We start from the raw sequence: 229146 nt of genomic DNA, 5'->3' as shown, positions 1-229146 counted from the left end.
GCAGCGCCGCACGAAGAACAATCCGGTGCTGATCGGTGAGCCCGGAGTCGGCAAGACAGCGATCGTCGAGGGCTTGGCGCAGCGTATCGTCAATGACGAAGTTCCCGAAACGCTGAAGGGCAAGCGGGTGCTGTCGCTCGACATGGCGGCGCTGCTCGCGGGGGCGAAATACCGCGGCGAATTCGAGGAACGGCTGAAAGCCGTGCTGAAGGAGATCGCGCAGGAAGAAGGGCGGATCATCGTCTTCATCGACGAGCTGCACACGATGGTCGGCGCCGGCAAGGCCGAAGGCGCGATCGACGCCGGCAACATGCTGAAGCCGGCGCTGGCGCGCGGCGAACTGCACTGCATCGGCGCGACGACGCTCGACGAATATCGCAAGTACATCGAAAAGGATGCTGCGCTCGAACGGCGCTTCCAGAAAGTGCTCGTGGACGAGCCGAGCGTCGAGTCGACGATCGCGATCCTGCGCGGGCTGCAGGAAAAATACGAGCTGCACCACGGCGTCGACATCACCGACCCGGCGATCGTCGCCGCCGCCGAGCTGTCGCATCGCTACATCACCGACCGGTTCCTGCCCGACAAGGCGATCGACCTGATCGACGAGGCCGCGGCGCGAATCAAGATGGAGATCGACTCGAAGCCGGAAGTCATGGACAAGCTCGAGCGTCGCCTGATCCAGCTCAAGATCGAGCAGGAAGCGGTGAAGCGGGAAACCGACGAGGCGTCGCAGAAGCGTCTCGTGCTGATCCGCGACGAGATCGACAAGCTCGAGCGCGAATACGCGAACCTCGACGAGATCTGGCGCTCGGAAAAGGCGAGCGTGCAGGGCAGCCAGCACATCAAGGAAGAGATCGAGGCGCTGCGCACGCAGATGGCCGAGATGCAGCGGAAAGGCCAGTACGACAAGCTCGCCGAGCTGCAATACGGCAAATTGCCGCAGCTCGAGGCGCAGCTGAAGGCGGCGGAATCGGCCGGCAGCGGCGAGCGCAAGTTCAAGCTGTTGCGCACCGAGGTCGGTACCGAGGAGATCGCCGAAGTCGTGTCGCGTGCGACCGGAATTCCGGTCAGCAAAATGATGCAGGGCGAGCGCGAGAAGCTGCTGAAGATGGAAGAGCGGCTGCACCAGCGCGTCGTCGGGCAGGACGAAGCGGTGAGGCTCGTTGCAGATGCGATCCGTCGCTCGCGCGCCGGCCTTTCGGACGAGAACCGCCCGTACGGCTCGTTCCTGTTCCTGGGGCCCACCGGCGTCGGCAAGACCGAGCTCTGCAAGACGCTCGCCGAGTTCCTGTTCGATTCGGAAGAGCACCTGATCCGCATCGACATGAGCGAATTCATGGAGAAGCACTCGGTCGCCCGCCTGATCGGCGCCCCGCCGGGCTATGTCGGCTACGAGGAGGGCGGCTACCTGACCGAGCAGGTGCGCAGGAAACCCTACTCGGTGATCCTGTTCGACGAGGTCGAGAAGGCGCACCCGGACGTCTTCAACGTGCTGCTGCAGGTGCTCGACGACGGGCGCATGACGGACGGGCAGGGGCGCACCGTCGACTTCAAGAACACCGTCATCGTCATGACGTCGAACCTCGGCAGCCAGATGATCCAGCAGATGGCAGGCGACGATTATCAAGTCATCAAGCTCGCCGTGATGGCCGAAGTCAAGACCTACTTCCGTCCCGAGTTCGTCAACCGCATCGACGAGGTGGTCGTGTTCCACGCGCTCGACGAGAAGCACATCGCGAGCATCGCGCGCATCCAGCTCCAGTACCTCGACAAGCGGCTGGCGCGGCTGGACATGGCGATGGAGGTGTCGGACGCGGCGCTCGCGGAGCTCGCGTCGGCCGGCTTCGATCCGGTGTTCGGGGCGCGCCCGCTCAAGCGCGCGATCCAGGAGCGCATCGAAAATCCGCTCGCGAAGGCGATTCTGGAAGGGCAGTTCGGTGCAAAGGACAAGGTGCTCGTCGATGTCGAAGGCGGGCGCATCGTCTTCGCGAAGGCCGGCTGACAGGACGCCTCACTGTCGTATCGGCGGGCCGCGGAATTTCCTCGTCGCCCGCCGGCGCCGTTCCGGGAAGCACGGAGTTCCGGCTCTTCGCCACCGCTGGCCACGACGCCGGCCGCCACGGTGGCCTGCCGCCCGCGGCGATGCGATAATGCCGCCTTTGCGTTTTCGGCCCAGGCCGAACGCCCTTCCCCTGGTTTCCACGGAAAAACATGATGTTTGATGCCGTCCGCAACAACAAGCGCATCGCCCAGGTCATCCTGGCGCTGCTGATCGTCCCGTTCGCATTCTTCGGCCTCGATTCATACTTCACCGATGGGCCCGGCGGGAACGAGGTCGCGACGGTGGGCGGGTCGAAAATCTCGATGAATGAGTTCGGCCAGGCGTTGCGGGATCAACAGGACCGGCTGCGTCAGTCGATGGGCGGGCAGGTCGATCGGGCGATGCTCGAATCGGAAGCAATGCGCCGCTCGGTGGTGGAGAACCTCGTCAACCAGCGTCTGCTGGCGATGCACGCTGCGGACAACGGCCTGGTCGTGACGCAGCAGCAGCTGCAGCAGGTCATCGCGACGGTGCCGGCGTTCCAGGAGGACGGGCGTTTCTCGCTCGCACGTTACGAAGCCGCGGTGCGGGCGCAGGGCATGACGCCGGCGATGTTCGAGGCGCGCCTCGGACAGGATCTGCGCGTCCAGCAGGTCGCGCTGGCAGTCGGTCAATCCGCTTTCACGGCGCAGGCGTCCGTGCAGCGTTTCCTCGAGGCACAGCTCGAAGAACGCAAGGTCAGCGAACTGAAATTCTCGCCCGACGCCTTTCTTGCGCAGGTCGAGCTCCCCGACGATGCGGCGAAGAAATATTACGATGCGAACTCCGAGCGTTTCGAGCGCCCGGCGCGGCTGCGCGCGGACTATCTCGTGTTCGACGAAAACGCGCTGCTGAAGCAGGTTTCGGTGTCCGACGACGAAATCCGCAAGTTCTACGAGGCGAATGCCGCGCGCTTCGGCCAGCCGGAAGAGCGCAACGCGCGCCATATCCTGATTGAGGCGGGAGCCGACGCGCCGGCCGAAGATGTTGCGAAGGCAAGTGAAAAGGCCGCAGCGCTGCTCGACCAGGTGCGCGCGAACCCGGAGCGCTTCGCGGAACTGGCGAAGGCCGAGTCGCAGGATCCGGGGTCGGCGGCGCGCGGCGGCGAACTGGGTTTCTTCGGCCGCGGGGCGATGGTCAAGCCGTTCGAGGACGCGGTGTTCAGCCTCGAAAAAGGCCAGATCAGCGATGTGGTCCGGTCGGATTTCGGTTTTCACATCATCCAGGTCGTCGACATCAAGCCCGCGAAAGCGCGGCCGCTCGAAGAAGTCCGCGACGAGATTGCCGAGGAGCTGAAGCGACAGGCGGCAAGCCGCCGCTTCGCCGAAGAGGCCGAGCAGTTCGCCAACCTCGTCTACGAGCAGGCGGACAGCCTGCAGCCCGCCGCTGAGGCGCTGGGCCTCGAGATTCGCCAGACGGACTGGATTTCCCCCGAGGAAGGATCGATCGGCGGCTTCAAGAACGACAAGCTCGTCAACGCGCTGTTTTCGGACGAAGCGGTGAAGAACGGCCGCAACGTCGAGGCGGTCGAGGTGTCCCGCGGCACGCTCGTGTCAGCGCGGGTGCGCGAATTCGAAGCCGCGCAGCGTCTGCCGTTCGAAGAGGTCAAGGCGTCGATCGAAAAGCAGCTGCGCGCCGAGGAGGCGAGCAAGCTCGCCGTCGCCCGCGGTGAAGCAGCATTGGCGGCGCTCGCGAAAGGTGAGCAGGCGAGCGGGACGTGGAGCGAGGCGCGCGTCGTGCGCCGGGGAAGTCCGGAACTCGCTCCGGCGGCGATCGATGCGGTGTTCGGTGCCGCGGAGAGCAAGCTGCCGGCATACGCCGGGGTCGCGATGCCGGAAGGCGGGTATTCGGTATTCCGCGTCGAGAGCGTGACGCGACCGGAACTCGCAAAGGACGATCCGCGCCTGCAGGCGGTGTCGCAGCAGTACCAGCGGCTGATCGCGGAGCGCGATTTCAACGCTTTCCTCGCGTCGCTGCGCGAGCGGTACGAGGTCGAAATCAACGAAGCGGCGCTGCGGGCACAGCAGCCGTAACGGCAGGAGAGCCGTTTCGGCGGCGAAAAAAACCCGGCGCGATCTTGGCCGGGTTTTTTGCTGCGCGAAGCTGCAATTGCTGCGCGAAGCTGCAATCAGTTTTGTTCGGAGTTGCCCAGCGCGGTCGTGTTGAAGCCGCCGTCCACGTACATGATCTCGCCGGTCATGCCGCTGGCGAGGTCCGAGCACAGGAACGCGGCCGCATTGCCGACTTCCTCGATCGTCACGTTGCGGCGCAGCGGGGCGTTGTGCTCGTTGAACGACAGCAGCTTGCTGAAGTTGCCGATGCCCGAGGCAGCGAGCGTCTTGATCGGGCCTGCGGAGATCGCGTTGACCCGCGTCCCTTCCGGGCCGAGGCAGACCGCGAGGTAGCGCACCGAGGCTTCGAGGCTCGCTTTCGCCAGCCCCATGATGTTGTAGTTGGGCATGGTGCGCACTGCGCCGAGATAGGACATCGTCAGCAGCGCGCCCTTGCGCCCTTTCATCATCGGGCGCGCCGCTTTTGCGAGCAGCGGGAAGCTGCCTGCGCTGACTTCCTGCGAAATGCGGAACGCCTCGCGCGAGAACCCGTCGAGGAAATCGCCTTCGAGCGCGTCGCTCGGAGCGAACGCGATCGAATGCACCAGACCGTCCAGGCCGTCCCATTTCTGCCCGAGCTGTTCGAACAGGCCGGCGATTTCGGCATCGTTCTGCACGTCGCAAGAAAAAATCAGGTCGGAACCGAATTCGGCGGCCATTTTCGCCACACGTTCCTGAAAGCGCTCGTTCTGGTACGTGAAAGCGAGCTCGGCGCCTTCACGGTGCATCGCTTTCGCAATGCCGTAGGAAATCGAGCGATTGCTGAGCAGTCCGGTGATCAGAATCCGTTTTCCGGCGAGAAAGCCCATTTTTGGTAATGCTCCGTCTTGTTGAGCGCCCGATTATAGCTGGGTCCGTCGCCGCACGTGTGCTTCGCCCGCCTACGAGGGCGGCTGGCGGGGCGACGAACCCCGCCGCGGGCGACATGCGCGGCGCCGCTGCTGCAGCAGGTAGAATCGGCCTCATGTTTTCGCGCGCCTGCCTACTGTTGCTGTCATGCGTCCTGCTCGCCGCGTGCGGGCAGGCGTGGAACGACCCCTATCCGGTCGCCGAACGTGACCAGAACGTCATGTACACGGCGTTCACCGATCGCCCGAAACACCTCGACCCCGTGCAGTCGTACAGCGAGGACGAGGCCGCGTTCCTGTACCAGATCTATGAACCGCCGCTGCAATACCATTACCTCAAGCGGCCCTACACGCTGATTCCCGGAAGCGCCGCGCAGCTGCCCGTCGTGCGCCGCTACGATGCGCGCGGCCGCGAGCTTCCCGTCGATGCGCCGGCCGCGCGCGTCGACCGCAGCGAGTACGAGATCCGCATCGCGCCCGGCATTCTCTATCAGCCTCACCCGGCTTTCGCGAAAGCGGACGACGGCACGCCGCGCTACCTCGAGCTTGGGCCGGACGATCTGGAAGGCGGGCGCGGCCTCGGAGATTTCCCCGACACCGGCACGCGCGAGCTCGAAGCGGGCGATTTCGTCCACCAGATCAAGCGCCTCGCGCACCCGCGGCTGCATTCGCCGATCTTCGAGCTGATGGCCGAGTACATCCCCGGCCTGAAGGTGCTGCAAAAGCGCCTCGCCGACGAGGCACAGCGCAACCCGGGTTGGATCGATCTCACCGAGCACGCGCTGCCGGGCGTCGAAGTCGTCGATCGCCACACCTACCGCATCACGCTGAAAGGCGCCTACCCGCAGTTCCTGTACTGGTTGTCGATGCCCTTCTTCGCCCCCGTGCCGCCCGAGGCCGACCGCTTTTTCGGTCAGCCGGGCATGGCCGAGCGCAACCTGACGCTCGACTGGTGGCCGATCGGCACCGGTCCGTTCATGCTCGCGGAGAACAACCCGAACGCGCGCATGGTGCTGGTCAGGAATCCGAACTACCGCGGCGATCCTTACCCGTGCGAAGGCGATCAGGCCGACCGCGATGCGGGACTGTTGGCCGATTGCGGCAAGCCGATGCCGTTCCTCGACAAGGTCGTGTTCTCGCGCGAACGCGAAGGAATCCCGTACTGGAACAAGTTCCTGCAGGGCTATTACGACGCCTCCGGCGTGTCGTCGGAAAACTTCGACCAGGCCGTCAATATGAGCAGCCAGGGGGAAGTCGTGCTGTCGGACGACATGGTCGAGCGCGGCATCGAGCTGCTGACCTCGGTGTCGCCGTCGGTGTTCTACCTCGGCTTCAACATGCTCGATCCGGTCGTCGGCGGCGGCGACACGGCGGCGGGGCGCGAGCGTGCGCGTAAACTCCGCCAGGCGATCTCGATCGCGCTCGACATGGAGGAGTTCGTGTCGATCTTCCTCAACGGCCGCGGCGTGCCGGCGATGCACCCGATCCCGCCGGGCATTTTCGGCGCGCGCGACGGCGAGGCGGGCATCAACCCGGTCGTCTATGAATGGCGCGACGGCAAGGCCGTGCGCCGCAGCAAGGACGTCGCACGGCGGCTGCTCGCCGAAGCCGGCTATCCGGACGGGCGGGACGCGCGCACCGGCGAACCGCTGATCATCAACCTCGACACGACGCCGGGCGGGCTCGGCGACAAGGCGCGTTCGGACTGGCTCGCGAAGCAGTTTCGCGAACTCGGCGTGCAGTTCGTCGTCCGCCCGACCGACTACAACCGCTTCCAGGACAAGATCCGCGAAGGCAACGCGCAGCTGTTCTTCTTCGGCTGGAACGCCGACTATCCCGACCCGGAGAACATGCTGTTCCTGCTGCACGGCCCGCAGGCCAAGGTCAGGGAGTCGGGGCAGAACGCGGCGAACTACCAGAACGACGAGTACGACCGCCTGTTCGAGCAGATGAAGGGGATGCCCGACGGGCCGGAGCGCCAGAACATCATCGACCGCATGGTCGCGATCCTGCAGCATGACGCGCCGTGGATTTTCGGCTTTCACCCGAAAGCCTATTCGCTGCAGCACGGCTGGGTCGAGAATCGCAAGCCGGGCAGCATGGTCCGCAACACGCTGAAGTATCAGCGCGTCGACCTCGAACGCCGGCAGGCGCTGCGCGCGCAGTGGAACCAGCCGGTGGTGTGGCCGCTCGGGCTCGTCGCGCTGCTGTTCGTCGTCATCGTCGCGCCCGCATTCCTGCATTACCGCCGGCGCGAACGCGCGACCGGTGTTGGAGGCGCCGCCTGATGTTCGCGTATATCGTCCGCCGCCTGCTGTACGCGCTGCCGATCCTGATCGGCGTGAACCTGATCACTTTCGCGCTGTTCTTCGTCGTCAATTCGCCGGACGACATGGCGCGCATGCATCTGGGCGTCAAGCGCGTGACGCCCGAGGCGATCGAACGCTGGAAAGCCGAGCGCGGCTACGACCGGCCGCTGTTCGTCAACACGCATGCGGACGGCACGGAGAAGCTGACCGACACGATCTTCTTCGACAATTCGCTGCGCATGTTCGCGTTCGATTTCGGCCGCGCCGACGACGGCCGCGACATCGCGCAGGAGATCCGCGACCGCATGCGCCCGTCGCTCGCGATCGCGCTGCCGACTTTCGTCCTCGGGCTGTTCGTCTCGGTGTCGTTCGCGCTGATGCTGGTGTTCTTCCGCGCGAGCTACCTCGACTTCTGGGGCGTCGTGCTGTGCGTCGCGATGATGTCGATATCGAGCCTGTTCTACATCATCGGCGGGCAGTGGCTGGTGTCCAAAGTGTGGGCGCTGGTGCCGATCTCGGGCTACGCGCCGGGGCTCGACGCGGCGCGCTTCCTCGTGCTGCCGGTGCTGATCAGCGTCGTCGCCGGGATCGGCGCGAACGCGCGCTGGTATCGCACGATCTTCCTCGAGGAAATCTCGAAGGACTACGTGCGCACCGCCCGCGCCAAAGGCCTGTCGGAACTGGCCGTGCTGTTCCGCCACGTGCTGAAGAACGCGATGATCCCGATTCTCACCGGCGTCGTCGTCGTCATTCCGCTGCTGTTCATGGGGAGCCTGATCGTCGAGTCGTTCTTCGGCATTCCCGGCCTTGGCAGCTACACGATCGACGCGATCAACGCGCAGGACTTCGCCGTCGTGCGCGCGATGGTGTTCATCGGCTCGGTGCTGTACATCGTCGGCCTGCTGCTGACCGACATTTCCTACACGCTCGTCGATCCGCGCGTAAGGCTGGAGTAGGCGCATGGATTTTCGTTTCGTGCTGTTGTGGACCGATGCGCTGTTTTTCGTGCTGCTTGCGCTTGGACTCGTGACGATCGTGTATGTGCGGCGCAGCCAACCGTTGCGCGCGGCATGGCGCAAGGTCGGCAGCCGCGCGACGGGGATGGCCACGGCGACGATCCTGCTCGCGTTCCTCGCGATCGGGTTCGCCGACAGCCTGCACTACCGCCCGTCGCTGCCACCTGCCGCAGTCAGCGGCGGGGAAGCGCGTGAGGATTCCCGGGACGCTGCCTATTCGTCCGAAGTCCTGAGCGCGCTCGATGCGCTGCTCGCGCCGCTGCGCACCCGCCTCGAAAAAACCTACTCGGCGCCTTTCGCCGGCGAACTGTACGCACGCGAAACCGTCGAGCTGCCCGATGGCGGGCAGACGCGGATTCATCCGCGTTTGACCTACGGCGCGGCGCATCTGGACGATCCCGAAAGCGAGCGCGCGCAGGATGTCGCCACACGTCTCGGCAACGGCGCCGCTGCCGCGCTCGGCCTGTGGCTGGTCGCCGCGATCGCGGTGACGGCCTCGCTCGCACGCCGTTGCGGTCGCGGCTGGACGGAAGCCGCCGCCGCGCTCGTCCGTGGCGAAACCGTGCTCGCGTGGCGGGCCGCGCTCGTCACGCTCGGCGCGATCCTGCTCGTGGCCGGCGCGGCGGTCGCACTCGGCTCGCACTACCACGTGTTCGGCACCGACAAGGTCGGCCAGGACGTGCTCTATCTGTCGCTGAAGAGCGTGCGCACGGCCCTGATCATCGGCACGCTGACGACGCTCGTGATGCTGCCGTTCGCGGTCGCGCTCGGCATCATGGCGGGCTATCTTGGCGGCTGGGTCGATGACGTCATCCAGTACCTCTACACGGTGCTCAACGCGATCCCCGGCGTGCTGCTGATCGCCGCGGCAGTGCTGATGATGCAGGTCGTCATCGACACCAACCCGCAGTGGTTCGCGACCGCTGCCGAGCGCGCCGACGCGCGGCTGCTGGCGCTGTGCCTGATCCTCGGCATCACCAGCTGGACCGGCCTGTGCCGGCTGCTGCGCGGCGAGACGCTGAAGCTGCGCGAGCTCGACTACGTGCATGCCGCGCGCGCGTTCGGCGTCGGCACGGCGGCGATCCTGCGCCGCCACATCATGCCGAACGTCATGCACATCGTGATGATCGCCCTGGTGATGGATTTCTCCGGGCTGGTGCTCGCCGAGGCGGTGCTGTCCTACGTCGGCATCGGCGTCGATCCGGGAACGATCAGCTTCGGCACGATGATCAACATGGCGCGCGCCGAGCTCGCGCGCGAGCCGATGGTGTGGTGGTCGCTGCTCGCGGCGTTCGCGTTCATGTTCGTGCTCGTGCTGTCGGCGAACCTGTTCGCCGACGTCGTGCGCGACGCGTTCGATCCGCGCCGCGGAGCGTAAAACCGTTTACGCCAGCGCGACGCCGCCGACCATCCATATCCCCGCCGCGCCGAACGCCGCGCCCAGGATCCGGCCGACCGTCGCGCCGTGCGGGAGCACCTTCTCGGCCAGCATGCACACGGCGAGCGCCGCCATCCACGCCAGATTCATCACGCCGCCGACGAACATCAGCAGCATCAGCGCCCAGCAGCAGCCCATGCAGAAAGCGCCGTGGCGCAGGCCCATGACGAGCGCGCCGCGCGTGCCCTCACGCCACTCCGCAAGCAGGAAGCCGAGCGGCGTGCGGCATTTTTCGAGGCACATCGTCTTTAGCGGGCTCCACTGGAAGAGCCCTGCCAGGATCAGCAGCACGCCGCCCGCGAGCGCGTCAAGGCGCCCCGTCGGCCCCGACAGGACGGCCGCTTCGTGCAGCGCCATCTGGCCGGTGGCCGCCGCGAGGCTGAAGACGCTCCACACTGCGAGATAGCCGGCGACGAAAAACGCAGTCGGCGCCAGCGCGCCGTCGCCGGCGTCCTGCCGCTGATGATGGACGCGCGCAAAAGTCAGCACCATCGGTGTCGCGGCGGGCAGCATCATCGCGCCGAGCATCACGATCCACATCAGCGCGGCCAGCGCGAGCCCGTGCCAGTCCCAGCCGGGCGGAGCCGGCAACGCCATCGCCGCCATCGCCGGATGGACAGCGGCGTTCATCCCGGCAGCCATGTGGACGAGGTAGGCCCAGGCGAGCACGGTGATCAACGCGAGTCCCAGCCCGACCACCAGCCTGTCACGCTGCAGCGCCGTCGCATGCGGTTTCATCGCCGCTCCGCGTCGCGTCACGGGCCCGCGTAGCTGAACGGCGAGTAGTAGGCGACTCGCTCGCTCAACTCGAAATCGAGGCCGTGGCCGCGATGGCGCAAGGCCTTCGACCGGGCTACCACCAGCGACTGGCCGGGCGCGACCGCCAGCGGATGGTTGTGGATCGTCACCGCGGCGCCGCCCTGGCCCTCGATCGCCTCGACGAGCGCTTCGGCATGGCCACCGACGGTGATGCGCCGCTCGCGCCCCGGCGCATCGAAGTGGATCGGCGCCTGCTCGACCCCCAACACTTCGCCGATGAAACCCGCGATCAGCGCCGGGTGTCCGCCGGCCTGGCCACCGAAGATCTGCGCCATCGCGTCGCGCTGGGCGCCGTCGGCGGCCGCGTCCAGGTACAGCACCACTTGCCAGTTGCCCTGCGCCATGTCGCCGGGCGAATTGAGCGCCACCGCGACGTTGAGCCCGTCGAGCACGATGTCACCGAAGTGCCCGCTCTCGATGTGCCAGCCCACGAGCGCCGCGCACGAGCCTTCGGTCGGCGTGCCGAGGTACAGGCAGGGACACGCGCCCTTGCAGGTGCACGCTTCGAGGTACTCACCGCTGAGTCTCCATTCTGCGGCCATCATCAAGCCCTCCTATTGCTCGCGCGGCCCTTCAGCCGCGTGATTTATTTATAGCCGGCGCGTCGGCGTCGCGGGTGAGGCGGTGATGAGGATTTCATGAGAATTGGCCCGTGTCGGAAGCGGGCTCGCTGCGGGCCTATACTTCACTGCGTCGTCAAAGGTTCCGACAATGCCGCAACGCATCGCCGATCTCCTGGTGCAGCGGGCCGCCCGCAGCTTTCTCGGTCGCGAGCGCGAGCTGGCGTTTCTGCGTGGCGTGCTGAGCGCCGAAGGTCCGCGTGTGGTGCACGTGTTCGGCATCGCCGGGATAGGCAAGAGCAGTCTCCTCGAAATGTTCTCGATCGAGGCGCAGGCGCAGGGCGCAATCGTTCTGCGCCTTGACTGCCGGGCGGTCGAGCCGACCGAGACGGCGTTCCTGCACGCGCTGTGCGAGCGCAGCGGAAATCCCGCCTTGCCGCTCGCGCGCATCGCCGACCGGCTGGCGGCGCTCGGGGCGCCGGTGGTGCTTGCCCTCGATACGTGCGAAGTGTTCCGGCTGCTCGATACGTGGTTGCGCCAGAATTTCATTCCTGCGCTGCCCGACAACGTGCGGGTGCTGTTGTTCGGGCGCGAGCGTCCGCTCGCGGCGTGGCAGGCCGAGCCGGGCTGGCAGCACTTGTTCCGGACCCTGCCGCTCGGTCCGCTCCCCGACGAGGCGGCGAGCGCGCTGCTGGGTCGTTTCGGCGTCCCGCCCGAGGCGGCCCGGCGGATCGCCCGCGGCGCGCATGGACATCCGCTGGCGCTGCACCTGGCCGCTTGCGCGTACCGCGAGCGCCCGGACCTCGCGCTTGAGACGACGGGGGTGGAGCATGCGCTCGACGCACTGACGCGGATGTTTCTCGCCGACGTCGGCGATCCGCTGACGCGTCGGGTGCTGGAAGGCGCCGCGGTGCTGCGCCGCGCCACGGTTTCGCTGCTCGACGCGCTGTTCCCGCAGCTCGCTCCCGGGGAGGCCTTCGAGTGCGTGCGTCGTCTGCCGTTTGTCGAATGCGGCAACGAAGGGCTGGTGGTCCACGACGTGGTGCGCGAGGCGGTGGCCCGTTCGTTGCGCGCCCGCGACCCTGCGGCTTATCTCGGATACCAGCATGCCGCGTGGCACCAGCTGCGTGTCGAGAGCGCCTCGGCGGGGCGCGCCGAGCTGTGGCGCTACACCGCCGACATGCTCTATCTGATCGAGAATCCGGTGGTCCGCGAAGCGTTCTTTCCCGTCGGGACGCAGCGCCTGGCCGTCGAGCCGGCGCGCGGAGCCGATGGCGCGGCGATCGCGCGCATCATCGAAAGCCACGAGGGGCCCGAGGCGGCGCGCCACCTGCTGAGCTGGTGGCAGCGCGCGCCGCAGGCCTTCTCGGTGGTGCGCGATCCTCACGGCCAGGCGATCGGCCTGTGCTGCAAGCTCACCCCCGAGCGGGTGGCGCCGGCCGACCTGCTCGACGACCCGCTCACCGCCGCCTGGGGTCGTCACATCGAGCGATCGCCGATGCCGCCGGGCCAGACGGCGCTGCTGTGTCGGCGCTGGCTCAGTCTCGCGCAAGGCGAGGCGCCCTCCGATGTGCAGGCCGCCGCCTGGCTCGACCTGAAGCGCACCTACATGGAGCTGCGCCCGATGCTGCGCCGGGTGTATCTGACGGTGCGCGATCTGCTGCCCTATGCTGCGGCGGCCGAGCGCCTTGGCTTCACGGTGCTGCCCGATGCCGCTGTGTTGCTCGACGGCCAGCGCTATCACAGCGCGGTCCTCGACTTCGGTCCGTCTTCGGTCGATGGCTGGCTGGCGGGGCTGGCGGCCGACGAGATCGGCATCCGGCACACGCCGTCGCTGCTCGACGTCGAGGCGCGCGAACTCGTGGTCGGTGCGCGACGCGTCGCGCTCACGCCGCTCGAATTCGGGGTGATGGCGTATCTGGCCGGGCACGAGGGGAAGGCCGTCTCGCGCAGCGAGCTGTTGCGCGAGGTATGGGGCACGCGCTACGAAGGCGGGAGCAACGTCGTCGATACCATCGTCCACGCGCTCAGGCACAAACTGGGTGCGCGCGCGGACGGCATCGAGACCGTCAGCGGCGTAGGGTATCGGCTGCGCCGGGAGCAGTAGCCGGGAATACCGATTGCAGCGCTGCGTGCGCACCCGCTCGGATCACCGGGGCCGTGGCATGCCCCGACGCAGGAGAGCACTATGCCCAGAGTCGTCTGGAAAGGCGCGATCGCCTTCGGCCTCGTCCACGTTCCCATCTCGCTGTACCCCGCGAGTACTGCGAACCGGCTCGATCTCGATCTGCTCGACCGCCGCGATTTCGCGCCGGTCGGCTACCAGCGCATCAACAAGCGCACCGGTGAGCCAGTGTCGCCATCGGACATCGTAAAGGGCTACCAGTACGAGGACGGTCAGTATGTCGTCGTCACCGACGAGGACTTCCGCGAGGCGAACGTCGAAGCGACGCAGACGGTCGAGATCATCGGCTTCGTGTCGCAGGACGACATCCCGCCTTACTACTTCGACACGCCGTACTACCTCGAACCCGGGCGCCGTGGCGAGAAAGGCTATGCGCTGCTGCGCGAAACCTTGCGACGCACTGCCCGCGTCGGGCTCGCGCTGGTCGTGATCCGCAGCCGCCAGTATCTGGCCGCGGTAATCCCGGTCGGCGCGGTGCTGCTGATGAACACGCTGCGCTTCGCCGACGAGATCCGCTCGATGGACGAACTGAAGCTGCCCGGCGAGGACCTGAAGAAGCTCGGCGTGTCCGCGCGGGAGCTCGAGATGGCCGAGCGCCTCGTCGACGGCATGGTCGAGGACTGGGCGCCCGAACAGTACCGCGACACTTATCGTGACGACCTGATGGCGCGTATCGAAGCGAAGATCGAGTCCGGGCGCACGCACGTCCTCGCCGAAGCGCCGGCGAAGGAGCCGGCCGAGGCCGGGGCCGAGGTCGTCGACCTGATGGCGTTGCTCAAGCGCAGCCTCGAAGGACGACCCGCCAAGCGCGGGGGCAACAAGGCCCGCAACGAAAAGGACGAGGAGGGGGCGGTCGCGGACGCGGATTCTGCGCCACCGTCGCGCACCGCACCACGCAAGTCGGAGGCGAGCGGGGCGTCGGCAGCGAAACCGGCCACTCGCGGACGGAGCACTGGCGCCCGGACGACTGCGTCCCGCGCTCCCGGGCGCGAGCCGGGCAAGGACGGCGCAGGTCGGCCGGCGGCTGCGGCAACTCAAGCGCGGCGTCGGCGCGCATGAAGCGAAGCGAGTCCGGCAAGGTCCGTGCGGGCGATCGGCTCGCGCGCTACCGCGCGATGCGCGACTTCGGCGCGACCCCGGAGCCGGGCGGCGAGACGCGTCCGCTCAGGGCAGGGGAGCGGCCGACCTTCACGGTCCAGCGCCACGCCGCGCGCCGCCTGCATTACGACTTCCGTCTCGAACTCGACGGGGTGTTGCGCAGCTGGGCGGTGCCGAAAGGGCCGAGCCTCGACCCGTCCGAACGCCGGCTCGCGGTCGAGACCGAGGACCATCCGCTCGACTACGGTGACTTCGAAGGCGTGATTCCAGCCAGACAGTACGGCGCGGGCGAAGTCGTGCTGTGGGATCGCGGGCACTGGTCGACCGACTCGCCCGACCCGGCTGCGGACCTCGCGCGCGGAAAGCTGAAGTTCCATCTCGACGGCGCGAAGCTGCACGGGGGCTGGACGCTCGTGAGGATGCGCGCGAGGGCGGGTGAAGCGGACAGCGAAAACCCTCACAACTGGCTGCTGATCAAGGAGGACGACGACGCGGCGCGTGTCGGCGACGAGGCGGAAATCACCGTGACCCGGCCCGGCAGCGTCAAGCGCGTGGGCGAACGCGTCGACCGGCGCGAAGCGGGGACGACGAAGTCCCCATCCGCCCCCAGTCGACGAACGCGCAAGGCCGCGGGGGCAGGGGTAGGCAGCGCGACTGAAGCAAAAACGGCGAAACCGGCAAAACGCGGTCGCGCCGCGTTGCCCGCTTTCGTTGCACCGCAGCTCGCCAGTCTCGTGGCCGAGCCGCCGCCCGGCGAAGGCTGGGTCTACGAGATCAAGTACGACGGCTATCGCCTGATGGCGCGTCTCGAGGCGGGTACTGTGACGCTCCATACGCGCACCGGCCAGGACTGGACGCACCGCATGCCGCAGCTCGTCACGGCGCTGGCGGCGCTGAAGCTCGACGGCAGCTGGCTCGACGGCGAGATCGTCGTCAATGGCGACAATGGCTTGCCCGATTTCCAGGCGCTGCAGAACGCGTTCGAACAGGGCGCATCGGCCCGGATCGTCTATTACCTGTTCGACGCACCGTGGTTGTCCGGGGACGCGCTCGCGCCCCTGCCGCTGGTCGAGCGCAAGCGCCAGCTTGCCGCTGCGCTCGCAGGCGGCGACGGTGGGCCGGTCGTGTACAGCGAGCATTTCGCCGGCGACGTCAGGGCTGCGCTCGAGCAGGCCTGCCACCTCGGCCTAGAAGGGCTGATCGGCAAGCGCGGCGACGCCCGCTACGTGTCGGGCCGCAGCCGCAACTGGATCAAGCTGAAATGCCGGCCGCGGCAGGAGTTCGTCATCGGCGGCTACACCGAGCCGAGCGGCGCCCGGGAGGGGTTCGGCGCGCTGCTCGTCGGGCTGTACGACGACGCCGGCGCGCTGAATTATTGCGGCAAAGTCGGCACGGGCTTCGATCGCGCGACGCTCGAACGGCTCGCCCGCCGGCTTGCCGCGCTCGAGCGCAAGGACGCGCCGTTCGCCCGCAAGCCGCGTGGCGCGGGCCAGCACTGGGTGCGTCCGACACTCGTCGCCGAAGTCGAATACGCCGGCTGGACGCGCGACAACCTGCTGCGTCAGGCGTCATTTGCCGGATTGCGCGAGGACAAGCCGGCCAACACGGTGCAGGATGAGGTCACGCTGAGTCCGGAGGGGGCAGCGGAAATCGAACAACCGCCGTCCCGGGCAAAGGCGCCGCGACGACCGAATAAAAAACCTTCCCCTGAGCACAGCGGCGCGGCGAAGTTGAAAGCGTCTTCGGCGCCGGGTGAAGTGCGCGTTGCGGGCATCGTCATCACCCACCCGGAGCGCATCGTCTGGCCCGATGCGGGCCTGACGAAGGCCGATCTCGCCCATTACTACGAGGACATCGCGCCGTGGCTCTTGCCGCACGTCGTCAGCCGCCCGCTCAGCCTGCTGCGCTGTCCCGACGGCAGCGAGGCGGAGTGTTTTTTCCAGCGGCACATGGGGCAGGAGCGGCCCGGCGGAGTCGAAAGCTTCATCTGGGAAGCGTCTTCGAAAGAGCGCCGCAGCTATCTGTACGTGACGGATCTCGACGGGGTGATCGGCATGGTCCAGCGCGGCGTCGTCGAATTCCATACCTGGGGCTCGACGATGCCGCGCGCGGACCGGCCGGACCGGATCACGATCGATCTCGACCCGGGGCCGGAGCTGGCGTGGCCACGGGTCGTCGAAGCGGCGCAGCTGGTGCGTGGGCTGCTCGGGGAGCTCGGGCTCGCGAGTTTCCTGAAAACGACTGGCGGCAAAGGCCTGCATGTTGTCGTGCCCTTGCGCCGCGGTGCCGAATGGGGCGACGTCAAGCGCTTCGCGAAAGCCGTCGCGACGCACCTTGCGCATATCCTGCCGGAGCGTTTCACCGCGAACATGGCCAAGAACCAGCGGCCGGGAAGGATTTTCGTCGATTACCTGCGCAACGACGCCGGCGCGTCCGCGATCTGCGCGTATGCCGCCCGCGCGCGTCCGGGCGCTCCGGTCTCGACTCCGCTCGCGTGGGACGAGCTCGGGCCCGACCTGAAACCGGCTGCGTTCACGATCCGCACGGTTGCGGAGCGGCTCGCACGGCTGCGCGAAGATCCGTGGCGCGATTACGCGAAGCAACGCTTCGTGCTGAACGCAAAAATGTGGGAGGCGCTCGGCGAGAGTCCACCGCAGCCGCGCAAGAGACCGAACCAAGCGGCGCAACGAGACTCTGACTGAAACCCCCGCGGAACCGCAAGGCTATGAAAAATCTCGTATTCGACAACCGATTCGTCCACGAACTGCCGGGCGATCCGAACCCGTCTCCGGACGTGCGCCAGGTCCACGGCGCCTGCTTCTCGCGCGTGATGCCGACGCCGGTCGGCGCACCGCACCTGATCGCATGGTCGCCCGAAGTCGCGGCGCTGCTCGGGTTCGACGAGGCGGACGTATGCTCGCCCGAATTCGCTGCGGTTTTTGCCGGCAATGCCCTGATGCCCGGAATGGAGCCGTATGCCGCCTGTTATGGCGGCCACCAGTTCGGCAACTGGGCGGGCCAGCTCGGCGACGGCCGCGCGATCACGCTCGGCGAAACGGTCACCACGCAGGGCGACGGCCGCAGCGAGCGCTGGGAGCTGCAGCTCAAGGGCGCCGGCCCGACGCCGTATTCGCGCCACGCCGACGGGCGTGCAGTGCTGCGCTCGTCGATCCGCGAATTTCTCTGCAGCGAAGCGATGCACCACCTGGGCGTGCCGACGACGCGCGCGCTGTGCCTCGTCGGCACCGGCGAAAAAGTCGTGCGCGACATGTTTTATGACGGCCGGCCGAAAGCCGAGCCGGGAGCGGTCGTGTGTCGCGTCGCGCCGTCCTTCATCCGCTTCGGCAATTTCGAGATCTTCACGTCGCGCGGCGACGAGGCGCTCTTGACGCGCCTCGTCGATTTCACGATCGCGCGCGACTTTCCCGAGCTCGACGGCGAGCCGGCGGCGCGTCGTGCCGAGTGGTTCCGCACGGTGTGCGAACGCACCGCGCGAATGATCGTCCAGTGGATGCGGGTCGGTTTCGTGCACGGCGTGATGAACACCGACAACATGTCGATTCTCGGCCTGACGATCGACTACGGTCCGTACGGCTGGATCGACAATTTCGATCCGAACTGGACACCGAACACGACCGATGCCGGCGGCAAGCGCTACCGCTTCGGCAACCAGCCGCATATCGCGCACTGGAACCTGCTCCAGCTCGCGAATGCGCTGTATCCCGTGTTCGGCGCCGCCGAACCGCTGCACGACGGACTGGACCTTTACGCGCGAGTCTTCGACGAAGAAAACCGATGCATGCTGGCCGCGAAGCTCGGCTTCGAGGCGTTCGGCGACGAGGACGCGGCGCTCGTCGAGACGCTGCACGGACTGCTGACGCGGGCCGAAGTCGACATGACGATCTTCTTCCGCCGCCTGGCGTCGCTCGACCTCGACGCGCCTTCGATCGAGCCGTTGCGCGAGGCGTTCTATTCGCCCGAGAACGCCGCCGCCGCCGAAGCTGAAATGAACGGGTGGCTCGCTGCATACGCGAAGCGGGCGAAGCAGGACCGGACGCCTGCCGACCGGCGCCGCGCCCGCATGAACGCCGCCAATCCGCGCTTCGTGCTGCGAAACTACCTTGCGCAGGAAGCCATCGATGCCGCCGAACAGGGGGACTATACGGGAATTTCCGATCTGCTCGATGTCATGCGTCATCCGTACGACGAGCAGCCGGGGCGCGAGCGCTTCGCCGCCCGGCGGCCGGACTGGGCGCGCAACCGCGCCGGCTGTTCGATGCTGTCGTGCAGCTCGTGAGGGTCGGGACCGGGTTCGCGGCCGGTGGCGGAGCGGCCGACGAACGCGCTCGGACGGTGGTGCGCGAAACGCGCGCGACGTTCAGGTCTTCACGCGCATCAGGCGCGCCTTGTCGCGCTCCCAGTCACGTTCCTTCTCGGATTCGCGCTTGTCGTATTGCTTCTTGCCTTTCGCCAGCCCGATCGTCGCCTTGATGCGACCTTTCGCGTAGTGCAGGTCGAGCGGCACGAGCGTGAAGCCGGCGCGCTCGACCTTGCCGATCAGCTTCGCGATCTCCTTCGCGTGCATCAGCAGCTTGCGGGTGCGCACCGGATCCGTCTTGACGTGAGTCGAGGCGCTTTGCAGCGCACTGATGTGCATGCCGAGGATGAACAGCTCCTCGCCGCGCAGGATCACGTACGCTTCCTTGATGTTCGCGCGCCCGGCCCGGATCGCCTTGACTTCCCACCCTTCCAGGACGAGCCCGGCCTCGTACTTCTCTTCGATGAAGTAGTCATGGAAGGCCTTGCGGTTGTCGATGATGCTCATGGGCTTGTCGTGGATCCTTGGCGTGTGCCTCAGGCCGGCGCCGGCCGCGCGGCTTGCGGTAGAATCGCGGATTTTAGCAGTTCGGCGCCGAGGCCGTCCCTATCCCCAATGGCTGACGTCAAGAAGCTGGTCCTGGTCGAGTTCACGCCTGCGCAGATGTTCGAGCTCGTCGACCGCTGCGAGGATTACCCGCAATTCCTGCCGTGGTGTGGCGGCACGGAGGTGCATGCGCGCACTGAAAAAGTCACTGTCGCGACGCTGCATATCAACTATCACGGGCTCAAGGCGCATTTCAGCACGCAGAACGAAAAGCTCGCGCCGGTGAAAATGCTGATCCGGCTCAGGGACGGTCCGTTCAAGCATCTCGATGGCAACTGGCATTTCACGCCGCTCGGCGAGAGCGCGTGCAAGATAGAGTTCAACCTGCACTACGAGTTCTCGAACCGGCTGCTGGAAAAGGCGCTCGGGCCGGTGTTCAACCACATCGCGAACACGTTCGTCGATTCGTTCGTGAAACGGGCGAACCAAGTCTATCCAAAGAGCTGAGCATGGCCGATCTGATCACTGTCGAAGTCACCTACGCCTTGTCGCAGGTGCAGGAATTACTGAAAGTGCGCGTGCCCGAAGGCGCGACCGTGCGCGATGCGATCGAAGCGTCGGGGATTCTTGCCAAGCATCCGGAAATCGACCTCGACGGGCCGAACAAGGTGGGGGTCTATGCCAAGCTGAGCCGGCTCGACACGCCGTTGCGCGACCGCGACCGCGTCGAAATCTACCGGCCGCTGATCGCCGACCCGAAGGCCGTGCGCAAGAAGCGCGCCGAGGAAGGCAAGGTCATGAAAAAAGGCGGCGGGCCGGCAGGCGAGGAGTAACGCCGCGGCCCTCGGGGGTTATCGGCAGGCGGATTCGACGAATTTTTGCGTCCGGGCGAGCTCGTCGGCGCGGCCGTCGTCGCCGAGCACTTCGCGTTCGCCGTCGCGATTGAAGCGCGCGAGGCGCTGGCCGGATTCCAGGGCGACGAGCTGGTTGCGCGCCTGCTCGCAATCGCGCTGTCGTTCGGCCGACTGCTGGCGTTCCTGCTCGGCCTTCGCCGCCGCTTCGGCCGCTTCGGCGCGGCGCTGGCGGAAAGCGAGATCCCGCTCCGCGAGCGTCTTCGGTCCTGCCGCGTCTGCGCTGCCGCCCGCTCCGGTCCCGGTTTCCGCGTCCTTGCCCGGCTGCTCGCTGGCAGCGGGCGGAACGGCCTCGCGGAGCGTCGTCGCGTTCTCGCCGGCCGGCGGCGTGTCGGAATAATGCACGCGGCCCTGGGCATCGCGCCACTGGTAGATCTCCGCTCCAGCAGGCAGCGAGACGAGCAGGCTGATGACAAAGAGGTTGATGCGGCGCATCGGTCGGACTCCGTGGAAGCGCCGCTTACAACGCGCAGGCGCGATCTGTATAATACGGATTTGGCCGAAAGGAAAGAAGCCATGCGAGTGATTCAGAAGGCGCTGACGTTCGACGACGTCCTTCTCGTGCCTGCCCACTCGACCGTTCTGCCGCGCGATGTCAGCCTCAAGGCGCAATTGACGCGGAATATCCGGATCAACATTCCCCTCGTTTCCGCCGCCATGGATACCGTGACCGAATCCCGCCTCGCGATCGCGCTGGCGCAGGAAGGCGGCATCGGCATCCTGCACAAGAATCTCGCGGTCAAGCAGCAGGCCGCGATGGTCGCGAAAGTGAAGCGCTTCGAATCCGGGGTGCTGAAGGACCCGATCACGATCCCCCCGACGATGACCGTGCGCGACGTGATGGCGCTGACTCGCCTGCACAAGTTCTCCGGCCTGCCGGTCGTCGAGAACAGGCGTGTCGTCGGCATCGTGACGAACCGCGACGTGCGTTTCGAGACCAATCTCGACCAGCCGGTGTCGGCGATCATGACGCCGTTCGAGCGTCTCGTCACCGTCAAGGAGGGCGACAGCCTCGAGGAAGCGCGCCGCCTGATGCACAAGCACCGCCTCGAACGCGTGCTGGTGCTCAACGACGCGGCCGAACTGCGCGGGCTCATCACCGTCAAGGACATGATGAAGTCGACCGAGCATCCGCTGGCAGCGAAAGACGACCTCGGCCGGCTGCGGGTCGGCGCGGCGCTGGGCGTCGGCGCGGGCACCGAGGAGCGCGCCGAAGCGCTCGTCGAAGCCGGCGTCGATGTCGTCGTCGTCGACACCGCGCACGGCCACTCGCAGGGCGTGCTCGATCGCGTCCGCTGGGTCAAGAAGAACTTCCCGCATGTCGAAGTGATCGGCGGCAACATCGCGACCGCCGCGGCAGCGAAAGCGCTCGTCGATTGCGGCGCCGACGCGGTCAAGGTCGGTATCGGGCCGGGCTCGATCTGCACGACCCGCATCGTCGCCGGCGTCGGCGTGCCGCAGGTCACCGCGATCGACAACGTTGCCACGGCGCTCGCCGGCACCGGTGTTCCGCTGATCGCGGACGGCGGCATCCGTTATTCGGGCGACATCTCGAAGGCGATCGCCGCCGGCGCCGACGTCGTGATGCTCGGCGGCCTCTTCGCCGGCACCGAAGAGGCGCCCGGCGAGACGGTGCTGTACCAGGGCCGTTCGTACAAGTCGTATCGCGGCATGGGGTCGCTCGGCGCGATGCAGCAGGGCGCAGCCGACCGCTATTTCCAGGAGTCCGATGGCAACGCCGACAAGCTCGTGCCCGAAGGCATCGAAGGTCGCGTGCCGTACAAGGGTGCGGTCACTGCGGTGATCCACCAGCTGATCGGCGGCCTGCGCGCATCGATGGGCTACCTCGGCTGCGACACCATCGTCGCGATGCACGAGCGCGCGCAATTCGTCGAGATCACCTCCGCCGGCGTTCGCGAATCGCATGTGCACGACGTGCAGATCACGAAGGAAGCGCCGAACTACCACGTCGATTGATTCGGCTCAGACGTTCACGGGGCGGCTGCGGCCGCCCTTCTCATTTCCGGTCCCGTCATGGCACACCAAAAAATCCTCATCCTCGATTTCGGTTCCCAGGTCACTCAGCTCATCGCGCGGCGCGTGCGCGAGCAGCAGGTGTATTGCGAGATCCATCCGTTCGATGTCTCCGACGACTTCGTCCGAGAGTTCGCGCCGGCCGGCGTGATCCTCTCGGGCGGCCCGAACTCGGTTTATGAAGCGGTCGGCTGGCACGCGCCGCAATCGGTTTTCGAGCTCGGCGTGCCGGTGCTCGGCATCTGCTACGGCATGCAGACGATGGCCCAGCAGCTCGGCGGCAGCGTCGAAAGCTCGGGCAAGCGCGAGTTCGGCTACGCCGAGATCCGTGCGCGGGGCCATTCCGAACTTTTCCGCGGCATCGAGGATCGCACGAACGACGAAGGCCATGGCCTGCTCGACGTGTGGATGAGCCACGGCGACAAGGTCACGACGCTGCCGCCGGGTTTCAAAGTTATCGCCAGCAACGAAGCGTGCCCCGTCGCCGGCATGGCCGACGAAGTGCGCAAGTTCTACGCGGTGCAGTTCCACCCCGAGGTCACGCACACGATCAAGGGCAAGGAGATGATCGCCCGCTTCGTGCACGAGATCTGCGGCTGCGGGCACGACTGGAACATGCCCGACTATGCCGAAGAAGCGATCGCGAAAGTGCGCGCGCAGGTCGGCCAGGAAGAGGTCATCCTCGGGCTGTCCGGCGGCGTCGACTCTTCCGTCGTCGCGGCGCTGCTGCATCGCGCGATCGGCGAACAGCTGACCTGCGTGTTCGTCGACAACGGCCTGCTGCGGCTCAACGAAGCCGAACAGGTGATGCGCACCTTCGCGCTCAACCTCGGTGTGAAAGTCATCCACGTCGATGCGACCGAGCAGTTCATGGGGCATCTGAAAGGCGTGTCCGATCCGGAGGCGAAGCGCAAGATCATCGGCCGCGAGTTCGTCGAAGTGTTCCAGGCCGAGGCGCAGAAGCTGCCGAATGCAAAGTGGCTCGCGCAGGGCACGATCTACCCGGACGTGATCGAATCGGCCGGCTCGAAGACCGGCAAGGCGCACACGATCAAGAGCCACCACAACGTCGGCGGCCTGCCCGAGACGCTGAACCTGAAGCTGCTCGAGCCGCTGCGCGAGCTCTTCAAGGACGAAGTGCGTGAGCTCGGCATCGCGCTCGGGCTGCCGCACGAGATGGTCTACCGCCACCCGTTCCCGGGGCCGGGCCTGGGCGTGCGCATCCTCGGCGAAGTCAAGCAGGAGTTCGCCGACCTGCTGCGTCGGGCCGACGCGATCTTCATCGACGAGCTGCGCGCCGCCGACTGGTACGACAAGACCAGCCAGGCGTTCGCCGTGTTCCTGCCGGTCAAGAGCGTCGGCGTCATGGGCGACGGCCGTACCTACGAATACGTCGTCGCGCTGCGCGCCGTGCAGACGCAGGACTTCATGACCGCGCACTGGGCGGAGCTGCCGCACAGTCTCCTCGGCAAGGTGTCGAACCGCATCATCAACGAAGTCCGTGGCATCAACCGGGTCGTGTACGACATCTCGGGCAAGCCGCCGGCGACGATCGAGTGGGAGTGATTCAGTACGAGACCAGCGATCTTACGTTCCACGCATGTACATCCATGTATTTACAAAAATGGCTTGCTTGTTCTAGTGTACATACATCGTACATCCGCTGCAGGAGCTCGCCATGCACACCACGCGTGCATTCAAAAACGGCAATTCACAAGCCGTGCGCATTCCATCGGACCTGGCTTTCGAACGCACCGACATCGAGCTGGAAATCGAACGCGTTGGCGACGAGTTACGCATTCGTCCCGCTCGTCGGTCTCTCGCGGGTGTAATGGCCAAGTTCGCGAGGTTCTCCCCGGACTTCATGGCTGAAGGTCGCGGCGATCAGGAGCAAGCCGAAAGGGATTCACTGTGATGGCGCGCTACATGCTCGACACCAACATGTGCATCTACCTGATGAAGAACCATCCGGAGGAGGTCGCTCGACGATTTGCTCAGTGCTATGTGGGTGATGTCGTGATGTCCGCTATCACCTTTGCCGAACTTCAACACGGCGTAGCGGTATCGGCGGATCCCGAATGCGAGCGCGCGAATCTTGACGACCTCATTCAGGATATTCCGGTCATGCCCTTCGATGCCGAAGCGGCAATCGCGTATGGTCCGATCCGACTGGCCTCGCGCGAGAGCAGGAAGGATCATCTGGACAAGTTGATTGCAGCCCATGCGGCGGCGCTCGGCGTTACGGTCGTCACCAACAACACGAAGGACTTCGCAAGGTACCCTGACGTCATGACAGAGAACTGGCTGACTACAATTGAGCCGGAGCATTGACTGCCGCCAGTAGAGGTTCAACGAAGGATGCTCCCTGTTCGCGGCGCGGTCAGGATGAGCGGCTGCGACTTGACGGTAAACGTGACGGTAAACTCGATGGATGGACTGGAAGAGCCGATGTTTTACGCGGGCTGCAGGTCGCAGGAAATAGTCGAGTGGGAGTGACCTGAAAGGATATTTCTTCATAAATCATCGTCATGTACTTGCTTTGAAATGATTTTTACACAATCCTCAACAAGCAAGTTTCGGACATGGTGGCGCGTTCAAGGGGTGACCGAGGGCGTGCATCAGCTACAGCAATGTCGCAGGTCGTCGAGCAGCACGTCGGCGAGCCCTTCCTCGTCGATCGCCAGCCGTTCGGAGAGCATCGTGCCGGCGAGGGTGTCGTCCCACAGCGCGCTGATGGCGGCGTCGTCGAGGGGGCGACCGGGGCGCGGTGCGCCGATGACGGCGGCGCGATAGTCGGCTGTCGAGAAACGCCACGGCCGGGCGTCGTGCTCACGGATCATCTGGTTGCCGATCCGCAGACCTGGCCAGTCGAAGTCGCCGTGGTAGTGCAGTGCTGCTCCGGCGGCCCGCAACTGCGTGAGCAGGACGCGCTGAGCCGCGGCCGGCATGCCGTCGGTGCATACCAGCGGGGCACAGCGCGGCCCCAACTGGTCGGCGGCGATCGCGAGGAGGTTCGGATTCTCGCATTGAGCGCCGCGACCGCAGCCAGCAGCTGCGGAATCGCTGCGCGTGCCTTCGAGCGCAGCACCTCGGCCTGCGGCGGTTCATGATGGGTACTCACGAACCAGCTGCGCAGGCCTGCCCAGCGTTTGTCACCGACCGGCACATAGGAGCCAGTTGATGATCGGCACAATGGAGCCAGCGCGTGATCGGCACATTGAGGCCAGGGCGTGATCGGCACATAGGCGCCAGCGCCGGATCGGCGTAATGGAGCCAGCAAAGTTCTGACGGACGTCTCGACCTTGAGCGGTCCATCGCTACCCTGCCGGGTTTTGGTTTGGCAGGAGGGAGCCGGTGGCCCGCAGGAGCATCGAGATGTACGAGTACCGCCAGGCCCTGATGCGCATGCGCCAGGGCGACTCCGAGCGCGAGATTGCGCGCGCGAAGCTGATGGGACGGGCCAAGGCCGCCCGTTTCCGCGAATTGGCCGCAGCCCGCGGCTGGCTCGATCCGGAGCAGCCGGTGCCAGAGGATGCCGAGATCGCCGCGGCGATCGGCCGTCCGCGGCTGCCGGTGACGGCGCAATCATCGATCGCGGCGTTCCGGCCGCTGGTCGAGCAGTGGCTCGCACAGGGGGTCTCCGGCGTGGTGATCCACGCCACCCTTAAACGTGAGCACGGCTTCACCGGGCACTATTCCAGCGTGCGCCGGCTTGTCGCCACGATCGAGCGCGAGCGCCCGCCCGAGGCGACGGTGCGGTTGTCGTTCGCGCCGGGCGAGGCAGCCCAGGTCGATTTCGGCGCCGGCCCGCAGCTCGTCGATCCCGCCTCCGGCGAACTGCGCCGCACATGGGCCTTCGTGATGACGCTGTGTTTCTCGCGGCACCAGTATGTCGAATTCGTGTGGGACCAGAGCGTGCGCACCTGGCTCGGTTGCCACCGACGTGGCTTCGAGTGGTTCGGCGCGGTGCCTGCGCGCCTCATCATCGACAACGCCAAGTGCGCCATCACCAAGGCGTGCGCGCACGACCCCCAAGTGCAACGTGCTTACGCCGAATGCGCCGAAGGCTACGGCTTTCGCATCGACGCCTGTCCGCCCCAGGAGCCGCAGAAGAAGGGCATCGTCGAGGCGGGCGTCAAATACGTCAAAGGCAACTTCCTGCCCACGCGCAGCTTCCGCGATCTGGCCGATCTGAACGCGCAGGCGCGTGACTGGGTGTTGAAGGAAGCCGGGCTGCGCATTCACGGCACGACACGCATCAAACCGCTGGACAGCTTCGCCGTCGAGCGCAGTGTGCTGCGGCCGTTGCCCGCAGTACCGCCGGATCTGGGCACTTGGCATCAGGTGTCGGTGCATCGCGACTGCCACGTCAGCTTCGAGCGCGTGCTGTACTCCGTGCCATTCACCTTGGTCGGCAAGAGTTTGTGGTTGCGCGCGACCGACAGCGTGGTCACGGTCTATCAGGACTTCAAACCCGTTGCCACGCATGCCCGCGCCCGTCGTCCCGGCGAGCGGCGCACCGTCATCGATCATCTGCCGCCCTCGGCGCAACGTTTCTTCGCGCACGACCGCAGTTGGTGTCTGCAACAGGCCGCGGAGATCGGAACCGCGTGCGCCCAGCTCATCGGGCGGCTCTTGAGCGACCGCATCAGTGAGCGGCTGCGTGCCGCGCAGGGCGTGCTGCAGCTGAAGAGCCGCTACGGCGCTGCGCGCCTGGAGGCGGCCTGCGAGCGTGCACTCGCCCACGACAGCCCGCATTACCGCACCGTCAAGACCATCCTCGCCGGCGGCCACGACTTGCAGCCGCTCACCCCCGTGAGTACCGAACCCTACGCCGGCCGCGCCCGTTTCGCCCGCGCGACCGCGGCGCTCTTCGCCGACGATCCGACGTCGTTTCACTGACCGGGTGCACCGCGCGCCCCCTTTACCCAAGGAGTCCCACCATGAATCCCGCCCCCGAACTGGCACCGCAACTCAAACAACTGCGCCTCTCCGGCATCCTCGATTCGCTCGACGCGCGCAATCGCCAGGCGATCGACGCGAAGCTCGCCTATACGGAATTTCTCGCGCTGCTGATCCAGGACGAGGTCGCGCGGCGCGAGCAGAAGAAGTTCGCCACGCGGCTGCGTCGCGCCGCGTTTCGCGCTACCAAGACGCTCGAAGGCTTCGAGTTCGACCGGCTGCCCTCGACCAACCGCGCGCTGGTGCATGATCTCGCGACCGGGCGCTACATCGATGAACGTGCCCCGGTGCTCATCGTCGGCCCCTGCGGCACCGGCAAGAGCCATCTCGCGCAGGCGCTCGGGCACTGCGCGGTGCGCCAGGGTCACGACGTCGTCTTCGCGTCCTGCTCGCAGTTGCTCGCGAGCCTCAACGCGGCGCGGGCTACCGGAGCCTATGAACGGAAGCTCCAGCAACTGGCGCGCGTGCCGGTCCTCATCATCGATGACTTCGGGCTGAAACCGCTGCGTTCGCCCGCCGACGAAGACCTGCATGACCTGATCGCCGAACGCTACGAGCAGACCGCCACCGTCGTCACCAGCAACCTCGACTTCACCGAGTGGGACCAGGCCTTCCCGGGTAACCGCCTACTTGCTTCCGCCACCGTCGATCGCCTGCGTCACAACGCCTACTGCCTGACGCTCGACGGAGCCTCTTACCGCACCCCGCGGCAGGGTCCGAACAAGGCCAAAACAGCCCTTGTCGGAACCCCAAAAAACAGCCAATCTTGAACCCCCGCAGACGTTCGTCAGAGCCCCTTCCAGCTGGCTCCTATATGCCGATCATCGGTGGCTCTATTGTGCCGGTCAGTGACAGCGTTCGCGCCAGGCCTGCTGGCGCTCTCCGAGCGCGTCGGCCTGCGCTTGTCCGTCGCCCGGCGCGGCGTCGCGCGCTTCGCGCTGCGCGGCCGCCCACAGCAGCGGATCAATGCGCGGATGCAGCGAGGCGATGTGTTGGGCGATCGCGCCGGAGCGTCCGACGAGGTCACCGATGAAGCGTTCGAGGTAATCGATCAGCCGTTGCTTGTAGGCCAGCACTGCGGTGGCATCGGCCTGTTGCAGCTCGATGCTGCGCGCCATGCCGGCCATGAAGGCCTGGGCGTTGTCGGCCAGGTCCTCGAACACGCGCACCAGATCGCGCAAGGTTTCGTGCAGCTTGGCCGCATCGGGCGTGGGTGCATCGGCCAGCGCGAGCAGGGTCTTGAGCCGGCTGGCGATGTCTTCGAGCGCGACCGTCTGCAACTCGGCCCGCCGCCCGAGCGCTTCGGCGAATGCAGCAAGAGCGGTCTCGACGGCTTCGCCGCCATGAAACAGCCGGTAGAGGAACCGGGCGCGGTAGAAGTCGCTGATGCTGGCAACGCGCGCGGTATCGGGCTGCGCCTCGAGGTTGCCCCACTCGGCGAGCTGGGCGAGCGCGGCCTGGACCTCTTCGAGCTTCGGTACGCCATCTGTCCAGCGGGCTTCGGTCAGCACCTCGTCAGGTCGCATGTGGAGCCTGAACTGGCGCTTTGCCGCCGCGAAGCTCGCCATGATGCTGCGGTAGATGCCGGCCTTGTCCGCGCTGACGTGTCGGAACAGGTCGGCCGATGTGTCCGTAAATGGCGTGGGTTGGATTCTGGGGGTTTCTTCGTCCGATGTTGGCAACAATGCGAGCGGTTGTCGAGCATATGCGTTTGGGCTACCGGACCAACACCTGGAAGCAACTTGCGACAGTCCCAAGATGGGACGGGGTTCGCCGCTTGCCCGGACGCGAAGCGCCGGCCCGCGCCGATCCGGGCGGATTCCGCTACGACAGCAGCAGCGGCGCGGCTGCGATCAGCAGCAGCGCGCCCCACGCGAGCACGCCGAGGCTGATGACCTGGACCGCGACGTCGCTCGCATTCACTTCCTCCTCGACGCCGAGCAGCCGTTCGACGCCGTGGTGGACCAGCACCCCCGACGTGAGAAGCGCTGCGAACCCGATCAGCACGACGACCCAGATTTCACCGGCGAGCAGCGCGAGCGATGAAAGCCACAGCGGCACCGGGGCGATCCCCGCGACCGCGTATGCGCCGCCGAGATCGCCACTTGCCCCTTTGGCGATGCAGCCTCTGCGGATCACTCCGGCCATCAGCGGCACGCTGATCTGCTCCGCGATGAAGAACAGCAGCGCGCCCAGCATCCACGCGCCGAACGGTGCGCCCGGAAAGACCTGAGCGCCGACGCCCGACGCCGCCTGCAAAATCATCGCGGGCGGAAGGATCGACAACGGCAGCACGAGCATCAGGAACAGCTTGCTCGGGCTCGGGTGCCTGCGCTGCACATCGTCCCAGCCGCGATGAGTCGAAAAGAGCATCATCGGATACTGCATCAGGTTCATGGTTCTCCACTCCTTACGCCGTTCCGACCGCGCGTAGCTCGCTCAGCGATGCACATTCCAGCCCGTGCAATCGGAATACTACTCGGCGCTTCCGGAATCGCAAGGAACTCGCGCCAGAAGTGGCCAGGCAAGCGTGGAAGCGAATTTTTCCAGTGTTGCGGAACATGCGGCCCGGCGTTTGCTCGGGCGGCGCCAGAGGTCTGCAGATCGTTCTCCGGCCCGGGCCGACTGCGGGCCGGGCGTTTGCCGGACACGATGCGTGTTGCGCCATCGTGATGCCGGCAGGAGAAGAATCGACAACGCATTGGAAAAAGGGATGACTCCATGACGAACTTCGGCAAGGTGCACAAGATCGCCGTGCTTCGTGCCAATGGCATCGGCGACTACATCTTCTGTCTTCCGGCTCTCGAGGCGCTTCGTGCGACTTTTCCCGACGCCGAGATCGTGCTGCTGGGAAAGGCGTGGCACCGCGCCTATCTGACCGGGCGACCGGGGGCGATCGACCGGGTCGTCGAGTTGCCCACGGCCCGGGGAGTCGGTGCCGCGGAAGACGCCCGGGAAGATGTGGCGGCGCTCGATTCGTTCTTCGACGCGATGCGCGCAGAACGCTTCGACCTGGCATTCCAGTTGCACGGTGGGGGCCGCTGGTCCAACCCCTTCGTCAAGCGGCTCGGGGCGCGCCACACTTTCGGCCTGTGCGCCGCCGATGCCGAGCCCGTCGAATTTTCAGTCCCGTATCTCTATTACCAGCCCGAGGTCTTCCGCTATCTCGAGGTCGTCGCGCTGGCCGGTGCGCATGCTGCCGGTTGGGAGCCGCGGATGAGCGTCACCGACGAAGATCTCGCCGCCGCTCGTGCCGTCCTGCCCGCAGGCAAGACTGTTGCCGTGCTTCACCTCGGCGCTTCCGATCCGCGGCGCCGCTGGCCCGCCGCCCGCTTCGCCAGGGTCGGCGACGCGCTGGGAGATGCGGGTGCGCTGATCGTTGTGAACGCCACGGGCGACGAGCGGCCGCAACTGGACGAGTTGGCCGAAAACATGCGCCACCCCTTCATCGACCTGGGCCCCGACTCCACGCTCTCCCTCCTCACCGGGGTTCTCGCCCAGGCTGCGCTCATCGTTGCGAACGACTCCGGCCCCCTGCATCTTGCCCGTGCCATCGGGACTGCGTCGGTCGGCATCTACTGGTGCGGCAATCTCATTAACGCCGGTCCCACCAGCCGCACCCGACACCGCCCCTTGCTCTCCTGGCGCCTGGCATGCCCGGAGTGCGGCGTCAACACGATCGAACAGCGCTGCGAACATACAGCCTCGTTCGTCGCGGACATCCCGCCCGAAGAGGCGATCGGGCAGGCGCTCGATCTGCTGAGCGCCGCTGTGAAGCAGCCGGCCGCGGCCAGCCTGCCTCGCTTCCCGACGCAACAACCACAACAACCGCTCCATCCCGCGATCCCTGTCTTGCCTGTTCCGTCGTTACGAGCCGATTATTAGGTTGGCCGGTTCACCTTCGGCATCCGTTGGGCCGGCCGATTTCAGCGCGCCTTGCGTCCACAAACGGGGAGTCCTGCAGTGGAAGACCCTCAAAACCTGAGTGCCGAACTTCAGCATGCCCTCGCTGCTGCCACCGGCATCAACTTTTCCGGCGCCGAAGTCCGTTCAACAAGCAGTGGCTCGATCAGTCGTGCGTTCGAGGTCTGCGCCGGCGGGCAACGTCATTTTCTCAAGCTGAACGATGCCGCCGCGCTGCCGATGTTCGAGGCGGAAGTCGACGGTCTGGCCGCACTGACTGCGTGCGACGCTTTTCGGGTCCCGCGCGTGCTGGCGTGGGGCGCGACCGCCGACGAAGCTTTCCTGCTCCTCGAATGGCTGCAGCTGCGCCCGCTCGCGAGCGCGGAAGACGGCCAGCGCTTCGGCGAAGCCTTGGCGAAGTTGCACCGCGATACCGGCGAGCGCTTCGGCTGGGCACGCGACAACTTCATCGGCACCAATCCCCAGGTCAATGTCGAACACGACGGATGGGCGCGATTCTTCGTGCGCTGCCGGCTGACCTCGCAGCTGCAGCTGGCGCGCTCCAGAGGCCACTCGGGGGCCCTCGGGCGCGAAGCCGACCAGCTGCTCGAGCGGGTGCCCGCGTTGTTCCTCGATTACCGCCCGCGGCCGAGCCTGCTGCACGGCGACCTGTGGAGCGGCAATGCCGCAATCGATGCCGACGGCAGGCCGGTGATTTTCGATCCCGCCGTTTATCGTGGTGACCGCGAGGCGGATCTCGCGATGAGTGAGCTTTTCGGCGGCTTTCCGACGGCCTTTTACGCGGCGTACCGCACTGCGTGGCCGCTGAACGAAGGCTACGAGCAAAGAAAGACGCTCTACAACCTGTATCACGTCCTGAACCACCTCAACCTCTTCGGCCGCTCCTATCTCCCCCAGGCCGAACGCATGATCCGTGCGCTGGTGTTCGAATTGCGCCGCTGACGTCACCGCTGCGGCTGCCGGTCCACGTTTCGCTTTGGCCCCCGCCGAGAGTCGCCGGCTGCGGCCGCCGCACGGACTCCTGCGGTATCCTCCGCGCGACACGGAGAAAACTGATGAATGAAATCCTCTCACTTGCCGGAATCGTCGGCGTCCTGATCATCGGCACCGTAAGTCCCGGGCCGAGCTTCGTCATGGTCGCGCGGACGGCCGTCTCTTCCGGTCGGGGCAATGGGCTGGCCGCTGCGGTGGGCATGGGTATCGGCGGCGTCCTTTTCACGGTCGCGGCGCTGGTCGGGCTGCAGGCTTTGCTGCTCTCCGTGCCGGCTCTGTACCTTGCCTTCAAACTTGCCGGCGGAATCTATCTGGCTTACCTCGGCGTCATGATCTGGCGCGCGTCGCGACAGACGCTGCCGGTGCAGGCCGTGGCACCGCGGGCGAGCAGTGACAGCGTGACCCGATCGCTCCTTTTCGGCCTCGGTACCCAGCTCAGCAACCCGAAAGCGGCGATCGTGTACGCGAGCATCTTTGCGGCTTTCCTGCCGAACGGGGCCGGGCTCGCCGTGGGTAGCGTGATCGCAGGACTGGTGTTCATCATCGAGACCGCCTGGTACGCCTTGGTTGCGGTGACCCTTTCGGCCGAAAAACCCCGCCGCACGTACCTGCGCTTCAAGTCGTCGATCGATCGGGTGGCGGGTGCAGTAATGGTGGCGCTGGGCCTGAAGCTTGCGTCCTCGGCACCCTCCATCTGAGGCAGGCCAGTCCATTCTGCCCTTGTTTCGTCGATTTTCTTGCGGGTCCGTGGGCTAAGTTCGCCGCCCGGAAGACAGGTGGGGGCAACAAAGGGTTCAAGCCCGTTTACGGCAGCAATTGAATGCCGAATGGCCGGAGCACGACCGCGAACAAGCCAAAGCACAGCACCGTGATGCCGATGCTGGCCAGCATGGTCAGCCAGAACCCGAGGCGCGGCAACAGCAACGGGAACGCGAGGAACATCGGCAACGTGGGCAGCACGTACCAGAACGTGTACCACGCATGGTTGGAAATCTTGGCTTGAGGTTGCTTCTCGACGTAAAGCCAGATGAGCGCAAGGAAGGTGACCAGGGGAAGGGCGGCGATGAATCCGCCGAGCTTGTCACTGCGCTTCGCCGCCTCCGAAACAATGACGACGACGGTTGCGGTGAGCAGGTACTTGGTGATGAGCCAGGCCATGGGGATCTCCCGAACGGGCACAACGACGAAGGTGAGCAAGCGGGCAGCGCAGCCGGCTGCGGGCTGACCCGGCTGGATTGTCAGGTGCTCGCTTCATCGAGCGCTCGTTCCCGCTGAATCCGATTGCCGCTCCCAGGGCTCGATCTGCCCATGACGAACGAAAAATATAGGGTGACATTCCGGTTCATCGCAACTGCGCCAATGTTCGTAGAGCGCGGGACTGCGCCTGGACAGCTTCTGCAGCAGGTGCCGCCATTCGTAAGAGATCTGCCCATCCGTGACGGGCAGCGGCGCGCCCGTTTGCGCACTGTCGATCTTGCCACGGTCGAACGAATAGCCGCGAGCGACGGCCTCGCAATAGACCCCGGCGAGATACGTGTTGATCGCCGCGACGGGCTCCGCATGGCTGCGGAAGCGGTCGAGCTGCGGATGATTGCGGTAGCCCTTCGTCTCGCCCCGCAACACGGCACGAGCGAGAAGCGCTTCCCGCCACAGCGCGACCAGGCCTTGCGGGTCGAGATACTTGGGATGCAATGACCAGAGTCGCATGGAGAGCGCCGAACGTCGAAGGCACCGGCGCTGCGCGGCTTTATCGCGTAGTGTCGGGCGGGTTGAAGGATTATGCCTCAGTTTGCGTAGTAACGAAAATTCTTGACTTCCACAATTACTGTTACAACAATAAAGCCGATGGATACGCACATTCTTTGGGATGAAGCCAAGCGGCAAGCCAACCTCGACAAGCATGGGTTGGACTTCGTCGATGCAGTGATGGTGCTGGAGAGCCCCTATCGCCTCGATGTGGAGAGTGTGCGAAGCAGCGAACAGCGGATACAGTCGTTCGCGTATGTGTTTGACGTGCTGGCAGTGCTGACGGTGGTGCATACGGTTCGCGAAGATGCGCTGCGGATTGTCAGTTTCCGACCGGCGAGTGAAGAGGAAAGGAGCGCTTACCATGGCTGGCTCGAAGAGGACTTCAATGGCAACCACTGAGATGCCCGCCACTCGCAAACCCGGCGAAAGCAAGACCGATTTGGCGAAAGTACGAGCCGGGACGCCGTATGTCTGGGACGGCAAGAACGAGGACGAACGGCCGCTGACACGTGAAGAAATGCAGGCCGGAATCGAGGCGTACCGCAAGCAACGTGGGCGGCCCACTGGAAGTGACAAAGAGTCGACTACGATTCGTTTCGACCGAGACGTGCTCGCCGCCTTCCGTGCCGCCGGGCCCGGCTGGCAGACACGCATGAATGCGGCGCTACGCGATTGGCTCAAGACTCACTCTGCAAAGTAATGATTAAAGCATAAAGTTGGTCTTCAGAGAGCCGCTCTCGGGGTTCGTCCGCCCCTGGCGAACGACAAAGAGAGGGTGACATTCCCGCTCCTCGCAACTGCGCCAATGTTCGTAGAGCACGGGACTGCGCCTGGACAGCTTCTGCCGCAGGTGTCGCCACTCGTACGAGATCTGCCCATCCGTGACTGAAAGCTGCACGCCCATTTGCGCGCTGCCGATCTTGCTACCGTCAAACGAATAGCCGCGAGCAACGGTCTCGCCATGCACCCCGACGAGATACGTGTTGATCGCCGCGACGGGGGCCGCATGGCGGCGGAAGCGGTCGAGCTGCGGATGATTGCGGTAGCCCTTCGTCTCGCCCCGCAGCACGGCACGAGCGAGAAGCGCTTCCCGCCACAGCGCGACCAGGCCTTGCGGGTCGAGATACCTTGGATGCAGTGACCAGAGTCGCATGCAGGCCCCTAACGACGAAGGTCAACGGCAGGCAGACAGCGCAACTAGCCGACTGTCCGCCGGCCCGGATGGTTGGGCGGCTTGGCGAGGCCGCTGGACAGCTGACCGCTATCTATGTACATTAAACTGTACATATTGGAGGCATTACCATGGACGCAATCACTTATACCGCCGCCCGTGCCAACCTGGCCAGAACCATGGACCGTGTTTGCGACGACCACGAAGCGTTGATCATTACCCGCAGCGGCGAACAGTCCGTTGTGATGCTCTCGCTCGAAGACTACAAGGCCCTTGAGGAAACGGCTTATCTCTTGCGCACGCCAGCTAACGCCAAGCGCCTGCTGTCTGCTATTGCCCAACTGGAAGCCGGCAAGGGGGTCGAACGGGACTTGGCCAAGTGAGGCTGATTTTTGCTGACGAGGCATGGGAGGACTATCTCCATTGGCAAAAGCAAGATAAGCGCATCGTCGAGCGGATCAACAAACTGATTCGCGAAACCCAGCGCGAGCCCTTCGCAGGCGTAGGCAAGCCTGAGCCCCTAAAGCATGCGCTGACGGGGTTCTGGTCACGCCGAATAACGGATGAGCATCGCATGGTATATCGCGTCCAAGATGATGCCTTGCAGATCGTTCAGCTCCGCTTCCATTACTGACACGCCGAATGTTGGCATTCAGGGGACGGCAAAAGCGCAGCTTCTGACGGTCCGCTGCAATGATTTGTTGGGCCATTACTTTGCTTCAGAAATATTCGCCTCGATCAACCCAGTCGAATCCAGAAGGCAGCGGATACTGTGCTTCAGTTCCAGATTGAAGCTGTTTTTTGCCGTGAAAGAAGAATTAACAGTTGTTCTTCCATTTGGATGCTCGTTCACCGCCAAGTCCATAGCGCGCGAAAAGCTGAAGGTGCTTGGGTGATTTGTTTTAGTTTTTGCATACGATTCGCACAGTTCAATGGCGCGACCGCGGTCAATATGCTTTGCGGCTGCCATTGTTGCGCCTTTCTCAACTTCCGATTTTGAGTAAAATGCGTTAAAGGCGCCTGCGCCAGTACCGCATGTGACATAAAACACTGGGTCAGAAGGGCTGCCCTTGCTCGATGAAATGTAGGCTGTCCCCGGATCAATCGTTTTGCATCGTGAGTTTTCTCGATGAACTTTATTGACCCCCGCAATAATGGCTTTCTTGTGAGGGGATGTTTTTTTGTCCCAAACAAAGTCAGTTTCGGTAAATTCGACAATACCACCGCTGTCTTTCCGCTGGCTCCGCAGAGAACTGCTTTGTACCCAGCCGATATGAGAGTTTTGCAGCCAATCTGGTTCTTTTACGCGGACTCTTGACCATTCGCCTTGTGTGCATTCCTCGACCACGGTGACTGTGTTGTCAATTGTCAGATAATTCGTAGTCTTAAGGATTTGAGTAGCCTTCTGGTTTATCAGCTTTTCGTTTTTTGCATTTGGTGCAGAGCGAAGAGCTACGTCTGAGCCGTTTACCCGGAGGATCTGTCCCGATTTGGTACTGCCCGATCCGCATGGCTCAGCCGATGCGGCCTGTGCTTCAACATGCAACACAACGGTAGCGAGAGCGCCAAGAAGTGCAGTCGTTACGGATGAAGGCATTGCAAAGGCTCCTTATTGTGCGGCCCAACATGCTAGCTCAGGGGCGCGCCGCTTCCGGCGCGTTTTCCTGGGGGGCGGGTTAGCTCGCTATGCACCGAAAACAGCCTTTGGCGGTAGCTGAGACCAGCCCATAGAAAACATTGGCTTCATGGGCTTCATTTGCTTCATACCCTTCATCGGTCGCATTTGCTTCATGCCCTTCATTGGTTTCATTTGTTTCATTGGCTTCATCGGCCCACCCGTGGCGCCATTGGTGAACAACAAGGTATTGCCGCGGGGGTCATGGATTGCCCCGTTATGGAAGTAGCCAACATGGCTGCCATCAAAGCCGTAAGTTGAATCGCCATCAAGGTAAGCAATGGGCACACCTCCGAATGTGTAGATGGTCTGCCCATCGTCGGAGTAAGCGTAGGGCTTGCCAGACTGGTCGTAGAAATCAAGGGACATGCTTCCTCCTTGGTAAGAGCTAATTATAAGTGGAACGCCTAAATGACGGATCACAACCCGTCGGCGTGAATGTATGCACTTTACATCAAGTCAGCTTCGCTTAACAGTACAATTACTTACAAAGTCTTCGTCAATGCATGCGCAGCGGCGGCTGTTGGACCGCGTTCGCGAGCGCATCGGCGTCAAGCACTACAGCATTCTGACCGAGCAGGCTTACGTCGACTGGATACGGCGATTCATCCTGTTTCACGGCCGGCGGCATCCCCCGCAGAAGATGGGGCTCCGGAGGTAGAGACTTTTCTGACGCATCTGGCGGTGGCAGGGCGGGTGGCGGCGTCGACGCAGAATCAGGCGAAGTCGGCGCTGTTGTTTCTGTATCGGGAGGTGTTGCTGGTCGAATTGCCGTGGCTCGATGGGGTGACGCAGGCGAGGGCGCCGAAGCGTTTGCCGGGGTGTGGACGTGGAGCGGTACGGGCGGGGTCGTTAATCCGCTCAATCGGGCGAGATAAAGGGCAGGCAAATACCGCAAATACCGAGCGGATTCTGCGATCAGGCTTTCACCGCCTCCAGCAATTCCTTCACCCCCTGCACGCGCTGCTTCAGATTCGGCAGGCTTGCCTTGCGGATCAGGCGATCCGGGCCGGACATCTTGGTGTTGCGGTCTTTCTGGATCAGGAAGATGACTTTTGCCGGGTCGATCGGGGCGTCGGAGCCGAACTGGACGCTGATCTGCGCGTCGGACGCGTCGAGCTTCGCGACGCCGAACGGTTTGACGAGCAGGCGCAGGCGGTGGGTTTCGATCAGCGCCTGGGTCTGTGGTGGCAGCTCGCCGAAGCGGTCGATGAGTTCTTCCTGGAGATTGCGCAGGTCGTCGTCGGATTCGCAGTTCGCGAGGCGCTTGTAGAGCGTCAGGCGTTCCTGCACGTCGGGGCAGTAGTCGTTCGGCAACAGCGCCGGCGTGTGCAGGTTGATCTCGGAGACGACGTCGAGCGGCTGCGTGAGATCCGGCTCCTTGCCGGCCTGCAGGTCGCGCACGGCGCGCTTGAGCATTTCGGTGTACAGGCTGAAGCCGACCTGCTGGATTTCGCCGGACTGGTTCTCGCCGAGCACTTCGCCCGCGCCGCGGATCTCGAGGTCGTGCATCGCGAGATAGAAGCCTGAGCCGAGATCTTCCATCATCGTGATCGCTTCGAGGCGCTTCTGCGCGAGCGCGCTCGGCTTCGCGTGCGCGTCGGTCAGCAGATACGCGTAGGCCTGGTGGTGGCTGCGGCCGACGCGCCCGCGCAGCTGGTGCAGCTGGGCGAGGCCGAAGCGGTCGGCGCGGTTGATGATGATCGTGTTGGCGGTCGGGATGTCGATGCCGGTCTCGATGATCGTCGTGCACAGCAGGAGGTTCGCGCGCTGCTGCGTGAACGTGCGCATCACGCGTTCGAGCTCGCGTTCCGGCAGCTGGCCGTGGCCGATGACGATGCGCGCTTCGGGCAGCAGGTCGGCGAGGTCGTCGCGCACGTTGTCGATCGTGTCGACTTCGTTGTGCAGGAAATACACCTGTCCGCCGCGCTTGAATTCGCGCAGCACGGCTTCGCGGATGATTCCCTTGCTGTGGCGGTGGACGAAAGTCTTGATCGCGAGGCGCTTTTGCGGCGCGGTCGCGATCACCGAGAACTCGCGCAGGCCTTCGAGCGCGAGGCCGAGCGTGCGCGGGATCGGCGTCGCGGTCAGCGTCAGGATGTCGATCTCGCTGCGCAATGCTTTCAGCATTTCCTTCTGGCGCACGCCGAAACGGTGTTCCTCGTCGATGATGACGAGGCCGAGGCGCTTGAACTTGACATCCTTCTGCAGCAGGCGGTGCGTGCCGATGATGATGTCGACCTTGCCTTCGGCGAGCTGTTTCAGCGCGTCGGCCTGCTCCTTCGCGCTCTTGAAGCGCGACAGTTCGGCGATACGGATCGCAAAGTCGGCGAAGCGGTCGGAGAAAGTCTGGTAGTGCTGTTCGGCGAGCAGCGTCGTCGGCGTCAGCACGACCACCTGCTTGCCGTCGGCGACCGCAACGAACGCGGCTCGCAGCGCGACTTCGGTCTTGCCGAAGCCGACGTCGCCGCATACGAGCCGGTCCATCGGCTGGCCGGATCTCATGTCGGCGACGACCGCGTCGATCGCCGCCTGCTGGTCGGGCGTCGTCTCGAAACCGAAGCCTTCGGCGAACGCGTCGAGGTCGTGCTGCTTGAAGTCGAAGCGGTGGCCGGGGCGCGCGGCGCGCTGTGCGTACAGCGCGAGGAGTTCGGCGGCGGTGTCGCGCACCTGCAGCGCGGCTTTCTTCTTCGCTTTTTCCCACTGGCCGGAGCCGAGGCGGTGCAGGTCGACCGCTTCCGGATCCGCGCCGGCGTAGCGGGTGATGACGTGCAGCTGCGACACCGGCACGTAGAGCTTGTCGCCGTTGGCGTATTCGAGATGCAGGAACTCGGTCTGACCTTCGCCCAGATCCATGTGGATCAGGCCGAGGTAGCGACCGATGCCGTGCGACACGTGCACGACCGGGTCGCCCGGCTTGAGTTCGGACAGGTCGCGCAGCCACCCTTCCATCGTCGCGGCCTTGCGCGCGTCGCGGCGCACGCGCGTGCGGCCGGTTGTCGCGTAAAGCTCGGACTCGGTGACGATCGCGAGCTTCGCGCCCGGCAGCAGGAAGCCGTTTGCCAGTGGTCCGACGCCGAGCGCGAGCGGTTCGCCGGAGACGAGGAAGCCGGCGAAATCCGCGCTGGCTGCGGGCCGGAGGCCGTATTCGCCGAAGAACTCGGAAATCGTCTCGCGCCGTCCCGGAGCGTCGGCGAGCACGAGGACGCGGCCGCCATCGCGGGCCCAGTCGCCCGCGAGGAGCGCTTTCAGGCGGTGCAGCGGGTCCGTCGCCTTGCGTTCGACGGAAACATCGGGAAGGGGCGTGGCGGGCAGCGCCACTTCGCCGGCGGCGTCGGCGGCTGAGATCTGGATTCGCGGGCGGTCCTTTAGCGCGGCGAAGAAGCTTTCCTGGCCGAGGAACAACGCTTCGGGCGGCAGCACCGGGCGGGTGCGGTCGCCTTTGAGGAAATCGTGGCGCGAGCGCGTGTCGCGCCAGAATTCGTCGATCGCCGTCGGCACGTCGCGGTGCAGCACGACTGCGGCGTCGGCCGGCAGGTAGTCGAACAGCGTCGCCGTCTCGTCGAAGAACAGCGGCAGGTAGTACTCGATGCCGGCCGGGGCGATGCCGTTCGACACATCCTTGTACAGCGACACGCGCGACGGATCGCCTTCGAACGCTTCGCGAAAGCGGCTGCGAAAGCGCGTGCGGCCCGCGTCGTCCATCGGGAATTCGCGCGCCGGGAGCATGCGGATCTCCGGCACCGGGTACACGGTGCGCTGCGTGTCCGGGTCGAACGTCTTGATGCTCTCGACTTCGTCGTCGAAGAGGTCGATGCGAAACGGCAGCGGTGCGCCCATCGGGAACAGATCGATCAGGCCGCCGCGCACCGAGAATTCGCCCGGGCTGACGACCTGCGTCACATGCGTGTAGCCGGCGACCGCCATCTGGTGGCGCAAACCGTCAACGTCGAGCTTCGCGCCCTGCTTGAGGAAGAACGTGTAGGCGGCGAGAAAAGCTGGCGGGGCCATGCGGTACAGCGCGGTCGAAGCGGGCACGAGCACGACGTCGGCTTCGCCGCGGCTCACCGCATAGAGCGTCGACAGGCGTTCCGAGATCAAGTCCTGGTGCGGCGAGAAGCTGTCGTAGGGCAGTGTTTCCCAGTCGGGCAGCAGATGCGTGCGCAGCCCGGGCGCGAACCACGCGATCTCGTCCTGCAGGCGCTGGGCGTCGAGCGGGTTCGCGGTCACGAGCAGCAGGCAGGGGCCGCGCGTCGCGAGCTGGGCGATCGCCAGCGCGTCGGACGAGCCGGCGAGCGCGGGCAGGTCGAGCCGCATGCCGGGCTTCGGAAGGGAAAGCGCCGTGAGCTGGGGCAGCAGGGGGTCGAGCGGTCGGGACATCGGACGGGCGCGGCGAGACCGCGGCAGAGACGGGTAAGGACGGAATTATAGGGGATGGGACGAAGCAGGCTTGTCCGGCTGGCCGGAGCGCACGACCCCGTCGCCAACGGGCGGCAGCAACTTCATGCGCAACCACTCCGCCGCGAGCAGCGCGAAGCGCTCGAGTGCGCCCGGTTCGGCAAAGTCTTCACCGGCCCCGTCGACGAGTTTCCAGTCGCGCGGGGCACGCAAGTGCTCCCAGGCGCGCAGGATCATGCCGAGGTGGAGGTCTTCGCTGCCGATGATCATGCGCACCGGCACGGTCAGCGTGCCGAGCGGCGTCGCGCCGGCCAGGTCCGGCCGGCCGGCGCGGCACACGATGGCCGCGAACCGTCCGGGAGCTTTCCATGCCGCGCGGATCGCCGCGCCGCTGGCGGTGCCGGAGGCGAGCAGCCCGATCGCGAGGCCGGTAAGCGGCGGCTGGTGGCCGATCCAGTCGGCCACGGCGAGGACGCGGTTTGCTAGCTTCGGGACATTGAAGCGCGCATCGGCGTCGCGTGTCTCTTCGTAGCGCGTCAGCAGGTTGATGATCAGCGTCGCGAAGCCGGCCTCCTGCAGCGCAGCGGCGACTTTCGCTTCGCGCGACTGGGTCGGCGTGCTGCCCGACGGGCGAAGAATCACCGCCAGCCCCTGCACGGTCGGCGCATGCGACAGCTCGCCATCGAGCCAGACGCGCTCGGCAGGAATGCTGATGGTGGTGTGGCGCAGCTTCACTTCGGGCCCGGAAGATACGGAAGATACTGTCAGTACGGCTGTCGATACGCCGGAGCGCAGGCGACGAGCATGGCACGGTGCGGGTGTCGCGGCAACATCGCTCAGGCCACGCGATGGATCGGAACCGGAATCCGGCGCGAGCCGAACGGTTGCTCGAAACGGGCGAAGCGCCCCGCCAAAGGCGTCCCGCACGCCAGGCAGGCGCCGCTGTCGTCGAGCGCATAGCCCAGAATCTCGTACCAGTCGCGCTCGATGACTGCCTTGCCGCATCCGGTGCAGCGTGTCGTGCCGCCCTCGACATCATGGACGTTGCCGGTGTAGACGTGCCGCAGGCCCTCACCGAGCGCAATGCGGCGCGCGCGCGTCAGCGTCGCGGGCGGGGTCGGGGGTGTGTCGGTGAGCTTGAAATCCGGGTGGAAGGCGGTGAAATGCAGCGGCACTTCGGTCCCGAGTTCCTTCGCCACCCAGCTCGAGAGCGCGTGCAGCTCGGCGTCCGAATCGTTCTCGCCGGGGATCAGCAGCGTCGTGATCTCGACCCACACGTCGGTTTCATGGACGAGCCATTTCAACGTGTCGAGCACCGGCTGCAGGTGCGCGCCGCACAGCTTGACGTAGAACTCGTCGGTGAAACCCTTGAGATCGACGTTCGCGGCATCCATGTGCGAGAAAAGATCGCCGCGCGCGACTTCGGTGACGTAACCGGCCGTGACCGCGACGGTCTTGAGCCCGAGCGCGTGCGCCGCGTCGGCGACGTCGACGGCGTATTCAACGAAGATCACCGGGTCGTTGTACGTGAAGGCGATGCTGCGGCAACCCCACTCGGCCGCGGTCCGCGCGATCTCGTCGGGGGACGCCTGGTCCATCAGCCGGTCCATGTCGCGCGACTTCGAGATGTCCCAGTTCTGGCAGAACTTGCACGCGAGGTTGCAGCCCGCGGTGCCGAACGAAAACACGCTGGTGCCGGGATAGAAGTGATTGAGCGGCTTCTTCTCGATCGGGTCGATGCAGAAGCCGGAGCTGCGCCCGTAAGTGGTCAACACGATCGCGTCGGACTCGCGCATGCGCACGAAGCACGCGCCGCGCTGGCCTTCATGGAGTTTGCAGTAGCGCGGGCATACGTCGCACTGGATGCGGTCGTCGTCGAGCTGGTGCCAATGGCGTCCTGGATGGTTCATCGGTGTCCTCACCGCCGCGACCGGCCGAGGTGGGCAGCCGCGACATCAAGAGGTGAAAGTCTGCCGCCGAGCCTCGAATCGCGACCGGACCAAGCGGATCACTCGCGCCACTTGCATACGGTGTAAGTCGCGGCCAGCAGGGTGCCGATCGGGTGATCCGGCGCCAGCCCGGCTTTGCGCTTGAGCGCTGCGACGAACTCGCGCGGTTCCGGCAGCTGTTCCCACACCTGCGGCAGGAAAGTCGCACTGCGGCAGCTGCCGGAAAGAATCAGGCCGTCGATGCCGGGGCGCAACTGGCACAGCAGATCGACTTCGTCGGCGAACTCGAGGAACTGCGGTTCCGATAGCAAAGACACTTCGATCCGGATGTCGTTCAATTCACGCGCCGCGACCGGCAGGAAGCGCGTGTCGCGCGTCGCGGCGGCAACGGCGTTGAGGGCGACGTCTTCGCCGAGGGCGCGTTGCGGGCGCAGGCTGCCGATGCAGCCGCGCAATTCGTCGTAGAGCTTGAGGGTGACGAACGTGGCGGCGCGTTGCGCGAGGCGTTCGTCATCGGCAAACGGCTCGTCGCTGAGCCCGAGGTGGCGTTCGAGCGCGAGGCGCGCGTGGGCGAGCAGCGTCAGGCCAAGCTCAGTGTCGGGCAGCGTGGGCATGGGTGCGAGACTCCGAGAATGCAATGCTGGCGTAGCCGACGACGCGGGAACGGTCGCCTGCGGTATCGCCCGAGTTGCGCAGGTCGAGCAGGTGCGGTTCCAAGCCGTGGTGTACCGCGGCGCGCAGCAATCCGTTGACGGGCGTTGCTCCGCAGGCCTGATCGTGGTCGAGGCCGCTGCGAAGCCTCAGGATCCGGCCCACCGTGGCGCGATCGCAGCTCTGTGCGTGGCCGTACGGCTGGTAATGCGACAGGTCGGAGCTGATCACGATCAGGGTTTCCGGGCCGCCCCACAGCGTTTCGAGGACGTCCGCGACCGCTTCGGCGTCGGCGTTCCCGACGAGCAGCGGAACCAGTTCGAAAGCGTCGAGCACCGTCTGCAGGAAAGGCAGCTGGACTTCGAGACTGTGTTCGGCGGCGTGCGGGCGATCGTCGATGACGACGTCGGGCCGTGCCTGGAGCGTTTCCCAGTCGCTGCGACTCACGGGAATGTGGCCGAGCGGCGTCGAGAAGAATTGCGCTGCCGGCAGCGCGAATGCCCGGACCGCGACGCGATGCGCCGGGCCGAGGAGCACGACGCGGCGCACGACGTCGCGCAACCCGGCCACATTCACATACGCGGACGCCGCGACAGGGCCCGAATAGACGTAGCCCGCGTGCGGCACGATCAGGGCTTTCGGTGCCGACACCGTTTCGAGCGGTACTGCAGCCGCCAGCATTTCTCCGATCTGCGCGCGCAGCGCGTGTGGATCCTCCGGATAAAAATAGCCGGCGACCGCGGCCGGCCGAATCGAAGCAGTGGCCATGGAATTCCTCGTTGGAGTGCGAGCAGGAGCCTGGTTCAATTATAGGCCCGTGCCGGATAGCGCGAGCCACGCGGTGCCGGCGGCGAGGCCGAGCCCGATCGCACTCATGCCGCGGGAAATCCGCTTGCCGAGCTCCCGTCCGCCGAGGACGATGGCGAGCACCGTCTTGAAGCCGAGATTGGCGATCATCGCCACGCCGATCGCGATCACTGCCGCGTCGGCAGCGAGTCTCTCGAGGGAAAACAGGCGCATGCTCGACAACGCGATCGCGTCCATGTCGGCGAGACCCGACACGGCGGCAAGCGCATACAAACCATGGGTGCCGACGATGTCGGACAGCCACGCCGAAACGAACAGGATGACCGCGTACAGCACGCCGAACCCGAGCGCCGCGCGCAACTCGGTGGGGTTGCGCGTCTGCGGGAGCACCGTCTCGCGGCCGGCCGGAGTCCGCCAATACCAGATCAGCGTTCCCAGGCCGAGCACCAGCGCCGGCAGGACCACGATCGCGAGCTTGGCGAGAAGCCCGGGTGCGACGACTGCGGCGATCAGCGCGATCCGGATCATCATGACGACATTCGCGAGGATGATCACCAGCGCCGCGACCGGAGTCGAGGCTGGTGTGACGCGTCTGTCGCGGGCATGGATCAGCGTCGTCGCGGTGCTCGACGCGAGGCCGCCGGCGATGCCGACCAGCGCCGCACCAAAGCGCGCGCCGACCAGCCGCAGGATCGCGTAGCCGGCGAAGCTGAGTCCGGATATCAGCACGACCATCCACCACACCTGGCGAGGGCTGACCGCGCCTTGGGGATCGATCGGGCGGTCCGGGAGGATCGGCAGGATCACGAGCGAGAGCACACTGAACTGGATGATCGAAATCCAGTCCTTCGATTCGAGCCGCGTCGCCATCCCGCGCAGCTCGGCCTTGAAATACAGCAGGATCGTCGTCGCCACGGCGAGCATCACCGCGATCGTCGCATGGCCGAGCCACACTGCCGTGCCGAGGCAGTAGCACAGCAGCAGGGCCGCGACCGACGTGGTGCCCGGATCGGTTGCGTCGGGATGGCGAAGATAGGCGGCAATGATCATGACGCCGAGGATCGCGAGGCCGAACACGAATGGCGCGACGCTGTCGAAATGCTCGCCGAGCAGGCCGATCAGCGCGCCGAGCAGACCGACCAGGCCGAACGTGCGCAGGCCGGCGCGGGCCGAAGCGACGCGCTCGCGCTCCAGGCCGATCAGCAGCCCGATCCCGATCGCGATCAGGAAAGCCTGAATCTGGCCCACGTCGAAAGGCTTGGAGAAAGGCATGCCGTGACTCCCGGTTTTTCTTGCAGGTCTTCGTCGTATTGCATGCCGAGCGGTTCATTACTCTATTCGATTCGTGCGGATGGTGAAACGGCGGGCCATGCGGCAGGGGCGGCGGCATGTCGTGCCCGAATCGTTCCGTGTATTCTCGCGGTTTGCGGACCGACCTCGTCGCTTCGCCGTAATTCAATAGACATACTGGAGCAGGGGTGGATTCATTTTTTTGGCCGGCGAGAGACGCCAAATGAGCAGTTTGCTGCGTATCGCGATCAACGGTTATGGCCGCATCGGCCGGTGTTTCCTGCGCGCGCTGTACGAGTCGCCGCTGAAGGACACGCTGCAGATCGTGTCGATCAACGAGCCGGCCGACCTCGCGACGATCGCCTACCTGTCGCGCTTCGATTCGACGCACGGCGTTTTCCCGGGGAAAATCGGGACCGGCGCCGAATGCCTGATCGTCGATGGGCACGAGATCGACGTCACGCATGCGTGTGTGCCCGAGGAGGTCGACTGGAAGGGGATCGGCGTCGACCTGCTGATCGAATGCTCGGGGTGCTACACGCAACGCCATGATTTCGATCGCTTCCTAGAGGCGGGATGCGAACGGCTGCTGATCTCGCAGCCCGGACGCAGTGCGCAGGACGTCGATCTCACGGTCGTCTATGGCATCAACCATGGGGAGCTCGGCAGCCGGCAGCGCATCGTGTCGAACGCCTCGTGCACGACGAACGCGGTCGTACCCGTCCTCGACCAGCTGCACCGCGCGTTCGGCATCGGCCACGTTTTCCTGACGACGCTGCATTCGGTGATGAACGACCAGCCGCTCATCGACGGTTATCACCATTCGGACCTGCGGCGCACGCGCTCGGCGATGCAGTCGATGATCCCGGTCGGAACGGGGCTCGCGCAAGGCGTCGAGCGCTTCCTGCCGCAACTGGCAGGACGCGTGCAGGCCAAGGCGATCCGCGTGCCGATCCTCAACGTCTCGGCGATCGACGTCGTCGTCGAACTCGGCTGCGACGCGACCGCGCGGGAAATCAACGTGCTTCTCGCCGAAGCTGCCGCGGCCCAGCCGGGCCTCATCGCGTATTCGGTCGATCCGCACGCGTCGATCGACTTCAGCCACAACCCGCACTCGGTCATCATCGACGGCAGCCAGACGCGCGTAAACGGCCCGCGTCTCGCGAACCTGCTGCTGTGGTTCGACAACGAATGGGGCTACGCGAACCGGATGCTGGACGTGGCGAATTACTGGAGCAAGCGGTTCAGCTGAGAGCCTGCGAATAAGCCTGCTATGCGGCTTGATGCGTGTGCCGGCGCTTCAGGGCGTTCCCAGCCAGAGGGCATCGAAATCGAAGGACAGCTGGCGGTGATGACGGATGGCGAGCAGATGGACGCGATCGCCGACGTGGACATACAGCACCACGTAATGGGCCATGACGTATTCGCGCAGGCTGGGCCGGTCTGCTGGCTGGTCGTCAGGCCGCTCATCGGCCTTCGCTGTCAGGACGGATAGCTGCCTGGTGAGCTTTTCCACTCGGGCTTCTGCTTCGATCGACAGCGCGGGGCGGGCGAGAAAATCGCGGCCCAGATCCGGATGGCGCTCCAGATGGGGAACGACCACGTTGGCCAGCATGTCGAGCAGGTCGTCAAAACTCGCTCCGCCCGCGTCGGCTTCGGTCAGAAAGCGCTCGATCTCGTCGAGGTTGTGTTCGAAGTTGCGGGTGACGAGCACCGTTGCGCCGGAACTCATGCCTGGGCGCGACGCCTTTTCAGATCCTGCAGCGCCGCGCCCGCCTCGCGGGTGCGCCCGGCGGCGACGTCATCCAGCCCGCGCGCGGCATCGTCGAGCAGCAACAGGTGAATGTGCGCGCGCTCGAGCTGGTGGTAGTGGTCCAGCCGACGCGCATCGACCAGGGCGACGTAGCTTTCGCCGTTCTTGGTGATGATCTTCTCCACCCCCGCCTTGACCTGGTCGGCCAGTTCGGAAAGCTGAGCGCGGGCAGTGGTGAGGGAGACGATGTCCTGAGTGGAAATAGCCATGGCGGCCTCCTGTATCAGTACAGAATAAACGCCCGAATTGTAGCCCGTATTCTGTGGCATTGCCACGCTGCAGGCGTTCCAGTTCGGTCAGCAGGCCGGTCGGCGCTGTTGCATCTCGGTCGGAAACGCCTGCTCGAGACAGCTAAGCGCTGCGGTGCGGGCCGCCGGCACGGCACGAAGTTGCGCAAAATCCAGGAAAACGAAATTTCATGCTCGGCAACAGCGCGTATTCTGGCGTCTCGAACCCGATACGGATGACTGCCATGAACCTGTCCCAGGCCCTGCTCACCGCGCTGCGCGATCATGGCGCACGCGAAATTTTCGGCATTCCCGGCGACTTCGCGCTGCCGTTCTTCAAGGTCATCGAAGAGTCGGGCATCCTGCCGCTGCACACGCTGAGCCACGAGCCGGGCGTCGGGTTCGCCGCGGATGCGACGGCGCGCTATCGCTGCTGCCTCGGCGTCGCCGCGGTGACCTACGGCGCAGGCGCGCTGAACATGGTGAACCCGGTCGCCGGCGCGTACGCGGAAAAATCCCCGGTCGTCGTCATTTCCGGCGCGCCGGGTGCGGGCGAGTCGCGTTCCGGGCTGCTGCTTCATCACCAGGCGAAGACGCTGGATTCGCAGTTCGAGATCTATCGCGAGATCACCTGCGACCAGGCGCGCCTGACCGATGCGCGCAGCGCGCCGCGCGAAATCGCCCGCGTGCTGGCAAGCTGCCTGCGCGAATCGCGCCCCGTCTATATCGAGCTGCCGCGCGACATGGTCGGCGTGCCGTGCGAACCGGTGGTCCCGCTCGTGCCTCCCGCGCCGGACCGTGAAGTGCTGTCGGCATGCGTCGACGAGATTCTCGTGCGCCTGCGCGGCGCCGCGTCGCCGGTGCTGATGGTCGGGGTCGAAGTGCGTCGCTTCGGTCTTGAAGCGAAGGCGGCGGAGCTCGCGCGTCGGCTCGGAGTGCCGGTCGTGACCAGCATCCTCGGCCGCGGGCTGCTCGCCGGCACCGATGCGCCGCTCGTCGGCACTTACCTCGGCGTCGCCGGACAGCAGCAAGTGACCGATCTGGTCGAGCAGTCGGATGCGCTGCTGCTGCTCGGGGTCATCATCTCGGACACGAACTTCGGCGTGTCGTCGAAGCAGATCGACCTGCGCAAGACGATCCAGGCGCTCGATCGTCGAGTCACGCTCGGCTACCACACCTATCCCGAAGTGCCGCTCGCGGCGCTCGTCGACGCGCTGCTCGCGCGCCTCGCCGAGAAGCCCGCTCCGGTCGTACGTTTCGATCCGCCGCACTACCCGCGCGGCCTGCAGGCCGATGACGCGTCGATCACGCCGAACGACATCGCGCTGGCGATCAACGACCTGATGGACAGCCACGGCCGGATGCCGATTGCAGCGGACGTCGGAGACTGCCTGTTCACCGCGATGGACATCGAGCCGACTGCGCTCGTCGCGCCGGGCTATTACGCGACGATGGGATTCGGCGTCCCCGCCGGCCTCGGGCTGCAGACGGCTTCCGGGGCGCGGCCGCTGATCCTCGTCGGCGACGGCGCGTTCCAGATGACCGGCTGGGAACTCGGCAACTGCCGCCGCTACGGCTGGGATCCGATCGTGATCGTGTTCAACAATTCCTCGTGGGAAATGCTGCGCACGTTTCAGCCCGAATCGGCGTTCAACAACCTCGACGACTGGGGCTTCGCGGCGATGGCCGACGGGCTCGGCGGCGACGGAGTGCGGGTCGGCACGCGCGCGGAACTGAAGGCAGCGCTCGACCATGCGCTGGCGACGCGCGGACGTTTCCAGTTGATTGAAGCGATCATCCCGCGCGGCGTGCTTTCGGACACGTTGTCGCGTTTCGTCGCCGGCGTGAAGCGGCTGTCGCAGAAATGACGGCGGCGCCGGGCGAGTGGCGGACTTGGCGGGAGCCGGCGTCGCGCGGGTAGAATCCGCGCCATGCAGACCTTTCAGCCTCGTCATTTCGCAATCGTCCCGGCGGCCGGCAGCGGCAGCCGCATGGCAGCGTCCCGGCCGAAGCAGTATCTTCCGCTGCTCGGCAAGCCGCTGATCTTCCATTCGCTCGCCGTGCTGTGCGCGGCGCCCCAAGTCGACAAGGTGTTCGTCGTGCTTTCGGTCGACGACGCCGAGTGGCCGCGTCACGACTGGTCCTCGCTCGGCCCGAAGCTCGTGCCGCTTTTTTGCGGCGGCGCGACACGGGCCGACAGCGTGCTCGGCGGGCTGCGCGCGATCGCCCACGAGCTCGAGTCGTCGGATTGGGTGCTCGTCCACGACGCTGCGCGCCCGTGCCTGGCGTCGTGGCACATCGAGAAGCTGATCCGGGAGCTCGCGCGCGACGAGGTCGGCGGCCTGCTCGCCGTGCCGGTCGCCGATACTTTGAAGCGCGCCGGCGAGCACGACCAAGTGCTCGCCACCGTGCCGCGCGAAAACCTGTGGCAGGCGCAGACGCCGCAGATGTTCCGCCACGTGATGCTGCGCCGCGCGCTCGAAGCCGCGACACACGTCACCGACGAGGCCAGCGCGATCGAGGCCGCGGGCCTGCATCCGCGACTCGTCGAAGGCGACGCGACGAATCTGAAAGTCACTTATCCGCTCGACCTGCACCTGGCCGAGTGGATCCTCACGAACCGGGAAAACTGACGTGAAAGCTCCATTCCGTATCGGCCAGGGGTTCGACGTGCATGCGCTGGTGCCGGGGCGGGCGTTGATCGTCGGCGGCGTGCATATCCCGTTCGAGCGCGGCCTGCTCGGGCATTCGGACGCCGACGTCCTGCTGCACGCGCTGACCGACGCGCTGCTCGGGGCCGCCGGCCTCGGCGACATCGGGCGGCTTTTTCCCGACACCGACGCGGCGCACGCGGGCGCCGACAGCCGCGGGCTGCTGCGCGAAGCGTTTGCGGCGGTGCGAGCCGCAGGTTTCGGCGTCGTGAACGTCGACGCGACGGTGATCTGCCGGGCGCCGCGGATCCTCCCGCATGCGCCGGCGATGGTCGCGAACATCGCCGCCGACCTCGGCATCGACCCCGCGGCAGTCAATATCAAGGGCAAGACGACTGAAAAGCTCGGTTTCACCGGCCGCGGCGAAGGCATCGCCGCCCAGGTCGTCGCGCTGCTGATGCGACAGGGCGATGAAACCTGATCCCGCGGCGACGGGAAAGCCTTCGCGCGTATTCTTCGCGCTGTGGCCGGATGCCCGCGTCGCGAAGCGCCTCGATGAACTCGGCGCCGAAGCGCACGCGGAATGCGCTGGGCGCCGCACGCGATGCGAGACGCTGCACCTGACGCTCGCGTTCATCGGCGACGTGTCGCCGCAGCGCCTCGCCGAGCTGATCGCGGTCGGGAACGACGTCGAGGCGACCTCGTTCACGCTGCGGCTGGACCTCCTCGGGGGGTGGCGCCACAACCGCATCGTCTGGGCTGGCGCGCAGAGCTGCCCCGCACCGCTTACCGGACTCGTCGAGCGACTCAACGGCGCGCTCGAAGCCGCCGGTTTTGCCGTCGAGCGGCGCCCGTTCGCGCCGCACGTGACGCTGCTGCGCAAGGCGCATGCGCAGGTTTCGACGCGCTGCGTCGACCCGATCGACTGGCCTGTCGACAGCTTCGTGCTCGTCGAGTCGGTGCAGAGCAGCGCCGGCGCGCATTATCGGACGCTCAGGGAATGGCGAGCCCGCTAGGGCGAGGCCGAGCGGTGCGCCGGGAAAAGCGGCTGACGCCGCTCCCGCGACCGCTTCAGGTCCAGTGGGCCGGCCAGGTGCGAGCGAAGTAGGGCAGCGCTTCGACCCGCTTCATCCACGCTGCAAGCCGCGGGCCGATCCGTGCGGCGATTTCCACGTCGGGCTTTTTCTTCTCGATTCGCAGCGCCAGCGCGATCAACGGGTAGAGCGTGAAGTCCGCCGCGGAGAGTTCGCCCGCCAGCGTGTCACCCGCGATCATCGTTTCCCACAGGCCGAGTTCGCGCGCGAAGGCGTCGCGCGAGCGCGCGATCGTTTCGTGCTGCCATTCGGCTTGCGGCGTGTAGAGCACGTTCGCGACGAGTTCTTCGAGCGGGTTCGCCAGATACTGGTCGGCTTCGCGGACCATGCGCCGGATCAGCGCGCGTTGCCGGATGTCTCCCGGAAACAGCAGCGGCGTTTCGTCGTAACGTTCGTCGAGGTATTCGAGGATCGCCGCCGATTCAAACAGCGCGAATCCGTCATCGACGACTGCCGGCACTTTCTGCCGCGGGTTGATCGCGGTGTACTCGGGTTTTTTCAGGTCTCCGGCATCGAACGACAACGCCTTGAGTTCGTAGCGCAGATGCTTGTGTTCGAGCGCCAGCCAGACGCGCCATGCATAAGGCGAACCGGCGCCGTAGTAGAAACAAAGGGCCATTTCCGAACCTCCCACGCGTTGAAAACCTGCACACGTCTTGCGAATCGCGACCGTGCGGCGGCGAGTTCGCCCGGCCACCGCACCGGTGGCCTGCCTGCAGTGCAGGATGCCGTGTTGCGTCCTAAAATGAAATGTCGGAATGAAAGGTCGAGGGGGCGGGTGGACCGGCTGCCCGGATCCCGATCGAGGAGGACCATCATGGCAATCGCGTCAAAACTCCAGGAGTACATGAGCGAACACGGCTTGCGGTACGACGTCCTGACGCATCCGCATTCCCACAACAGCATGGAGACCGCGCAGTTGGCGCGGGTGCCCGGCAATTGCCTGGCCAAATCGGTCGTGCTTGAAGACGATGATGGCTTCCTGATGGCGGTGTTGCCCTCCACTCAGCACGTGCAGCTCGGCTGGCTCAGCAAGGCGATGCAGCGCAACTTGCGCCTCGCGTCCGAGGACGAGCTATCCGCCCTGTTCACCGATTGCGAACCCGGAGCGGTCCCGCCCGTCGGCAGCGCGTACGGCATGCGGATGGTCGTCGACGACACGCTGGCCGAGCAGCCCGAGATCTACTTCGAGGGCGGCGACCACGAGAAGCTCATCCAGATGAGCAGCGAGGATTTCATGACGATGATGGAAGAGGCGAAGCACATCCGGTTCGGCGAACATTACTGGCGGCATTGAGCGCCTGCCGTCGAGCCGAATGAATGCGGGGCGCCGAGCGCCCCGCGGCCTTTCGAGGTCATGCGTGCTGCGACCCCATCGTCTCCGGAACAGAGACGTTCGAAGAATCAGGCTTTCCAGTCAGGAATTCAAAGGAACAGGCACGAGCCGAGCCGCTCACGCAGGACGGGCTCCGGTTCCTTCGTGTAATCCTTTTCGAAACGATCGGTGATCAGCTGCGCTGTCGGTGTGTCCAGCACCGCATTGAGCATGCCCATGAAGGCGGGTGGGGCGAAGACGATTGCGCGGCTGAATTCGTTCTTGGCCCGTCCCAGGTACAGCTCTTGCGCAATCTGTTGCGCGAACACCTTTGCTTCGTGGGTTTTGGGAAGAGTCTGAGGCTGCGCCGAACCTTGCCCGTTGCCTACCGACGCCATGGTGCCGGGACGGTCGGTTACAAGTTCGGAATTTTTCCGTCTGCTTTCCGGATGAAACAGTTCCTTCACCAGGGTGAGTCCCTTGTTCGGACCGAGGTTTGCATAGAGCTTCGCCAGGCTGGCATTAGCAACCAGTATCCAGGTTATAACCATGAATCGTCCTCCGAGAGATAGATCGGGTGGTCTGCCGATTGTGGCTCTTGCAGCTTAGACGGACGCCCCAAACGTGGCAAACTCATTTTGCCGTGAACGTCAACCGATCACTCCGGGCCCGCCAATGACGTCCGCTCCGGAAGGGCACTATTCCACAGGAATTATTCGTACAGCATCGTGGATTTTTCCGGAACCCGCTTGGGCGGAATGTTCCCGGTCACCCGCCGGTCGCCGGACTGGAGGACGATAGACGACGAACAGGGGCTTGCCGACGTTCATGATCCCAAAGTGCGGGGTGGGGCTCCGCAACGGCGCTGCTGTTCGTCGCGGACGCGGCGTTCACCGGTGGCGAGGTCCAGGCCGTAGAAGCGCGACAGCTGCTCGTACACGCGAGGAAGTTCCTGTTCGAGAAGGCAGGGTGTTTCGAAGAACGCTTCGGAAGCGACCGCAAAAAACTCGCCCGGACTCTCGGCGCCGTACGGGTCGAGCAGGGTTTCCTCGCCCGCATCGACCTGTGCGCAAAAATGCCGGTAGGCGGCGGTGAACACTTTCGCCCAAGCCGCTCTGCTCATGCCCCGGGGCAGCCGCGGCAAGCCGTCGACGTCGCCGTTCTGCATGTCCAGTTTGTGCGCGAACTCGTGGATGACGACGTTTACGCCTTCCGGCCCTTCGCCGTCGCGATGCCACGACACCAGCACCGGGCCGCCTTCCCACGCTTCTCCGAGCACTTCGTCGTCGTATTCGTGCACGACGCCGGCGTCGTCCGTTTCATGGCGCGGAATCACGAAGTCGCCGGGGTAGACGACGACACCGACCCAGCCGCGATAGGCGTCGAGTCCGACGCGCAGGATCGGCAGGCAGGCTTGGAGGGCGATCGCGAGCATCACGTCGTCGGTGAGGGCCATGCCATGGGCGCCGTGGAACTGCTTTTCCGCGAGGAACTCGCGCGCGAATTCCCGCAGGCGTTCGCGGTCGGCTGGTTCGAGATAGTCGAGAAACGGCAGCTTCTTCTCGACGCTGGTCCACAGCGCGTTCGGCACCCGTATCGCGGCGAGCCGACGTGCCTTTCGCCATTTGCGCAGGAAATTCAGCATCGCGTTCAGCCGGCGGGTTTGCGCGTCGTCAGGAAGATGCCGGCGAAAACCAGCGCGATGCCGGCAAAGTGGAACGGCTGGGGCCGTTCGCCGAGAAAGATCGCCGCGAGCAGCGCAGTGAACACCGGCATCAGGTGGATGAACAGGGACGCGCGGCTCGGTCCGACCGCCGCCACGCCAGCGTTGAAGAACACGTAGCCGAGAAAGCCGGGGAAGATGCCGATGTAGAGAATGCCCGCGAACGTCGCCGGTGACGGATCGATGAGCCGCCCACTGGCGAGCTCCCAGGCATACAGCGGCGCGAGCCCCGCGACGCCGACGGCGGTGAAGGCGGCGAGCAACAGCATCGGGTCGATGCCGGCCGGCCGCCATTGCAGGCCGACCGTATAGATGCCCCACGTCAGCACCGCGAGCAGCATCCACAGGTCGCCGGTGTTGAGGCTGAAGCCGAGCAGGGTCGCCAGGCTGCCGCGCGCGACGATGATCATCACGCCGACGAGCGACACGACGACGCCGGCCCCTTCGAGAGGTGTCAGCCGCTTGCCGAGCAGCAGGAACGCGAGCGCGATCGTCGCCACCGGTGTGAAGGAATTGAGCAGCGTCGCGCTGGTGGCGGTCGTGTATTGCAGCGCGATGTACGCGAAGGTGTTGTAGCAGCCGACGCCGATCGCGCCGAGCACGACGATCGCGCGCCAGTGTGCCCGGATCCGCGGCCACTGCACGCGCAGATGGGGCAGCGCGAACGGCAGCGTCAGCGCGAAGGCGATGGCCCACCGCCAGAATGCAAGCGTCATCGGCGGTACGGCTTCGCGCAGCCCGCGCCCGATCACCATGTTGCCTGCCCAGAACAGCGAGGTCAGCGTCAACAGCAGGTAGGGGTTGGCGAAGCGCTTTTTCATTGGTCGTGTTTCGGTGGCAGGGCGGTGATGATGGCACAGCGCGGAATCGTCTGCAGCGCGCGGAGATGACCGCCCGGGTATGGGATAATCCGCCCATGGTCTCCGTCACGCATGCCATTTCACAGAACGACGCCGTTCCGCCGGTCGACCTGCTCGCCGACGGCTTGGGCGCCGACGAACGCGCACTGATCGAAAAAGCCCTCGAGCTGGCCCGCGGCGCCTATGAAAATCACGTCCTCGGCACGGGCGAGTCGGTGTGGACCCACGCGATGGGGACCGCGCTGATCGCCGCGTCGCTGCGGCTCGACGCCGAAACGCGCGTGGCTGCATTGCTGTTCGCGGTCGGCGACTACATCGAGGACCCGATCGAGACGGTGACGGCGCGCTTCGGCGACGGGGTCGCGCGCCTCGTCGAGGGGCTGCGCAAGCTCAACGGCCTGCGCCTGCTTACGCGCATGACCGCGACCGCGACGGCGCCGGACATCCGCGCCCAGACCGAAGTGCTGCGTAAGATGCTGCTGGCGATGGTCGAGGACATCCGCGTCGTGTTGCTGCGGCTCGCATCGCGCACGCAGACGCTGCGTTATTTCACCGAACAGAAAGGCGAAATCCGCACTGACGTCGCGCGCGAGAGCCTCGACATCTATGCTCCGCTCGCAAACCGGCTCGGCGTGTGGCAGCTGAAGTGGGAACTCGAAGACCTGTCGTTCCGTTTCCTCGAGCCGGAGACTTACAAACGCATCGCGAAGATGCTCGACGAGCGCCGCGTCGAGCGCGAGAGCTTCATCGAGGAGGCGATCGAACGGCTCAAGCGCGAGATCGCCGCGGTCGGCATCAAGGCCGAAGTCTATGGCCGGCCGAAGCACATCTACAGCATCTACAACAAGATGCGCGCGAAGCGGCTCGACTTCTCGCAGGTGTACGACATCCGCGCGCTGCGGGTGCTGGTCGACAGCGTGCGCGACTGCTACACGGTGCTGGGGATCGTAAACCAGATCTGGCAGCCGATCGGCCAGGAGTTCGACGACTACATCACGAAGCCGAAGGGCAACAACTATCAGTCGCTGCATACGGCGGTGCTTGCCGGCGATGGCCGCGCAGTCGAAGTGCAGATCCGCACGCACGACATGCACAAGCACGCCGAACTCGGCGTCGCGGCCCACTGGCGCTACAAGGAAGGCAAGGGGCATGGCGGCGACTACGACGAGAAGATCGCGCTGCTGCGCAGCCTGCTGTCGTGGCGCGACGAGATCGCCGATTCGGCCGACTGGGTCGAGAAGTTCAAGCGCGCCTCGCTCGACGACGCGATCTACGTGCTGACGCCGCAGGGCAAGGTTGTCGATCTGCCGCGCGGGGCGACGCCGATCGATTTCGCGTACCGCCTGCACACTGACCTCGGCCATCATTGTCGCGGCGCGAAGATCGACGGGCACCTGGTGCCGCTCAATACGCAGCTCCAGAACGGCCAGACAGTCGAGATCACCGCGGCGAAGGAGGGCGGGCCGTCGCGCGACTGGCTCAACCCGGTGCAGGGCTACGTCGCGACGAGCCGGGCGCGCACCAAGATCAAGCAGTACTTCAATCAGATCGAAGAGAACGAACTGCTCGCGCGCGGGCGCGCCGTCATCGCGAAGGAGATGCAGCGCGAAGGGCAGTCACAAGCCAACATCGACGAGATCGCCGGCAAACTCGGCTTCAAGAACGCCGAGTCGATGTTCGTCGCGGCCGGCCGTGGCGAAGTCGGTCCGCGCGCGGTCCATGTCGCGCTGCGCGCCCCCGGGGAAGCTGCGCCGGAGGCGGCCGACTCGGGAATGGTGATCGGCCAGAGCCGCGCGGGTGATTCGAGCGACAAGATCCTGATCGTCGGCGTCGGCAAGCTCCTGACTTCGCTCGGACGCTGTTGCAAGCCGGCGCCGCCGGACGCGATCGAAGGGTTCGTCACGCGCGGGCGCGGCATCTCTATCCATCGCGTCGACTGCCGCGATTTCCAGCGCCTCGCGGGCACTCATCCGGAGCGGGTGATCAAGGCGGACTGGGGCGAGCAGGCGTACAACAACCGCCAGTCGGTGTTCCCCGTCGATATCGCGGTGCAGGCGGCCGACCGCCAGGGCCTGCTGCGCGACATCTCCGAAGTGCTGTCGCGCGAAAAGCTCAACGTCATCGCGGTCAATACGCTAACGAAGAAGGGGACTGCGTACATGCGCTTCACGATGGAAGTCGGCGGCGTCGCGCAGGTGCAGCGCGCCATCACGCTGATCCGCGAAGTGCCCGACGTCATCGACGCGCAGCGCAAGTAGGGGTGGAACCCACACTCGCCCTGCCCGAAGGCCGCGCAGACCGTCTAGGGGCGTCGAGTTGCTGCGCATGACCATCAGCTCGCCTCCCGTTTGGGCGGCAATGCGGAAAGCCCGAGCGACGGCGCGGCTCGTAGGCGCGGAAAGGTCGGTGGCAGCGAGGATGCGGATCGGTGATTTCATGCCTGAGCCAACAGGGCGATCTGATCGTGCGCGGTGACCAAGCCGAGCACGGCCGGTCCGGCTACGATGCCGATCACGATGTAGGCGATCAGCACGGACTGGCGCAACCAGAGCGATATCGCGCCGGCCGCCGGAGCAGGAGGGCGAACGCGAATGGGATCTGATCGTTGTGAAGCATGATGAACCATGAATGACGGTGCGGCTGCCCGGCGCCGTTACCGTCCCCGTGCTGACTGAATGTCGGGGGAGGTCCTTGTCTCGACGTGTGCGGGCGCGAACCTGCCGCGTGCGCGGAGCGACCGCGTCAAGCTAGTTCAGAGCTCGCGCTTGAACCGACCGCTTTGAGGTGGGTTGCATACTCGCGGTCTGCCCCGAGAATGTGCAGGGCGATTACTTGGTAAGCGAGGAACTCGATCAGCTCGGACATGCGCCCAGCGTCCTTCTCGAGGCGGGCCAGGACATTCCCGGCCTTGCGCAGTAACGCGGCGTGATCGGTCCGGTGGCGGTCGAGGTGAGGATAGCCGGCCGCCTCGAGAACCCGCTCTTCGTCGCGGGAATGCCTCGCGACGTCGTTCAACATCTGCCGCGCCGCCAGCGCGAGCTCGGGCGCGGGGCATCCCCCCAGCAGATCCGTCAGCAGCGCGTTGGCCTGTTCGAACAAAGCCCGGTGCTGCGCGTCGATCGTCGGCTCGCCGCAGCAGTAGTGTTCGTGCCAGACGAGCTGGACGAAACGCCCGTCGATCGGTCGGCGCAGCGTCCATAGTTGGTTAGCAGGATGCAGCCGTACGCAGTTGCCACCGCTGTTCCGCGCCAAATGGAGGGCGTCGTCGGCACGCGCCAGCCATTCCTCGTACGGCTCCCCGGCGATATGCTCGGCGACACCAAAGCTCGCGCTGACTCTGTCCACGGCCAGACAGGGGGCGGACTCGATGGCGCGTCGCAGATTTTCAGCCAGGGTCTCAGCGTCAGTTGCAGAAGCTTTAGCAAGTACGAGGAACGCGTCGCCGCCTCTGCGGGCCAGCGCGTCGCCCTCGCACAGGATCGCGCCCGCTCGCCGCGCGATCTCACGCAGGACGTCATCCGCCTGCTGCGAACCGAACTCGCCGGCGAGATCCGGGAAGCGATCGATGTCGAACCGGATCAGCGACACCGCCTGTTCGCGGCGTTGTCCGGCATGGAGGGCATGGCGGGCAGCGTCCTCGAGACGACGGGGGTTCCAGACCCCGGTCAGCGGATCGATTCCCGATTCCGTCGGGACGATACTGGCCAGACCGAGTTGCAGCGCGTCCAGATCCAGCGGCTTGTGCTGCACTGCGATGCCCCGATCGGCCATCTCGCGGATCAAGCTGGGAGCGGTTTCACCGGTCATGACGAGGGCGGGGATCAAGCTGCCGTGGAGTTCCCGTACCGAGTCTATGACGTCAAAACCCGTTTCGCCTGCCGTCAGCCGATAGTCCGACAGTACGACGTCGGGGCGACGCCCGCCGAGCGCCTCGACCAGCTCGCGGCGGCTTTCTGCCGCGATGACTTCATGTCCGACGGACTCGAGCGCGCACTTCACCGCCAGAAGAACGGGGCGATTATCCTCGACGAGCGCGATGCGCAGCGAACGGCGCTGGGGTGCCCGCGCCTGCAACGGTTGCTCGATCGCCTCGCCAAGCGGCAGTTCGAGCGCGAACATGGACCCGTGCCCTGGCCGCGAGTTGACCCGAATCCGCAGACCGAGGAGCGCTGCAGTCTTCGCGACGATGGCAAGGCCCAAGCCGCTGCCGCGGGTACGAGCGCCGTCGCCCAGCTGCTTGAACTCCTCGAAAATCTCGCTCGTCTTGTCGGGTGGAATGCCGATGCCGGTATCCCAGACCTCGATCCAGGCTATCCCTGCGCGCCGGCGGCAGCCGACCAGAATGCGGCCCTGCTCCGTGTAGCGGACGGCGTTCGCGATCAGATTGCCGAGCATGCGCTGGAAAAGGACGGCGTCGGTGCGGGCCGTTAACCTGGTCGACACGTAGCTCAGCCACAGCCCTTTTAGCCGTGCTTGCGGGGCATGCACCGACAGCAAGCTTGCCAGGAGGTCATTGACCCGAAAATTCGAGACCGTAGGCCGCACTACGCCAGCCTCGAGCTTGCTCATGTCGAGGAGGTCGGTCAGCAGCTTGCTCAAACTGCCGACGCATTGGCGCAGGTCACCGACGAGCGGCTGACTGTTCGCCGCCACTTCCTTTTGCAGGACATCGAGGTAGAGCGTCATCGCCGCCAGCGGCTGGCGCAGGTCATGGCTCGCGGCGGCCAGGAAGCGGGACTTGGCCTCGTTCGCCCGCTCGGCATCGGCCTTGGCCAACATCATCTCGTTCTCGGCGGTCTTGCGGTCGGTGATGTCGAGCACCGTCCCGAAAAGGTGGCGCGGTCGGCCTGCGTGATCCCGGCTCATTTCGGCGCGTGCCAGGACGGTCCGAGTCGTCCTGTTTCCGCTCACAATGCGGTATTCGAGCGCATACCCGGTATCGTGCGCGAAGGCGTTGCGAATCGCCGCGGCGATGAGCGGTTCGTCATCGGGATGCAGCGTGGCCCACCAGCCTTGCCCCGCTGCGCCCTCCGGCGTCAAGCCACACATCGTGTACCAGCAGGGGTTGGCGGACACGCAGTTGCCGTCGCGATCAAACTGATAGATGCCGACCGGCGCATGCGTCGCCAGCAGGCGGAAGCGCTCCTCGCTTTCCCGCAACTGCTCGACCCGCTCTTGGACGGTCGCCTCGAGCCGAGCCTTAGCCGCTTCGAGTTCGCGACGTTGGCGGTAGAGCTGACAGAAGACGCTCACCTTGCCGCGCAGGATGTGCGGCGCGAAGGGCTTGATCAGGTAGTCGACCGCGCCAAGCTCATAGCCCTTGAACTGCAGCGTGGTCTCCGACATCCAGGCGGTGACGAAAATAATCGGCAGATGGCGTGTCTTCGGATTGGCGCGCATCAGTTCGGCCGTCTCGAAGCCGTCCATGCCGGGCATCTGCACGTCGAGCAGGATGAGCGCGAAGTCCTGCGTGAGCGTATGGCGCAGCGCCTCGGTGCCCGACAATGCCTTCACGAGATCGACGTCCTGATCCTCGAGGAGCGCCTCAATGGCGGACAGGTTCGACGGTCGATCATCGACGACCAATACGGCGACGCGCTCGCGCATTACGCGTGTTCCCCTTCGCTGGGCCCCGCTCGATCGGGCCGAATTTTGAACTACATCGCTGAGGTCGGCGCGGCGAATCCATGGACCTCATGTATCGCTCGCGCTGGAAGCAGGCCTTTGCTGCCGAGCAATTTCGACGCGAGTCAGCGCCTGCACGAACACGATGCGGCTAGCGTTCGGATCGATCCATGACGAACAGAAGACGTCGAGCGCCGTTGATCGCATTCAAGCAATCCGCGCGATGGTACGCAGTGAGCGCATTTCTCGTCTTGCTTTGGATCAACTTGGCCGCCCCGCAAGTCGGAGAGCGTGTCAGCGTGCGACCAATGAAAATACGAATGGGCTATTGCGGCAGTATTTCCCAAAGGGCGCCGATGTTTCGACCTGCTTGCAAGCCTCGCGAAATGCGGTCGTAAGGCAAGATGACTAATCATGAAGGCGTAGCTCCGGGAGCCCCGGGTCGGAGTCATCGATCCCGGCCGTGACCTCTGGCTGCCGCCGTTTGTCGCCAATTTCGCCAGCCGACCGGTCCAGAATCGGTTACCCGCCGTTCGCCGGCCGTCAACGGCTCGCCGACAGCTCGGTGAGCAGGACCATCTGCGCCGCGCGCCGTACGCCGCGCGGCGTCTTGCGGCGATAGCGCCCGTCTTCGAGCATCTCCCAGGCCTGGCAGTTGTCGCCGAGGTAGGCGCGCAGGCCTTCCTTGATCACGCGCCGTTTCAGGCGCTGGTCGAGCACCGGAAACGCGATCTCGATGCGGCCGAAGAAATTGCGGTCCATCCAGTCGGCGCTCGACAGGTAAACCAGGTCGTCGCCGTCGGCGCGGAAATAGAAGATCCGATGGTGTTCGAGGAAGCGCCCGATGACCGAGCGCACGCGGATGTTCTCCGACAGCCCGGCGACGCCCGGCCGCAGCGCGCACGGTCCGCGCACGATCAGGTCGATATCGACGCCGGCCTGCGAGGCGCCATAGAGCGCCTCGATCGTTTCCGGTTCGAGCAGCGCGTTCATCTTCGCGATGATGTGCGCACGCCGACCGGCACGTGCGAACTCTGCCTCGGCGTTGATCGCGGCGACGACGTTCGACTGCAGCGCGAACGGCGCCTGCCACAGATGCTTCAGCGTGCTCGCCTTGCCAAGGCCGGTGAGCTGCTTGAAGACTTCGGCGACGTCCTGGCCGATCTCCTCGTTGCACGTGAGCAAGCCGAAGTCGGTGTAGAAGCGTGTCGTGCGCGGATGGTAATTGCCGGTGCCCATGTGCACGTAGCGGCGCAGCCCGTCTTCTTCCCGGCGCACCAGCATCAGCAGCTTCGCATGGGTCTTGTAGCCGAACACGCCGTAGACGACGTGCGCGCCGACTTCCTCGAGGCGATTCGCCCAGTTGATGTTCGCCTCTTCGTCGAAGCGCGCCATCAGTTCGAGGACGACGGTCACTTCCTTGCCTTTCTGCGCGGCGCGCACGAGATGTTCCATCAGCACCGAATCGGTCCCGGTGCGATACACCGTCATCTTGATCGCCAGCACCTGCGGGTCGTCGGCCGCTGCCCGCAGCAGGTCGATGACCGGCGTGAAGCTCTGGAACGGGTGGTGCAGCAGCACGTCCTGCTTGCGGATCGCATCGAAGATCTCGCGGCCTTTTTCGAGCGTTTTCGGCAGGCCAGGCAGGAAAGGCGGGTAATTCAGGTCGGGACGGTTCACCCAGTCCGTCACCTGCATCAGGCGCACCAGGTTGACGATGCCCGGCATGCTGTACAGATCCTTCGGGCCGAGCCGGAAGTGCTGCAGCAGGAACGCCGCCATTTTTTCCGAGCAGTTGTCGGCAATCTCGAGCCGCACCGCGTCGCCGAAGTGGCGCTGCTGCAGCTCGCCTTTCAGCGATACGCGCAGGTCCTTGACTTCTTCTTCGTCGACGAAGAGGTCCGAGTTGCGCGTCACGCGGAACTGGTAACAGCCCAACACGCGCATCCCGGAGAACAGCTCGCCGACGTGCGCATGCAGCACCGACGACAGGAAGACGAAGCTGTACTCGTGCGCGCAGATTTCGCGCGGCAGCCGGATCACCCGCGGCAGCGCGCGCGGCGCCTGGACGATCGCTGCGCCCGAATCGCGGCCGAAAGCGTCGAGCCCTTCGAGCTCGACGGCGAAATTCAGGCTCTTGTTGAGCACGCGTGGAAACGGATGTGCCGGATCGAGGCCGATCGGCGTGAGGACCGGGATCACTTCGCGCAGGAAATAATCGCGCACCCATGCCCGCTGCGCGTCGGTCCACAGGGGCCGGCGCGGGAACACGATGCTTTCGGCTTCGAGCGCCGGCAGGATGTCGTCGTTGAGCAGTTCGTACTGCTGGGCGATGATGCTGTGGACTTCGAGGCTGACGCGATCGAGCAACTCGGTCGGCAGCAGGCCGTCATTGCCGGCAGTACGGCTGCCGAGGCGGATCTGTTCCTTGATGCCGGACACCCGGATTTCGAAGAACTCGTCGAGATTGCTCGACACGATGCACAGGAAGCGCAAGCGCTCGAGCAGCGGAACGGTGCGGTCGGCCGCCTGGGCCAGCACCCGGCGCTGGAACTGGAGAAGAGACAGCTCCCGATTGATGAAATGCTCGGTGGGGAAAAGCTGGTTTAGCGGGGGCCTGTGCATGGGTCTCATTATGGCTGCGGGTGTGCCTGCGGGGATTATGTGACAAATGTGCTGCAAATGCATGACGTGCGCCGGCAGCCATGACAAGCGTGAATCCGGGGCGGAACCCGTCCGCATCCGGCGCAGCTTGTGTCGCAAGGCCGGGTGGTAGAATGGCGGCCACTTCGACCTGCGCGATTGCGTGCCTACACGATGATGCAAGAACTGATCGCAGCGATCGACCTCGGTTCCAACAGTTTCCGGCTCCAGGTCGGCCGGATCGTCAATGATCAGATCTATCCGCTCGACGGACTCAAGGAAGCGGTGCGGCTGGCGGCCGGGCTGTCGGCAGACAAGCTGCTCGATGTCGCGGCGCAGCAGCGCGGCCTGATCGCGCTGCAACGCTTCAACGAACGTCTGCGCGGTTTTCCGCCTGATGCGGTCCGGGCGGTGGCGACCAACACGCTGCGAGTGGCGAAGAACTCTCCCGAGTTCCTCGCTCGTGCCGAAGCGGCGCTCGGGGTGCCGATCGAGGTCATCGCGGGGCGCGAAGAAGCACGTCTGATCTATGTCGGCGTCGCGCATACGCTGCCCGATCCGCACCGCCAGCAGCTCGTCGTCGATATCGGCGGCGGGTCGACCGAATTTATCATCGGCAAGAGCTTCGAGCCGCTCCAGCTCGAGTCCCTCTACATGGGCTGCGTGAGCTTCAGCCTGCAGTATTTTCCAGGCGGGCGGATCGACAAGCGCGGCTTGCGGGAAGCCGAGCTGGCCGCCCGGCGCGAGCTCCAGGCGATCGCCCATTCGTACCGCGAGACCGGCTGGGAAGTGGCGGTCGGCTCGAGCGGATCGGCGAAGGCGCTCGTCGAGATCCTCGTGCAGAACGGATTCTCGGAAAGCGGGATCACGCGCGACGGGCTGGAACGCCTGAAAGCGGCGATGCTGCGAGCCGGCAGCATCGATCGCGCCGATCTGGCGGGGCTCAAGGGCGATCGCCTGCCGGTGCTGCTCGGCGGGCTGTCGATCATGTCGGCAGTGTTCAAGGAGTTCGATCTCGAGCACATGGTGTTTTCGGAAGGAGCGTTGCGTCTGGGCGTGCTCTACGATCTGCTCGGCCGCTACCATCACCACGACTTGCGCGATGCGACCGTCAACGCGTTCGTCGCGCGTTATGGAACGGATCGCAAACAGGGCGCGAGCGTTGCCGACACCGCTTCCCACCTGCTGTCGCGCCTGGTTCCCGAAGCTGCCGAAAGCGACCACCCGGACCGCCGCTTCCTGCGCTGGGCGGCGATGCTTCACGAAGTCGGTGTTTCGGTCGCGCACTCGAGCTACCACAAGCACAGCGCCTACATCCTCGCCAATGCCGACATGCCGGGCTTCTCGCGCATGGACCAGGGGCGCTTGGCGCGCATCGTGCTGGCGCATCGCGGAAAGCTGGAACGGGTGGCGGCGATCGATCCAGAAAGCCGCGACTGGCTGCTGATCGTGTGCCTGCGCCTTGCCGTGATCGTCCATCGCGCTCGCGACGGACGGGGCATCCCGCCGATCGACATCGAACGCGATGGGCGCGGCTTCGTCGTCACCGCGCGCGACGGCTGGCTGCAGAAGCTGCCGCTGACTGCGGCCGCGATCGAGGAAGAGCAGCGACAGTGGCTGTCGGTCGGACGCAGTCTCGTGCTGCGCACGCCGCCCGGCCGGGCGCTGGTCGCCTGACGCCGGATCGTGCGCGCGCCCACTGCAAGCTGCGGGCCGTCGGCCGGAAAGGGAGCGAGGCCTGAATGCCGGCTCGAAGGGGACTGGACGCTGCGCGCGCTCGCGCCGCGCGCCGACGAATTCCGCCGCCTGCTTGCCCGGGCCGGGCATGACGCCAGCTGGAAGCTCGACGGCATAACGCGGCTCGACAGTTTCGGTGCGACGCTGTTGTGGCACGCGTGGCGCGAACAGTGGCCGCAGGACCTGAGCGCCGACGACGAACTGCGCGAGGTGATCGGTCGCATCGAGGCGACAGCCGCTGAACCGTTGCCCGAACCCCGGTCTTTCACGCTGGCTGACGCCGTCGTCGTGCTCGGCGCGGCGCTCCTCGGTTTTGCCCATCATCTCGCCGGTTTCGTGCGGCTGGCAGGACAGCTGTGCCTGGATCTCGCCTATCTGCTGCGTCACCCGCGCGACTGGCCGGTGCGCGAGATTTCGGCCAATCTCTACAAGGTCGGGGCCAAAGCCACTCCGGTCGCGGCGCTCGTCGGCTTCCTGATCGGCGTGGTGTTGTCCTACCTTTCGGCGCTGCAACTGCAGGCTTTCGGCGCGGACATTTACATCGTCAACATTCTCGGCCTCGGCATCGTCCGGGAGCTCGGACCGGTCCTCGTTTCGGTGCTGGTGGCCGGGCGATCCGGTTCTGCGATGACTGCCCAGCTCGGCGTGATGCGCGTCACCGAGGAGCTCGATGCACTGTCGGCGATGGGCATTTCGCGCACGACGCGCCTGGTCCTGCCGAAAGTGGTCGCGCTGACGATCGCAATGCCTTTGCTCGTGCTGTGGACCTCGGCCGTCGCGCTGTTCGGCGGCATGGTGTCCGCATGGGTGCAACTCGATCTCGGCTTCGGTTTTTTCCTCGACACGTTGCCGCGCGTCGTGCCGGTCGCGAACCTCTACATCGGGATCGCGAAAGGCGCGGTGTTCGGCTTGTCGATCGCGCTCGTCGCCTGTCATTTCGGCCTGCGCGTGCGGCCGAACACCGAAAGCCTGTCGGCCAACACGACCGCGTCGGTCGTCTCGGCGATCACCGTCGTGATCCTCATCGACGCGGTGTTCGCGATCGCGACGCGTTCGATCGGAGTGCCCGGATGAGCGCCCCCGCCGGGCCGCCCGAAGGGCGGGCGTCCTCCCTTCTGGAGGAGGGCGCGCAGCGACGGGAGGGTAGCCGAGTGAGCGACGCATCCGTCATCGAACTGCGCGACATCGTCACGCGCTTCGGCAGCAACCTCGTGCACGACGGCATCGACCTGTCAGTCGCACGCGGCGAAGTTGTAGCGCTCGTCGGCGGGTCCGGCAGCGGCAAGACGACGCTGCTGCGGCACATGATCGGGCTGACGCAGCCGGCGCGCGGCGAGGTTTCGCTGTTCGGCGAGCGGCTGTTCTCGGGCAGCCTTCGCGAGCAGCGGGCGCGGCGACGGCGCTTCGGTGTGCTGTTCCAGCATGGGGCACTGTTCTCGGCCCTGAACGTCGCCGAGAACATCGGGTTTCCGCTGCGCGAACTGCGGGTCGTGACGGCCAAGGAGATCCGCGATCTGGTGGCGTTGAAGCTGGCGATGGTCGAGCTCGAACCATCGACCGCGCTATTGATGCCCGCCGAGCTGTCGGGCGGCATGGTGAAGCGCGTCGCGCTCGCCCGGGCGCTGGCGCTGGAACCCGAATTGCTGCTGCTCGACGAGCCGACGGCCGGCCTCGATCCGGACCGCAGCGCGGCGTTCGTCGAACTCGTGCGCTCGCTGCAGGCCCAACTCGGGCTGACGGTAGTGCTCGTGACGCACGATATCGACACGCTGGCGGCGCTGTCGTCGAAAGTGGCGATCCTCGCGGAACGGCGGATTCTCAGCTATGCCCCACTGGAGGAAACAATGGAACTCGATCATCCTTTTGTCACGAGCTTTTTCCGCGGCGAACTCGGCAGGCGGGCAATCGCGCGGAGCAGGGAGAAAACCTGATGGAAAACCGCGCTCACGCGCTCGCCGCCGGACTGTTCGCGCTGCTGCTCGGTGCTGCACTGGTCCTCGCGCTGTGGTGGTTCTCGGATGAACGGCAGCCGACGCGGGATTACATTCTCGAATCGCGCGGCAGCGTCACCGGCCTGAACGTCGAAGGGCAGGTGCGCTATCGCGGCATGTCGGCAGGCAAGGTGACCGATATCCGGCTCGATCCGCAAGACCCGTCGAAGATCCTCGTCGACATCAGTATCCGCGAAGACCTGCCGATCACGCGCAGCACGCGCGCGCGCCTGGGCTACCAGGGCGTGACCGGGATCGCGTACGTGCAGCTCGACGACAGCGAGGAGAACCCGGTGCCGTTGACGGGCGATCCGCCCCGGCTGGTGCTCGAGCCGGGCCTGATGGAGCAGCTGACCGACAGCACGCTCGATGCGATGAAGCGGGTGACGATGATCGCCGACCAGCTCGCGCTATTTCTCAGCGACGACAACCTCGGGCGGTTGCGCAATACCTTGCAGCGCCTGGATTCGGCCGCCGCCGGGATCGACCGCACTTTTGCCGATGCGCCCGCGACGCTCGCGGCGATCCGCTCCGCGCTGAACCAGGACAATCTGCAGAAATTCGCGACGACGCTCGCGAACCTCGAGCAGGCAAGCGGCGACGTCGTGCCGGCGGTTGCCGAAATGCGCACGCTGATGGCGCGCCTGCAGTCGACGGCCGAGAACCTCGACGCGGCGACGGCCGCGACCGGCGAAGGGCTGATCGACAACACGCTGCCCCAGCTCAATGCATTGCTGAAAGAGCTGACCGGAACCTCGCGCCGACTCGGAAGCCTGATCGAAGAGGTTCAGGCGTCGCCGCAGATGCTGTTGAGCGGCCGCTCGCGCCGCCCTCCGGGCCCTGGCGAGGACGGGTTCGACGCGGACCGGAAATGATCGGACAGGAAACTGCGCAATGTGGATGTCGATGAAGGCGGGACGATCGGGACTGCTCGCGGTCGCGCTCGCGGCGGCCGTGGGAGGGTGCGGCAACCTCGGCGTGCCGGCCGAGCGCTTCACTTTTTTCGACCTCGGGCTCGTCGAGCCGGTCGAGCCGGCGCTGGAAATTCCACCGGCGCGCGTCGAAGTGCGGGCGCCGTCATGGTTGTCGACCGGTGCGATGCAGTACCGGCTCGATTATCAACAGCCGGCACAGCGGGAAGCGTATTCCGAGACGCGCTGGGTTGCGGAGCCGGGCGAAATGCTGCGCGTGGCGCTCGACCGCGCGCTGACCGGACGCCGGAACGGCGACGGCGAATGCCGCCTGCGCGTCGAGCTCGACGAATTCGTGCAGGTGTTCGATAGTCGACGAAGCAGCCACGCGAAGGTGGTTGCCCGCGCTGCATTGCTCGCCCCGCGCAGCGACGCCGAACTGTCGCATCGCACGCTCGTCGTCAGCGAGCCGGCCCCGACCCCCGATGCGGCCGGCGGCGTGATCGCGTTCCGCCGGGCGGTGCAGCAGCTGGCGCAAGACGTTTCGACCTGGCTGGCGAGTCTTGACCCTGAAGCGGCCCGAGGATTGAATACTTCAGGACGCTGCAAACGCTAGTGGCCAGCCTCCTCCTCAGTGCAATAATCATGACAGCGGAGCAGAAATGACCGAACGCGAATCGTCACCCTACGAAACTGGTCTGGACAAGAATGCCGCCAATTACGTCCCGCTCACGCCGCTGACGTTCATCGAGCGCAGCGCCTACGTATATCCGGATCGAATCGCCGTCATTCACGGTGCACGCCGCTACACGTGGCTGGAAAGCTACACGCGCAGCCGTCGTCTGGCATCGGCGCTGAAGCAGCTCGGCGTCGGGAAGAACGACACTGTCGCGGTCGTTCTCAACAACACGCCGGAAATGTTCGAGTGCCATTTCGGCGTCCCGGCGACGGGTGCGGTGTTGAACACGATCAACACGCGCCTCGAACCCGAAACCGTCGCGTTCATGCTCGACCATGCCGAAGCGAAAGTGCTGATCACGGACCGCGAGTTCGCCCGCGTCGTGGGGAAGGCGATCGAACTCGCGAACCGCCCCGACCTGATCGTCATCGACGTCGACGACCCGGAATACAGCGGGCCGGGGGAGCGCGTCGGCACGCTCGAATACGAGGCCCTGCTCGAGACGGGCAGCCCCGACTTCGCTTTCGAACAGCCCGCTGACGAATGGGACGCGATCTCGCTGAACTACACGTCCGGCACGACCGGCAATCCGAAAGGCGTCGTCTATCATCACCGCGGCGCGTATCTGAACGCGATGAGCAACATCGTCAGCTGGGGCATGCCGCCGCATTCGGTTTACCTGTGGACGCTGCCGATGTTCCACTGCAACGGCTGGTGCTTCGCGTGGACGATGGCGGCCAACGCCGGCACCAACGTCTGTCTGCGCCGCGTCGACCCGCGCTTGATCTTCGAGGCGATCCGCGAGCATCGCGTCACGCACTATTGCGGCGCGCCGATCGTCCATTCGCTGCTCGCGAACGCGCCCGAATCGTGGCGAGAAGGCATCGATCACAAAGTGTATGGCCTCGTCGCCGCCGCGCCGCCGCCCGCTGCGGTCATCGAAGGGATGGCGAAGATCGGCATCGACCTGACTCACGTGTACGGCCTCACCGAAACCTACGGTCCGGCGGCCGTGTGTGCCAAGCACGACGAGTGGAAGGCTCTCCCGCTTGCCGAGCAAGTCGCGCTGAACGGGCGCCAGGGTGTGCGCTACCACGCGCAGGAGGGCATCACGGTGCTCGATCCGCAGACGATGGAGCCGGTGCCCTGGGACAACCAGACGATGGGCGAGATCATGTTCCGCGGCAACCTCGTAATGAAAGGTTACCTGAAGAACCCGGACGCGACCGAGGAGTCGTTCCGCGGCGGGTGGTATCACACCGGCGACCTCGCCGTGATGCAGGCCGACGGCTACGTCAAGATCAAGGACCGCTCGAAGGACGTGATCATTTCCGGTGGCGAGAACATCTCGTCGATCGAAGTCGAGGACGCGCTGTACAAGCACCCGGCGGTGATGGCGGCGGCGGTCGTCGCGCTGCCCGATCCGAAGTGGGGCGAAGTGCCGGCAGCTTTCGTCGAGCTGCGCGACAGGGCGACGGTGACCGAAGCGGAGCTGATCGCGCACTGCCGCGAGCATCTCGCCGGCTTCAAATCGCCGAAGAAAGTGATCTTCGGGCCGTTGCCGAAAACGTCGACCGGCAAGATCCAGAAGTTCGTGCTGCGCGAGCAGGTGAAATCAACTCAGTCCTTCGAATAAATTGACCAACGGGGAGAAACAGAGAATGAGCGCAGTCCCGCAATCCGATGCCGAAAACCTGCTGCTGCGCCGCGATGAAGGCGGCGTGGCGTATCTCGCGCTGAACCGGCCCGGCCAGTTCAATTCCCTGTCGCAGGCGATGCTCGAAGCGCTGATCGCCGAGATCGACGCCATTGCAGCAGACGCCAGCGTGCGCGTCGTCGTCCTGTCCGGGGAAGGCAAGGCGTTTTGCGCCGGCCACGACCTCAAGGAGATGCGCGGCCACCCTGCGCTCGAGTTCCAGCAGGCGCTGTTTCGCCTGTGCGGCCGCTTCATGGTGAAGCTGACCGAGATGCCGCAGCCGGTGATCGCCCGGGTGCACGGCATCGCGACCGCAGCCGGGTGCCAGCTCGTGTCGATGTGCGACCTCGCGGTCGCGGCCGATCTCGCGCGCTTCGCCGTGTCGGGCATCAACGTCGGCCTGTTCTGCGCGACCCCGAGTGTGGGCTTGTCGCGCAACATGGGGCGCAAGGAGGCGTTCGAGATGCTCGTCACCGGCGATTTCATCGATGCGCACGAAGCGCAGCGCCGCGGGCTGGTCAATCGCGTCGTGCCGCTCGAGCAGCTCGATGACGAGGTCGCGAAGCTCACCGCGTCGATCTGTGCGAAGTCGCCGGTCGCGGTGCAGATGGGCAAGCAGATGTTCTACCGCCAGCTCGAGATGGGAATGGAAGCGGCTTACCAGATGGCGGCCGAGACGATGGCGTGCAACATGATGACCGAGGACGCCGCTGAGGGCATCGACGCCTTCGTCGGCAAGCGCAAACCCGAGTGGCGCGGCCGCTGAGCGCGCCGGGACCGCAGGAGCGGTGGCTGTCGACACGCCAATGCTCGTCGATACCCATATCCACCTCGATGCCGACGAATTCCAGCACGACCGCGACGCCGTGCTCGCGTCGGCCCGCTCGGCCGGCATCGCGCGTTTCGTCGTCCCGGGCGTCGAAGTCGCGAACTTCGATCGCGTCGCGGCGCTCGCCGCGGCGCATCCCGACATCCGCCACGCCTACGGGATTCATCCGCTATACGTCGACGCGGCGGGATCTGGCGACTTGGCGATTCTCGAGGATCGCCTGAGCCATGGCGACGCCGTCGCCGTGGGCGAGATCGGACTCGATTTCCTCGCCGATGGCGAGCGCAACAGGGATCGGCAGGAGCAGTTCTACATCGCGCAGTTGAAGCTTGCACGCCGCTTCGATCTGCCGGTGATTCTGCATGTGCGACGCGCGGTCGACGCGATTCTCAAGCAGTTGCGGCGCGTGCGGGTGCGCGGCGGCATCGCGCATGCGTTCAACGGCAGCCGGCAGCAGGCCGACGCGTTCATCGCGATGGGTTTCAAGCTCGGTTTCGGCGGCGCGATGAGTTTCGACGGCTCGCGGCGCATCCGCGCGCTCGCGGCGACGCTGCCGCTGCACGCGCTCGTTCTCGAAACGGACGCGCCGGACATGTCTCCGGCGTGGGCGCAGGGGCGGCGCAACGAGCCGTGTAATTTGTCGCGCTATGCCCGGATTCTCGCCGACCTGAGGGGGATTCCGGTCGACGAGGTGATCGCGGCGACCGGGCGCAACGCGGTGTCGGTGTTCGGCGGAAAGCTTTAGGCCGGCTGCCTTTTTTTCATGTTCGCCGACTGGGCGATGAGATCGGCGATGTCGCGCTTGACGCGCGCCACGTCGCTGTCGAACTTGTCATAGATCATCAGCGAAATTCCGAATACGTACGCATAAAGCAGCATGCAGCGGCTCGACGCTTCTTCCATCGGCACGCCGCACGCGAGAAACAGATCGCGCGCGCAGCGCAGGCGGATGTCGTCGACTTCGGCGACGATCGCGGCAGCTTCCGGATCGCGTCGCGCCCAGTCGCGCACCGCAAGCTCGATCATCGCGCCGCGGCGACTGCGGCTCGTGCTGTAGACGTCGATGACGTGGTAGATCTGCTCCAGCTCGTGCCCCGGGTTCGCCCGGGTCTGCTTGACGATGTCGCGGATCCGGCCGTCGCGCCACGTCTGCAATACCGCCATCAGCAGGTCGCGCCGATCCTGGAAGTGCCAGTAGAAGCTTCCTTTCGTGACTTTCAGTCGCTTGGCCAGCACCTCGACGCGCAGGCCGGCGAGGCCTTCGTCGGCGAGCACGTCGGTGGCGGCAACGACCCACGCATCGCGGTCGAGTTGAACCCGGGGTTTGTTCACGACGTTTTCCATACGGGATAGTATTGACGAATCCTGGACCATACGCTACCGTACGCGTCCATACCGATGCGTATGGAACGATTTTTTTGGGCGGCGGTCAAGGTGTCATTCGATTTCGGGCAGTGACATAATGCCCGAACCCATAAAAACATTGACCAGACTGATTAAGGAGCGCGGCATTGAAGATCCTGGTACCCGTTAAACGCGTGGTCGATTACAACGTCAAGGTGCGTGTCAAGAGCGACGGCACCGGCGTGGATATCGCCAACGTGAAGATGTCGATGAATCCGTTCGACGAGATTGCAATCGAGGAAGCGGTGCGGCTGAAGGAAGCCGGCATTGCGACCGAAGTGGTGGCAGTGAGCTGCGGCGTCGCTGCGTGCCAAGAGACGCTGCGCGCGGCAATGGCGATCGGCGCGGACCGCGGCATCCTCGTCGAGACCGATGTCGAGCTGCAGCCGCTCGCCGTCGCGAAGCTCCTGAAGGCGCTGTGCGACAAGGAAGCCCCGCAGGCCGTGATCTGCGGCAAGCAGGCGATCGACGACGACTCGAACCAGACCGGCCAGATGCTGGCCGCGCTGATGGGCTGGCCGCAAGCCACCTTCGCGTCGAAACTCGTGATTGCCGACGGTGCTGCGACCGTCACGCGCGAGATCGACGGCGGCCTCGAAACCCTCGAGATCAAGCTGCCGGCAGTCGTCACGACCGACTTGCGGCTGAACGAGCCGCGCTACGCGACGCTGCCGAACATCATGAAAGCGAAGAAAAAGCCGCTCGAGACGGTCAAGCCCGCCGACCTCGGCGTCGATGTCGCACCGCGCCTGGCGACGCTGAAAGTCGTCGAACCGGCGAAGCGGAGCGCCGGCGTGCGCGTCGCCGACGTCGCGCAGCTCGTCGACAAGCTCAAGAACGAAGCGAAGGTGATCTGACCATGGCGATTCTGGTTATTGCTGAACATGACAACGCGAGCCTGAAGGCCGCGACCCTGAACGCCGTGGCTGCGGCCAACGAACTCGGCAAGGCGGGCGGAGGCGAAGTGCATGTCCTCGTCGCCGGCGCGAACTGCGCGGCGGCCGGGGCAGAAGCCGCGAAACTCGCCGGCGTGACCAAGGTGCGCGTCGCCGATGCCGCGCACTACGAGGCGCAGACCGCCGAGAACGTCGCGGCGCTCGTCGTCGCCGCTGCCGGCGACTACTCGCATGTCGTCGCGCCCGGCACTTCGTACGGCAAGAACGTGACCCCGCGCATCGCGGCACTCCTCGACGTCGCGCAAATCTCCGACGTCGTCGCGATCGAATCGGCCGACACCTTCCAGCGTCCGATCTACGCCGGCAACGCGCTCGCGACGGTGAAGAGCGCCGATCGCGTGAAAGTGCTGACCGTGCGCACGACCGCGTTCGAAGCTGCCGGCCAGGGCGGCACTGCCGCGGTCGAAGCGCTCGCCGCGGGGCCCGACCTCGGCGTGGCGAAGCTCGTCGGACGCGAGCTCACGAAGAGCGCGCGCCCCGAACTCGGCGCGGCGAAGATCATCGTCTCCGGCGGCCGCGGGCTGGGCAGCGGCGAGAACTACCACAAGCTGCTCGAGCCGCTCGCCGACAAGCTCGGCGCCGCGCTTGGCGCTTCGCGCGCCGCGGTCGATGCCGGGTTCGCGCCGAACGACTACCAGGTCGGCCAGACCGGCAAGATCGTCGCGCCGCAGCTCTACATCGCGGTCGGCGTGTCGGGCGCGATCCAGCACCTCGCGGGCATGAAGGACTCGAAAGTCATCGTCGCGATCAACAAGGATCCGGAAGCGCCGATCTTCCAGGTCGCGGACTACGGGCTCGTCGGCGACCTGTTCGAGGTCGTCCCCGAGCTGACCAACGCGGTGGGCTGACGCCGCGCGAGCGAAACCGGACCCGGACCGGCACGGGGAGCAGCGAGATTGGACCTCCCTGTCTCGCTGTTCCCTGCGTCCTGGCACTGGATTTCGCTCATCCTTTCGCTGTTCGTGGGCCATCACCTCGCAACGACGATCCGATGGACGCACGTTGCAGCGCCGGCGCAGCTGAACCTGCTGCTCGGCTTCGTCGTAAGCCTGATCCTGTTGTGGAGCCTGAAGGCCGGCGTCAAGCCCGGCCTGAACCTCCATTTGCTCGGCGCAATGGTCGCCACCCTCGCGCTGGGTCCCCGGCTGGCGATCGTCGCGCTGGGGCTGGCGCTGGCCGGGATCACGCTGAACGGGGCGCTCGAGTGGCAAGCGTGGCCGCTCAATTTCCTGCTGATGGGCGTCGTTCCGGTGCTCGCCGCGCAACTGTGGCTGCGCACGGTGGAACGGCGCCTGCCGGCGCATTTGTTCGTGTTCATCTTCGTCGTGGCCTTCATCGGCTCCGCGCTCACGGCGATGCTGCAGGGCGCCCTGGCCGCCGCGGCGATGGTGGCGGGCAGTGCTTACTCGTTTGCGTTTCTGGCCAGCGATTATCTTCCTTACCTCCTGTTGCTCGGTTTCGCGGAGGCATGGATGAGCGGGGCGGCGATCACGTTGATGGTGGTGTACCGGCCCGACTGGGTGGTGGCGTTCGATGACCGCCGCTACCTGATCAACAAGTAAAACCGATGCGGCAGCAAGAGCCGCAATTACAACAAAGTACTACTGGAGAGGTTAGAAAAATGAGCCAATACACTGCACCCGTTCGCGACATGCAGTTCGTCATGCACGAACTGGCCGGACTGCAGGAAGTCGCCGAGCTTCCCGGCTGCGAAGAGGTGTCGAGCGACCTGGTCGATGCGATCCTCGACGAAGCGAACAAGTTCGCCAGCGGCGTTCTGGCGCCCCTGAACCGGGTCGGGGACGAGGAGGGTGCGAAGTGGGCGCAGGGCAAGGTGACGACGGCGCCCGGCTGGCGGGAGGCCTATCGCCAGTTCTCCGAGGCCGGGTGGACTGCGGTGGCAGGCGACCCGGAATACGGTGGGCAGGGGTTGCCGAAGCTGCTCTCGACTGCGGTCATGGAAATGTGGAAGGCGGCGAACATGGCGTTTTCGCTGTGCCCGATGCTGACCAACGGTGCGATCGAGGCGATCGCGCTGCGCGGCAGCGACGAGCAGAAGGCCGCTTACCTGCCGAAGATGATCAGCGGCGAATGGACCGGCACGATGAACCTCACCGAGCCGCAGGCGGGTTCCGATCTGGCGGCGGTGCGCACGCGCGCCGAACCCCAGGGCGACGGCACCTACCGCCTGTTCGGGCAGAAGATCTTCATCACCTATGGTGAGCACGACCTGACCGACAACATCGTTCACCTGGTGCTTGCACGCCTTCCCGATGCTCCCGAAGGCGTGAAGGGGATTTCGCTCTTCGTCGTGCCGAAGTTCCTGCTCAATGCCGACGGCACGCCCGGCACGCGCAACGACGTGCAGTGCGTCTCGATCGAGCACAAGCTCGGCATCCACGCGAGCCCGACCTGCGTGCTCGCGTTCGGCGACAACGGCGGGGCCATCGGCACGCTCGTCGGCGAGGCGAACCGCGGCCTCGAATACATGTTCATCATGATGAACGAGGCGCGCTTTGCAGTCGGCATGGAAGGCCTGGCATTGTCCGAGCGCGCCTACCAGCATGCCCTGGCCTACGCGAAGGATCGTGTGCAGGGCACCGAAGCCGGAGTGCGTGGCGGACCGAAGGTGTCGATCATCCGTCACCCCGACGTGCGCCGCATGCTGATGTCGATGAAATCGCAGACCGAAGCAATGCGGGCGCTTGCCTACGTCGTCGGCGCGGCGACCGATCTCGCGCATCGGCATCCCGACGCCGCAGTGCGGGCACAGAAGCAGGCTTTCGTCGACCTGATGATTCCGGTCGTCAAGGGATGGTGCACCGAGAATTCCATCGACATCGCGTCGACGGGCGTGCAGGTGCACGGCGGCATGGGCTTCATCGAAGAGGCCGGAGCGGCGCAGCATCTGCGCGATGCGCGGATCACGACGATCTACGAAGGCACGACGGCCATCCAGGCGAACGACCTGATCGGGCGGAAGATCGCCCGTGAGGATGGCGTCACGGTCAGAGCGCTGATCGCCGAGATGCGGGGCGTCCAGACGCAACTGGCCGAGCAGCAGGGCGAAGGGTTTGCGGCGATCCGCAAATCGCTCGACGCCGGCATCGCGGCGCTCGAAGCGGCGGTGGACTACATCCTCGCGACTTACAACAACGACATCAAGGCGGCGTCGGTCGGCTCGGTGCCGTTCCTGAAGCTGCTCGGCATCGTCGGCGGCGGATGGCAAATGGCGCGCGCGGCGCTGGCGTCGCAGGCCCGCATCACCGCCGGGTCCGACGACGTGTTCTACCCGACGAAGATCGTGACGGCGCGTTTCTACGCCGATCACGTCCTGTCGCTCGCTCCGGCGCTGGCGTACGCGGTGGTGAACGGGGCGGTGGGCGCGCTGGCTCTCGACGAGGCGCAATTCTGAAGGTGACTTGATGGCGGCCGCTGTGCTGCGCCGCCTTGAAACGAAAGGGCCGGTCTGCCTGTGCAGAAACCGGCCCTTCTCGTGTCACACGGGTCGTCGTTACTCGACTTTCGCCTTGGCTCTCAGGTCGGCGACGTGCTTCTCGATTTTCTTCTGCTGCAGGCGCTGTTCGAGCTGCGGCTTGACCTCTTCGAACGGGGGCGCTTTCAGGTCGCGGACGTCATCGAGCTGGATCACGTGATAACCGAAGTCGCTCTTGACCGGCGTCGCGCTGTACTGTCCCTTCTCGAGTTTGACCATCGCTTCCGAGAACGGCTTGACGAACATTCCGGGGTTGCTCCAGCCCAGTTCGCCGCCCTTGTCCTTCGAGCCGGGATCTTTCGACGCGGTGGCGAGCTCCTCGAACTTCTCGCCGGCGCGCAGCTTGCCGATGATCGCTTTTGCTTCCTCTTCGGTTTCGACGAGGATGTGGCGCGGCTTGTATTCCTTCGAACCCATCTGGCCCTTGATGCTTTCGTATTCCTTCCGCAGGTCGGCATCGGTCGCGGGATTGGTCTTGATGAAGTCCTGCATGTAGGCGCGGATCAGCACCCCCTGGCGGGCGAGGTCCATCTGGGCCTGGATTTCCGGCTTCTTGTCGATGCCTTTCTTGGCCGCTTCCTGCGCAAGCACTTCGAGGCGGACGAGCTGTTCGCGAGCGGCCTCGCGCAGTTCGGCGCCATCGGGGGCGCCTTGCGCGCGCTGCTCATTGATCATGACGTCCATGCGGGACGACGGAATCGGGGCGCCGTTTACGGTTGCGACCGGGGTAGCCGCGCCCGCTGCGTGGACCAACAGGGCGGCCGTGAGACCGAGGGCGAGGCGGCTGGGAAAACGTTTCATCAAGGTTCCTTCCGGGTGGGTTGAATTCATGCTTCATCGGCCGTCAGGGCGCGGACGGCGAGCGCGTGCACGCGCGTGCGCATCAGATCGCCGAGCGCGTCATAGACAAGGCGGTGACGGGCGACGGTGTTCTTGCCCTGGAAACATTCGGCGACGATGGTCAGACGATAATGGCCGCCGCCACTTCGCGCTCCCGCGTGGCCGGCGTGCAACGCACTGTCATCGTCGATCTCGATCGATACCGGATCGAGCACTGCGAGGCGTTCGCGGATTTCGTCAATCGTGGTCAAGGCAGCACCTTCTTGAAGGGTTTCACGGTGATCCGCGCGAACACGCCCTGTTTCACATAGGGATCGTCGGCCAGCCAGCGCTCGGCGTCCCCCTGCGTCGCGAACTCGGCGACGACGAGGCTGCCGAAGAAACCCGCGGGGCCGGGATCGGGAGAGTCTATCGCCGGCATCGGGCCTGCGATCAGCAGGCGTCCTTCATCGCGCAATCCTTCGAGCCGAGCGAGATGGGCCGGACGCGCGCTCGTGCGCGCTTCCAGCGAACCCGGCGCATCTTCGCCGAGGAGTACGTAAAGCATCAGGTGGTTTCCTCCTGGATATGTCGGGACAGATAGAAACCCTGGCCAAGTACGAACAGCAGCATCAGGCCCATGCCACCGAAAAGTTTGAAATTGACCCAGGTCTCTTCGGAAAAGTTGTAGGCAACGTACAGGTTGAGAAAACCCATGAGGATGAAAAACCCGGCCCAGGCGAAGTTGAGGCGGCCCCAGACGGGCTCCGGCAACCGCACCTGAGCTTCGAGCATCTTCCGGATCAGGTTGCGGCGGAATATCACCGCCGATACCGTCAGGGTCCCGCCGAACAGCCAGTACAGAGCGGTCGGCTTCCACTTGATGAACGTCGGGTTGTGGAAAAACAGCGTCGCGCCGCCGAACACGACGATGATGCCCAGGCTGATCCACAGCATCGTGTCGACCTTGCGATGCCGCATCCAGACCCAGGCGATCTGGGCCACCGTGGCCAGGATCGCAACCGCGGTCGCCAGCAGGATCGGCGCCTGCGTGACGGCAATGCCGTCGCCGAGCCAGCGCGACGCGAGCTCGTGCGCGAAAGCCTGGTTTGCGCCGGCGATCTTGTAGGCAACGAAGAAGAGGATGACCGGCAGCAGATCGAAGAGAATTTTCATGCGACAGGATTATAGCGACTTGTCCGTTGTGCCCGGCTGAGCTTTGAGGTGGCGGAATCCTCGTCGAATCGACGCTGCTCGGCGAACAGGCCGATAATGCCGCGGCGACAGCCGGTACCGATGTCGTCCACCGCATGCCGAGCCGGATTCACGCCGGGCTGTCATCCTGTTCCGGCCCGCGAATTCTCGTGCCGAGACGGCGCTTTTCGAGCGGAAGACGCACAACCGCGAGCAGCCCGCCTCCCAAGCGGCGCCCCAGGTCGAGTCGCCCGTTGTGCGAGCGGATGATGCGTTCGACGATCGCGAGCCCGAGGCCGGCGCCCTTGGTGTTCGAGCGCGCGTTCTCGAGGCGCGTGAAGGGGTGGCGCATCCTCTCGATTTCGCTCTCCGGAATGCCCGGCCCGCGGTCCGCGACTTCGATCGTCGCCTCTTCCTCGCTTCTGTTCACTTTGATGTCTATGGGATGGTTCTCGCCCGCGTAGCGGATCGCGTTGTCGATGAGGTTGGCGAGCGCCCGCCGCAGGGACAGGCTTCGGGCCGGCAGGACCAGCTTCTCGGGCAGGTCCGCGCGTATATCGATGCCGCGCAGCCGGTAAGGTTCCACGAGGTCTCGCACGAGGCCCGGCAGGTTGAGCGCCTCCATCGGCTCCTGCGGTTCGCCGCGCCCGAAATCGAGGAACTGGCCGATGATCCGGTCCATCTCCTCGACGTCGCTTACCATCGCGGCGACCTCGGTTTCCGGCGCCCCCGACATTTCCACGCCAAGGCGCAAGCGCGCGAGCGGCGTACGCAGATCGTGGGAGACGCCGGCAAGAATCAGCGCGCGATCGGCGTCGGTGCGGGCGAGATCCCCTGCCATCTGGTTGAACGCTTTCGCCACCGCTGCGATTTCCTGCGGGCCGGTCTCGGGCAGATGCGGCGGCGTGCGACCACTGCCGACCACGCGCGCCGAGCGGGCGAGGTTGCGCAGCGGCACGCTGATCCGGGAAACGATCAGATAGGCGCCCAGCAGCGCGACGAGGAGCGCGCCGCCTCCCCACGTCAGCCACTCGATCGCCTCGGTCTGCTGCAGGCGCTCGGACGGCAGCATGACCCAGAAATCTTCCGGGTCTTCCGGGTGGAGCCTGAAGCTGATCCAGAAACCGTCGAGCGTTTTCCAGCGCGACGCAAACCGCGTGTGAGCGCCAAGCTGACGGCGAATCTCTTCGGTCAGCAGACGCATCGCGCGATTGTCCGGCAGCGGAAGGAGTTCGTCGGAAGGTTCGGCCGGGTAAATCCGGATCCCCTCGAGCGCGGCCAGGTCGATGAGCAGCTCGGTGCGGCGTTCGACGTCCGCATTGATCAGGGCGGTGCGCGTCAGGTTCACGACGCTCGTCGCCATCTGGGCCAGATCGCGTGCGCGCACCGGGTCCTCGAAATGACGAAAAATCTGCGACCAGGCCACCAGCGCGAGCGTCAGCAGGAGGGCAATGAGCAGAAAGGTCTGCCACAGCAGTGTGCGCGGCGGAAGATCGTTCACCGCCTCGCTGATGGTCTCACGAATGCCGGTCCACCCGGCCGGGCGCGGCGGGTGGTCAGCTCTCGCTTGCAGCTTTTGTATCATCGGGAACGAATACATAGCCGAAACCCCAGACCGTCTGGATGTAACGGGGTTTCGCCGGATCGTCCTCGACGAGCTTGCGCAGCCGGCTCACCTGCACGTCGATCGCTCGATCGAAAACGCCGTATTCCCGCCCGCGTGCGAGTTCCATCAGCTTGTCGCGCGACAGGGGTTGCCGCGGATGCTGGAGGAGTACCTTCAGCAGCGAGAATTCGCCCGTCGTGAGTGCGATCTCGTCGTCGTCGCGCGTCAGCGAGCGCACGCCCAGATTGACGCGCACACGCCCGAAGCTGACGATTTCATCCTCGCTCGTCGGCGCACCGGGCAGGCTCGGAGGCTGCCGGCGCATGACTGCGTGGATGCGTGCCACCAGCTCGCGCGGATTGAAAGGCTTGGCGAGGTAGTCGTCGGCGCCCATTTCGAGCCCGATGATCCGATCGACATCATCGCCCTTTGCCGTGAGCATGATGATCGGCATGGCGTTTTCGTCGGCTCGCAGGCGCCGGCAGATCGCCAAACCGTCTTCGCCGGGAAGCATCAGGTCGAGGACCATCAGGTCGAAATGCTCGCGATGCAGTGCCCGATCCATCGACGGCGCGTCGACCACCGCCTTGACCGTAAAACCCTGCTCCTGCAGGTATCTCGACAACAAATCGCGCAGCCGCGCGTCGTCGTCGACAAGTAACACTCTATATCGGATTTTAGCGTTCATAAGTCGCATCCTATCCTTTGAACATTTGGCATGCTAGCGCTTCGGCAGCCCATGCCGGGTACCCGAGTAACGCTTCGTAAGGTGGTGTGGAATAGGCAACACCCCGTTACAGCATCGTCCGAAACGCGCACGGGCAGCTCCCACGGCACGGGTAATTCCTAGTATTTTTCGGGTATGCGAAAGTCGCCCCCGTGAAGAGGCTGGAGATCATCATCATGACACATTCGAGATTGACATCAGGTCCTCCGACGTCCTGTCGGGCCGGTGCTTCGGTTCACCTGCACGCGTGGGGGCGCGGACAAGCGCTGCCGGTCCTGGCCTTGGCCCTGCTTGTCGCGTTCGCCGCGTGGAGTCCGGTCTTTGCGCAGGCGGTGCCCGGCGTTCTCGCGGAGGAGCCGCTGGCGACGCTGCAAAGCCCGCAGGACCTGCGGCGCGCCGAACTCAGGCGCGCCTTGATCAGCGGCGCGGACCTCCCGGTCGCGGTGCGCGAACGGCCGTCGCTGTCCCAGGACGAGCGCGAGGCCTTGAACCGCGAATTGCGCGAGGCCATGCGTGGCGTCTATGAGAGCCGCAGGGCCGCTGCCCGCTAGACACCGAGGACCGCTGCCCGCCGGACTTTTTCCGGTGCCGTTCCTTCCGCAGCCGCGCGGCAGCGGCTGCTCGGCACCCCGTTTCGGTTCCACGCACATTTCACTGGTCAGGCGCCGCTGCCGGTAAAATGCCGGCCTATGAAAATCCTCGCCATCGAGACCTCGTGTGAGCACGCGAGCGTCGCCCTGCTGGTCGACGGTGTCGTCGTCGACCGTCGCCTTGAAGGGCATGCCAATCATTCGGAGCACCTGCTGCCGACGCTTCGGAGGCTGCTCGGGGACGCCGGCTTACCGATCGCCACCCTCGATGCGATCGCGTTCGGCGCGGGCCCCGGTGCGTTCACCGGGGTGAGGCTCGCGTGCGGGGTCGCGCAGGGTCTCGGGATGGGCGCCGGGATCGGAGTGGTGCCGATATGCAGCCTCGCGGCGTTGGCGTTGCAGGGCGAAGGGAGCACGGTTTTCGCCGCAACCGATGCCCGCATGGGCGAAGTGTATTCGGCCGCCTATCGCATTGACGGCGAGCGGGCGATCGAAGTGCAGGGTCCCGCCTGCTCACCGCCGCAGCAACTCACTTTGCCTGCGGGCGAACGGTGGTTCGGCGTCGGTTCGGCGCTGCGCGTGCACGAAGCGAGCATTGCGCCGTCCGTCCTCGCGCGCTTGGCGGGCCGCGATTCGACAGCCGTTCCCCGGGCTGCGGATGTTGCCCGTCTGGCGGCGGGCGAGGTCCGCGAAGGGCGGCTGTTGGCGCCCGAATACGCCGTTCCGCTGTATGTGCGCGACAAGGTCGCGCTGACGACGGCGGAACGTCTCGCCCGGGGAGGGCGCGCTTGAACGCCGCAGCACCCGATTTTTCCCCGATGACTGCTGGCGACCTCGACTGGGTCGTCGATAACGAAGGCGCCCTTCATGCTTTCCCGTGGTCCCGGGGGAACTTCGCAGACTCGCTGGCCGCCGGGCACAGCGCCTGGGTGATGCGCGTCGGCGGATCCCCTGTTGCCTATGCCGTCATGTTGATGGTGCTGGACGAAGCGCATCTGCTGAACATCAGCGTGGCGCGCGAGTTCCAGGGCGCGGGGCTCGGCACGGCCCTCCTGCGCCATCTTTTTGCCGAAGCACGGCGATGCGGTGCGTCGCAGTTCTTTCTCGAAGTGCGCCCCTCGAATTCGGCGGCTGTGGCGCTGTACCGCTCGCACGGCCTCCAGCCGATCGGGCGGCGCAAGGGCTACTACGCGCTGCGCGAAGGCGGTCGCGAGGACGCGATCGTGATGCGGCTCGAATTATGAGCCGGCGTTGGGAAGCGATTCTGCGCGAAATGGGCCTCACTCCGCTGTGGCGGCTGCGTGCAACATCGCAGGCGCTGCAGGCGCTGCAGGCCGACGCGCCGGAGGCAGTGCCGGAAGAACCGGCTGCTGCACTCCCGTCCGCGAGCGAAGCCGGCGGCGTCCCGGCACGAGAACGGCGGGCTTCGCCTCGGCCGCAGCCGGTCCCTGCGCCGCAGCCGGCGTCCGTTGCGCTCGCCGCTGCGGTCGACTCCCCCGACGAGCGCGCCGGGCATATCGAAACTCTCGACTGGGACGCACTCGAAGCGGAGATTCGTGCGTGCACGGCATGCCGGCTATGCGAGCGGCGTCGCCAGGCCGTGCCGGGGGTCGGCGATCGGCACGCGTCCTGGATGTTCGTCGGCGAAGGGCCGGGGGCGGAAGAAGACCAGCGCGGCGAACCATTCGTCGGCGTTGCCGGCAAGCTCCTCGATGCGATGCTGGCGGCGATCGGATTGAAGCGGGGCGAAGAGGTATATATCGCGAATGCGGTCAAGTGCCGACCACCGCACAACCGCACGCCGGGAAACGACGAGATCGAGGCGTGCCAACCCTATCTCGCCCGGCAGATCGCACTGGTGCGGCCGCGCCTGCTGGTTGCGCTGGGCCGTCCGGCCGCGCGCGCGCTGCTCGGTGTCGATGTGGCGATCGGCGCCGCACGCGGACAGGTTTTCAGCTGTCGCGGAACGCCGGTGATCGTCACCTACCACCCGGCCTACCTGTTGCGCAATCAGCGCGACAAGGCGAAAGTCTGGGAAGACCTGTGTTTTGCCCGGGAACTGATGGAAAAAACGCCGCCGACGTGACGAAAGCCAGCCGGTGCGGTCTTGCGCTCAGTGCTTGTGTTCGTCGAGCAGCGCGACCGAATCGAACTCGCGCTGGTTCCGTTCGTGGTGGCACTTGACCACCAGCATCATTCCCGCGACGAACAGTCCAAACATCACGATGACGATGTGGATCGACAGGCCCGACATGATCAGCAGCGCGTAAAGGCCGGTCATTACCAGGATCGACAGGTTCTCGTTGAAGTTCTGCACTGCGATCGAGTGCCCGGCGCCCATCAGGATATGGCCGCGGTGCTGCAGCAGCGCATTCATCGGCACGACGAAAAATCCGGCCAGCGCGCCGACGAGCACCATCAGTAGCATCGCGAGCGTCGCGTGGGTGACGGTGACCATCGCCATCACCACCAGTCCCATCGCGATGCCGAGCGGAATCACCTGGACGGACCGGCGCAGGCTGATCATCCTCGCCGCCATCACCGCTCCGAGGGCGACGCCGATCGCGACCACGCCCTGCAGCATCGACGCCTGCGAGAGATTGAATCCCAGATTGTGTTCGGCCCACTTGATCACGATGAATTGAAGCGTCGCCCCGGCTCCCCAGAACAGCGTCGTGACGGCGAGCGAGATCTGGCCAAGCTTGTCGCGCCACAGGAGCTTCAGGCAATGGTTGAAATCATGGATCAGGTAGAGCGGATTGTTCTTGAGCGGCTTGTGGTCGACGCCGGTGTCGGGAATGTAGAAATTGAAGATTCCGCCGATCACGTAGAACAGGCCGATCACCGCGATCGGGGCACTGAAGGTGCCCTCGACCAGCGGCAGCTCCAGGCGCGCAAGCCACGCTGATGCATCGGGGCGGATGAGGAGGCCGCCGAGAACGGTGCCGAGGATGATCGCACCGACGGTGAGGCCTTCGATCCAGCCATTGGCGACGACCAGCAGCCGGTGCGGGAGATATTCGGTAAGGATGCCGTACTTCGCCGGCGAGTAGGCCGCTGCGCCGAGACCGATCACCGCGTACGCGAGCAGCGGATGCGCACCCAGGAACAGCATCATGCACCCGCCGATCTTGATCGTGTTGCTGATCAGCATGACGCGCCACTTCGGCATCGAATCGGCAACCGCGCCGACGAACGCGGCGAGGGCGACATAGGAAACCGTGAAGAACAGTTTCAGCAGCGGCTCGAATTGTTCCGGGGCCGCCATTTCACGGAGAAGCGCGATTGCAACGATCAGCAAGGCATTGTCGGCCAGCGCGGAAAAAAACTGCGCTGCCATGATGATGTAGAAGCCGAGCGGCATCGGAGGGAAGCGCCGTCACGTGAGTAAAGGGCGGTTTATATCACGACAGGGCTGAATTGTTTTGATTCGAAACAAGGCCCCGGCCGTTCCTGGACCGGCCCGTGCCCGGCCAGTGGCCACCGCCGCGGCGGCATGTGGTTTAATACCCGGTATAAACATGATTTATGGAGAAGCGGGGATGGCAGATCGCAGGCTGCAGGTGTTCAGCGCGGTGGCCAAGCACGGTTCCTTTACCCGCGCAGCCGAGCATCTTTTCATGACCCAGCCGGCGGTCACGTTCCAGATCAAGCAACTCGAGGAACACTTCAACACGCGGCTGCTCGAGCGCGGGCACGGCAAGGTCACTCTGACGAGGGCCGGCGAAGTCGTGCTTGCCTATGCCGATCGGATCCTCGACCTGTCGGAGGAACTCGAGTCGCGCGTGTCCGAGCTGACCGACGAACTGGGCGGGGCGCTGAGCATTGGCACCAGCACGACGATTGCCGCGTACTGGCTGCCGAAGCTGCTCGAGCGCTTCAAGAATAAATATCCGCGCGTCATTCCACGGGTGGTGGTGGGCAATTCGCAGCTCACCGAGGACCGGGTCGCGGCGCGCGAACTCGATCTGGGGCTGATCGAGATCGTGTCGGAGCAGCCGGCGATCGAACGCTTTACCGCGGCGCGCGACGAATTGTTCGTGATCTGCCGCCCGGGCCACGCGCTCGCGTCGAAGTCGCGGCTCACCGCGCACGATCTGCTCGACCAAGCGTTCATTACGCGCGATCCCGGCAACGCGATCCGCGAACTGGCCGAGCAGTTCTTCGCCGCGGCCGGGATCGGCATCGACGAAGTCAATGTCTGCGCCGAGCTCGGCAGCCTCGCGACCGTCAAATATCTGGCCGGCGAAGGCGTCGGCTTCGCGATCGCGTCGTTCGCCGCGATCCAGCGCGATATCGGGGAAGGGCGCCTGGTTGCGGTGCCGCTCGAACCGAAGCAGTACACGCCGCTCGAAGTGATCATCCCGAAAGACAAGTTCCGCTCGAGTCTCATCACGACGTTTGCGGAGCACGCCGTCACGGAGCTTTCCGCGATGGCCGCAGCCTTGACCGGACGGGAATGATGGCGAAAGCGAAGACAGTCTTCAGCTGCACCGAATGCGGCGCGCAGGCGCCGCGCTGGCAGGGGCAGTGCCCGCAGTGCAAGGCGTGGAACACGCTCGTCGAAGCGGTGGCCGAAGCGGGCGGGGGCAGTCGTTTTGCCGCGTTGGCCGGCAGCACTGCCCAGCTGCAAACGCTGGCCGATCTCGAGCCCCGCGAAGAGCCGCGTACGCCCACCGGAATCGACGAGTTCGACCGGGTGCTGGGCGGCGGGCTGGTCGCGGGCGGCGTCGTGCTGATCGGCGGCGACCCGGGCATCGGCAAATCGACGCTGCTGCTGCAGGCGCTGTCGGTGCTGGCTGCGCGGCACAAGGCGATCTACGTCAGCGGCGAGGAATCGGGCGAACAGGTGGCGCTGCGGGCGCAGCGCCTGCAGCTCGATCCGGCCGGGCTGCAACTGCTCGCCGAGATCAACCTGGAACGGATCCTGGCGATGCTCCGCGACGAACGCCCGCGCATCGTCGTGATCGACTCGATCCAGACGGTGTATTCCGAAGTGCTGCAGTCGGCGCCCGGCTCGGTCGCGCAGGTACGCGAATGCGCCGCGCAGCTGACCCGCCACGCGAAGCAGAGCGGCACCTGCATGATCATGGTCGGGCACGTGACGAAGGACGGCACGCTCGCCGGTCCGCGCGTGCTCGAGCATATGGTGGACACCGTGCTGTACTTCGAAGGCGACACCCATTCGAGCTTCCGCCTCGTGCGGGCGTTCAAGAACCGCTTCGGCGCGGTCAATGAGCTGGGCGTGTTCGCGATGACCGAGCGCGGGCTGCGCGGCGTCAGCAATCCGTCGGCACTTTTCCTGTCGCAGCATAGCCAGCAGGTCTCGGGCAGCTGCGTGCTGGTCACGCAGGAAGGCACGCGTCCGCTGCTCGTCGAGATCCAGGCGCTCGTCGACGGTGCGCACAGCCCGAACCCGCGCCGGCTGTCGGTCGGGCTCGAACAGAACCGACTCGCGATGCTCCTTGCCGTGCTGCACCGGCACGCGGGCGTCGTGTGCTTCGACCAGGACGTGTTCGTCAATGCCGTCGGCGGGGTGAAAATCGCCGAGCCCGCCGCCGATCTCGCGGTGTTGCTGGCAATCGTGTCGTCGCTGCGCAATCGCGCGCTGCCCCGCGAGCTGGTGGTGTTCGGCGAAGTCGGGCTGGCGGGCGAAATCCGCCCGGCGCCGCGCGGCCAGGAGCGGCTTCGCGAAGCGGCGAAGCTCGGCTTCACCACGGCGATCATTCCGAAGGCGAACGCGCCGCGACAGGCGCTCGGCGACATACGCGTGATTGCGGTCGATCGCATCGAGGAGGCGATCGATCGCGCTCGCGAACTCGAAGCCTGACGGTCGCTGGCACGTCGTCTCGGTCCGCCGGGCGGCGATTTGTTACGGTCCGGCGTCCCGTTTATACCGGTTATTGAATAAGCTGTGAACCGCGGCCGTGGTGCGCTCTCCAGCAGGCGCCTCCTCGTGGCCGGCGTGCCACTTTCCGGAGGGAGCAATGCCCGACCAGGTCGATTACAGATGGATCGCGGATGACCCCGATGCGCTGATGATGCTCGATCCCGCCGGCAAGGTGCTGGCGTGGAACGACGGGGCCGAGCGGATGTTCGGCTACTCGCGCTCGGAGGCGGTCGGGGCGAGGATCCACGAACTCGTGACGGTGCCGGGCAGCGAAGCGGAGCAGGATCATTTCATCGCCGAAACGAGCGAACGCGGGCGCGGCACGTTCGAAGCCTTGCGCCGGCGCAACGACGGCACGCTGATTTACGTCGTCATTTCCGGCAAGATCGGGCAGGGGGCGGGCGAACTGTTTCTGCTGTTTTCGGAAAAGGACATCACGCAGCTGAAAGTGCAGCGTGACAGCAAGTCGCTCGAATCGAAGTTCCGGGAACTGCTCGATTCGATGCCCGACGGCATCGTCATCGTCAATCCCACGGGTCACATCCTGATCGCGAACCGGCAGGCCGAGTGGCTGTTCGGCTACGAGCGCGACGAACTGCGCGCGCGCCCGATCGAGGATCTGCTGCCGCAGCGTTTCCGCAGCGCGCACAAGGGTCACCGTTCGCATTATTTCTCGGCTCCCCGTACCCGGGCGATGGGTGCCGGGCTCGAACTGTATGGCTTGCGCAAGGACGGAACGGAGTTTCCCGTCGAGATCAGCCTGAGTCCGCTGAAGACCGAGGAAACGCCGGTGGTCATGAGCGCGATCCGCGACGTCAGCGAGCGCCGGGGTTTCGAGCAGGCGCTGCAGGAAAAGAATCTCGAACTGCTCGCCGCGAACCGCGCGAAGGACCACTTCCTGGCCAGCATGAGCCACGAGCTGCGCACGCCGCTCAATGCGGTCATCGGCTTCACCGGCACGCTGCTGATGAAGCTGCCGGGTGAGCTCAATCCCGAACAGACCCGCCAGCTGGAGATCGTCCGCAACAATGCGCGGCATCTGCTCGCGCTGATCAACGATCTGCTGAATCTCGCGAAGATCGAGGCCGGCAAGATCGAACTCAATTTCGAGCCGATCGACTGCGGCGCGCTGATCGGCGAAATCGCTGCCTCGCTGCGCCCGCAGGCGCTGTCGAAAGGGCTCGAGCTGATCGTCGCGATACGGTCGGACCCGATCGTTTTCGAAACCGATCGGCGCGCGCTCAGTCAGATCATCATCAACCTCGTCGGCAACGCGATAAAGTTCACGTTGCACGGCAACGTCCGAATCGACCTGGCGCTCGAAAACGCAGGCAAAAAGCACAGGCTCGTGGTGTCGGTCAGCGACACCGGACCGGGAATCGGGGAGCAGGAACTTTCCTCGTTGTTCGAAGCTTTCGTCCAGGGACAGGCGTCGCGGACGAAGGGCGTCGAAGGCACCGGTCTCGGGCTGCATCTGAGCCGCAAGCTCGCCGTGTTGCTGGGGGGCGAGCTGAGTTGTACGAGCACGCTGGGTTCAGGCAGCGTCTTCACCCTGACTTTGCCGGAGCCCTGAAAAGTGGCCGCACGAATACTCATCGCGGAAGACCACCCTGCCAGCCTGGAGCTGCTGCGCTACCTTCTCTCGGCAAACGGCTACGACATCCTTTCGGCCGAGGACGGGGAAGCGGCACTCGAGCTCGCGCGCCGCCATACGCCGGACCTGATCGTCTGCGATCTTCAGATGCCGAAGAAGAACGGCTACGAAGTGGTGGGGCAGCTTAAGCGCGAGCCCGCGCTGGCGGCGATTCCGGTGGTCGCAGTGACCGCTTTTTCGATGATCGGAGACCGCGAGCAGGTGCTTGCCGCGGGGTTTGACGGTTATCTGTCGAAACCGATCGAACCGGAAGAGTTCGTCGCATTGATCGAACAATATCTGCCGCCTTCGCTGCGCCAGCAGCACGGCGGCCGATGATTCGAGGACGGTTCACGAGCATGGCTACTATCGCCGTCGTCGATGACATGCCTGACAACCGCGAGTTGCTGGCGACGATTCTCAAAGCCCTCGATCATCGCGTCATCGAGGCGGCCGACGGCGAGGAGGCGCTTCGGCTGGTGCGCGAGGAAAAGCCCGCGCTGGTGATCTGCGACATCCTGATGCCGCAGGTCGACGGCTACGAATTCGTGCGGCAGCTGCGCGCCGATGCCACGATCAGCGACACGCCGGTGATCTTCTACACCGCGTACTATCTCGAGGACGACGCGCAACGCCTCGCGAAAGCGTGCGGCGTCGTCGATATCCTGATCAAGCCATCCGATCCCGAAGAGATCATCCGGGTCGTGACGAAGGCGCTCGAGCAATCGGGCGGCACGCCGGTGGCGACGCTCGCGGAGCCCGAGTTCGACCGCCGGCACCTGCAGCTGATGACCGGCAAGCTCGCCGAGAAAGTGGCGGAGCTGCAGACGGCCAGCGCCAAGCTCGAAGCGCTGATCGAGCTCAACCTGCAGCTCGCGTCGCAGCGCGATCTGGCCCAGCTGCTCGACCACGTCTGCAAGCGGGCCCGTCAGCTCATCGGCGCGGACTTTGGCAGCCTCGCGGCACGCTGTACCGACAGCGAGGCGCTAGCGTACACGATCCACTGCGGCATTGCGCCGGAAGTCGTCACGACGATGGGAGCAGTGCAGCTCGATGACGGCCTGCTCGGCCGGGTGTATCGCGAGCAACAGGCCGAGCGTTACGAATTTCCGGTCGAGCGCGGTGTTGCAACCGGCTTGCCGGCCGGGTATCCACCTCTGCGTTCCATCGTCGCCGCACCGCTCACGTCGCTGACCAAGGTTTACGGCTGGCTATGCCTCGGCAACAAACAGGGCGAGGGCGGTTTCACCGCGGACGACGAAAAATTGTTGCGCATCCTCGCGGCGCAGGTCGGGCGCATCTACGAGAACGGCAGCCTGTACCGGCAGGTCAGCGGGCACGCCCTCGAGCTCGAAGGGGAGATCGTTGCCCGCGAACGGGCTCAGCGCCATCTGAGCACGCAGTACGAAGTGGCGCGCATCCTCGGGGAAGCGGTGAGCTTTGACGAAGTCTCGCTGAAGGTATTGCAGGCGATCTGCGCGAAGCTCGATTTCGCGGCCGGCGCGTTGTGGAAGGTGGATGATCCCGCAGGGGTGCTGCGCTGTCTCGGAGCGTGGTGCCAGCCAACGGAACTGTGCGGCGACTGGGTGGAAAAGATCTCCGGAATGGTGCTCGAATCCGGCAGCGGCGCGCCCGGCAACGTCTGGTCGTCGCGCCGCACGCTGTGGCGTTCGCGAATCGAAGCGAATCGCGGTTGCTCGTGGTCCCGCGAGGCAGTCGACGCAGGGCTGCGTTCGGGAGGCGCTTTCCCCATCGTCGTGCGCGGGGAAGTCGCCGGCGTTCTCGAGGTTTTCAGCCGCGAATACCAGGATGAAGATTCCCCGTTGACCGATACGCTGGCTTCGCTCGGCGGCCAGATCGGACAATTTCTCGAGCGCAGCGAGCAGCAACAGCGCATTCGCCGCCTCACGCGCGTGTATGCCGTTCTGAGCGGCATCAACTCCGCGATCGTGCGCATTCACAGCCGCGACGCGCTGTTCGACGAGGCTTGCCGCATCGCGGTCGAGGAGGGGGAGTTCGGCATCGCGTGGATCGGCGAACTCGATCCGGCGACGATGCAGGTCACGGCGGTGGCATGGGCCGGAAGCGACGATCCGGTGGCGGCCCGGGAACTGGCCGCGTCCACTGGGGGAGAAACGCGCGATCCGGTCGGCGAAGCGGTGCGCACCCGGGTTCCGGTGTTCATCAACGACATCCCCGCAGCGGGGGCGAGCATGACCGGATTGTCGGAAGCGCAGCGCTACGGATACCGCTCGAAGATCGCACTGCCGCTTTTTTCCGAAGGGAAGGTCGCGGCGGTGCTGGTGCTTTATGCGGCCGAGCCGGGTTTTTTTGCCGGTGACGAGCTGCAGCTTCTCGGCGAACTGGCCGGCGACGTGTCGTTCGCGCTCGAATTCATCGCGAAAAAGGACCGCCTCGCGTTCATCGCGTACTACGATCTTCTCACCGGGCTGCCGAACCGCGCCCATCTGCTCGAACACCTGACCCAGGCGCTGCAAAGCGTCCGGCAGCATCCGGGCGAGCGTCTCGCTGTCGTGGTATGGAACATCCACCGCTTCCGCAACATCAATGAAACCTTCGGCCGCCAGGTCGGCGACGCGGTGCTGCGCGAGGTCGGGCAGCGGCTGAGTGCAGCCTGGCCGAATCCGCCCGACGTGGCCCGGATCGCCGTCGACCACTTCGCCGGCATCGTCAGCGACAACCGGCAGGTCACCGAAATCGCGCACCTGATCGAACACCTTGCCGTCGACGTGTTCAACACGTCGATCGTCGTCGGCGAGAACGAACTGCGCGTGGCCGCTTCGGCGGGGATCGCGGTGGCGACCGGCGAAGACCAGGACGCCGAGGCGGTGCTCAGGAATGCCGAGGCGGCGCTGCGCAAGGCCAAGGGCTCGGGGATGAATTACCTGTTCTACGGGCCGGAAATGAACGCCCGCGTCGCCGAATCGCTGATGCTGGAAAACCGTCTGCGACAGGCCCTCGAGCGCGACGAGTTCGTGCTTTATTACCAGCCGAAAGTGTCCGGCGCCACGGGCCTTGTCACCGGACTCGAAGCCCTCATGCGGTGGAACGACCCCACCGTCGGCCTGGTGCAGCCGGGGCAGTTCATCCCCGTCCTCGAAGAGACCGGCATGATCCTGCAGGTGGGGTTATGGGCGATCCGACGGGCGCTGACCGACGCCCAGGAGTGGCGCGAAACGGGGATCGATCCGCCTCGTATCGCCGTCAACGTCTCCGCGATCCAGCTGCAGCAGAAGAACTTCGTCGAATCGGTGCGCTGCGCGATCGAGGAAGCCAATGGCGATGCCCGGCATGTGGAACTCGAGATCACCGAAAGCATGATGATGACGGAGATGAAGGAAAACATCGCCAAGCTCACCGAGATCCGGCTCATGGGCGGAGACATCGCGATCGACGATTTCGGCACCGGGTATTCGTCGCTGGGCTACCTCGCGAAGCTGCCGGTCGGCGCGCTCAAGATCGACAAGTCCTTCATCGAGACCATGGCGACGACGCCCGAGAGCATGACGATCGTGGCGACGATCATCTCGCTCGCGCATTCGCTGGATCTCAAGGTGATCGCCGAAGGTGTCGAGGAGGAGGAACAGGCGAAGTTCCTGCGCCTGTTCAAGTGCAACGAGCTGCAGGGCTATCTGATCAGTCGCCCGCTCCCCCCGAACAGGTCGTGGACTTCCTGCGCGGTCGCAAAAGGTTCGATCACAAGAGCCATTGAAAGCGTTCCGCCTCGTTTTCCGCTCGTTGCCGTCTCGCCGGCTTCGGGCCGCTCGTCCCGCCGCTTGTCGCGGCGCGGACGCCCGGCGCACGTCGCAGCGGGCGTGTTTCGCGCCGCTGCGCTACTGCCGCGTGATCACCACCTGGCGTCGCAGCGCGCGTTGAAAAGGCTTTTCAGCGCGCTGCAGCTTGCCCCGGTTACCGGTAGAGTTCGCTTCGGCTCTCCGTTAGAATCTTTCGCACGTCAGGGGGATCACATGCTGCAGATCGGTGAGATGGCGCCAGCGTTTTCATTGCCGGATGCGGAGATGGAGGTTTTCGACCTCGCCGCGGAACGCGGCAGGCATCACGTGGTCCTCTACTTTTATCCGCGCGACAACACCCCGGGATGCACGCGCCAGGCGGCCGACTTCAGCGATCACGAAGAAGAGTTCGCCCGTCACGACTGCATCGTGGTCGGTGTGAGTCCCGACGATTGCCTGACCCACGCCGAGTTTCGCGACCAGCACGGGTTGTCGGTGCGTCTGCTCTCGGATGTCGAGAGAGAGGTCTGCCGGCTCTACCACGTGTGGCAGCCGAGGGAAGTCGACGGTGTGAAGAAGATGGGGGTGGTGCGGACGACTTTCGTCATCGACAAGGAAGGCGTCATCCGCCACAAGCTCCAGGACGTTTCCCCCCGCGGCCACGTGGCGGGGGTTTTCGAACTGGTCAGGAAACTAACAGAGAATGCACATGGAAATCGTCAAGAACAGCGTGGTAACGCTTAACTACACCGTCGTCGATCCCGACGGCACCATGATCGACGACGGTCAGCAACCGCTGGTCTACCTCCACGGCGGCTACGACGGCATCTTCCCGGCGCTCGAAGAAGCGTTGCACGGCAAGAAAGTCGGCGACCAGCTCAAGATCAAGCTGCAGCCCGAAGACGCTTTTGGCGACTACGATGAAGAGCTCGTGCTGGTCGAGGAAGTGGGCCAGTTTCCCGAAAACATCGAAGTCGGCATGTCGTTCGAGCGCGTCAGCGACGACGGCGAAGAGGAGATGATCTACCGCATCACCGACATCGCCGAAGGCAAAGTCGTCGTCGACGGCAATCACCCGCTCGCCGGCACGGCCCTCGTGTTCGATGTCACCGTCGCGGAAGTGCGTCCGGCAACTGCCGAAGAGCTCGCTCACGGCCACGTCCACGGGGCTGGCGGACACCACCACTGATCCCGCGGATCGGCTGATCCTGTATGAACGGGGCCGCGCACGCGGCCCTTTTCCTGTCTGCTCCGTTATCCTGTGCCGATGACCGAAACGATCGAGACAACCGGCCGCCCCGCTGGCGGACCGCCGCGCGAGCTGCAGGGTCCGCTGCTGGAGGTGAGCGGGCTGCGCGTGCTGATCGGGCCGCACGAAAACCAGGTGCGGCCGGTCGACGGCGTCGGCTTCTCGATCGCAGGCGGCGAGACGTTTGCGCTGCTCGGTGAATCGGGCTGCGGCAAATCGATGACGGCGCTGGCGCTGCTGCGCCTGCTGCCCGACGGCGGCCGTATCGCGAGCGGCGAAGTGCGCTTTGCCGGGCGCGACCTGCTGCACCTGACCGAAGCGCGCATGCGCGAAGTGCGCGGCGGGCAGATCGCGATGATCTTCCAGGAGCCGTCGACGAGCCTCAACCCCGTGATGACGGTGATGAGCCAGATCGGCGAAGTGCTCGCACGGCATCGCGGCCTCGAGGGCGCGGCAGCGCGTGGCGAAGCGCGTCGCCTGCTCGAATCGGTCGGGATACCGGACGCCGGGCGGCGCCTCGACGACTACCCTTTCCAGTTTTCGGGCGGCATGAAGCAGCGGGTCATGATCGCGATCGCGCTCGCCGGCGAGCCGGAGCTCCTCGTCGCCGACGAGCCGACCACTGCGCTCGACGTCACGATCCAGGCGCAAGTGCTCGATCTCCTCGCCCGCCTGCAGGCCGAGCGCGGCATGGCAATGCTGCTGATCACGCACGATCTCGGCGTGGTCGCGCGGATGGCGCAGCGAATCGGCGTGATGTATGCGGGCGAACTGGTCGAAACGGGAAATCGCCGCGATTTTTTCCGCCGCCCGCTGCACCCGTATTCGCGCAAGCTGTTCGCCGCGCTGCCGACCGACGTGCAGCGCCAGCGTCCGCTCGCGGCGCTCGGCGGCAACGTCCCGGCGCTCGACCGCGACTTCGTCGGTTGCCGTTTTGCCGACCGCTGTCCCGAAGCTTTCGACGTATGCCGCCGCGAAGCGCCCGTCTGGGAGCGGCGGGACGGGCAGGCGGTGCGCTGTCATCTTTATTCGGCTGGCCGGACTGCGGCCGCTGCGGCGACGCCGGCCGCGGCCCCGTTCGCCGCCACTGCGCGCCGCTCGACGCCCGCACCGCTGCTCGATGTGCGCGACCTGAAAGTGCATTTTCCGGTGCGAAAAGGCCTTTTGCGACGCCAGGTCGGAAGCATCAAGGCGGTCGACGGAGTCAGCCTGACACTCGCTCCGGGCCGCACGCTGGCGCTGGTCGGCGAGTCCGGTTGCGGCAAGACGACGGCCGGCAAGGCGATCCTGCAGCTCGTCGCGCCGAGCGCCGGCGAGGTTTTTCTCGATGGCATGCCGATCACCGGGCTGTCGCGCTCGGCGCTGCGGCCCTTGCGCCGCTCGTTCCAGATGGTGTTCCAGGATCCGTTCGCGTCGCTGAACCCGCGCATGCGCGTCGGGCAAATCATCGAAGAAGGCATGCTCGCGCTCGGCGTCGAACCTGACCGACAGGCGCGCGCGCGGCGTATCGACGATTTGCTGCAGCGAGTCGGACTCACGCCGGCGATGAAGCTGCGCTATCCGCACGAGTTTTCCGGCGGCCAGCGCCAGCGCATCGCGATCGCCCGCGCGCTGGCGGTGTCACCGCGGCTGCTCGTCTGCGACGAGCCGACGAGCGCGCTCGATGTGTCGGTGCAGGCCCAGATCCTCAACCTGATGCGCGAGCTGCAGGGCGAGTTCGGCCTCGCGTACCTGTTCATCACGCATAACCTGGGCGTCGTCAGCTGGCTCGCGCACGACGTCGCAGTGATGTATCTCGGCCGCATCGTCGAGCGCGGCCCGGTCGACCGCGTGCTCGCCGCGCCCGCGCATCCCTATACGCGCGCGTTGCTCGCCGCAGTGCTGCGCATCGACGAAGAAGCCTCGGGCGTGCGCTCAGCGCCGCCGGGCGACGACCTGCCGTCGCCGCTCGATCCGCCCGCCGGCTGTCACTTCCATCCGCGCTGCCCTCATGCGACCGACATCTGCCGGGCGCAGTATCCGGGCGAAACCGCCCGCGGCGCCGGCCACGTCGTTCGCTGCCACTGGCCGCGCTGAGCGCGACAGCAGCCGGGTTTTCGGGTTTCCGCTTCCGGGCTCGCGGCACTTGCCTTTGCCGCCCGCGATGCCCCGTTATGTGTGAACGTTTGTCGAGGCGGGCGTCAGCGCCGGTTTTCTTGCGGCTGCTTCTTGCCGGACGCAGGCTTTGCCGGCCGGCCGCTGATCTTTTTCGCTGGCGAGGCGGTTGGCGTTTTCCTCGTCGAAGTCCCCACACCTTTGCCGCGCGGGCGCTTGACGCCTTTCTTCGCGGCAGGTTTCGTGCCCTGTGCCGTGGTCGGGGCCTTGTCGGCGCCCTTCGCGTCCATCCTGACGGGTTTGCCCCCCGTCAGCTGCGGGACGATCGAGCGCGCGGTCGAGTCGCTCGGTTCGAGCAGATCGCCGGCGGGACTGCCCGGATCGACGCCGTCGGGGACGAGCAGCGAGTAGCCGGCGCTGACACGGCTGCGCGCATCGAGCCGGTTGATCTGGTAGAGCTGGTTCAGCGACAGGCCGAAAGCCCGTGCCACCGATGCGAGGGATTCGCCGCGCTGCAATTCGTAGGTGCGCCACTGCCTTCCGTTGCGCTGATGTTCGGCGAGCCGCAGCTGGAACTGTTCGGCGCGATCGACGGGCACGACAAGCGCGCTGCCTTCAGCGACGGCGGGACGATTGTGGCTGGGGTTCAGGGCGAGGAACTCGTCGAGCGGCATGCCGGCAAGGCGCGCCGCGGTCGCCAGTTCGATCGTCGCGGGAGCGTCGATGGTGACGAAGTGGGGGCTGTTCGGCACGTATGGAAGTTCGAACCGGTACAGCTCGGGTTGTGCGACGATGTTCTTCAGCGCCTGCAGCTTGGGCACATAGTTGCGTGTTTCCCCGGGCATGCGCAGATGGCTGTATTCGGCCGGAAGCCCGTCGTCCCGGTTGCGCTGGATCGCGCGGCCGACCGCGCCTTCGCCCCAGTTGTACGAGGCGAGCGCCAGATGCCAGTCGCCATGCATGTCGTAGATCGTCTGCAGGTAGTCGAGCGCCGCGGCGGTGGAGGCGATCACGTCGCGCCGCTCGTCGACCCACGTGTCCTGCGTGAGATTGTAGTTCCGCCCCGTAGAGGGGATGAACTGCCACAGTCCCGACGCGTGCGAGCGCGAATAGGCCATCGGGTTGTAGCTGCTTTCGACCATCGGCAGCAGCGCGAGCTCGGTCGGCATGCCGCGGCGTTCGAGCTCGTCGACGATGTGGTAGAGATAGCGCCCGCCGCGCTCGAAGACCTTTTTCAGGAAACCCGGGCGGTTGATGTAGAACAGCTGCTGTTCGGCGACCAGCTCGCTGTCGAGGTCCGGCATGCCGAAACCGCGGCGAATGCGGTCCCAGATGTCGTTGGCGTCGCGGGTCAGGTCGAGCGTGAGCACGCGCAGCGGAGGGTCCGTCAGCTCGAGGACGGGCCCGTGCGGAGCCTTCAGACCCGCCGCAGCGGCGTCGTCGCCGACGACGAGGCTGGCGGCGTCCGGTTCGACCGAGAGAGCGGGCGCCGCCGGATCCGCGGACGCGATGACGGACCCCGAAGCGACGCCCAGGAAAACGAGAAACAGGAGGCTTGCGAAACGAATCGCCATCGAGCCGGCGCCCCGGGAGAGGAAAAAGAGGGTGGACTCTAGGGCAGGGGCGGGGGGCGTCAAACCGCTGTCGAGGACGCGGCGCGGACAGCGGTTCTTCGCCTCAGAAAACGTCCTTCCAGGCCCGCAGCGCGGTGAAGCATTCGAGCGAGTCGCGCGGGCGCACCCCAGTGCGGTCGGCGATCACGCCCATCACTGCCGGTTCGGCCGTGCGCAGGAAGGGGTTCACGCGCCGCTCGCGTTCGATCGTGGTCGGCAGCGTCGGCTGCCCGGCATCGCGCCGCGCCTCGCATTCGACGAGCCATTCGTCCCGCTCGGGATTCCCCGGGTCGGCGACACGCGCAAACGCGAGGTTCGCGAGCGTATACTCATGGGTGCAATACACGGCGGTGTCGCCGGGCAGATCGGCAAGGCGGCGCAGCGACGCGTGAAGTTGCGCGGCGGTGCCGCCAAGCAGCCGCCCGCAGCCGGCGCTGAACAGCGTGTCCCCGGGAAACAGGAGACCCGGCGCGAAATAGGCGACGTGGCTCGTGGTATGACCGGGCACTTCGAGCACGCGAAAGCGGATGCCGAGCCGGTCGAGACCGACTTCGTCGCCTTCCGCGACCGGATGGTTCACGCCGTCGATGTCGGCCGCAGCCGGACCGAACACCGGGATGTCGCGGCGTGCGATCAGCGCGGTGACGCCACCGACGTGGTCTGCATGGTGATGGGTCAGCAGGATCGCGCAAAGATCCAGCCCCTGCGCCGCGAGAGCGTGTTCGACGACTGCCGCATCGCCGGGGTCGACGACCGCTGCAAGCTGGCCGCAACGCAGCAGCCACAGGTAGTTATCCCGGAACGCCGGGAGAGGGATAATTTCGATGCTGCCGATTTTTGAGTGCTGATCGTTCATGTCCAACCTCAGTCTGTCGGACTGGCTTGAAACCCCGCAGGGACAATACCTGCTGCAGTGGGAATCGGCCAAGTTCGACGTCATGGTGGCCGACATTTTCGGCTACAACGCAGTTCAGATCGGGCTGCCCGAGCACGAGTTCCTGCGCGGCAACCGCATGCCGTTCCGCTTGCGCTGCGCGCGGCTCGGCGAAGCCGACGTGATGTCCAACGCCGAAGCGCTGCCGTTCGCGACCGCCACGCTCGATCTGGTGCTGCTGCCGCACGTGCTCGAGTTTTCGCCGAACCCGCATCAGGTGCTGCGCGAGGTCGAACGCGTGCTGGTGCCCGAAGGCAACGTCATCATCAGCGCCTTCAACCCGCTCAGCCTGTGGGGCGTGCGCCGCTTGCTGGCACGCGGCGACGGGGCTTTCCCGTGGCGTGGACAGTATCTGTCGGTGCGCCGCACGAAAGACTGGCTCGCGTTGCTGGGGTTCGAAACCCAGTCCGGCAGTTTCGGCTGCTACGCGCCGCCGGTCACGAGCGGAAAATGGCTCGAACGCTGGCAATTCATCGACAAGGCCGGGGATCGCTGGTGGCCGATATTCGGCGGCGCCTACATCATTCAGGGAATCAAGCGGGTGCAGGGGATGCGCCTGATCACCCCCAACTGGCGCGCTCGTCGCGCCGCAGCGAAACGGCTCTCGCCGGTCGCCCAGCGTGGGCGCCAGGTGACGGGCGGCGTACAGAAGGCCAAATGACCGATCAGATCGAAATATTCACCGACGGCGCCTGCAGCGGCAATCCGGGGCCCGGCGGGTGGGGCGCAATTCTGCGCTCGGGAGCGCACGAGAAGGAAATCTGGGGGGGCGAGCCGCATACGACGAACAACCGCATGGAGCTGCTCGCGGTGATCCGGGCGCTCGAACTGCTCAAGCGTCCGGTCGTCGCCCGCGTGCATACCGACAGCCAGTATGTGCAGAAAGGCATCTCCGAGTGGATCCACGGCTGGAAGGCGCGGGGCTGGAAGACCGCGGCAAAGACGCCGGTGAAGAACGAGGATCTGTGGCGCGCGCTCGACGAAGCGGCGAGCCGTCATCAGGTCCAGTGGGTGTGGGTCCGGGGACATGCCGGGCATGTCGAGAACGAGCGCGCGGACGAACTCGCGCGCCGCGGCGTCGAGGCGGTGCGCCGGCAGGGCACGACCGTCGCAGGCTGAAACTTCGGCGGCGCCTGGAAAAAACTGGGGAAAACGCATGAGACAGATCGTCCTCGACACGGAAACCACCGGCCTGGACTGGCGCAACGGCGACCGCGTCATCGAAATCGGCTGCGTCGAGCTGCTGAACCGCAACCTGACGGGGCGGCATTACCACGTCTATATCAACCCGGAGCGCGGCATCGATGCCGAGGCGATCGCGGTGCACGGCATCACCGAGGATTTCCTCGCCGACAAGCCGACGTTCAGCGCCATCGCCGCCGAATTCGAGGATTTCATCCGCGACGCCGAACTGATCATCCATAACGCGAACTTCGACGTCGGTTTCCTGAACCACGAGCTGTCGCGGCTCGGGCGGGGAAAGCTCGACAGCCTTTGCGCGGGCGTCGTCGACACGCTGAAAATGGCCAAGGAGCAGAACCCGGGCAAGAAGGCGTCGCTCGACGCGCTGTGCGACCGGCACCAGATCGACAACGCGTCACGGACGCTGCACGGCGCATTGCTCGACGCGGAACTGCTCGCCGAAGTCTATCTGGCGATGACGCGCGGCCAGGAGAGCCTGATCATGGCGCTCGAAGAGCCCGTTCCGGGCAGCGCCGAAGCCGGCGGCGTGCTCGTCGATCGGCCGCCGCTGAAAGTGCTCCGCGCGAGCGGCGAGGAGCTGGCCGAACATGAGCGGGTGCTGCAGGACATCGTGAAAGGGACGAAAGGCACGTGCCTGTGGATCCCGCCGGCCCCTGAAGCGGCTGCCGCCTGACAGGACGGGCAGAGCGAAGGCCTGAAGCGAGCGGAGGCGCGGCTACAGGATCAGTCGGCCGCCCGGCAGGCTGCCCGCCTGTTCGAGGCGGGCGACGGTCGGGCCGAGGTCGAGGCCGGTGCGGTCCTTCAATGCCCGGGCACGTTCGCGCAGCTCCGTCACCGGCACCGCGATCTCTTCGCCTTGCGCGCCGAAGGCGACGACGTTGCCGCTGTCGCACGACGGAAACGCGATCGCGCGGTTCTCGAACGCGTCGATGATCCGCTCGACGCTGGCGCGAAACCCGCGCGACCGGCCGAAGAGGTTCGTCGACATCAGTCCCGCGTCCGACAGGCGCGCACGTGCTGCAGCGTAGAACGGTGCAGTGTCGAGCGCGCCGGCGCGGGCATGGCGGTCAAAGCCATCGACGAGGATCAGGTCGAAGCAGTGGTCGGTTTCCATCACGTAGCGGGCGCCGTCGCCGACGTGGATCGAAAAGCGTGCGTCCTCGGGCGGCAGGCGGAAGAACTGGCGGGCCGCCGCGACGACCTGCGCTTCGATCTCGACGACCTGGATGCGCGTCTGTGGACAGTGCCGATGCATAAAACGCACCAGGGAGGCGGCGCCCAGTCCTATCACCAGCGCGTTGCGCGGCCACGTGTCGGCATCGCGCAGCAGCAGGCCGGCCATCATCTCGCGCGTATAGGCGAGTTCGAGCGCATGCGGCCGGCGGATGCGCATCGCGCCCTGGATCCATTCCGAGCCGAAATGAAGATAGCGGACGCCGCGGTCTTCGCTGATGTCGATCGGAGTGCTCATGCGATCATCCGTTTCAGCGCGTACAGGCGTTCGAGCGCCTCGCACGGGCTCAGGGTGTCGGGGTCGAGTTCGGCCAGCGCGGTGAGGGCCGGGTGCGACGGCGCGGCGGATTCGCACTCCGGCAGCGCGGCAAAAAGGTCCGCCTGGGGCCCATTGCCGACTTCGCGGTTCTCGAGCGCGCGCAGGCGCCGCTTCGCCTCGCGCACGACCGAGCCCGGAATGCCGGCGAGCGCCGCGACTTCGATGCCGTAGCTCTGGCTCGCCGGTCCGTCCTCGACTGCATGCAGGAACACGATGCGGTGCGCGTGCTCGACCGCGTCGAGATGCACGTTCGCGCATTCCGGGTAGTCGCCGTTGAGGCGCGTGAGCTCGAAGTAATGGGTCGCAAACAGTGTCAGGCAGCGGTTCTTTTCGAGCAGGTGGCGGGCGATCGCGAACGCCAGCGCGAGCCCGTCGAAAGTCGACGTGCCGCGCCCGATCTCGTCCATCAGCACGAGGCTCTGTTCGGTCGCGCCGTGCAGGATCGCCGACGCCTCGGTCATCTCGACCATGAACGTCGAGCGGCCCGAGGCCAGATCGTCGGATGCGCCGATGCGGGTGAAGATCGCGTCGAGCGGGCCGAGGCGCGCGCTTTGCGCCGGCACGAACGCGCCGACGTGGGCGAGCAGCGCGATCAGCGCGACCTGGCGCATGAACGTGGATTTGCCGCCCATGTTCGGCCCGGTGATCATCAGCATGCGGCGCGTCGGCGCGAGACGGCAATCGTTGGAAATGAAGTCTTCGACCTGCCGCTCCACGACCGGATGGCGCCCCCCCACGATGTCGATGCCGGGCTGCTCGGAAAACTGCGGGCAGACGTAGCCGTGGCGCACCGCGGTTTCGGCAAATGCGCCGAGCCCGTCGAGGCCTGCGAGCGCGCGGGCGATGCGCTGCAGCGCCGGGATCTGCGCGGCGAGCGTTTCGAGCAGCGCTTCATAGAGCAGCTTCTCGCGCGCGAGTGCGCGCTCCTGGGCCGACAGGGCCTTGTCCTCGAACGCCTTCAATTCCGGCGTGATGTAGCGCTCGGCGTTCTTCAGCGTCTGGCGGCGGCGGTAGTCGTCCGGCACTTTGCCGGTGTTCGCGTGGCTCACTTCGATGTAGAAGCCATGCACCTTGTTGAATTCGACTTTGAGGTTCGCGATGCCGCTGCGTTCGCGTTCGCGCGCTTCGAGCGCCAGCAGGAATTCGCCGCAGTTCGACTGGATGCCGCGCAGTTCATCGAGCTCGGCGTCGAACCCCGCAGCGATCACGCCGCCGTCGCGCACTGCCGCGGCCGGCTCCGCGGCGACGGCGCGCACGAGGAGATCGAGCGCGTCGTGCGGCACCGCGATCGCGACGAGCAGGTCGCAAAGCAGCGCGGCCTGCGGGGCGCCGAGCGCGGCGTGCAGTTCCGGCAGGCGTGCGAGGCTGTCGCGCAGCGCCGCGAGATCGCGCGGCCTCGCGCTGCGCAGCGCGATTCGCGCCGTGATGCGATCGACGTCGGCCACTCCGCGCAGCGCGGCGCGGACGCCGCCGAGCATCCGGGCGTCACCGGTGTCCGCGGGGGCGGCGGCGTCCGCGCCGGCGAGTTCACCGACGGCGCCGTGGCGCTGCGCGGCAAGTGCGCGGTCGCGCAGCGGATGATGCAGCGCATGTCGCAGCCAGCGCGAACCCATGCTGGTGATGCATGAATCGAGCAGCGAGAACAGCGTCGGCGACGCTTCGCCGCGCAGGGTTTCGGTCAGCTCCAGATTGCGCCGCGTCGCGGCATCGAGGCGCAGGTATTCGGCTTCGCGCTCGACGCGCAGTCCGGTGACGTGCTCGAGGCTCTGGCGCTGCGTGCTGCGCGCATACTCGAACAGCGCCGCCGCGGCCGCGAGTGCCACCGGCAGGCCTTCGGCGTCGAAGCCGGCCAGGTCGCGAGTGCCGAAGTGAGCGGTCAGCAGGCGTTCGCCGTTGGCCGCGTCGAATTGCCAGTCGGCAAGCCTGCGCAGCACCGGCGACAGCGATTCGACCAGCGGCAGCGCCAGCCCGTCCGGCACCAGCACTTCGGCCGGGCGCAGCCGTTCGAACTGCGCCTGCAACTGCTCGGCAGGACAATCCATCACCCGCAGATCGCCATTGGCGAGATTGAGCCACGCGAGCCCGAGCACCCCGCGGTGCAGCGTCGCTGCGAGCAGCAGCGAGTCGGCGCGATCGTCGAGCAGCGCCGCGTCGGTCAAGGTGCCGGGTGTCACGATGCGGCTCACCGCGCGCTCCATCGGCCCCTTGGTCGCTCCCGGCTCGCCGACCTGCTCGGCGATCACGACCGATTCGCCGAGCTTCACGAGCCGCGCGAGGTATTGCTCGACCGCATGGAACGGCACGCCGGCCATTCGGATGGGCGTGCCGGCCGACTGCCCGCGCGTCGTCAGCGTGATGTCGAGCAGCCGCGCGGCCTTCTCCGCGTCATCGAAGAACAGCTCGTAGAAGTCGCCCATGCGATAGAACAGCAAGGTGTCCGGATGCTGCGCCTTGATGCGCAGATACTGCTGCATCATGGGACTGACGCTTGATGCTTCAGTTGTTTGATTGTTCAGGGTCTTGTTCATCAATCCGCGAGAACACCTTGATATTCGAGTATGCCGTCCGGCTCGTTCGCATAGCGGCGAGATCCGACAACGCCCGTCTGCACTTGCCGGTTCAGCGTAGCTTGTCGGGTAGGTGAGGTGCCGCCGCTGGGCACGAGTCGCTCAGTCGAGGCGACAACCGTGCCGCCTGCTGTACCTGCAAGGCGCTTCATATCGGCAAGCGTGACCGGGGCAGCATGTTACCAGCCCGGACCGAGCCGGGCGCAGGGCATCGACCGACTCAATGTCGGTCTCGGCACGTGACCAGGCCGCTGGGATCGAACTGCGGCCGTTGTCCGCCCGTCATTCCTCGAATAATTCGGAATGCGTACCCGCACGTACGAAGACAATGGCGTCGCCATTCAGCCGGTAGATCAGCAGAAAATCGCCGCCGATGTGACATTCCCGATGATCAGCCCAGTCGCCCTTCAGCGGATGATCGCTCCACTCGGGGCCCGGAGGCGAATCATTGGCGATGAGCAGCAGCATCGCCTCCTTCAGACGCTTGAGATCATAACGGCCCGAGCGGGAAAGACGGTCCCAGTCCTGGAGGAAGGTCTTCGTGTAGTCGCACGCCCTGGGCGGCACGGCCCGCTTACTGCTGGCGGGCCTTTTCGAGGTCATCGATCAGGGCAGCCGCGGAATCGAAACGCACAGCGCGGGCCTTCATCATCGCGCGGGCTTCTTCCATCGCCTCGCGCGTCCTTGCATTGGGAACCTTGAGCTCCAACGGGAAAGCCTGATCGCTGACCACGCGCTTTAGCAAGATCCGCACCGCATCCGACACGGACAGTCCCATGGCTGCCAGAGCCTGGGTGGCTTGCGTCTTAGTCTCCTCGTCCACCCGGACGTGCAGCATCGTCGAATGGGCCATAATCGGATCCTCCACTTCGCTGCATTGTGTATCGCAATTGCGATACCGGCAAGTGGCTCAGCCGAGCGGCGCGTCATTGCGCGGTAACGTTCAGAACCCCTCGCCCCCCCACCTCGACGAACTCGCCAAGAGCAGCCTGGCAGTGTGGCCATCGCTGCCCTTGATGAGAGTTTCTTCCGGGTGCGATTCGACCGCATGACGCTTCTGGAGCGTAGGGCTTGGGCCGCGACGTTCCGGCAATATTGCCGCCGTCCTTGGCCGGGAGGTTTCGGCCCGGTGGGTTGCTTCGGCGCAAGCAAACTGCTTCCCCAGCCTCAAGCGCGCTGCTCGGCAAGCGTGAACCGAGCACCGCGCGGTCTTCGACTACGCTTCGTGGCGTCGCCGCTCCGCCGCGCCGCTGCGCTCGATGCTTGCAAGGGCCTCCGCTGCCCGTTCCAGGGCCGGCAGGAAGCTCAGCGCCTTCTCTCGCGGAAAGCGCATGATCGGAGCCTGGATCGCAAGGCCCATGTTGCAGTGACGGCCCTGCGACGGAACCAGCACGCCGATGCACTGCAAACCCGGGAGGAATTCCTCATTGTCGAGTGCGTATCCGCTGCGCTTGACTTCCTCGATTTCGCGTTCGAGCGCGTCGAAATCCGTGATGGTGTTGGCGGTGAATTTCTCGAGCGGAACATGTGCGAGCAGGCGACGCCGTTGTGCGGGCGTCATCTGGGCAAGGAACAACTTGCCGGTCGCGGAGCAGTGCACCGGCACACGGGAACCGGGCTGGAGGTAGAAGCGCAACGGCGCCGGGGACTCCAGTCGGTCGAGGTACATGACTTCGCTGCCGGAGAACGCGGTGATGTTGCAGCTCTCGCCGACTTCCTCGACGAGCTGGCGCAGCACGACGTGGCGCGCGCCGTGCGTCGTACTGTTGAGGAGGAGGTTCTCGGCCAGGCGCCGCAACCGCACGCCGGTGCTGTAGTGGCGGCCGTCGCCTTCGCGTTGGAGCATGCCTTCCGATTCGAGCTGCTGCAGCATGCGGTGCAGTGTCGGCTTCGGCAGCCCCGTCTCCTCGACGAGGCTCTGCAGCGAGAACGTCTCATCCTTTTCGGCAATGACTTCCAGCAGGCTGAAGAGCCGCATTGTCGGGGTGTCGCCGTCGAGCCGGGCGGGCTCGGCGCGCAGGCTGGCCGGGTTCTTCATGATATGGCTCCTTCGGGTTAGGTATTTCATTAAATAATACCCCGCGTACCGTTTTATGGAAATAACAGTTGACGGCCGTCGCTGGTCCGCTTAAATTTGAGTCATGTTCCATAAAGCGGTACAAAACGTACCGAAAACAGAAAAATGAAAGGAGATCGGACTTGAACCGCGACAGCAGCCACGGCGAACGCGCCGACGATCGTCCTTATCGACAGCTGGTTCTGCGCGCGTCCGTAGCAAGGCGTCGGCCACGCATTTGAAGCTCCCTCCTCAGCCCCCGCCGATCGCGCGGGGCCGGGATTTAGCCGGAACGGAACTCCCTCGGCCGTTCCGGCGTTTTTTTTGCGGATGGATCGAATGAAGGCAATCTACCGGATCATCGACAACGCGCGCGCCCGGCCCGGACGCGTCGTGCTCAGCGAGGGCGGCGACCCGCGCATCCTCAGGGCCGCCGAGCGGGCCGTGCGCGCCGGCATCGCGCAGATCATCGTCGTCGGCGAGCGTGCCGCGATACGAAAATGCGCCGACGCCGAAGGTATCGAACTCGCCGGCATCGAACTGGTGGACCCGGCCGTCTCGCCGCTCACGGCGGGATTCGCCGACGAACTCCACGCGCTGCGCCGGAACAAGGGCATGAGCCGCGAGGACGCGCAGCGCGCGGTGCTCGATCCGCTGTGCTTCGCGAACCTGATGCTGCGGCTCGGCCTCGCCGACGGCTCGGTCGCCGGCGCGGTGCGAACGACCGCCGACGTCGTCCGCAACGCAATCCAGATCGTCGGCCCGGACCCGTCGTTCAAGCTCGTGTCGAGCTTCTTCCTGATGATGCTGTGCGAGCCGTTCCACAGCCTGAAGGGCGGCCTGATCTTCTCCGACTGCGGCCTGGTCGTCGACCCGGATGCCGAAGCGCTGGCCGAGATCGCGCTGGCGGCGGCCGACAGCGCGCGCAACCTGTTGATGGAAGAGCCGCGCGTCGCGATGCTGTCGTTTTCGACGGGCGGCAGCGCAAAACATGCCGCGGTCGACAAGGTCGCCGACGCCGCACGACGGGTGCGGGCGCAGCGGCCGGCGCTCGCGATCGACGGCGACGTGCAGCTCGACGCGGCGATCGTCGCCGAGATCGCGAACCGGAAGATGCCGGATTCGCAGGTCGGCGGCCGCGCGAACGTGCTCGTGTTCCCGAACCTCGAGGCCGGCAACATCGGTTACAAGCTCGCCGAGCGGGTCGGCGGCGCAGTCGCGATCGGCCCGCTGCTGCAGGGGCTCGCGAAGCCCGCGAACGACCTCTCGCGCGGCTGCAGCGTCGACGACGTCTTCCACGTGATCGCGGTCACGGTCGTGCAGGGGCACGCGGCGGCGGAACGGCGGCGGATGGCCGACGCCAGGGGCGTCGGCGCGCAGGCGGCGGGTCGCGAGACGGCATGAACCCGCGGGCGCTTTCCTCTGTGCTTCGAGCTGCGCTGCCCGGCACGACGCCACTACGGTCCATCGGCTGTCGTCCGCGAGCGAGCGTTCGTCGATGAACCTCGAGACGCTGCTCCCGCTGCTCGCGGTCATCGCGCTCGCGACGTATTTCCAGACCGTCACGGGCTTCGGACTCGGCATGATCGTGATGGGAGCGACGAGCGGCTTCGGCCTCGCATCGATCGCGACGGTCGCGACCGTCGTCAGCCTGATCTCGGTTGCGAACAGCGCGTGCGCGCTGCCGGGCCGGCTGCACCATATCGACTGGCGCATCGCCGGCGCCGCGTCGCTCGGCATCCTGCCGGCGATCCTCGCCGGCGTGCTGCTGCTCGACTTCCTCAGCGGCGCCGCGGCGAACGTGCTGCAGTTCCTGCTCGGCGTCGTGATCCTGCAGGGCAGCATCACGTTCTCGCTGCGTCCGGCGACGCTCGCGACGCGCTCGTCGGAGCGCAGCTTCTTCGCGAGCGGCTTCCTGTCCGGGCTCAGCGGCGGACTCTTCGGCATCGCTGGTCCGCCGCTGATATTTCATTTCTACCGCCAGCCGATGGAGCCGGCCGTGGTGCGCAACATGCTGCTGCTGCTGTTTGCCGTGACGGCCGGAACGCGGTCGCTGTTCACCGCCGCGCAGGGCGGCTTCGATGCCGAGATCCTGACGCTCGCTGCCTTCACGCTGCCGCTGGTCGCGCTCGCGACGCTCGCAGGCAGGCGCTTTCCGCCGGCGCTCGCGCCGCGCACGATGCGCCGCGTCGCGTCGCTGACGCTCGTCGCGATCGGGGTAAGCCTCGTCGTCTCGGCCCTCGGGAGTTTCACGGCCTGAGGGCCATCCGTCACGGCGACGTCACCCCCGGCGACAGCACCGACGCCATCTCGTCCGCGGCCGCGCGCAAATGCGGGACGCAGGTCAGAAGCTCGTCGAGCGACAGCCGCGCGGTTGGCGCGTGACACGCGACCGCCGCGACGACCTTGCGGTCTTTGTCGAACACCGGGACGGCGACCGCGATCATGCCGCGCACGAACTCCTCATTGTCAATACCGATGCCGAGGCGGACCAGGCGGTCGAGCTCGGCGTCGAGCGCGTCGCGCTCGACGAGGGTGCGGGGCGCTGCGCGCGTCAGTGGCAGATGCGCGAGTGTGCGCCGGCGCTCGAGTAGCGACATCGATGCGAGGAAGAGCTTGCCGCTCGCGGTGCAGTGAAGCGGCACCCAGCTTCCGGGCATCAGATGCAAACGCAGCGGCTCGCTCGTCTCGACGCGCTCCACGTAGAGCACGCGCGCGCCATGCGGGACAGTCAGGTTGCAGGTCTCCCCAAGGCGGTTGACCAGCCGACGCAGGATCGAGCGGCAGTGACGGCGCAGGTGCGGACCACGCAGTGTGCGCAGCGCGAGCGCGGCCGCCCGCGGGCCGGGGACGAAACCGGCAGCTGGGCCGCGCAGCACGTAGCCGCCGACTTCCATCGCGCGCAGCAGCCGCATCAGCGTGGGCTTCGGCACCCGCAGGCGCTGCGCGAGCGCCGCAAGAGTCAACGGGTCTGCCGACGCGGAAAGGTGTTCCAGCACGTTCAGCGCGCGCAGCACGCGGACGTCCTCGCCGCCCCCGGCGGGCGATTCGTCGTCGTCGAACCCGTCGTTCGGCGATGCTGCGCTGCGATTTTGAAACGGATCGGATGAGGTTCGTTTCACTTGATGTCCCCAATGCAGTTCGCTGTTGTCTCTGGCTTGCACTGTGCGGAATAGTTGAAACGTCCGCAAGTGAAACGCGGCGTTTCATAAATTATCAATTCCGACGCACAGACGAGCGATCTTCTGCGGTCGGTACAACCAGGAGGCAACAACGATGCAGGACACCGTCGACTACATCGTCGTGGGTGCGGGCTCCGCGGGCTGCGTGGTCGCGAATCGCCTGTCCGCCGACCCCGGTGTACGCGTGCTGCTGCTCGAGGCCGGGGGGCCCGACAGCAATCCATGGATCCACATTCCAGTCGGCTATTTCAAGACGATGCACGATCCGAAGTTTGACTGGTGTTTCGTGACCGAGCCCGACGACGGCATCGCCGGGCGCACGCTGCAGTGGCCGCGCGGCAAGGTGCTCGGCGGATCAAGCTCGCTGAACGGGCTGCTGTACGTGCGCGGCCAGCGCGAGGACTACGACCGCTGGGCCGCGCTGGGCAACACGGGCTGGAGCTACGACGAGGTACTGCCGTACTTCCGGAAGTCCGAGGATCAGGAACGCGGTGCGTCCGAATTCCACGGCGCCGGCGGGCCGCTCAAGGTGTCCGACCTGCGGTTGCGGCGCCCTATCGCCGACTATTTCATCGCCGGAGCGCGCGACCTCGGCATCCCGTTCAACCCCGACTTCAACGGTGCGAGCCAGGAAGGCGTCGGTTATTTCCAGCAGACCGCGCACAAGGGCTTTCGCTGCAGCACCGCGAAAGCTTTCCTGCGCCCGGCGCGCAAGCGTGCGAACCTCCTGGTCGAGACGCACGCACAAACGACGCGGGTGCTGTTCGAAGGCAAGCGCGCGGTCGGGGTCGAGTTCCGCAGGGGCGGACAGTTGCGGCAAGTCAGGGTGCAGCGCGAAGTGATCCTCGCGGCCGGTGCGATCGGCTCGCCGCAGATCCTGCAGTGCTCCGGCGTGGGCCCGCTGAAGCTCCTTGCGGGCGTTGGCGTGCCGGTCGTCTATCACCTGCCGGGCGTCGGCGAAAACCTGCAGGATCACCTGCAGGTGCGGCTCGTGTTCAAGACGCGTCAGCGCACGCTCAACGACGAAGTCAACAGCCCGATCCACAAACTCTGGATCGGGCTGCAGTACATGGTGTCGCGCAGCGGGCCGCTGACGCTCGCGGCGAGCCAGGTCGCGATCTTCACGCGCTCGGCGCCGGACGTCGAGCGTCCCGACATCCAGTTCCACATGCAGCCGCTGAGCGCCGACAAGCCGGGCGAGGGCGCGCATCCGTTCTCGGCTTTCACGGCATCGGTTTGCCAGCTGCGTCCGCACAGCCGCGGACGCGTGGCGATCCGTTCGGCCGACCCGTTGCGCTACCCGGCGATCCACCCGAACTACCTGGCGGACGAGCGCGACCATCCGGTCGTGATCGGCGGCATCAAGGTCGCCCGGCGGATCGCCGAGTCGCCGTCGATGCGCCCGCACATCATTTCGGAGTTCGTGCCGGGCGCGGGCTATCGCAGCGACGACGAGCTTCTCGACGCGGCCCGCCGCTTCAGCCAGTCGATCTACCACCCGGCGGGCACCTGCAAGATGGGCGACGACGCGCTGGCCGTCGTCGATGGCCGCCTGCGCGTGCGCGGAGTCGCCGGGCTGCGCGTGGTCGATGCCTCGATCATGCCGGAGATCGTGTCCGGCAACACCAATGCGCCGACGATCATGATTGCCGAAAAGGCCGCCGACATGATCCTTGCCGACGCGCGGGCACGGCCCGCGTCGATCGTCACGTCGGGAGAACCCGCGCTGATCTGAAAACCCCAGCCGCACCCCCCTATAAAAGGAAGTACAGAGGAGACAAACATGAGCCGTTCTGCAACCAGGGATTCGAAGGAAGTACGCAGGGTCGTCACCGCGAGCCTGATCGGTGCGACGATCGAGTGGTACGACTTCTTTCTGTACGGCGTCGTCGCCGGAATCGTGTTCAACAAGCTCTATTTTCCGGCGTCGGACCCGCTCGTCTCGACGATGCTTGCGTACGGAACTTTCGCGGTCGGTTTTCTCAGCCGGCCGCTGGGCGGCGTGATCTTCGGCCACTTCGGCGACAAGCTCGGCCGCAAGAGCATGCTCGTGATGACGCTGATGATCATGGGCGTCTCGACGGTGCTGATCGGGCTTGTCCCGACGTACGACCACATCGGCATCTGGGCGCCGCTGATCCTGCTCGTGCTGCGCATCGCACAGGGCATTGGCCTCGGCGGCGAGTGGGGCGGCGCGGTGCTGATGGCGTTCGAGTACGCGCCGAAGGAAAAGCGCGGCTTCTACGCAAGCATCCCGCAGATCGGCCTCGCGCTCGGCCTGTGCCTGGCGTCGGGTGTCGTGGCCGGGCTGTCATGGGCGTTGAGCGAGGAGCAGTTCCTGTCGTGGGGCTGGCGCGCCGCGTTCGTGCTGTCCTTCCTGCTCGTGGCGGTCGGCATGTACATCCGCTTGAATGTGATGGAGACGCCGGAGTTCAAAAAGGTGAAGGAGGGCGGCGAGGAGATCAAGCTGCCGATCAAGGAGGTGATCACGAAGTATCCGGGCAACGTGCTGGCGGGGATGGGCGCGCGCTACATCGACGGCGTGTTCTTCAACGTGTTCGGCGTGTTCTCGATCGCGTATCTAACGCAGACGCTTAACCTCAGCCGTACCGACGCGCTGCTCGGCGTGATGGCGGCCGCGTTCGTGATGATCTTCACGATTCCGCTGTTCGGACGGTTGTCGGACAAGGTCGGACGCACGCGAATCTACTTCTGGGGATCGCTGCTGACCGGCCTGTCCGCGTTCGCCGGCTTCTGGTTCATGAAGCACAGCGGCGCCGACATGCTGACCGTGTGGCTCGCGATCATCATTCCGTTCGGGGTGTTCTATGCGTCGATCTACGGCCCGGAAGCCGCGCTGTTCTCGGAGCTCTTCGACGCAAAGGTCCGTTATTCCGGCATCTCGTTCGTCTATCAGTTCTCGGGCATCTTCGCGAGCGGGATCACGCCGATCATCGCGACCTACCTGTTGCAGAAAGGCGGCGGCGAGCCGTGGCTGGTGTGCGCCTATGTGCTGTTCGCGGGGCTCGTGAGCGCGCTGTCGGCAGCGTGGATCGGCCGGAGGAAGCGGGCAGTCGCACAGCTGAAGCCGGCATTCGGTATGCGCTGACGCAGCGCAGGCTGCGCCCTCCGCCGGTTGCGGCGGGGTCGTTGATGCCGGGAGGCTTGCGCCTCCCGGCGTTTTCACGTCGGGGCGCAGTGACCGGGGTAACCGAAACGCGGGCGCGGCGACGCACAGCGATCCGGCTCGTTACACGACGCGTGCGCATTTCCGTGAGCCTGTTGCGCTCGTGCGTCAACCTCAGCCCAGTCACGCCCATATGAAAAGAGACTCTAAGGATATGGCCCCTTATAACCGCATCCGGTTTTATTCTCCTTTCCGTCGTCGCGATGTCCGCTCCCTTCGCAGGTTGCGAGGCACGCGATTCGCGAAAGGAGAACCGATGCTCGAACTGATTTTCGCCGTGAGCGCTGTGATCGTCGCGGTGACGCTTGCGTGCGTGGCGGGCCGGCGTCGCAAGCGCGAAGGGCGGACATGGGTCGAAGCGCAGCCGGAAAACGTCGCACGCCTCTATCTGCGCGCGGCGGGCGAGACCGACGCATACTGGCTGCACGCGCAGATGCGGAACGGGAAGAAGCGGATGATCGCGGCGCCGTGGGAACTCGACGATACGCTGCGTCGCCTCGAGGCGCTCGGCCTCGCGTTATCGCCCGACGACCGCGCGGCGCTCGACGCATCGCTCGTGCGCCATGCCGACCAGCGGGATGAAAGCGGGCGGCGGTCGCGAACGGGCGCGGTCGGCGGCGGCGCGGCGGCTTGAGCTTCAGCCGCGTCCGGGCGCGCTCAGGCGCCTGTCCGGGTTTTCGCCCTTCGCTCTGATTGCTCGGCCAGGGCCGGCGCTCAACGCCGCCGCCGGCCGCCGATGAGTTGCACGAGGTCGGGAAAGAGCGCGTTGTCGAGCCCCTGCGTCAGGTCGGTCGCGAGGCTGCGGCGGTAGAACGGGCTCAGGTCGAGCCCGACGCCGACTCCGACGATCTCGACCGCGCTTTCGCGCTCGCGCCGCGCGACCACCTCCTTCAGGTGGTTGTCGAGATAGAACGGGTCGTTCGCGAGGCCGGTCGCGCTGTCGGACGGGCAGCCGTCGGAGATCACGACGAGGATGCGGCGCGATGCACTCCTCGCGAGCAGCCGGTTGCACGCCCAGTCGACCGCCTCGCCGTCGATGCCTTCGCGAAACAGGTCGCCCTTGAACAGCGCGGCGATATCCGCGCGTGCGCGTCGCCAGCTGCGGTCGGCGTTCTTGAACACCAGGTGGCAGGCCTCGTTGAGCCGCCCCGGATGCCGAGGGCGACCACGACTCACCCAATCGTGATACGCGCGGCCGCCGTTCCACGCGCCGGTCGTGAAGCCGAGCAGCTCCGTAGCGACGTCGATCATCCCGAGCGCGCGGATCAGCACGTCGAGCATCACCGCGACCGGCTCGATGCACGTCTTCATCGACCCCGAGCAGTCGAGCAGGAAGCTCACGACGCAGTCGGCCTGCGGCACGCGGCGTTCGCGGCGGAAGACGCGGCGCTCGGCAGGCGAACTGATGAGCTGCGCGAGGCGCCGGCCGTCGACGTGGCCTTCCTCCTCGCCGAAGCGCCAGCCGTCCTGCGCCGGCCGCGCGAGTACCGCGGCGAACCCGCGCGCAAGGCGCGGCAGATTCACGCCCTGTTCGGCGACGCGCCGATCGAGCCGCTCGCGATACTCGGCGAGCAGCGCGCGGCGCACGAGCGTGCCGGCAGCAACTTCGGTGTCGAAGCGCGTGGTATGGACGCGATACGCGAGCGCGGCGTCCTCGAACACCTTGCTCGCGCCGGTCATTGCGGCAGCGATGCCGTCGTCGTCGTCGTCGCCGTCGTCGAAGTCGAGCAGCAGCGCGAAGCCGCGCTTCACGTCGTCGTCCTGGGGTTCGGCGTCGCCGTCCTGCGCTGCCGCCCGCTCGGCGCGCACGCGTTCGGCGACGACGCGCGCGATCTCGAGCGCGTGCGCCGCATAGGCGCGCTGGTCACGCCGCTCGCGCCGGATGCCGGCGAGCGAGATGCCGAGCGCGGCGGCGAGCGACATCCGCGTGCTCTCGATGTAGTCCTCGGTCTCTTCGAGCACGCGGTAAGCGTTCAGGCGCGACCAGCACATCTGCGCGACGGTGTACAGCAGGATGCCCATGCTGCCTTCGGTGAGGCCGGAGCGGTGGAACGCGCGCGACCAGTTGTCGAAGCGCCGCTGCAGGTTCGCGACGAGGCCCGGCAGCCGGGCGGGGGCGAGCGTTTCGACGCGCAACTGCTCGAGGAGCTCGAACACCAGGCGCTCGACGCCGTCGGCAGGGCACAGGCTCGCGTGCAGCGCCGCGTCCGAATGCAGCAGGCGCAGCGCGGCGCCGTCGGCCGCAGCGCGGCAGTCGGTGAAGCCGTCGGTGCCGGAATCCACCGCGAGGTGGGGTGCATGCAACGCCACGCGCCGTTCGCCGGCGTACAGACGCCCACCGCGGTAGTGCAGTGCCGGCTCGCCGGTCAGCGCGCGCAGCGTCGCCGCGCACAGCGCCTCGACCTTCTGCTGGCGCCGCGCGGACTGCTGAACGCTCGGCATCATTGTGCCGCCGGGTCGCGCATCCACGATTCTTTGAGCTCCTCGCCGAAGCAGCGCTGGTAATACTCGGCGACGATCGGCCGCTCGACCTCGTCGCATTTGTTCAGAAACGACAGCCGGAACGCGAGCGCCGGGTTGCGGAAGATTTCGCAGTTCTCGGCCCACGTGATCACCGTGCGCGGCGACATCAGCGTCGACAGGTCGCCGGCGGCGAAGCCTTTGCGCGTGAGATCGGCGACCGCGACCATCGCGGCGACGAGCTTGCGACCGTTCTCGCAGTTTTTGGCCGGTACTCGCGCGAGCACGATCGCGACTTCCTCGTCGGACGGCAGGTAGTTCAACGTCGCGACGATGTTCCAGCGGTCGATCTGCGCGTGGTTGAGCACCTGGGTGCCGTGATAGAGCCCTGAGAGGTTGCCGAGGCCGACGGTGTTCGACGTCGCGAACAGGCGGAAGTACGGATGCGGACGGATCACGCGGTTCTGGTCGAGCAGCGTGAATTTGCCGTCGCGCTCGAGGATGCGCTGGATCACGAACATCACGTCGGGCCGGCCGGCGTCGTACTCGTCGAAGATCAGCGCGACCGGCCGTTGCAGCGCCCACGGCACGATACCTTCCTGGAACTCGGTGATCTGGCGGCCGTCGCGCACGACGATCGCGTCTTTGCCGACGAGGTCGAGGCGGCTGATGTGGCCGTCGAGATTCACTCGCACGCAGGGCCAGTTCAGGCGCGCGGCGACCTGCTCGATGTGCGTCGACTTTCCGGTGCCGTGCAGGCCCTGGACCATCACGCGGCGGTCGCGCGTGAAGCCGGCGAGGATCGCGAGCGTCACGTCCGGGTTAAAGCGGTAGGCCTCGTCGATCTCCGGCACGTGGTCCTCGCGGGTCGCGAACGCCGGGACTTCGAGGTCCGAATCGATGCCGAACATCGAGCGCACCGACACCTTGCCGTCGGGTTGATCGAGTGCGAGTTCCATCACGGTTGTCTCCTGGGTTTTCTGTTCGGCTCATGATAAGGAAGTTCCGAATAAAGATACAAGTAGTTCCGAAAATAGAAATAAGGTATTGACGAACTGGCGAACCCGTCCTAGATTTCGATAAAAGCGCTGGATGGACAGATAAGGCGCGGCACGGTCGGCGGGAGGCTGGCCGGACGAAGGGCCGCCACGACCGCGCCGCACTCGGCACTCCGGATCGTGGCCTCGAAGCCCGCACCCAACGAGGAGAAGAGACATGGAATCGGAAGCGGTAAATACGGGCGGGCTGCGGCACGGCCTCAAGCAGCGGCACATGACGATGATTGCGCTCGGCGGCGTCATTGGCGCGGGCCTTTTCGTCGGCAGCGGCGTCGTGATCAGGTCGGCGGGGCCGGCGGCGGTGCTGTCGTTCCTGCTCACCGGTGGACTCGTCGTGCTCGTGATGCGAATGCTCGGCGAGATGGCCGTGGCGATGCCCGCGACCGGGGCCTTCTACGAATTCGCCCGCACCGCGTGGTCGGACCGACCCGCCGTCGGCAATCTTGCCGGTTTCCTCACCGGCTGGATGTACTGGTACTTCTGGGTCATTGTCGTCGCGCTCGAGGCGGTGGCCGGCGCCGAGCTCGTGCGCTACTGGCTGCCAGACGTACCGGCGTGGATCATCAGCCTCGTCCTTCTCGTGACGCTGACGATGACCAACCTGGTGTCGGTGAAGTCGTTCGGAGAGTTCGAGTTCTGGTTCGCGTCGATCAAGGTCGCGGCGATCGTCGTGTTCCTGTTCCTCGGGGGGCTCTACGTGTTCGGCATGTGGCCCGAGGTGTCGGCGAACGTGTCGAACCTCACTGCGCACGGCGGCTTCATGCCCAACGGCATCGTGCCGGTGCTGACCGGAGCGGTTGCCGCGACCGGCTTCTATTTCGGCGCCGAGATCGTCACCGTCGCCGCGGCCGAGACGGCCGAGCCGCAGCGCGCGGTCGCGAAGGCGACCAACTCGGTGATCACGCGTGTGCTGTGCTTCTACGTCGGATCGGTATTGCTCGTCGTATGCCTCGTACCGTGGAATTCGGTCGGCATCGCGACGCCCTACGTCAGCGCGCTCAACGCGATCGGCATTCCGGCGGCGGCCCAGATCATGAACGCGATCGTGCTGATCGCGGTGCTGTCGGCGCTGAACTCGGGCCTCTACGCGTCGTCGCGGATGCTGTTCGCCCTGACCCGGCGCGGCGATGCGCCGCAGGTGCTCGCGAAAGTCAGCCGCAACGGCGTGCCGGTTCCGGCGATCCTCGTGGGGACGCTGTTCGGCTACGGCGCAGTCGTGATGTCCTACGTGTCGCCCGACACCGTCTTCGCGTTCCTCGTCAACTCGTACGGCACCGTCGCGATCTTCGTCTATGTGTCGATCGCGATATCGCAGCTGCGCCTGCGCGCGCGTCTCGAAAAGGAAGATCCGGCGCGGCTGCGCGTGAAGATGTGGTGCTACCCCTACCTCACGTGGGTCGCGATCGTCGGCATGCTTTCGATCGTCGTCGCGATGGCCTTCATCCCCGAACAACGCACGCCGCTCGCGCTCGGCGTCGCGAGCCTCGGCATCCTGCTGCTGCTGTACGCGGCCAAAAGCGTCCGGGGCGCGAAGGCAGAGGCGGCGCCGGCCCTGATCGGACGCCAGACGTTCGAGAGAACGTAGACGCGGCGCGCCCCGGACGCATGCGAGAGGCGATGCCGGCGACGTCCGGTCGCGGTCCCGACGGCACCCGAAAGGGTGCCGTTTTCGTTCGCCCGGGTGCGGCTTCGAGGCCCGGGGGCAAAAGTGCGGGTGCAGCGCTCAACACGCCGCCGGGCCGGGCAGTTCCACCGCAGCGCCTGCACGCGGGTCGCCGACCTTGCCCGAAGGTTGCCGGTCTTTGATTTCAAATAAAGAGACGAAAAGTTCTAAAAAACGAAATAAAGTGTTGACGCTTTTTTGCGTGCGGGGTAGATTGTGCTCAAGTATCGAAAAACGGAACTCAGAGTGCCGGAATCGATAACTTCCCACCAACCCGTGAGCAGGAGACAGCAAAATGAGCGAAAAAGACCCCCGCCAAGTCGTGAGCGGCCCGCAGAAGATGACCCCGTCCGAAGCCTTCGTCGAAACGATGGTCGCGAACGGCGTGACCGACATGTTCGGCATCATGGGATCGGCGTTCATGGACGCGATGGACATCTTCGCGCCCGCCGGCATCCGGCTGATTCCCGTCGTGCACGAGCAGGGCGCGGGTCACATGGCGGACGGCTACTCGCGCGTGTCGGGCCGTCACGGCGTCGTGATCGGCCAGAACGGCCCGGGCATCAGCAACTGCGTGACGTCGATCGCCGCGGCGTACTGGGCGCATAGCCCGGTCGTGATCGTCACGCCCGAAACCGGCACGATGACGATGGGCCTCGGCGGCTTCCAGGAATGCAAGCAGCTGCCGATGTTCCAGGAGTTCACGAAGTACCAGGGCCACGTGACCCATCCGGCGCGCATGGCCGAATACACGGGCCGCTGCTTCGACCGCGCGATGAGCGAGATGGGCCCGACCCAGCTCAACATTCCGCGCGACTACTTCTACGGCGAAGTCACGTGCGAGATTCCGAAGCCCAGCCGTCTCGACCGCGGCGCGGGGGCGAAAAGAGCCTCGACGAGGCCGCGGAGCTGCTCGCGACGGCCAAGTTCCCGGTCATCATCTCGGGTGGCGGCGTCGTGATGGCCGATGCCGTCGAGGAGTGCAAGGCGCTCGCCGAGCGGCTCGGGGCGCCGGTCGTCAATAGCTATCTGCACAACGACTCGTTTCCGGCGAGCCACGCGCTGTGGTGCGGCCCGCTCGGCTACCAGGGCTCGAAGGCGGCGATGAAGCTAATGGCGCAGGCCGACGTCGTCGTCGCGCTCGGCTCGCGCCTCGGGCCTTTCGGCACGCTGCCGCAGCACGGCATGGACTACTGGCCGAAGAACGCGAAGATCATCCAGATCGACGCCGACAACAAGATGCTCGGCCTGGTGAAGAAGATCTCGGTCGGCATCTGCGGCGATGCGAAGGCGGCGGCTGTCGCGCTCACGCAGCGCCTGGCGAACCGCAGCCTCGAATGCGACGCGACGAAGGCGCAGCGCGCCGCGAAGATCGCTGCCGAGAAGGCCGCGTGGGAGCGCGAGCTCGACGAATGGACGCACGAGCGCGACCCGTTCAGCCTCGACATGATCGACGAGAACGCGAAGGAGCGTCCGTTCTCGGGCGGCGAGTACCTGCACCCGCGCCAGGTACTGCGCGAGCTCGAAAAGGCGATGCCCGAGGATGTCATGGTGTCGACCGATATCGGCAACATCAACTCGGTCGCGAACAGCTACCTGCGCTTCGAGAAGCCGAGGAGCTTCTTTGCCGCGATGAGCTTCGGTAACTGCGGCTACGCCTTCCCGACGATCATCGGCGCGAAAGTCGCCGCACCGCACCGTCCGGCGGTGTCGTATGCCGGCGACGGCGCGTGGGGCATGAGCCTGATGGAGACGATGACCTGCGTGCGCCACAACATCCCGGTGACCGCAGTCGTGTTCCACAACCGCCAGTGGGGCGCGGAGAAGAAGAACCAGGTGGACTTCTACAACCGCCGCTTCGTCGCCGGCGAGCTTGACAACCAGAGCTTCGCGGAGATCGCTCGCGCGATGGGCGCCGAAGGCATCACCGTCGACCGGCTCGAGGACGTGGGGCCCGCGCTTCAGCGCGCCATCGACCTGCAGATGAACCACGGCAAGACCTGCATCGTGGAAATCATGTGCACGCGCGAGCTCGGGGACCCGTTCCGCCGCGACGCGCTGTCGAAGCCGGTGCGGCTCCTCGACAAGTACAAGGACTACGTCTGACCGGTCCTGACCGCAGGGACACCGGCGGCGCTTCGCGCGCCGGTGTCCCTGCCCGACATCCCACTTCTGACCTCGATCCAATGACCACTCACACGACCTTCGCGCCGCCGGCGATGTTTCACGGGGTGCGCGTGCTGATGCCGGGTTTCATGCTCTGCACGGTGATCGCGATCACGGCGACTTTCGTGTCCGATCACTATGGCGGACCGCAGTTTCTCTATGCGCTGCTGATCGGCATCGCATTCCATTTCCTCGCGGACAGCGAAAAGTGCATCCCGGGGATCGAGGCTTCCGCGAAGAAGCTCGTGCGTTTCGGCGTCGCGCTGCTCGGCGCGCGCATCGTCGCGACCGACGTCAGCGATCTCGGCCTCGTCGGGGTCGGCGCGCTCGTCGGCGCGGTCGTGCTGACGATCACGTTCGGCCTGTTGTTCGCGCGGCTCCTCGGCCTGCCGCCGATGCTCGGCCTGCTGTCGGGCGGAGGCACCGGCATCTGCGGGATCTCGGCGACGCTCGCGATCTCCTCGACGCTGCCGGCAACGCGCGACAACGAGCGCTACACGCTGTTGACCGCGATCGGCGTCGCGATCTTCTCGACCGTCGCGATGGTGCTCTATCCGCTCGTCGTCAAGGCGGCGGGGCTGTCGGTCAGCGAGGCCGGACTCTTCCTCGGCGGTTCGATCCACGACGTCGCGCAGGTCGTCGGCGCGGGCCTGATCATCTCGCCCGAAGTCGGCGATGCGGCGACGCTCGCGAAAATGTTCCGTGTCGCGATGCTGATGCCGGTTGTCGTCGTGCTCGCGATGATGTTCCACGCCGAGCGCAAGCGCGAGCACAGCGCGAACGGCAAGAAGACCCCTGTGCTGCCGCTCTTCCTCGTCGCGTTCGCCGTGCTCGCGACGCTCAACAGCGTCGGCCTGCTACCGCCGGAAGTCGTCGAAGCGAGCTCGAACGTGTCGCGCTGGTGCCTCGTGATCTCGATCGCTGCGCTCGGCGTGAAGACTTCGCTCGAAAAGCTCGCCGAACTCGGCTGGAAGCCGATCGCGCTGCTGTCCGGCGAAGCGCTGTTCGTCGCCGCCTACATGCTCGCGATGGTTTTCGTCGGCCGCGCGCTCGCGTAAACCCCGTTCAACGACTCGCCCGGAGAACCGCATGAACTCTGACGAAAAATTCATCACCGCGAGTGCGCACCTTGACGAGGCGGCGCCGAGCTGTAGCGGCGGTTCCGACGTGCGATCCGTGACGATCGAACTCAACGGCGCCGCACATCAGCTCGGCACGGGGGCGACGCTGCACGACCTGATCGCGAGCCTCGAGCTCGTCGGCAAGCGCGTCGCGGTCGCGGTGAACCGCGAAGTCGTGCCGGCGCCTCGCTGGGGCCAGCGCGCGCTGGGTGCGGCCGACCGCGTCGAGATCGTCGTCGCAATCGGCGGCGGCTAGGAATCAATCAGAAAAGGAGGAGAACATGAAGCTGAACGACACGCCGGACGCCTCGTTGCGGGGGGCGCCGGAGGCCGACGACGGGCTCACCATCGCCGGCAGGACCTATGCGTCGCGCCTCCTGGTCGGCACCGGCAAATACCGCGATTTCGACGAGACGCGCGCAGCGGTCGATGAGAGCGGCACCGGCATCGTCACGGTGACGATCCGGCGCGTGAATATCGGCCAGCGCGCGAACGAGCCGAGCCTGCTCGATGCGGTGCCGCCGGACCGGTTCACGATCCTGCCGAACACCGGCGGCTGCTACAGCGCGAAGGATGCCGTCTACACGCTGCAGCTCGCGCGCGAGCTGCTCGACGGCCACCCGCTGTGCAAGCTCGAAGTGCTCGGCGACGACAAGACGCTGTTCCCGAACATGCCCGAGACGCTGAAGGCAACCGAAGCGCTCGTGAAGGACGGCTTCGAGGTGATGGTGTATTGCAGCGACGACCCGATCCAGGCGCGCATGCTCGAGGACCTAGGCTGCGTCGCGGTGATGCCGCTCGCGAGCCTGATCGGCTCGGGCATGGGCATCCTCAATCCGTGGAACCTGTCGCTGATCATCGAACAGGCGAAAGTGCCGGTGATCGTCGATGCCGGCGTCGGCACCGCGTCGGACGCGGCGGTCGCGATGGAGCTCGGCTGCGACGGCGTGCTGATGAACACCGCGATCGCGGGCGCGCGCGAGCCGATCCGGATGGCGCGCGCGATGCGCCTCGCTGTCGAAGCGGGCCGCGAGGCGTACCTCGCCGGCCGCATTCCGCGCCGCTTCGCCGCGTCGCCGTCCTCGCCGATGGCCGGCCGGATCGCGTGAACCGCGAGGGCGGAACGGGCTGAGTTTCGAAAAAAGACACGACCGGTACCGAAAAACGAAATATGTATTGACAACGTTTAGTGGCGAGCCTAATGTTGATAAAGTTCCGAAAAACGGTACAAGAAGTTTCGTATAAACGATAAAACGAATGCAAGGAGACCGAATTCATGAATACCGCAACCGCCATTCAGCCCCGCAGCGCAGCCACCGCCGAGACTCTCGCAGCCTTCGCAGACGCCTGGAACCGGCATGACCTCGACGCGTTGATGAGCTTCATGACTGACGACTGCGTGTTCCACGCGGTGGGCGGGCCCGACCTGTTCGGCAAGAGCTTCGAAGGCCGCGAGGCGGTGCGCGCGGGCTTCGAGCTGGCGTGGCAGACCTTCCCCGACGCGGCGTGGCGCGACGGTGAGCATTTTGTCTGCGGCGACCGCGGCGTCTCGGAATCGACGTTCAGCGGCACAAAGGTCGACGGCACCCGGATCGAAGCGCGCATGGTCGACGTCTTCACGTTCCGCGACGGCAGGATTGCGGTCAAGAACGCGTACCGGAAGGATCGTCCCCCGGTCGCGAACGCCGGCTGAGCGAGCGGAAGGAACAATCAGGAGTCGGGACATGGAAGCCATTGCAGAAAAGCGGATCGTCACGCACGCGCGCGCGAGCGCCGCCGCCCAACCCTACGACCCCGCCTACGATCCGCTCGTATCCGCGACGCCGGGGCACGGCCGCGACTACGCGCCGACGTACTGGATCGGCACTGCCGGCGAGCCTCCCGCGGACGACGGGCCGGTCAGGCACGACCTCGACGTCGACGTCGCGATCATCGGCTCCGGCTTCACCGGGCTGACGGCGGCAATCTTCCTCGCGGAGAAGCACGGCATCAAGGCGACGGTGCTCGAAGCGAACCGCACGGCGTGGGGCTGCAGTACACGCAACGGCGGCCAGGCGCAGTGCGCGTCGGGGCGGCTCAAGCGCTCGCAGTGGATCGAGCGCTACGGCCTCGACACCGCGCTGCGCCTGCACGAGGAAGTCTGCGATGCGATGCGGACCTTCAAGGAGCTGATCCGCGACATCGACTGCGAGCCCCAGCCGGGCGGGCACCTCTACATCGCGCACAAGCCGCGCGTGATGCCGACGCTCGAGAAGGAGGCGAAACTCCTGCGCGACGTCTTCAAGTACGACGCCCGCATCCTCGATGCCGCCACGGTGAAGCGCGACTACGTCGACGACAAGGAAGCGGCGGGCGCGATGCACGAGCCCGAAGGCATCGGCATTCACGCCGGCAAGCTCGCGTTCGGCTACCTGCGCAAAGCGCGCGCGCTCGGCGTGAAGGTGCACCCGGCGAGCCCGGTGATGGGCTGGGAGACGAAGAACGGTGTGCATTACCTGAAGACGCCCGGCGGCATCGTCCGCGCGCGCGCCGTCGGCGTCGCGACCGGCGGCTACACGTCGAACAGCCTGCATCGCGAGTTCCGGAATCGGCTGCTGCCGATCCTGTCGAACTCGATCGTCACGCGCCCGCTGACGCCGGCCGAGATCGACGCGTGCAACTTCCGCACGACGCAGGTCATCACCGACACGCGCATCCTGCGCCACTACTACCGGCTGCTGCCCGACAACCGCGTGCAGATCGGCAGCCGCAGCGCGATCACCGGCCGCGACGCGCCGCAGGACAAATACAGGCAGTTCCTGATCCGCGACCTGTACCGCAAGTTCCCGGCGCTCGAAGGCATCCCGATCGACTACTCGTGGTGGGGCTGGGTCGACGTCAGCCACGACATGATGCCGCGCATCGTGCAGCCGGACCCGAAGACGTCGATCTACTACGCACTCGGCTACGGCGGCAACGGGGTCATGTATTCGGCGCAGGCCGGCCGCCGGCTCGCCGAGAACATCGCCGGCGTGCGCACGCCGGAGCTGCCGATCTTCCGCTCGCGGCTACCGTTCCCGAACGTGCGCGAAATGGTCGAATCGGAACTCTTCGCCCCGTTCCGCCGCTTCGGCCAGTGGTGGCTGTACCGCTGGTACACCTTCAAGGATGAAGTACTTTGACCGTCCGGCTGTTTGCCGATAGCGGAGCGCGGACCGGTAAACGACAGCCGGCCGCCAGACCCGCAGCCCGATACCCGTAGCACCCGGTCCGTCCCCCGCACGATCCCAGGGGGCGCGGGCCGCAGCGCAGCAAAGCCGTAACCCCCATTAGAAAGAGATCGAGGAGACAAAGATGAAATTCCGCAAGAACGTACTGCTTTCGTTCGTCGCCGCCGCAAGCCTCATCGCCGCCACGCCGGCCGCGCTCGCGACGACTTTCAAGATGGCGATCGGCGATGCTGCCGGCGGCACGCAATGGGAGCTTGGCACTTCGTTCGCGAAGAGCTTCGAGCAGAAGACCGGCGGCAAGCACAAGGTCGACCTGTTCCCGAACGGGCAGCTCGGCAGCGAGGAAGACACGGTCAACAACGCGGCGATGGGCGTGCTCGACTTCTCGATCCTCGCGGTGAACAACATCACGCCGTTCTCGCCGACGGTCGGCCTCTTGACGATGCCGTACGTGATCCAGAGTGCCGATGACGCGAAGAAGCTCACGCAGGGCGAAGTCGGCAAGGAGCTAAACGAGAACACGATCCGCGATGCCGGCGTGCGCATCGTCGGCTGGGCGTATTCGGGGTTCCGGGTGCTGACGAACTCGAAGAAGCCGGTCACGACGCTCGACGACCTGAAAGGCCTCGTGATCCGCGTGCCGAAGAACGAGATCATGATCGCGTCCTACCAGGCGTGGGGCATCAACCCGACCCCGATGTCGTGGTCGGAGACCTTCACCGGGCTGCAGCAGCGCGTCGTCGATGGCCAGGACAACCCGTACATCACCGTTTCGGCGATGAAGTTCTACGAGGTGCAGAAGTACGTCACGAACCTGCGCTACATCTTCTCGCTCGAGCCGCTCGTCATCAGCGAGGCGGTGTTCCAGGAGCAGAAGCCCGAGGTGCAGAAGGCGATCCTCGACGCCGGCCACGAAGCGACCGAGCACAGCTTCAAGTATCTGCTCGAGACCGAAGAGAAGATCAAGAGGGATCTCGTCGCACGCGGCCTGCAGATCACCGAGCCTGCCGACGGCGAAAAGGAGTGGATCGCGAAGGCGACGACCACCGTGTGGCCGAAGTTCTACAAGAGCATCGGCGGCAAGGAGAAGCTCGACCACGCGCTGAAGACGCTCGGCCGCTGATCGCCGGAGGCGGACCGCGGAGCACGACGGGAGCGCGCATGCGAAGCGCGCTGCCCGTCCCGGCGCGTCCCCGATCCGCCCCACGACCCCCCGTAAGTCGCAAAACGCCGCTTCGGTTCTCCCGCTTCGCCCGCCGGCGGCCGGCGCGCGCCGAACCGTTGTGCCCGCATTCCTGGAGTCGCTCATGTCCGTATCGCGCGTCCTCGTCAAATTCGTTTCGAACATCGAGGAGTACCTCTGCGAGACGCTCCTCGCCCTCTTCGTGCTCCTGCTCTTCGTGCAGATCCTGCTGCGCCAGTTCTTCCAGTACTCGCTGCCGTGGGGGGAAGAGCTCGCGACCTACATGTTCGTCTGGTTCGCGTACCTCGGCGCGGTGGTCGCCGCGAAGATGTCGGCGCACAACCGCGTGTCTTTCCATTTCCGCTTCTTCCCGCCGATCGTGAAGAAGGTCAGCGAAGCGGCCGCGGACCTGATCTGGGTCGCGTTCAACCTGTATTTCGTCTGGCTCAGCTACGACTTCGTGTTCAACCGCATGAACCTGTTCTGGAAGTCGCAGACCATCGGCCTGCCGATGAAGTACTTCTACATGATCCTGCCGGCCGCGTTCCTGCTGATGTCGGTGCGCATCCTGTGGAACAACTACCTCTCGCTGTTCAAGGGTGTCCAGATCGTCGACCCCGAAGCCGAGGAAATCGAGAACCTCAAGCGCGTCGCCGCCGCGCACGCCTGACCCCGGAGTCACGAAAATGGATGCCTACATCCTCGAAATCCTGTTCGGCGGCTTCTTCGTGCTGCTGCTGCTCGGCGCGCCGATCACGGTGTCGCTCGCCGGCGCCGCGATGGGTGCTTTCATCGTGCTCGACAAGAACCCGATCGCGTTCGTGCAGATCGCGTTCACGTCGGTCGGCAGCTTCCCGCTGATGGCGCTGCCGGCGTTCGTGCTCGCCGGCGCGCTGATGGAGGCGGCCGGCATCTCGAAGCGGCTCGTCGATATCGCCGAGTCGCTCGCCGGCCCGATCACCGGCGGCCTCGGCGCGGCGACGGTGCTTGCGTGTCTCTTCTTCGGCGCGATCTCGGGCTCCGGTCCGGCGACGACCGCCGCAGTCGGCATGCTGATGATCCCGGCGATGACGCAGCGCAAGTACGAGCGCAGCTACGCGTCAGCAGTTACCGCGGCGTCGGGAGGCCTCGGCATCATCATTCCGCCGTCGATCCCGATGGTGATCTTCGGCATCTCGGCGCTCGGCATGAACCCTCCGGCCGAGGCGATCGAGAAGTTCGGGGCGTTCGAGTCGCTGTCGATCCCGAAGCTCTTCGTCGCCGGCGTCATCCCCGGCCTGGTCATGGCCGGCAGCCTGCTGGTGGTGAACTACATGATCTCGGACAAGCGCGGCTATCGCGGCCTGACCGAGAAGTGGTCGACGGACGAAATCAAGACAGCGCTGCGACGTGGCGTGTGGTCGATCCTCGCGCCGGTGATCATCCTCGGCGGCATCTATACCGGGCTGTTCACGCCGACCGAATCGGCAATCGTCGCGATCTTCTACACGCTGTTTGTCGGCCTCGTGCTGCATCGCGAGCTCAAGTTCGAGGCGCTGTTCAACTCGTTGAAAACAACGACCTGGATCACCGGCCGCGTGCTGCTGATCCTGTTCGCGGCGACGGTGTTCGGGCGGCTGCTCGTCGAACAGCGCATCCCGGCGACGATCGCCGAGTCGCTGCTGAACCTCACCGACAATCTGTACCTGATCTGGGCGCTGATCATCATGTTCCTGCTGTTCGTCGGCATGTTCATGGAAACGCTCGCGGCGATCATGATCCTGGTGCCGGTGCTGCTCCCGGTGATGTACATGATGGGGGCGGACCCGACCCACGTTGGCATCGTCATGATCTGCGCGCTGTCCATCGGTTTCCAGACGCCGCCGCTCGGCGAGAACCTGTTCGTCGCGTCCGGTATAGGCGGCTCGACCGTCGAGGAGATCGTCGCGCGCATCCACCCGTTCGTGATTGCTTCGACGATCGCGTTGTTCCTCATCGCGTTCATGCCGGATCTGTCACTGTGGCTGCCGCGAATGATGGGCTACTGAGCGGCATTCGCCGCAAAGGAGAGATCGAGTCATGTTTGCCAGAATCCGTATCGTCCGCGCCGTCGTGCTCGGTGGTTTCGCGCTGTGGGCCGGGACTGCATTGCCGCAGGACGTGGGCCAGGCGCGTACGGATGCGCCGCGCATCGTGGCCGCTGCCGAAAAACGCGCGACCGTGCTCCTTGAGCGCGCCGTGCGCCACGTCCAGGCGCACGGCGAAGCCGGCGTCCAGGCCTTCGCTCGCGAGGAGCAGTTCGTCGATCGCGACCTCTATGCGTATGCACTGCGCACCGACGGGCATTTCCTAGCGAGCGGCGGTTTTTCCGCCGCGCTCGTCGGAACCAACGTGCTCGACTACACCGACGCCGAGGGCAAGCCGTTCTTCCACGAGATCGTTCGGCTCGCGAAAGAGCAGGGCGGCGGACGGGTCGAATACAAATGGTTCAACCCCGCCGACAGCCGCGGCGAGCCGAAGGTGACGCTGTTCCGCAAAGTGGGCGAGCTGATTGTCGCCGTCGGCTACTTTTCTCCGCGTGCGACACCGGCCGACGCAAAGGCGATGGTCGATGCGGCGGCGAAAGCGGTGAAAGCCGATGAGGCAAGCGCGTTCGCCGCGTTCCAGCGGATCGACGGGCGCTTCGTGCGCGACGACTTGTACGTGTTCGCGGTCGACCTGCGCAGCCGGCGTTTCGTCGCCTACGCCGCTCAACCGGGTCTCGTCGGCACCGACTCACACCGACTCGTCGATCCGGCCGGGCGGCACATCGTCAGCGAGATGATCGCCCAACTGGGCGAGAGCACGAGCGGCAAGCTCGACTACAAGTGGCTCAATCCCGTTTCGGGAAAGATCGAGTCGAAACGCAGCTATATCCGGCGCGTAGGTGAAACGATGGTCGGCGTCGGCTACTACAAGCGGTAAGCCTCGCAGCAGTCTCGTCGCCGCTGGATCGAGCGCAGGTTCGCATGCCTCGCCGGAATCTTCGCTGTCACGTGCACCGAGCGTGCGGCGGTGTCGCAATCATCGCATTCTGTGACCCGAGCGGTCGGTACTGAGCGTCGCGTTCACCGCGACGTGGAGGGCAGACCGGTCCCGCACGATAACGACATTGGGGAGGCAGTCAGCGGAACGGGCAAGCTCGAGGGAGTCGAGGGCAGGTATGCTCCACATCGAGCACGTCTCTCAAACCCCCCTCAATTTCATTGCGGAACGCGAATTGGCATCCAGCGCGTGGTGTTCGTCGCCCGGGCCCGAACTCGTGGCGCAATCTCCGGCCCTAGCGTGCGCAACTGCGAAAGCCGTTGTGCAGATCATTGCGCTCGGGAGTGAAGTAGTTGCGGTAGCGCGGATGCGCGATGCGCGGGCTTGTCGCCCGACTCGCCCCGCGCAGCACGTAGCGGTCGCCGAACCACGGCGCCGAGTAGTCGCGGTACGGGTGGGCGACGAAACCGGGGTAGGGGACGAAGCGGCTGGCGGTCCATTCCCAGACCTCGCCCCAGCAAAACGCCGGCTGCGTCAGCGCGGCGATTTCCCATTCGGCTTCGCCGGGGAGGCGCCGCCCTGCCCAGCGGCACCACGCGTCGGCTTCGTCCCAGCGCAGATGCACGGCCGGAGCATCCAGCGGCAGCGCCTCCCAGCGACCGAAAACGCAGCGCTGCCAGCCGCCGTCGTCCCGGCGCAGATAGCGCGGCGGCGCGGCGCCGGTCTGCTCGACGAAAGGCAGGTAGCGGCGCCAGCTCACGACCTCGGAATCGATCTCGAAAGCCCGCACCGCGACCTCGTGCGCCGCGAGTTCGTTATCGAAGGCGAAGCCGTCATCGTGCCGGCCGAGCGTCCAGCTCTGCGCCGGAACCCGCAGGGCGCGAGCCTCCGACACGGTACTCTCCGGCCCGAGCAGCGGCTCGGGCAGCGGGATGTCGAGCGCTTGCGCCATGTAGATCCCGGCCTCGCCGTGCATGTCCTCGTGAAACAATACCAAGCGAAAAAAATACAGGTCCGCGTCGGTCTCCGGCGTCGCGGCGAGCAGCGCCAGCGTCTCCGCCAGCCCCTCGGCCAGATAGGCGCGGGTCGCGGCGAGATCGGGCAGGTCGAGCTGCCAGCGGGTCGCATGCGGTACTTTGCTCGAGTCGTACAGCGCGTCGGCCTGCGCGAAGCGCCCGGCGGGGCGCTGATGGTCGGGGTCGCAGGCGACACCTCTCGCGCGCTGCCGGTTGCGCGCGATCCAGTAGTCCTGGAACCAGCCGATATGCCCGGCTTCCCAGCGCGGCGGGTTGAGCTGCGGGGAACAGGGAATTGCCAGCGACTTGCCGAGCGCGGCGGCGTAGGCATCGAGCAGCGCCAGCGTGCGCGCGCGGCTGTCGGCGAGCGCGGCAGCGAGGAGCTGGCGGCCGCCACGACGGGCGGCTTCGGAGCGGGCGGCGTCGATGTTCATGGGAGGGGCGACGTGTAATGACCGGTGCCACGAGTATGCCGCAACTGGTGATCGTCAGTCCGGCGCTGCGCGATGCCAACAACGGCAATTGGCAGACGGCTCGGCGCTGGCAGCGGCACCTCGCCGGCGACTGCCAGGTGCGCGTCGTCAAGGCCTGGCCCGATGCGCTGGCCGCCGGCGACGCCGCGATGATCGCGCTGCATGCACGTCGGTCGGCGCAATCGATCGCGGCGTGGGCCAGCGCGCGCCCAGGCAAAGGCCTCGCGGTGGTGCTTACCGGCACCGACCTGTATCGCGACATCATGACGGACGCCACGGCGCGGCGTTCGCTGGAGCTTGCGCAGGCGCTCGTCGTGCTGCAGGAATGCGCGCCGCACGCGCTGCCCGAAGCGGTGCGCGCCAAGGCGCATGTGATTTTCCAGTCCACGACGGCGCGAAAGGCGCTCGCGAAGTCGTCGCTTCATCTGCGGGCAGTGATGGTCGGCCACCTGCGCGAGGAAAAATCGCCGCAGACGCTGTTCGCCGCCGCACGGCTGCTCGCCGGCCGGCGCGACATCTTCATCGACCACATCGGCGATCCGCTCGATCCGGCGCTCGGCGAGACCGCGCGAGCGACGATGGCTGCGGTACCGAACTACCGCTGGCTCGGCGGGCTACCGCACGAGGCGGTGCGCCGCCACATCCAGCGCGCGCATCTGCTGATCCACGCGAGCCGCATGGAAGGCGGCGCGCACGTCGTGATGGAAGCGGTCGCGAGCGGCACGCCCGTGCTCGCTTCGCGCATCGACGGCAACGTCGGGATGCTGGGTGCCGACTATGAAGGCTACTTTCCGTGGGGCGACGCCGAGGCGCTGGCAACGCTGCTGTCACGCTGCCGGGAATCGGTCATCGGAGAGGGCGACGGACTGATCGCACGGTTGGCTGCACAGTGCCGGCAGCGCGCCCCGCTGTTCGCGCCGGAACGCGAACGCGCCGCGCTGCGCCGGCTCGTCGGCGATCTGCTGTCGCGACCCGCGGGAGCGAGCTGAATGGGAACGCCGATGCCGACGATCGGGCACGACCGCGCCTCTCGCCGGCTCCGACGCTGCCCTCGAAGCGGCCCGGCTTCTGATATAACGATCCTCCCGGCGGCCTGGTGCCGCATCGTGCCGCCGCGAAGCGTCACTGGAGAGTGGAGAACCCTATGATTCCGATGTCCAAACTAATTTCCCGCTTCGCGCTGGCGCTCTCGTTGCTGCTCGGTGCGGCCGCGGCCCCCGCGCAGGTCTTGCGCGTGTCGGCGATCCCCGACGAGGCGCCGACCGAGCTGCAGCGCAAGTTTAAGCCGCTCGGGGAGTATCTCGAAAAGGAGACCGGCCTCGAAGTGGTGTTCACTCCGGTCAGCGACTACGCGGCCGTCGTCGAAGGCCTCGCGGCGAAGAAGATCGATCTCGCCTGGCTCGGCGGATTCACGTTCGTGCAGGCCAAACTGCGCACCAATGGCGAGGCGTTGCCGATCGTCCAGCGCGCCGAAGACGCAGTATTCACCAGCAAGTTCATCGTGCCGGCCGACAGTCCGGTCAAATCGCTTTCCGAGCTGAAGGGCAGGACTTTCGCCTTCGGTTCGCCCTCGTCGACCTCGGGACACCTGATGCCGCGCTTCTTCCTGCTCGAGGACGGCATCGACCCCGACAAGGACTTCACCCGCATTGCGTTCTCGGGGGCACACGACGCGACCGTCGCGTTCGTCGCCTCCGGCCGCGCCGAGGCGGGCGTGCTCAACGCCTCGGTGATGGACAAGCTGCTCGAGAAAGGCGACGCCAACGCCGGCCGGGTCAGGGTGATCGCCACGACGCCGCCTTACTACGATTACAACTGGACGGTACGCCCCGGCCTCGATGCGGCGCTGCGCGAGAAGATCGCCAACGCCTTCCTGAAGCTCGACCCGGCCGATCCGGCGCACAAGGAACTGATGGCGCTGCAGCGCGCCTCGAAATACGTACCCACGACCAGCGCCAATTACGATGGCATCGAGCGTGCGGCGCGCAGTGCCGGGCTGATCAAGTAGTCCCCGCGGAGCGCGAATGGGATTCGAACTGGAAAGAGCCGGGCTGACCCACGGCAACGGCTTTCGCGCGCTGCAGCGGGTGTCGTTGCGCGTAGGCCGAGGCGAGCGGGTCGCGGTGATCGGCCCGTCGGGCGCCGGCAAGACCAGCCTGATCCGGCTCCTCGGTACCGCGCTGCGCCCGACCCAAGGGCGGCTCGACGTTCTCGGCGCCAACCCCTGGCGGCTGTCGGCGAGTGCGCTGCGGCACCTGCGCGCGCGCATCGGCACGATCCACCAGAGCCCGCCGATCCCGCCGCGCCTGCGCGTGGTCACCGCGATCCACGCCGGACGGCTCGGGCGCTGGCCGGCGTGGAAAGGCCTGCTGTCGCTGCTCTATCCGGTCGACATCGCCGGAGCGCACGCGGCGCTCGCGCGCTTCGACCTCGCCGACCGCCTGTTCGAGCGCTGCGACCGGCTCTCGGGCGGGCAATTGCAGCGCGTCGGCATCGCCCGCGTGCTCTATCAGCAGCCCGACCTGATCCTCGCCGACGAGCCCGTTTCCGCGCTCGACCCCGCGCTCGCCGATGCGGCGCTCGGCGAGCTGGTCGCCGAATCGGCGCGCAGCGGCGCCAGCCTGTTCGCGTCGCTGCACGCGGTCGACCTGGCGCTCAAATGGTTTCCGCGCATCATCGGCCTGCGCGGCGGCGAAGTGGTGTTCGACCTGCCAACCGCCCGCCTCAGCGATTCGATGCTGCACGAACTCTATGCCGCCGAGGGCGCCATGCTGCCGGTGCAAGCCGCGGATGCCGCGGCGGACGCGATGATCGACCCCGAGGCGGACGCGAAGGTCGTTCGCCTCGACACCTCCCGCGGACGCTGAACATGAGCGCGTCGGCCCAAGCGCTCCCGCCGCCCGATCGCGACCCGGACGCGCGTGCGCGGCTGGGCTGGACGCTCGTGGCGCTGGTGCTGCTGTGGCCGCTGCTGGTGCTGGCCGAGTTCCGCCCGTGGGCGCTGTTCGACGCCGGTAATCTGCGAGTCATGGGGAGCTTTCTCGGCGGCTTCCTTCCGCCGGCCACCTCGACCGAGTTTCTCGGCTACCTCCTCGAGGCGACGCTGGAAACGATGGCGATCGCCACCGCCGGCATCGCGCTCGCGCTGCTGCTGGCGGTGCCCCTCTCGGTCCTGAGCACTCGCGCGCTGGCGGTGTCGAAGATCGGACCGGGCCCGGGGCGCCTGGGCGGCAAAATGGTGCGCGCTGCAGGACGGGCGCTACTGACTTTCCTGCGCGCCATTCCGGAGATCGTCTGGGCGCTGATGTTCGTGCGCGTGCTCGGCCTCGGCCCGGCGGCCGGCGTGCTGGCGCTCGCGATCACCTACGGCGGGATGCTCGGCAAGGTCTACACCGAGATCCTCGAATCGACCGATACGCGTCCGGCGCGCGCGATCCTCGAAGCCGGCGGCGGGCGCTTCGCCGCCCTCGCGTACGGGCTGCTGCCCAACGCCGCGCAGGAGCTGACTTCGTACACGGTCTATCGCTGGGAATGCGCAGTGCGCGCCTCGGTGATCATGGGTTTTGTCGGCGCCGGCGGGCTCGGGCAACTGATGGACCAGTCGATGAAGATGCTCAACGGCGGCGAAGCGGCGACGATCCTCTTCGTCTTCCTCGTGCTGGTGCTGTTCGCCGACGCACTGAGCGCGACCCTGCGCAGGGCGCTCGCATGAACGAGACCCGCGAGCCCTGCGCACCGCGAGGTGCTGCCGATTTCTGCCTGAGTTGCGTGCTGACCTGTGCACTGGTCGCCGCCGCGGTGGCGGGGAGCTTTGTCTATCTCGGAATCGACTTCGGAACGCTCTTCTCGGTCGGCGCCGTGGCTGACATGGCGCGCTTCGCAACGTCGTTCTTCCCGCCCGATCTCGAACCCGACTTCCTGCGCCAGACCGCTTACGGCGCCGTGCAGACGTTCGCGGTGGCAATGGTCGGCACGCTGCTCGCCGCGGCCGCCGGGTTGCTGCTCGCGCTGCCGGCCGCCGGGCGCCACGGCGCCGCGGCCGAACGCCTGTCGCGTTTCCTGCTCAATCTGTTGCGCAGCGTGCCGGAGCTGGTGTGGGCGACGCTGATGGTGCTGGCCGCCGGGCTCGGCCCTTTCGCCGGGGTGCTGGCGCTGGCGCTGCACACCACCGGCGTGCTCGGCCGGCTGTTCGCCGAGGCGATCGAGAACGCCCCGCCGCAGCCCGAGCAAAGCCTTCTGGACATTGGCAGCGGCGGGGTGGCGGCTTTCCTCTATGGAACCTTGCCGCTGGTGTGGGCGCAATCGGTGGCCTACGGGCTCTACCGACTGGAGATGAACATCCGCATGGCCGCAGTGCTGGGCTTCGTCGGCGCCGGCGGCCTCGGGCAGATGCTGTACTTCCACCTGTCGATTTTCCAGCAGGCACAGGCAGCCACGGTGCTGATCGCGATGTTCGCGCTGGTGCTCAGCGTCGACGCGCTGAGCGACCGCCTGCGCGCATGGATGGGGCGCAATTGATTCAAGACTTGAACGCGGTTTACTGCGCGCCAGCGCGCTCGAGCGAGACGCTGGCAACTCCCGGTCAGCGACGAACTTGTCGATTAGCGGTGACCGGCATCGGCCGCGGTCATCGGCCCGATGACGTACCGCCGCATCATCTCGTTGTCCTCGTGCTCGAGGATGTGGCAGTGCCAGACGTATAGCCCCGGACGATCGAACAACGCCTTCACCCGCGTGATCTCGCCCGGATAGGCGATGACCGTGTCCTTGACGCCGGTCTCTCCGGATTCCGGCCCGTACGGAGCGCCGTCGAACGGCTGCCGATCGACCACCTCGAACTGCACTTCGTGGATGTGGATCGGGTGCGCGTCCTCGGTGAAGTTGTGGATCTCCCAAGTCTCGATCGACCCGAGCGCCGGGTTCTCGGTCACCGCGTTCTGCCAGTCGAGGGGGATGTTCACGCCGTTCTCGTCGATGATCCCGAGCTTCGCCTCGACGGGTCCGTCGAAATCCGGCAATCCCGCCGTCTTCTCGTTCAGCGCCACCTTGCGCGTCAAGGTCGCCGCGCCGAGCGGTGTCAGCGCCGGCAGCACGAGCTCAGGGGCCGGCGTGCTCGGATCCGCGGCCGTAAGGGGAACGATCCGGAACTGCATCACCTGGCCGGTCGTGCCCGGATCGGCGGCGTCGAAGTCCTCGTCGGGCTCGCCGCCGCCGAACGGCTCGTCCGGCCCGTGGTTGCGCAGGACGATCTGCTCGCCGACCGTCCTGCCGGTGAAGTCGACGATCACGTCGGCACGTTCGGCAGGCGCGAGCAGCAACCGGCGCAGTTGCGTCGCGGCGGGCAGGAAGCCTCCATCCGCACCGATCTGCCAGAAGGCGAGGTCGGGGTCGTCGAACTCGAGGATGAGGAAGCGCGAGTTGCAGCCGTTCAGGAGCCGGAAACGATACCGACGCGGCTCGACCTCCAGGTACGGCCAGGTGCGACCATTGACGACGATCGTGTTGCCGAAAAACTCCGGGTTCCAGATCGGCGCCACCTCGGTGTGAGGGAAGTACGGCCCTTCGTAGCCGTCGAAGAAGGTGCGGCTGTCCGGGTAGAACAGCGAGCCGTCGGCGTTGAACGAGCGGTCCTGGATGGCGAGGGGAATCTCGTAATGCCGTCCGAAGGGATCGGCGCCCACGCCTGCAGCCGGGCCCGGCAGCACGCCGTCGGGCAGATCGCGGCCGCCGCCGCGGATCAGATAGAAGCCCGCCGGTCCCGCATAGACGTTGAGGCGGGTCATGCCGAGCGTGTGGTCGTGGTACCACAGCGTCGCCGCATCCTGGTCGTTTTCGTACTCGAATACCGCCGAGCCGGGCGTCCATGCCTGTCCCATGCGCGCCTGGGCCTCCGCGCGGAACCGCTGGTACTCGGAGCCGACGCGGGCGAAGCCGCCGGGAATGTTCCTCGCCTGTGGCAGATACCACGCTTCCGTGAATCCGTCGCTGTCGTCATGGGTGTGGCCGCCGTGGAGATGAGTGACGATGGGAACCGGCCCGGTGTAGGGTCCGGGCGTCGCATCGACCACCGGATGCGCATCGCGCCCCGTCGGGCCGCCGGCAGGATTGGCCCAATGCAGGCTCGCATCGACCGGCAGCAGGTGCTGCAGGTACCGGCCGTGCTCGTCCACCAGGCCGTTGATCCACTTCACCCGAACCGGCGCGCCGTACCGGGCCTCGATCGTGAAGGCGGGGTAGTGGAACGTGTCGGGATGGTTGACGGAGCCGTAGCTCCACACCGTCGTCATCGGCATGCCGGCCGGCAGGATCTGCTGCTCGAACTGGCGGACAGCGATTTCGTAGTAGTCGACGTCGACCGTAGGGGTCGGCGGCGGGGTCTGCGGCATCGCCGGCGGGATGAGCAGCTGCATCCGGTACTTGGAGATCGTCGTCGGATCGAGGGTGCCGCCGGGGATCGGGGCGGCGGATGCATGCCGGCTTCCCCATTTCCACGGCAGCAGCACGGCGCCCATCCATAGCGTCGCTTTCAGGAATAACCGTCGGGTGATCATGGCCCCTCCTTGGCTGCTGCCGGCGAAGACTGCTCAGGGAAAATTGCATGCTGCAAGAAGAGAGCCAAAGGGCCGCGTCAAGCAAGATCAAGAACTTGCGAGGATGTCGAATTTGGGGATGTAAGGAATCCCGACAAATGGAGCACGGCAGGGCGCGGATCACGGGCGCTGCTCTCGCTCGCACCTGCTGCCTCCGTCGAGGCTACCCCGCAATCGCTGACTGGTGGCGCCGCCGCTCCGAGGTCGAACCGCTGACGGCTGCCAACGTCGAGATGCTCGGCGCCATCCTGCAGCGGATGATCATGGATGGAGTGGAGGAGGGGATGCCCCTCGAACAGGCAGTTGACGAAGCTGCGTTGCGGCCTCGAGAGTGGGTTGCGGCAGTCCCTTAAACACCGCGCCCATATCCCCACAGCAATGGTTCGGGCCGCTAAATGGAGGAGCGGCTCCTCAGAATTTTTCAGACCTGAGCACGGTCACGTCGCTCACGAACATCACCATCGCGTAATCGTCGTAGTAGTGCTTTTGCAGATGTGCCGTGAGCGCCTCAGCCGTGGCCGTGTCGCACAGAATTTCGATACGGATATTGCTGTTCTCGTCCCAGGTGCCGCCGCGCATTCCGCGGCTGCCCTTGCCGCGAGCCTCTGTGATGGTGAAGCCCCGCGCGCCCAGGCGCTCCAGGTCTTCGGGCAGAACGCGCTCCAGGACACTTTCGGTGACGATGGTCAGTAGCTTGCGTGTCAGGCCGTTCATGGACTATTTCCCGATGAATGCGAACCAATGGTCGGTCAGTGCATGATAGATGGGGATGCCTACCAGCACATTAAAGGGGAACGTGACGCCAAGAGATGCCGCCAGCGACAGCGTCGGATTGGCTTCCGGCACCGAAATTCTCATCGCCGCAGGCACCGCGATATAGGACGCACTTGCCGCCAGAATCGCCAGCATCGCGGTGCCGCCCGGCGAGAGACCGAGCGCGCAGCCTAACACCATCCCGATGATCGATGAAAACAGCGGCATGCCCACACCGAACAAGACCAGGAACAAGCCATGCTGACGCAAGCTGCCGAATTGGGCGGCCGTGATCAGTCCCATCTCGAGCAGGAACAGGGCGAGGATGCCTTTGAACAAATCGAAGAATAAAGGCTTGACTGAAACGAGGCCCTCGGCGCCGGCCGCCCAGCCGATCAGCAAGCCTCCTACCAGCAACACAATGCCTTTGCCGAGAAAAATCTCGTGTGCGACTTTGCCAATGCGCATTTCACCGTTAAGCCCGCGTGCGAGCAAGATGCCAACCACGATGGCCGGAATTTCGAGTACCGCCAACAGGAACGGCATGTGAGCTTCGAAATCGATTTGACGGCTGGCGAAATAAGAGGTGGCGACTGCGTACGTCGCGACACTCACCGATCCATAGTGGGCCGCGATCGAGGCCGCATCCGCGCGCTTGAAGTGACCGGCAAACCGCAGAACAGGAAAAGCAATCAGCGGCAGAAGGGCACCCATTGCCATGACCGCGAGCGTTTGCAGTGCAAGCGCCCCAAGCGGTTGCTTGGCGAGCTCGATGCCCCCCTTCAAGCCGATGGTCAGCAGCAGCAACATGCTGATCAGCTCATAGACGGCGGCCGGCAAACGCATTTCCGAGCGCAGCAGGCCGGCCGTGAGCCCGAGAACGAAGAACAGCAGAACGGGATCAAGCGCGGTCAAGAGGAGGCTCCTTCAGGCGAGTCACTCTGTCGGCACGAAAACCCCCCATTCCGGTTTAACTGAATCGGCGGAAAAAGCAGCCCTGGATACAGTGCTCGCAACGGGGCAATCTCCGTATCAATGCTGGATTCTGGTACGCCGTTCGCATAGACAGGAATGAAACGGCGGGTGCTTTGGGAGTTGGGGCGGGGGCCATAGCAGTCGCACAACGCCGCCACAAGCTCGGCACGAGAGACAGAACCCGCGGCAACGTCGAGCCAGCACAAGATCCATATGCCACTGATCCCCGTGGTTTCAGAAATTGGCAAGGTCCGCTCCGCACCCTGCGCGTCGGTGATCGTCAATGCGGCGGGAGGATGACTGACATCTGCGTCGTCGATCCAGATGCCCAGCAAGGCTTGCTCAGCGCCGACGGTATGCCGGCGGAGAATCTCCAGGTAGGCCGTTAGCTGCTGAGTGGCACGATCCAGGTCGGTGAGCGCGCGAACTTGCAGAAAGGCGCTTCGGGTCTGCGTGATCATAGGGCGGCATCCATGTAGCGACGGGGCCAACGCGCGCTCGGACGATGAGATGCAGCGATCACATTTTATCGTTGGCATACCTGTCGAAGTGGCAGGAAGGGGAAGGGCAGCGGAGTATGCGGGTTTGCGAAAACAAAGAAAAATCGATTAATATTCGAGAATCTTTCGAAAAAAACTGATGCTCATTGCGCATGAATCTCAAGCACCTGCGTTATTTCTGGGCAACCGCGCGCTCGGGGAGCATCGTGACGACTGCCAAGCAGTTACACCTGACGCCACAAACCATCAGCGCCCAGATCAAAATCCTCGAAGAGGACCTGGGGGTGGCCTTGTTCAAGCCGGCCGGCCGCAAACTGGAACTCACCGAAGCCGGGCGAACTACGTTGTCCTACGCGGACGAAATCTTCGCTCTTAGCCAGGATTTGGCTTCTTCACTACGTGCGAATACCACGGCTGAACCAGCGTTGCCGGTGTTTCGGGTTGGCGTCTCGGAGGCATTGCCCAAGTCGCTGACCTACAAGTTGCTGGCATCGCTCAAACAACTGCCCAGGGCCGTGCGACTGGTTTGTCGCGAGGGTACGATCGACTGGCTCTTGGGCGAACTCGCGTTACATCGGCTGGACATGGTGCTTGCGGATCGGCCCATGCCCAGCGGCTTGGCAGTGCGGGGGCACAGTCACAAGTTGGGTGAAAGCGCCATCGCTTTTTTTGCCGCGCCGAGTCTCGCACAGCGGTGTGGAGCATTCCCGGCTTGCCTAAACGGGGCCCCGACGCTGTTGCCCGGTCCGAATTCGGCGGTGCGCGGTGAAATCGATCGCTGGCTTGGCGATGCACGTCTGATTCCGCGCATCGTTGGCGAGTTTGACGACAGCGCCCTGATGAAGGCATTTGCGCAAGCGGGTGACGGCTTTTTCCCGGCACCGGTCATCATGGCTGATGAGATCGTTGCTCGTTACGGAGTCCTGGAAGTGGGGCGGGTCGATGAGGTGCGGGAAGCGTTTTGGCTCATCAGCACCGAACGACGCATTCTCCAGCCGGAAATTCGCACTGTGTTGGAGGCTGCGCGCTCAGCGGTGTTTTCCGGCGTCTATTTTCCGCCGAAGGGAGAAGGCTTGCGTAGCAGCGCGGTGTAGTACCTGGTCGACCGATCTGCGCGATGACCGAGGTACTCTCCGACCAGCTCCGGCGGCTTGCCCTCCTCGAGCTCATGGATGGCAAAGGTGTTGCGCAAGGTCCTCGCTCCCCGGTGTCTGATCAGGGTCGGGTCGATCCTGGCTTCAGTCAGCACTGCGGCGACTTGCCGGTACACTGTGGCCGGGTGCAGCACTCTGCCCGCCAGCTTGGCCGGGAACAGCAGCTCGCCCGGGATGGTCAGCTGCTTCCTGGTCGTCATCCATTCCGTCAGGATGGCCGCGGCGAAGACCGCAACCCGCGTTCGGTGCCGACGTCCCGCCCCGCCGGGGTAGACGTCGATGTAGAGACTGCCGTCTTCCTGACGGGGGCCCACGCAACCGTTGGTCAGTTTGATGACCTCGCTCACCTTCAGGCCGCCGCCCAGGACCGTGGCGATGAGGGCCCGGTTCCGGGCGTCTTTCCATCCTACAGGCTGCGGCAGGGCGGCCATCACGGCCTCCTGCTGGGCCTCGGTGAGCCACTGCGTCTTGTCATGACCCTGGTTCGACTTCGAAGGCTCCTTGATCGCCAACCCCCTGGCCGGGTTGCCGGGAACGATGCCCTTCGCCATCAAGTGGTCGAAGAGGCGCTCGAGGAGCCGCAGATACCTGTTGCGGATGCCGCGCTTCAGTTCGTTCTTGGCGAGGAAAGCATGAATGTCTCCAGCCTCGATGTCCCGCCAGGTTTTCAGCAGGCTTCCGTTGTCGCCGAGCAGGACCTCGCGGACGAATTTGTTCCCCATCGCTCGATAGACGACGACCGAGGACGCGCGCAGCGGCTGTGCCACGCCTGCCTTTGTTATCACGAAGTCCGGCGCCATCAGCCAAGCGACAAGCGCTTCCTGAGGGGCGGTCAACCAGGCCTTGTCGGAATCGAAGAGGGAGGTACTCGGGGCAGTCATGGGGCAATCAGATCAACTCAGGCCGAAGTTGCCCCTCACCGAAGCGGTGGCAGGCATGAAGTGCGTGGGGTCGGTCAAGAATAGGGGAGCAGTCCTTTCAGCTCACCAGCGCAAGGGAATACCCGCAGCTTCATGAGTGAAGTGCTTCATCACCGATACAGACTCCGCGTGTTACTCAAGCTGTTTTCAGCAGGGCTCAACGTTTGACGTCCTATTCTAGGCCGTGCAAGCGATTCGCAGAGTGAGGTGAAACAAGGTTACCTGAAAATGCGATTAACCGTCCAACGATGATAGATGTATGCAGCATTTGCTGGACAAAGCAAGCGCATAAGGCTTAATTTAAGAATAGACGGTTAATTGCATTTAACTTGAAAAAGGCTGGAAAGTCGTGCATGGCTTTACTGAAACGATCGCGCCCAGCGTGATGTGCGACACCGCGCCTTTCACGGCGTGAAGAAATGCTCCGGAAACGTGACATCGAGTTCCGCATCGCTCATGTCGACGGTTTCGATCAGCGCGCCGTGGGGCTGCGTAGCTCTGTACCTTGACTGGAAACCACGTCTCCTGCGAAACCCAAAGTCGGCATCGATGCACCCCGCCGACGCTGATCCCGGCACCACCTTCGATCTCGACCACTGTGGTCCACTGCTGGCCACTTCAGCGTCACCCAGCAGGGCCATGGTGCCGCCGGCGCGCAGCTCGGCAAGGTCCGCGAGAAGCGCGCCGACGTGGAAACGGTCGTCGTGTCGCACCCTGGCTAGCGCAGCAGCAGCGCGGGAATCGTTGCGGAGCGCAGCAGGTCGGAAGTCTTGCTGCCGAGGAACAGGCTGCGCAGCGGCGAGTGCGTGTAGGCGCCCATGATCAGCAGGTCGATGTGCTGATCCCGCACGGCCGTTGCGATAACGCTTTCGGCGTCCCCCGGAACCAGCGCTGCTGGCGCCTCGAAGCCGGCTGCTTCAAGCGTCTTGCGCGCCCATTCAAGCTGTTTCGGGGCTTCGGCGCTTTCCTTGCCGGACATCAAGAGGTGGACCGGAAGGCCGCGAAACAGCGGACTGGCGGCGACCATCTCGACGCCGCGCCGCGTCACGCTGCCCCCGTCGAACGCGATCATTGCCCGGCGCGGTTCGGTAAAACCTTCGGTGACGGCGAGAATCGGCTGGTGCAGCGCGCGCACCATGCGCTCGACGTTGCGCCCGAGATCGCGTTGGGTCGTCTCGGCCGACTCGCCGCGCCGGCCGAACACGAACAGGCGCACGCCTTCTTCCTGTTCGGCCACCGTCTCGTCGAGCGCACCGTGTCGCTGCCGCACGTCGGCCGCCGCGACGCCGGCGGCAATCGCGCGCTCGCGCAGCCGGTTCAGAAAAATCCGGCCGGTTTCGCGCGCGTTGCGACTGCGCGTCTCGTCCTGTTCCGAGAGTTCAGCGAGCAGCTGCTGCTGGGCGTCGAAGCCGATTGCGCCGCTGTGGTCCTCGCCGGAGCCGATCTCCGGGTGACGGTCGATGACGTGCAGGAACTCGAGCGGCGCGTCGAGACGCGGCGCGTCGAGACGCTGCGCGGCCCACGCGGCGTAGTCGGCGACGGTGTCGGCGAAATGCGACCGGTCGACACAGGCGAGCACTTTGGCGTCGGTTTTCATCGCGTTCAGTTCCTCAATGCCCCATCAACGCTTCGACGGCGTCGGGTTTGTCATGCACGGCGAAGCGATCGACCATCGTCGCGCTCGCCTCGTTGAGGCCGATCATCTCGACTTCGGTGCCTTCGCGGCGGAACTTGACGACCACCTTGTCGAGCGCGCTGACCGCGGTGATGTCCCAGAAGTGCGCGCGGCTGACGTCGATGACGACCTTCTCGATCACTTCCTTGAAGTCGAAAGCGGCGACGAAGCGGTCGGCCGACGCGAAGAACACCTGGCCGACAATGCGGTAGCGGCGCGCGCGGCCCTCGTCCTCCGACTTCGAGCCGATGTGCAGCACGAGGCCGACCTTGTGCGCGAAGAAGAAGCCGGACAGCAGCACGCCGACGAGCACGCCTTGGGCGAGGTCGTGCGTGAGCACGGTGACCGCGACAGTCGCCAGCATCACGACGCTGGAGCTCGTCGGGTGCTCGTGCAAGTTGCGGATCGAGGCCCAGTTGAAGGTGCCGATCGACACCATGATCATCACCGCGACGAGGGCCGCCATCGGAATCTGCGCGACCCAGTCGCCGATGAAGACCACCATGAGCAGCAGGAATACCCCGGCCGCGAGCGTCGACAGCCGGCCGCGGCCGCCGGATTTCACGTTGATCACCTATTGGCCGATCATCGCGCAGCCGGCCATGCCGCCGATGAAGCCCGACGCGATGTTCGCGACACCCTGGCCGACGCATTCGCGATTCTTGTCGCTGGTCGAGTCGGTCAGGTCATCGATGATCGACGCGGTCATCATCGACTCGAGCAGACCCACCACGGCGAGCGTCGCTGACACCGGGAAGATGATCCGCAACGTCTCGAACGTGAGCGGAATGTCGGGGATCAGGAACAGCGGCAGGCTGTCGGGGAGCTCGCCCATATCGCCGACGGTGCGAATGTCGAGTCCGAGCGCGAGCGCGACTCCTGTCAGCACGACGATCGCCACCAGCGGCGAGGGCACCGCTTTCGTCAGGTACGGGAACAGATAGATGATGCCCAGACCCGCTGCGACCATCGCATAGACGTGCCAGGTCACGTCGGTGAGCTCCGGCAGTTGCGCCATGAAGATCAGAATGGCCAGCGCATTGACGAAGCCGGTGATCACCGAGCGCGACACGAAGCGCATCAGCTCGCCGAGTCGCACGAGGCCGGCGACGATCTGCAGCACGCCGGTCAGGATCGTCGCGGCGAGCAGGTACTGCAGCCCGTGGTCGCGCACGAGCATGACCATCACCAGCGCCATCGCACCGGTCGCGGCCGAGATCATCCCCGGCCGCCCCCCGGTGAACGCGATGATGGTGGCGATGCAGAACGAGGCGTACAGCCCCACTTTGGGGTCGACGCCGGCGATGATCGAGAAGGCGATCGCCTCGGGGATCAGCGCGAGCGCGACGACGAGGCCCGCGAGCAGATCGTTGCGGACGTTGGAAAACCAGTCCTGTTGCAATGACTTCATGATGTTGATGATGTCCGTCGTTGTTCCGCTACGAGGCTGCTGCCACGGGGAAAGCAGGCCGATCACGGCTGGTCTTTCGCTGTCGCTGCCGACAGCAAAACGCAAGCGTTCGCAGAGGGCGAAAACGAAGGAAAACGCCGGCGATCGGGATGTAGCCTCGCGCGAGTGAAGGGGGAAGGGGCTTGGCTCGCGGAGGGAAGAGGTCTACACCGGTAAGAACTCCGATTCGCGGGTAAAAATGAATGTTCGGACCATCGTGCTTGTACGCGGCCTGCTGCAGCGCAGCAAACGGAGCATTCCGTGTCGCCCCGTCCGTCGCGTACGATTTTGCGGTTTTCTTCAGGCCCGGGTCGAGGCCGTGCGATGCGGCTGGATCACCTGCAGCAACTGCCCGAACACTTTCGGCGTTCCGGCGACGATGTTGCCGGTTTCCATATAGGCCGCCTCACCCGCGAGGTCGCTGATGAGGCCGCCGGCTTCCTGAATCATCAACGCGCCCGCCGCCATGTCCCAGGGCTGCAGGCCCATTTCCCAGAAACCGTCGAGCCGGCCGCACGCGACGTAGGCGAGGTCGAGCGCCGCGGCGCCCGGACGGCGGATGCCGGCGGTCTTCTGCGTCAGGTCCTTGAACATTCCCAGGTACGCGTCGATGTTGTCGAACTCGCGGTACGGGAAGCCGGTGCCGATGAGGGCCTCGTTCAGCCGCGTGCGCTTCGACACGCGGATGCGACGGTCGTTGAGGAAGGCGCCGCGGCCTTTCGTCGCGGTGAACAGCTCGTTGCGCGTCGGATCGAAGACGACTGCCTGCTCGAGCACTCCGTTCTTCGCCAGCGCGATCGAGATGGCGTACTGCGGAAAGCCGTGGATGAAGTTCGTCGTGCCGTCGAGCGGATCGATGATCCACTGATATTCGCTGTTCGCGGACTCGGCAGACTCCCCGGACTCCTCTGCTAGAATGCCGTGCTCCGGGTAGGCGTCGCGCAGCACTTCGATGATGGCCGCCTCGGCGGCCTGGTCCACTTCGGTGACGAAATCGTTCGGCGACTTGGTCTGGACAGTCAGGATGTCCAGCTGCATCGAGGCCCGGTTGATGACGGTACCCGCACGGCGGGCGGCTTTCACTGCAATGGTCAGGGTGGGATGCATGCGCGTCGGTCTCGCTTGCGGAAGGCTGCCCGGAAGGGGCCTCCGCTTAAGAAAATTCGAAAAAAACACAAGATTTTAATATGAACGGCGCCATCGCGCTTGACCGTATCCGTATCGTGCTTTCACGCACGAGCCATCCCGGCAATATCGGCGCTGCCGCGCGTGCGATGAAGACGATGGGGCTCTCCCGTCTGTATCTCGTCGCGCCGTCTGCGTTCCCGGACCCCATCGCGGATGCGCGCGCGTCCGGCGCGACCGACTTGCTCGAGCGCGCCTGCGTCGTCGATTCGCTCGACGAGGCGCTGCACGGCACGATCCTGTCGGCGGCGATCACCGCGCGGCGGCGCGAGCGCTCGGTGCCGGTGCGCAGCGCGCGCGAAGCGGCACCCGAGCTCGTCGCGTTTGCCGAAAAAGGCGACGTGGCCCTGGTGTTCGGCACGGAGATGAGCGGACTGACGAACGAGGAAGTCGAACGCTGCTCGATGCCGGTGTCGATCCCGGCGAACCCGGTTTTTTCATCGCTGAATCTGGGCGCAGCGGTGCAGCTGCTGTGCTACGAACTGCGGATGGCCGCGCTGTCGCCGACGCCTCCCGCCGAGCCCTTGCCCGAGCTCGCGACTTTCGAGGAAATCGAGGGCTTTCACCGGCATCTCGAGCGGGCGATGACGGCGAGCGGCTTCTACGATCCGGCCAATCCCAAGCGCCTGCTGCAGCGCCTCAGGCGCCTGTTCGGGCGCGTGCGGCTCGAGAAGGAGGAAGTCAATATCCTCCGCGGCATCGTCGGTGCACTCGAACGCAAGCCCGACTAAACTAGTCGGGAATTCACTACTGCAACGAAGTTTCCTGGAGCAAATCACCCATGTTCAGCCGCCTGCGCGAAGACCTGGCCAGCGTTCGCGAACGCGACCCCGCCGCCCGCTCGACCTGGGAAGTGCTGACCTGCTATCCCGGCGTGCATGCACTCCTGTTCCACCGCCTCGCGCACGCTGCGTGGACCCGCGAACTGTTCTGGATCGGCCGTTTCGTCAGCCATATCTCGCGCTTCCTGACCGGCATCGAAATCCATCCGGGGGCGACGATAGGCCGGCGCGTGTTCATCGACCACGGCATGGGTGTGGTCATCGGCGAGACCGCCGAGGTCGGCGACGATTGCACGATCTATCAGGCGGTCACGCTCGGCGGAACTTCGCTGTATCGCGGCACCAAGCGCCACCCGACGCTGGGCAACGGCGTGGTCGTCGGCGCCGGCGCGAAAGTGCTCGGCGGCTTCACCGTCGGGGATGGCGCACGCATCGGCTCCAATGCCGTCGTCGTCAAGCCGGTGCCGGCCGGAACCACCGCGGTCGGCAATCCAGCCCGCATCATCGACCCCGAGCGCGCCGATGCGCGTGACAAGGCGCGCGAGCAGAAGGCCGAGCAGATGGGCTTCTCGGCATATGGCGTGACCAGGCAGATGGACGACCCGATCGCGAAAGCGATGCACGGCCTGCTCGATCACGCAGTCGAAACCGACCGTCGTATTCAGCTGCTCGTCGAACAGCTCGAAAAGGCCGGCGTGAGGCTCGATTCCACGATCGAGCAGAGCGACGAGTTCGATGCGCAGCGCCTCTCGAAGATGGTTGATTGACCGCGCCGCGATCGGCCCGTGGAGTAGTTGACCGATTTTGTCGGGTTACGTATAGTCGAGTGAAACGTTCGGGTATTTACCCGACCGGCAATCTCCGCCATGCGAGGAGCTAACATGAGACTCACCACCAAGGGACGATTCGCGGTAACCGCCATGATCGATCTGGCATCGCGCCAGAGCGAAGGCCCCGTCACGCTGGCGGGCATCGCCGAGCGTCAGAAAATCTCGTTGTCCTACCTGGAACAGCTGTTCGGAAAGCTGCGCCGCCACAAGCTGGTGTCGAGCGTGCGCGGCCCCGGCGGCGGTTACCGCCTTGCCCGTGACATGAGCCGGATCACCGTCGCGGACGTCATCGTCGCGGTGGACGAACCGCTCGACGCGACCCAGTGCGGCGGCCGGCAGAATTGCCACGACGAACAACGTTGCCTGACCCACGACCTGTGGGCGAACCTGAACAAGCGGATGTACGAGTACCTCGATTCGGTGACGCTCGCGGCGCTGGTGATGCGCGAAGTCAAGGCCGAAACGGAGACCAGCGTGCTGAAGGACGTGCGGCGCCGTGCGATGATCTCGGTGCGCGAAGTGGCGGCTGCGTAAAGCGGAAGCATAAGCGATGTTCGCGCCCGTCTACCTCGACTGGAACGCCACCACGCCGCTCGACCCTGTCGTGCGCGCGGCAATGCTGCCGTGGCTCGATGCGCGTTTCGGCAATGCGTCGAGCCGGCACGAGTACGGGCGGCAGGCGAGGGCGGCGATCGACGAGGCGCGTGCTCGGGTCGCGGCGGCAGTCGGTGCGCATCCGACCGAGGTGATTTTCACGAGTTGCGGCTCCGAAGCGAACAACCTCTTCATCAAGGGCGCCGCGGCGCTGATGAAACCGGGGCTCGTCGCGATCGGGGCGATCGAGCATCCGTGCGTGCGCGAGCCGGCAAGACAGCTGCGGCGCGGCGGGTGGACGCTGCGCGAAATCGCCGTCGATGCCGCCGGGCGAATCGATCGCGACGACTGGATGGCGGTGCTCGAAGCGAAGCCGGCGCTGCTTTCGGTGATGCTGGCGAACAACGAGACCGGGGTGCTGCAGGATGTCGCCGCCCTCGCGCACGATGCACGAACGACCGGGGCGTGGTTTCATAGTGATGCGGTGCAGGCGCTCGGCAAGATTCCCGTCGACTTCCGTGCGCTCGGCGTGCACGCGATGACGCTTTCCGGGCACAAGATCGGCGGTCCGCTCGGCGCCGGCGCGCTGGTGATCGACAAACGGATCGAGCTGGCACCGCAGATTGCCGGAGGCGGTCAGGAGCGCGGCCTGCGCTCCGGGACCGAGAACGTCGCGGCGATCGTCGGTTTCGGCGTCGCCTGCGAACGTGCGACGGCGCGGCTCGAAGACGAAGCGCGACGGCTGGCCGGTTTGCGGGATCGGCTCGAAGCGGGCCTGGTCGCGAGCGGCATGAGAATTTTCTCGGCCGAGGCACCGCGGCTGCCGAACACGACGTTTTTCGCTGCCGACGGTTTCGATGGCGAAACGCTGGTCGCGAAGCTCGACCGTGCGGGTTTCGCGTGCGCGAGCGGGTCGGCGTGCTCGAGTGCGAACCCCGAGCCGTCGCATACCTTGCTCGCGATGGGCGTCGGACACGACGCCGCGCGCGGTGCCGTGCGCGTGAGCCTCGGCCGCGACACGACCCTCGCGGACGTCGAAGGCTTCCTCGCAGCCTTCGAACGCCTGACGAACGAACTGAATAATCTGGCCGCAATGGCGGTCCAATCTTGAACGCAGATCGACGGAGGAACCCGATGCTCAAGTTTCCGATTTACCTGGACTACTCCGCCACGACGCCGGTCGATCCGCGCGTGGCGCAGGCGATGATCCCGTGGCTCACCGAGCATTTCGGCAACCCCGCCAGTCGCTCCCATGCTTATGGGTGGGAAGCCGAGAAGGCCGTCGAAGACGCGCGCGAGGAGGTGGCCCGGCTGGTCAATGCCGATGCCAAGGAAATCGTGTGGACGTCGGGCGCGACCGAGTCGAACAACCTCGCGATCAAGGGGGCGGCCCAGTTCTACAAGGGCAAGGGCAAGCACATCATCACGCTGAAGACCGAGCACAAGGCAGTGCTCGACACGTTCCGCGAACTCGAGCGCCAAGGCTTCGAAGCGACCTATCTGGACGTGCAGGAGAACGGCCTCGTCGACCTGTCGGCGCTGAAGGATGCGATCCGGCCCGACACCGTGCTGGTGTCGGTGATGTTCGTCAATAACGAGATCGGCGTGATCCAGCCGATCGCCGAAATCGGCGAGATCTGCCGCGAAAAAGGCATTGTCTTCCACGTCGATGCGGCGCAGGCGACCGGCAAGGTCGAGATCGACCTGTCGAAGCTGAAGGTCGACCTGATGTCGTTCTCGGCGCACAAGACCTACGGCCCGAAAGGCATCGGCGCGCTGTACGTCCGGCGCAAGCCGCGCGCACGCCTCGAAGCGCAGATGCATGGCGGCGGCCACGAGCGCGGGCTGCGTTCCGGCACGCTCGCGACGCACCAGATCGTCGGCATGGGCGAAGCTTTCCGCATCGCACGCGAGGAGATGAAGACCGAAAACGAGCGCATCCGCGCGCTGCGCGACCGGCTGATGAAAGGCTTGCAGGACATCGACGCGACCTACATCAACGGCGACGTCGAACACCGCGTGCCGCACAACCTGAACATCTCGTTCGCATACGTCGAAGGCGAATCGCTGATCATGGCGATCAAGGATGTCGCCGTGTCGAGCGGTTCGGCCTGTACATCGGCGAGCCTCGAGCCGTCCTACGTGCTGCGCGCGTTGGGCCGCAACGACGAACTCGCACACAGCTCGATCCGGTTTACGATCGGGCGCTTTACCACCGAAGAAGAAGTCGACTACACGATCGACCTGCTGCACAAGAAGATCGGCAAGCTGCGCGAACTGTCCCCGCTGTGGGAAATGGTCCAGGACGGCGTCGATCTGGACAGCGTGCAGTGGGCTGCACACTGAACGAAAATCCCCAGGAGAAGACAACATGGCATATAGCGAAAAAGTGTTGGATCACTACGAGAATCCTCGCAATGTCGGCGCTTTCGGCAAGGAAGACGAAGGCGTCGGGACCGGCATGGTTGGCGCGCCCGCGTGCGGCGACGTCATGAAGCTGCAGATCAAGGTCGGCAAGGACGGTGTCATCGAGGACGCGAAATTCAAGACCTACGGTTGCGGTTCGGCGATCGCCTCGAGCTCGCTCGTGACCGAATGGGTCAAGGGCAAGACCGTCGAGCAGGCGCTGGAGATCAAGAACACCCAGATTGCCGAGGAACTCGCGTTGCCGCCGGTCAAGATCCATTGCTCGATCCTTGCGGAAGACGCGATCAAGGCGGCAGTGGCGGACTACAAGAAAAAGCAAGGCTGATCCGGGAGACTGAACGATGAGCGTCACACTGAGCACCAACGCGGCCAAGCATGTGTCGGACTTCATGGCCAAGCGCGGCAAGGGTGTCGGCATCCGCCTGGGGGTCAAGACCTCGGGCTGTTCGGGCATGGCCTACCGGCTCGAGTTCGTCGATGAGATGCATGACGAGGACCTGATCTTCGAAAGTCATGGCGTCAAGGTCATCGTCGACCCGCAAAGCCTCGCCTACCTCGACGGCACTGAGCTCGATTTCGTCCGCGAAGGTCTGAACGAAGGCTTCAAGTTCAACAACCCGAACGTCAAGGACGCTTGCGGTTGCGGCGAAAGCTTCAACGTCTGAACTCCGAGCAACGCCCATGAGCATCGACCTGCAACAGGATTTCTTCGCCCTTTTCGGCCTGCCGCGGCGTTTTCGCGTTGACGAAGCGGCGCTGGAGATGGCTTATCACGATCTGCAGGGGCAGGTTCATCCCGACCGTTTCGCGCACCTGCCGGACGTCGAGAAACGCCTGTCGATGCAATGGGCGACACGGGTGAATGAAGGTTTTCGGACCCTGCGCAAGCCGCTTCCACGCGCGCAATACCTGCTCGAGCTCGCCGGCGTCGATGCCGGGCTGCACACCAACACCGCAATGTCCTCCGCGTTCCTGATGGAGCAGATGGAGTGGCGCGAAGCGGTCGAGGAGGCGCGCGCGGCCGGCGAGGGGCACGAGCTCACGCAGCTGCATCACCGGCTGCGTCATCACGCGCGGGAAGTGTTCGACGAACTCGAACGCACCATCGACGAGCGCCATGACTTCGCGGCGGCTGCCGAAATCGTCCGCCGGCTGATGTTCATGGAAAAAATCCAACACGAGATCGACGACGCCCTCGAGGCGCTGGAGACCTGATGGCCCTTCTGCAAATCGCTGAACCCGGCCAGTCCGCCGAGCCGCACAAGCACCGGCTCGCGGTTGGAATAGACCTGGGTACGACCAATTCTCTCGTTGCGACCGTTCGCAACGGCATCGCCGTGTGTCTCGCCGACGAGGCGGGCCGTTCGATGCTGCCGTCGATCGTCCGCTACCACCCCGATGGGCGGGTCGAAGTCGGCCACACTGCTGCCGCTGCCCACGCCACCGACCCGAAGAACACGATCATGTCGGTAAAGCGCTTCATGGGGCGCGGCCTGAAGGACGTCTCGCACGTCGAATCGACGCCGTACGACTTCATCGACGCGGGCGGCATGGTGCGGCTCCGTACCGTGCAGGGCGTGAAGACGCCGGTCGAGATCTCGGCCGAAATCCTGAAGGTGCTCGCCGCCCGCGCCGAGGCGAGCCTCGGCGGCCCGCTGACCGGCGCGGTCATCACCGTGCCTGCGTATTTCGACGACGCCCAGCGGCAGGCGACGAAGGACGCGGCGAAACTCGCCGGACTGAACGTGCTGCGTCTCCTCAATGAACCGACGGCGGCGGCAGTCGCGTACGGACTCGACAATGCTTCCGAGGGCGTCTACGCGATCTACGACCTGGGCGGCGGCACGTTCGACCTGTCGATCCTGAAACTGTCGCGCGGCATTTTCGAAGTGCTCGCGACCAACGGCGACGCCGCGCTCGGCGGCGACGACTTCGATCACCGCCTGTTCTGCTGGGTTCTCGACAAGGCCGCGATCGAGCCGCCTACGAGCGACGACTCGCGCCGTTTGCTGATGAAGGCGCGCGAAGCGAAGGAACTCCTGACCGCGAGCGAGGAAGCTCCGATCCGCGCCAAGCTGTCGTCGGGCGAGGAGGTCAATCTGGTCGTCACACGCGAGGAGTTCGCGGCGATGACGCAGCACCTGATCGCCAAGACGATGACGCCGATGCGCAAGGTTCTGCGCGATGCGGGCCTCGGCCCCGAAGACATCAAGGGCGTCGTGATGGTCGGCGGGGCGACCCGCATGCCGCACGTGCAGCGTGCGGTCGCCGAGTTCTTCGGCCAGGAGCCGCTGACGAACCTCGACCCCGACAAGGTCGTCGCGCTCGGCGCGGCGATCCAGGCCAACGTGCTCGCCGGCAACCGCAAGGACGACGACGAGTGGCTGCTGCTCGACGTGATTCCGCTGTCGCTCGGCCTGGAGACGATGGGTGGGCTGACCGAAAAAGTCGTGCCCCGCAACTCGACGCTGCCGATCGCGCGGGCGCAGGAGTTCACGACATTCAAGGACGGGCAGACCGCGATGGCTTTCCATGTCGTGCAGGGCGAGCGCGAGCTGGTCAAGGATTGCCGCTCGCTCGCACGCTTCGAACTGCGCGGCATTCCGCCGATGGTCGCGGGCGCCGCGCGCATCCGCGTCGCGTTCCAGGTCGATGCCGACGGGTTGCTGTCGGTGTCCGCCCGCGAAATGTCGTCGGGAGTCGAGGCGAGCGTGCTGGTGAAACCTTCGTACGGCCTGACCGACGACGAGATCGCCGGCATGCTGAAGGAAGGCGTCGAGCACGTCGGGGACGACATGCATGCGCGAGCCCTGCGTGAACAGCAGGTCGAGGCCGAACGCGTCATCGAGGCGACGACTCACGCGCTGGAGCAGGATGGTGCGCTCCTCGATGCCGACGAGCGCGCGGCGATCGAAGCGGCGATCGCCGCGCTGAAGCAGCTGGTGACGGGTGATGATCCGCGTGCGGTCAAGAAAGGCATCGAGGCACTGGCCCGTGCCACCGATGAATTCGCCGCGCGCAGGATGGACAACAGCATCCGTTCGGCGCTGGCCGGCCACAAGGTTGATGAGATCCAGGTATGACCCAGATCATCGTGCTACCCCACGTCGAGCTCTGTCCCGAAGGCAGCGTCATCGAGGCAGAACCAGGCAAATCGATCTGCACCACGTTGCTCGAGCACGGCATCGAGATCGAACACGCGTGCGAACAATCGTGCGCCTGCACGACTTGCCACGTCATCGTCCGCGAAGGCTTCGACAGCTTGCCCGAGGCCGAGGAAACCGAGGAAGACCTGCTCGACATGGCATGGGGACTCGAGCCGCAATCGCGCCTGTCGTGCCAGGCAATCGTCGGCGAGACGCCGCTGGTGATCGAGATTCCCCGCTACACGATCAACATGGCCCGGGAGGGCAAACACTGATGAAGTGGACCGAAGTGCAGGAGATCGCGATCCAGCTCTCCGAACGCCATCCCGAAACGGATCCGACGAAAGTCAATTTCGTGGATCTGATGCAGTGGACGATCGCGCTGCCGGAATTCGACGACGACCCGAAGCATTGCGGCGAGCGCGTGCTCGAAGCCATCCAGCAGGCCTGGATCGACGAGGTCGCCTGAAGTGAACACTCCCGCCAGCGTGTTCGATTTCGAAACGAGGCGGCTCGACGGCGCGCCGATGCCGCTCGCGCAGTTTCGCGGCAAAGTGCTGCTGATCGTCAACACCGCGAGCGCATGTGGTTTCACGCCGCAGTACACGGCGCTGCAGGAACTGCACGACAGGTTCGCGCCGCGCGGCTTTTCGGTGATCGGATTTCCGTGCAACCAGTTTGGTGGACAGGAGCCGGGCGGGGCGGAAGAAATCACCGCGTTCTGCGCGAAGAATTACGGCGTCAGCTTCCCGCTCGGCGAGAAAATCGACGTGAAGGGCGACAACGCACATCCGCTGTACCGACATCTCACGTCGGTCGCGCCCGGCATTCTCGGTACCGAAGCGATCAAGTGGAACTTCACGAAGTTCCTGGTCGACCGCGACGGCCAGGTCGTCGCGCGTTTCGCCCCGGCGACGAAACCGGAAAGCATCGCAGGCGACATCGAAGCACTGCTGTAGTTCGCATGGGCGGATCCCATTCCCGCACCTGTTCCTTGTTGACTCTGTTTCACGTAACCATCCGGGTTCGCCGGAGGCTCCTGCCGTGAGTCAAGTAGTCAGTAAAGGCCGTTGCCGGAAGGATCCGCGGTTTCGTTCAGCGCCAGCCAGTACGTGACGATCTGCCCGACCGCGTGGATGAAACGGTCGAAATCGACGGGCTTGCGGATGTAGCTGTTCGCGCCGAGCCGGTAGGCTTCGTGGATGTCCTGCCTTTCGCGCGAAGTGGTGAGAATGACCACCGGCAACAAGCCCGTGTGTTCGTCCGCCCGCATCCGGCGCAGCACTTCGAGGCCGTCGATCCGCGGCAGCTTCAGGTCGAGCAGCACCACGGACGGCATCAGCGAGAGGTCGCGGCCCTCGTAGCTGCCGGTCCCGAACAGATAATCGATCGCTTCCACCCCGTCGCGCGCGACGACGACAGGATTGCGGATGCTGTTCTTGCTGAAGGCCCGCAACATCAGGGCTTCGTCATCGGGGTTATCTTCAACGAGCAGGATCGGGCGTTCAGCGGGCATTTTTTACTCCGGTAATTCGTCGGCGCGCAGCACGAAAACCATGTCGTCCCCTCCCTTGGCCGAAAGCCAGACCGGCGAAAGTTCAGGGAAGGCCTCTTCGACGAGGTGTCGATTGTGGCCGACCTCGACCGCCAGCACGCCACCCGGATTCAGGTGCGCTTTCGCGCCCGCGACCAGGCGGCGGACGATGTCCAGCCCGTCCTCGCCAGCAGCAAGCGCCATGCGCGGCTCGTGCAGGTATTCGGGCGGCAGCGTCGCCATCGCGTCTGAGGTGACGTACGGCGGATTGCTGATGATGAGATCGAAGGTGCGCCCCGCAAGCCCGTTGAACACATCGCTTTTGAGTAGCTCGATGCGGTCGTCGAGATCGTAGTCGGACACATTCGCACGCGCGACTTGCAGCGCGTCGTCGGAAAGATCGGCGCCGACGATTTGCGCATTCGGGAACGCATGCGCCATCAGGATCGCCAGACAGCCCGACCCGGTGCACAAGTCGAGCGCCGAAGTGACCTCTTCAGCATCGTCGATCCACGGGGCGAAACCGTCCTCGAGCAGTTCGGCGAAAAAGGAGCGGGGAACGATCACGCGCTCGTCGACCTGGAAACGGAAGTCCCCCAGCCAGGCTTCCCCGGTAATGTACGCGGCCGGCACTCGCTCGGCCGCGCGGCGCTCGATGACCGCGAACAGCGACTCGCGCTCGTCAGCCGTGATGCAGGCATCGAGGAACGGCTCGAGCCGGTCGAGCGGCAGCGACAACGTGTGCAGCAGCAGCCACACCGCTTCGTCGTAAGCATCCCCGCACCCATGGCCGAAGAACAGCCCGGCGCGATTGAAGCGCGTGACCGCGTAGCGCAGCCAGTCGCGCAGCGTGACCAGTTCGCCGAGCGGGCCGTGGTCGTGTTCGTGTTCAGTGTCGTCGTGGAGGTCGGACATCTTCAGTCTCGGTGGGGCAGCAGCAACGCGTTCAGCGTGCGCTCGTAGATCGCGGAAAGGGGTTCGATCGCGTCGACGGCGACGCTCTCATTCACCTTGTGGATGGTGGCATTGACCGGGCCGAACTCGACCACCTCGCTACAGATGTCGGCAATGAAGCGGCCGTCGGAAGTGCCGCCGCTCGTCGACAGTTCGGTTTCGGCCCCGGTCGTGTCGCGGATCGCGTCGGACAGGGCTTCGACCAGCTTGCCGCGAGCCGTCAGAAACGGTTTTCCGGACAGGTGCCAGTCGAGCTCGTAGTCGAGTCGATGGCGGTCGAGCACCGCATGGGTGCGCTGCCGCAGCTCGTCCGCGCTGCTGACCGAGGCGAAGCGGAAATTGAACGCCACCTCGCACGTGCCGGGAATGACGTTGTTCGCGCCGGTGCCGGCGTGGATGTTCGACACCTGCCAAGTCGTCGGCGGAAAGAACTCGTTGCCTTCGTCCCAGCGCATGCTCGCCAGCTCGGCGAGCGCCGGAGCGAATTCGTGGATCGGGTTGCGCGCGCGCTGCGGGTACGCGACATGCCCCTGAACGCCCTTGACCCGCAGCGTGCCGGACAGCGAGCCGCGCCGCCCGTTCTTGATCGTGTCGCCGAGCGTATTGACCGAAGTCGGCTCGCCGACGACGCAATAGTCGAGGCGCTCGCCGCGCGCCGCGAGCGCCTCGACGACCTTGACCGTGCCGTGCGTCGCGATGCCTTCCTCGTCGGACGTCAGCAGCAACGCGATCGAACCGGCGTGGTCCGGATGTGCTGCGACGAAGCGTTCGATCGCCGTGACGAAAGCGGCGAGCGAAGTCTTCATGTCCGCCGCGCCGCGCCCGAACAACTGGCCGCCGCGGACCGTCGGCTCGAACGGCGGCGAATCCCAGCCTTCGAGCGGACCGGCCGGCACGACGTCGGTGTGCCCCGCGAAACACAGCACGGGCGCAGTGTCGCCGCGCCGCGCCCACAGGTTGCAGACTCCGCCGCCGTCGATGCGCTCGAAGCGGAAGCCCAGCGGCGTCAGCCGGGCTGCGAGCAGATCGAGGCAGCCGCAATCGTCCGGAGTTACGGACGGGCGCGAGATGAGTTCGCAGGCGAGTCTGAAAGTGTCGTCGGATGGAACAGGAGTCATGGTTTTCGGTAAGTCGTTGTGCCGTTCAAGGCTTCGTGCTGTCGTCGAGGTGCAGTGCGAAGTCACTGAAAGGCCGGTTTTCCGGCTCTTTCCGGGCGAAATCGAGGCTTGGCGAATCGTCGCTCCCGTCCTGCGCATTCGGCGCGTTGCCGAACTGCGCATTGTTGATCAGCCACGACAGGTTCGTCGGCGAGTCCGCGTTCGCGAGCGCTTCCTCGAACGTCACCGTGCCTTCGTGGTAGAGCCGGTAAAGGTCCTGCTCGAAAGTCTGCGATCCGGGCGCGAGGCTCTGCTGCATCGCCTCCTTGACCTCGCCCAGTTCGCCGCGCTCGATCAGTTCGGCGACGTGCCGCGTGTTCATCAGGATCTCGACCGCCGGAACGCGTACGCCGTCGGGCTTGCGCACGAGCCGCTGCGAGACGATGCACTTGAGCGCCACCGCCAGGTCGAGGAACAGCAGCGAGCGGTTCTCGAGCGGGAAGAAGTTCACGATGCGGTTGAGCGCGTGGTAGGCGTTGTTCGCATGCAGCGTCGCCAAACACAGGTGGCCGGTCTGGGAATAGGCCAGCGCCGCCTGCATCGTCTCGCGATCGCGGATTTCCCCGATCAGGATGCAGTCGGGCGCCTGGCGCATCGCGTTGCGCAGCGCATCGTGCCAGCTGTGGGTGTCGATGCCGACTTCCCGCTGATTGACGATCGACTTGCGGTGCTGGAAGAGATACTCGATCGGGTCTTCGACGGTGAGGATATGGCCGGAACGGTTCAGGTTGCGATGATCGATCATCGACGCGAGCGTCGTCGACTTGCCCGAGCCGGTCGCGCCGACGACGAGCACCAGACCGCGTTTTTCGGTGACCACCTCGGCGAGCGCCGGGGGCAGGCCGAGCGAATCGAGGGTCGGAATGTCGGCCTGGATAAAGCGTACGACGATGCCGATGCTGTGCCGCTGCCAGAACAGATTGACGCGGAAGTTGCCCAGCTCGCGGCGCCCGAACGACAGATTGAGCTCCCTCACGCGTTCGAACGTGTCGATCTGCTCCGGCGTCATCATCTCGTAGATCATCCGCTTGATCATGGGCGGCTCCATGACCTGCTGGTTGATCGGCAGCGTGACGCCCTGGATCTTGACATGGATCGGGGCGCCGGCCGAGATGAAAATGTCCGACGCGCGTTTTTCCGCCATCAACTGGAACAGCTTGTCGAAAATCATCGCGGCGGGTCTCCGGAACGGAAAAAGGGAGGTGCGGACCGTGGTGCCGGCCGGACCGCCCGTCGGCCCGGCTCAGCGACCGCCCGATAGCGGGAATCAGGCGCCGCGCAACAGCTCGTTGATGCCGGTCTTCGCGCGCGTCTGCGCATCGACGCGCTTGACGATCACGGCGCAGTACAGGCTGTACTTGCCGTCGGCCGACGGCAGGCTGCCCGGCACGACGACGGCACCGGAGGGGACGCGGCCGTAAGTGATCTCGCCGGTGGCCCGGTCGTAGATCTTCGTGCTCTGGCCGATATACACGCCCATCGACAACACGGCGTTCTCTTCGATGATCACGCCTTCGACGACTTCGGAGCGGGCGCCGACGAACACGTTGTCCTCGATGATGACGGGGCCGGCCTGCACCGGTTCGAGCACGCCGCCGATGCCGACGCCGCCCGACAGATGGACGTTCTTGCCGATTTGCGCGCACGAGCCGACCGTCGCCCACGTGTCGACCATCGTGCCTTCATCGACGTAGGCGCCGATGTTCACGTACGACGGCATCAGCACGACGTTGCGGCCGATGAAGCTGCCACGGCGCGCGACCGCCGGCGGCACGACGCGAAAACCCCCTTCGCGGAACTGCTCGGGCGTGTAGTCGCCGAACTTGGTCGGCACCTTGTCGAAATACTGGTTCGTGCCGCCCGCCATGACTTCGTTGTCGGCGAGGCGGAACGAGATCAGCACGGCCTTCTTGATCCACTGGTTGACGGTCCAGTTGCCGTCGATCTTCTCCGCGACGCGCAGGCGCCCGGCGTCGAGTCCGGCGATGACCGACGCGACTGCGTCGCGCACCGCCGCCGGCGCGGCCGAAGGGGAGAGGTTCGCGCGGTTCTCGAACGCCTCGTCGATGATCTTTTGCAGGTCTTGCATGGGGAGTTTTCCGTTATGGGAGAGATTGGCAGAAAGCGGCGATGCGCTCGGCCGCCTCGACGCATTCGGCAGTCGGGGCGACGAGGGCGATGCGCACGAAGCCGGCGCCCGGATTGACGCCGTTGGCCTCGCGGGCGAGGAAGCTGCCCGGCAGTACCGTGACATTATATTCACCCTGCAGGCGCCGGGCGAACTCGGTGTCCGGGAGCGGCGTCTGCGCCCACAGGTAGAACCCGGCGTCGGGCCGCTCGACTTTCAGGTGGCGCGCGACGAGGGGCGTGACACGATCGAATTTCTCGCGGTACAGCCGGCGGTTGTCGACGACGTGCGCTTCGTCGTTCCAGGCGGCGACCGAAGCGGCCTGCACGGCCGGGTTCATCGCGCAGCCGTGGTAAGTGCGATAGCGCAGGAAAGCCTTGAGCACGGCGGCGTCGCCGGCGACGAACCCGGAGCGCATGCCCGGCACGTTCGAGCGCTTCGACAGGCTCGAGAACGTCACGAGATTGCGGAAGTCACCGCGACCGAGCTCCTGCGCGGCCTGCAGCGCGCCGACCGGAGGCGCGTTTTCGTCGAAATAGATCTCGGAATAGCACTCATCGGCAGCGATCACGAAGCCGTGGCGGTCGGAAAGCTCGAACAGGCGCGCCCACTCGTGCAGCGACAGCACGCGTCCGGTCGGATTGCCCGGCGAGCAGACGAACGCCAGCTGGACATCGCGCCACACCGACTCCGGCAGCGAATCGAAGTCCGAACCGAAACGGTTTTCGGGCAGGTTGTTGAGGAACACCGGCTCGGCACCGGCGAGGAGCGCCGCGCCTTCGTAGATCTGGTAGAACGGGTTCGGGCACAGCACTTTCGCGGCGCCGCCGCGGCTGTCGACGATGCACTGCGCGAACGCGAACAGCGCTTCGCGCGATCCGTTGACCGGCAGCACCTGGGTCGCGGCGTCGACCGCGGGCAGCCCGTAGCGCCGCTCGAGCCAGCCGGCGATCGCGCCGCGCAGCGCGTCGCTGCCCTGGGTGGCGGGATAGGCTGCGAGGCCGTCGAGATTGTCGATCAGCGCCTGCGTGATGAAAGCCGGCGTCGCGTGCCGCGGCTCGCCGATCGACAGCCGGATCGGGGCCAGGCCGGCGGGCGGGGCGAGTCCGTCGAACAGCTTGCGCAATTTTTCGAAAGGGTAGGACTGCAGTCGGTCGAGGTTGGGATTCACGTCAATTGTGTCGGCATATTTCGGGGCACCGGCCGCGGGGCCGTGGATCGGGGATGTTATCATGACGCGCTTTCGACAGCCCTGAACCGACCGTTCACCCTCGTTCCGACGTGCGTCTTTCCAAGCTCAAACTCGCCGGTTTCAAGACCTTCGTCGACCCGACCACCGTCCTCACTCCCGGCAACCTCGTCGGGGTCGTCGGGCCGAACGGCTGCGGCAAGTCGAACATCATCGACGCGGTGCGCTGGGTGCTCGGCGAAACGCGCGCGAGCGCGCTGCGCGGCGAGTCGATGCAGGACGTGATTTTCAACGGCTCGACGACGAGAAAACCGGTGTCGCGGGCGAGCGTCGAGCTGGTGTTCGACAACGCCGAAGGGCGCGCAGCGGGGCAGTGGTCGCGCTACGCCGAAATCTCGGTCAAGCGGGTGCTCGACCGCAGCGGCGAATCGACGTATTACCTCAACAACGTCCACGTGCGCCGCAAGGACGTCATCGACCTGTTCCTCGGCACCGGACTCGGGCCGCGCGCTTACGCGATCATCGAGCAGGGCATGATCTCGCGGATCATCGAGGCGCGGCCGGAGGAAATCCGCGGCTTTCTCGAAGAAGCCGCGGGCGTCACGAAATACCGCGAGCGGCGCCGCGAGACCGAAGGCCGGCTGTCCGATGCGCGCGACAACCTCACCCGGCTCGACGACATCCGCATGGAGCTCGGCGAGCGCATCGGCCACCTCGACGCACAGGCCGCGATCGCAGACCGTTTTCGCGCGCTGAGCGCTGCGCATACCGAGCGCCAGCAGCTGTTGTGGCTGCTCAAGCGCAACGACGCCCGCAGCGAGCAGGTGCGCTTGCAAGTCGAACTCAACGAGCTGTCGGCGAAGATGGAATCCGACAGCGCGCGGCTTCAGGAACTCGAAAACGCGGTCGAATCGGGCCGCGCAGCGCATTTTTCGGCGTCCGAGGCGACGCACGCGGCACAGAGCGACCTGGCCGCGATCTGCGCCGAAGTCAGCCGGCTCGAAGCCGAGCTTCGGCACGTCGAGGACGCGCGCAAGCGTCTCGAAGCCCGTCTCGCCCAGCTCGCGGTTGACGAAGCGCACTGGCGCGCCCGCGGTGACGCACTCGACAGCGACCGCGAGCGCTGGAGCGCATTGCTGGAAAACGCCGCGCTGCGCGCCGAGCAGGCTGAAGCACGCCATGCCGAAGTGGCCGAGCGCCTGCCGGAAGCGGAGTCCGCGCGCCAGGCGGCGGACGCCACGGTCGCGGCCGCACGCCGGGAACTCGGCCAGACCGAGCAGCAGCTGCGCGTCGGCGAAGCGAACCGGGCAAACGCCGCGCGCGCGCTCGATGCGCTCGCGCAGCGACGGGCGCGGCTGCTCGGCGACGGCAGCGCGATCGACGGGCCGGACGAGGCGGCGCTCGCCCAGCAGGAAGCCCGGCTCGACACGCTGCGCGACGAGCACGACGCCCGCCAGCAGGATCTCGTGCAGACACAGTCCCGCCTCGCGCAAGCCCAGGCGACGCTGAAAACCGCGCTCGACGGGGAACGTCAGGTGCAGCGCCGGCTGACCGAGTTGCGCGCCCGGCGCGACGCGCTGGTGCAACTGCAGGCGAAAGTGCAGTCGCAAGGGCAGCTCGGCGACTGGCTGAAGCGCCACCGCCTCGCCGAGCTGGCGCCGCTGTGGCGTGCCCTGCGAGTCGATGCAGGCTGGGAAACCGCCGTCGAGGCGGTGCTGCGCGAGCGGCTCGCCGCGCTCACCGGTGCCGTCGACGACGCGGCGCGAGCAATGTTCGACGAGGCTCCGCCGACCGCATTCGCAATCGCGTTCGCCGGTGCGGACGTGCCGCTCGCACCGCTCGAGCCCCCTTCGGGCGCGACGGCGTTGATCGACCGGGTGCACCTGTCGGAGGCAGCGCTTCGGTCCGCGTTGGCCGAGGGGCTGCACGGCTGTTTTGCGGTCGACGCGCTCGAACCGTGGCTCACTCGGCGCGCCGAACTCGCTTCCGGCACCTGCCTCGTCGGTCCGCAGGGGCAGCTCCTGACTCGCCATGCGCTCATCCATTACGTGCCGGACAGCCGCACGCACGGCGTCATCGAACGCCAGCGCGAAATCGACACGCTCGCGGATCGCCAGCGCGCGCTGGAAGCCGAGGCACAGCAGGCGCACGACACGCTGCTCGAAGCCGAAGCGATCGCGTCCGACCTGCAGGAGCGCGGCAACGCGCTGCGGCGCGAGCTGCAATCGATGCAGCAGCAGATCCACGCCGAACAGGTCGGGCTGCTGAAGCTGACGCAGGCACGCCAACGCGCCGAAGAGCGCCGCGCACAGCTCACGCGTGATCTCGACGACCTTGTGCACCTCGAAGCCGTCGAGCGCCAGCAGCTCGAGCGTGCCGAAACCGAACAGGCGCGTTCGGCCGAACTGGCCGAACTGCAGCGCGAGCGGCTCGACGCCGCGATGGAAGTGCTCGCCGAGCGCGACAACCTGCTGCGCGAGACGCGCGCGCTCGATCAGGCGACGGCGCGGGACCTGCAGGAAGCGCGTTTCTCCGAGCGCGAATGTGCCGGCAAGCTCGAGGACATCGCCCGCAACACAGCGCTTGCGGCCGAACAGCTCGACCGCATCGCCACCGAGCTCGACGCCTGCCGCCATGAACTCGACGGGATCGACTGCAGCCGCTGCCGCGACGCCCTGCACGAAGCGCTGACGCTGCGCCAGCGCCGCGAGACGGCGCTTTCGGCGCGGCGCGACGCGCTGGAGCAGGCCGCTTCCGTGCTCAAGCAGACCGAGGAGCTGCGCCTGCGAACCGAGCGCGAGGCGGCGCCCGCGCGCACCCGCATCGCCGAGCTGCGGCTGGGCGTCCAGGCGGCGGAGCTTGCGGTGGCGCAGTTCGACGAGCGCCTCGCCGAAGCGCAGGCCGACGAAGCGACGCTGCAGCCGCTGCTGACCGCGGACTTGCGCGAGGCCGCGCTGGTACGCGAAGTGGCACGGCTGGCGCGCGAGATCGCCGAACTCGGACAGGTCAACCTCGCCGCGCTCGACGAGCTGCGCAGCGCGCAGGAGCGCAAAGGTTATCTCGACGCGCAGAACGAGGACTTGAGCCAGGCGATCGTCACCCTCGAGGACGCGATCCGCCGCATCGACCGCGAAACGCGCGAGCAGCTGCAGGACACCTACAATACCGTCACGCAGCATTTCGGCACGCTGTTCCCGCAGCTGTTCGGCGGTGGCCAGGCCAGGCTGGTGCTGACCGGCGATGAAATTCTCGACGCCGGCATCCAGATCGTCGCCCAGCCGCCGGGCAAGAAAAACACCTCGATACATCTGCTTTCCGGTGGCGAAAAGGCGCTGACGGCGATTGCGTTGGTATTCTCGATGTTCCAGCTCAACCCCGCGCCGTTCTGCATGCTTGACGAGGTCGATGCGCCACTGGACGATACCAACACCGAACGCTATTGCCAGATGGTAAAACGCATGTCATCGCAAACACAGTTCGTTTTCATCAGCCACAGCAAGATCACGATGGAAATCGCGCAGCAGCTGGTCGGCGTGACGATGCAGGAACAAGGCGTTTCGCGGGTCGTGGAAGTGGATATCGAAGAGGCGCTGCGCCTGGCCGAGCCGGCGGCAGCCTGACGCACGAACGGGTCCCGGTCTGCCGCACCGGCGGCGGACCGATTCTTTTGTATACAGGATCAACTGGTGACGATTCCCGCCCTGCGGCGACGAAGCGTTCACAACGGGAATGAAGATGGATAGCGAATTGCAGATCGGATTGGCCGCGCTCGGCATGACGGCAGTCGTGGGCATCATCGCGTACAACAAGTGGCAGGAACGCAAGCATCGGCGCCAGGCGGAGCAGGCGTTCAAATCCGAGCACCGCGACGTGCTGCTCGAACCGCACGAGGCCTCGCCGCAAGGCGAACGCGTCGAACCCTGGACGACCGAATTTCCGTCCCCGGATGCGAATCCCGCTCCGGCGGCGATCTCCCATCCGGCAGCGCATGCGCCGGTGGGGCGGGTGACGCCCGGATTGCCGTCGGCGATTGATCCGCGCATCGACTGCGTGATCCGCATCGAATCGATCGAACTGCTCCACGCTCCGCGCCTGTGGGCGGCACAAAGCGAACAGTTGCAGGGAATTTCGAAGCCGGTTCGGTGGTTCGCCTTCGACGATGCCGAAAACCTGTGGCGCCCGCTGACCGCCCATTCCGCGGGCTCGTTCCACTGGTTCTGCGCGGCGATGCAGCTCGTCGACCGGCACGGGCCGATCGGCGAAAACGATTTCATGCATTTTTCGGGCGGCGTGCAGCGTGTCGCCGAGCAGTTCCTCGCCGTGCCGACCGACCTGCCGACGCGCGCCGAGGCGCTGCGCAACGCCGCCGACCTGGACCAGTTCTGCGCCGGCGTCGACGTGCAGATCGGCGTCAATATCGTCAGCCACAACCAGCCTTTCGCCGGCACGAAGATCCGCGCGCTGGCCGAAGCGAGCGGCATGACGATCGGCGATGACGGCATGTTCCACGCCCGCGACGAAAGCGGCCACACGCTGTTCACGCTCAGCAACATGGAGCCCGCGCTCTTTGCCGCCGACGAGATGCGCAACCTCACGACGCAAGGCCTGACGTTCGTCATCGACGTGCCGCGCGTCGCCAACGGCGTCGTCGTGTTCGACCACATGATGCAACACGCGAGCCATATGGCCGACGCGCTGCAGGGCAGCGTCGTCGATGACAATCGCGCCCCGTTCGGACCGGACGCGGCGCTGCTGATCCGTTCGCAAATCCAGCAATTCCAGGCGCAGATGGCCGATTCCGACGTCCCCGCGGGCAGTCCGCTGGCGTTGCGCCTGTTCTCCGCCTGATGTCCGCTGCGCCTGAAGACGTCGAGCGCGCCGCGCAGCTGCGGCGGGAGCTCGAAGCGCACGACTACGCATACTACGTCCTCGACGCGCCGACGGTGCCCGATGCGGAATACGATCGCCTGTTCCGCGAACTCGACGCGCTCGAACGCCGATACCCCGAGCTGCTCGTGCCTGATTCGCCGACCCGGCGCGTCGGCGGGGCGCCGGTGTCCGGGCTCGTGCCGGTGCGCCACGCGGTGCCGATGCTGTCGATCCGCACCGAGACCGACACCACCAGCGGCGGCGTGATCGCGTTCGACACGCGCGTGCGCAACGCGCTCGAACTCGGCCCGGACGCGCCGCCGGTCGAATACCTCGGCGAGCTCAAGTTCGACGGCCTCGCGATCAGCCTGCGCTACGAGAATGGCGTGCTGGTGCGCGCGGCCACGCGCGGCGACGGTTACACCGGCGAGGACGTCACGCACAGCGTGCGCACGATCCGGCAGATCCCGCTGCGGCTCGCCGGCCGGCCACCAAAGCTGATCGAGGTGCGCGGCGAGATCTACATGCGGCGCGAGGCGTTCGAGCGGCTCAATGCGCGGCAGAGCGAAGCCGGCGGCAAGGTGTTCGTCAACCCGCGCAACGCAGCTGCCGGCGCCGTGCGCCAGCTCGACGCGCGCATCGCCGCGCAGCGCCCGCTGTCGTTCTTCGCGTACGGCTTCGGCGAGAGCAATGGCTGGGATGTGCCGGCAACGCAGGGCGAGATGCTCGACGCGCTCGCGGCGTTCGGCATTCCGGTATGCGAGCACCGCGTCGTCTCGTCCGGGCCCGACGGGCTGATCGCATTCCACGATCGCATCGCCGCCGCGCGCGACAGCCTGCCCTACGACATCGACGGCGTCGTCTACAAGGTCAATCGCTTCGAGCTGCAGCGCCGCCTCGGTTTCGTCACGCGCGAACCGCGCTGGGCGGTCGCGCACAAGTATCCGGCGCAGGAAGAGATCACCGAGCTCGTCGATATCGAGATCCAGGTCGGGCGCACCGGCGCGCTGACGCCGGTCGCACGGCTGAAGCCGGTCTTTGTCGGCGGCGTGACGGTGACGAACGCGACGCTGCACAACGAAGAGGAAATCCAGCGCAAAGGGCTGCTGATCGGCGACCAGGTCATCGTGCGCCGTGCCGGGGATGTCATTCCGCAGATCGTCGCGCCGGTCGTTGAGCGCCGCGACGGCAGCGAACGCCCGTTCGTGATGCCGCAGACCTGCCCGGTGTGCGGCTCGCACGCCGAGAAGCAGCCCGACGAGGCAGTGACGCGCTGCTCGGGCGGGCTTTTCTGCCCGGCGCAACGCAAGCAGGCGCTGCTGCATTTTGCCGGCCGCCGCGCGATGGACATCGAGGGGCTCGGCGACAAACTCGTCGATCAACTCGTCGACGGCGGCATCGTCAAAACACCGGCCGACCTGTATCGGCTCGGGCTGGTGAAGCTCGCGAACCTGCCGCGGATGGCGGACAAGTCGGCAGCGAACCTGCTCGCGGCGATCGAGAAAAGCCGCCATGCGACGCTGCCCCGCTTCATCTTCGCGCTCGGTATCCGCAACGTCGGCGAGGCAACGGCGAAAGAGCTCGCGCGGCACTTCGGTTCGCTCGACGCGCTGATAAACGCCGATGTCGAGCGACTGCAGCAGGTCCCCGATGTCGGGCCGATCGTCGCACTCAGCATTGCCGGATTCTTCGCTGAAATGCACAACCGCGAAGTCATCGAGCAATTGCGCGCGGCGTGCGTGCACTGGGACGAAGGTGCGCCCGCAGTCGCCGCTGACGGCGCTGCGAGCGGCAAGACTTTCGTGCTCACCGGAGCGCTGCCGACGATGAGCCGCGACGACGCGAAAGCGCTGATCGAAGCGCATGGCGGAAAAGTCAGCGGCTCGGTGTCGAAGAAGACCGATTACGTGGTCGCCGGCGCCGACGCAGGCTCGAAGCTCGCGAAGGCGCAGGAGCTCGGGGTGGCGATCCTCGACGAAGACGGCCTGCGTCGCGTGCTCGAACAGCCAGCATGACGGGCGGCGGCCCGTCCAGAACATTCAACAGGGAGAATCACGACATGAAGAAAGTCACGAAAGCGGTATTTCCGGTCGCCGGCATGGGCACGCGCTTTTTGCCGGCCACCAAGGCGAGCCCGAAGGAGATGCTGCCGATCGTCGACAAACCGCTGATCCAGTACGCGGTCGAGGAAGCCGTCGCGGCCGGCATCACCGACATGATTTTCATCACCGGGCGTACCAAGCGTTCGATCGAGGATCACTTCGACAAGGCCTACGAGCTCGAAACCGAGCTCGAAGCCCGCGGCAAGAAGGAAATGCTCGCGCTGGTGCAGCGCACCGTGCCGAAGGGCGTGAACTGCATCTACATCCGCCAGTCGGAAGCGCTCGGCCTCGGCCACGCGGTGCTGTGCGCGGCACCGGTCATCGGCGACGAAGCGTTCGCGGTGATCCTCGCCGACGACCTGCTCGACAACCCGGACTCGGCCTCGATCATGGAGCAGATGGTCGGCGTCTATAACTACAACCGCTGTTCGGTGCTCGGCACGATGAACGTTCCGCGTGAAGAGACGCGCCAGTACGGCATCGTCAGCACCGAAGCGCAGCACGGCGACGTACAGCGGGTGACCGGGATCATCGAGAAACCCAAGCCCGAAGACGCGCCGACGACGCAAGCGGTCGTCGGTCGCTACATCCTGACGCCGCGCATCTTCGACCACATCCGCGCGCTGCAGCCGGGCGCGGGGGGCGAATACCAGCTGACCGACGCGATCGCCGCATTGCTGAAGGACGAGGCCGTGCTGTCGTACCAGTTCAAGGGCGTGCGCTACGACTGCGGCTCGAAGCTCGGCTATCTCAAAGCGACCGTCGAACTCGGCTTGCGCCATCCCGAAATCGGCGAAGAGTTTGCGGCGTACCTCGCCGAACGAAGCTGAATCCGGCGGGCGGCCCGGTAGCGCGGCTGCGGGCCGGCTCAGGATTCCGCGGGCGGACGCACGCTTCCTTGCCGCTGCCGAGGCAAAGCTTCATGAAGCGCACGATGGCAAGCGTGTAGCGCCGCGCCAGCCGGCGCGGCTCGAGCCCTGAGGCAAGCGGTGTTCCCATGGTGACCACCGTCCACTCCTGACCGGCTCCGGGCAGCTACGCGTGGCATTCACGCCGCTCCCACCCGCCGTGCCGATAGAACACGGAGCATCGGCAATATACCGAGCGCCACCACCACATGCTTGATCGGATGACCGGAAAACAATGTGTCCGTCAGCAGCCAAATCTGGCGGTCAAGGAGCTCGAAGCCTTTTGCGACCCCGTACGCGAGCAATAGCCAACCCCATGGCAGCCGAACCGCTGCCGCGGCGGCGGGGAGGCGGAACCAGAGCAGCAGTGTGCAGAGCCCGCCAAACTGGGCAACGAGATAAAGCCTTAAGTCGCCGGATAGCACCCACAGGGCAACCGCCGCCACTCCTACAATCAGCCACGCGATGAGCCATCGGCTGCCGGCTGCGGGTCCCAACCGTTCCGCCCCAACGGCACCTACAGCTCCGCCAAACGTCATTGCCATGGCGAGCCGGTCCCACACGAGAGACGCGTCGGATGGGGAAAGGTGGTACCAGACGCTACCGATACCAGTGAGCACGAGCCCGGTGAAGAATACCGTTAGCGGCAAGTATTGCGAGGGCGCCGAGCGGGAGCAGCAAGAGAGGCCTGCCAGGCCCGCAGCCGTGAATGCGAGGCTCGTCAGCACGTCAGCCGCATGCGGCAGAGAGAGCGGTCCCAGCGACAGCGCTCGCGAATCCGCAAAGCGGTGGTAGTCCTGCGGCTGCGCGATGGGCGCCACGAACGCGAGTCCAGCGAAAAGGATGCACAAAAGCGCGAGTGCGAGCCGTTCGGCAACACGCGGGTTGAGCGCGTTCATGGACTCACCTTGGCGAACCTGGTCGGTGCATCATAATTGGATTCTGGATTTGAGCACCGTCGGATCAGACCCCGGGCGGGAAGCGGTGTTCTTCGCCGGACGGGCGACGGAATGCCAAGCGCCGTCACTGTCCGCTCGCGGCTAACGATCTTTACTCGCGCACGGAATATGGCGCCAGCGAACTAAGCCGCGCATCCTCGATCGGCCCGCCGACGGTGAAGTGATACAGGCTCTGCCACTCGTTCCCCGCGAGACCGAGCAATTCGTGCATCGAGTCGTCGAAATAGCAGCCGATGCCGGTGCCGCGCAGGCCGGCCGCTTCTGCTTCGAGGTACAACGCTTGGCCGATCATGCCGCATTCGCGGAACAGCGCCGGGTAGCGCCACGGCTCGCGCTCGATCAGACCGAAGCGCCCCAGCATGCCGAGCGCGAAGCACGAATCGGCAGCAATTTCCTGATGGCAGCAGACGAGCTGCGCCGAAGCACGCAGGTCGTAGGGGATCAGCAGGTATAGCGGCAGATGCGACGGCCCGACCTTGTGCCACAACCAGTCATTGCGCAGCGCCGCACGCAGTTCATCGAGCACCGTCGCATCGCGCAGAAAAACGTAAAGCCCCGCGTCGAGGCCGGTGACCCGATGGACGAGCAGCGCCAGATGCACCTGCGGCTGCGCCGCCCACGCGCTCCACGGCGGCACGCCCGCACGCGGCAACAGCGCATCGAGCAGCGCGAGGAACGCTTCCGCAGTCATGCCGGAGACGCCGTCGAAGGCGACGGCGCTGCGGCGCTGACGGACCAATGTTGCCGCGCGCAGGTCGAGGGCCGGCTCTGCAGGCGCCGGTAACGTGGGCATGGCGCGCCACGCGTTCGGCGCGGTTCGCGGTTTGTGCGTCGATGCGTGAACGGCGTCGATGTCGTGCCAGCGCACATGACCCGTGCTGAGCCGGTTCGCCTGGCCCTGCCACGCGCAACGCGCGCTGAGGACAGCGAGCGCATCGGCATCGACCGTCGCCTGCGCGTCACCGATCAGCAACAGCACGTCCGGCACTTCGCGCTCGGTCCCGTCGAAGTCGGCTTCCCGGTCCAGTCCGGCAAGCCGTGCGATGTCGTCGTCGCCGACCTCATCGAGCACCCGCGCCGACCAGCCGAGCGCTGCAGCTGCCAGCGAAATGGCGGCGACCGCGTGGCCGCAGTCGTGCTGGCAGTAACGATACGCACGCACGCCGTACTTCCACGCCTCGCGCCAGTGGATCGAGCTGAGCGCGACCAGCACTGCCGGGCCGCGGAAGGCTGCGTCCCAGTCGTCCGCCACACCCGCCCGCTGTTCCAGCACATGCCTGCGACTCAAGTAGTGATACACGCCCGCCGCGACGTCCGGCAGCGTCGGCGCAATCAGATATCCTTCGGTCGGATGCAGATTGCCACTCGAAGGATTGCAGCGTAGCGCCCAGCGCGTGCCACCGAATTCCTTCCATGCGGAGAGCGCCAGCGACAGCTCGAACAGCAAGCCGACGTGCGCGCGATCGAGCGGCGCCGCCCTCGGCAGACTGCCCTGGCGCAAGTCGTTATAGCGCGTCGCCAACGCATCGGCCCCCAGCGGCAGCACAATGCACGGCGCGCCGGCATAACTGCGCCACGGATCCGGCTGATTCGCCCAGTCGAGCCGGCCCGGTCCCGGCGCATAGCGCTCGGGCCGGTGCTTGCTATTTTCATGATAGGCACGGACGGTCATCGCAGCGGCCCTCGGTGGCGATCGCATGGTTCTTCATCGCGCAATACATCTTCGAGGGCGCGCAGCGCGCCCTCGAAGATGTATTGCGCCCGCAGCAGCCGGGCAACGGAATAGCCGCGGCCGTCCGTGAAACGCACAAAATGCACGGCGATCAGCAGCAGTTCGCCGAACTCGGCGATCTTCACTCATCCTCCCGATTCGGCTCCCGTCGCGGAGACGAATGCCGCGTTTTTCTACGGCAGCTTTTCGACGGCAAGCATAATCGAATCGGTCATCGACCCGTTCATTGCGGTCAGTCTGCTATTTGCTTCAGCATATTTCTAGGAGGTCGTTCCCGACAGCCACTATGTGATTCTCGCGCTGCTGACGTGTTCACTGACGTTTCCGGGAGACAGCCACCTGTGTGACGGAAGGGGGGCGATGGTGCGCCGGACGGCGCTCAACAGGCTGCTGATTGCAGGCGCGGCGCTGCTGTTAAGACGCTAACGCGAATTACCCCGTACGGCGATACGTCGAGATGTAGACGAAAAAAGCGCTGCCGAAGCAGCGCTTTTTCGTGGTTCGACGGTCTCCCTGGGCGGGAAGCGCGTCAGGCGTTTTCGGCTTTTGCCGCGCGTTTGCGCTCGTTCTCGGTCAGGTAGCGCTTGCGCAGCCGGATCGACTTCGGCGTGATCTCGACGAGCTCGTCGTCGGCGATGAATTCGATCGCGGACTCGAGTGTCAGCTGGATCGGCGGGATCAGCCGCACGGCTTCGTCGGTGCCCGACGAACGCACGTTCGTGAGCTGCTTTCCCTTGATCGGGTTGACGACCAGATCGTTGTCGCGCGAATGGATGCCGATGATGATGCCTTCGTACACCGGATCGTTGTGGGTCAGGAACATGCGGCCGCGATCCTGCAGCTTCCACAGCGCGTACGCGACCGCCTGGCCGTTGTCCTGCGAGATCAGCACGCCGTTGCGCCGCTCGCCCATCGCGCCCGCCATCGGGCCGTAGTCGTCGAAGACGTGGCTCGCCAGACCGGTGCCGCGCGTCAGCGTCAGGAACTCGCCCTGGAAGCCGATCAGCCCGCGCGCGGGGATACGGTATTCGAGGCGGGCGCGGCCTTTGCCATCGGACTGCATGTCCTGCAGTTCGCCACGCCGCCGGCCGAGCTCTTCCATGACGCCGCCCTGGTGCTCTTCCTCGACGTCGACGGTGAGCAGCTCGTACGGCTCGCACTTGACGCCGTCGATCTCGCGGAACACGACGCGGGGCCGGCCGACCGCGAGTTCGAAGCCTTCGCGGCGCATGTTCTCGAGCAGGATCGTCAGATGCAGTTCGCCGCGGCCCGAGACCAGGAACACGTCCGAGTCGTTCGTGTATTCGACCCGCAGCGCGACGTTCTTCAGCAGCTCGCGTTCGAGCCGCTCGCGGATCTGACGGCTCGTGACGAACTTGCCTTCGCGCCCGGCCAGCGGCGACGAGTTGACCATGAAGTTCATCGTCAGCGTCGGTTCATCGACTGCGATCGGCTTCATGCCTTCGAGTTTCTCGGGATCGCACAGCGTGACGCCGATATTGACCTGATCGACGCCCGACACCAGCACGATGTCGCCGGCTTCGGCCGATTCCGCCTGCGTGCGCTCGAGGCCCTTGAACGTCAGCACCTGGCCGATCTTGGCCTTGCCGCGGTTCTCGTCACCGTACATCACGACGACTTCCTGGTTCGGACGGATGCGACCGCGCTTGATGCGGCCGATGCCGAGCTGCCCGATATACGTCGAATAGTCGAGCGAACAGACCTGCAGCTGCAGCGGGCCGTCGGCATCGACTTCGGGCTGAGGCACGTGCTCGAGGATCGCTTCGTACAGCGGAGTCATGTCGGTGCCCGGCTTGGCGGCGTCGAGCATCGCATAGCCGTTGAGCGCCGAGGCGTACACGACCGGGAAATCGAGCTGCTCTTCGGTCGCGCCGAGCTTGTCGAAGAGATCGAAGGTGTGATTGATGACCCAGTCCGGACGGCTGCCGGGGCGGTCGATCTTGTTGATGACGACGATCGGCTTCAGGCCGAGCGCGAGCGCCTTGCGCGTGACGAAACGCGTCTGCGGCATCGGGCCTTCGACCGCGTCGACGAGCAGCAGCACGCCGTCGACCATCGACAGCACGCGCTCGACTTCGCCGCCGAAGTCGGCGTGTCCGGGGGTGTCGACGATGTTGATGTGGGTGTCGCCGTACTGGATTGCGCAGTTCTTCGACAGGATCGTGATGCCGCGCTCCTTCTCCAGATCGTTCGAATCCATCACCCGTTCGGAAACCTGCTGGTTCTCGCGGAAGGTGCCGGATTGGCGCAGGAGCTGGTCGACCAGCGTGGTCTTGCCGTGGTCGACGTGGGCGATGATGGCGATGTTGCGGATGGAGCGGGACATTTGGGTCCAGAAGTCTTTGAAAAGTTTTTAATTTTAGCACGGACGCCGCATTGCAGCATCGCACCTGTCACCCTTTTCATGCAGGGCCGCGAGCGAGGGGGCGACGGGGCCCATGCTAGAATCGGCGCCGTTTTTCTGGAGACCGACCCGATGCTCGCAATCATTGGCGGTAGCGGACTCACGCAGCTTTCGACGCTCGAGATCGCCCGCCGCGAAGTGGTACGCACCCCTTACGGAGAACCGTCCGGAGCGCTGACGTTCGGCCGCCTGCGCGAACGCCGGGTGGTCTTTCTCGCGCGCCACGGTTATGGACACACGATCCCGCCGCATCTGGTCAATTACCGCGCCAATCTGTGGGCGCTCAAGCATGTCAAGGCGACCGGGATCATTTCCGTGGCGTCGGTCGGCGGCATCCGCGAGGATTTCGGCCCAGGCGCGCTGGTCGTGCCTCATCAGATCATCGACTACACGTGGGGACGCAAGAGCACGTTCTTCGAAGGAGGCGACGAGGGCGTGCATCACATCGATTTCACCCATCCGTACGACGAACCGTTGCGCCAGCGCATTCTCGCCGCGGGTATCGCGACGGGGGAACACATCGTCAATGGCGGCGTGTACGCCGCGACGCAGGGGCCGCGCCTGGAAACAGCCGCAGAAGTCACCCGGCTCGAGCGCGATGGCGCCGAACTCGTCGGCATGACCGGGATGCCCGAAGCGTCGCTCGCGCGCGAAATCGGTCTGCCCTACGCCGCGATCAATGTCATCGCGAACTACGCCGCCGGCCGCGGCGCGAGCGAGAAAGGCATCCTCTTCGACAGCATCGAAGTGGTGCTGCAGGAGGCGATGATGCGCGTGCGACGCGTCCTCGAGGAAGTCTGCAAGTCCTGACGACAGCCGGTGTCGGTCCGAACGCGCGAGCATCGTCGGCTACCAGTAGAAAGTCAGCGAGCGCTGTCCGGTGCGTGTAACGCTGGCGTTGCGGGTTTGCTCGCGTCCGTTCGCCATCGCGGTGACGCGGTAGTTGCCGGGAGGCAGTTGCGCCAGCATGAGCGGGCCGTCCGCACTCGCTTCGAGAACCTTGCGGCCCGTCGAATCGGCGATCGCGACGTTGACGTCAGCGAGATAGTTACCTGATTTTTCGGCGAAAACGAGCTTGAGGTTGAAGTCCTGCGCAGACGCGAGGAGCTGGTTGCGCTCTTCCTCGCCGACACCGCCGGTCATGTAGCGCACGCCCGCGAACTCGCGCACGTCGAGTGTCGGAGCGGCTTCCTGCGCCAGTGCCGTGCCGCCCCACAACCCCGAGGCGAGAACCAGCAGACCGGCGGCGATGTTGTGTCTGTTCATCGGGATACCTCCTGTGGTGGAAATCGCCTTTCATGCGACTGGCGGACCGAAAGCGAGTTCCGGTGCCCGGGCTTTCCGGTTCGCACGCGCGGCGCGGCCCGCGGCTTTCACCCTCATGGCCGCTGGTAAGTGCCGACGAGCTCCGCCTGGCAAGAACGTGGCCCTGCATCGCGTGTTCCAATTCGCGCTTCGTCGGAGCGCCGAGGGGGGGCAGGACGATGTCGACCGCATAGAGCTTGTGGAAGTAGCGGTGCCGGCCGATCGGCGGACACGGGCCGCCATACCCGGTGCGCTTCCAGTCGTTCGTTCCTTCGCGCGTGCCGGGCGGCAGGTCGGCCATCGCGACGGCTTCGGCCAGACCGGCCGTCGTCGGCGGGATGTTGTACAGCACCCAATGCACCCACGTTCGCTGCGGAGCCGCCGGATCGGGGGCATCGGGGTCATCGACGACCAGCGCGAGGCTGCGAGTGTTTTCAGGGATGCCGGACCAGCCCAGGGGAGGGGACACGTCACGGCCGTCGCATGTGTAGCTTGCGGGAATCGCGCCGCCGTGGGCAAATGCCGTGGAACTCAGAGTCAGGCTCATGTTCGTTGCTCCGGTTGTTAGTTACGGGGACCGGCTTGCGCCTCGTCCGTCAGGGGGGATCCGATGCGTCGGGAGCGGGGGAGGCCGATCCCTGTTGCCCGCGGCGCATCCGCCGATCGACGGCGTCGGCAAGGGCGCGCAGCCGGCCGGCCACTGTGACCGGGTAGGGCGCTGCCGGATCAAGCCCGCGCAGCGCGTCGGGCAGCGCCGCGACCTGGTCGGCGGCGTGCCGGCGCAACGCAGCCAACGCAGGCGCCGCCTCCAGCCGGCTGCCTGCGCGCATCACCGGCCGCAACAACGGTTCGCCGGAAGCGGGCTTATCCACAGTGGTCAGCAGATCGCCGCTGAAACGGCCCTGCGCGTCGCGACTGCGGTAGACCTGCTTGCGTCCCGGCCACGTGGCCTTGCCTTCGGAGCGTTTGCGCCGCGGCTGCCCCGCGTATTCCTGCAGTTTGTACGCGCAGTCGAGATACGGATAATCGGCCGAGGTGTTCATCCGCGTGCCAACGCCGAAACCGTCGATCGGCGCCTGCGCGGCGACGAGGTCGCGCACCGCATGCTCGTCGAGATTGCCGCTGGCGAAGATCCGTACGCCGTCCAGTCCGCCGGCATCGAGAATCACCCGCACGCGCCGTGCCAGTTCGGCGAGGTCTCCGCTGTCGATACGCACTGCCTGGATCGCAATGCCATCCGGCCGCAGCCGTTGGGCCAACGCCACGAGCTGGCGGGCCGCTGCCTCGGTGTCGTAAGTGTCGATCAGCATCGTGTTCGCACGCGGCTGCGAGCGCGCGAAATGTTCGAATGCGGCCACTTCGTCCTCGTGCGCCTGGATGAAGGAATGGGCCATCGTGCCGTACAGCGGAACATCCCATTTGACGCCGGCGAGTACCGTCGCGGTGCCGTTGAAACCGGCGAGGTAGCTCGCGCGCGCCGACAGCAGCCCGGCTTCGGCGCCATGCGCCCGGCGCAGCCCGAAGTCGACGAGCAGTCGGCCTCGGGCGGCGATCGCGCAGCGCACTGCCTTCGACGCGACCATGCTCTGGTATTGCAGCAGGTTGATGATCCGCGTTTCGACGAGCTGCGCCTGCGGCAACGGGGCGGTCACGCGCAGGATCGGTTCGTCGGCGAAAAACACCGTGCCTTCGGCCATCGCGTCGACGTCGCCGGTGAAGCGCAGCGCCGCGAGCCGGTCGACGAACTCCTGCCGGAAGCGGCCGCAAGCGGCAAGCCACTCGAGTTCGGCGTCGGAAAAGCGCAGCGTTTCGAGGTAATCGAGCACCTGCTCGAGGCCGGCCGCGATGAGGAAATTGCGCTGCGGGGGCAGCTTGCGGACGAAGAACTCGAACGCTGCAGTCTGCGTCATGCCGCCGTCGAAATAGGCCTGCAGCATCGTCAGCTGATAGAGATCGGTCAACAGGGCCGGCGCGGGAGGCAGATCGGCCATGGCATCAAACGGCCACAGCGCCGCTCGCGACAGGAAGGGCGCCGAGCCGCAGCATCTGCGCAAGCGCCTTCGCACCGTCCCCGGGCGCAGCCTCGACGGCACGAATCGCGTCGGTCAGCAACATCACCGCGTATCCTTTTGCGAGTCCGTCCCTGACGGTGTTGAGCACGCAGTAGTCGGTCGCCAGCCCGCCGACGAAGAGGCGCTGCACGCCGTCGGCGCGCAGGCGTTCGTCGAGGTCGGTGCGGTCAAAGCCGGAATACGCATCGGCGTCGGCGGTAGTCGCCTTCGACACGATCACCGCCGACGCCGGCAGCGCGAGTCCGGGCGGAAACGTGGCGCCCGGAGTGCCGGCGACACCGTGCGGCGGCCACGGGCCGCCGCGGTCGCGGAACGAGCAGTGGTCGGGCGGGTGCCAGTCGCGCGTTGCGAAGACCGGCAACCCCCGGTCGGTGAAAGCAGCGATCAGCCTGTTCAATGGCGGCACGACTTGGTCTGCGCCGGACACGGCGAGGCTGCCGCCGGGAAGGAAATCCTGCTGCACGTCGACCACGATCAACGCATCGCCGGCCTTCAGGTCGATCGGTCCGTCCGTGCCTTGCATCGCAGCCTCCGGTTGGTTGACCCCTCTTACTGTAGACCGTCGCCCGGCTCCTGCCGGCGCGACCGGGTATCCGCACCGGCCTTACCCCGCCGGTTGCCGGCTTCGATACGGGGACGAGGGGAATTTCAGCGGCGGCGGCGCCGTCGAAGTGTGAAGCTGCAGCATTTGCACATCCGGTGTGAGTCACGTACGGCCTCTTGCCGGCACGCCGAGGAAACACCGGCACGAACGGGGGTGGAGCGATGGGAAACCCGGCCTCTCAACTCGACGAACTGATCAGCCACGATTACCAGCACGGTTTCTACACGCCGATGGAAGTCGACAGTGCGCCGGCCGGACTGTCGGAAGACGTGATCCGCCTGATCTCGGCGAAGAAGAACGAGCCGGATTTCATGCTCGACTGGCGGCTCAAAGCTTTTCGCCACTGGCTGACGATGAGCGAGCCGCGCTGGGCGACGGTGCGTCACCCGCCGATCGACTACCAGGCCATCGTCTATTACTCGGCGCCGAAGTCGAGGACAGACGGGCCGAAGAGCCTCGCGGAGGTCGATCCGGAGCTGCTGCGCACCTACGAGAAACTCGGCGTGCCGCTCGAGGAGCGCGAACTCCTCGCGGGGGTCGCGGTGGATGCGGTGTTCGACAGCGTGTCGGTCGCAACGACGTTCAAGGAAAAACTGCGGGAACTGGGCATCGTCTTCTGCTCGTTCTCCGAAGCCGTGCAGAACCATCCGGAGCTGGTGCAGCAGTATCTCGGCTCGGTCGTGCCCTACACCGACAACTTCTTCGCGACGCTCAATTCGGCGGTGTTCTCGGACGGTTCGTTCTGCTACATCCCGCCGGGCGTGCGCTGCCCGATGGAGCTGTCGACGTACTTCCGCATCAACGCGAAGAACACCGGGCAGTTCGAGCGCACGCTGATCATCGCCGACCGCGGCGCGTACGTCAGCTACCTCGAAGGCTGCACGGCGCCGATGCGCGACGAAAACCAGCTGCATGCGGCGGTCGTCGAGCTGATCGCGCTCGAAGGCGCACAGATCAAATATTCGACGGTGCAGAACTGGTATCCCGGTGACCGGGAAGGCAAAGGCGGCATCTACAACTTCGTCACGAAGCGCGGCGACTGCCGCGAAGCGAATGCGAAGATCTCGTGGACGCAGGTCGAGACCGGTTCGGCGATCACGTGGAAGTACCCGAGCGTGATCCTGCAGGGCGACGATTCGGTCGGCGAATTCCATTCGGTGGCGCTGACGAACCACTGGCAGCAGGCCGACACCGGCACGAAGATGATTCACCTCGGCCGCAACACGAAGAGCACGATCCTGTCGAAAGGCATTTCGGCGGGGCACGGCAGCAACGCGTATCGGGGCCTCGTGAAGATGGCGAAGAGCGCGGCCAACGCGCGCAACTACACGCAGTGCGACTCGCTGCTGCTCGGCGACCGCTGCGCGGCGCACACTTTCCCGTACATCGAGGTGAAGAACGCGAGTGCGCGCGTCGAGCATGAAGCCTCGACCTCGCGCATCGGCGAGGACCAGCTGTTCTACTGCCAGAGCCGCGGCGTCAGCGCCGAGGATGCGGTGTCGCTGATCGTTTCCGGTTTCTGCAAGGAAGTGTTCAAGGAACTGCCGATGGAGTTCGCCGTGGAAGCGCAGAAGCTCCTCGGCGTGAGCCTCGAAGGCAGCATCGGGTGAAGGGGTGGAAAATGCTGGAGATCCGCAACCTGCACGTGACGGTCGACGAGGGGACGACAAAGCGGCCGATCCTGCGCGGCCTCCACCTCGAGGTGAGGGCGGGCGAGGTGCACGCGATCATGGGGCCGAACGGCTCGGGCAAGAGCACGCTCGCGCACGTGCTCGCGGGCCGGGAAGGCTACGTCGTGACCGCGGGCGAGATTCTGTACGACGGCCGCAATCTGCTCGAGCTCGCGCCCGAAGTGCGGGCGCGCGAAGGGATTTTCCTCGCGTTCCAGTACCCGGTCGAGATTCCCGGCGTCGCGAACATCTATCTGCTGAAGGCGGCACTCAACGCCGCGCGCAAGCACCGCGGCGAAGCGGAGCTCGACGCGATGGATTTCCTCGCGCTCGTGAAGGCGAAGCTGCGTCTGATGCAGATGGACGAGAGTCTGCTGTACCGCGCGGTGAACGAAGGTTTCTCCGGCGGCGAAAAGAAGCGCAACGAGATCCTGCAGATGGCGGTGCTCGAGCCGCGGCTGGCGATCCTTGACGAGACCGACTCCGGGCTCGACATCGACGCGCTGAAAGTCGTCGCGAACGGCGTCAATGCGATGCGCAGTCCCGACCGGGCGATGATCCTCGTGACGCATTACCAGCGTTTGCTCGACCATATCCGGCCGGACCGCGTGCATGTCCTCGCGCACGGGCGCATCGCGCTGTCCGGCGGACCGGAACTCGCGCTCGAGCTGGAGCGGCGCGGCTACGGCTGGGTCGAGGCGGCGCTGGAAACTGCCGCGGGAGCCGGGCCATGACGAGCGGTGCGCGCGAGCACTATCTCGGCCGGTTCGCCGCGCAGCGCGCGCAGCTTCCGGGCGCATCGCTGCCGCGGCTGCAACGCATGCGCGACGCGGCGATCGAGCGCTTCGCCGGGCTCGGCCTGCCGACGACCCGCGAGGAAGACTGGAAATACACGAACGTGTCGGCGCTCGAGCGGCGGCTGTTCGACGTCCTGGCCGACGGGACGCAGTTTTCAGGCTTCGGCAATGACGTCGCCGAGCGCGAACTCGCGCGTCACGCGCTCGACGGCACGCACTGCCTGGTGTTCGTCGATGGCCGCTACGCGCCGGGGCTGTCGCATGTCGCCTCGCTGCCGCGTGGTGCGGACGTCGGCAGCCTCGCGGAACTGGTCGCGACTCGTCCGGAAGTCGCGGCGGAGCTTCTCGACACTGATCCGGAGGCTGAAGCGAACGGTTTTGCGGCGCTGAATGCGGCGTTATGGACGGACGGCGCGTGTATCGACCTTGCGCCCGGCGTCGCCGTCGACCGACCGATCCATCTGCTGTTCGTCGCCACCCGAACGGATCTCGCGAGCTTCCCGCGCATCGTCCTCCGCGCAGGAGCGGGCGCCGAAGCGACGGTGATCGAGCATTACGCAGGCAGCGAGGACGCGGTCTATCTCACCGACACAGTCACGCGGATCGACGCCGGCACGGGCGCGCGCGTCACGCATGCAAAAGTGCAGCAGGAGAGCCGGCGGGGTTTCCATATTGCCGGCATCCACACCTTGCAGGCGGCGGACAGTCGCTTCGCGTCCCATTCGTTCGCGTTCGGCGGCCAGCTCGCGCGCAACGACATCGCGACCCGGCTCGACGGCGAAGGCTGCGACGCGACGCTCGCCGGCCTGTACGTCGGCAGCGGACGTCAGCATCACGACCACCACACCTGCATCGATCACGCCTGCCCGCGCGGCACGAGCCGCGAACTCTACAAAGGGGTGCTCGACGACTCGTCGCGCGCGGTCTTCAACGGCCGCGTCATCGTGCGCCCCGGCGCCCAGCGCACCGACGCGCAGCAATCGAACCACAACCTGCTGTTGTCGGATGGCGCCGAGGTCGATACCAAGCCGCAACTGGAAATCTGGGCCGACGACGTCCAATGCGCGCATGGCGCGACCGTCGGACAGCTCGACGCCGAGCGGCTGCACTACCTGCGCGCGCGCGGCCTGGACGCTGCGACTGCGCGCGGATTGCTGATTCACGCGTTCGCGGCCGACGTGCTTCGTGATATTACTCACGCCGGGCTGCGGGCGCGGCTGTCGACGCTCCTGCCCGGACAACTGCCCGAAGACATGGGGGAACTGGAATGCGAACTTCTGCCAACGAGTTGAACGCGCTGCGTGTCGCCGCACCCGCTGCGGGCGGGAGCGTCCCGCCGCTCGACGTCGCCCGGCTGCGCGCCGACTTCCCGATCCTCGCCCGCGAGGTCAATGGCAGGCCGCTCGTCTATCTCGACAACGCGGCGACGAGCCAGAAACCGCGTTGCGTGATCGACGCGCAAGCGCATTACTACGTCCAACTCAACGCGAACGTGCACCGCGGCGTGCATCGCCTGAGCCAGGAGGCGACCGACGCGTTCGAGGCCGCGCGCGACACGGTGCAGCGCTTCGTGAACGCCGCGCGGCGCGAGGAGATCGTCTTCGTGCGCGGCACGACCGAAGCGATCAACCTCGTCGCGAACAGTTTCGGCGGACGTTTGCGCCCCGGCGACGAAATCCTCATCACCGCAATGGAGCACCACTCGAACATCGTGTCGTGGCAACTCGCGTGCGAGCGCAGCGGCGCGGTGCTGAAAGTCGCGCCCGTCAATGACGACGGGGAACTGCTCGTCGTGGAGTTCGAGCGCCTGTTGGGCGACCGCACGCGGATCGTCGCGCTGGCGCATGTGTCGAACGCGCTCGGCACGATCAACCCGGTGCGCGAGCTCATCGACCTGGCGCACGCGCGCGGCGTGCCGGTGCTGCTCGACGGCGCCCAAGCGGTGCCGCACGTCGCGGTCGACGTGCAGGCGCTCGATTGCGACTTCTACGCGTTCTCGGCGCACAAGCTCTATGGGCCGACCGGCATCGGCGTGCTGTACGGCAAAGCTGCGCTGCTCGACGCGATGCCGCCGTGGCAGGGCGGCGGCGACATGATCCGGCAGGTGAGCTTCGCGGGCACGACGTACAACGAGCTGCCGTACAAGTTCGAAGCGGGCACGCCGGACATCGCCGGCGCGATCGCGCTCGGTGCAGCGATCCGCTACGTCGAGGAAACGGGAATCGACGCGATCGCCGCGCACGAACACGCGCTGCTCGAGCACGCCACCCGGCAGGCGTGCTCGATGCCGGGCCTGCGACTCGTCGGCACCGCGCGCAGCAAGGCGGCGATCCTGTCGTTCGTGTTCGACGACATCCATGCGCACGACGTCGGCACGATCCTCGACCACGAAGGGGTCGCCGTCCGCACCGGACACCACTGCGCGATGCCACTGATGGAGCGCTTCGGCGTGCCGGCGACGGTGCGTGCGTCGTTCGCGATGTACAACACGCACGACGAGGTCGATGCGCTGTTTGCCGCCTTGCGCCGCGTGCGGGAGGTGTTCGATGGGTGAGCTGCGTGACCTGTACCAGGAAGTGATCCTCGATCACGGCCGGCGGCCGCGCAATTTCGGTCCGCTGCCGGACGCGGATCGGCACGCCGAAGGCTTCAACCCGCTATGCGGCGACCGAATCACGCTGCACGTGAAAACGCGCGACGGCGTCATCGAGGACGTGCATTTCGAAGGCGTCGGGTGCGCGATTTCGATCGCGTCGGCGTCGCTGATGAGCGAAACGCTGAAAGGCAAGACGCCCGCGCAGGCGGCAGCGATGTTCGACGGCTTCCACGCGCTCGTGACCGGCCACGTGCCGGATCAGGGCGGGCCGGCGCTGGGCAAGCTCGAAGTGCTCGGCGGCGTCGCGGAGTTCCCGATGCGGGTCAAATGCGCGACCCTTGCCTGGCATACCTTGCAGGCGGCGCTGCGCGGCGACACGCAGCCGGTGTCGACGGAGACGTGAGCGATGAGCGTGTTCGACTGGCTGCACCAGGGCGAAAAGCAGGCGGCAGGCGAGGGCAGCGCGCCGGGCGAAGAACTGCGCACCGCTGTCATCGCCGCGCTGCGCACCGTGTACGACCCGGAAATCCCGGTCAACATCTACGATCTCGGGCTGATCTACGGCCTCGATATCGACGACGCGAGCGGCAGGGTCGACATCCGCATGACGCTGACCGCGCCGGGGTGCCCGGTCGCAGCGACTTTTCCCGGCACCGTCGAGGAGGCGGTGAAAGCTGTCGAAGGGGTGCGGGAAGCGCACGTCGAACTCGTCTGGGATCCGCCGTGGTCGCGCGAATTGATGAGCGAGATCGCGCTTTTCGAACTCGGGCTGCTTTGAGCGCGAGCGCGACATGGCACGCTGGCTCGACGTCGCCGCGGTCGACGATTTCCCGGAAGGTTCCGCCCGAGTGGTCATGCTCGATGACGGCCGGCAAGTCGCAGTGTTCAATGCCGGCGGGCAGTTCCACGCGCTCGAGGACCGCTGCAGCCACGAGGACGAGAACCTGTCGTGCGGCGTCATCGATGGCGACGAGGTCATCTGCCCGCGCCACGGCGCGCACTTCTCGCTGCGGACCGGCGCGGCGCTGTCGCCCCCGGCTTACGAGCCGGTCGCGACTTTCGCGGTGTGTGTCGTACGCGGCCTCGTCCAGATCGACGCCGACAGCGGAACGTGAGCACCTTCGGCACCGGCGGCGAGCCCCGCGCCGCAGGACTTCGCCCACTCCGCATCGCCGGACCCCGTGCCCCTCGTCGCTGCCGGCAGGGGATGGTCCGCGGCAGTTAGTCCGGGTATCCTCGCCCCCGTCCTTCCGTTTCCCTTGCAGGAGATCACAGTGCCAGGCTTGTTGCGCCATCCCGACCCGGACGGGTTGCTCGAATATTCGGTCGTCTATACCGACCGCTCGCTCAATCACATGTCGCAGGCTTTCCAGGGTGTCATGAACGACATCTCGCGCATGCTCAAGGAAGTCTACAACGCGAAATCCGCGATCGTCGTCCCCGGCAGCGGCACGTTCGGCATGGAAGCCGTCGCCCGGCAGTTTGCCACCGGCCGCAAGTGCCTCGTCATCCGCAATGGCTGGTTCAGCTATCGCTGGACGCAAATCTTCGACATGGGGAACATCCCGGCCGAATCCATCGTCCTGAAGGCGCGCCCGGTCGAAGACGGGCCGCAGGCCGCGTTCGCACCGGCTCCCGTCGAGGAAGTCGTCCGGACGATTCGCGAGCAGAAGCCCGACGTGGTTTTCGCGCCGCACGTCGAGACTTCCAGCGGCATGATGCTGCCCGACGCGTATCTGCGGGCGGTCGCCGACGCGGCTCATTCGGTCGGCGGCCTGTTCGTGCTCGACTGCATCGCGTCCGGCGCGATCTGGGTGGACATGCAGGCCCTTGGCATCGACATCCTGATCAGCGCACCGCAGAAAGGCTGGAGCGGTTCGCCGTGCTGCGCGCTCGTGATGCTCGGTGAAGGCGCCCGCGCGAAAATCGCCTCCACGACGAGCACCAGCTTTGCATGCGACCTGCGCAAGTGGCTGCAGATCATGGAAGCCTACGAGAACGGCGGGCACATGTACCACGCGACGATGCCGACCGACGCGCTGACGACGCTGCGCGACGTCATGAAGGAGACCCGCGACTACGGGTTCGACAAGGTGCGCGGCGAGCAGCAGGAACTGGGCGACAGCGTGCGGGCGCTGCTGACCCGCAAAGGTTTCAAGAGCGTCGCCGCCGAAGGCTTCCAGGCGCCCGGCGTCGTCGTCAGCTACACCAGCGACCCGGAAATCCAGTCCGGCCGGGCATTGTCCGCCCAAGGCCTGCAGATCGCCGCGGGCGTGCCGCTGCAGTGCGACGAACCGGCGGACTTCCGCACGTTCCGCATCGGCCTCTTCGGCTTGGACAAGCTGCACGACGTCGAGCGCTCCGTCCGCTACCTCGATGAGGCGCTGACCCGCGCCGGCTGACCGGCTTCGGCCCCGACGGCACGCTGGGCATGCCGTCGGAGACCGCGATCCGGGCGGTGCGCCGCCGGTTTGGCGGACACGCGCTCCCGGCTATCAGGACGAGCCGTCCTCCGCCTTCTTCGCTCCCTCGGCGGGCTCCAAGCCCCAGTCGCCGTAGGTGTACCAGTCGTCGCCGAGCATCTCCGCCGGGTGCATCGTCCGCCCCGAGCCGTTCCCGCACGCGAGCGAATCCGTCGGGCAATACTTGTCGCAACCCCAGCAGATGCGTTCGGGATGTTTGGGATGCAGCGGGAATTTCTTTGCCATGGTCGGGGCAGACGGACGGGCAGGGCGGGATATGGTGAGCAAGATACTCGGCCAGGCGGACAAATACTTGAGTGACGTCAAGAAAGGCGACACTGGCGGCCCTCCGGTAGCCCAAGCAGTGCACCCCGCAGTGACTTTGTACCGTTCAAACTCGGCCCCGATTATGTATCATTCATCCCATTTCCACAAAAAAATGATGTCGGACGGGTGAGCGATTCATCCTGATGGCGTGCCGGGGGTGCGTGCAGGAATGGGTCGACGTCGCTACAGAAACAGGAACGAGGGTCTCCTCGACATCGCGGTACGGTCGGACTGGAAAGTCTCCGCGGGACTCGCCGCGGCGAGCGTTTTCGGGGGCGCCGTGCTCGTTCCAGCGTTTCTCGGCAGCAGCCCGGTCCTTCGCCCCATCGGCACGGTGTTCACCCCGCTCGCATGGCTGGTCGCCTTCGTTTTCGCGTTCATCGCGGTCATCCGCTTCGTCAAGCAGGCGCCGACCGCGGGCGCGGGCATCGCGTTCCAGCGATCGGCAAGCACGCCGTGCAGTGTCGGCGCAGAGCGCCCCTCCGCCACCGGCCGGCGCGAACCCGCCGCGTCCGCCCACCCGGCAACGCCGCCTTCCACGCAGGACAACGTCTGGATCCCGTCCGTCGTCCCGGGCGTGCCGCCGCGCCCGCCACGCCCCGAAAGCTGGTCACTCGACGTCCTCGACCGCGTCGAATGGAAGCGCTTCGAAGACCTTTGCTGCGCCTTCTACCGCGAAAAAGGCATCCGCGCCGAAACCACCCGCCTCGGCGTCGACGGCGGCATCGACATCCACCTCTTCCAGGACGACGCCGACCCCACCCACGCCACTGCCATCGTCCAATGCAAGGCATGGAACAAGCCGGTGGGCGTCAAGGAGGTGCGCGAGCTGCGCGGCGTGATGGCCCACGAGAAGGTCGACAAGGCCTTCTTCATGGCCCCCAACGGCTACACCGACGACGCCCGCGCCTTCGCCACTGAGAACCGCATCATGTTGCTCGACGGCAAGCTCTTCCTCGCGATGCTGCAGCGGCTGCCGGAGGACGCGAGCAGGCGGCCGCTGGAATTCGCGACGGCGGGCGACTGGACGACGCCGACGTGTCCGAGCTGCGGCGATCGCATGACTGCGCGGGATAGCAAGCGGGGGGCGTTCTGGGGGTGTGTGACTTACCCGAAGTGCAAGGGCAAGCTGCCCATGCGCGCCTCTGCAAGGCCATGACCGGAGCGAGTGCATGACCACATCTCCTGTCCGAGCGTCCTGCGTCCTTGCGGCACTGGTGGCAATCGTGTCCGGCAGCGTGCCAGCTCCATCGGCGGCCCAGACAATCTATCGATGCGAGCAGGGCGGCAACGTCACCTATACGGACGCTCCTTGCGCGAAGCCTGTTATCCAAGAGATCGGCGGCGCAGTCCCGAATTCGGCCCCTCGGACGCAGAAAGTGGTCGGCGGCGGCTACACGAGCCCGTATGGCCCGTGGAGCGGTCAGACCCAATTTCAGATCATGAACAGCAACATGCTGCAATCGGAGGGCATCCACTTCATCGCGTTTACCGAGCTCATGATCGCCGAGGACGGAAAGGTAACAGGTGGGAGCGCAGAAAACAGCTGTCGGTTGCTCGGCCTGGCTTCACCGGGTTACACCCCGACGATGCTGAACCTCGATGTGACCCTGTCGAACTGTCCCGCCAAGCTTTTCAACCGCCGATACCACGGAACGCTGATCATGAACGCAAAGCAGCGGACAGCCCAGTTGTACATTCGGGCGCTCCAAATTGGCATTGGGCAGGCGATGAATGCCGATATCAAGGCGACGCTTGCTCGATGACGAACGAGAGGGAGAGGTAGCCGTTAGATGCCCGATGACGTAACGTTTCGAAAACGTTGCGAATGACATGCCGGAGCCCAGTCAGGCGGGCGTCTGCTTTGGTCAGGAGGCAATGCAATGCGGGTCCCGAATATCCACGATAGGCACGGCCGTCGAGCTTGGGGTCGGGTGCGCAGTTCGAAACCACACAACGAAAGATGAGAGGGGAACGGCTGCTTGGCAGGAAATCGGCCTGACCTGCCGTTGGGCGGCGGCGCTCCATCGGGCGGGAATGCGTCGGTTACCTGTCGTTCAGCCTCGCGAGGCAACGGACGGCAGCTTCCCTATCCGGCGAACGCGAACTTTCGACCCACAGCGGCCATACGGGCTTCTCTGAAGCCGCCATACAGGCGGCCGGGGCTTTCGCGATTTCCGCCGCCACGAAGCTGCCGTTCGTGACCTCACGCCTCCGGCCATAAGCCGCCATTCGCCACCCGATCCACATAGCGGCCATCCGGGCGAGGCGGTATGCTTGCTACCTATGTGCCACATGGGTCGCGTCACCCCACTATGCCGTCGGCTGCGGCTTTTCCTGTCTTGTTATTTTGCCCTGCGCATAGTTTCTGTTTCTAAACATCAACTTTCAGAAAATGTTATCCGGCATTTCGATTTTATGCGACAGAACTGCCGGCAGAAAACAAAGTTAGGCGGCTATGGACGCATCTGACCTTATCGCAGCATTCGCTCTAGTCGGTTCACTGCTGTCGGCGTGGATCAGCTATCGCGCGTATCGCTATGCTGTGCGCGTCAAGGAGGAAGAGTCGCGCATCGCCTTCTCGCGCGAAAAGTCGGAGTTCTTGGTTAGGATCAATAGGGCAAGGAAATTGTTTGAACGCCTGGAACAACGAGTCAAGGTACAACTCAGTAGGATCAATTCTGCGCCGGAAAGTGGTAGGTCAGCTCTAGTGGGCGAGGCCAATCGACTCAAGTCTGATCTGGCGTACTTGGAGGGCTGCCAGCGACAGGCGTGTTCACTTTTGGACGAGACATATGAGATGGGGCAATCCGGACTGGCTCATCACAAGCCGCGTTTTCTTCGGCTAATTGAGGAAGATGAGCAGTTCGCCAATGATGCGTTGGCCCGATGCAACGAAATAGAAGAGACAATCACTAAGGCAGGCAAGAGCGTCACGACGTTCTTTGTGTAGCCACCTAACAATTCATCATCCATGCCGACGTCGCTTCGCGGCGCGGCTTAATTCAGGTGTTATACGTCGTGAAAGCGCGCTCCAGTGGCCGCCTCGCCTACAAGTACCGTAGCGGCGACCCAAACACTCTGCCGCGGGACCTCCAGTCCCTGGCGGACGCTGTTTTCTATGCAGCCGACCGTCATTCGTTGAACGATCCCTTTGAAGGTCGCTTTGATCGAAGATCACTTGACGCCCAGTTCTCGCTGGTCAAGAGGCTTGTCTCGTCCGCTGTACCGAGCGCCTCAGGGTCTCTAGACGGTGTGTCAAGAGCCGCGGAAGAAGTGCTGGCGTTTGTCGACAAGAGCGGCGTCTTCTCGCTGAGCTACAACCCGTTGCAGGAGCTCATCTGGGCGCACTACGGTGGTTCGCATCGCGGGTTCTGCATCGGCTACGACACGCAGAAATTGGTTGACTTTGAGCCAAACGTCCATCAGGTGCTGGACGTTCAGTACAGCAATGCGGCGCCAACCGTTGCCTCGAACGATCTGCTCTCCGCTGACTCGCCAGTCACCGTTCTTCGGAAGATGCTGGCAGTGAAGTCAAAGCCGTGGTCCTATGAGGAGGAAGTTCGCGTCATAACCCAACCACCGGGGCTGCACAAGCATGACTACAGAGCGGTGAAGGTCATCTACTTTGGCCTACGTTGCCCTGAATCCACGATGATGGCCGTTATGGAAGCTCTGGCGGGACGCGGTGTGACTTATCAGCAGGTAGTGAGTCCACAGTCATCCTATGCATTGAAGTCCGTAGGCATTCCCGAACACTATGGATCAGCCCCACGGCACAAGGCGAATTACGCACCGATTAATGACGGCGCGATTCTTCCAGACTACCTCAAGCCTGAGCAGAAGCAATACGCTGCATATCTCACTCGGGCCGCAGAGATCGTACGCCGTGAGCCGTACTGTCAAGAGATTCAGTTGGTCGACTTCAGCGGCTCCAAAAGTACGCCAAACAACCCTGTTATTTTCGTCCAGTACCTGCGCGCTCCAAACAAGTGGGTAAACTACTATCTGACCCTACCCGAGATCGAAAAGCAATACGCCGCACTTGGCCTGACGAACGACGTATAAAATAAAGTTTAGCGACAGCTTTCCGCATTGGGTCGGGACGCGACGACCAACTTTCGTAGTTCGCGGCCGGAAACCAGCCGCTCAACGAATGAGCTAACCGGCACTGCGCGGCCTTATCGTACAGCGTCCAGCGACCGGAGGGAGCGCGGTTGAGCGCCAGGCTAGCCATTATTGGTGCCAGTAGCCGTGGGGTGCGCGTCCCTCATGTGGGCAGCTAGATTCTTCTTACGCCGGTTGCAGATCGGGCATCGTTCCGTTGTGATATCGAGGAGGACACGGTATTCGTTCCCGCGAAGCAGCTTGAGCAGGAATTTGCGATACAAATAGTCGGTAACGGCCAGGCTCATGTCGTTGCCGCGACACGAGAGGATACCGTTCTTCATAAATTGTTCAGAAAGACGAACGACAGGATTTTGAACTTCGGCAGAACGATAGAGGCAAATTAGGTCTGCAGCAGCATCACAGAATGTCTGACGGTATGTTGTTGCGCATGGCGCGCGGTTAGCATTGAGTACGTTAATGGCTGGACCCTGGTTCGCCTTGCAATGAGCGAGGAGCGCGCTTTCCTGAACCAGTTGATTTTTACTCAGTGACATGACTGGAGGAGTGGTTAACGTTACGTTCAGCGGCGGCCGCGCGAGTCGGCCAGTTCGAAGCATCGGACCCCCTCGTCCGCTGCAACGTAATGTTAGACCAAAGGCATGGACGAGGCATGATTGGCTGGTTGCGTTTCAAATTGGATGCAGAGCCTCATTGCAGGCCACCGATAGCCGAAGTCAAAGCGCTACCGTGCCGAATGTTTGCGGCGGCGAAAAGATCGTTGCGAAAGGTCCTTACCTGCTGCATGCCGTGGCGAGCGAACTCAGGTGTAGCATGAGCCCCCCATGGCGCAGCCATTGCCGCGCGAAGCTCACCTCTGGATTTAGCTGGGCTTTGAAACTCCATAGGGCGGCCATGCGCCATGGAGTTCCGAACCTCTCGAATAATCCCAATAGTTCGTAATGGGTCGACGGAGTGATCCAACGGTATGTGAAGTGTTTCGGCAAGTAGTTGTAGTTTTTGGGGGAAGTTTCGCCGCTCGGGCCAGTCATCAAGGATGCGCGTCCCGACAAAGTTGACAATCGCCTCGACTGCGACGCCGAGAGCCAAGAGGCAACTCATACAGTCTAATGTTATTCCCTCCTGATGATCAGCTATGAGCTTCTCCTCAACTGTGGATAAATGATGCCAGGCGAGGTTTAGTAGATCGTTGTGCGGGAAAAATCGGACACGAAATGGCATATCAAATCCTAAGGTGGCTAATATAGCTAACCGGGGCTGCGCTGCTTTGTCGCGCAGCCCAGCGACCAAAGGGAGCGAGGTTGAATACTATGTCACAGGCATGATCACTGTTTCCACTTTGCCACCGCGAACGCTTGGCAAGATGTAATTCCAGAAATGCCGTTCCGCCCCATGGAAATTCTTATGCGTTGCTCGTTGATTTGCTCGATTTGCTTGCCTTTTTTCTCTGAGATTTCCCATGCGATAGAAGTCAGAGCAGATTTGCATGCGGTTGCAACAGCGTCACTCTCTGGAATGAATTGATAGCGGGAGTAATAGACGGTAATTCCAAAACCGTCAGGACGACTTTCTAGCCCATATTCGGTGTCTTTGTCGTAAGTTGACAGAGGAACATTCGAATGACTAACCGGAGTGGCGCACGCACAGAGAAGGGCTGATAACAACAAGACGGGTATGAGACGCATAGATACCTCTAAACGCGCAATGCAAAATAACACCACAGGGAGAGCACCAGCCGACGGCAGGGCAGGATGAACCGATCCATGTGGCACGTAGGCATAGAGCATACCGTCCCGCCCGAATGGCCGCTATCTGTATCGATGACGGCCGGCCGCTCCTGACCGGTCGAGCCAAGGCTCGGTTCAAGTTGGCCGCCGAAAACCGGCCATTCAAGCGGATTGGAGCTGGTCCCGTCTCTTGAGATCGAAATGTAACCACGACCGACCGCTGATGGCCGAGGCTGTGTAAAAACGCCTCTTATGGCATGATATTGGCATTGTTGTCAGGGTGATCGGGTGCCATGAAACGATTCATCGAAGGACAGTGCCGGACACAGAGCGCATTACTACCCGAGAGTCTGGATGACTTTGTCGCCGAGACAAATCCGGTACGGGTGATCGACGTCTTCGTCGATGAGCTTGATCTGCGCAAGCTGGGCTTCGCTGGCGTCGATCCAGCGGCCACCGGACGCCCCGCCTACCATCCGGCCGCGCTCCTCAAACTCTACATCTACGGCTACCTGAACCGGATCCAGTCGAGTCGGCGCCTGGAGCGCGAAGCTCAGCGCAACCTGGAGTTGATGTGGCTCATCGGACGCCTGACGCCCGACTTCAAGACCATCGCCAACTTCCGCAAGGACAATCCGAAGGGCATCCGTGGCGTCTGTCGCCAGTTCGTCGTGCTGTGCCGCGAACTGGGACTGTTCGCCGAAGCGGTGGTCGCGATCGACGGCAGCAAATTCAAGGCAGTCAATAACCGCGATCGCAACTTCACCAGCGCCAAGCTGCAACGGCGCATGGAAGAGATCGAATCGAGCATCGAGCGCTACCTGGTCGAGATGGACAGCGCTGACCGGCAAGAGCCGGCTGTGGCCCAGGCGAAGAAGGAGCGACTGCAGGACAAGATTACGACGCTGAAGGCGCGAATGAAGGAACTCGAAGCGATCGGCGTGCAGCTCGAGAACGCGCCCGACAAGCAGGTTTCCCTCACGGATCCCGACGCCCGCTCGATGAAGACGCGGGGCACGGGCATCGTCGGCTACAACGTGCAGACGGCCGTCGAGACCAAGAACCACCTGATCGTCGCCCACGAGGTAACCAACGACGGGCTGGACCGAGATCAACTGAGCAAGATGGGCAAGCAGGCCCGCAAGGCGATGCGAGTGGAGTACCTCACGGCAATCGCCGATCGGGGCTATTTCAAGAGCGAGGAAATCCTCGCCTGCCACAAAGCCGGCGTCGTGCCGCTCGTTCCGAAAAGCACGACTTCCAACGCGAAAGCCGAGGGGCGGTTCGACCGGGCAGACTTCGTGTACGACCGTGACAACGACGAGTACGTCTGTCCAGCCGGCGAGCGCCTGATCTGGCGCTTTGCGCGAGTCGAGGCGAGGCTGACGATGAATCGCTACTGGAGCTCATCCTGCCCGCGATGTGCCCTCAAGCACCAATGCACCCCGAGTGACTATCGGCGTGTGAGCCGCTGGGTGCATGAGGAAGAGCTGGAGGTCATGCAGGCGCGGCTCGATAAAGCGCCGGACAGTATGCGTATCCGACGTCGGACGGTCGAACACCCCTTCGGCACCCTCAAGGCGTGGATGGGCGCGACCCACTTTCTGACCAAGGGCCTCGAACGCGTCCGAACGGAGATGAGTTTGCACGTTCTGGCGTACAACCTGAAGCGAGTAATGAATCTGATGGGAAACGAGGCACTGATGGCAGCGATGCGGGCCTGAAGCAGGTCTATTACGTCCTCAATAACGCCGCCTCGCCGCCAGCGAATGACTTGAATTGCCAAGAGTCCTGCCGACGCGGACGCCGGGCAGCGCAGGTTGAACCGTTTTTACACAGCCTCGGCCGTTATGATCAGCTGATCACAACGGCCACAACCCGCCGGTCAGCACTCCTACCGAGCGGTCAGATTTGTGGCCGCTCCCTCCAAGTAGCTATCGCTCGTCGCGTTGCCTCCTTCAGTGAAGTCTTGATCTGTCGCCCGTCCCGCCCGGCACGTTATTTTGCTACTTGATGAATCGAACCTGGCTTTTGATCCGCTCGATTGCCGGGTTCTTGCGCTCGTTGAAGCGGGCCTTGTTCTGCTCGATGAGATTGGTGCCCTTGGTGTCGATGGAAATGATCAGGGGACCGAACTCCTTCACCCGATTCACCCACAGCGTTTCCGGCATGCCGAGATCCTGCCACTCCGCCCGCTCGATCTCCTCGACCTTGGTGGCCGCCAGCACCGCACAGCCGCCCGGATCTATACGGCTGTTACCCGAGGCATCGAGCAGGTTGTACTCGTCGGGGATGAACGGGCCGCGCTGGACGCCATCCCCCGGCGGCTGCCTCCCGGCGAGGGCGGGTTTGGGCGGAGCCCGACCGATCCAGGGATCGCCAGCGAGCTCATGACGCCCTATCCAGCAGATCCCATGGAAGCGTATCCGGTGGGCAAGGCGGTGGGTAATCCGCGGTCGCAGGGCCCCGGGCTGATCGAACCGGTGCAGTCGGCGTATGTCACTGACCGGCACAATAGAGCCACCGATGATCGGCATATAGGAGCCAGCTGGAAGGGGCTCTGACGAACGTCTGCGGGGGTTCAAGATTCGTTGTTTTTCGGGGTGCTGGCAAGGGCTGTTTTGGCCTTGTTTGGACCGTGTCGGGGCGAGCGGTAGGAAGCCCCGTCGAGCGTCAGGCAGTAGGCGTTGTGACGCAGGCGATCGACGGTGGCGGAAGCAAGTAGGCGGTTACCCGGGAAGGCCTGGTCCCACTCGGTGAAGTCGAGGTTGCTGGTGACGACGGTGGCGGCCTGCTCGTAACGTTCGGCGATCAGGTCATGCAGGTCTTCGTCGGCGGGCGAACGCAGCGGTTTCAGCCCGAAGTCATCGATGATGAGGACCGGCACGCGCGCCAGTTGCTGGAGCTTCCGTTCATAGGCTCCGGTAGCCCGCGCCGCATTGAGGCTCGCGAGCAACTGCGAGCAGGACGCGAAGACGACGTCGTGACCCTGGCGCACCGCGCAGTGCCCGAGCGCCTGCGCGAGATGGCTCTTGCCGGTGCCGCAGGGGCCGACGATGAGCACCGGGGCACGTTCATCGATGTAGCGCCCGGTCGCGAGATCATGCACCAACGCGCGGTTGGTCGAGGGCAGCCGGTCGAACTCGAAGCCTTCGAGCGTCTTGGTAGCGCGAAACGCGGCGCGACGCAGCCGCGTGGCGAACTTCTTCTGCTCGCGCCGCGCGACCTCGTCCTGGATCAGCAGCGCGAGGAATTCCGTATAGGCGAGCTTCGCGTCGATCGCCTGGCGATTGCGCGCGTCGAGCGAATCGAGGATGCCGGAAAGGCGCAGTTGTTTGAGTTGCGGTGCCAGTTCGGTGGCGGGATTCATGGTGGGACTCCTTGGGTAAAGGGGGCGCGCGGTGCACCCGGTCAGTGAAACGACGTCGGATCGTCGGCGAAGAGCGCCGCGGTCGCACGGGCGAAACGGGCGCGGCCGGCGTAGGGTTCGGTACTCACGGGGGTGAGCGGCTGCAAGTCGTGGCCGCCGGCGAGGATGGTCTTGACGGTGCGGTAATGCGGGCTGTCGTGGGCGAGTGCACGCTCGCAGGCCGCCTCCAGGCGCGCAGCGCCGTAGCGGCTCTTCAGCTGCAGCACGCCCTGCGCGGCACGCAGCCGCTCACTGATGCGGTCGCTCAAGAGGCGCCCGATGAGCTGGGCGCACGCGGTTCCGATCTCCGCGGCCTGTTGCAGACACCAACTGCGGTCGTGCGCGAAGAAACGTTGCGCCGAGGGCGGCAGATGATCGATGACGGTGCGCCGCTCGCCGGGACGACGGGCGCGGGCATGCGTGGCAACGGGTTTGAAGTCCTGATAGACCGTGACCACGCTGTCGGTCGCGCGCAACCACAAACTCTTGCCGACCAAGGTGAATGGCACGGAGTACAGCACGCGCTCGAAGCTGACGTGGCAGTCGCGATGCACCGACACCTGATGCCAAGTGCCCAGATCCGGCGGTACTGCGGGCAACGGCCGCAGCACACTGCGCTCGACGGCGAAGCTGTCCAGCGGTTTGATGCGTGTCGTGCCGTGAATGCGCAGCCCGGCTTCCTTCAACACCCAGTCACGCGCCTGCGCGTTCAGATCGGCCAGATCGCGGAAGCTGCGCGTGGGCAGGAAGTTGCCTTTGACGTATTTGACGCCCGCCTCGACGATGCCCTTCTTCTGCGGCTCCTGGGGCGGACAGGCGTCGATGCGAAAGCCGTAGCCTTCGGCGCATTCGGCGTAAGCACGTTGCACTTGGGGGTCGTGCGCGCACGCCTTGGTGATGGCGCACTTGGCGTTGTCGATGATGAGGCGCGCAGGCACCGCGCCGAACCACTCGAAGGCGCGCCGATGGCAGCCGAGCCAGGTGCGCACGCTCTGATCCCACACGAACTCGACGTACTGGTGCCGCGAGAAACACAGCGTCATCACGAAGGCCCACGTGCGGCGCAGCTCACCGGAGGCGGGATCGACGAGCTGCGGGCCGGCGCCGAAATCGACCTGCGCTGCCTCGCCAGGCGCGAACGACAGCCGCACGGTCGCCTCGGGCGGGCGCTCGCGCTCGATCGTGGCGACAAGCCGGCGCACGCTGGAATAGTGCCCGGTGAAGCCGTGCTCACGTTTAAGGGTGGCGTGGATCACCACGCCGGAGACCCCCTGTGCGAGCCACTGCTCGACCAGCGGCCGGAACGCGGCGATCGATGATTGCGCCGTCACCGGCAGCCGCGGACTGCCGATCGCCGCGGCGATCTCGGCATCTTCCGGAACCGGGTGCTCCGGATCGAGCCAGCCGCGGGCTGCGGCCAATTCGCGGAAACGGGCGGCCTTGGCCCGTCCCATCAGCTTCGCGCGCGCAATCTCGCGCTCGGAGTCGCCCTGGCGCATGCGCATCAGGGCCTGGCGGTACTCGTACATCTCGATGCTCCTGCGGGCCACCGGCTCCCTCCTGCCAAACCAAAACCCGGCAGGGTAGCGATGGACCGCTCAAGGTCGAGACGTCCGTCAGAACTTTGCTGGCTCCATTACGCCGATCCGGCGCTGGCGCCTATGTGCCGATCACGCCCTGGCCTCAATGTGCCGATCACGCGCTGGCTCCATTGTGCCGATCATCAACTGGCTCCTATGTGCCGGTCGGTGACAGCGTAGCCGATCAACGCGAGCCGTGCCCGGCCGATAGGCGACGGCGCAGCGCGAACGCGGCCAGTGCGGCGGTCGTCAGCATCAGCGTCCCGGGCTCCGGCACGGCGGCCGGCGCGCAGCCGCTGACACAGCGGAGAGTTGTGACTTCACCTAAGATTGCTACCCGAATATCAGAAATAGCAGATGAAAAAAAGCCAAAGTCTTTGAAGTCGAACGCGGCAAGCGAAAGCGCAAACGCGGGCAGGGCGTCCGAGGTGAAAATGGTGAGGGAAGAATCCTGAAGCACGAGGGGCAGGGAGAAGTCCTGGTCCCCCTCGGTTAGAACGGAGAATTCATCGGTGCCGGGGTCGTTGATGTCGTTGCCGACGAAGATCGCAATCGGTTCGACAGCTCCCGAGACGACGCCGCCGTCGAACTCGACGCTCATCCGGAACCCCGGTCCCGAATAGAGGCCAAAACTTGTGTTGGGGTCCAAGTCCGGCGCAGCTGAATCAAAGACGAACTCGCCGGTGAAGGTCGAGACTCCGGTGCCGAAACGATCGTCCGTCACCACCCCCGAGAATATGTAGGTGATGGGGACCGCGGAAGCGGGTAGGCAGAAGCAGGTCGCGAGGACCGCCAGCAGTGTGCGCAGCATGATCTCCTCCAGGCTATTGCTGTCCGCCGATGTCATGCAGAGAACGTGCCGACGCTCGAATTTCGACGTGTTTGTGCCGCGGCCGACGTTTCTGGCGCGGAAACTCCAGTCATCTGTAAGAATTGTCGACGCTGCGCAGGGCGGGATTACCTGCGGCCTGCGCGCGATCGCGGTCCGAGGCACGGCCAAGCACTCTGAGGGCGACCGCAACACCTTCAACGTCCGCCGCTGGCTACCCAGCGCCTCGCTGATGTCGCGGAGTACGCGGTACTCTGTTGACGCGGCCGGCAGCAGTGGGTCGGATCCGGCTGTAGCCTGAAGTGACAAGCGGTCGATGACCGCGACAAACAGGTGAACGACAGGTACCCGGCCCATTGCCGCCTGATTGCGCGCGCCGGACCAACGGCGGGTCAGGCCGAACAGGTGTCGCCGCAAAGAAGACCACCTCGAAGGTGGCGGTAGGTCCATTGATCAGCCGGGCCGGCGGAAGTCACCCTCGAGCCACGCATGCGCGCTGGCCGTTGTCAGTCTGAATCCCGTATCCACGCGCAGCCGGGCCAGTTCTTCGCCCGCAGCGTCGTAGGCCGCCAGGAGGCCATGGGGATCGTATTCGTCGGCAACGATGTCTAGTGTGGCGCCATGCGCTCTGCCCCGACATGAGGCGGTAAGGGTGTAAGCTGTTCGGTTATGCCCAATTCCACGCAGTTCATCAGGACGAGAGCATGAGAACGCCAAGCAGAATCGAGCCGCTGGTGACGGACGGTCTCGTCAACCGCGTCACGCGTCAGTTGATGAGCGGCAAGGAGGCGATGGTCTTCGTCGTCGAGTGCGGCGACGAAGTGCGCTGCGCCAAGGTCTACAAGGAGGCCAACAAGCGCGCCTTCCGTCAGGCCGTCGACTACACCGAAGGCCGCAAGGTCAAGAACAGCCGGCAGGCGCGTGCGATGGCAAAGGGTTCGCGCTATGGTCGGCAGGAGCAGGAGGCCGCCTGGCAAAGCGCCGAGGTCGATGCGCTCTATCGCCTGGCGGCGGCCGGCGTGCGCGTGCCGATACCGTACAACTTCCACGAAGGCGTGCTGCTCATGGAGCTGGTGGCCGATGAGAACGGGGAACCGGCACCCCGGCTCAACGACATCGTGATGAGCGAAGAGGATGCGCGGCGACACCACGCCTTTCTAGTGCAACAGGTGGTGCGCATGCTGTGTGCGGGCATCGTCCACGGCGATTTGTCCGAATACAACATCCTGGTCGATGCCGACGGGCCGGTGATCATCGACCTGCCGCAGGCAATCGACGCGACGGCCAATAACAACGCCAGCCGCATGCTGGAGCGGGACGTCGACAACCTCGCCGCCTACTTCGGCCAGTTCGCGCCGGAGCTCCTGACGACCGATTACGGCAGGGAAATCTGGGCGCACTACGAGTCCGGCAGCCTGCACCCGGACATCGAATTGACCGGGCATTTCAAGCGCGACGAGAAGCTTGCCGACCTGAACGAGGTGATGCAGGTCATCGAGGCGGCGCGCGCAGGGCGGGAGTCGATATCGCTGAATAGCCCCTTGGCGGCGTCAGCCCTGGCTTGCCGCTTCGATCTCCTCGGAAAGCCGCAGCCAGCTGTCCTCCTGGGCGTTCAGGGTTTCGTCGATCTGCTGCAACTCGGCTCCCAGTTCGGCAAGTTGCTGCACCGGTGGGGCGCTGGCGAGCCGGGCTTCGATGGCGTGCTTGCGCGCTTGTGCTTCCAGGATCGCTAGCTCCAGTTTGCCCAGGTCGCGCTTGAGGTTCTTGAGCTTCTCGGTGCTGATCCGGTGGGCGGCAGCCGGTGCCGGAGCGGCCTCGTGCTTCGGGTTCTTGAGTGAGGCCTTGAGCTCTTCGCGGGCGCGGCGGGCTTCGTCGAGCAGGTATTGCTGGTAATCGTCGAGGTCGCCGTCAAAGGGTTCGACGCCGCCGCGGGCCACCAGCCAGAACTCGTCGCACACCGAGCGCAGCAAGGCCCGGTCGTGGGAGACCAGCATCACCGTGCCCTCGAATTCGTTGAGCGCCATTGCCAGGGCTTCCCGGGTTGCGAGGTCGAGGTGGTTGGTCGGTTCGTCCAGCAACAGCAGGTTGGGGCGCTGCCACACGAGCATGCACAGCACGAGGCGGGCCTTTTCTCCGCCGCTCATGGTGCCGACCGGCTGCTGGACCATGTCGCCGCTGAAATTGAACGTGCCCAGGAAGGTGCGCAGATCCTGCTCGCGACCGCTCTGGCCGGCGCGCAGGCCTTCGCGGGCCATGCGCACCATGTGTTCGAGCGGGTTGTCCTGCGGGCGGAGCACGTCCAGTTCCTGCTGGGCGAAATAGCCGATGCGCAGCCCCTTGCCCTCGGTGACGATGCCGCTGATGGGGGCGAGATCGCGGGCGATGGTCTTCACCAGCGTGGACTTGCCTCGGCCGTTGGCGCCAAGGATGCCGATGCGCTCGCCGGCCATCACCGACTTGTTCACGCCACGCACGATCACCGTCGGCGGCGTGCCGGCGGGGGCCCCCTCGGGCGCCGGATAGCCGAAGCAGGCATCTTCCATCGCCAGCATCGGGTTGGGCAGGTTGAGCGGCTCCTTGAACTCGAAGGTGAAGTCGGCGCTGGCGAGTATCGGCGCGAGCTTGTCCATGCGGTCCAGCGCCTTGACGCGGCTCTGGGCCTGCTTGGCCTTGCTCGCCTTGGCCTTGAAGCGGGCGATGAACTTCTGCAGGTGGGCGATCTTGTCCTGCTGCTTGGCGTAGGCGTTCTGCTGCAACTCCAGCTGCAGGGCGCGCGTGTCCTCGAAGGTGGAGTAGTTGCCGCCATAGCGGGTCAGCTTGTGGTTGTCGATGTGCACCGTGACGTCGGTGATCGCGTCGAGGAATTCGCGGTCGTGGCTGATCACGACCAGCGTGCCCGCGTAGCGCTTGAGCCAGGCTTCGAGCCAGACGAGGGCGTCGAGGTCGAGGTGGTTGGTCGGTTCGTCGAGGAGCAGCAGGTCGGACGGGCACATCAGGGCCCGGGCCAGTTGCAGGCGCATCCGCCAGCCGCCGGAGAAGCTGTTCACCGGGTTGCACAGTTGGGTGGTCTTGAAGCCGAGCCCGAGGATCAGCGCCTGGGACCGTGCTTGCGCGTCGTGCGCGCCGGCGTCGTGCAGGGCCATGTAGGCGTAGGCCATGCGTTCGCCGTCGTCGCTGGCTTCGGCGGCCGCCACTTCCTGCTGTGCGGCGAGCAGGGCGGTATCGCCCTCGATCACGAAGTCGGTGGCCGATTGACTGGTTTCCGGCATGTCCTGCGCGACCTCGGCCATGCGCCAGGCCGCCGGCATGTGGAAGTCGCCCGCATCTTCATGCAGCGTACCGTTGAGCAGGCCGAACAGCGAGGACTTGCCGGCACCGTTGCGCCCGACCAGGCCGACCCTTTCGCCGGGGTTGAGGGTGACGGAGGTGCGGTCGAGCAGCACCTTGGCGCCCCGGCGAAGGGTGACGTCCTTGAGGGTGATCATGAAATTAGGGCTCTGATAGGGGGTTTGCGGTTGCGGGCGGATAGGGAAAAGAACGCGCGCGGCGACCGCACTGCGGAGCTCGACCGAATCGGGACGGACGCAAGGATACGTGCTTTGGCGAAGTTCACCGAATAGGCCGTCGTCGAAGTGTACTATCCGGCTTTGCCCACTCACGAGACGCAATCTCCTAATGCAAAGCGAAGTCCAGGGAAAGCCCACGTACGCCGTCGTCGCCGCCGTACAACTGCCGAACGTGAGCGATGTCGAGTTCGAGGCGTCACTGACCGAGCTGCGCGAACTTGCGAAAACATTGGGGCTGACGGTCGTCCACACCTTCATCCAGAAGCGTTCCGGCTTCGATACGACCGCCTACCTCGGCACCGGAAAGCGGCAGGAGATCCACGAGTTCGTCAATGGCGGTGGCGTCGTCGACGGCAAGTCCCACGAGATCGACGTGATCCTGGTCGACCACGAGATTTCGCCGTCGCAGGCGCGCCACCTCGAGCTGGAGGTGGGCTGCGAGGTGACGGACCGCACGATGGTCATCCTTGAAATCTTCCATCGCAATGCGCGCTCCCGCGCAGCCCGCGCGCAGGTGGAGATCGCACGCCTCGGCTACATGGCCCCGCGCCTGCGTGAGGCGGCGAAGCTCGCGGGACCGCAAGGTCGGCAGCGCAGCGGCACCGGCGGCCGCGGGGCGGGTGAATCGCACACCGAGCTCGACCGACGCAAAGTGCGAGACCGCATCGCCGAACTGCAGGAGGAAATCGATGCGATGGAGGTCGAGCGCAAGACGCAGCGCGCGCGTCGACAAGGGCGTCAGAGCCTCGCGAACGTGGCGCTCGTCGGTTATACGAACGCCGGCAAGTCGACCTTGATGCGGGCGCTCACCGGCAGCGAGGTGTTGGTCGCCAACAAGCTTTTCGCGACGCTCGACACCACCGTGCGGGTCCTCTACCCGGAGAGCGTGCCGAGGGTGCTCGTCAGCGACACGGTCGGATTCATCAAGAACCTGCCGCACGGGCTCGTCGCGTCATTCAAGTCGACGCTCGATGAAGCGCTGGATGCATCGCTACTGCTCCACGTCATCGACGCCAGCGATCCCGGTTTCGAGCGCCAGCGGGAGGTCACGGACCAGGTGCTTGCGGAAATCGGCGCCGATGTGCTGCCGCGCCTGCGCGTCTTCAACAAGATCGACCACGTCGGCGATGCCCAGGCGCAAGCCGAACGCGAAGCGGCGTTGCGGGCGCAGTACCCGGACTGCGTCGTGATGAGCGCCCGTCGTCCCGAAGACGTGGCGAAGCTGCGCCAGCGGATCATCGCCTTTTTCCAGCAGGACCTTGTCGCCGCCGAACTCTTCCTTCCCTGGTCGGCACAGCAATGGCGCAAGGACATCTACGCGAACTGCGAGGTGATGGAGGAGCGGGCCGACGACGAGGGCGCGTTCTTCCACGTGCGCGGGGAGCGCGACACCGTGGAGAACCTGCGCGAGCAGTTCGAGCAGGTGCGATGAGCTGAGCAACTGTCTTTCAAGTCAAGCGAGATGAATCGAATCGTCCCAAGAGGCGCCGGATCGGACCATCGCATTGAGGATGGTCAGCAGCTTGCGCATGCAGGCGACGATGGCGACCTTCTTGGGCTTTCCTGCGGTGACGAGGCGCTCGTAGAAGTGCCCGATCACACGATTGAATCGGATGGCGGCGAGCGTGGCCATGTAGAGGGCGCGCCGAACGTCGGCGCGCCCGCCGAAGATGCTGCGCTTACCGCGCATCTGTCCGGAATCGCGATTGAAAGGGGCGAGCCCGACCAAAGCGGCGATCTCGCGCCGGGACAGGGTGCCCAGTTCCGGCACGTCGGCGATCAGGGTGGTGAGGGTGGCCGGCCCGATGCCGCGCACGCTCGCGAGCTGGCGGGCGAGTGCGGCATGATGGCTGTCGATGTGGCTGGCCAGTTGGGCCTCGACCGTATCGAGCTGCTGACGGATGGCCTTGATGAGGGCCTCGATACTGGCACGGGCAGCCTTATGGCTGACCGCCAAGCGCTGGCGCTCGGCCACCAGCATCGTCACCAACTGCCGACGCCGGGCCACCAGCGCCTGCAGTGCCTGTTGCTCGGCGGTGGGCAGGGCCTTGACGAACTTGTCGCGCTCGGGGTGACGCACCAACACCTGGGCCAGCGCCGCCAGGGCGCGCGCGTCGATGCGGTCCGTCTTGGCCAGATAGCCCATGGCGCGGGCAAAGTCGCGTGCCTGGCGCGGATTGACCACGGCGACGGCGAACCCGGCTGCCTGCAGCGCACAGGCCAGATCCCGCTCGAGGCCACCGGTGGCTTCCATCACGATCAGCTCGACCGTCCGCCCAGCCAAGGTCGTGATCAGCGCTTCATGGCCGGCGTCGTCGTTGGGAAACGTCCGCACATCCGTCATCACACCCAAGGCAGCATCGAAACTCAGCTTGGCAATGTCGATACCCACCACGATCGCTTCGGGCATGTTCCTACCCTCCCATCCTTGCAAATGCGATTTTTCAGTCCAGCAACTGTTCGGGCTCCGGAGGAACGGTCGCGACGGCGCGCCATCTGCTCAGTTACGGGCTTGCAGGCCCCGAGGGGTAACAGGCTGCGCCGCCGTGCCCGAAACGACTCGCGCTGTGGATTTGTGGACGATGGCCTGTCGGCCACCGGGCCGCTTGCCGTGGAAAAGTCTGACGACTTTTCCACCGCGCGGCCCTTCGCCCACAAGCTCCACAGCGCACCAATCATTTTTATAAAGATCAATCTGGAAGATACAAGGGTATCGGCTCTACAAGCAAGCGAAGAACCAGCGCCTGTCCACTTTGACAGACAGGCGCTGCGCTCCGCTGCCAAGCAGTATGCCGCGAAGCTCGTTTGGCCACTTCCGTTCGGTCCCCTCGGCTTCAGAGCCGACATTCGAGCGCCCGCTCGACGCTGCCATTTGCCGGATCTCGGCCTTTGCGGTCATTGGCGGTATGCGCCTTGAGAGTCAGCACCTCTTCGCATTGCCGACATACGATGTGGTCCGCCGAAAAATCCAGGGCCGACGCGTCCATGCGACCGCTTACCGAAAAACGCTACTCACCCTTTCGACCCTTCTCTGTCATTTGACAGCGCTGAGATTAATGTCCGTTGACAGGATAGGAGCCGCCAGAAACCAGGTCGGTCGCCAGGGGCGACTCGAAAACAAAAAGCTACGGAGTAGCCGCCGAAGGACCGGGCATGGGCTACGGCGGCATCACCCCGCCGGGCTGATGCACATTTGCTGATAGGCGCTGCCGGCGCCGACATCGCCAATAGGATGCCGACCGACCAACGCACGATGGCAAGAAGTCGGCCGGCGAGGCGCTGCCGTCAGTACTTTGGGACTGGGCGGGCCCCACCTGCCCAGTCATGCGTGTACTGATAGACGTTCTGGATGTAGTCTGCGAGGCGCTGGTCGATCTGGCCGCCCTTGATGGCGGACATTTCGACGTAATCCGGGACTTCGATGGCCGGCAGGTCATGAATGACAATGGTCGCGCGTTCGTTGGTTTGGGTAGTCATGATGAAGCTCCTTTGCTCAGGTCGAGTTAGTGAGCATTGGATGTCGCGGTTGCCGTGTCCCTTGCTCACTAGTCGTATTGCAAGGCGCGTGCCAGTGTCTTGGTGTGCGTACGTCGCCACCGGATTGGGCCCACGGGGAGCGATAGGCGACGATTCGACTACCGTGATGTGGGTGGGAAACCAACAGATGCTGTCTCTACGTTGGGCCGTACCAGACGGTCCCGATGGAGTGAGATTTTGGTGGGCGACATCGTCAATCACGACGCCGGCCTTCAGCGCCTTCATTCAGCGCCTTCACCTAGTCCATAACCGTGGTCCGGAGTGCCGTGCGCAAGGGAGTGGGTTGCCGACCCACAAGATCCCCGTGCTGCCTGCTGAAGGCCCGGTGGCCTCCATGAAAGGGCTGAAGGACGCGAACGTGCTCCCCAGGCGGGCCGGCCAGCCCAAGGTGAAGCGAGAGTGCTTCCGCCCTTCTAACGAAGGTGGCAAAGATCTGTGCTGCCTAGAAAGGACGCTGCTCACCATTCTCAACCAGATAAGCCGGGACAGCCGCTCGGCCGATGAAAGTGAGGTGCGTCGTTGGCGGGGCAAAGTCCCTTGTCACTAGAGGAGCGGACATTCGAATGACTCGGTGATCGCGATGACCAACGTCGCTTGCTGGCCGGCAGTACGCGCTGGGTAGTTTGCCTGATAGCGGTCGTTCAGCGACAGCCCCACCATACGGCGCACGACCGCCAGCGTCTTTACACCTCCGTCTGCTCTGAGATCTCCAACGCGTCATCCACCTCGATGCCGAGATACCTGACCGTGCTCTCCAACTTGGAGTGTCCCAGCACCCGTTGCACAGCTCTCAGGTACTTGGTGCGCTTGTAAATCAGCGTCGCCTTCATTCACCGCATGGAGTGCGTCCCATACGCCGACGAGGCCAAGCCGTTCTGCTTCTTGTCTGATCCGCGTTCATCCGCGTCATCGGTGGCGAAGAGCGGAGGCGTGCCCGCTCTCACGGAAGGATATTTGTCGGACTCGGTACAAAAGACCGCCGCGCGGGCAGCCTTCCGCGCCACATTCCAACACGCGGTGCAGCCGCGGATGAACTCTCGAAGCTCGCCTCACCCCGCGGCGGTTTGCACAGCCATCATTCAACGGGCGGCTGGGCCGGGGTTCCCGAATGAACATTGGTCCCGCTCGCTGGAGTTGAAGGCTCCTCAAGGAGCTCCGCCATTTCTGACGGGGAAATCCCTTTTCCACCAGATAAGCGCCGACAACCACGAGACATTGCAGAAGATAAGTGGATCAAACCGGGTTTAGGACGAGTCAGATCGGTAGTCGGCTTGAGACTGCCTACCGGAACTCCCTATGACCAACGCCCACTGGTTTGTCCTTATTGGATGTCTCATGCTCGCTCGGGGGCTTGCGGCAACGACTATTTCGCGTCTCCCCATCACGTCGGCGATTTTCTATCTGACCGTAGGGTTACTTCTCGGCACCACCTTCCTCGATATCGTTCACTTTGATCCGCTTGAGCACGCGGCGGTACTGGAAGTGGTGACCGAGATTGCGGTGCTGATTTCGCTCTTCTCGGCCGGGGTGAAGATGCCTGTCCCGATTACGTGGGAGCGCTGGGAGCCGTCATTTCGGCTGGCCTGGATATCGATGACGATTACCGTTACCCTCGTTGCAGGATTCTGCTATTTCGTGCTTCACCTGCCTTTGGGCGCCGGGATTCTCCTTGGCGCGATATTGGCACCGACCGATCCCGTTCTGGCCACGGACGTCCAGATTCGCCGCGCCGGCGACAACGACCCGCTGCGGTTTGTTCTTACATCAGAGGCGGGCATGAATGATGGTAGCGCCTTTCCTTTTGTAATGCTCGGACTCGGCCTGCTGGGCTTGCACGAGCTCGGCGACATGGGCGAAAAATGGATACTGATGGATGTGCTCTGGGCCACATTCGGTGCGATCCTGATCGGTGTTGCCGGGGGAGCAGGCCTCGCACGAATCGGATGGTCACTACGCGGGCCTGAGTCAAAGCATGAAGTGCTGGACGATCTCGTTGGACTTGGCTTGATTGCTGTCGTCTATGGGCTGAGTCTCTGGTTGAAGGCTTGGGGATTCCTTGCGGTCTTCTTTGCCGGCCTTGCATTGCGCCACATGGAGCTGCGTCTTGCCGGCGCCCCGCGGGATCCAGAAGGGCTATTGGAATCGGATACATCGAAGTCGGTTGCTGCCAATATAAGCCCGGATCACCAGGCACCACTTACCGTAAGTGCAGAGGCCTTGGTGTTCAAGGAACATCTTGAGCGCCTGTCCGAGTTAACCTTGGTTGTGCTGTTGGGAGGCATGATTGATCTGAGTACATGGAACTGGTCCGCTGTGTCAGTGGCAGCGTTCCTGTTTCTCGTGGCCCGACCCGTCAGCGTATTGATCGGGCTTGCCGGTACCGACACATCAGTGCGCCTCAAGGCCATCACTGCCTGGTTTGGGGTCAGAGGTATTGGGTCAATCTATTATTTAATGTATTCCATACAGCATGGCGTGCCGGAAACCCTTGCGCGTGAATTGACCGAGATTACATTGACGGTCGTGATTCTTTCGATTTTTATCCACGGCATCAGCACGAAACTTATCCTGAACCACTTTTGGCACGACCGAAATTCTCCTTGCGCGTGAAGTAACTATAGGGTGTGTACTTACCCCTGACGTTCCCTGCCGAAGTTCGGCGCGCTCGGATGTGACGAGTTCCCCGACGAATAGGCGACCCTGAACTTCGCCGCTTGCGCCGGTCGGAGCGAAGTCCCTCGTGTTCTCACGCCGACCGAGGTTTTGAGGTGCTCCTCATAAGAGCAAGAGCTGGCGTTCCCTGGATCAAGAAGCTGACGTTCGGCACCCAACCGACCTCAACGTCTGTTGACTGCCGGTCACCTGCCGCTCGTTCAGCGTGATCTGCACCGCCGCACTGGCCGAGGTGCCGAACTCGATCATCTGGCAGGTTTCCGATTGAAGTAGCCCTTCGGGTGTCCGGTGCGGAGCAAAGGCGGCGGGCTGATTGTGGCCGGGTGTGTGAGATCACGAGCGGCAGCTCCGGGGCAGCGAACCTCGCGGAGTTCCAATGTGGCTGAGCGGCAGCTTCAGCGAAGTCCGAATGACCGCCTGGGGTCGAAAGTTCGCGTTCGCCGGATAGGGAAGCTGCCGTCCGTTGCCTCGCGAGGCTGAACGACAGGTAACCGACGCATTCCCGCCCGATGGAGCGCCGCCGCCCAACGGCAGGTCAGGCCGAGATGCGGCCGTCCTCTCGCTTGCCTGCTTAGCATGGCGAACCGCTACCCACGCAGCACCGAGTAGCGGTTGAACAGCGGCAGCGGAATCGGTTCGTTCATTCGCCAGGTGATCGACATGGGCCGATCCCCGGTTGGTTCATCGTCCAGCATCACGGCGCCCATTGCCGTGAAGGGATCCGCCGCTGTTTCGCGGACGAACAGAAAGAAACGCCAACCGTTTGCTGGGCTCTCTGCGTAGCGTTTGCCCGCCATGGTGTGCGGACCAGCCGAGTTCTGGGATTGCCAGTGGAAGAGCGTCGGGCTGATCGCGTAGTCGTGGTAGGCGATCCGTTCGTGGAAGCCCTCGCGCTTGTCCAGGGTGACGAGCAGAAGCTCGATCTTTTCCGCGGGGAGCGGGATCACGCCTGACTGCGACGGCGGGCGTCGGTCCGGGTTGAGCCAACCAATAGCTGTCAGGATCTCCGCGCGGCTATAGGCGCCGTGCAGCACCAGCGGCCATTGGTCGGGCATCCCGGCGCACGGCCTGTCGTCGAGGTCGTTGCGTTGTTCGAGGCAGTCGACGAATTCGGCCAGTTCCCTGCGCAGCAGCGGCGTACGGTCGAGGCGGGCGAGGAATTGCGGCCCGTCCATCAGGTCGCTGCGGTTGGCATAGAGCTGGTAGGCGAGCATCTGCACGATCCGCTGCTGAGTGGAGTCGAGCGTCGGCCAGCACGCTGCGCCCTGGTCGGCGACGAGGCGCATTACGTTCAGGCGCCGCGAGTCGTTGACGTAAATGAGCGCGCTGATGCGCTTTGTCAGGTATTCCTCGTCATCGCCAAGTGCGCCTGATTCCAGTCCGGCGGAGCGGCGCAGGGCGGTCCAGCACCGGTTCCGGTACACGTCCTCGAGTTCGACGCACTGGTCGTTGAGAAAGTGGTTCAGCCGGATCTCCGCGGGATTGCGTCCAATCGCGTAGGCGCGCAGCTCGCCGGTGAGCCTTGGCCACGTCTGGTTCGCGATGTGCCGCAGCGATTCGAGGACGCGCTGACGCGCAACGCGATCGAACTGGATGTGGACGCCCGGCGGCAGCGACGTGAAACCGTCGTCGATTTCCTCGGTGAGCTGGCGCCGGGTAAGCCCCGTTATGGATTGGTACAAGCGGTCGAAGCGGAAATCGTCGCGCACGCGACCGACGAAATCGAGCACGAGACAGCTGTCCTTGCCATCGGCAAGGCGCAGCCCGCGGCCGAGTTGCTGCTGGAATACCACGGCGCTCTGCGTTGGGCGCAGGAAGAGCAGGGTGTTCGCCTCGGGGATGTCGACGCCTTCGTTGTAGAGGTCGCAGGTGCAGATGATCTGCACTTCGCCGGCGGCGAGTCTTGCTGGCGCGGTGTCGCGCTCCGCACGCGCGGTCTGACTGGTGACGGCGAAGGCCTTCCAGCCGACGGCGCAGAATGCGGCAGCCATGAAGCTGGCGTGCGCAATGTCTACGCAGAACGCGATCGCCTTCATGGCGCCGGGATGGGCGACGTAGTGGTCGATGGCGTTGCAGACGAGTCGCGCGCGAACGTGGTCGCCGGTGAGGATCTGGCTCAGTTGGGCGAGCTCGGCTGCCGTGTTGCCCCAGGGGACGGCGCGGAAGTCGCTGTCATCCTGTGTCGCGTAGTACTCGAACGGCGCGAGAAGTTGTTGCTCCAGGGCATCCCAAAGCCGCAACTCGACGGCGGGACTGCCATCGGGGCGCTGCTGGAAAAACTCGGCGATCGGCTGGCCGTCGGCGCGTTCCGGGGTGGCGGTGAGGCCGAGCAGCACCTGAGGATTGACGGTCCTGGCGAAGGCGGCAAAGGACTGCGCCGGGAGATGGTGGCACTCGTCGATCACCATCGCATGCCAGTGGTGGACGCCGAACTGCTCGAGCAGGCAATTGGAGAGCGCGCTTTGTATCGTCGCGAAAAGGTGATCGTGCGATTCGGGGCGATAGCCGTCGGCGAGGATCTCGCCAAAGTGCGGCCTGCGCAGAACTTGGCGGTAGGTCGCCAGCGCCTGGGCCAGGATCTCCACGCGGTGTGCGACGAACAACAGGCGAGGCGGGCCGCCGAGTTCGTCGGAAATGCGCTTGTAGTCGAAGGCGGCGACCACGGTTTTGCCGGTGCCTGTGGCTGCAACCAATAGATTTCGGGTGCGGCCGTTTCGTCGCTCGGCGGCGAGGCGATCGAGCATCGCCTGCTGGTAGGCTTTCGGCTGCAGGTCGAACCAGGTCGGTAGCGCGATGACGCCCGAGCGGCCCGGTGCGCCCCTGGCTTCGGCGAGCGCCGCGCGCAGGCGGCTACCCTGGGTGTCGTCGCTGACGTCGAAGTGTTGAAACTCGGGATCGTTCCACAGGGTCTCGAAGTGCGCTTCGGCTGCGGCGTGGAGGTCCGCCTGACCGGTCTGGGTGAACTTCACCGTCCATTCGATGCCGCCCACCAGGGCCGCAGCCGACAGATTGGCGCTGCCGACGAATGCCGTGCCAAAGCCGCTCCGGCGATGAAAGAGCCACGCTTTGGCATGCAGCCGGCTGCGGCGGCCGTCGAGCGAGACTCGCAGATCGACGCCGGGCAACTTCGCGAGGGCTTCGACCGCGCGTGCCTCGGTGGCGCCGGTATAGGTTGTCGTGATCACCCGCACCCGGGTGCGCGGTTGTCCGTCTCCGCCGACGACGGTGATCGATTCGAGCACGTCCCAGATTTTCCGCAGGCCGCTCCAGGTGATGAAGCTCACGAGGATGTCCACGCGGTCTGCAGAGGCCAGCTCGGCGCGCAATTCCGCGAACAGGGATGGCTCCGCCCGGCCGGCGGTAAAGAGCCAAGGGGCGGTAAGGCCTGTCGGCGGGGGAGGTGGGGCTGTCCCGTTGCGATGGATTGCGCGCAGTGTCGAGATCGGCGGCTGCCATTCCGGAGTTTCGACGCCGCGGCGCCGAATCATGGCCAGCAGCTGGTTGATCAGTTCGAGTTCGCGCCCTTCGCTGTTGTCCTGGCCGTCCGATTCGCTGACGGCGTCGAGCAGCTCCGGAAGAAGGCGTGCGATCTCCGCCGCGAGCCGGTGACGGCGCTGTGCCGGCGGGAGTTGCTCGATGCTCGCGCTCCCGCTGATCAGGAGATCCCCGAGAAGCGCCCGGAGGTCGCTGTCGATAAGCCGGTCGTACAGTCCATTGGGCAGGGAGCTCATGCAGTGTCCGTGGTTGGCGACGTCGTCGCACTATTGCAGCGATTCGAGCGTTGAGTGCTTTGTCATGGCGCGGCGGGAGTATCCCATATGACGAGCCGGTGACCCCCTGACGGCATACCGCAATCGCGCCAGATGCGCTGGATCCCATACGATGCGGCGGTTGCCGCGTGACCGGTCACCTCGAAGGCACCGGACTTTGCGATTCGCGAAGACGTGACGTCAGGGCCGTATCGGCACCGTCAAGCGCATTGAAATGATTCACGCACAGCGATAGAGTAAGGAAATCTTACTTACGGGGTTGCCGAGATGCTCGCCAAAATGACTTCCAAGAACCAGCTCACCCTTCCGAAGAGCGTGACCGAGGCGGTCGGTGCCGGCCCTTACTTCGAGGTGGAAGCCCGCAATGGCCAGATCATCCTCACGCCTGTACGCATTCAGCGTGCCGACGCGGTGCGCGCCAAGCTCGCCGAGCTCGACCTTACGGAGCAGGATGTGGCCGATGCCGTCGCGTGGGCGCGCGCGAGCGTCGATTCGCCGCGCGGCAAGCAGTGACGATGGGGCAGATCGAGGGGCGGGACTCGGCGGCCGCCGTGCCGCGCGCGGTGCTCGACACCAACGTGGTGCTGTCCGCGCTGGTTTTCGGCGGCGGGGTTCCCGGTGCGCTGCGAAGGGCGTGGCAGCGTGGGGACTTCCTGCCGCTGGTCTCGCGCGTCACCGCGGCCGAGCTCGTGCGGGTGCTGACTTACCCCAAGTTCAAACTGGGCGCCGGCGAGCAGGAAGAACTGCTCGCCGATTATCTGCCGTTCTGCGAGACGGTCACCATCCTTGATCCGCCGCCGCGCACGCCGGCCTGTCGTGACGCGCATGACCTGCCCTTTCTCGAGCTGGCGATTGCCGGCGACGCGGCTTGGCTCGTGACGGGCGATGCCGACCTGCATGCGGTGGCGGCGGACTTCATCTGTCCGATCGTCAACGCGGCGTCCTTCCTCGAGCATCTGAGACGACCCGACGCGTAACGGCGGCGGCATGGTGCGTCATTGTCGCCGGCGCCTCACTCCGCATCCTGCTCGAACAGTCGCTCCAACTCGTAAACAGCGACCCCACTGCGGGCCGTCGTCCGGCATCGTGAACAACGCGAGGCCGAACGCGGCGCTACACGAGCACCGCAGTTAGTCGTGCGATGACGTCGCCAAAAATACTGGTCAGCACGACCAATGCCGGCATGCCGTAGCAGAACGCGTACATCGACCGGCGGATCCGGGGTGAGGCCATGTCCAGCTCCATGAAATACGTGCAGACGATGCGCACCTTGACGCCCATCACCAGGGCGATGACCGCCGTCACGCCGAGATCGGGGTCTGCTGCGCCGCCGACGCCGGCGCTGCCGATGCTGAGCAGGACCAGCGTGATCCAGGCGAGATCGAGTTTCCGCGTTTCGCTCATCGTTCGCTCCGTCGGTCAGCGCAGCATGTAAAACAGCGGGAAGATCATCAGCCAGATGATGTCGGTCGTGTGCCAATAGCACGCGAACGCTTCGAGCCCGTCGTGTTCCTCGGCGGTATAGCTGCCGGCGCCGGTACGCACCATGACCCACAGCAACCCGAGCAGCCCCCAGAACACGTGGACGAGGTGGTTGAAGGTCAGGTAGTAGTAAGTCACGAAGAACACGCCCGCATCGCCGTCGAGCCCGTTCGCGAGGTTCCAGCGCACTTCGAAAAACTTGACGACCGGATAGATCGCGCCGATGACGAAAGCCGCTGCGAGCCAGCGCAGGCAGGCCTGCCTGCGCGCCCCGCGCATCGCCACGAGGGCACGCGCGACGCAGTACCCGCTGGTCAACAGCGCGACGGTATAGGCGGTGCCGGCGAGCAGCGACAACTGCGCGGGGCCGCCACTGAAGCTGCCGGGGTGGTGCGCGCGCGCGATGAAATATACCAGGAACATCAGGGCGAACTCGGTGACTTCGCAGTAGATGCCTACCCAGATGGCCTTGTTGCCGGGGATTCGGCCCGGCACTGACGCATGCAGCGGAAACGTTGCGGCGGAATTCACGATGCGGACCTCGGTGACGAGCGGGACAGGCGAAGGCGTTTTTTTCGAACATCCTGCGCCGGCTAACCAGTGAATTGTCCCGCGATCCGTGATTCGCATACAGCTACAGACGACAACTTGTTCGACCGGAACAGCCGCAACGCCTCGCCGCGCAGTGCTGGCAAAAGCGTGACAGCGGCCCGGGTTCGCGCGCTTGACGACGGGGTATAATCGCGCTCCAGCCCAGCCTTGCAAGCCTTGCGGCGAGGCGAGACACCCAACGAAGCCGATGACCGAGATCACTGACAGCGCACCGAGCCTGCTGCTCGTCGACGACGAGGCAAGCATCCTTTCTTCGCTCCGGCGATTGCTGCGGCCGTCCGGCTACAAAGTGCATCTTGCCGAGAGTGGCAGGGCGGGCCTGGAGATTCTCGAGCGGGAGCGCATCGACCTCGTGATCTCCGACATGCGCATGCCCGAAATGGACGGTGCCGAGTTCCTCGAACACGTGCGCAACCGCTGGCCGCAGGTGACGCGCGTGCTGCTCACCGGCTATGCCGACGTCACCTCGACGATCGACGCGATCAATCGCGGCGAGATCTACCGCTACATTGCCAAGCCGTGGGACGACAACGATCTCACGCTGATCATTCGCGATGCGCTCGACCGTCAGCGCCTGCAGGCGGAAAACACGCGGCTGCAGACACTGACGCAGCAGCAGAACGATGAACTGAAGGAACTCAACACCGACCTCGAGCGCAAGGTCCAGGAACGCACGGCCGCCGTCGAACAGACGAACGACTCGCTCAAGCAGGCGAACGAGCGGCTCAAGCAGAACTTCCTGGTCTCGATCAAGACTTTCTCCGGTCTGATGGAATTGCGCGGAGGCGGGGTCGCGGGGCATTCACGCCGCGTTGCCGATCTCGCCCGCAGGCTCGCCGCCCGCCTTGACATCGACACCAAGAGCCAGCAGGACATCTTCCTTGCCGGACTGCTGCACGATATCGGCAAGATCGGTTTCTCCGACACGCTGCTCGCAAAGCCTGTCTCGAAAATGAACGGCGACGAAATGGGGCAGTATCGCAAGCACGCGATCGCCGGCGAATCCGCGCTGATGCCGCTCGACGAGCTGAAGGAAGCCGCACGCATCGTGCGCTCGCACCACGAACGTTTCGACGGACAGGGCTTTCCCGACGGTCTGCAGGGGCTCGCGATTCCGCTGGGCGCGCGCATCCTGTCGGTCGTCAATGACTTCGACGGACTGCAGGCCGGCACGCTGGCGGAGAACCGGCTGAGCGCGGATGAGGCGAAAGCGATGCTCGTGCAGTCGCGCAACCGGCGCTACGATCCGCAGGTGGTGGATGCGCTCGTCGAGATGCTCGGCGGAGTGGCACAGGAACCGCCTGCCCGGGATGTCGCGGTGTCGGCGCTCAACCTCCAGGTCGGAATGGTCCTCGCACGTGACCTCGTCGGGCGCGACGGCACACTGCTGCTCGCGGCCGAGTATGTCCTCGACGCCTCGCTGGTGCGGCAGATCCAGGATTACGCGCGCCGCGAAGGCATCGCGCTGACGCTGCGCGTCCGCCGCGACAAACTGTGATGTCGCGACATAATGCGACCGGCCCTGGAGGGACAGTCCGGATGCCGGAATCCGGGTGGCAGGAGCAGGGCCGATGACAGCGGGTGCTTGGGGTGACGAACTCGGCGCAATTGCCCGGGCGGACGAGCGGGTCAGCGAAGCGGTCGCCCGGATCGAGGCCCTCGCGCTGCAGCGCGGCCGGGGCGCGGGCGATCCCCAGGGCAAAGACGCGGCCGAAACCGAAACCGAAGCGCATTTGACCGGACTTGTCGGCCTGCTCGCCGAGCGATGCCAGGCGCTCGCCGTGGCCAACGAGCAGCTCGACGCGCAGCTTGCGGAGCACGCGGGCGAACGCGAGCGCGAACGGCGGGTGCTGGCAGAAGCGGCGACGCGCGTCGAACACACGCAGAACCAGCTGCTGCAGTCGGAGAAGTTGGCGGCGGTGGGACAGCTGGCCGCAGGAGTTGCTCACGAGATCAACAATCCGGTCGGATTCGTGAGTTCCAATCTCGGTTCGCTGACCTTGTACGTGAATCGCCTGTTCAGCCTCATCGACGCGTACGAGCGTCTCGAAATCGAACTGCCTGCCGATCACCCGGCGCGTACGGCCGTGCAAAAAGCGCGCACGATCGCGGAGATCGACTACTTGCGCGCCGACATCCCCGATCTGCTGCGCGAATCGCTCGACGGGCTGGCGCGGATCAGGCACATCGTCGCCGACCTCAAGGACTTTTCGCACGCCGACGAAGGCGAGTGGCAGGACGCCGATCTCAACCGCGGCCTCGAGAGCACGCTCAATATCGTGTGGAACGAAATCAAGTACAAGGCGGAGGTGGTGCGGGAACTCGACGACTTGCCTCCGGTACGCTGCATTCCCGCCCAGATGAACCAGGTGTTCATGAATCTGCTGGTCAACGCCGCGCAGGCCATTGAAACCTCGGGGACGATCACGTTGCGCAGCGGCACGATGGACGGATACGCGTGGGTGGAGATTGCGGATACCGGCAAAGGGATGCCGCCCGAAGTGCAGCAGCGCATTTTCGAACCGTTCTTCACGACCAAGCCGGTCGGAAAAGGGACTGGGCTCGGCCTGTCGATTTCCGCGGATATCGTCAGGCGCCATGACGGGCGGATCGAAATCCGCAGTCAGCCCGGCAGGGGCACGACGTTCCGCATCCTGTTGCCGCTGCGCGTTCGTGACGCGGGCGCGGCAGGCAGCAAGACCTGAGCGACGCCGGCAGCTGTTGCGCATCCGGATATTTTCCCGGGGCCTGACCTGGTGCGCAGCCGATTCGCTCTTGCGAAGAATGGCCCATTCTTCATAACATGCCGCCGAAAACAAGCACCGCGTTCGGGGTAGACATGACGAAACAAGCGGATCCGGGCGATATGGTCGCTGTCGACGCCGAACTGGACGCCGGCCTGCAGGCGGTCGCCGCAGGCGCGTTTCCGAAGCACTGTGCCCTGTGCGGCCGAAGCTATCGGGACGTGGACGATTACGTCGCCCAAACGCAGCGTGTCGGCCCCGGGCGGAGCGGTCTCAAGCAGACGACGGACGACGACGGGCAGGTGATCCTCGAGCTCTTCCGCAATTGCGTCTGCGGCTCGACGCTGATGGACTGCTTCAACAATCGCCGCGACACCAGCGAGGCGGGGCTGCGGCGCCGCGAACGTTTCGGCGCGCTGGTCGACTCGCTGGTGGCCCGGGGGCTCGAACACACGCAGGCGCGTGCGGAATTGCTCAACGTCTTGCACGGCAAACCGAGCCGCATTCTCCGCCCCGTGGCACGCACTGCAGAGAAATCCTAGCCCGATTCACTGCAGGCTTTGCCGCTCAGGCAGCGGCCGTATTCTTGCGGCGGTCGAAACGCTCGAACGCGTCGCGCACCGACTGCAGCAGTTCACGGTCGTCCCACGGTTTGTGCAGGAAGCGGAAAATCGAGCCGCGGTTGATCGCGTTGGTGATGGTGCCGATATCGGAATAGCCGGAGAGGACCAGGCGCACGGTGTCCGGATACAGGGTTTTCACCCTGTCGAGCAGCTGGATGCCATCCATCCCGGGTATCCGGAAGTCCGACATCACGACCCCGACGGCGTGCTTTGCAAGCAGATCGAGAGCTTCGGCGGCGTTGCCGGCGAACAGCAGGATGTAGCCTTCGTTGCGCAGGACGCGGCGCAGCGCCGACTGGATCGACGGCTCGTCGTCGACCAGCAGCAACGTGCGGTCGGGCCGGTCGATCTGCATCGGGAAAACCAGCCGCTGGTGATCCCGGATCAGCGTCGCCAACGCCTCGGGGGCGACCGGCGGGGAAAAATGATAACCCTGCATCTCGTCGCACCCGCGGCCGCGCAGGTAGAGCACTTGCCCTTCCGTTTCGACCCCTTCGGCGATCACGCGCAAGTTGAGGCTGTGGGCGAGGGAGATGATCGATACAGCGATCGCCGCATCGCTCGCATTGGTCGTGATGTCGGTGACGAAGGCGCGGTCGATTTTCAGGTAATCGATGGGGAAGCGCTTGAGTGCGCTGAGCGACGAATAGCCCGTGCCGAAATCGTCGATCGCGAGCTTCACCCCGATCGCCTTCAGCTGCTGCATCATCAGGATGGCCCGCGCCGGGTTGCCCATGAGTGCGCTTTCGGTGATTTCGAGCATCAGCGACGCGGGCTCGAGGCGATAGCGGGACAGCAATGCCGCGACGTCAGCGACGAGATCGTCGCGGAAGAACTGCAGCGGCGAGACGTTCACCGCGATGCGGCGGTAGTCGATGCCCGCGTCGATCCATCGGCGCGCCTGCGCGCACGCGGTTTCCAGCACCCAGCGGCCGATCGGCAGGATGAGTCCGCTTTCCTCGGCGATCGGAATGAATTCGCCCGGGGAAATCAGCCCCAGCTCAGGATGGCGCCAGCGGCACAGCGCCTCGCTGCCCACCACTTCGCCCGTCAGCAGATCGACTTTCGGCTGGTAGGCGAGAAACAGCTCGTCCTGCTCGATGCCGCGCCGCAACGCGAGCTCGAGGCGCAGCCGCGGGGCGGTCCGCACGTTCAGGTCCGTCTCGTAGAAGCAGAAAGTGTCCCGCCCCATTTCCTTGGCGCGGAACAGGGCCACGTTGGCGTTGCGCAACAGCGTATCGACGTTGAGCTCGGTCCTGGCCATCGCGGCGATGCCGATGCTGGCGGTGAGCCACAGTTCCTCGCCGCCGGCCGAAATGGGCGCCCGCAGGGCCTCCAGAAGCCGGCCTGCGAGCGACACCACGGCCTGCTGGTTCGGCAACTCCTCGGTGATCAGGACGAATTCGTCGCTGGCAACCCGGGCGATGGTGCTGCAATCCTTCGCGGCGGCGACGAGGCGCTGGCTGATGACGACCAGCGTGTCGTTGGCGATTTCGTTGCCGAAGCTGTCATGAACGACCTGGAAGCGGTCGATATCGACCCACAGCACGAAACACGTGCTCGGGTTGCGTGCTGCGAGCGCGAGTGACTGCTGCAGGCGATCGCCGAGCAGGTTGCGGTTTGGCAGTCCGGTCAGGGAATCGTGGTTGGCCTGATAAGCCAGCTGTTCCTGGTAGCGGTGTCTTTCCGTGACATCGCGGAATTCGATCACTGCGTGGTCGATGCCGGTCGCGTCGTCGCCGACGAGCGTCACGCTGGAATCGAGCCAGCACACGTCGCCCGATGCACGGATCAGGCTCAGCGGCACTTCGCCGGCTTGCCGGGCAGTGACCAGCGCGCCGAGCCGCTCCCAGCCATCTGCGTCGAAACCCTGTCGTCCGAGCGTCGGCAGGTCCATCGCGATGAGCTGCGCTTCGTCCATTCCCAGCAGGCGAAGGAGGGCGGGGTTGGCGCTGACGATGCCGGCCGGGGAGGCATAGCGGTAGATCAACAGGCCGTTGTGGCTCGCCTCGATCGCGCGGTTGCGCAGTTGTACGGCGGCTTCGGCCTTCTCGTGCGCGGCTCTTCTGCGCAGCGCGACGATGCCGAACGCGAGTTCGCGCGCGGCATTCTCCAGCAGGCGCGTTTCCTCGGCGTCGAAAGCCCCCGCTTCGCCGGTCAGCACGGTGAGCACGCCGAACGCCCGGTCGGCCACCAACGGAACGCTGATTATCGCGACGTACCCTCGCTGTACCGCGTCCTCGCGCCACGCCTCGAAGCGGCCGTCGTTGGCGATGTCCCGGACGATGCAGGTTCGGCGGTTGGCGAGCGCAATCGATGACGGACACACCGCGCTGTCGCTGGCGTTCCGCGTTTCTTTCACGACCTCCAGGAAACCCGCTTCATGACCGGCCCAAGCGACCGGACGCACGCAGTTTCCGATGTCGTGCGCGACCACGCCGACCCAAGTCATGCGATAACCGCCCGCATCCACGGCAGCGCTGCAGATCAGCTCCATCAGCTGTATTTCGTCGTCGGCCTGGGCGACCGCGCGGGTGACTTCATTGAGCACCCGCAACGCACGGTTGCTGCGACGCAGCTCCCGCTCTGTGGTCTCGATCCGCGCCACCGATTGTCCGATGCCCTCTGCCATCCGGTCGAGCGTCCGGGCGAGATCCCCGAGTTCGCCGCTGCCGGGAGGCAGGCGGGTGCGAGCCTGCAGATCGCCCTCGCCGAGGCGTCTCGCGGTTTCGGTAAGATCCTGCAGCGGCCGCAACACGAGCCGCTGCGCGACGAACCAGCCGAGCAGCAGCAGCGGCACGGCGGCGCCGGCGAGGAGCAGGAGGTTGTGCCGGGCAACCCTGGCCCCGGCGTTCTCGACCATCGCCGAGGGAATGCCGACACGCACGTAGAGGTCGCCGAACCTGCTCAGCACCGGCGCAATCGCCGCGATCCGCGACATCCCGTCGAGCCATACCGATTCCACCAGCAGGTCGCCGGCGTGGGTGATCGCGGCCTTGAACTGACTGAGTTCGGGAATCGTGCTCCCCGCCAGGCCCGTCGGATCGGGGAGGCGAGCGAGGATGACGCCCTGCTTGTCGACGATCGTCACCACCGAGCCGTCGGGCAAAGTGGTTTCGCGCAGCAGCGTGGCGAACGCGGCCGGGGTGACGCCGACCCCGACTACGGCAGTGATCTCGTCGTCGTCGTCGAACACCGGATGCGCCGAGATGACGACCGGTTGGCCGTCGAAACGGCTGTTCTGGTAATCGCCCATGGCGAAATCCCGCCGCTCCAGCACGCGGCGGAAATAGCTGCGATCGGAAATATCGACCGTATGGCTAAAGGACTGCGAGCGGCAGGTGATCCGGCCGTCGAGTCCGGCGACGAAGACTTCCGCATACAGCTCGTGGAGCCTGACCAGTTTCTCGAGCCACGCGCTGCATTCTCCGCCCGAATTGAGCTGCCGCACTTCCGGAGACCGGGCGAGCCCTTCGAGCAGCCGATGGAGGTGGCTCACCATGTCCCGCTGGCGCGTGGCGATCTGACGTGCCGTCAGCAGCACCATTTTTTCGGCAGCAGCGCTCGCCTCCCTGCGTTGCTCGAGACCCGTATTGACGATGATCGCCAGGGCCGGGAGCGCCGTGATCAAGATCAGCAGCAGCAGGCGGACGTGCATTCTGGAAAGCCACTGGCCGATCATGTTCTTTCCGCGTCCTTGGTATTCCGGTTCAGGATAGCAGCTCCATTTTCAAGGGGATGCCGGTTCGCGCGACAGGACAGGAGCTCCAGCGAACCGGCCTCGCGGGGGGCGCAGGTTCGCGTACTCGTATGTCCAGCCTGCGAGGACGCCAATATAACGGTAGTGCCTTGATGGGAATCGTGAAGTCCTGCACGTCACATCCGACAATTCCTCCTGCATAGATTTCGGCTCGGCTACGATTTTCCACGTCGCTCAGTCCTGTGGCCCGGCGATGAGTATCTTCTTGCCGCCGTCCTGCTCGTGATGAATGGGAGGTCCAGACCGGCCTCGCGACATTCAACGAGCGCTGGGCGGAAATCAGCGGGTATACGCTCGCCGAATTCTCGTCGGTCGACATCGATACCGGCAGGAATCTTTCGCGTCCCGACGACCTCGAACGCTCTGCTGGAGCGCTGCTTCAGGCGTGAAAGTCAAACCTATGAATGCGAAATCCGCACACGCCACAAGAACGGCCGCGGGATCTGGGTGCTCGATCGAGGCCGCGTCGTGGAGTGGACGCACGACGCCCAGCCGCGCCGCATGTCGGGAATGCGCCAGGACATCAGCGCGCAGAAAAAAGCCGCAGCGCTCGTCGCCGACGACAAGGAGCGGCGCCACACGATCTGACGGGCAGGCCCCGGGGACTCCTCTTCAGCGGCGCGCAGCGACACGACAAGTTGCTCCACCGCACTTCGCGACTGAGCATGCAGTGCTGTCGTCCGGCGCTCGACATCGCTCGCGATGTCGCCTCGGCCAATGCAACACATCGTAGCGGGTGAGCGGCTGGACGGAAACCGAGCGCCGCCGCCTGGATATCAGCAGCGGCGTTGGCGATGCGCTGCGTACCATTCTCACCGAAGACGAGTTGTGTGAGGCGACCGCGCAGCTACTTGGTCTCGTCACCTTCGTCGAAAAGCTTGGCCGCCTTGCTTGTCGTGACCGACCCCGCGCGGAAGTAGCGCATCACCGACGGGATGCTGCGATGCCCGGTCAGCGCCATCGTCTCTCCGAGGGGAATCTGCTGTTTCGCAGCCTCGGTTACGAACCCGGAGCGCAGGGAGTGAGCGCTGAAATCGCCATCGAGGCCGGCCAGCAGGCACCGTTCGCGGACGATCGTGCGCACCGCGGAAGCAGACAGAGCGCCACGCAAGCTCCCGCTCTTGTCGATCTGACGGAACAACGGCCCGGACGCCAGGCCTGTTGCCGCCAGCCAGTCGGCCACAGCGCTCCCGGCGGCGCCGACGACGGGCTTGAGGTCGTCCGCCTTGACCGTTCCCGACTGGTTCGTTTTCGAGGCGCCGAGTTCGAAGATGAATTCGTCGGGGCCGACCCGTTTCAGGTCGTCGACGCGAAGGCTGACGATCTCGGAGCGGCGACGCCCGCCTGAAGCCCATCCCAGCAGCAGGATCGCACGGTCCCGCAAGCCCTTGAGCGAATCGTCGCAGGTCCCGACCAGTTGTTCGAGCAGTTCCCGAGTCAGCGCAGCCTTGCCTTTGGGACGTTCGCCGCGTTTTGCGTAGGAACGCCGGGTGCGGGCAATGAGATCGCGCACTTCAGGACTTCGGCACGGATTCTCGAGTTCCGGACTGCGCTTGTGCAGCGATGACAGGACCGACACGCGGTGATTGAGCGTGGAGAGCGCGATCGGGCCGAGCTTCGCCTTGTATCCCTTTTCCACGAGGATCTCGTCGAGCGGATCGGGGAGATCGCAGCGCAGCCCGCCCGGCGTCGTTCGCTGCGCATGATCGACGATGAACTGGATTACCGCAGGGACCGGCACCGGAAACTTGAGCGGTTTTCGATAGCGCAACGCGAACCACGCAGCCCAGTAGCGCAGCGCCGCACGGTAGCTCGCGTCGGTGTTCGCGGATGTTCCCTCGGCGAGGATTTCGTCGACCGCCTGTTGCGTCAGCGGATCCAAAGCATCCGGATCCATTACTGCAACCGTGTTTGCCAATGCGGGGAGCGTATCGTGAAGGTTCATGTCGTATTTGTATGCTGTATTGTGTAGTGTATTTTACACTGCGATGCTTATTCCAACCGATAACTTTCGATTATCGAATGTAATAATTAAGGGAAGAAATAGGGGAGGTCAAGCGAAATGTCGGAGATCGGAAAGCGTCGCGGCGTCGGCCAACAGGACGTTTGGGAAGCTGCGGACGCGCTGTTGCTGAACGGCTTCCGGCCCACTGTCGAACGCATCCGCGCCGAGATCGGACGAGGTTCGCCGAACACCGTCGGTCCGCATCTGGATTCGTGGTTCAAGGCGCTCGGCGGCCGCATCCAGGATCCTGCGGCCTTCTGTGCGTCACCCGAAGCGCCCGATGCCGTCAGCCACGCGGCGCGGACGTTTTGGGAGGCGGCCTTGAACGCGGCGCGCCAGGTATGCACGGATGAATTGACGCAGGAGCGCGAAGCTCTTGCGCAGCAAGCGGCCAGCCTCGAGAAGGAACGTGCGGACTTGGCTGCACAACGGATTCGCCTGGCCGACGCCGCCGAAACACAACAGACGCTGATCGACACCCTGAAGACGCAAGTGGAAGATGCGAGAGCGAGCCTCAACGCGGCCGTCGCGGAACGCGTGTCGCTGACTGCAAGTCATGAACGGCAAATTGCGCAACTCCATGCCGAGCGGGACACGCTTGAAGACAAGCTCAAGGGAGCCGAAGAAAAGCTCGTCGGCATGCAAAGCGAGCTCAGCGCCGTCAAGTCGGGTTGCGACCGCGATATCAGGGAGGCGCTCCTTCGCTTCGATCAGGCGCGCAGCGAAGCCCGGGCTGCACAGAACGCGCTGGCGGAACTTCGTCAGCACGTTTCCAGGCAGGATGGCGCCCTCGCTTCCGTGACGAACCAGCTGGCGGTGGCAAACGGCGACCGGGAAATCGCCGTTCAAGCCAATGTCACGCTGGAGAACGCCGTCGCAGCCGAAAAGGCGGAGGCGCTGGCCGCCGGAAACAAGGTCCAGGCCCTCGTGACCGAGCTTCGGCAGGCCGAAGCGGTTCAAGCGACCCTGGAGGCTGCGCTCGACGCCGAGCGCACACGCGCCGGTGAACTCGCCCTCCTCCTCACCACGAGCCAGGGGGAAATCGTTCAGGCGCTGCGGTCCCTGGAGCAGTCGAAAAAAGACTCGCCGACCGGACTCGACCTTCGTCGCCGAACCAGCAAAAGAAAACGGGGAGTTCCGATGCGCTGAGAGGAAAAGCACCCTCCCGCCCCGTTGCAGGAGAGGTCCGCATGGCGCACCCGCAACGCTCCCGAACTGCCGGCGCGGCTGGTATGTACATGGTTTTTCTGGCTAAACTCCGCCTTCTTCCGCAACCGACCGGGAACCCCCGCTCGATGTCCGCCCCGGTCCCTTTCCCACTTTTCCCATCGAGCGCTCCCGAGTCGTCGCTCGCCATCGCCTGCCGCCTGTTTCATCACGCCTGGCCGGTGCTCGTCGCCCAGCTGCTGTCGATGAGCATGCTGATCGCCGACACCCTGATCACCGGACGCTACGGCACCCTCGACCTGGCTGCGGTCGCCGTCGGCAGCGGCGTCTATATTTCGGTCGTGATGCTGCTCGTAGGCGTGCTGCAGGCAGTCGCTCCGACTGTCGCCCATCATTTCGGCGCGCGCCGCACCGACGCGATCGGGCCGGCGCTGCAGCAAGGATTCTGGCTGGCGCTGATGCTTGCGCTGCCTGGCATTGCGCTGCTCGCCTTCCCCGGTTTTCTGCTCGAACTCAGCAGCGTGCCGGCCGACGTCGCCGGGAAGACGCGCGATTATCTGCTCGCAACCGCGTTCGGCCTGCCCGCAGTCCTGCTGTACCGAACTTTCTACGCTTTCAACAACGCGCTCGGGCGTCCGCGTGCGCTGATGATGATCAGCTTCGTCGTCACCGCGACGCATGTTCCGCTCGCCTGGGCACTGGTCCACGGCAGCTTCGGCCTGCCCCCTCTCGGCGTGGTCGGCTGCGGGATCTCGACTGCAGTCGTGAACTGGATCGCGTTTGCGTGTGGCGCGGGCTATCTCGCCCGCAACCCCGATTACCGCCCCTATCGCCTGTTTGCCCAATGGCAACCGCCCCGCCGCAGCGACCTCCTTGCCCTGCTGAAACTGGGCATCCCGATGGGGCTGTCGACGTTCATCGAAGTGTCGTCTTTCACGCTGATCGCGCTGTTCGCCGCCCGGCTCGGTGCCGAAGCGGTGGCCGGACACCGCGTCGTCGCGAACCTCGCCGCGCTGATCTACATGCTTCCGCTGGCGATATCGATCGCGATCCTGGTGCTCGTCGGGCAGGCTGCGGGCGCGCACGAGCCGGCGCGTGCGCGCGCGACGGTCCGCGTCGGAATGGGCCTGACGGTCGCGCTCGTCGCGTTGATCGGCGTGCTGCTGTGGGTGGGACGCGAACCGGTCGTCGCGGTGTTTTCGGCAGATCCGGCAGTGCGCGCAGTGGCGCTCGGGCTGGTGTTCTACATTTGCATCTACCAGATCTTCGACGCCGTGCAGACGGTCGCGGCGCACGCGCTGCGAGGCTACAAAGTGACTTTCCTGCCGATGCTGCTGCACGCGCTGTGTTTCTGGGGGATCGCGCTGGCCGGAGGCTACTGGCTCGCGTTCCATGCGCCCGGGCGCGAGCAGTCGCCCAGCGTGGCGGGCTTCTGGGAAGCGAGCGTCGTCGCGACGATCCTCGCGTCGGTGCTGTTCGGCTGGCTGCTGCGTGTCGTGATGCGACGTCCGCAAAACGGGCGGGCCTGAGCGCTCAGCCGCCCAGCCAGCCTTTGCGCAGCGCGAGCGCCGCCGCGACGGGCTTTGCGGCGAGGGTGAGCTTTGCCGCGTCGGCCGGCGCTGCGGCCAGTTCGACATTGAAGCTCATCAGCTCGTCGCGACGAAACGCGTGGATCTCGACGCGGTCGCCTGCCTTGCGCCGCGCCAGCTGCGCGTCGAGCGAGCTTCCCGTCACTTTCAAACCATCCACCGCGACGAGCACGTCGCCGGCCGACAGTCCTGCCGCCTGCGCCGGTCCGTCGTCGTAGACGCTGGCGAGCTTCGCCTCGCCCGAATTCGGCGCGAGCTTCGCGCCAAGCGTCGGACCTTTCGATGCCGCCTCCATGTCGCAGGCGATACCGAAAGGCTTCAGCAGCCGCGCGAGCGGCAGGTCATCGGTGCCGTGGACGGCTTTCGCGAGCCAGCGTGCGAGCCGCCGCCCTGCGCCTTTCGCGCCGCGTTCGCCGACTTCCTCGACGAGCGTGAACAGCCCGTCCTCCTCGACTCCGACGCCGGTCCGGCCGTGCCGTTGCCACAGCAGCCGCATCACGTCGTCGAGGCTCGCGCTGCCGGCGCTCGCGGCCCGCAGCTGCAGGTCCAGCGCGAGCGCGATCAGCGCGCCTTTCGCGTAATAGCTGACGATCGCGTTCGGCGCGTTCTCGTCCTGCCGGTAGTATTTGATCCACGCGTCGAACGATGACTCGGCGACGCTCTGCTTCAACCGCCCGCCGCCGCGCAGCACGTTCGAGAGCGTCTTGCCGAGCAGGCCGAGATAGTCCTCGATCGGGATCACGCCCGAACGCACGAGCGCGAGGTCGTCGTAATACGACGTGAAGCCTTCGAAAGCCCACAGCAGACGCGTGTAGTTTTCGCTCTGCAGGTCGTACGGCGTGAAAGCGGCCGGCCTGATCCGCTTCACGTTCCAGGTATGGAAATACTCGTGGCTGCACAGCCCGAGAAAAGTCTTGTAGCCGTCGGGCACCCCACTCATGCCGGGGTACGGCAGGTCGTTACGGCTCGCGAGCAACGCGGTCGATGCGCGATGTTCGAGACCGCCGTAGCCGTCGCCGACGACCATCGTCAGGAACAGGTAACGATCGACCGGCGCCGGCAGGCCGAAAAGTTCGATCTGCCACGCGCAGATGCGCGCGAGGTCCGCGCGCAGGCGCAGCGTGTCGCAGTCATGGCGGCCGGTGAGCGCGATTTCGTGCGGCACGCCCGCCGCCTCGAACACCTCGTGGGTGAAGGTTCCCATCTCGACCGGATGATCCACGAGCTCGTCGTAGCTCGCGGCGCGGTAGCACCCGAACCCCATCGGCATCGCTGCACCGATCTCGCCGATCGCCCGGGGCAACGTCGTCGCGACCTTCCAGCGTCGGGAAACGGACGGTGGGGGTGGATGGATTTCGACGAGGCAACGCCGCTCCGCATGCCCTTCGACGGCGAGGAAGACGCTGGTGCCGTTGAAGAATCCGTGGGTCGCATCGAGGTGCGCGGCGCGCACCGACAGATCCCATGCGTAGACGTCGTACACCAGCGTCAGGGCACGCCCGGGCGCAACGCGCGCCGCGCGCCAAGTGTGTTTGTCGAGCTTGTCGACCGCGACCGCCCTGCCCTCGCATTCGGCACGCAAGGTAACGATGTTGCGGGCAAATTCGCGAATCATGTAGCTGCCCGGAATCCACGCCGGCAGGCGGAACACCTGTCCGTCGGGAGCCGGATCGCTGACCGTACACGTGACTTCGAACAGATGCGAGGCCGGCCGGATCGGCGCGATGGTGTAACGGACGGGCGGCAGATCGGGCATGTGCGATTCCGTTGAAAAAAAGTGGCGCGGAATTTTAGCGCGGAGTGTGTCCGCGCCAGCTGTCTCTCCCGACGGGAGTGTGGCGTGAATGCCTCATTTTTGTGCAGGCGCAACATTTCCTTTGTGTTCAACGCTCTGCCCCGCATCCCCACAAGTTGTCCACATACCTGCCCACGCTGCGTGGGGATAAGGGACGGCCGGAAAATCCGGTCCGTCGACCCCGCCGCTCAGCCCGAACCGATCCGGGCGAGAAACCGGTCGAGACGGTTCGCGAACACCTGCCGGTCGGCCTGCGTGAGCGCAGCCGGGCCGCCCGTCTGGATGCCCGACGAGCGCAAGGTATCCATGAAATCGCGCAGGTTCAGCAGCTCGCGGATGTTCTCGGTCGAATAGAACTCGCCGCGCGGGTTCAGCGCGTGGCCGCCGCACGCAATGACTTCGGCGGCCAGCGGGATGTCCGCAGTGACCACGAGGTCGCCCGCGGCGAGCCGCCTGACGATTTCGTTGTCCGCGACGTCGAAGCCGGGCGGAACCTGCAAGGTCTTGATCCACAGCGAGCGTGGCGGGAACAACGGCTGGTTGGCGACCAGCGTCAACAGCACGCCGGTCCGTTCGGCCGCCCGGTAGAGGATTTCCTTGATCACTTTCGGACAAGCATCGGCGTCGACCCAGATCTGCATGTGCGGACTCCCGTCAGGACTGCCAGCGCGCACGATACATCGCATTCGGCAACGATCGTGCACCGGGCTGCTGCGTCAGAGCTTGGATGCCGGTCCCACGCACGCTCTCCCCGGCCCGGATTCCGGGACGAATCAGAATCCGGAGCTGATCCAGGTGTCGGGGAAGGACTCGCCGGCGATTTTACAATCGGGGTAGCGGTCGGGTTGCTTTTTGATCTGCACACACTGGTCGCAGTAGGTGATGAGGCCCTGCTCCCTGAAGCCGAGCGTGCCGCACCCGTCTACTTCGACCTGATGGATCGAGCCGTCCTTCACCCACGTTCCCGGCACCGACATCGACGTCCGGTCGGCGCGAATGATGCGCACTTCAGCTTTCCCGTCTCCCATGTTGATCACATAGGCTCCCGGCTCGCTCGGCCCGGTCGACTCGGTGGGACCGGAACATGCGGTCAGGATGACCGCGGCGAAAGATGCGAGCAGCGCAGGGAGAGTCGATTTCACGGAGGGGTTCCTTCAAGCCGATGCCATACTGCCGGCCCGGGAAGCCGGCGGGTGGAAATGCTGCACAGTGCAGGAACGGCGCGAACGCTTCATTGAGCTGGCGCAATTCGGGGCTTGTTTCGGAAACGGAAAAATCGCCAAGCGGCCCGACCGAACCCGGCTCGCCACGCTCCGATTCCATCAACGACAAGGAGGGGCCCCTTCGAAAAGAACCTGTCTGTTCAGGCGCCACCCGCTGGTCCTGTGCTACGTTGGCGTCGCCCGCGGCGCTTCATTGGAATTTCCCTCATGCTTCGTTCTCTCGCAAAACGCGACGTGCTGATCGTCACCCTGTCTGCGGCCGGCATCCTGATGGTGACGATGGGCGCCCGGCAATCGATGGGACTGTTCGTGTCGCCGCTCAACACTTCGACCGGGCTCGGCATCGCGACGATCAGTCTCGCGCTCGCGATCGGCCAGTTCATGTGGGGCGCGATCCAGCCGCTCGCGGGGGCCGCCGCCGACCGTTACGGCCCGGCGAAAGTGCTGGTCGCCGGGCTGCTGGTGCTGGCGCTGGGCAGCGCGGTGACGCCGTTCATGACGTCCGGAGTCGGCCTGATCGTCTCGCTCGGGCTCTTGTCGGCGATCGGCTCGGGGGCCGGCAGCTTCTCGGTGCTGATCGGCGCGGCGGCCCAGCGGCTGCCGCTCGAAGCGCGCGGCTCGGCTTCCGGAGTCATCAACGCCGGTGGCTCGTTCGGGCAGTTCGTGTTCGCGCCGGTCCTGCAGAAATTGATCCAAGGGGTCGGCTGGATGGGGGCGATGTGGGCGCTCGCGCTGATGACGCTCGCCGCCCTGCCGCTCGTCGGCAGGCTGGCGACGTCCGGCAAGGCGCCGGTTGCGCACGCTCACGACGATGCCGGGCTGTGGAACAGCGTCTGCAGCGCGATGGGCGATCGCAGTTATCTGCTGCTGCACGCGGGTTTTTTCACGTGCGGCTTCCATATCGCTTTCCTCGTCACCCACCTGCCGGGGGAAGTCGATCTGTGCGGCCTGCCGCAGTCGGTCGCGAGCTGGTCGCTGGCGATCATCGGTCTGGCGAACATCGTCGGCAGCCTCTATGCCGGCGCGTGGGTGTCGCGCTATCGCAGCAAATACGTGCTCGCGGCGATGTACGGTTCGCGCGCGCTCCTGATCGGTGCCTACCTGCTGATGCCGAAGACCGACCTGACGTTCTACCTGTTCGCCGCCGGCCTGGGTTTCACCTGGCTCGCGACCGTGCCGCCGACGGCCGCGCTCGTCGGCAAGCTGTTCGGCATTCGCTACCTCGGGACGCTGTTCGGCCTGACGCTGCTGTCGCACCAGATCGGCGGCTTCCTCGGCGCGTATCTCGGCGGCCTGGCGATCACGCAGCGCGGCGACTTCATGTGGATGTGGTACGCGGACATGGCGCTCGCGGCCGCGGCGGCGCTGGTGAACCTGCCGATCCGCGAAGCGCGGGTGCACCCCGCTGCCGCAACGGCCTGAATAGTTGTTCCGGGTTCGAAACCGCGCTGGTTATACTTT

At 65.4% G+C, this 229146-nt stretch carries 206 protein-coding genes and 5 pseudogenes (1 of these 211 cut by a window edge); 122 read left to right on the top strand and 89 right to left on the bottom strand.

What is annotated here, in order from left to right; all coding sequences use genetic code 11:
- Both clpB and PA01_14515 read left to right on the top strand, forming a co-directional pair.
- On the top strand, positions 1-2002 hold the 3' portion of the coding sequence (clpB, locus tag PA01_14520) for an ATP-dependent chaperone ClpB (GenBank protein ID KON79698.1). Its footprint begins 581 nt before the window's first position; the window shows 2002 of its 2583 coding nt (coding positions 582-2583); the start codon falls outside the window, past its left edge; the stop codon is at positions 2000-2002.
- 212 nt (positions 2003-2214) lie between these two features.
- A complete protein-coding gene (locus tag PA01_14515; GenBank protein ID KON80367.1) occupies positions 2215-4113 on the top strand; it encodes a SurA N-terminal domain-containing protein in 1899 nt (632 codons plus the stop codon).
- A 95-nt stretch (positions 4114-4208) separates the two neighbouring features.
- Here PA01_14515 and fabI read toward each other — a convergent pair whose 3' ends face one another.
- Positions 4209-5000 carry an enoyl-ACP reductase FabI gene (fabI, locus tag PA01_14510; protein KON79697.1) on the bottom strand — a complete coding sequence of 264 codons (792 nt, stop codon included), beginning with the start codon at positions 4998-5000 and terminating at the stop codon, positions 4209-4211.
- Positions 5001-5155: 155 nt separating this feature from the next.
- Between fabI and PA01_14505 the strand changes: the two genes are divergently transcribed.
- From PA01_14505 to PA01_14495, 3 genes are read left to right on the top strand one after another with little or no spacing between them, the layout of a single operon-like run.
- Positions 5156-7327 carry an ABC transporter substrate-binding protein gene (locus PA01_14505; GenBank protein ID KON79696.1) on the top strand — a complete coding sequence of 724 codons (2172 nt, stop codon included), beginning with the start codon at positions 5156-5158 and terminating at the stop codon, positions 7325-7327.
- On the top strand, positions 7327-8304 hold the full coding sequence (locus PA01_14500; protein ID KON79695.1) for an ABC transporter permease: 978 nt from the start codon (positions 7327-7329) through the stop codon (positions 8302-8304). Before PA01_14505 ends, PA01_14500 begins: the two co-directional genes overlap by 1 nt.
- 4 nt (positions 8305-8308) lie before the next feature.
- Entirely contained in the window at positions 8309-9742 is a 1434-nt protein-coding gene (locus PA01_14495) for an ABC transporter permease (protein ID KON79694.1), read from the top strand.
- A 6-nt stretch (positions 9743-9748) separates the two neighbouring features.
- Here PA01_14495 and PA01_14490 read toward each other — a convergent pair whose 3' ends face one another.
- Positions 9749-10540 carry a DUF2182 domain-containing protein gene (locus PA01_14490; GenBank protein ID KON79693.1) on the bottom strand — a complete coding sequence of 264 codons (792 nt, stop codon included), beginning with the start codon at positions 10538-10540 and terminating at the stop codon, positions 9749-9751.
- Positions 10541-10557: 17 nt separating this feature from the next.
- Entirely contained in the window at positions 10558-11166 is a 609-nt protein-coding gene (locus tag PA01_14485; GenBank protein KON80366.2) for a DUF1326 domain-containing protein, read from the bottom strand.
- Between the two features lie 166 nt (positions 11167-11332).
- Here PA01_14485 and PA01_14480 point away from each other — a divergent pair, with 166 nt between their 5' ends.
- From PA01_14480 to PA01_14465, 4 genes are all read left to right on the top strand, one after another.
- On the top strand, positions 11333-13288 hold the full coding sequence (locus PA01_14480; protein KON79692.1) for a winged helix-turn-helix domain-containing protein: 1956 nt from the start codon (positions 11333-11335) through the stop codon (positions 13286-13288).
- Positions 13289-13369: 81 nt separating this feature from the next.
- A complete protein-coding gene (locus tag PA01_14475) occupies positions 13370-14425 on the top strand; it encodes a Ku protein (protein ID KON79691.1) in 1056 nt (351 codons plus the stop codon).
- Positions 14422-17166, top strand: a complete 2745-nt coding sequence (gene ligD / locus PA01_14470) for a DNA ligase D (GenBank protein ID KON79690.1) — start codon at positions 14422-14424, stop codon at positions 17164-17166. Before PA01_14475 ends, ligD begins: the two co-directional genes overlap by 4 nt.
- Before the next feature lie 23 nt (positions 17167-17189).
- Positions 17190-18761 (top strand): YdiU family protein, encoded by a 1572-nt coding sequence (locus PA01_14465; protein KON79689.1) that lies wholly within the window; start codon positions 17190-17192, stop codon positions 18759-18761.
- A gap of 81 nt (positions 18762-18842) precedes the next feature.
- Here PA01_14465 and smpB read toward each other — a convergent pair whose 3' ends face one another.
- On the bottom strand, positions 18843-19289 hold the full coding sequence (gene smpB / locus PA01_14460; protein KON79688.1) for an SsrA-binding protein SmpB: 447 nt from the start codon (positions 19287-19289) through the stop codon (positions 18843-18845).
- 108 nt (positions 19290-19397) lie between these two features.
- Between smpB and PA01_14455 the strand changes: the two genes are divergently transcribed.
- On the top strand, positions 19398-19835 hold the full coding sequence (locus PA01_14455) for a type II toxin-antitoxin system RatA family toxin (GenBank protein KON79687.1): 438 nt from the start codon (positions 19398-19400) through the stop codon (positions 19833-19835).
- 2 nt (positions 19836-19837) lie between these two features.
- Positions 19838-20161 (top strand): RnfH family protein, encoded by a 324-nt coding sequence (locus PA01_14450; protein ID KON79686.1) that lies wholly within the window; start codon positions 19838-19840, stop codon positions 20159-20161.
- A gap of 18 nt (positions 20162-20179) precedes the next feature.
- On the opposite strand, the gene PA01_14445 is transcribed toward PA01_14450, so the two are convergent.
- Positions 20180-20674 (bottom strand): DUF4124 domain-containing protein, encoded by a 495-nt coding sequence (locus tag PA01_14445; protein ID KON79685.1) that lies wholly within the window; start codon positions 20672-20674, stop codon positions 20180-20182.
- 81 nt (positions 20675-20755) lie between these two features.
- Here PA01_14445 and guaB point away from each other — a divergent pair, with 81 nt between their 5' ends.
- The 4 genes from guaB (at position 20756) to PA01_14425 (ending at position 24604) form a co-directional block, all read left to right on the top strand.
- Positions 20756-22216, top strand: a complete 1461-nt coding sequence (gene guaB, locus PA01_14440) for an IMP dehydrogenase (GenBank protein KON79684.1) — start codon at positions 20756-20758, stop codon at positions 22214-22216.
- 57 nt (positions 22217-22273) lie between these two features.
- Positions 22274-23839, top strand: a complete 1566-nt coding sequence (guaA, locus tag PA01_14435; GenBank protein ID KON79683.1) for a glutamine-hydrolyzing GMP synthase — start codon at positions 22274-22276, stop codon at positions 23837-23839.
- Between the two features lie 112 nt (positions 23840-23951).
- Complete coding sequence (gene vapB, locus PA01_14430) at positions 23952-24188, top strand: type II toxin-antitoxin system VapB family antitoxin (protein ID KON79682.1); 237 nt, start codon at positions 23952-23954, stop codon at positions 24186-24188.
- Positions 24188-24604, top strand: coding sequence for a type II toxin-antitoxin system VapC family toxin (locus tag PA01_14425; GenBank protein ID KON79681.1), 417 nt, complete (start codon positions 24188-24190; stop codon positions 24602-24604). Before vapB ends, PA01_14425 begins: the two co-directional genes overlap by 1 nt.
- Before the next feature lie 287 nt (positions 24605-24891).
- On the opposite strand, the gene PA01_14420 is transcribed toward PA01_14425, so the two are convergent.
- A complete protein-coding gene (locus PA01_14420) occupies positions 24892-25260 on the bottom strand; it encodes a DUF2399 domain-containing protein (protein ID KAI5912334.1) in 369 nt (122 codons plus the stop codon).
- Positions 25261-25334: 74 nt separating this feature from the next.
- Positions 25335-25394: pseudogene (locus tag PA01_19050) on the bottom strand (hypothetical protein).
- A gap of 254 nt (positions 25395-25648) precedes the next feature.
- Here PA01_19050 and istA (PA01_14415) point away from each other — a divergent pair.
- The gene (gene istA / locus PA01_14415) at positions 25649-27175 is read left to right on the top strand and encodes an IS21 family transposase (protein KON79680.1); all 1527 of its coding nucleotides are present in this window, start codon (positions 25649-25651) and stop codon (positions 27173-27175) included.
- Between the two features lie 41 nt (positions 27176-27216).
- On the top strand, positions 27217-28005 hold the full coding sequence (gene istB, locus PA01_14410; GenBank protein KON79679.1) for an IS21-like element helper ATPase IstB: 789 nt from the start codon (positions 27217-27219) through the stop codon (positions 28003-28005).
- Between the two features lie 75 nt (positions 28006-28080).
- On the opposite strand, the gene PA01_14405 is transcribed toward istB (PA01_14410), so the two are convergent.
- A complete protein-coding gene (locus PA01_14405; GenBank protein KAI5912333.1) occupies positions 28081-28917 on the bottom strand; it encodes a TIGR02677 family protein in 837 nt (278 codons plus the stop codon).
- A 142-nt stretch (positions 28918-29059) separates the two neighbouring features.
- The gene (locus PA01_14400; protein ID KON79678.1) at positions 29060-29632 is read right to left on the bottom strand and encodes a YIP1 family protein; all 573 of its coding nucleotides are present in this window, start codon (positions 29630-29632) and stop codon (positions 29060-29062) included.
- Positions 29633-29956: 324 nt separating this feature from the next.
- Here PA01_14400 and PA01_14395 point away from each other — a divergent pair, with 324 nt between their 5' ends.
- From PA01_14395 to PA01_14385, 3 genes are all read left to right on the top strand, one after another.
- Positions 29957-31120, top strand: a complete 1164-nt coding sequence (locus tag PA01_14395; GenBank protein ID KAI5912332.1) for a glycosyltransferase family 9 protein — start codon at positions 29957-29959, stop codon at positions 31118-31120.
- Between the two features lie 78 nt (positions 31121-31198).
- Positions 31199-32101, top strand: a complete 903-nt coding sequence (locus tag PA01_14390; protein KON79677.1) for a fructosamine kinase family protein — start codon at positions 31199-31201, stop codon at positions 32099-32101.
- A gap of 113 nt (positions 32102-32214) precedes the next feature.
- The gene (locus PA01_14385; protein ID KON79676.1) at positions 32215-32850 is read left to right on the top strand and encodes a LysE family transporter; all 636 of its coding nucleotides are present in this window, start codon (positions 32215-32217) and stop codon (positions 32848-32850) included.
- 106 nt (positions 32851-32956) lie between these two features.
- Here the strand turns inward: PA01_14385 and PA01_14380 are convergent, their stop codons facing one another.
- Positions 32957-33310 (bottom strand): DUF3147 family protein, encoded by a 354-nt coding sequence (locus PA01_14380; GenBank protein KON79675.1) that lies wholly within the window; start codon positions 33308-33310, stop codon positions 32957-32959.
- Positions 33311-33403: 93 nt separating this feature from the next.
- A complete protein-coding gene (locus PA01_14375; protein KON79674.1) occupies positions 33404-33859 on the bottom strand; it encodes a pyrimidine dimer DNA glycosylase/endonuclease V in 456 nt (151 codons plus the stop codon).
- Between the two features lie 138 nt (positions 33860-33997).
- Between PA01_14375 and PA01_14370 the strand changes: the two genes are divergently transcribed.
- Positions 33998-34300, top strand: coding sequence for a BrnT family toxin (locus tag PA01_14370; GenBank protein ID KON80365.1), 303 nt, complete (start codon positions 33998-34000; stop codon positions 34298-34300).
- Entirely contained in the window at positions 34287-34601 is a 315-nt protein-coding gene (locus PA01_14365; protein KON80364.2) for a BrnA antitoxin family protein, read from the top strand. Before PA01_14370 ends, PA01_14365 begins: the two co-directional genes overlap by 14 nt.
- A 3-nt stretch (positions 34602-34604) precedes the next feature.
- Here PA01_14365 and PA01_14360 read toward each other — a convergent pair whose 3' ends face one another.
- Positions 34605-35054 carry a pyrimidine dimer DNA glycosylase/endonuclease V gene (locus PA01_14360; protein ID KON79673.1) on the bottom strand — a complete coding sequence of 150 codons (450 nt, stop codon included), beginning with the start codon at positions 35052-35054 and terminating at the stop codon, positions 34605-34607.
- 149 nt (positions 35055-35203) lie between these two features.
- On the opposite strand from PA01_14360, the gene PA01_14355 reads away from it, so the two are divergent.
- Both PA01_14355 and PA01_14350 read left to right on the top strand, forming a co-directional pair.
- Positions 35204-35455, top strand: coding sequence for a type II toxin-antitoxin system prevent-host-death family antitoxin (locus PA01_14355; protein KON79672.1), 252 nt, complete (start codon positions 35204-35206; stop codon positions 35453-35455).
- On the top strand, positions 35452-35706 hold the full coding sequence (locus PA01_14350; protein ID KON79671.1) for a Txe/YoeB family addiction module toxin: 255 nt from the start codon (positions 35452-35454) through the stop codon (positions 35704-35706). Before PA01_14355 ends, PA01_14350 begins: the two co-directional genes overlap by 4 nt.
- A gap of 75 nt (positions 35707-35781) precedes the next feature.
- Here PA01_14350 and PA01_19045 read toward each other — a convergent pair whose 3' ends face one another.
- Positions 35782-36669: an SH3 domain-containing protein gene (locus PA01_19045; protein KAI5912331.1), complete on the bottom strand. Its 888-nt coding sequence runs from the start codon at positions 36667-36669 to the stop codon at positions 35782-35784.
- Between the two features lie 87 nt (positions 36670-36756).
- A complete protein-coding gene (locus PA01_14340; GenBank protein ID KON79670.1) occupies positions 36757-37116 on the bottom strand; it encodes a hypothetical protein in 360 nt (119 codons plus the stop codon).
- A gap of 133 nt (positions 37117-37249) precedes the next feature.
- Between PA01_14340 and PA01_19040 the strand changes: the two genes are divergently transcribed.
- Positions 37250-37408 carry a phage integrase N-terminal SAM-like domain-containing protein gene (locus tag PA01_19040; GenBank protein ID KAI5912330.1) on the top strand — a complete coding sequence of 53 codons (159 nt, stop codon included), beginning with the start codon at positions 37250-37252 and terminating at the stop codon, positions 37406-37408.
- Between the two features lie 257 nt (positions 37409-37665).
- Here PA01_19040 and mfd read toward each other — a convergent pair whose 3' ends face one another.
- The 6 genes from mfd to PA01_14310 all read right to left on the bottom strand — a co-directional run bounded on the left by mfd (position 37666) and on the right by PA01_14310 (position 45824).
- Positions 37666-41127, bottom strand: a complete 3462-nt coding sequence (mfd, locus tag PA01_14335) for a transcription-repair coupling factor (GenBank protein KON79669.1) — start codon at positions 41125-41127, stop codon at positions 37666-37668.
- A gap of 45 nt (positions 41128-41172) precedes the next feature.
- Positions 41173-41880, bottom strand: coding sequence for an alpha/beta hydrolase (locus tag PA01_14330; GenBank protein ID KON79668.1), 708 nt, complete (start codon positions 41878-41880; stop codon positions 41173-41175).
- A 101-nt stretch (positions 41881-41981) separates the two neighbouring features.
- Positions 41982-43055, bottom strand: a complete 1074-nt coding sequence (amrS, locus tag PA01_14325) for an AmmeMemoRadiSam system radical SAM enzyme (protein KON79667.1) — start codon at positions 43053-43055, stop codon at positions 41982-41984.
- Positions 43056-43153: 98 nt separating this feature from the next.
- On the bottom strand, positions 43154-43708 hold the full coding sequence (gene amrA / locus PA01_14320; protein ID KON80363.2) for an AmmeMemoRadiSam system protein A: 555 nt from the start codon (positions 43706-43708) through the stop codon (positions 43154-43156).
- Positions 43686-44513, bottom strand: coding sequence for an AmmeMemoRadiSam system protein B (gene amrB / locus PA01_14315; protein ID KON79666.1), 828 nt, complete (start codon positions 44511-44513; stop codon positions 43686-43688). The genes amrA and amrB overlap by 23 nt, the downstream gene beginning before the upstream one ends.
- Before the next feature lie 39 nt (positions 44514-44552).
- A complete protein-coding gene (locus PA01_14310) occupies positions 44553-45824 on the bottom strand; it encodes an MgtC/SapB family protein (GenBank protein ID KON79665.1) in 1272 nt (423 codons plus the stop codon).
- A gap of 241 nt (positions 45825-46065) precedes the next feature.
- Between PA01_14310 and PA01_14305 the strand changes: the two genes are divergently transcribed.
- Complete coding sequence (locus PA01_14305) at positions 46066-47094, top strand: erythrose-4-phosphate dehydrogenase (protein ID KON79664.1); 1029 nt, start codon at positions 46066-46068, stop codon at positions 47092-47094.
- A gap of 48 nt (positions 47095-47142) precedes the next feature.
- On the opposite strand, the gene PA01_14300 is transcribed toward PA01_14305, so the two are convergent.
- Complete coding sequence (locus tag PA01_14300) at positions 47143-47574, bottom strand: type II toxin-antitoxin system RelE/ParE family toxin (protein ID KON79663.1); 432 nt, start codon at positions 47572-47574, stop codon at positions 47143-47145.
- Positions 47571-47864, bottom strand: coding sequence for a type II toxin-antitoxin system Phd/YefM family antitoxin (locus PA01_14295; GenBank protein ID KON79662.1), 294 nt, complete (start codon positions 47862-47864; stop codon positions 47571-47573). The genes PA01_14300 and PA01_14295 overlap by 4 nt, the downstream gene beginning before the upstream one ends.
- 263 nt (positions 47865-48127) lie before the next feature.
- On the opposite strand from PA01_14295, the gene ipdC reads away from it, so the two are divergent.
- The 4 genes from ipdC (at position 48128) to thpR (ending at position 51549) form a co-directional block, all read left to right on the top strand.
- The gene (gene ipdC / locus PA01_14290) at positions 48128-49750 is read left to right on the top strand and encodes an indolepyruvate/phenylpyruvate decarboxylase (protein KON80362.1); all 1623 of its coding nucleotides are present in this window, start codon (positions 48128-48130) and stop codon (positions 49748-49750) included.
- A gap of 63 nt (positions 49751-49813) precedes the next feature.
- Positions 49814-50515: a 2-C-methyl-D-erythritol 4-phosphate cytidylyltransferase gene (ispD, locus tag PA01_14285; protein ID KON79661.2), complete on the top strand. Its 702-nt coding sequence runs from the start codon at positions 49814-49816 to the stop codon at positions 50513-50515.
- Position 50516: 1 nt separating this feature from the next.
- Positions 50517-51014: a 2-C-methyl-D-erythritol 2,4-cyclodiphosphate synthase gene (gene ispF, locus PA01_14280; protein ID KON79660.1), complete on the top strand. Its 498-nt coding sequence runs from the start codon at positions 50517-50519 to the stop codon at positions 51012-51014.
- Positions 51004-51549 carry an RNA 2',3'-cyclic phosphodiesterase gene (thpR, locus tag PA01_14275; GenBank protein ID KON79659.1) on the top strand — a complete coding sequence of 182 codons (546 nt, stop codon included), beginning with the start codon at positions 51004-51006 and terminating at the stop codon, positions 51547-51549. Before ispF ends, thpR begins: the two co-directional genes overlap by 11 nt.
- 55 nt (positions 51550-51604) lie before the next feature.
- Here thpR and PA01_14270 read toward each other — a convergent pair whose 3' ends face one another.
- A complete protein-coding gene (locus PA01_14270) occupies positions 51605-52246 on the bottom strand; it encodes a glutathione S-transferase family protein (protein KON79658.1) in 642 nt (213 codons plus the stop codon).
- Between the two features lie 198 nt (positions 52247-52444).
- Here PA01_14270 and PA01_14265 point away from each other — a divergent pair, with 198 nt between their 5' ends.
- Positions 52445-52924: a YbaK/EbsC family protein gene (locus PA01_14265; GenBank protein KON79657.1), complete on the top strand. Its 480-nt coding sequence runs from the start codon at positions 52445-52447 to the stop codon at positions 52922-52924.
- Between the two features lie 128 nt (positions 52925-53052).
- Here the strand turns inward: PA01_14265 and PA01_14260 are convergent, their stop codons facing one another.
- The 3 genes from PA01_14260 to PA01_14250 form a co-directional block, all read right to left on the bottom strand.
- Complete coding sequence (locus tag PA01_14260) at positions 53053-53493, bottom strand: host attachment protein (protein KON79656.1); 441 nt, start codon at positions 53491-53493, stop codon at positions 53053-53055.
- A 275-nt stretch (positions 53494-53768) separates the two neighbouring features.
- Entirely contained in the window at positions 53769-54587 is an 819-nt protein-coding gene (locus PA01_14255; GenBank protein ID KON79655.1) for a zinc-dependent peptidase, read from the bottom strand.
- Positions 54588-54592: 5 nt separating this feature from the next.
- Positions 54593-55486: a DMT family transporter gene (locus PA01_14250; GenBank protein ID KON79654.1), complete on the bottom strand. Its 894-nt coding sequence runs from the start codon at positions 55484-55486 to the stop codon at positions 54593-54595.
- A 95-nt stretch (positions 55487-55581) separates the two neighbouring features.
- Between PA01_14250 and PA01_14245 the strand changes: the two genes are divergently transcribed.
- On the top strand, positions 55582-57783 hold the full coding sequence (locus PA01_14245) for a bifunctional (p)ppGpp synthetase/guanosine-3',5'-bis(diphosphate) 3'-pyrophosphohydrolase (GenBank protein KON79653.1): 2202 nt from the start codon (positions 55582-55584) through the stop codon (positions 57781-57783).
- A 484-nt stretch (positions 57784-58267) separates the two neighbouring features.
- Here PA01_14245 and PA01_14240 read toward each other — a convergent pair whose 3' ends face one another.
- Complete coding sequence (locus PA01_14240) at positions 58268-61132, bottom strand: response regulator (GenBank protein ID KON79652.1); 2865 nt, start codon at positions 61130-61132, stop codon at positions 58268-58270.
- A gap of 561 nt (positions 61133-61693) precedes the next feature.
- Positions 61694-63775, bottom strand: a complete 2082-nt coding sequence (gene ppk1 / locus PA01_14235; GenBank protein KON79651.1) for a polyphosphate kinase 1 — start codon at positions 63773-63775, stop codon at positions 61694-61696.
- Positions 63776-63967: 192 nt separating this feature from the next.
- Here ppk1 and ppx point away from each other — a divergent pair, with 192 nt between their 5' ends.
- The 8 genes from ppx to PA01_14195 all read left to right on the top strand — a co-directional run bounded on the left by ppx (position 63968) and on the right by PA01_14195 (position 72381).
- Entirely contained in the window at positions 63968-65470 is a 1503-nt protein-coding gene (gene ppx, locus PA01_14230; GenBank protein KON79650.1) for an exopolyphosphatase, read from the top strand.
- A 9-nt stretch (positions 65471-65479) separates the two neighbouring features.
- Positions 65480-66604 (top strand): ABC transporter permease, encoded by a 1125-nt coding sequence (locus tag PA01_14225; GenBank protein KON79649.1) that lies wholly within the window; start codon positions 65480-65482, stop codon positions 66602-66604.
- 77 nt (positions 66605-66681) lie between these two features.
- Positions 66682-67461 carry an ATP-binding cassette domain-containing protein gene (locus PA01_14220; GenBank protein ID KON79648.1) on the top strand — a complete coding sequence of 260 codons (780 nt, stop codon included), beginning with the start codon at positions 66682-66684 and terminating at the stop codon, positions 67459-67461.
- Positions 67461-68396, top strand: coding sequence for an MlaD family protein (locus PA01_14215; protein ID KON79647.1), 936 nt, complete (start codon positions 67461-67463; stop codon positions 68394-68396). Before PA01_14220 ends, PA01_14215 begins: the two co-directional genes overlap by 1 nt.
- Positions 68397-68415: 19 nt before the next feature.
- Positions 68416-69048 (top strand): PqiC family protein, encoded by a 633-nt coding sequence (locus PA01_14210; GenBank protein KON80361.2) that lies wholly within the window; start codon positions 68416-68418, stop codon positions 69046-69048.
- A 46-nt stretch (positions 69049-69094) separates the two neighbouring features.
- Positions 69095-70747 carry an acyl-CoA synthetase gene (locus PA01_14205; GenBank protein ID KON79646.1) on the top strand — a complete coding sequence of 551 codons (1653 nt, stop codon included), beginning with the start codon at positions 69095-69097 and terminating at the stop codon, positions 70745-70747.
- Positions 70748-70772: 25 nt separating this feature from the next.
- Positions 70773-71573 carry an enoyl-CoA hydratase gene (locus tag PA01_14200; protein ID KON79645.1) on the top strand — a complete coding sequence of 267 codons (801 nt, stop codon included), beginning with the start codon at positions 70773-70775 and terminating at the stop codon, positions 71571-71573.
- Positions 71574-71613: 40 nt separating this feature from the next.
- Complete coding sequence (locus tag PA01_14195; GenBank protein KON79644.1) at positions 71614-72381, top strand: TatD family hydrolase; 768 nt, start codon at positions 71614-71616, stop codon at positions 72379-72381.
- Here PA01_14195 and PA01_14190 read toward each other — a convergent pair.
- A complete protein-coding gene (locus tag PA01_14190) occupies positions 72378-72980 on the bottom strand; it encodes a TetR/AcrR family transcriptional regulator (protein ID KON79643.1) in 603 nt (200 codons plus the stop codon). The two genes, PA01_14195 and PA01_14190, sit on opposite strands and share 4 nt — an antisense overlap.
- A gap of 167 nt (positions 72981-73147) precedes the next feature.
- Between PA01_14190 and PA01_14185 the strand changes: the two genes are divergently transcribed.
- Genes PA01_14185 through PA01_14170 form a run of 4 tightly spaced genes read left to right on the top strand, consistent with a single transcriptional unit; the run spans position 73148 to position 77411 of the window.
- The gene (locus tag PA01_14185; protein ID KON79642.1) at positions 73148-73897 is read left to right on the top strand and encodes an electron transfer flavoprotein subunit beta/FixA family protein; all 750 of its coding nucleotides are present in this window, start codon (positions 73148-73150) and stop codon (positions 73895-73897) included.
- A gap of 2 nt (positions 73898-73899) precedes the next feature.
- Positions 73900-74844, top strand: coding sequence for an FAD-binding protein (locus PA01_14180; GenBank protein ID KON79641.1), 945 nt, complete (start codon positions 73900-73902; stop codon positions 74842-74844).
- Positions 74845-74892: 48 nt separating this feature from the next.
- The gene (locus PA01_14175; protein KON80360.2) at positions 74893-75558 is read left to right on the top strand and encodes an energy-coupling factor ABC transporter permease; all 666 of its coding nucleotides are present in this window, start codon (positions 74893-74895) and stop codon (positions 75556-75558) included.
- Positions 75559-75617: 59 nt separating this feature from the next.
- Positions 75618-77411, top strand: a complete 1794-nt coding sequence (locus PA01_14170; protein KON79640.1) for an acyl-CoA dehydrogenase — start codon at positions 75618-75620, stop codon at positions 77409-77411.
- A 99-nt stretch (positions 77412-77510) separates the two neighbouring features.
- Here the strand turns inward: PA01_14170 and PA01_14165 are convergent, their stop codons facing one another.
- The 6 genes from PA01_14165 to ompR all read right to left on the bottom strand — a co-directional run bounded on the left by PA01_14165 (position 77511) and on the right by ompR (position 81799).
- On the bottom strand, positions 77511-78293 hold the full coding sequence (locus tag PA01_14165; GenBank protein ID KON79639.1) for a peptidylprolyl isomerase: 783 nt from the start codon (positions 78291-78293) through the stop codon (positions 77511-77513).
- A 26-nt stretch (positions 78294-78319) separates the two neighbouring features.
- Entirely contained in the window at positions 78320-78583 is a 264-nt protein-coding gene (locus PA01_14160) for a BolA family transcriptional regulator (GenBank protein ID KON79638.1), read from the bottom strand.
- Positions 78580-78879: a YciI family protein gene (locus PA01_14155; GenBank protein KON79637.1), complete on the bottom strand. Its 300-nt coding sequence runs from the start codon at positions 78877-78879 to the stop codon at positions 78580-78582. The genes PA01_14160 and PA01_14155 overlap by 4 nt, the downstream gene beginning before the upstream one ends.
- A complete protein-coding gene (locus PA01_14150) occupies positions 78879-79487 on the bottom strand; it encodes a septation protein A (protein KON79636.1) in 609 nt (202 codons plus the stop codon). Before PA01_14150 ends, PA01_14155 begins: the two co-directional genes overlap by 1 nt.
- A gap of 148 nt (positions 79488-79635) precedes the next feature.
- Positions 79636-81105: an ATP-binding protein gene (locus tag PA01_14145; protein ID KON80359.2), complete on the bottom strand. Its 1470-nt coding sequence runs from the start codon at positions 81103-81105 to the stop codon at positions 79636-79638.
- Positions 81062-81799 carry a two-component system response regulator OmpR gene (gene ompR / locus PA01_14140; protein ID KON79635.1) on the bottom strand — a complete coding sequence of 246 codons (738 nt, stop codon included), beginning with the start codon at positions 81797-81799 and terminating at the stop codon, positions 81062-81064. The genes PA01_14145 and ompR overlap by 44 nt, the downstream gene beginning before the upstream one ends.
- 320 nt (positions 81800-82119) lie before the next feature.
- Between ompR and PA01_14135 the strand changes: the two genes are divergently transcribed.
- The 4 genes from PA01_14135 (at position 82120) to PA01_14120 (ending at position 84514) form a co-directional block, all read left to right on the top strand.
- The gene (locus tag PA01_14135; GenBank protein KON79634.1) at positions 82120-82389 is read left to right on the top strand and encodes a hypothetical protein; all 270 of its coding nucleotides are present in this window, start codon (positions 82120-82122) and stop codon (positions 82387-82389) included.
- 138 nt (positions 82390-82527) lie between these two features.
- On the top strand, positions 82528-83220 hold the full coding sequence (tsaB, locus tag PA01_14130; GenBank protein KON79633.1) for a tRNA (adenosine(37)-N6)-threonylcarbamoyltransferase complex dimerization subunit type 1 TsaB: 693 nt from the start codon (positions 82528-82530) through the stop codon (positions 83218-83220).
- The gene (rimI, locus tag PA01_14125; protein ID KON79632.2) at positions 83217-83672 is read left to right on the top strand and encodes a ribosomal protein S18-alanine N-acetyltransferase; all 456 of its coding nucleotides are present in this window, start codon (positions 83217-83219) and stop codon (positions 83670-83672) included. The genes tsaB and rimI overlap by 4 nt, the downstream gene beginning before the upstream one ends.
- A complete protein-coding gene (locus PA01_14120) occupies positions 83669-84514 on the top strand; it encodes a uracil-DNA glycosylase (GenBank protein KON79631.1) in 846 nt (281 codons plus the stop codon). The genes rimI and PA01_14120 overlap by 4 nt, the downstream gene beginning before the upstream one ends.
- Positions 84515-84541: 27 nt before the next feature.
- Here PA01_14120 and lplT read toward each other — a convergent pair whose 3' ends face one another.
- Positions 84542-85792, bottom strand: coding sequence for a lysophospholipid transporter LplT (gene lplT / locus PA01_14115; protein KON79630.1), 1251 nt, complete (start codon positions 85790-85792; stop codon positions 84542-84544).
- Between the two features lie 178 nt (positions 85793-85970).
- Between lplT and PA01_14110 the strand changes: the two genes are divergently transcribed.
- The 7 genes from PA01_14110 to PA01_14080 all read left to right on the top strand — a co-directional run bounded on the left by PA01_14110 (position 85971) and on the right by PA01_14080 (position 97031).
- Positions 85971-86891 (top strand): LysR family transcriptional regulator, encoded by a 921-nt coding sequence (locus PA01_14110; protein KON80358.2) that lies wholly within the window; start codon positions 85971-85973, stop codon positions 86889-86891.
- On the top strand, positions 86891-88258 hold the full coding sequence (radA, locus tag PA01_14105; GenBank protein ID KON79629.1) for a DNA repair protein RadA: 1368 nt from the start codon (positions 86891-86893) through the stop codon (positions 88256-88258). The genes PA01_14110 and radA overlap by 1 nt, the downstream gene beginning before the upstream one ends.
- Positions 88259-88415: 157 nt before the next feature.
- Entirely contained in the window at positions 88416-89891 is a 1476-nt protein-coding gene (locus PA01_14100; protein KON79628.1) for a PAS domain S-box protein, read from the top strand.
- Positions 89892-89894: 3 nt separating this feature from the next.
- The gene (locus tag PA01_14095; protein ID KON79627.1) at positions 89895-90290 is read left to right on the top strand and encodes a response regulator; all 396 of its coding nucleotides are present in this window, start codon (positions 89895-89897) and stop codon (positions 90288-90290) included.
- Between the two features lie 20 nt (positions 90291-90310).
- A complete protein-coding gene (locus tag PA01_14090) occupies positions 90311-94450 on the top strand; it encodes an EAL domain-containing protein (GenBank protein ID KAI5912329.1) in 4140 nt (1379 codons plus the stop codon).
- Complete coding sequence (locus PA01_14085) at positions 94410-94895, top strand: peptidylprolyl isomerase (protein KON79626.2); 486 nt, start codon at positions 94410-94412, stop codon at positions 94893-94895. The genes PA01_14090 and PA01_14085 overlap by 41 nt, the downstream gene beginning before the upstream one ends.
- Positions 94896-94973: 78 nt before the next feature.
- Positions 94974-97031 (top strand): dipeptide ABC transporter ATP-binding protein, encoded by a 2058-nt coding sequence (locus PA01_14080; GenBank protein KON80357.2) that lies wholly within the window; start codon positions 94974-94976, stop codon positions 97029-97031.
- A gap of 104 nt (positions 97032-97135) precedes the next feature.
- Here the strand turns inward: PA01_14080 and PA01_14075 are convergent, their stop codons facing one another.
- Positions 97136-98623 (bottom strand): transglycosylase SLT domain-containing protein, encoded by a 1488-nt coding sequence (locus tag PA01_14075; GenBank protein ID KON79625.1) that lies wholly within the window; start codon positions 98621-98623, stop codon positions 97136-97138.
- Positions 98624-98726: 103 nt separating this feature from the next.
- The gene (gloB, locus tag PA01_14070; protein ID KON80356.2) at positions 98727-99518 is read right to left on the bottom strand and encodes a hydroxyacylglutathione hydrolase; all 792 of its coding nucleotides are present in this window, start codon (positions 99516-99518) and stop codon (positions 98727-98729) included.
- On the opposite strand from gloB, the gene PA01_14065 reads away from it, so the two are divergent.
- The 3 genes from PA01_14065 to dnaQ are packed head-to-tail and all read left to right on the top strand — an operon-like array spanning position 99517 to position 101472.
- On the top strand, positions 99517-100257 hold the full coding sequence (locus tag PA01_14065; GenBank protein KON79624.1) for a class I SAM-dependent methyltransferase: 741 nt from the start codon (positions 99517-99519) through the stop codon (positions 100255-100257). The genes gloB and PA01_14065 overlap by 2 nt on opposite strands.
- Positions 100254-100715: a ribonuclease HI gene (gene rnhA / locus PA01_14060; GenBank protein KON79623.1), complete on the top strand. Its 462-nt coding sequence runs from the start codon at positions 100254-100256 to the stop codon at positions 100713-100715. Before PA01_14065 ends, rnhA begins: the two co-directional genes overlap by 4 nt.
- Before the next feature lie 37 nt (positions 100716-100752).
- On the top strand, positions 100753-101472 hold the full coding sequence (gene dnaQ / locus PA01_14055; protein KON79622.1) for a DNA polymerase III subunit epsilon: 720 nt from the start codon (positions 100753-100755) through the stop codon (positions 101470-101472).
- Positions 101473-101514: 42 nt separating this feature from the next.
- Here dnaQ and PA01_14050 read toward each other — a convergent pair whose 3' ends face one another.
- From PA01_14050 to PA01_14030, 5 genes are all read right to left on the bottom strand, one after another.
- Entirely contained in the window at positions 101515-102270 is a 756-nt protein-coding gene (locus tag PA01_14050; GenBank protein KON79621.1) for a fused MFS/spermidine synthase, read from the bottom strand.
- The gene (gene mutS / locus PA01_14045; protein ID KON79620.2) at positions 102267-104828 is read right to left on the bottom strand and encodes a DNA mismatch repair protein MutS; all 2562 of its coding nucleotides are present in this window, start codon (positions 104826-104828) and stop codon (positions 102267-102269) included. The genes PA01_14050 and mutS overlap by 4 nt, the downstream gene beginning before the upstream one ends.
- A 372-nt stretch (positions 104829-105200) precedes the next feature.
- On the bottom strand, positions 105201-105521 hold the full coding sequence (locus PA01_14040; GenBank protein KON79619.1) for a type II toxin-antitoxin system YafQ family toxin: 321 nt from the start codon (positions 105519-105521) through the stop codon (positions 105201-105203).
- Positions 105493-105771 carry a type II toxin-antitoxin system RelB/DinJ family antitoxin gene (locus PA01_14035; protein ID KON79618.1) on the bottom strand — a complete coding sequence of 93 codons (279 nt, stop codon included), beginning with the start codon at positions 105769-105771 and terminating at the stop codon, positions 105493-105495. The genes PA01_14040 and PA01_14035 overlap by 29 nt, the downstream gene beginning before the upstream one ends.
- Positions 105772-106134: 363 nt before the next feature.
- The gene (locus tag PA01_14030; protein KON80355.2) at positions 106135-106956 is read right to left on the bottom strand and encodes an IclR family transcriptional regulator; all 822 of its coding nucleotides are present in this window, start codon (positions 106954-106956) and stop codon (positions 106135-106137) included.
- A 357-nt stretch (positions 106957-107313) separates the two neighbouring features.
- Between PA01_14030 and pta the strand changes: the two genes are divergently transcribed.
- Together pta and PA01_14020 are read left to right on the top strand one after the other, a co-directional pair.
- Entirely contained in the window at positions 107314-108378 is a 1065-nt protein-coding gene (pta, locus tag PA01_14025; protein ID KON79617.1) for a phosphate acetyltransferase, read from the top strand.
- 94 nt (positions 108379-108472) lie between these two features.
- A complete protein-coding gene (locus PA01_14020) occupies positions 108473-109234 on the top strand; it encodes a sulfite exporter TauE/SafE family protein (protein KON79616.1) in 762 nt (253 codons plus the stop codon).
- A gap of 10 nt (positions 109235-109244) precedes the next feature.
- On the opposite strand, the gene PA01_14015 is transcribed toward PA01_14020, so the two are convergent.
- Positions 109245-110096, bottom strand: coding sequence for an IclR family transcriptional regulator (locus PA01_14015; protein KON79615.1), 852 nt, complete (start codon positions 110094-110096; stop codon positions 109245-109247).
- Between the two features lie 154 nt (positions 110097-110250).
- On the opposite strand from PA01_14015, the gene PA01_14010 reads away from it, so the two are divergent.
- From PA01_14010 to PA01_14000, 3 genes are all read left to right on the top strand, one after another.
- On the top strand, positions 110251-111891 hold the full coding sequence (locus PA01_14010; GenBank protein ID KON79614.1) for a choline dehydrogenase: 1641 nt from the start codon (positions 110251-110253) through the stop codon (positions 111889-111891).
- 48 nt (positions 111892-111939) lie between these two features.
- Complete coding sequence (locus PA01_14005; GenBank protein ID KON79613.1) at positions 111940-113265, top strand: MHS family MFS transporter; 1326 nt, start codon at positions 111940-111942, stop codon at positions 113263-113265.
- Positions 113266-113599: 334 nt separating this feature from the next.
- Positions 113600-113977, top strand: a complete 378-nt coding sequence (locus tag PA01_14000) for a hypothetical protein (protein KAI5912328.1) — start codon at positions 113600-113602, stop codon at positions 113975-113977.
- An 80-nt stretch (positions 113978-114057) separates the two neighbouring features.
- Here PA01_14000 and PA01_13995 read toward each other — a convergent pair whose 3' ends face one another.
- A complete protein-coding gene (locus PA01_13995; protein ID KON80354.2) occupies positions 114058-115788 on the bottom strand; it encodes a cobalt chelatase in 1731 nt (576 codons plus the stop codon).
- Positions 115785-116762, bottom strand: a complete 978-nt coding sequence (locus PA01_13990) for an AAA family ATPase (protein ID KON79612.2) — start codon at positions 116760-116762, stop codon at positions 115785-115787. Before PA01_13990 ends, PA01_13995 begins: the two co-directional genes overlap by 4 nt.
- Positions 116763-117018: 256 nt before the next feature.
- Here PA01_13990 and PA01_13985 point away from each other — a divergent pair, with 256 nt between their 5' ends.
- The 11 genes and pseudogenes from PA01_13985 (at position 117019) to PA01_13935 (ending at position 129146) form a co-directional block, all read left to right on the top strand.
- Complete coding sequence (locus PA01_13985) at positions 117019-118446, top strand: amino acid permease (GenBank protein KON79611.1); 1428 nt, start codon at positions 117019-117021, stop codon at positions 118444-118446.
- Positions 118447-118819: 373 nt separating this feature from the next.
- Positions 118820-120630, top strand: a pseudogene (gene xsc / locus PA01_13980) (sulfoacetaldehyde acetyltransferase).
- An 80-nt stretch (positions 120631-120710) separates the two neighbouring features.
- Entirely contained in the window at positions 120711-121748 is a 1038-nt protein-coding gene (locus PA01_13975; GenBank protein KON79610.1) for a putative sulfate exporter family transporter, read from the top strand.
- 31 nt (positions 121749-121779) lie between these two features.
- Positions 121780-122067, top strand: coding sequence for a sulfur carrier protein ThiS (gene thiS / locus PA01_13970; protein KON80353.2), 288 nt, complete (start codon positions 121780-121782; stop codon positions 122065-122067).
- Between the two features lie 25 nt (positions 122068-122092).
- Positions 122093-122920, top strand: coding sequence for a thiazole synthase (locus PA01_13965; protein KON79609.1), 828 nt, complete (start codon positions 122093-122095; stop codon positions 122918-122920).
- A 167-nt stretch (positions 122921-123087) separates the two neighbouring features.
- Positions 123088-123504: a nuclear transport factor 2 family protein gene (locus PA01_13960; GenBank protein ID KON79608.1), complete on the top strand. Its 417-nt coding sequence runs from the start codon at positions 123088-123090 to the stop codon at positions 123502-123504.
- A gap of 31 nt (positions 123505-123535) precedes the next feature.
- A complete protein-coding gene (locus PA01_13955; GenBank protein KON79607.1) occupies positions 123536-124972 on the top strand; it encodes an FAD-dependent oxidoreductase in 1437 nt (478 codons plus the stop codon).
- 172 nt (positions 124973-125144) lie between these two features.
- Positions 125145-126143, top strand: coding sequence for a TRAP transporter substrate-binding protein (locus PA01_13950; GenBank protein KON79606.1), 999 nt, complete (start codon positions 125145-125147; stop codon positions 126141-126143).
- Positions 126144-126327: 184 nt separating this feature from the next.
- Entirely contained in the window at positions 126328-126873 is a 546-nt protein-coding gene (locus PA01_13945) for a TRAP transporter small permease (protein ID KON79605.1), read from the top strand.
- 16 nt (positions 126874-126889) lie between these two features.
- Positions 126890-128230, top strand: coding sequence for a TRAP transporter large permease (locus tag PA01_13940; protein KON79604.1), 1341 nt, complete (start codon positions 126890-126892; stop codon positions 128228-128230).
- Positions 128231-128261: 31 nt separating this feature from the next.
- Positions 128262-129146, top strand: a complete 885-nt coding sequence (locus tag PA01_13935) for a cache domain-containing protein (GenBank protein KON79603.1) — start codon at positions 128262-128264, stop codon at positions 129144-129146.
- 355 nt (positions 129147-129501) lie between these two features.
- On the opposite strand, the gene PA01_13930 is transcribed toward PA01_13935, so the two are convergent.
- Complete coding sequence (locus tag PA01_13930) at positions 129502-130656, bottom strand: SUMF1/EgtB/PvdO family nonheme iron enzyme (GenBank protein KON79602.1); 1155 nt, start codon at positions 130654-130656, stop codon at positions 129502-129504.
- Positions 130657-130673: 17 nt separating this feature from the next.
- Here PA01_13930 and PA01_13925 point away from each other — a divergent pair, with 17 nt between their 5' ends.
- The 5 genes from PA01_13925 to phnE all read left to right on the top strand — a co-directional run bounded on the left by PA01_13925 (position 130674) and on the right by phnE (position 135213).
- Entirely contained in the window at positions 130674-131684 is a 1011-nt protein-coding gene (locus PA01_13925) for a TIGR04348 family glycosyltransferase (protein ID KON79601.2), read from the top strand.
- A gap of 155 nt (positions 131685-131839) precedes the next feature.
- A complete protein-coding gene (locus PA01_13920) occupies positions 131840-132703 on the top strand; it encodes a putative selenate ABC transporter substrate-binding protein (protein KON80352.2) in 864 nt (287 codons plus the stop codon).
- Positions 132704-132719: 16 nt separating this feature from the next.
- Positions 132720-133562 (top strand): ATP-binding cassette domain-containing protein, encoded by an 843-nt coding sequence (locus PA01_13915; protein KON79600.1) that lies wholly within the window; start codon positions 132720-132722, stop codon positions 133560-133562.
- A gap of 2 nt (positions 133563-133564) precedes the next feature.
- A complete protein-coding gene (locus PA01_13910; GenBank protein ID KON79599.1) occupies positions 133565-134407 on the top strand; it encodes an ABC transporter permease in 843 nt (280 codons plus the stop codon).
- Positions 134404-135213: a phosphonate ABC transporter, permease protein PhnE gene (phnE, locus tag PA01_13905; GenBank protein KON79598.1), complete on the top strand. Its 810-nt coding sequence runs from the start codon at positions 134404-134406 to the stop codon at positions 135211-135213. Before PA01_13910 ends, phnE begins: the two co-directional genes overlap by 4 nt.
- An 83-nt stretch (positions 135214-135296) precedes the next feature.
- On the opposite strand, the gene PA01_13900 is transcribed toward phnE, so the two are convergent.
- From PA01_13900 to PA01_13880, 4 genes are all read right to left on the bottom strand, one after another.
- Positions 135297-137246: a multicopper oxidase gene (locus tag PA01_13900; protein ID KON79597.1), complete on the bottom strand. Its 1950-nt coding sequence runs from the start codon at positions 137244-137246 to the stop codon at positions 135297-135299.
- A gap of 450 nt (positions 137247-137696) precedes the next feature.
- The gene (locus PA01_13890) at positions 137697-137999 is read right to left on the bottom strand and encodes a transcriptional regulator (GenBank protein ID KON79595.1); all 303 of its coding nucleotides are present in this window, start codon (positions 137997-137999) and stop codon (positions 137697-137699) included.
- A gap of 3 nt (positions 138000-138002) precedes the next feature.
- Positions 138003-138953 carry a sodium-dependent bicarbonate transport family permease gene (locus PA01_13885; protein KON79594.1) on the bottom strand — a complete coding sequence of 317 codons (951 nt, stop codon included), beginning with the start codon at positions 138951-138953 and terminating at the stop codon, positions 138003-138005.
- The gene (locus tag PA01_13880; protein ID KON79593.1) at positions 138950-139474 is read right to left on the bottom strand and encodes a hypothetical protein; all 525 of its coding nucleotides are present in this window, start codon (positions 139472-139474) and stop codon (positions 138950-138952) included. The genes PA01_13885 and PA01_13880 overlap by 4 nt, the downstream gene beginning before the upstream one ends.
- Positions 139475-139665: 191 nt before the next feature.
- Between PA01_13880 and nhaR the strand changes: the two genes are divergently transcribed.
- On the top strand, positions 139666-140607 hold the full coding sequence (gene nhaR / locus PA01_13875) for a transcriptional activator NhaR (protein KON79592.1): 942 nt from the start codon (positions 139666-139668) through the stop codon (positions 140605-140607).
- Here nhaR and PA01_13870 read toward each other — a convergent pair.
- The 5 genes and pseudogenes from PA01_13870 to PA01_13850 all read right to left on the bottom strand — a co-directional run bounded on the left by PA01_13870 (position 140562) and on the right by PA01_13850 (position 145819).
- Positions 140562-141548 carry a site-specific integrase gene (locus tag PA01_13870; protein ID KON79591.1) on the bottom strand — a complete coding sequence of 329 codons (987 nt, stop codon included), beginning with the start codon at positions 141546-141548 and terminating at the stop codon, positions 140562-140564. The two genes, nhaR and PA01_13870, sit on opposite strands and share 46 nt — an antisense overlap.
- 443 nt (positions 141549-141991) lie before the next feature.
- Positions 141992-142300: a hypothetical protein gene (locus tag PA01_13865; protein ID KON79590.1), complete on the bottom strand. Its 309-nt coding sequence runs from the start codon at positions 142298-142300 to the stop codon at positions 141992-141994.
- A 5-nt stretch (positions 142301-142305) separates the two neighbouring features.
- Complete coding sequence (locus PA01_13860; GenBank protein ID KON79589.1) at positions 142306-143184, bottom strand: universal stress protein; 879 nt, start codon at positions 143182-143184, stop codon at positions 142306-142308.
- Between the two features lie 13 nt (positions 143185-143197).
- Positions 143198-144673: pseudogene (locus tag PA01_13855) on the bottom strand (SulP family inorganic anion transporter).
- A gap of 339 nt (positions 144674-145012) precedes the next feature.
- The gene (locus PA01_13850) at positions 145013-145819 is read right to left on the bottom strand and encodes an inositol monophosphatase (GenBank protein ID KON79588.1); all 807 of its coding nucleotides are present in this window, start codon (positions 145817-145819) and stop codon (positions 145013-145015) included.
- Between the two features lie 80 nt (positions 145820-145899).
- Here PA01_13850 and PA01_13845 point away from each other — a divergent pair, with 80 nt between their 5' ends.
- The 12 genes from PA01_13845 (at position 145900) to PA01_13790 (ending at position 154635) form a co-directional block, all read left to right on the top strand.
- A complete protein-coding gene (locus PA01_13845) occupies positions 145900-146628 on the top strand; it encodes an RNA methyltransferase (GenBank protein ID KON79587.1) in 729 nt (242 codons plus the stop codon).
- 50 nt (positions 146629-146678) lie between these two features.
- Positions 146679-147446, top strand: coding sequence for a serine O-acetyltransferase (gene cysE, locus PA01_13840; protein ID KON79586.1), 768 nt, complete (start codon positions 146679-146681; stop codon positions 147444-147446).
- 114 nt (positions 147447-147560) lie between these two features.
- Entirely contained in the window at positions 147561-148043 is a 483-nt protein-coding gene (gene iscR, locus PA01_13835; protein ID KON79585.1) for a Fe-S cluster assembly transcriptional regulator IscR, read from the top strand.
- A gap of 16 nt (positions 148044-148059) precedes the next feature.
- Positions 148060-149214 (top strand): cysteine desulfurase, encoded by a 1155-nt coding sequence (locus PA01_13830; protein KON79584.1) that lies wholly within the window; start codon positions 148060-148062, stop codon positions 149212-149214.
- Positions 149215-149237: 23 nt separating this feature from the next.
- The gene (locus PA01_13825) at positions 149238-150449 is read left to right on the top strand and encodes an IscS subfamily cysteine desulfurase (protein KON79583.1); all 1212 of its coding nucleotides are present in this window, start codon (positions 149238-149240) and stop codon (positions 150447-150449) included.
- A 25-nt stretch (positions 150450-150474) separates the two neighbouring features.
- A complete protein-coding gene (gene iscU / locus PA01_13820; protein ID KON79582.1) occupies positions 150475-150855 on the top strand; it encodes a Fe-S cluster assembly scaffold IscU in 381 nt (126 codons plus the stop codon).
- 16 nt (positions 150856-150871) lie between these two features.
- Complete coding sequence (gene iscA, locus PA01_13815; GenBank protein KON79581.1) at positions 150872-151195, top strand: iron-sulfur cluster assembly protein IscA; 324 nt, start codon at positions 150872-150874, stop codon at positions 151193-151195.
- Positions 151196-151211: 16 nt separating this feature from the next.
- Positions 151212-151745 carry a Fe-S protein assembly co-chaperone HscB gene (hscB, locus tag PA01_13810; protein ID KON79580.1) on the top strand — a complete coding sequence of 178 codons (534 nt, stop codon included), beginning with the start codon at positions 151212-151214 and terminating at the stop codon, positions 151743-151745.
- Positions 151745-153613: a Fe-S protein assembly chaperone HscA gene (gene hscA / locus PA01_13805; protein KON79579.1), complete on the top strand. Its 1869-nt coding sequence runs from the start codon at positions 151745-151747 to the stop codon at positions 153611-153613. Before hscB ends, hscA begins: the two co-directional genes overlap by 1 nt.
- Positions 153610-153951: an ISC system 2Fe-2S type ferredoxin gene (gene fdx, locus PA01_13800; protein ID KON79578.1), complete on the top strand. Its 342-nt coding sequence runs from the start codon at positions 153610-153612 to the stop codon at positions 153949-153951. Before hscA ends, fdx begins: the two co-directional genes overlap by 4 nt.
- A complete protein-coding gene (iscX, locus tag PA01_13795; protein ID KON79577.1) occupies positions 153951-154145 on the top strand; it encodes a Fe-S cluster assembly protein IscX in 195 nt (64 codons plus the stop codon). Before fdx ends, iscX begins: the two co-directional genes overlap by 1 nt.
- Before the next feature lie 19 nt (positions 154146-154164).
- Complete coding sequence (locus tag PA01_13790; protein ID KON80351.2) at positions 154165-154635, top strand: glutathione peroxidase; 471 nt, start codon at positions 154165-154167, stop codon at positions 154633-154635.
- Positions 154636-154733: 98 nt separating this feature from the next.
- Here the strand turns inward: PA01_13790 and PA01_13785 are convergent, their stop codons facing one another.
- The 6 genes from PA01_13785 to dapC all read right to left on the bottom strand — a co-directional run bounded on the left by PA01_13785 (position 154734) and on the right by dapC (position 160620).
- On the bottom strand, positions 154734-155192 hold the full coding sequence (locus PA01_13785; protein ID KON79576.1) for a response regulator: 459 nt from the start codon (positions 155190-155192) through the stop codon (positions 154734-154736).
- 3 nt (positions 155193-155195) lie between these two features.
- On the bottom strand, positions 155196-156125 hold the full coding sequence (prmB, locus tag PA01_13780) for a 50S ribosomal protein L3 N(5)-glutamine methyltransferase (protein KON79575.1): 930 nt from the start codon (positions 156123-156125) through the stop codon (positions 155196-155198).
- A gap of 2 nt (positions 156126-156127) precedes the next feature.
- Complete coding sequence (gene dapE, locus PA01_13775; protein ID KON79574.1) at positions 156128-157282, bottom strand: succinyl-diaminopimelate desuccinylase; 1155 nt, start codon at positions 157280-157282, stop codon at positions 156128-156130.
- 25 nt (positions 157283-157307) lie between these two features.
- On the bottom strand, positions 157308-158492 hold the full coding sequence (locus PA01_13770; GenBank protein KON79573.1) for a PilT/PilU family type 4a pilus ATPase: 1185 nt from the start codon (positions 158490-158492) through the stop codon (positions 157308-157310).
- A 96-nt stretch (positions 158493-158588) separates the two neighbouring features.
- Complete coding sequence (gene dapD / locus PA01_13765) at positions 158589-159410, bottom strand: 2,3,4,5-tetrahydropyridine-2,6-dicarboxylate N-succinyltransferase (GenBank protein KON79572.1); 822 nt, start codon at positions 159408-159410, stop codon at positions 158589-158591.
- Between the two features lie 13 nt (positions 159411-159423).
- On the bottom strand, positions 159424-160620 hold the full coding sequence (gene dapC / locus PA01_13760) for a succinyldiaminopimelate transaminase (protein ID KON79571.1): 1197 nt from the start codon (positions 160618-160620) through the stop codon (positions 159424-159426).
- 110 nt (positions 160621-160730) lie between these two features.
- Here dapC and smc point away from each other — a divergent pair, with 110 nt between their 5' ends.
- The 4 genes from smc (at position 160731) to galU (ending at position 168439) form a co-directional block, all read left to right on the top strand.
- Positions 160731-164258 (top strand): chromosome segregation protein SMC, encoded by a 3528-nt coding sequence (smc, locus tag PA01_13755; protein ID KON79570.1) that lies wholly within the window; start codon positions 160731-160733, stop codon positions 164256-164258.
- Between the two features lie 115 nt (positions 164259-164373).
- Positions 164374-165486 carry a ZipA gene (locus PA01_13750; protein ID KON80350.1) on the top strand — a complete coding sequence of 371 codons (1113 nt, stop codon included), beginning with the start codon at positions 164374-164376 and terminating at the stop codon, positions 165484-165486.
- Positions 165486-167522, top strand: coding sequence for an NAD-dependent DNA ligase LigA (ligA, locus tag PA01_13745; GenBank protein ID KON79569.1), 2037 nt, complete (start codon positions 165486-165488; stop codon positions 167520-167522). The genes PA01_13750 and ligA overlap by 1 nt, the downstream gene beginning before the upstream one ends.
- A 44-nt stretch (positions 167523-167566) precedes the next feature.
- Positions 167567-168439 (top strand): UTP--glucose-1-phosphate uridylyltransferase GalU, encoded by an 873-nt coding sequence (galU, locus tag PA01_13740; protein ID KON79568.1) that lies wholly within the window; start codon positions 167567-167569, stop codon positions 168437-168439.
- A 218-nt stretch (positions 168440-168657) separates the two neighbouring features.
- Here galU and PA01_13735 read toward each other — a convergent pair whose 3' ends face one another.
- From PA01_13735 to typA, 4 genes are all read right to left on the bottom strand, one after another.
- Positions 168658-169416: a hypothetical protein gene (locus PA01_13735; protein KON79567.1), complete on the bottom strand. Its 759-nt coding sequence runs from the start codon at positions 169414-169416 to the stop codon at positions 168658-168660.
- A 151-nt stretch (positions 169417-169567) separates the two neighbouring features.
- On the bottom strand, positions 169568-171148 hold the full coding sequence (locus PA01_13730) for a SagB/ThcOx family dehydrogenase (GenBank protein ID KON79566.1): 1581 nt from the start codon (positions 171146-171148) through the stop codon (positions 169568-169570).
- Complete coding sequence (locus PA01_13725) at positions 171145-171333, bottom strand: DUF934 domain-containing protein (GenBank protein ID KON79565.1); 189 nt, start codon at positions 171331-171333, stop codon at positions 171145-171147. The genes PA01_13730 and PA01_13725 overlap by 4 nt, the downstream gene beginning before the upstream one ends.
- A gap of 404 nt (positions 171334-171737) precedes the next feature.
- On the bottom strand, positions 171738-173555 hold the full coding sequence (typA, locus tag PA01_13720; protein KON79564.1) for a translational GTPase TypA: 1818 nt from the start codon (positions 173553-173555) through the stop codon (positions 171738-171740).
- Positions 173556-173705: 150 nt separating this feature from the next.
- On the opposite strand from typA, the gene PA01_13715 reads away from it, so the two are divergent.
- Positions 173706-174443, top strand: coding sequence for an S-methyl-5'-thioinosine phosphorylase (locus tag PA01_13715; GenBank protein KON79563.1), 738 nt, complete (start codon positions 173706-173708; stop codon positions 174441-174443).
- Between the two features lie 39 nt (positions 174444-174482).
- On the opposite strand, the gene PA01_13710 is transcribed toward PA01_13715, so the two are convergent.
- From PA01_13710 to PA01_13700, 4 genes and pseudogenes are all read right to left on the bottom strand, one after another.
- Positions 174483-174899, bottom strand: coding sequence for a carboxypeptidase-like regulatory domain-containing protein (locus PA01_13710; GenBank protein KON79562.1), 417 nt, complete (start codon positions 174897-174899; stop codon positions 174483-174485).
- Between the two features lie 193 nt (positions 174900-175092).
- Positions 175093-175485 (bottom strand): annotated as a pseudogene (locus PA01_19035) (YbhB/YbcL family Raf kinase inhibitor-like protein).
- A gap of 49 nt (positions 175486-175534) precedes the next feature.
- Positions 175535-176929 carry a nicotinate phosphoribosyltransferase gene (locus PA01_13705; GenBank protein ID KON79561.1) on the bottom strand — a complete coding sequence of 465 codons (1395 nt, stop codon included), beginning with the start codon at positions 176927-176929 and terminating at the stop codon, positions 175535-175537.
- A 4-nt stretch (positions 176930-176933) separates the two neighbouring features.
- Positions 176934-177533: an isochorismatase family protein gene (locus PA01_13700; GenBank protein ID KON79560.1), complete on the bottom strand. Its 600-nt coding sequence runs from the start codon at positions 177531-177533 to the stop codon at positions 176934-176936.
- A 242-nt stretch (positions 177534-177775) separates the two neighbouring features.
- Between PA01_13700 and sufB the strand changes: the two genes are divergently transcribed.
- From sufB to PA01_13660, 8 genes are all read left to right on the top strand, one after another.
- Complete coding sequence (gene sufB, locus PA01_13695) at positions 177776-179224, top strand: Fe-S cluster assembly protein SufB (GenBank protein ID KON79559.1); 1449 nt, start codon at positions 177776-177778, stop codon at positions 179222-179224.
- An 11-nt stretch (positions 179225-179235) separates the two neighbouring features.
- The gene (gene sufC, locus PA01_13690; GenBank protein ID KON79558.1) at positions 179236-180018 is read left to right on the top strand and encodes a Fe-S cluster assembly ATPase SufC; all 783 of its coding nucleotides are present in this window, start codon (positions 179236-179238) and stop codon (positions 180016-180018) included.
- Positions 180015-181373, top strand: coding sequence for a Fe-S cluster assembly protein SufD (gene sufD, locus PA01_13685; GenBank protein ID KON79557.1), 1359 nt, complete (start codon positions 180015-180017; stop codon positions 181371-181373). Before sufC ends, sufD begins: the two co-directional genes overlap by 4 nt.
- On the top strand, positions 181349-182635 hold the full coding sequence (locus PA01_13680; protein ID KON79556.1) for a cysteine desulfurase: 1287 nt from the start codon (positions 181349-181351) through the stop codon (positions 182633-182635). The genes sufD and PA01_13680 overlap by 25 nt, the downstream gene beginning before the upstream one ends.
- On the top strand, positions 182628-183080 hold the full coding sequence (locus tag PA01_13675) for an SUF system NifU family Fe-S cluster assembly protein (protein KON79555.1): 453 nt from the start codon (positions 182628-182630) through the stop codon (positions 183078-183080). Before PA01_13680 ends, PA01_13675 begins: the two co-directional genes overlap by 8 nt.
- A 3-nt stretch (positions 183081-183083) precedes the next feature.
- Positions 183084-183455: an SUF system Fe-S cluster assembly protein gene (locus tag PA01_13670; GenBank protein KON79554.1), complete on the top strand. Its 372-nt coding sequence runs from the start codon at positions 183084-183086 to the stop codon at positions 183453-183455.
- A gap of 13 nt (positions 183456-183468) precedes the next feature.
- Positions 183469-183792, top strand: a complete 324-nt coding sequence (locus PA01_13665) for a non-heme iron oxygenase ferredoxin subunit (protein KON79553.1) — start codon at positions 183469-183471, stop codon at positions 183790-183792.
- Between the two features lie 159 nt (positions 183793-183951).
- Entirely contained in the window at positions 183952-185079 is a 1128-nt protein-coding gene (locus PA01_13660) for an aminotransferase class V-fold PLP-dependent enzyme (protein KON79552.1), read from the top strand.
- 93 nt (positions 185080-185172) lie between these two features.
- Here the strand turns inward: PA01_13660 and PA01_13655 are convergent, their stop codons facing one another.
- A complete protein-coding gene (locus PA01_13655; GenBank protein KON79551.1) occupies positions 185173-185385 on the bottom strand; it encodes a DUF3079 domain-containing protein in 213 nt (70 codons plus the stop codon).
- 250 nt (positions 185386-185635) lie between these two features.
- On the opposite strand from PA01_13655, the gene PA01_13645 reads away from it, so the two are divergent.
- The 4 genes from PA01_13645 to PA01_13625 all read left to right on the top strand — a co-directional run bounded on the left by PA01_13645 (position 185636) and on the right by PA01_13625 (position 189534).
- Positions 185636-186625 (top strand): DUF2034 domain-containing protein, encoded by a 990-nt coding sequence (locus PA01_13645; GenBank protein KON79549.1) that lies wholly within the window; start codon positions 185636-185638, stop codon positions 186623-186625.
- 13 nt (positions 186626-186638) lie between these two features.
- Positions 186639-187232, top strand: a complete 594-nt coding sequence (locus tag PA01_13640) for a DUF4124 domain-containing protein (GenBank protein KON79548.1) — start codon at positions 186639-186641, stop codon at positions 187230-187232.
- Positions 187233-187924: 692 nt separating this feature from the next.
- Complete coding sequence (locus PA01_13630; GenBank protein KON79546.1) at positions 187925-188419, top strand: hypothetical protein; 495 nt, start codon at positions 187925-187927, stop codon at positions 188417-188419.
- 68 nt (positions 188420-188487) lie between these two features.
- Positions 188488-189534, top strand: coding sequence for a DUF2971 domain-containing protein (locus PA01_13625; protein ID KON79545.2), 1047 nt, complete (start codon positions 188488-188490; stop codon positions 189532-189534).
- A 750-nt stretch (positions 189535-190284) separates the two neighbouring features.
- Here the strand turns inward: PA01_13625 and PA01_19030 are convergent.
- Positions 190285-190815 (bottom strand): hypothetical protein, encoded by a 531-nt coding sequence (locus PA01_19030; protein KAI5912327.1) that lies wholly within the window; start codon positions 190813-190815, stop codon positions 190285-190287.
- A gap of 104 nt (positions 190816-190919) precedes the next feature.
- Positions 190920-191381, bottom strand: coding sequence for a hypothetical protein (locus PA01_19025; GenBank protein ID KAI5912326.1), 462 nt, complete (start codon positions 191379-191381; stop codon positions 190920-190922).
- 233 nt (positions 191382-191614) lie between these two features.
- Here PA01_19025 and PA01_13615 point away from each other — a divergent pair, with 233 nt between their 5' ends.
- Positions 191615-193045 carry an IS1182 family transposase gene (locus PA01_13615; GenBank protein KON79543.1) on the top strand — a complete coding sequence of 477 codons (1431 nt, stop codon included), beginning with the start codon at positions 191615-191617 and terminating at the stop codon, positions 193043-193045.
- A 282-nt stretch (positions 193046-193327) separates the two neighbouring features.
- Here PA01_13615 and PA01_19020 read toward each other — a convergent pair whose 3' ends face one another.
- From PA01_19020 to PA01_13595, 4 genes are all read right to left on the bottom strand, one after another.
- The gene (locus PA01_19020) at positions 193328-193858 is read right to left on the bottom strand and encodes a fumarate hydratase C-terminal domain-containing protein (protein KAI5912325.1); all 531 of its coding nucleotides are present in this window, start codon (positions 193856-193858) and stop codon (positions 193328-193330) included.
- Positions 193859-193902: 44 nt separating this feature from the next.
- Entirely contained in the window at positions 193903-194691 is a 789-nt protein-coding gene (istB, locus tag PA01_13605; GenBank protein KON79542.1) for an IS21-like element helper ATPase IstB, read from the bottom strand.
- A gap of 41 nt (positions 194692-194732) precedes the next feature.
- Entirely contained in the window at positions 194733-196259 is a 1527-nt protein-coding gene (gene istA / locus PA01_13600) for an IS21 family transposase (protein KON79541.1), read from the bottom strand.
- 235 nt (positions 196260-196494) lie between these two features.
- A complete protein-coding gene (locus PA01_13595) occupies positions 196495-197556 on the bottom strand; it encodes a PEP-CTERM sorting domain-containing protein (GenBank protein KON79540.2) in 1062 nt (353 codons plus the stop codon).
- 287 nt (positions 197557-197843) lie between these two features.
- Between PA01_13595 and PA01_13590 the strand changes: the two are divergent.
- Positions 197844-198644 (top strand): annotated as a pseudogene (locus PA01_13590) (serine protein kinase RIO).
- A 45-nt stretch (positions 198645-198689) separates the two neighbouring features.
- On the opposite strand, the gene PA01_13585 reads toward PA01_13590, so the two are convergent.
- On the bottom strand, positions 198690-200624 hold the full coding sequence (locus PA01_13585) for an ATP-binding cassette domain-containing protein (GenBank protein KON79539.1): 1935 nt from the start codon (positions 200622-200624) through the stop codon (positions 198690-198692).
- A gap of 190 nt (positions 200625-200814) precedes the next feature.
- Here PA01_13585 and hflX point away from each other — a divergent pair, with 190 nt between their 5' ends.
- Positions 200815-202137 (top strand): GTPase HflX, encoded by a 1323-nt coding sequence (gene hflX / locus PA01_13580; GenBank protein ID KON79538.1) that lies wholly within the window; start codon positions 200815-200817, stop codon positions 202135-202137.
- 21 nt (positions 202138-202158) lie between these two features.
- Here hflX and PA01_13575 read toward each other — a convergent pair whose 3' ends face one another.
- The 3 genes from PA01_13575 to PA01_13570 all read right to left on the bottom strand — a co-directional run bounded on the left by PA01_13575 (position 202159) and on the right by PA01_13570 (position 204182).
- Positions 202159-203115, bottom strand: coding sequence for an IS110 family transposase (locus tag PA01_13575; protein ID KON79537.1), 957 nt, complete (start codon positions 203113-203115; stop codon positions 202159-202161).
- Positions 203116-203539: 424 nt separating this feature from the next.
- The gene (locus PA01_19015) at positions 203540-203692 is read right to left on the bottom strand and encodes a hypothetical protein (protein KAI5912324.1); all 153 of its coding nucleotides are present in this window, start codon (positions 203690-203692) and stop codon (positions 203540-203542) included.
- Between the two features lie 298 nt (positions 203693-203990).
- Positions 203991-204182: a hypothetical protein gene (locus PA01_13570; GenBank protein ID KON79536.1), complete on the bottom strand. Its 192-nt coding sequence runs from the start codon at positions 204180-204182 to the stop codon at positions 203991-203993.
- 1356 nt (positions 204183-205538) lie between these two features.
- On the opposite strand from PA01_13570, the gene PA01_13560 reads away from it, so the two are divergent.
- Entirely contained in the window at positions 205539-206852 is a 1314-nt protein-coding gene (locus PA01_13560) for a sodium:proton antiporter (protein ID KON79535.1), read from the top strand.
- Between the two features lie 650 nt (positions 206853-207502).
- Here the strand turns inward: PA01_13560 and PA01_13555 are convergent.
- Complete coding sequence (locus tag PA01_13555) at positions 207503-210646, bottom strand: DUF3427 domain-containing protein (protein KON79534.1); 3144 nt, start codon at positions 210644-210646, stop codon at positions 207503-207505.
- A 306-nt stretch (positions 210647-210952) separates the two neighbouring features.
- Between PA01_13555 and PA01_13550 the strand changes: the two genes are divergently transcribed.
- Together PA01_13550 and PA01_13545 are read left to right on the top strand one after the other, a co-directional pair.
- The gene (locus tag PA01_13550) at positions 210953-211198 is read left to right on the top strand and encodes an AbrB/MazE/SpoVT family DNA-binding domain-containing protein (GenBank protein KON79533.1); all 246 of its coding nucleotides are present in this window, start codon (positions 210953-210955) and stop codon (positions 211196-211198) included.
- Between the two features lie 2 nt (positions 211199-211200).
- Positions 211201-211662 (top strand): putative toxin-antitoxin system toxin component, PIN family, encoded by a 462-nt coding sequence (locus tag PA01_13545; protein ID KON79532.1) that lies wholly within the window; start codon positions 211201-211203, stop codon positions 211660-211662.
- Positions 211663-211798: 136 nt separating this feature from the next.
- Here PA01_13545 and PA01_13540 read toward each other — a convergent pair whose 3' ends face one another.
- Positions 211799-212089: a cytochrome C oxidase subunit IV family protein gene (locus tag PA01_13540; GenBank protein ID KON79531.1), complete on the bottom strand. Its 291-nt coding sequence runs from the start codon at positions 212087-212089 to the stop codon at positions 211799-211801.
- A 15-nt stretch (positions 212090-212104) separates the two neighbouring features.
- A complete protein-coding gene (locus PA01_13535) occupies positions 212105-212698 on the bottom strand; it encodes a cytochrome c oxidase subunit 3 family protein (protein ID KON80349.2) in 594 nt (197 codons plus the stop codon).
- Between the two features lie 268 nt (positions 212699-212966).
- On the opposite strand from PA01_13535, the gene PA01_13530 reads away from it, so the two are divergent.
- From PA01_13530 to PA01_13520, 3 genes are all read left to right on the top strand, one after another.
- Positions 212967-214277 carry a response regulator gene (locus tag PA01_13530; GenBank protein KON79530.1) on the top strand — a complete coding sequence of 437 codons (1311 nt, stop codon included), beginning with the start codon at positions 212967-212969 and terminating at the stop codon, positions 214275-214277.
- A gap of 73 nt (positions 214278-214350) precedes the next feature.
- Complete coding sequence (locus PA01_13525) at positions 214351-215484, top strand: ATP-binding protein (protein ID KON80348.2); 1134 nt, start codon at positions 214351-214353, stop codon at positions 215482-215484.
- Positions 215485-215618: 134 nt separating this feature from the next.
- Positions 215619-216065 (top strand): oxidoreductase, encoded by a 447-nt coding sequence (locus tag PA01_13520; GenBank protein KON80347.2) that lies wholly within the window; start codon positions 215619-215621, stop codon positions 216063-216065.
- 25 nt (positions 216066-216090) lie between these two features.
- Here the strand turns inward: PA01_13520 and PA01_19010 are convergent, their stop codons facing one another.
- Positions 216091-219828 carry an EAL domain-containing protein gene (locus PA01_19010; GenBank protein ID KON80346.2) on the bottom strand — a complete coding sequence of 1246 codons (3738 nt, stop codon included), beginning with the start codon at positions 219826-219828 and terminating at the stop codon, positions 216091-216093.
- Positions 219829-220131: 303 nt separating this feature from the next.
- On the opposite strand from PA01_19010, the gene PA01_19005 reads away from it, so the two are divergent.
- Positions 220132-220494 (top strand): PAS domain-containing protein, encoded by a 363-nt coding sequence (locus PA01_19005; GenBank protein ID KAI5912375.1) that lies wholly within the window; start codon positions 220132-220134, stop codon positions 220492-220494.
- A 259-nt stretch (positions 220495-220753) separates the two neighbouring features.
- Here the strand turns inward: PA01_19005 and PA01_13510 are convergent, their stop codons facing one another.
- Positions 220754-221803, bottom strand: a complete 1050-nt coding sequence (locus tag PA01_13510) for a site-specific integrase (GenBank protein ID KON79529.2) — start codon at positions 221801-221803, stop codon at positions 220754-220756.
- A gap of 165 nt (positions 221804-221968) precedes the next feature.
- On the opposite strand from PA01_13510, the gene PA01_19000 reads away from it, so the two are divergent.
- Together PA01_19000 and PA01_13500 are read left to right on the top strand one after the other, a co-directional pair.
- A complete protein-coding gene (locus PA01_19000; protein KAI5912323.1) occupies positions 221969-223060 on the top strand; it encodes a DNA-binding protein in 1092 nt (363 codons plus the stop codon).
- 146 nt (positions 223061-223206) lie between these two features.
- A complete protein-coding gene (locus tag PA01_13500; protein ID KON79528.1) occupies positions 223207-224607 on the top strand; it encodes an MATE family efflux transporter in 1401 nt (466 codons plus the stop codon).
- A gap of 4 nt (positions 224608-224611) precedes the next feature.
- On the opposite strand, the gene PA01_13495 is transcribed toward PA01_13500, so the two are convergent.
- The 3 genes from PA01_13495 to PA01_13485 all read right to left on the bottom strand — a co-directional run bounded on the left by PA01_13495 (position 224612) and on the right by PA01_13485 (position 227604).
- On the bottom strand, positions 224612-226423 hold the full coding sequence (locus PA01_13495; protein KON79527.1) for a PDZ domain-containing protein: 1812 nt from the start codon (positions 226421-226423) through the stop codon (positions 224612-224614).
- Between the two features lie 227 nt (positions 226424-226650).
- A complete protein-coding gene (locus PA01_13490; GenBank protein KON79526.1) occupies positions 226651-227103 on the bottom strand; it encodes a YaiI/YqxD family protein in 453 nt (150 codons plus the stop codon).
- Between the two features lie 132 nt (positions 227104-227235).
- On the bottom strand, positions 227236-227604 hold the full coding sequence (locus PA01_13485; GenBank protein KON79525.1) for a hypothetical protein: 369 nt from the start codon (positions 227602-227604) through the stop codon (positions 227236-227238).
- Positions 227605-227892: 288 nt separating this feature from the next.
- Here PA01_13485 and PA01_13480 point away from each other — a divergent pair, with 288 nt between their 5' ends.
- On the top strand, positions 227893-229107 hold the full coding sequence (locus PA01_13480) for an MFS transporter (GenBank protein ID KON79524.1): 1215 nt from the start codon (positions 227893-227895) through the stop codon (positions 229105-229107).
- Positions 229108-229146 lie beyond the last annotated feature (39 nt).

Origin of the sequence: Azoarcus sp. PA01 (assembly GCA_001274695.2) — a bacterium.
Classification (GTDB): Bacteria; Pseudomonadota; Gammaproteobacteria; order Burkholderiales; family Rhodocyclaceae; genus Aromatoleum.
This window is presented reverse-complemented; position numbering and strand designations above follow the sequence as displayed.

What these genes read in the sequence shown, in the direction of transcription:
- PA01_13950 (KON79606.1), top strand. Translation starts at nt 125,145, where the DNA reads ATGAAATTCCGCAAGAACGTACTGCTTTCGTTCGTCGCCGCCGCAAGC.
- PA01_19020 (KAI5912325.1), bottom strand. Translation starts at nt 193,858, where the DNA reads ATGCCGATCATCGGTGGCTCTATTGTGCCGGTCAGTGACATACGCCGA.
- PA01_13990 (KON79612.2), bottom strand. Translation starts at nt 116,762, where the DNA reads ATGGAACTCGCACTCGATCAACCCGACGGCAAGGTGTCGGTGCGCTCG.
- PA01_13945 (KON79605.1), top strand. Translation starts at nt 126,328, where the DNA reads ATGTCCGTATCGCGCGTCCTCGTCAAATTCGTTTCGAACATCGAGGAG.
- PA01_13975 (KON79610.1), top strand. Translation starts at nt 120,711, where the DNA reads ATGACCACTCACACGACCTTCGCGCCGCCGGCGATGTTTCACGGGGTG.
- PA01_13890 (KON79595.1), bottom strand. Translation starts at nt 137,999, where the DNA reads ATGAACGGCCTGACACGCAAGCTACTGACCATCGTCACCGAAAGTGTC.
- PA01_13915 (KON79600.1), top strand. Translation starts at nt 132,720, where the DNA reads ATGGGATTCGAACTGGAAAGAGCCGGGCTGACCCACGGCAACGGCTTT.
- PA01_13560 (KON79535.1), top strand. Translation starts at nt 205,539, where the DNA reads ATGACCAACGCCCACTGGTTTGTCCTTATTGGATGTCTCATGCTCGCT.
- hscA (KON79579.1), top strand. Translation starts at nt 151,745, where the DNA reads ATGGCCCTTCTGCAAATCGCTGAACCCGGCCAGTCCGCCGAGCCGCAC.
- PA01_13550 (KON79533.1), top strand. Translation starts at nt 210,953, where the DNA reads ATGCTCGCCAAAATGACTTCCAAGAACCAGCTCACCCTTCCGAAGAGC.
- PA01_14050 (KON79621.1), bottom strand. Translation starts at nt 102,270, where the DNA reads ATGAGCACTCCGATCGACATCAGCGAAGACCGCGGCGTCCGCTATCTT.
- PA01_14370 (KON80365.1), top strand. Translation starts at nt 33,998, where the DNA reads ATGGATACGCACATTCTTTGGGATGAAGCCAAGCGGCAAGCCAACCTC.
- ispD (KON79661.2), top strand. Translation starts at nt 49,814, where the DNA reads ATGCAGACCTTTCAGCCTCGTCATTTCGCAATCGTCCCGGCGGCCGGC.
- phnE (KON79598.1), top strand. Translation starts at nt 134,404, where the DNA reads ATGAACGAGACCCGCGAGCCCTGCGCACCGCGAGGTGCTGCCGATTTC.
- sufC (KON79558.1), top strand. Translation starts at nt 179,236, where the DNA reads ATGCTGGAGATCCGCAACCTGCACGTGACGGTCGACGAGGGGACGACA.
- PA01_14010 (KON79614.1), top strand. Translation starts at nt 110,251, where the DNA reads ATGCAGGACACCGTCGACTACATCGTCGTGGGTGCGGGCTCCGCGGGC.
- PA01_13870 (KON79591.1), bottom strand. Translation starts at nt 141,548, where the DNA reads ATGACTGCCCCGAGTACCTCCCTCTTCGATTCCGACAAGGCCTGGTTG.
- PA01_13730 (KON79566.1), bottom strand. Translation starts at nt 171,148, where the DNA reads ATGACCGTCCGTGCCTATCATGAAAATAGCAAGCACCGGCCCGAGCGC.
- ppk1 (KON79651.1), bottom strand. Translation starts at nt 63,775, where the DNA reads ATGCACAGGCCCCCGCTAAACCAGCTTTTCCCCACCGAGCATTTCATC.
- PA01_14260 (KON79656.1), bottom strand. Translation starts at nt 53,493, where the DNA reads ATGGTTATAACCTGGATACTGGTTGCTAATGCCAGCCTGGCGAAGCTC.
- PA01_13700 (KON79560.1), bottom strand. Translation starts at nt 177,533, where the DNA reads ATGCAAGGCACGGACGGACCGATCGACCTGAAGGCCGGCGATGCGTTG.
- smpB (KON79688.1), bottom strand. Translation starts at nt 19,289, where the DNA reads ATGAGCATCATCGACAACCGCAAGGCCTTCCATGACTACTTCATCGAA.
- PA01_14395 (KAI5912332.1), top strand. Translation starts at nt 29,957, where the DNA reads ATGACGAACTTCGGCAAGGTGCACAAGATCGCCGTGCTTCGTGCCAAT.
- PA01_14075 (KON79625.1), bottom strand. Translation starts at nt 98,623, where the DNA reads ATGGCGATTCGTTTCGCAAGCCTCCTGTTTCTCGTTTTCCTGGGCGTC.
- PA01_19045 (KAI5912331.1), bottom strand. Translation starts at nt 36,669, where the DNA reads ATGCCTTCATCCGTAACGACTGCACTTCTTGGCGCTCTCGCTACCGTT.
- ppx (KON79650.1), top strand. Translation starts at nt 63,968, where the DNA reads ATGATGCAAGAACTGATCGCAGCGATCGACCTCGGTTCCAACAGTTTC.
- PA01_13925 (KON79601.2), top strand. Translation starts at nt 130,674, where the DNA reads ATGACCGGTGCCACGAGTATGCCGCAACTGGTGATCGTCAGTCCGGCG.
- lplT (KON79630.1), bottom strand. Translation starts at nt 85,792, where the DNA reads ATGCCGCTCGGCTTCTACATCATCATGGCAGCGCAGTTTTTTTCCGCG.
- PA01_14340 (KON79670.1), bottom strand. Translation starts at nt 37,116, where the DNA reads ATGTCCCTTGATTTCTACGACCAGTCTGGCAAGCCCTACGCTTACTCC.
- PA01_13985 (KON79611.1), top strand. Translation starts at nt 117,019, where the DNA reads ATGGAATCGGAAGCGGTAAATACGGGCGGGCTGCGGCACGGCCTCAAG.
- iscA (KON79581.1), top strand. Translation starts at nt 150,872, where the DNA reads ATGAGCGTCACACTGAGCACCAACGCGGCCAAGCATGTGTCGGACTTC.
- iscX (KON79577.1), top strand. Translation starts at nt 153,951, where the DNA reads ATGAAGTGGACCGAAGTGCAGGAGATCGCGATCCAGCTCTCCGAACGC.
- sufB (KON79559.1), top strand. Translation starts at nt 177,776, where the DNA reads ATGGGAAACCCGGCCTCTCAACTCGACGAACTGATCAGCCACGATTAC.
- PA01_14205 (KON79646.1), top strand. Translation starts at nt 69,095, where the DNA reads ATGACCGAACGCGAATCGTCACCCTACGAAACTGGTCTGGACAAGAAT.
- PA01_19015 (KAI5912324.1), bottom strand. Translation starts at nt 203,692, where the DNA reads ATGGACGCGTCGGCCCTGGATTTTTCGGCGGACCACATCGTATGTCGG.
- PA01_14150 (KON79636.1), bottom strand. Translation starts at nt 79,487, where the DNA reads ATGAAAATTCTCTTCGATCTGCTGCCGGTCATCCTCTTCTTCGTTGCC.
- PA01_13705 (KON79561.1), bottom strand. Translation starts at nt 176,929, where the DNA reads ATGGCCGATCTGCCTCCCGCGCCGGCCCTGTTGACCGATCTCTATCAG.
- PA01_14480 (KON79692.1), top strand. Translation starts at nt 11,333, where the DNA reads ATGCCGCAACGCATCGCCGATCTCCTGGTGCAGCGGGCCGCCCGCAGC.
- PA01_13495 (KON79527.1), bottom strand. Translation starts at nt 226,423, where the DNA reads ATGCCCGATCTGCCGCCCGTCCGTTACACCATCGCGCCGATCCGGCCG.
- PA01_13570 (KON79536.1), bottom strand. Translation starts at nt 204,182, where the DNA reads ATGACTACCCAAACCAACGAACGCGCGACCATTGTCATTCATGACCTG.
- PA01_13960 (KON79608.1), top strand. Translation starts at nt 123,088, where the DNA reads ATGAATACCGCAACCGCCATTCAGCCCCGCAGCGCAGCCACCGCCGAG.
- PA01_19010 (KON80346.2), bottom strand. Translation starts at nt 219,828, where the DNA reads ATGATCGGCCAGTGGCTTTCCAGAATGCACGTCCGCCTGCTGCTGCTG.
- PA01_14465 (KON79689.1), top strand. Translation starts at nt 17,190, where the DNA reads ATGAAAAATCTCGTATTCGACAACCGATTCGTCCACGAACTGCCGGGC.
- PA01_14080 (KON80357.2), top strand. Translation starts at nt 94,974, where the DNA reads ATGACCGAAACGATCGAGACAACCGGCCGCCCCGCTGGCGGACCGCCG.
- PA01_13715 (KON79563.1), top strand. Translation starts at nt 173,706, where the DNA reads ATGCTCGCAATCATTGGCGGTAGCGGACTCACGCAGCTTTCGACGCTC.
- PA01_14245 (KON79653.1), top strand. Translation starts at nt 55,582, where the DNA reads ATGGTCTCCGTCACGCATGCCATTTCACAGAACGACGCCGTTCCGCCG.
- radA (KON79629.1), top strand. Translation starts at nt 86,891, where the DNA reads ATGGCGAAAGCGAAGACAGTCTTCAGCTGCACCGAATGCGGCGCGCAG.
- PA01_14195 (KON79644.1), top strand. Translation starts at nt 71,614, where the DNA reads ATGCTCGTCGATACCCATATCCACCTCGATGCCGACGAATTCCAGCAC.
- PA01_13540 (KON79531.1), bottom strand. Translation starts at nt 212,089, where the DNA reads ATGAGCGAAACGCGGAAACTCGATCTCGCCTGGATCACGCTGGTCCTG.
- guaB (KON79684.1), top strand. Translation starts at nt 20,756, where the DNA reads ATGCGAGTGATTCAGAAGGCGCTGACGTTCGACGACGTCCTTCTCGTG.
- PA01_19000 (KAI5912323.1), top strand. Translation starts at nt 221,969, where the DNA reads ATGTCGGAGATCGGAAAGCGTCGCGGCGTCGGCCAACAGGACGTTTGG.
- PA01_14450 (KON79686.1), top strand. Translation starts at nt 19,838, where the DNA reads ATGGCCGATCTGATCACTGTCGAAGTCACCTACGCCTTGTCGCAGGTG.
- PA01_13615 (KON79543.1), top strand. Translation starts at nt 191,615, where the DNA reads ATGAAACGATTCATCGAAGGACAGTGCCGGACACAGAGCGCATTACTA.
- typA (KON79564.1), bottom strand. Translation starts at nt 173,555, where the DNA reads ATGTCCCGCTCCATCCGCAACATCGCCATCATCGCCCACGTCGACCAC.
- PA01_14020 (KON79616.1), top strand. Translation starts at nt 108,473, where the DNA reads ATGAACCTCGAGACGCTGCTCCCGCTGCTCGCGGTCATCGCGCTCGCG.
- PA01_14515 (KON80367.1), top strand. Translation starts at nt 2,215, where the DNA reads ATGTTTGATGCCGTCCGCAACAACAAGCGCATCGCCCAGGTCATCCTG.
- PA01_13530 (KON79530.1), top strand. Translation starts at nt 212,967, where the DNA reads ATGACCGAGATCACTGACAGCGCACCGAGCCTGCTGCTCGTCGACGAC.
- istA (KON79680.1), top strand. Translation starts at nt 25,649, where the DNA reads ATGTACGAGTACCGCCAGGCCCTGATGCGCATGCGCCAGGGCGACTCC.
- mfd (KON79669.1), bottom strand. Translation starts at nt 41,127, where the DNA reads ATGTCCCGACCGCTCGACCCCCTGCTGCCCCAGCTCACGGCGCTTTCC.
- PA01_13830 (KON79584.1), top strand. Translation starts at nt 148,060, where the DNA reads ATGTTCGCGCCCGTCTACCTCGACTGGAACGCCACCACGCCGCTCGAC.
- PA01_14365 (KON80364.2), top strand. Translation starts at nt 34,287, where the DNA reads ATGGCAACCACTGAGATGCCCGCCACTCGCAAACCCGGCGAAAGCAAG.
- fdx (KON79578.1), top strand. Translation starts at nt 153,610, where the DNA reads ATGACCCAGATCATCGTGCTACCCCACGTCGAGCTCTGTCCCGAAGGC.
- PA01_13900 (KON79597.1), bottom strand. Translation starts at nt 137,246, where the DNA reads ATGATCACCCGACGGTTATTCCTGAAAGCGACGCTATGGATGGGCGCC.
- PA01_19040 (KAI5912330.1), top strand. Translation starts at nt 37,250, where the DNA reads ATGCATGCGCAGCGGCGGCTGTTGGACCGCGTTCGCGAGCGCATCGGC.
- PA01_14400 (KON79678.1), bottom strand. Translation starts at nt 29,632, where the DNA reads ATGAACCTGATGCAGTATCCGATGATGCTCTTTTCGACTCATCGCGGC.
- PA01_14120 (KON79631.1), top strand. Translation starts at nt 83,669, where the DNA reads ATGAGCCGGCGTTGGGAAGCGATTCTGCGCGAAATGGGCCTCACTCCG.
- PA01_19005 (KAI5912375.1), top strand. Translation starts at nt 220,132, where the DNA reads ATGAATGGGAGGTCCAGACCGGCCTCGCGACATTCAACGAGCGCTGGG.
- PA01_14155 (KON79637.1), bottom strand. Translation starts at nt 78,879, where the DNA reads ATGCTTTACGTACTCCTCGGCGAAGATGCGCCGGGTTCGCTGGAAGCG.
- PA01_14085 (KON79626.2), top strand. Translation starts at nt 94,410, where the DNA reads ATGCACATGGAAATCGTCAAGAACAGCGTGGTAACGCTTAACTACACC.
- PA01_14375 (KON79674.1), bottom strand. Translation starts at nt 33,859, where the DNA reads ATGCGACTCTGGTCATTGCATCCCAAGTATCTCGACCCGCAAGGCCTG.
- hflX (KON79538.1), top strand. Translation starts at nt 200,815, where the DNA reads ATGCAAAGCGAAGTCCAGGGAAAGCCCACGTACGCCGTCGTCGCCGCC.
- PA01_14215 (KON79647.1), top strand. Translation starts at nt 67,461, where the DNA reads ATGGAAAACCGCGCTCACGCGCTCGCCGCCGGACTGTTCGCGCTGCTG.
- thpR (KON79659.1), top strand. Translation starts at nt 51,004, where the DNA reads ATGAAACCTGATCCCGCGGCGACGGGAAAGCCTTCGCGCGTATTCTTC.
- PA01_13920 (KON80352.2), top strand. Translation starts at nt 131,840, where the DNA reads ATGATTCCGATGTCCAAACTAATTTCCCGCTTCGCGCTGGCGCTCTCG.
- PA01_13585 (KON79539.1), bottom strand. Translation starts at nt 200,624, where the DNA reads ATGATCACCCTCAAGGACGTCACCCTTCGCCGGGGCGCCAAGGTGCTG.
- PA01_13910 (KON79599.1), top strand. Translation starts at nt 133,565, where the DNA reads ATGAGCGCGTCGGCCCAAGCGCTCCCGCCGCCCGATCGCGACCCGGAC.
- nhaR (KON79592.1), top strand. Translation starts at nt 139,666, where the DNA reads ATGAATCTCAAGCACCTGCGTTATTTCTGGGCAACCGCGCGCTCGGGG.
- PA01_14360 (KON79673.1), bottom strand. Translation starts at nt 35,054, where the DNA reads ATGCGACTCTGGTCACTGCATCCAAGGTATCTCGACCCGCAAGGCCTG.
- mutS (KON79620.2), bottom strand. Translation starts at nt 104,828, where the DNA reads ATGATGCAGCAGTATCTGCGCATCAAGGCGCAGCATCCGGACACCTTG.
- guaA (KON79683.1), top strand. Translation starts at nt 22,274, where the DNA reads ATGGCACACCAAAAAATCCTCATCCTCGATTTCGGTTCCCAGGTCACT.
- dapD (KON79572.1), bottom strand. Translation starts at nt 159,410, where the DNA reads ATGCAAGACCTGCAAAAGATCATCGACGAGGCGTTCGAGAACCGCGCG.
- thiS (KON80353.2), top strand. Translation starts at nt 121,780, where the DNA reads ATGAACTCTGACGAAAAATTCATCACCGCGAGTGCGCACCTTGACGAG.
- PA01_14170 (KON79640.1), top strand. Translation starts at nt 75,618, where the DNA reads ATGAGCCAATACACTGCACCCGTTCGCGACATGCAGTTCGTCATGCAC.
- PA01_13640 (KON79548.1), top strand. Translation starts at nt 186,639, where the DNA reads ATGACCACATCTCCTGTCCGAGCGTCCTGCGTCCTTGCGGCACTGGTG.
- rnhA (KON79623.1), top strand. Translation starts at nt 100,254, where the DNA reads ATGACCGATCAGATCGAAATATTCACCGACGGCGCCTGCAGCGGCAAT.
- pta (KON79617.1), top strand. Translation starts at nt 107,314, where the DNA reads ATGAAGGCAATCTACCGGATCATCGACAACGCGCGCGCCCGGCCCGGA.
- PA01_14485 (KON80366.2), bottom strand. Translation starts at nt 11,166, where the DNA reads ATGATGGCCGCAGAATGGAGACTCAGCGGTGAGTACCTCGAAGCGTGC.
- PA01_13670 (KON79554.1), top strand. Translation starts at nt 183,084, where the DNA reads ATGAGCGTGTTCGACTGGCTGCACCAGGGCGAAAAGCAGGCGGCAGGC.
- PA01_14065 (KON79624.1), top strand. Translation starts at nt 99,517, where the DNA reads ATGTCCAACCTCAGTCTGTCGGACTGGCTTGAAACCCCGCAGGGACAA.
- PA01_13675 (KON79555.1), top strand. Translation starts at nt 182,628, where the DNA reads ATGGGTGAGCTGCGTGACCTGTACCAGGAAGTGATCCTCGATCACGGC.
- PA01_13955 (KON79607.1), top strand. Translation starts at nt 123,536, where the DNA reads ATGGAAGCCATTGCAGAAAAGCGGATCGTCACGCACGCGCGCGCGAGC.
- ipdC (KON80362.1), top strand. Translation starts at nt 48,128, where the DNA reads ATGAACCTGTCCCAGGCCCTGCTCACCGCGCTGCGCGATCATGGCGCA.
- PA01_14300 (KON79663.1), bottom strand. Translation starts at nt 47,574, where the DNA reads ATGAGTTCCGGCGCAACGGTGCTCGTCACCCGCAACTTCGAACACAAC.
- PA01_14495 (KON79694.1), top strand. Translation starts at nt 8,309, where the DNA reads ATGGATTTTCGTTTCGTGCTGTTGTGGACCGATGCGCTGTTTTTCGTG.
- ompR (KON79635.1), bottom strand. Translation starts at nt 81,799, where the DNA reads ATGAACGCTAAAATCCGATATAGAGTGTTACTTGTCGACGACGACGCG.
- PA01_14240 (KON79652.1), bottom strand. Translation starts at nt 61,132, where the DNA reads ATGCGCGAGCGCGTCGCCGTATTGGTCGTCGATGATCGACCGTCGAAC.
- ligD (KON79690.1), top strand. Translation starts at nt 14,422, where the DNA reads ATGAAGCGAAGCGAGTCCGGCAAGGTCCGTGCGGGCGATCGGCTCGCG.
- amrA (KON80363.2), bottom strand. Translation starts at nt 43,708, where the DNA reads ATGCCCACGCTGCCCGACACTGAGCTTGGCCTGACGCTGCTCGCCCAC.
- PA01_13520 (KON80347.2), top strand. Translation starts at nt 215,619, where the DNA reads ATGACGAAACAAGCGGATCCGGGCGATATGGTCGCTGTCGACGCCGAA.
- ligA (KON79569.1), top strand. Translation starts at nt 165,486, where the DNA reads ATGTCCGCTGCGCCTGAAGACGTCGAGCGCGCCGCGCAGCTGCGGCGG.
- PA01_14030 (KON80355.2), bottom strand. Translation starts at nt 106,956, where the DNA reads ATGAAGAACCCGGCCAGCCTGCGCGCCGAGCCCGCCCGGCTCGACGGC.
- tsaB (KON79633.1), top strand. Translation starts at nt 82,528, where the DNA reads ATGAAAATCCTCGCCATCGAGACCTCGTGTGAGCACGCGAGCGTCGCC.
- PA01_13680 (KON79556.1), top strand. Translation starts at nt 181,349, where the DNA reads ATGCGAACTTCTGCCAACGAGTTGAACGCGCTGCGTGTCGCCGCACCC.
- PA01_13880 (KON79593.1), bottom strand. Translation starts at nt 139,474, where the DNA reads ATGATCACGCAGACCCGAAGCGCCTTTCTGCAAGTTCGCGCGCTCACC.
- PA01_13935 (KON79603.1), top strand. Translation starts at nt 128,262, where the DNA reads ATGTTTGCCAGAATCCGTATCGTCCGCGCCGTCGTGCTCGGTGGTTTC.
- PA01_14425 (KON79681.1), top strand. Translation starts at nt 24,188, where the DNA reads ATGGCGCGCTACATGCTCGACACCAACATGTGCATCTACCTGATGAAG.
- PA01_14490 (KON79693.1), bottom strand. Translation starts at nt 10,540, where the DNA reads ATGAAACCGCATGCGACGGCGCTGCAGCGTGACAGGCTGGTGGTCGGG.
- galU (KON79568.1), top strand. Translation starts at nt 167,567, where the DNA reads ATGAAGAAAGTCACGAAAGCGGTATTTCCGGTCGCCGGCATGGGCACG.
- PA01_14305 (KON79664.1), top strand. Translation starts at nt 46,066, where the DNA reads ATGAGCAGTTTGCTGCGTATCGCGATCAACGGTTATGGCCGCATCGGC.
- dnaQ (KON79622.1), top strand. Translation starts at nt 100,753, where the DNA reads ATGAGACAGATCGTCCTCGACACGGAAACCACCGGCCTGGACTGGCGC.
- PA01_14255 (KON79655.1), bottom strand. Translation starts at nt 54,587, where the DNA reads ATGCTGAATTTCCTGCGCAAATGGCGAAAGGCACGTCGGCTCGCCGCG.
- PA01_19025 (KAI5912326.1), bottom strand. Translation starts at nt 191,381, where the DNA reads ATGCTCTATGCCTACGTGCCACATGGATCGGTTCATCCTGCCCTGCCG.
- PA01_14005 (KON79613.1), top strand. Translation starts at nt 111,940, where the DNA reads ATGAGCCGTTCTGCAACCAGGGATTCGAAGGAAGTACGCAGGGTCGTC.
- PA01_14505 (KON79696.1), top strand. Translation starts at nt 5,156, where the DNA reads ATGTTTTCGCGCGCCTGCCTACTGTTGCTGTCATGCGTCCTGCTCGCC.
- gloB (KON80356.2), bottom strand. Translation starts at nt 99,518, where the DNA reads ATGAACGATCAGCACTCAAAAATCGGCAGCATCGAAATTATCCCTCTC.
- vapB (KON79682.1), top strand. Translation starts at nt 23,952, where the DNA reads ATGCACACCACGCGTGCATTCAAAAACGGCAATTCACAAGCCGTGCGC.
- amrS (KON79667.1), bottom strand. Translation starts at nt 43,055, where the DNA reads ATGAACCATCCAGGACGCCATTGGCACCAGCTCGACGACGACCGCATC.
- PA01_13965 (KON79609.1), top strand. Translation starts at nt 122,093, where the DNA reads ATGAAGCTGAACGACACGCCGGACGCCTCGTTGCGGGGGGCGCCGGAG.
- PA01_14455 (KON79687.1), top strand. Translation starts at nt 19,398, where the DNA reads ATGGCTGACGTCAAGAAGCTGGTCCTGGTCGAGTTCACGCCTGCGCAG.
- PA01_14145 (KON80359.2), bottom strand. Translation starts at nt 81,105, where the DNA reads ATGTATTCGTTCCCGATGATACAAAAGCTGCAAGCGAGAGCTGACCAC.
- PA01_14200 (KON79645.1), top strand. Translation starts at nt 70,773, where the DNA reads ATGAGCGCAGTCCCGCAATCCGATGCCGAAAACCTGCTGCTGCGCCGC.
- sufD (KON79557.1), top strand. Translation starts at nt 180,015, where the DNA reads ATGACGAGCGGTGCGCGCGAGCACTATCTCGGCCGGTTCGCCGCGCAG.
- PA01_14385 (KON79676.1), top strand. Translation starts at nt 32,215, where the DNA reads ATGAATGAAATCCTCTCACTTGCCGGAATCGTCGGCGTCCTGATCATC.
- PA01_13710 (KON79562.1), bottom strand. Translation starts at nt 174,899, where the DNA reads ATGAACAGACACAACATCGCCGCCGGTCTGCTGGTTCTCGCCTCGGGG.
- PA01_13860 (KON79589.1), bottom strand. Translation starts at nt 143,184, where the DNA reads ATGAAAACCGACGCCAAAGTGCTCGCCTGTGTCGACCGGTCGCATTTC.
- PA01_13930 (KON79602.1), bottom strand. Translation starts at nt 130,656, where the DNA reads ATGAACATCGACGCCGCCCGCTCCGAAGCCGCCCGTCGTGGCGGCCGC.
- PA01_13850 (KON79588.1), bottom strand. Translation starts at nt 145,819, where the DNA reads ATGCATCCCACCCTGACCATTGCAGTGAAAGCCGCCCGCCGTGCGGGT.
- PA01_14190 (KON79643.1), bottom strand. Translation starts at nt 72,980, where the DNA reads ATGGAAAACGTCGTGAACAAACCCCGGGTTCAACTCGACCGCGATGCG.
- PA01_14380 (KON79675.1), bottom strand. Translation starts at nt 33,310, where the DNA reads ATGGCCTGGCTCATCACCAAGTACCTGCTCACCGCAACCGTCGTCGTC.
- PA01_13940 (KON79604.1), top strand. Translation starts at nt 126,890, where the DNA reads ATGGATGCCTACATCCTCGAAATCCTGTTCGGCGGCTTCTTCGTGCTG.
- PA01_14090 (KAI5912329.1), top strand. Translation starts at nt 90,311, where the DNA reads ATGGCTACTATCGCCGTCGTCGATGACATGCCTGACAACCGCGAGTTG.
- istA (KON79541.1), bottom strand. Translation starts at nt 196,259, where the DNA reads ATGTACGAGTACCGCCAGGCCCTGATGCGCATGCGCCAGGGCGACTCC.
- PA01_13575 (KON79537.1), bottom strand. Translation starts at nt 203,115, where the DNA reads ATGCCCGAAGCGATCGTGGTGGGTATCGACATTGCCAAGCTGAGTTTC.
- dapE (KON79574.1), bottom strand. Translation starts at nt 157,282, where the DNA reads ATGACTCCTGTTCCATCCGACGACACTTTCAGACTCGCCTGCGAACTC.
- PA01_13525 (KON80348.2), top strand. Translation starts at nt 214,351, where the DNA reads ATGACAGCGGGTGCTTGGGGTGACGAACTCGGCGCAATTGCCCGGGCG.
- PA01_14000 (KAI5912328.1), top strand. Translation starts at nt 113,600, where the DNA reads ATGCTCGAACTGATTTTCGCCGTGAGCGCTGTGATCGTCGCGGTGACG.
- PA01_14355 (KON79672.1), top strand. Translation starts at nt 35,204, where the DNA reads ATGGACGCAATCACTTATACCGCCGCCCGTGCCAACCTGGCCAGAACC.
- PA01_14250 (KON79654.1), bottom strand. Translation starts at nt 55,486, where the DNA reads ATGAAAAAGCGCTTCGCCAACCCCTACCTGCTGTTGACGCTGACCTCG.
- PA01_13480 (KON79524.1), top strand. Translation starts at nt 227,893, where the DNA reads ATGCTTCGTTCTCTCGCAAAACGCGACGTGCTGATCGTCACCCTGTCT.
- PA01_13750 (KON80350.1), top strand. Translation starts at nt 164,374, where the DNA reads ATGGATAGCGAATTGCAGATCGGATTGGCCGCGCTCGGCATGACGGCA.
- istB (KON79542.1), bottom strand. Translation starts at nt 194,691, where the DNA reads ATGAATCCCGCCACCGAACTGGCACCGCAACTCAAACAACTGCGCCTT.
- iscR (KON79585.1), top strand. Translation starts at nt 147,561, where the DNA reads ATGAGACTCACCACCAAGGGACGATTCGCGGTAACCGCCATGATCGAT.
- PA01_14500 (KON79695.1), top strand. Translation starts at nt 7,327, where the DNA reads ATGTTCGCGTATATCGTCCGCCGCCTGCTGTACGCGCTGCCGATCCTG.
- iscU (KON79582.1), top strand. Translation starts at nt 150,475, where the DNA reads ATGGCATATAGCGAAAAAGTGTTGGATCACTACGAGAATCCTCGCAAT.
- PA01_13845 (KON79587.1), top strand. Translation starts at nt 145,900, where the DNA reads ATGAACGGCGCCATCGCGCTTGACCGTATCCGTATCGTGCTTTCACGC.
- PA01_13545 (KON79532.1), top strand. Translation starts at nt 211,201, where the DNA reads ATGGGGCAGATCGAGGGGCGGGACTCGGCGGCCGCCGTGCCGCGCGCG.
- PA01_13500 (KON79528.1), top strand. Translation starts at nt 223,207, where the DNA reads ATGTCCGCCCCGGTCCCTTTCCCACTTTTCCCATCGAGCGCTCCCGAG.
- PA01_13510 (KON79529.2), bottom strand. Translation starts at nt 221,803, where the DNA reads ATGGATCCGGATGCTTTGGATCCGCTGACGCAACAGGCGGTCGACGAA.
- PA01_14475 (KON79691.1), top strand. Translation starts at nt 13,370, where the DNA reads ATGCCCAGAGTCGTCTGGAAAGGCGCGATCGCCTTCGGCCTCGTCCAC.
- amrB (KON79666.1), bottom strand. Translation starts at nt 44,513, where the DNA reads ATGGCCACTGCTTCGATTCGGCCGGCCGCGGTCGCCGGCTATTTTTAT.
- PA01_14295 (KON79662.1), bottom strand. Translation starts at nt 47,864, where the DNA reads ATGGCTATTTCCACTCAGGACATCGTCTCCCTCACCACTGCCCGCGCT.
- PA01_13630 (KON79546.1), top strand. Translation starts at nt 187,925, where the DNA reads ATGGACGCATCTGACCTTATCGCAGCATTCGCTCTAGTCGGTTCACTG.
- PA01_13770 (KON79573.1), bottom strand. Translation starts at nt 158,492, where the DNA reads ATGATTTTCGACAAGCTGTTCCAGTTGATGGCGGAAAAACGCGCGTCG.
- PA01_13490 (KON79526.1), bottom strand. Translation starts at nt 227,103, where the DNA reads ATGCAGATCTGGGTCGACGCCGATGCTTGTCCGAAAGTGATCAAGGAA.
- PA01_13785 (KON79576.1), bottom strand. Translation starts at nt 155,192, where the DNA reads ATGCCCGCTGAACGCCCGATCCTGCTCGTTGAAGATAACCCCGATGAC.
- PA01_14445 (KON79685.1), bottom strand. Translation starts at nt 20,674, where the DNA reads ATGCGCCGCATCAACCTCTTTGTCATCAGCCTGCTCGTCTCGCTGCCT.
- prmB (KON79575.1), bottom strand. Translation starts at nt 156,125, where the DNA reads ATGTCCGACCTCCACGACGACACTGAACACGAACACGACCACGGCCCG.
- PA01_13645 (KON79549.1), top strand. Translation starts at nt 185,636, where the DNA reads ATGGGTCGACGTCGCTACAGAAACAGGAACGAGGGTCTCCTCGACATC.
- PA01_14035 (KON79618.1), bottom strand. Translation starts at nt 105,771, where the DNA reads ATGGCCCATTCGACGATGCTGCACGTCCGGGTGGACGAGGAGACTAAG.
- PA01_14265 (KON79657.1), top strand. Translation starts at nt 52,445, where the DNA reads ATGGCAATCGCGTCAAAACTCCAGGAGTACATGAGCGAACACGGCTTG.
- cysE (KON79586.1), top strand. Translation starts at nt 146,679, where the DNA reads ATGTTCAGCCGCCTGCGCGAAGACCTGGCCAGCGTTCGCGAACGCGAC.
- PA01_14270 (KON79658.1), bottom strand. Translation starts at nt 52,246, where the DNA reads ATGGCCCTTTGTTTCTACTACGGCGCCGGTTCGCCTTATGCATGGCGC.
- istB (KON79679.1), top strand. Translation starts at nt 27,217, where the DNA reads ATGAATCCCGCCCCCGAACTGGCACCGCAACTCAAACAACTGCGCCTC.
- PA01_13555 (KON79534.1), bottom strand. Translation starts at nt 210,646, where the DNA reads ATGAGCTCCCTGCCCAATGGACTGTACGACCGGCTTATCGACAGCGAC.
- fabI (KON79697.1), bottom strand. Translation starts at nt 5,000, where the DNA reads ATGGGCTTTCTCGCCGGAAAACGGATTCTGATCACCGGACTGCTCAGC.
- PA01_13995 (KON80354.2), bottom strand. Translation starts at nt 115,788, where the DNA reads ATGATGCCGAGCGTTCAGCAGTCCGCGCGGCGCCAGCAGAAGGTCGAG.
- hscB (KON79580.1), top strand. Translation starts at nt 151,212, where the DNA reads ATGAGCATCGACCTGCAACAGGATTTCTTCGCCCTTTTCGGCCTGCCG.
- PA01_14165 (KON79639.1), bottom strand. Translation starts at nt 78,293, where the DNA reads ATGAAACGTTTTCCCAGCCGCCTCGCCCTCGGTCTCACGGCCGCCCTG.
- PA01_14100 (KON79628.1), top strand. Translation starts at nt 88,416, where the DNA reads ATGCCCGACCAGGTCGATTACAGATGGATCGCGGATGACCCCGATGCG.
- PA01_14040 (KON79619.1), bottom strand. Translation starts at nt 105,521, where the DNA reads ATGACCTCGAAAAGGCCCGCCAGCAGTAAGCGGGCCGTGCCGCCCAGG.
- PA01_14210 (KON80361.2), top strand. Translation starts at nt 68,416, where the DNA reads ATGTGGATGTCGATGAAGGCGGGACGATCGGGACTGCTCGCGGTCGCG.
- PA01_14310 (KON79665.1), bottom strand. Translation starts at nt 45,824, where the DNA reads ATGCCTTTCTCCAAGCCTTTCGACGTGGGCCAGATTCAGGCTTTCCTG.
- PA01_13735 (KON79567.1), bottom strand. Translation starts at nt 169,416, where the DNA reads ATGAACGCGCTCAACCCGCGTGTTGCCGAACGGCTCGCACTCGCGCTT.
- PA01_13825 (KON79583.1), top strand. Translation starts at nt 149,238, where the DNA reads ATGCTCAAGTTTCCGATTTACCTGGACTACTCCGCCACGACGCCGGTC.
- PA01_14110 (KON80358.2), top strand. Translation starts at nt 85,971, where the DNA reads ATGGCAGATCGCAGGCTGCAGGTGTTCAGCGCGGTGGCCAAGCACGGT.
- PA01_13655 (KON79551.1), bottom strand. Translation starts at nt 185,385, where the DNA reads ATGGCAAAGAAATTCCCGCTGCATCCCAAACATCCCGAACGCATCTGC.
- PA01_13665 (KON79553.1), top strand. Translation starts at nt 183,469, where the DNA reads ATGGCACGCTGGCTCGACGTCGCCGCGGTCGACGATTTCCCGGAAGGT.
- PA01_19030 (KAI5912327.1), bottom strand. Translation starts at nt 190,815, where the DNA reads ATGCCATTTCGTGTCCGATTTTTCCCGCACAACGATCTACTAAACCTC.
- PA01_14180 (KON79641.1), top strand. Translation starts at nt 73,900, where the DNA reads ATGGCGATTCTGGTTATTGCTGAACATGACAACGCGAGCCTGAAGGCC.